The 226,159-nt window shown below is 58.2% G+C and carries 230 protein-coding genes, 2 tRNA genes, 1 other RNA gene and 1 pseudogene (2 of these 234 running past the window's edge); 130 read left to right on the top strand and 104 right to left on the bottom strand.

Annotation, left to right across the window (positions count from 1 at the left end):
- Together SJY29_RS02350 and SJY29_RS02345 are read right to left on the bottom strand one after the other, a co-directional pair.
- Positions 1-69, bottom strand: the 5' portion of a protein-coding gene (locus tag SJY29_RS02350; RefSeq protein ID WP_400086331.1) for an oligosaccharide repeat unit polymerase. The gene continues 1,266 nt to the left of window position 1, outside the view; only the first 69 of its 1,335 coding nucleotides appear in the window; the start codon lies at positions 67-69; its stop codon lies beyond the left edge, outside the window.
- Positions 54-1,265 (bottom strand): lipopolysaccharide biosynthesis protein, encoded by a 1,212-nt coding sequence (locus tag SJY29_RS02345; protein ID WP_400086328.1) that lies wholly within the window; start codon positions 1,263-1,265, stop codon positions 54-56. The genes SJY29_RS02350 and SJY29_RS02345 overlap by 16 nt, the downstream gene beginning before the upstream one ends.
- Positions 1,266-1,455: 190 nt before the next feature.
- Here SJY29_RS02345 and SJY29_RS02340 point away from each other — a divergent pair, with 190 nt between their 5' ends.
- The gene (locus SJY29_RS02340) at positions 1,456-3,429 is read left to right on the top strand and encodes a GumC family protein (protein WP_400086325.1); all 1,974 of its coding nucleotides are present in this window, start codon (positions 1,456-1,458) and stop codon (positions 3,427-3,429) included.
- A 36-nt stretch (positions 3,430-3,465) separates the two neighbouring features.
- Here SJY29_RS02340 and SJY29_RS02335 read toward each other — a convergent pair whose 3' ends face one another.
- The 7 genes from SJY29_RS02335 to SJY29_RS02305 all read right to left on the bottom strand — a co-directional run bounded on the left by SJY29_RS02335 (position 3,466) and on the right by SJY29_RS02305 (position 8,539).
- On the bottom strand, positions 3,466-5,070 hold the full coding sequence (locus tag SJY29_RS02335; RefSeq protein WP_400086324.1) for a hypothetical protein: 1,605 nt from the start codon (positions 5,068-5,070) through the stop codon (positions 3,466-3,468).
- 2 nt (positions 5,071-5,072) lie between these two features.
- Positions 5,073-5,330, bottom strand: a complete 258-nt coding sequence (locus tag SJY29_RS02330; protein ID WP_400086321.1) for a hypothetical protein — start codon at positions 5,328-5,330, stop codon at positions 5,073-5,075.
- Positions 5,331-5,433: 103 nt separating this feature from the next.
- Positions 5,434-6,090: a sugar transferase gene (locus tag SJY29_RS02325; protein WP_400086318.1), complete on the bottom strand. Its 657-nt coding sequence runs from the start codon at positions 6,088-6,090 to the stop codon at positions 5,434-5,436.
- A gap of 145 nt (positions 6,091-6,235) precedes the next feature.
- Positions 6,236-6,312, bottom strand: a tRNA-Arg gene (locus tag SJY29_RS02320).
- A gap of 54 nt (positions 6,313-6,366) precedes the next feature.
- The gene (locus SJY29_RS02315) at positions 6,367-6,678 is read right to left on the bottom strand and encodes an ETC complex I subunit (protein ID WP_055294137.1); all 312 of its coding nucleotides are present in this window, start codon (positions 6,676-6,678) and stop codon (positions 6,367-6,369) included.
- Between the two features lie 120 nt (positions 6,679-6,798).
- Positions 6,799-8,034 carry an aminopeptidase gene (locus SJY29_RS02310; protein ID WP_400086316.1) on the bottom strand — a complete coding sequence of 412 codons (1,236 nt, stop codon included), beginning with the start codon at positions 8,032-8,034 and terminating at the stop codon, positions 6,799-6,801.
- Positions 8,035-8,110: 76 nt separating this feature from the next.
- The gene (locus SJY29_RS02305) at positions 8,111-8,539 is read right to left on the bottom strand and encodes a DUF6636 domain-containing protein (RefSeq protein WP_400088814.1); all 429 of its coding nucleotides are present in this window, start codon (positions 8,537-8,539) and stop codon (positions 8,111-8,113) included.
- 238 nt (positions 8,540-8,777) lie between these two features.
- Between SJY29_RS02305 and uvrB the strand changes: the two genes are divergently transcribed.
- The 4 genes from uvrB (at position 8,778) to SJY29_RS02285 (ending at position 13,137) form a co-directional block, all read left to right on the top strand.
- Positions 8,778-10,985: an excinuclease ABC subunit UvrB gene (gene uvrB, locus SJY29_RS02300; protein ID WP_400086314.1), complete on the top strand. Its 2,208-nt coding sequence runs from the start codon at positions 8,778-8,780 to the stop codon at positions 10,983-10,985.
- The gene (locus SJY29_RS02295; RefSeq protein ID WP_400086312.1) at positions 10,969-11,868 is read left to right on the top strand and encodes a DUF4238 domain-containing protein; all 900 of its coding nucleotides are present in this window, start codon (positions 10,969-10,971) and stop codon (positions 11,866-11,868) included. Before uvrB ends, SJY29_RS02295 begins: the two co-directional genes overlap by 17 nt.
- 376 nt (positions 11,869-12,244) lie before the next feature.
- The gene (locus tag SJY29_RS02290; protein WP_400086309.1) at positions 12,245-12,673 is read left to right on the top strand and encodes an excinuclease ABC subunit B; all 429 of its coding nucleotides are present in this window, start codon (positions 12,245-12,247) and stop codon (positions 12,671-12,673) included.
- Positions 12,673-13,137, top strand: coding sequence for a pyridoxamine 5-phosphate oxidase (locus SJY29_RS02285; RefSeq protein WP_400086306.1), 465 nt, complete (start codon positions 12,673-12,675; stop codon positions 13,135-13,137). The genes SJY29_RS02290 and SJY29_RS02285 overlap by 1 nt, the downstream gene beginning before the upstream one ends.
- Here SJY29_RS02285 and SJY29_RS02280 read toward each other — a convergent pair.
- The 4 genes from SJY29_RS02280 to SJY29_RS02265 all read right to left on the bottom strand — a co-directional run bounded on the left by SJY29_RS02280 (position 13,111) and on the right by SJY29_RS02265 (position 17,000).
- Positions 13,111-13,686 (bottom strand): hypothetical protein, encoded by a 576-nt coding sequence (locus tag SJY29_RS02280; RefSeq protein ID WP_400086304.1) that lies wholly within the window; start codon positions 13,684-13,686, stop codon positions 13,111-13,113. The two genes, SJY29_RS02285 and SJY29_RS02280, sit on opposite strands and share 27 nt — an antisense overlap.
- A gap of 77 nt (positions 13,687-13,763) precedes the next feature.
- Entirely contained in the window at positions 13,764-15,098 is a 1,335-nt protein-coding gene (locus tag SJY29_RS02275) for an ABC transporter permease (protein WP_110279859.1), read from the bottom strand.
- Positions 15,098-15,901, bottom strand: coding sequence for a taurine ABC transporter ATP-binding protein (locus SJY29_RS02270; protein ID WP_110279858.1), 804 nt, complete (start codon positions 15,899-15,901; stop codon positions 15,098-15,100). The genes SJY29_RS02275 and SJY29_RS02270 overlap by 1 nt, the downstream gene beginning before the upstream one ends.
- A gap of 97 nt (positions 15,902-15,998) precedes the next feature.
- Positions 15,999-17,000 (bottom strand): ABC transporter substrate-binding protein, encoded by a 1,002-nt coding sequence (locus SJY29_RS02265; RefSeq protein WP_110279857.1) that lies wholly within the window; start codon positions 16,998-17,000, stop codon positions 15,999-16,001.
- 480 nt (positions 17,001-17,480) lie between these two features.
- Between SJY29_RS02265 and SJY29_RS02260 the strand changes: the two genes are divergently transcribed.
- The 11 genes from SJY29_RS02260 (at position 17,481) to SJY29_RS02210 (ending at position 30,686) form a co-directional block, all read left to right on the top strand.
- Positions 17,481-18,863: an aspartate aminotransferase family protein gene (locus SJY29_RS02260; RefSeq protein WP_076659286.1), complete on the top strand. Its 1,383-nt coding sequence runs from the start codon at positions 17,481-17,483 to the stop codon at positions 18,861-18,863.
- Between the two features lie 268 nt (positions 18,864-19,131).
- On the top strand, positions 19,132-20,592 hold the full coding sequence (locus SJY29_RS02255) for a PLP-dependent aminotransferase family protein (RefSeq protein WP_400086299.1): 1,461 nt from the start codon (positions 19,132-19,134) through the stop codon (positions 20,590-20,592).
- Between the two features lie 160 nt (positions 20,593-20,752).
- On the top strand, positions 20,753-22,525 hold the full coding sequence (gene xsc / locus SJY29_RS02250) for a sulfoacetaldehyde acetyltransferase (protein ID WP_400086296.1): 1,773 nt from the start codon (positions 20,753-20,755) through the stop codon (positions 22,523-22,525).
- A gap of 2 nt (positions 22,526-22,527) precedes the next feature.
- The gene (locus SJY29_RS02245) at positions 22,528-23,274 is read left to right on the top strand and encodes a sulfite exporter TauE/SafE family protein (protein WP_400086293.1); all 747 of its coding nucleotides are present in this window, start codon (positions 22,528-22,530) and stop codon (positions 23,272-23,274) included.
- A gap of 1 nt (position 23,275) precedes the next feature.
- Positions 23,276-24,211 (top strand): phosphate acyltransferase, encoded by a 936-nt coding sequence (locus SJY29_RS02240; RefSeq protein ID WP_400086290.1) that lies wholly within the window; start codon positions 23,276-23,278, stop codon positions 24,209-24,211.
- Positions 24,208-25,272: an acetate/propionate family kinase gene (locus tag SJY29_RS02235; protein WP_400086287.1), complete on the top strand. Its 1,065-nt coding sequence runs from the start codon at positions 24,208-24,210 to the stop codon at positions 25,270-25,272. The genes SJY29_RS02240 and SJY29_RS02235 overlap by 4 nt, the downstream gene beginning before the upstream one ends.
- The gene (locus tag SJY29_RS02230) at positions 25,273-26,037 is read left to right on the top strand and encodes a TSUP family transporter (protein ID WP_400086284.1); all 765 of its coding nucleotides are present in this window, start codon (positions 25,273-25,275) and stop codon (positions 26,035-26,037) included.
- An 11-nt stretch (positions 26,038-26,048) separates the two neighbouring features.
- Positions 26,049-28,880, top strand: coding sequence for a molybdopterin oxidoreductase family protein (locus SJY29_RS02225; RefSeq protein ID WP_400086281.1), 2,832 nt, complete (start codon positions 26,049-26,051; stop codon positions 28,878-28,880).
- Positions 28,877-29,056, top strand: a complete 180-nt coding sequence (locus SJY29_RS02220; protein WP_400086279.1) for a hypothetical protein — start codon at positions 28,877-28,879, stop codon at positions 29,054-29,056. Before SJY29_RS02225 ends, SJY29_RS02220 begins: the two co-directional genes overlap by 4 nt.
- Positions 29,053-29,814: a 4Fe-4S dicluster domain-containing protein gene (locus tag SJY29_RS02215; RefSeq protein WP_327543780.1), complete on the top strand. Its 762-nt coding sequence runs from the start codon at positions 29,053-29,055 to the stop codon at positions 29,812-29,814. Before SJY29_RS02220 ends, SJY29_RS02215 begins: the two co-directional genes overlap by 4 nt.
- Entirely contained in the window at positions 29,814-30,686 is an 873-nt protein-coding gene (locus SJY29_RS02210) for a dimethyl sulfoxide reductase anchor subunit family protein (protein ID WP_400086276.1), read from the top strand. The genes SJY29_RS02215 and SJY29_RS02210 overlap by 1 nt, the downstream gene beginning before the upstream one ends.
- A 69-nt stretch (positions 30,687-30,755) precedes the next feature.
- On the opposite strand, the gene SJY29_RS02205 is transcribed toward SJY29_RS02210, so the two are convergent.
- Together SJY29_RS02205 and SJY29_RS02200 are read right to left on the bottom strand one after the other, a co-directional pair.
- Positions 30,756-31,817: an ABC transporter ATP-binding protein gene (locus SJY29_RS02205; RefSeq protein WP_400086273.1), complete on the bottom strand. Its 1,062-nt coding sequence runs from the start codon at positions 31,815-31,817 to the stop codon at positions 30,756-30,758.
- 3 nt (positions 31,818-31,820) lie between these two features.
- Positions 31,821-32,651 carry an IclR family transcriptional regulator gene (locus SJY29_RS02200; RefSeq protein WP_400086270.1) on the bottom strand — a complete coding sequence of 277 codons (831 nt, stop codon included), beginning with the start codon at positions 32,649-32,651 and terminating at the stop codon, positions 31,821-31,823.
- A gap of 135 nt (positions 32,652-32,786) precedes the next feature.
- On the opposite strand from SJY29_RS02200, the gene SJY29_RS02195 reads away from it, so the two are divergent.
- The 14 genes and pseudogenes from SJY29_RS02195 (at position 32,787) to SJY29_RS02130 (ending at position 48,349) form a co-directional block, all read left to right on the top strand.
- The gene (locus SJY29_RS02195; RefSeq protein WP_400086267.1) at positions 32,787-34,049 is read left to right on the top strand and encodes an ABC transporter substrate-binding protein; all 1,263 of its coding nucleotides are present in this window, start codon (positions 32,787-32,789) and stop codon (positions 34,047-34,049) included.
- A 127-nt stretch (positions 34,050-34,176) separates the two neighbouring features.
- Complete coding sequence (locus SJY29_RS02190; protein ID WP_110279844.1) at positions 34,177-35,130, top strand: carbohydrate ABC transporter permease; 954 nt, start codon at positions 34,177-34,179, stop codon at positions 35,128-35,130.
- Complete coding sequence (locus tag SJY29_RS02185; protein ID WP_400086263.1) at positions 35,130-35,978, top strand: carbohydrate ABC transporter permease; 849 nt, start codon at positions 35,130-35,132, stop codon at positions 35,976-35,978. Before SJY29_RS02190 ends, SJY29_RS02185 begins: the two co-directional genes overlap by 1 nt.
- Before the next feature lie 5 nt (positions 35,979-35,983).
- A pseudogene (locus SJY29_RS02180) lies at positions 35,984-38,066 on the top strand (alpha-galactosidase).
- Positions 38,063-38,821, top strand: coding sequence for an SDR family NAD(P)-dependent oxidoreductase (locus SJY29_RS02175; RefSeq protein WP_400086261.1), 759 nt, complete (start codon positions 38,063-38,065; stop codon positions 38,819-38,821). Before SJY29_RS02180 ends, SJY29_RS02175 begins: the two are co-directional and overlap by 4 nt.
- On the top strand, positions 38,818-39,723 hold the full coding sequence (locus SJY29_RS02170; protein ID WP_400086259.1) for a 2-dehydro-3-deoxygalactonokinase: 906 nt from the start codon (positions 38,818-38,820) through the stop codon (positions 39,721-39,723). The genes SJY29_RS02175 and SJY29_RS02170 overlap by 4 nt, the downstream gene beginning before the upstream one ends.
- Before the next feature lie 3 nt (positions 39,724-39,726).
- Positions 39,727-40,332, top strand: a complete 606-nt coding sequence (locus tag SJY29_RS02165; RefSeq protein WP_400086256.1) for a 2-dehydro-3-deoxy-6-phosphogalactonate aldolase — start codon at positions 39,727-39,729, stop codon at positions 40,330-40,332.
- Positions 40,329-41,150 carry an SMP-30/gluconolactonase/LRE family protein gene (locus tag SJY29_RS02160; RefSeq protein ID WP_400086253.1) on the top strand — a complete coding sequence of 274 codons (822 nt, stop codon included), beginning with the start codon at positions 40,329-40,331 and terminating at the stop codon, positions 41,148-41,150. Before SJY29_RS02165 ends, SJY29_RS02160 begins: the two co-directional genes overlap by 4 nt.
- A gap of 34 nt (positions 41,151-41,184) precedes the next feature.
- A complete protein-coding gene (locus SJY29_RS02155; RefSeq protein ID WP_400086250.1) occupies positions 41,185-43,086 on the top strand; it encodes a beta-galactosidase in 1,902 nt (633 codons plus the stop codon).
- Positions 43,086-44,057, top strand: coding sequence for an aldose epimerase family protein (locus SJY29_RS02150; RefSeq protein ID WP_400086248.1), 972 nt, complete (start codon positions 43,086-43,088; stop codon positions 44,055-44,057). The genes SJY29_RS02155 and SJY29_RS02150 overlap by 1 nt, the downstream gene beginning before the upstream one ends.
- A gap of 179 nt (positions 44,058-44,236) precedes the next feature.
- Entirely contained in the window at positions 44,237-45,631 is a 1,395-nt protein-coding gene (locus SJY29_RS02145) for a cytochrome ubiquinol oxidase subunit I (RefSeq protein ID WP_110279835.1), read from the top strand.
- 6 nt (positions 45,632-45,637) lie between these two features.
- Positions 45,638-46,648 carry a cytochrome d ubiquinol oxidase subunit II gene (locus SJY29_RS02140; RefSeq protein ID WP_400086244.1) on the top strand — a complete coding sequence of 337 codons (1,011 nt, stop codon included), beginning with the start codon at positions 45,638-45,640 and terminating at the stop codon, positions 46,646-46,648.
- A gap of 105 nt (positions 46,649-46,753) precedes the next feature.
- Positions 46,754-46,830: transfer RNA gene (locus SJY29_RS02135), tRNA-Met, on the top strand.
- A 106-nt stretch (positions 46,831-46,936) separates the two neighbouring features.
- Positions 46,937-48,349: an FAD-binding oxidoreductase gene (locus SJY29_RS02130; protein WP_400086241.1), complete on the top strand. Its 1,413-nt coding sequence runs from the start codon at positions 46,937-46,939 to the stop codon at positions 48,347-48,349.
- A gap of 63 nt (positions 48,350-48,412) precedes the next feature.
- On the opposite strand, the gene hemC is transcribed toward SJY29_RS02130, so the two are convergent.
- Entirely contained in the window at positions 48,413-49,351 is a 939-nt protein-coding gene (hemC, locus tag SJY29_RS02125; RefSeq protein ID WP_400086238.1) for a hydroxymethylbilane synthase, read from the bottom strand.
- A gap of 94 nt (positions 49,352-49,445) precedes the next feature.
- Here hemC and hemE point away from each other — a divergent pair, with 94 nt between their 5' ends.
- Positions 49,446-50,480, top strand: coding sequence for a uroporphyrinogen decarboxylase (hemE, locus tag SJY29_RS02120; RefSeq protein WP_400086235.1), 1,035 nt, complete (start codon positions 49,446-49,448; stop codon positions 50,478-50,480).
- Positions 50,481-50,534: 54 nt separating this feature from the next.
- Positions 50,535-50,915, top strand: a complete 381-nt coding sequence (locus SJY29_RS02115) for a hypothetical protein (protein ID WP_400086233.1) — start codon at positions 50,535-50,537, stop codon at positions 50,913-50,915.
- Position 50,916: 1 nt separating this feature from the next.
- Here SJY29_RS02115 and hemF read toward each other — a convergent pair whose 3' ends face one another.
- Complete coding sequence (gene hemF, locus SJY29_RS02110) at positions 50,917-51,795, bottom strand: oxygen-dependent coproporphyrinogen oxidase (RefSeq protein ID WP_400086230.1); 879 nt, start codon at positions 51,793-51,795, stop codon at positions 50,917-50,919.
- A 101-nt stretch (positions 51,796-51,896) separates the two neighbouring features.
- Here hemF and SJY29_RS02105 point away from each other — a divergent pair, with 101 nt between their 5' ends.
- Positions 51,897-52,283: a hypothetical protein gene (locus tag SJY29_RS02105; protein ID WP_400086228.1), complete on the top strand. Its 387-nt coding sequence runs from the start codon at positions 51,897-51,899 to the stop codon at positions 52,281-52,283.
- Here the strand turns inward: SJY29_RS02105 and SJY29_RS02100 are convergent, their stop codons facing one another.
- From SJY29_RS02100 to clpS, 3 genes are read right to left on the bottom strand one after another with little or no spacing between them, the layout of a single operon-like run.
- Entirely contained in the window at positions 52,284-53,087 is an 804-nt protein-coding gene (locus SJY29_RS02100; protein ID WP_400086225.1) for an SDR family NAD(P)-dependent oxidoreductase, read from the bottom strand.
- 21 nt (positions 53,088-53,108) lie between these two features.
- Complete coding sequence (locus tag SJY29_RS02095; RefSeq protein WP_400086222.1) at positions 53,109-54,077, bottom strand: class I SAM-dependent methyltransferase; 969 nt, start codon at positions 54,075-54,077, stop codon at positions 53,109-53,111.
- Positions 54,078-54,101: 24 nt separating this feature from the next.
- Entirely contained in the window at positions 54,102-54,443 is a 342-nt protein-coding gene (clpS, locus tag SJY29_RS02090; RefSeq protein WP_055294056.1) for an ATP-dependent Clp protease adapter ClpS, read from the bottom strand.
- A 282-nt stretch (positions 54,444-54,725) separates the two neighbouring features.
- On the opposite strand from clpS, the gene SJY29_RS02085 reads away from it, so the two are divergent.
- Positions 54,726-56,198 (top strand): serine hydrolase, encoded by a 1,473-nt coding sequence (locus SJY29_RS02085; RefSeq protein WP_400086219.1) that lies wholly within the window; start codon positions 54,726-54,728, stop codon positions 56,196-56,198.
- Positions 56,199-56,289: 91 nt separating this feature from the next.
- Here the strand turns inward: SJY29_RS02085 and SJY29_RS02080 are convergent, their stop codons facing one another.
- The gene (locus SJY29_RS02080) at positions 56,290-56,751 is read right to left on the bottom strand and encodes an Lrp/AsnC family transcriptional regulator (RefSeq protein WP_400086216.1); all 462 of its coding nucleotides are present in this window, start codon (positions 56,749-56,751) and stop codon (positions 56,290-56,292) included.
- 124 nt (positions 56,752-56,875) lie between these two features.
- Here SJY29_RS02080 and SJY29_RS02075 point away from each other — a divergent pair, with 124 nt between their 5' ends.
- Positions 56,876-57,676, top strand: a complete 801-nt coding sequence (locus SJY29_RS02075) for a phenylalanine 4-monooxygenase (protein ID WP_400086214.1) — start codon at positions 56,876-56,878, stop codon at positions 57,674-57,676.
- On the top strand, positions 57,669-58,004 hold the full coding sequence (locus tag SJY29_RS02070; protein WP_400086212.1) for a 4a-hydroxytetrahydrobiopterin dehydratase: 336 nt from the start codon (positions 57,669-57,671) through the stop codon (positions 58,002-58,004). Before SJY29_RS02075 ends, SJY29_RS02070 begins: the two co-directional genes overlap by 8 nt.
- A 96-nt stretch (positions 58,005-58,100) precedes the next feature.
- Here SJY29_RS02070 and SJY29_RS02065 read toward each other — a convergent pair whose 3' ends face one another.
- The 5 genes from SJY29_RS02065 to SJY29_RS02045 form a co-directional block, all read right to left on the bottom strand.
- The gene (locus SJY29_RS02065) at positions 58,101-59,699 is read right to left on the bottom strand and encodes an ABC transporter ATP-binding protein (RefSeq protein ID WP_400086209.1); all 1,599 of its coding nucleotides are present in this window, start codon (positions 59,697-59,699) and stop codon (positions 58,101-58,103) included.
- Positions 59,696-60,880 carry an ABC transporter permease gene (locus SJY29_RS02060; protein ID WP_400086206.1) on the bottom strand — a complete coding sequence of 395 codons (1,185 nt, stop codon included), beginning with the start codon at positions 60,878-60,880 and terminating at the stop codon, positions 59,696-59,698. Before SJY29_RS02060 ends, SJY29_RS02065 begins: the two co-directional genes overlap by 4 nt.
- On the bottom strand, positions 60,880-61,953 hold the full coding sequence (locus SJY29_RS02055) for a microcin C ABC transporter permease YejB (protein ID WP_400086204.1): 1,074 nt from the start codon (positions 61,951-61,953) through the stop codon (positions 60,880-60,882). The genes SJY29_RS02060 and SJY29_RS02055 overlap by 1 nt, the downstream gene beginning before the upstream one ends.
- A 9-nt stretch (positions 61,954-61,962) precedes the next feature.
- Positions 61,963-63,882 carry an extracellular solute-binding protein gene (locus SJY29_RS02050; RefSeq protein WP_400086201.1) on the bottom strand — a complete coding sequence of 640 codons (1,920 nt, stop codon included), beginning with the start codon at positions 63,880-63,882 and terminating at the stop codon, positions 61,963-61,965.
- Positions 63,883-64,048: 166 nt separating this feature from the next.
- Complete coding sequence (locus tag SJY29_RS02045) at positions 64,049-64,561, bottom strand: c-type cytochrome (RefSeq protein ID WP_400086198.1); 513 nt, start codon at positions 64,559-64,561, stop codon at positions 64,049-64,051.
- Between the two features lie 120 nt (positions 64,562-64,681).
- Here SJY29_RS02045 and SJY29_RS02040 point away from each other — a divergent pair, with 120 nt between their 5' ends.
- Positions 64,682-65,536: a prephenate dehydratase gene (locus tag SJY29_RS02040; protein ID WP_400086196.1), complete on the top strand. Its 855-nt coding sequence runs from the start codon at positions 64,682-64,684 to the stop codon at positions 65,534-65,536.
- 13 nt (positions 65,537-65,549) lie between these two features.
- On the opposite strand, the gene SJY29_RS02035 is transcribed toward SJY29_RS02040, so the two are convergent.
- A complete protein-coding gene (locus SJY29_RS02035) occupies positions 65,550-66,014 on the bottom strand; it encodes an SRPBCC family protein (RefSeq protein ID WP_400086193.1) in 465 nt (154 codons plus the stop codon).
- 21 nt (positions 66,015-66,035) lie between these two features.
- The gene (nudC, locus tag SJY29_RS02030; protein ID WP_400086190.1) at positions 66,036-66,983 is read right to left on the bottom strand and encodes an NAD(+) diphosphatase; all 948 of its coding nucleotides are present in this window, start codon (positions 66,981-66,983) and stop codon (positions 66,036-66,038) included.
- A gap of 90 nt (positions 66,984-67,073) precedes the next feature.
- Between nudC and SJY29_RS02025 the strand changes: the two genes are divergently transcribed.
- From SJY29_RS02025 to rsgA, 3 genes are all read left to right on the top strand, one after another.
- The gene (locus SJY29_RS02025; protein WP_400086188.1) at positions 67,074-68,921 is read left to right on the top strand and encodes a bifunctional 2',3'-cyclic-nucleotide 2'-phosphodiesterase/3'-nucleotidase; all 1,848 of its coding nucleotides are present in this window, start codon (positions 67,074-67,076) and stop codon (positions 68,919-68,921) included.
- A gap of 39 nt (positions 68,922-68,960) precedes the next feature.
- Positions 68,961-69,058, top strand: an RNA gene (ffs, locus tag SJY29_RS02020) — signal recognition particle sRNA small type.
- A 176-nt stretch (positions 69,059-69,234) separates the two neighbouring features.
- Positions 69,235-70,272 carry a ribosome small subunit-dependent GTPase A gene (gene rsgA / locus SJY29_RS02015; RefSeq protein ID WP_400086185.1) on the top strand — a complete coding sequence of 346 codons (1,038 nt, stop codon included), beginning with the start codon at positions 69,235-69,237 and terminating at the stop codon, positions 70,270-70,272.
- Between the two features lie 18 nt (positions 70,273-70,290).
- Here rsgA and SJY29_RS02010 read toward each other — a convergent pair whose 3' ends face one another.
- Positions 70,291-70,764, bottom strand: a complete 474-nt coding sequence (locus SJY29_RS02010) for a protein phosphatase (RefSeq protein ID WP_400086182.1) — start codon at positions 70,762-70,764, stop codon at positions 70,291-70,293.
- A gap of 69 nt (positions 70,765-70,833) precedes the next feature.
- Between SJY29_RS02010 and SJY29_RS02005 the strand changes: the two genes are divergently transcribed.
- From SJY29_RS02005 to recR, 5 genes are all read left to right on the top strand, one after another.
- A complete protein-coding gene (locus SJY29_RS02005) occupies positions 70,834-71,196 on the top strand; it encodes a YidH family protein (protein ID WP_400086179.1) in 363 nt (120 codons plus the stop codon).
- Between the two features lie 67 nt (positions 71,197-71,263).
- Positions 71,264-73,018, top strand: coding sequence for a DNA polymerase III subunit gamma/tau (locus tag SJY29_RS02000; RefSeq protein WP_400086176.1), 1,755 nt, complete (start codon positions 71,264-71,266; stop codon positions 73,016-73,018).
- A complete protein-coding gene (locus SJY29_RS01995; protein ID WP_400086174.1) occupies positions 72,994-73,398 on the top strand; it encodes a hypothetical protein in 405 nt (134 codons plus the stop codon). The genes SJY29_RS02000 and SJY29_RS01995 overlap by 25 nt, the downstream gene beginning before the upstream one ends.
- An 11-nt stretch (positions 73,399-73,409) precedes the next feature.
- Positions 73,410-73,754: a YbaB/EbfC family nucleoid-associated protein gene (locus tag SJY29_RS01990; protein WP_400086171.1), complete on the top strand. Its 345-nt coding sequence runs from the start codon at positions 73,410-73,412 to the stop codon at positions 73,752-73,754.
- Between the two features lie 79 nt (positions 73,755-73,833).
- Entirely contained in the window at positions 73,834-74,427 is a 594-nt protein-coding gene (gene recR / locus SJY29_RS01985) for a recombination mediator RecR (RefSeq protein WP_400086168.1), read from the top strand.
- Here recR and SJY29_RS01980 read toward each other — a convergent pair.
- Entirely contained in the window at positions 74,424-75,314 is an 891-nt protein-coding gene (locus SJY29_RS01980) for a LysR family transcriptional regulator (protein WP_400086165.1), read from the bottom strand. The two genes, recR and SJY29_RS01980, sit on opposite strands and share 4 nt — an antisense overlap.
- A 105-nt stretch (positions 75,315-75,419) precedes the next feature.
- On the opposite strand from SJY29_RS01980, the gene SJY29_RS01975 reads away from it, so the two are divergent.
- Positions 75,420-76,040, top strand: a complete 621-nt coding sequence (locus SJY29_RS01975) for a class I SAM-dependent methyltransferase (protein ID WP_400086163.1) — start codon at positions 75,420-75,422, stop codon at positions 76,038-76,040.
- 52 nt (positions 76,041-76,092) lie between these two features.
- Here the strand turns inward: SJY29_RS01975 and SJY29_RS01970 are convergent, their stop codons facing one another.
- Positions 76,093-76,845: a DUF1013 domain-containing protein gene (locus tag SJY29_RS01970; RefSeq protein WP_400086160.1), complete on the bottom strand. Its 753-nt coding sequence runs from the start codon at positions 76,843-76,845 to the stop codon at positions 76,093-76,095.
- Between the two features lie 137 nt (positions 76,846-76,982).
- On the opposite strand from SJY29_RS01970, the gene SJY29_RS01965 reads away from it, so the two are divergent.
- Complete coding sequence (locus SJY29_RS01965; protein WP_400086157.1) at positions 76,983-77,612, top strand: ribonuclease T; 630 nt, start codon at positions 76,983-76,985, stop codon at positions 77,610-77,612.
- A 62-nt stretch (positions 77,613-77,674) separates the two neighbouring features.
- Here SJY29_RS01965 and SJY29_RS01960 read toward each other — a convergent pair whose 3' ends face one another.
- Together SJY29_RS01960 and SJY29_RS01955 are read right to left on the bottom strand one after the other, a co-directional pair.
- Complete coding sequence (locus SJY29_RS01960) at positions 77,675-77,980, bottom strand: hypothetical protein (protein ID WP_146214853.1); 306 nt, start codon at positions 77,978-77,980, stop codon at positions 77,675-77,677.
- Positions 77,981-78,087: 107 nt separating this feature from the next.
- Complete coding sequence (locus tag SJY29_RS01955) at positions 78,088-78,864, bottom strand: alpha/beta hydrolase (RefSeq protein WP_400086154.1); 777 nt, start codon at positions 78,862-78,864, stop codon at positions 78,088-78,090.
- Positions 78,865-78,930: 66 nt separating this feature from the next.
- Here SJY29_RS01955 and SJY29_RS01950 point away from each other — a divergent pair, with 66 nt between their 5' ends.
- The 3 genes from SJY29_RS01950 to SJY29_RS01940 all read left to right on the top strand — a co-directional run bounded on the left by SJY29_RS01950 (position 78,931) and on the right by SJY29_RS01940 (position 83,162).
- Entirely contained in the window at positions 78,931-80,409 is a 1,479-nt protein-coding gene (locus SJY29_RS01950) for an NAD-dependent succinate-semialdehyde dehydrogenase (RefSeq protein ID WP_400086152.1), read from the top strand.
- Positions 80,410-80,523: 114 nt separating this feature from the next.
- Positions 80,524-81,060 carry an RNA polymerase sigma factor gene (locus SJY29_RS01945; protein WP_400088811.1) on the top strand — a complete coding sequence of 179 codons (537 nt, stop codon included), beginning with the start codon at positions 80,524-80,526 and terminating at the stop codon, positions 81,058-81,060.
- Positions 81,057-83,162 (top strand): von Willebrand factor type A domain-containing protein, encoded by a 2,106-nt coding sequence (locus SJY29_RS01940; protein ID WP_400086150.1) that lies wholly within the window; start codon positions 81,057-81,059, stop codon positions 83,160-83,162. The genes SJY29_RS01945 and SJY29_RS01940 overlap by 4 nt, the downstream gene beginning before the upstream one ends.
- Before the next feature lie 33 nt (positions 83,163-83,195).
- Here SJY29_RS01940 and SJY29_RS01935 read toward each other — a convergent pair whose 3' ends face one another.
- From SJY29_RS01935 to SJY29_RS01920, 4 genes are all read right to left on the bottom strand, one after another.
- Positions 83,196-84,197, bottom strand: coding sequence for a serine hydrolase domain-containing protein (locus SJY29_RS01935; protein WP_400086147.1), 1,002 nt, complete (start codon positions 84,195-84,197; stop codon positions 83,196-83,198).
- A gap of 78 nt (positions 84,198-84,275) precedes the next feature.
- Entirely contained in the window at positions 84,276-84,959 is a 684-nt protein-coding gene (locus SJY29_RS01930; protein WP_400086144.1) for a helix-turn-helix transcriptional regulator, read from the bottom strand.
- Entirely contained in the window at positions 84,960-85,325 is a 366-nt protein-coding gene (locus tag SJY29_RS01925) for a VOC family protein (RefSeq protein WP_400086141.1), read from the bottom strand.
- Between the two features lie 91 nt (positions 85,326-85,416).
- Positions 85,417-86,172: a hydroxypyruvate isomerase family protein gene (locus tag SJY29_RS01920; protein ID WP_400086138.1), complete on the bottom strand. Its 756-nt coding sequence runs from the start codon at positions 86,170-86,172 to the stop codon at positions 85,417-85,419.
- Between the two features lie 119 nt (positions 86,173-86,291).
- Here SJY29_RS01920 and SJY29_RS01915 point away from each other — a divergent pair, with 119 nt between their 5' ends.
- The gene (locus SJY29_RS01915; RefSeq protein ID WP_400086136.1) at positions 86,292-86,483 is read left to right on the top strand and encodes a hypothetical protein; all 192 of its coding nucleotides are present in this window, start codon (positions 86,292-86,294) and stop codon (positions 86,481-86,483) included.
- A gap of 1 nt (position 86,484) precedes the next feature.
- Here SJY29_RS01915 and SJY29_RS01910 read toward each other — a convergent pair whose 3' ends face one another.
- Positions 86,485-87,060: a DUF1285 domain-containing protein gene (locus SJY29_RS01910; protein ID WP_110279799.1), complete on the bottom strand. Its 576-nt coding sequence runs from the start codon at positions 87,058-87,060 to the stop codon at positions 86,485-86,487.
- Between the two features lie 69 nt (positions 87,061-87,129).
- Here SJY29_RS01910 and SJY29_RS01905 point away from each other — a divergent pair, with 69 nt between their 5' ends.
- From SJY29_RS01905 to SJY29_RS01885, 5 genes are read left to right on the top strand one after another with little or no spacing between them, the layout of a single operon-like run.
- Positions 87,130-88,137: a MoxR family ATPase gene (locus SJY29_RS01905; RefSeq protein WP_076659339.1), complete on the top strand. Its 1,008-nt coding sequence runs from the start codon at positions 87,130-87,132 to the stop codon at positions 88,135-88,137.
- A complete protein-coding gene (locus SJY29_RS01900) occupies positions 88,134-89,006 on the top strand; it encodes a DUF58 domain-containing protein (protein ID WP_400086132.1) in 873 nt (290 codons plus the stop codon). The genes SJY29_RS01905 and SJY29_RS01900 overlap by 4 nt, the downstream gene beginning before the upstream one ends.
- Positions 89,006-91,759: a DUF4159 domain-containing protein gene (locus tag SJY29_RS01895; RefSeq protein ID WP_400086129.1), complete on the top strand. Its 2,754-nt coding sequence runs from the start codon at positions 89,006-89,008 to the stop codon at positions 91,757-91,759. The genes SJY29_RS01900 and SJY29_RS01895 overlap by 1 nt, the downstream gene beginning before the upstream one ends.
- Before the next feature lies 1 nt (position 91,760).
- On the top strand, positions 91,761-93,827 hold the full coding sequence (locus SJY29_RS01890; RefSeq protein ID WP_400086127.1) for a hypothetical protein: 2,067 nt from the start codon (positions 91,761-91,763) through the stop codon (positions 93,825-93,827).
- A 4-nt stretch (positions 93,828-93,831) separates the two neighbouring features.
- Positions 93,832-94,761: an endonuclease gene (locus tag SJY29_RS01885; protein ID WP_400086124.1), complete on the top strand. Its 930-nt coding sequence runs from the start codon at positions 93,832-93,834 to the stop codon at positions 94,759-94,761.
- On the opposite strand, the gene SJY29_RS01880 is transcribed toward SJY29_RS01885, so the two are convergent.
- Together SJY29_RS01880 and SJY29_RS01875 are read right to left on the bottom strand one after the other, a co-directional pair.
- Positions 94,758-95,096: a hypothetical protein gene (locus SJY29_RS01880; RefSeq protein ID WP_400086121.1), complete on the bottom strand. Its 339-nt coding sequence runs from the start codon at positions 95,094-95,096 to the stop codon at positions 94,758-94,760. The genes SJY29_RS01885 and SJY29_RS01880 overlap by 4 nt on opposite strands.
- The gene (locus tag SJY29_RS01875) at positions 95,093-95,791 is read right to left on the bottom strand and encodes a DUF599 domain-containing protein (protein ID WP_400086119.1); all 699 of its coding nucleotides are present in this window, start codon (positions 95,789-95,791) and stop codon (positions 95,093-95,095) included. The genes SJY29_RS01880 and SJY29_RS01875 overlap by 4 nt, the downstream gene beginning before the upstream one ends.
- A gap of 90 nt (positions 95,792-95,881) precedes the next feature.
- Here SJY29_RS01875 and SJY29_RS01870 point away from each other — a divergent pair, with 90 nt between their 5' ends.
- From SJY29_RS01870 to SJY29_RS01850, 5 genes are all read left to right on the top strand, one after another.
- Positions 95,882-97,315: an FAD-linked oxidase C-terminal domain-containing protein gene (locus tag SJY29_RS01870; protein WP_400086116.1), complete on the top strand. Its 1,434-nt coding sequence runs from the start codon at positions 95,882-95,884 to the stop codon at positions 97,313-97,315.
- A gap of 26 nt (positions 97,316-97,341) precedes the next feature.
- Positions 97,342-98,445 carry an FAD-binding protein gene (locus SJY29_RS01865; RefSeq protein ID WP_400086113.1) on the top strand — a complete coding sequence of 368 codons (1,104 nt, stop codon included), beginning with the start codon at positions 97,342-97,344 and terminating at the stop codon, positions 98,443-98,445.
- Positions 98,445-99,764, top strand: a complete 1,320-nt coding sequence (gene glcF, locus SJY29_RS01860) for a glycolate oxidase subunit GlcF (RefSeq protein ID WP_400086110.1) — start codon at positions 98,445-98,447, stop codon at positions 99,762-99,764. Before SJY29_RS01865 ends, glcF begins: the two co-directional genes overlap by 1 nt.
- 54 nt (positions 99,765-99,818) lie before the next feature.
- On the top strand, positions 99,819-100,628 hold the full coding sequence (locus SJY29_RS01855) for a serine protease (protein WP_110279788.1): 810 nt from the start codon (positions 99,819-99,821) through the stop codon (positions 100,626-100,628).
- 132 nt (positions 100,629-100,760) lie between these two features.
- Positions 100,761-101,228 (top strand): Hsp20 family protein, encoded by a 468-nt coding sequence (locus tag SJY29_RS01850; protein WP_181417164.1) that lies wholly within the window; start codon positions 100,761-100,763, stop codon positions 101,226-101,228.
- Between the two features lie 197 nt (positions 101,229-101,425).
- On the opposite strand, the gene polA is transcribed toward SJY29_RS01850, so the two are convergent.
- The gene (gene polA / locus SJY29_RS01845) at positions 101,426-104,242 is read right to left on the bottom strand and encodes a DNA polymerase I (RefSeq protein WP_400086106.1); all 2,817 of its coding nucleotides are present in this window, start codon (positions 104,240-104,242) and stop codon (positions 101,426-101,428) included.
- Between the two features lie 103 nt (positions 104,243-104,345).
- The gene (locus tag SJY29_RS01840) at positions 104,346-104,525 is read right to left on the bottom strand and encodes a zinc-finger domain-containing protein (protein ID WP_076659887.1); all 180 of its coding nucleotides are present in this window, start codon (positions 104,523-104,525) and stop codon (positions 104,346-104,348) included.
- An 87-nt stretch (positions 104,526-104,612) separates the two neighbouring features.
- On the opposite strand from SJY29_RS01840, the gene SJY29_RS01835 reads away from it, so the two are divergent.
- A complete protein-coding gene (locus SJY29_RS01835) occupies positions 104,613-105,542 on the top strand; it encodes an ABC transporter ATP-binding protein (protein ID WP_110279785.1) in 930 nt (309 codons plus the stop codon).
- A 62-nt stretch (positions 105,543-105,604) separates the two neighbouring features.
- Here SJY29_RS01835 and SJY29_RS01830 read toward each other — a convergent pair whose 3' ends face one another.
- Positions 105,605-105,967: a histidine triad nucleotide-binding protein gene (locus SJY29_RS01830; RefSeq protein ID WP_055293976.1), complete on the bottom strand. Its 363-nt coding sequence runs from the start codon at positions 105,965-105,967 to the stop codon at positions 105,605-105,607.
- Positions 105,968-105,975: 8 nt separating this feature from the next.
- Positions 105,976-107,553, bottom strand: coding sequence for a DUF5928 domain-containing protein (locus tag SJY29_RS01825; protein WP_400086102.1), 1,578 nt, complete (start codon positions 107,551-107,553; stop codon positions 105,976-105,978).
- A 141-nt stretch (positions 107,554-107,694) separates the two neighbouring features.
- On the opposite strand from SJY29_RS01825, the gene SJY29_RS01820 reads away from it, so the two are divergent.
- Together SJY29_RS01820 and SJY29_RS01815 are read left to right on the top strand one after the other, a co-directional pair.
- Entirely contained in the window at positions 107,695-108,489 is a 795-nt protein-coding gene (locus SJY29_RS01820) for a sulfotransferase family protein (RefSeq protein ID WP_400088810.1), read from the top strand.
- A gap of 61 nt (positions 108,490-108,550) precedes the next feature.
- Positions 108,551-109,258, top strand: a complete 708-nt coding sequence (locus SJY29_RS01815; protein WP_400086099.1) for a hypothetical protein — start codon at positions 108,551-108,553, stop codon at positions 109,256-109,258.
- Here the strand turns inward: SJY29_RS01815 and SJY29_RS01810 are convergent.
- On the bottom strand, positions 109,236-110,228 hold the full coding sequence (locus tag SJY29_RS01810) for an adenosine kinase (RefSeq protein WP_400086096.1): 993 nt from the start codon (positions 110,226-110,228) through the stop codon (positions 109,236-109,238). The genes SJY29_RS01815 and SJY29_RS01810 overlap by 23 nt on opposite strands.
- Entirely contained in the window at positions 110,225-110,869 is a 645-nt protein-coding gene (gene nth / locus SJY29_RS01805; protein ID WP_327544022.1) for an endonuclease III, read from the bottom strand. Before nth ends, SJY29_RS01810 begins: the two co-directional genes overlap by 4 nt.
- A 93-nt stretch (positions 110,870-110,962) precedes the next feature.
- Between nth and SJY29_RS01800 the strand changes: the two genes are divergently transcribed.
- From SJY29_RS01800 to SJY29_RS01790, 3 genes are all read left to right on the top strand, one after another.
- Positions 110,963-111,811 (top strand): methylated-DNA--[protein]-cysteine S-methyltransferase, encoded by an 849-nt coding sequence (locus SJY29_RS01800; RefSeq protein ID WP_400086094.1) that lies wholly within the window; start codon positions 110,963-110,965, stop codon positions 111,809-111,811.
- A gap of 117 nt (positions 111,812-111,928) precedes the next feature.
- Positions 111,929-112,585 carry an OmpA family protein gene (locus SJY29_RS01795; RefSeq protein ID WP_400088808.1) on the top strand — a complete coding sequence of 219 codons (657 nt, stop codon included), beginning with the start codon at positions 111,929-111,931 and terminating at the stop codon, positions 112,583-112,585.
- Positions 112,586-112,699: 114 nt separating this feature from the next.
- Positions 112,700-113,467, top strand: a complete 768-nt coding sequence (locus SJY29_RS01790; protein WP_110279778.1) for a FadR/GntR family transcriptional regulator — start codon at positions 112,700-112,702, stop codon at positions 113,465-113,467.
- Here SJY29_RS01790 and SJY29_RS01785 read toward each other — a convergent pair.
- From SJY29_RS01785 to SJY29_RS01760, 6 genes are all read right to left on the bottom strand, one after another.
- Complete coding sequence (locus SJY29_RS01785; protein WP_400086091.1) at positions 113,464-114,204, bottom strand: lysostaphin resistance A-like protein; 741 nt, start codon at positions 114,202-114,204, stop codon at positions 113,464-113,466. The genes SJY29_RS01790 and SJY29_RS01785 overlap by 4 nt on opposite strands.
- Before the next feature lie 119 nt (positions 114,205-114,323).
- The gene (locus SJY29_RS01780) at positions 114,324-114,884 is read right to left on the bottom strand and encodes a F0F1 ATP synthase subunit B (protein ID WP_400086088.1); all 561 of its coding nucleotides are present in this window, start codon (positions 114,882-114,884) and stop codon (positions 114,324-114,326) included.
- 3 nt (positions 114,885-114,887) lie between these two features.
- On the bottom strand, positions 114,888-115,433 hold the full coding sequence (locus SJY29_RS01775; RefSeq protein WP_110279775.1) for a F0F1 ATP synthase subunit B': 546 nt from the start codon (positions 115,431-115,433) through the stop codon (positions 114,888-114,890).
- Between the two features lie 80 nt (positions 115,434-115,513).
- A complete protein-coding gene (locus tag SJY29_RS01770) occupies positions 115,514-115,738 on the bottom strand; it encodes a F0F1 ATP synthase subunit C (RefSeq protein ID WP_055293956.1) in 225 nt (74 codons plus the stop codon).
- Positions 115,739-115,793: 55 nt separating this feature from the next.
- The gene (locus SJY29_RS01765; RefSeq protein WP_110279774.1) at positions 115,794-116,552 is read right to left on the bottom strand and encodes a F0F1 ATP synthase subunit A; all 759 of its coding nucleotides are present in this window, start codon (positions 116,550-116,552) and stop codon (positions 115,794-115,796) included.
- Entirely contained in the window at positions 116,542-116,877 is a 336-nt protein-coding gene (locus tag SJY29_RS01760) for an AtpZ/AtpI family protein (RefSeq protein ID WP_076659363.1), read from the bottom strand. The genes SJY29_RS01765 and SJY29_RS01760 overlap by 11 nt, the downstream gene beginning before the upstream one ends.
- 206 nt (positions 116,878-117,083) lie before the next feature.
- Between SJY29_RS01760 and SJY29_RS01755 the strand changes: the two genes are divergently transcribed.
- Positions 117,084-117,407, top strand: coding sequence for an ArsR/SmtB family transcription factor (locus SJY29_RS01755; RefSeq protein ID WP_400086083.1), 324 nt, complete (start codon positions 117,084-117,086; stop codon positions 117,405-117,407).
- A 60-nt stretch (positions 117,408-117,467) separates the two neighbouring features.
- Here the strand turns inward: SJY29_RS01755 and SJY29_RS01750 are convergent, their stop codons facing one another.
- Positions 117,468-117,857: a winged helix-turn-helix transcriptional regulator gene (locus SJY29_RS01750; protein ID WP_400086080.1), complete on the bottom strand. Its 390-nt coding sequence runs from the start codon at positions 117,855-117,857 to the stop codon at positions 117,468-117,470.
- A gap of 107 nt (positions 117,858-117,964) precedes the next feature.
- On the opposite strand from SJY29_RS01750, the gene SJY29_RS01745 reads away from it, so the two are divergent.
- Positions 117,965-118,822: an SDR family oxidoreductase gene (locus SJY29_RS01745; RefSeq protein WP_400086078.1), complete on the top strand. Its 858-nt coding sequence runs from the start codon at positions 117,965-117,967 to the stop codon at positions 118,820-118,822.
- An 87-nt stretch (positions 118,823-118,909) separates the two neighbouring features.
- Here SJY29_RS01745 and SJY29_RS01740 read toward each other — a convergent pair whose 3' ends face one another.
- Together SJY29_RS01740 and SJY29_RS01735 are read right to left on the bottom strand one after the other, a co-directional pair.
- Entirely contained in the window at positions 118,910-119,788 is an 879-nt protein-coding gene (locus SJY29_RS01740) for a DMT family transporter (protein ID WP_400086076.1), read from the bottom strand.
- On the bottom strand, positions 119,788-120,666 hold the full coding sequence (locus SJY29_RS01735) for a LysR family transcriptional regulator (protein ID WP_110279769.1): 879 nt from the start codon (positions 120,664-120,666) through the stop codon (positions 119,788-119,790). Before SJY29_RS01735 ends, SJY29_RS01740 begins: the two co-directional genes overlap by 1 nt.
- 136 nt (positions 120,667-120,802) lie before the next feature.
- Here SJY29_RS01735 and SJY29_RS01730 point away from each other — a divergent pair, with 136 nt between their 5' ends.
- The 14 genes from SJY29_RS01730 (at position 120,803) to rpmE (ending at position 128,426) form a co-directional block, all read left to right on the top strand.
- Entirely contained in the window at positions 120,803-121,162 is a 360-nt protein-coding gene (locus SJY29_RS01730) for a hypothetical protein (RefSeq protein ID WP_400086073.1), read from the top strand.
- Between the two features lie 24 nt (positions 121,163-121,186).
- Positions 121,187-121,684: a hypothetical protein gene (locus SJY29_RS01725; RefSeq protein ID WP_400086070.1), complete on the top strand. Its 498-nt coding sequence runs from the start codon at positions 121,187-121,189 to the stop codon at positions 121,682-121,684.
- Between the two features lie 154 nt (positions 121,685-121,838).
- Positions 121,839-123,344 carry a signal recognition particle protein gene (ffh, locus tag SJY29_RS01720; RefSeq protein ID WP_110279766.1) on the top strand — a complete coding sequence of 502 codons (1,506 nt, stop codon included), beginning with the start codon at positions 121,839-121,841 and terminating at the stop codon, positions 123,342-123,344.
- A gap of 3 nt (positions 123,345-123,347) precedes the next feature.
- Positions 123,348-123,896, top strand: a complete 549-nt coding sequence (locus SJY29_RS01715; RefSeq protein ID WP_400086067.1) for a GNAT family N-acetyltransferase — start codon at positions 123,348-123,350, stop codon at positions 123,894-123,896.
- Complete coding sequence (locus SJY29_RS01710; protein WP_400086064.1) at positions 123,893-124,411, top strand: GNAT family N-acetyltransferase; 519 nt, start codon at positions 123,893-123,895, stop codon at positions 124,409-124,411. The genes SJY29_RS01715 and SJY29_RS01710 overlap by 4 nt, the downstream gene beginning before the upstream one ends.
- A complete protein-coding gene (locus SJY29_RS01705) occupies positions 124,404-124,700 on the top strand; it encodes a chorismate mutase (RefSeq protein ID WP_055686444.1) in 297 nt (98 codons plus the stop codon). Before SJY29_RS01710 ends, SJY29_RS01705 begins: the two co-directional genes overlap by 8 nt.
- 49 nt (positions 124,701-124,749) lie before the next feature.
- Positions 124,750-125,163: a 30S ribosomal protein S16 gene (gene rpsP / locus SJY29_RS01700; protein ID WP_400086060.1), complete on the top strand. Its 414-nt coding sequence runs from the start codon at positions 124,750-124,752 to the stop codon at positions 125,161-125,163.
- 62 nt (positions 125,164-125,225) lie between these two features.
- Positions 125,226-125,372, top strand: a complete 147-nt coding sequence (locus tag SJY29_RS01695) for a hypothetical protein (RefSeq protein WP_181417162.1) — start codon at positions 125,226-125,228, stop codon at positions 125,370-125,372.
- Positions 125,372-125,890 (top strand): ribosome maturation factor RimM, encoded by a 519-nt coding sequence (gene rimM, locus SJY29_RS01690; RefSeq protein WP_400086056.1) that lies wholly within the window; start codon positions 125,372-125,374, stop codon positions 125,888-125,890. The genes SJY29_RS01695 and rimM overlap by 1 nt, the downstream gene beginning before the upstream one ends.
- Positions 125,877-126,674 carry a hypothetical protein gene (locus tag SJY29_RS01685; protein WP_400086054.1) on the top strand — a complete coding sequence of 266 codons (798 nt, stop codon included), beginning with the start codon at positions 125,877-125,879 and terminating at the stop codon, positions 126,672-126,674. The genes rimM and SJY29_RS01685 overlap by 14 nt, the downstream gene beginning before the upstream one ends.
- Positions 126,671-127,459, top strand: coding sequence for a tRNA (guanosine(37)-N1)-methyltransferase TrmD (gene trmD / locus SJY29_RS01680; protein ID WP_400086051.1), 789 nt, complete (start codon positions 126,671-126,673; stop codon positions 127,457-127,459). The genes SJY29_RS01685 and trmD overlap by 4 nt, the downstream gene beginning before the upstream one ends.
- 61 nt (positions 127,460-127,520) lie before the next feature.
- Complete coding sequence (locus tag SJY29_RS01675) at positions 127,521-127,706, top strand: hypothetical protein (protein WP_400086049.1); 186 nt, start codon at positions 127,521-127,523, stop codon at positions 127,704-127,706.
- Between the two features lie 103 nt (positions 127,707-127,809).
- Positions 127,810-128,193 (top strand): 50S ribosomal protein L19, encoded by a 384-nt coding sequence (gene rplS / locus SJY29_RS01670; protein WP_055293929.1) that lies wholly within the window; start codon positions 127,810-127,812, stop codon positions 128,191-128,193.
- Between the two features lie 11 nt (positions 128,194-128,204).
- Entirely contained in the window at positions 128,205-128,426 is a 222-nt protein-coding gene (rpmE, locus tag SJY29_RS01665; RefSeq protein WP_055293927.1) for a 50S ribosomal protein L31, read from the top strand.
- A gap of 76 nt (positions 128,427-128,502) precedes the next feature.
- On the opposite strand, the gene SJY29_RS01660 is transcribed toward rpmE, so the two are convergent.
- Together SJY29_RS01660 and SJY29_RS01655 are read right to left on the bottom strand one after the other, a co-directional pair.
- Positions 128,503-129,276 carry a GGDEF domain-containing protein gene (locus SJY29_RS01660; protein WP_400086046.1) on the bottom strand — a complete coding sequence of 258 codons (774 nt, stop codon included), beginning with the start codon at positions 129,274-129,276 and terminating at the stop codon, positions 128,503-128,505.
- 376 nt (positions 129,277-129,652) lie between these two features.
- Positions 129,653-130,963 (bottom strand): DEAD/DEAH box helicase, encoded by a 1,311-nt coding sequence (locus tag SJY29_RS01655; protein WP_400086044.1) that lies wholly within the window; start codon positions 130,961-130,963, stop codon positions 129,653-129,655.
- Between the two features lie 364 nt (positions 130,964-131,327).
- Between SJY29_RS01655 and SJY29_RS01650 the strand changes: the two genes are divergently transcribed.
- Together SJY29_RS01650 and SJY29_RS01645 are read left to right on the top strand one after the other, a co-directional pair.
- A complete protein-coding gene (locus tag SJY29_RS01650) occupies positions 131,328-132,137 on the top strand; it encodes a division plane positioning ATPase MipZ (protein WP_400086041.1) in 810 nt (269 codons plus the stop codon).
- 96 nt (positions 132,138-132,233) lie between these two features.
- Positions 132,234-133,850 (top strand): FMN-binding glutamate synthase family protein, encoded by a 1,617-nt coding sequence (locus SJY29_RS01645; RefSeq protein WP_400086038.1) that lies wholly within the window; start codon positions 132,234-132,236, stop codon positions 133,848-133,850.
- Here the strand turns inward: SJY29_RS01645 and SJY29_RS01640 are convergent.
- The 7 genes from SJY29_RS01640 to SJY29_RS01610 form a co-directional block, all read right to left on the bottom strand.
- Positions 133,843-134,832: a DMT family transporter gene (locus SJY29_RS01640; protein WP_110279756.1), complete on the bottom strand. Its 990-nt coding sequence runs from the start codon at positions 134,830-134,832 to the stop codon at positions 133,843-133,845. The genes SJY29_RS01645 and SJY29_RS01640 overlap by 8 nt on opposite strands.
- Complete coding sequence (gene leuB, locus SJY29_RS01635) at positions 134,832-135,935, bottom strand: 3-isopropylmalate dehydrogenase (RefSeq protein ID WP_400086035.1); 1,104 nt, start codon at positions 135,933-135,935, stop codon at positions 134,832-134,834. Before leuB ends, SJY29_RS01640 begins: the two co-directional genes overlap by 1 nt.
- A 73-nt stretch (positions 135,936-136,008) precedes the next feature.
- Positions 136,009-137,004 (bottom strand): endonuclease/exonuclease/phosphatase family protein, encoded by a 996-nt coding sequence (locus tag SJY29_RS01630; RefSeq protein ID WP_400086032.1) that lies wholly within the window; start codon positions 137,002-137,004, stop codon positions 136,009-136,011.
- A 32-nt stretch (positions 137,005-137,036) separates the two neighbouring features.
- Positions 137,037-137,849, bottom strand: a complete 813-nt coding sequence (locus SJY29_RS01625; RefSeq protein WP_400086029.1) for a hypothetical protein — start codon at positions 137,847-137,849, stop codon at positions 137,037-137,039.
- 304 nt (positions 137,850-138,153) lie between these two features.
- Positions 138,154-138,759, bottom strand: coding sequence for a 3-isopropylmalate dehydratase small subunit (gene leuD / locus SJY29_RS01620; RefSeq protein WP_055293907.1), 606 nt, complete (start codon positions 138,757-138,759; stop codon positions 138,154-138,156).
- Between the two features lie 84 nt (positions 138,760-138,843).
- Entirely contained in the window at positions 138,844-140,247 is a 1,404-nt protein-coding gene (gene leuC / locus SJY29_RS01615) for a 3-isopropylmalate dehydratase large subunit (RefSeq protein WP_400086026.1), read from the bottom strand.
- 216 nt (positions 140,248-140,463) lie between these two features.
- Positions 140,464-141,426, bottom strand: a complete 963-nt coding sequence (locus SJY29_RS01610; protein ID WP_400086023.1) for a calcium-binding protein — start codon at positions 141,424-141,426, stop codon at positions 140,464-140,466.
- Between the two features lie 177 nt (positions 141,427-141,603).
- Here SJY29_RS01610 and SJY29_RS01605 point away from each other — a divergent pair, with 177 nt between their 5' ends.
- On the top strand, positions 141,604-142,974 hold the full coding sequence (locus SJY29_RS01605; RefSeq protein WP_400086021.1) for a mechanosensitive ion channel family protein: 1,371 nt from the start codon (positions 141,604-141,606) through the stop codon (positions 142,972-142,974).
- A gap of 16 nt (positions 142,975-142,990) precedes the next feature.
- On the opposite strand, the gene SJY29_RS01600 is transcribed toward SJY29_RS01605, so the two are convergent.
- Positions 142,991-144,172, bottom strand: a complete 1,182-nt coding sequence (locus SJY29_RS01600; RefSeq protein WP_400086018.1) for a DegT/DnrJ/EryC1/StrS family aminotransferase — start codon at positions 144,170-144,172, stop codon at positions 142,991-142,993.
- Positions 144,173-144,498: 326 nt separating this feature from the next.
- Here SJY29_RS01600 and SJY29_RS01595 point away from each other — a divergent pair, with 326 nt between their 5' ends.
- Complete coding sequence (locus SJY29_RS01595; protein ID WP_400086016.1) at positions 144,499-145,782, top strand: MFS transporter; 1,284 nt, start codon at positions 144,499-144,501, stop codon at positions 145,780-145,782.
- Positions 145,783-145,830: 48 nt separating this feature from the next.
- Here the strand turns inward: SJY29_RS01595 and acs are convergent, their stop codons facing one another.
- The 6 genes from acs to SJY29_RS01565 form a co-directional block, all read right to left on the bottom strand.
- Entirely contained in the window at positions 145,831-147,789 is a 1,959-nt protein-coding gene (gene acs, locus SJY29_RS01590; protein ID WP_400086013.1) for an acetate--CoA ligase, read from the bottom strand.
- Positions 147,790-148,044: 255 nt separating this feature from the next.
- Positions 148,045-148,269 carry a DUF1127 domain-containing protein gene (locus SJY29_RS01585; protein ID WP_110279746.1) on the bottom strand — a complete coding sequence of 75 codons (225 nt, stop codon included), beginning with the start codon at positions 148,267-148,269 and terminating at the stop codon, positions 148,045-148,047.
- A gap of 145 nt (positions 148,270-148,414) precedes the next feature.
- Positions 148,415-149,071, bottom strand: a complete 657-nt coding sequence (locus tag SJY29_RS01580; RefSeq protein ID WP_400086010.1) for a hypothetical protein — start codon at positions 149,069-149,071, stop codon at positions 148,415-148,417.
- A 127-nt stretch (positions 149,072-149,198) separates the two neighbouring features.
- A complete protein-coding gene (locus SJY29_RS01575) occupies positions 149,199-151,487 on the bottom strand; it encodes a glycosyl hydrolase family 28-related protein (protein WP_400086007.1) in 2,289 nt (762 codons plus the stop codon).
- Between the two features lie 122 nt (positions 151,488-151,609).
- Positions 151,610-152,011: a DUF4864 domain-containing protein gene (locus SJY29_RS01570; protein WP_400086005.1), complete on the bottom strand. Its 402-nt coding sequence runs from the start codon at positions 152,009-152,011 to the stop codon at positions 151,610-151,612.
- 69 nt (positions 152,012-152,080) lie between these two features.
- On the bottom strand, positions 152,081-153,652 hold the full coding sequence (locus SJY29_RS01565) for a lysine--tRNA ligase (protein ID WP_400086002.1): 1,572 nt from the start codon (positions 153,650-153,652) through the stop codon (positions 152,081-152,083).
- Positions 153,653-153,764: 112 nt separating this feature from the next.
- On the opposite strand from SJY29_RS01565, the gene SJY29_RS01560 reads away from it, so the two are divergent.
- Positions 153,765-154,184: a tellurite resistance TerB family protein gene (locus tag SJY29_RS01560; protein WP_110279742.1), complete on the top strand. Its 420-nt coding sequence runs from the start codon at positions 153,765-153,767 to the stop codon at positions 154,182-154,184.
- Here SJY29_RS01560 and dacB read toward each other — a convergent pair whose 3' ends face one another.
- Positions 154,185-155,648, bottom strand: a complete 1,464-nt coding sequence (gene dacB, locus SJY29_RS01555; protein ID WP_400086000.1) for a D-alanyl-D-alanine carboxypeptidase/D-alanyl-D-alanine-endopeptidase — start codon at positions 155,646-155,648, stop codon at positions 154,185-154,187.
- Positions 155,648-156,241, bottom strand: a complete 594-nt coding sequence (locus SJY29_RS01550) for a nicotinate-nucleotide adenylyltransferase (protein WP_110279740.1) — start codon at positions 156,239-156,241, stop codon at positions 155,648-155,650. The genes dacB and SJY29_RS01550 overlap by 1 nt, the downstream gene beginning before the upstream one ends.
- A 182-nt stretch (positions 156,242-156,423) precedes the next feature.
- On the opposite strand from SJY29_RS01550, the gene SJY29_RS01545 reads away from it, so the two are divergent.
- Both SJY29_RS01545 and SJY29_RS01540 read left to right on the top strand, forming a co-directional pair.
- Complete coding sequence (locus tag SJY29_RS01545) at positions 156,424-157,356, top strand: aldo/keto reductase (RefSeq protein WP_400085997.1); 933 nt, start codon at positions 156,424-156,426, stop codon at positions 157,354-157,356.
- Entirely contained in the window at positions 157,353-158,423 is a 1,071-nt protein-coding gene (locus SJY29_RS01540; RefSeq protein ID WP_400085994.1) for an NAD(P)/FAD-dependent oxidoreductase, read from the top strand. The genes SJY29_RS01545 and SJY29_RS01540 overlap by 4 nt, the downstream gene beginning before the upstream one ends.
- A 24-nt stretch (positions 158,424-158,447) precedes the next feature.
- Here SJY29_RS01540 and SJY29_RS01535 read toward each other — a convergent pair whose 3' ends face one another.
- Positions 158,448-160,943: an FAD-dependent oxidoreductase gene (locus tag SJY29_RS01535; protein ID WP_400085991.1), complete on the bottom strand. Its 2,496-nt coding sequence runs from the start codon at positions 160,941-160,943 to the stop codon at positions 158,448-158,450.
- A 114-nt stretch (positions 160,944-161,057) separates the two neighbouring features.
- Entirely contained in the window at positions 161,058-162,044 is a 987-nt protein-coding gene (locus SJY29_RS01530; RefSeq protein ID WP_400085990.1) for a 2-hydroxyacid dehydrogenase, read from the bottom strand.
- A gap of 107 nt (positions 162,045-162,151) precedes the next feature.
- Between SJY29_RS01530 and SJY29_RS01525 the strand changes: the two genes are divergently transcribed.
- Both SJY29_RS01525 and SJY29_RS01520 read left to right on the top strand, forming a co-directional pair.
- Positions 162,152-162,682 (top strand): SH3 domain-containing protein, encoded by a 531-nt coding sequence (locus SJY29_RS01525; protein ID WP_400085987.1) that lies wholly within the window; start codon positions 162,152-162,154, stop codon positions 162,680-162,682.
- Positions 162,683-162,734: 52 nt separating this feature from the next.
- The gene (locus SJY29_RS01520; protein WP_400085984.1) at positions 162,735-163,634 is read left to right on the top strand and encodes a cation diffusion facilitator family transporter; all 900 of its coding nucleotides are present in this window, start codon (positions 162,735-162,737) and stop codon (positions 163,632-163,634) included.
- On the opposite strand, the gene SJY29_RS01515 is transcribed toward SJY29_RS01520, so the two are convergent.
- From SJY29_RS01515 to SJY29_RS01485, 7 genes are all read right to left on the bottom strand, one after another.
- On the bottom strand, positions 163,631-165,658 hold the full coding sequence (locus tag SJY29_RS01515; protein ID WP_400085982.1) for a M3 family metallopeptidase: 2,028 nt from the start codon (positions 165,656-165,658) through the stop codon (positions 163,631-163,633). The two genes, SJY29_RS01520 and SJY29_RS01515, sit on opposite strands and share 4 nt — an antisense overlap.
- 88 nt (positions 165,659-165,746) lie before the next feature.
- Positions 165,747-166,535: an amino acid ABC transporter permease gene (locus SJY29_RS01510; protein ID WP_400085980.1), complete on the bottom strand. Its 789-nt coding sequence runs from the start codon at positions 166,533-166,535 to the stop codon at positions 165,747-165,749.
- A gap of 44 nt (positions 166,536-166,579) precedes the next feature.
- On the bottom strand, positions 166,580-167,362 hold the full coding sequence (locus SJY29_RS01505) for a transporter substrate-binding domain-containing protein (protein WP_400085977.1): 783 nt from the start codon (positions 167,360-167,362) through the stop codon (positions 166,580-166,582).
- A 34-nt stretch (positions 167,363-167,396) separates the two neighbouring features.
- Entirely contained in the window at positions 167,397-168,458 is a 1,062-nt protein-coding gene (locus SJY29_RS01500) for a HesA/MoeB/ThiF family protein (RefSeq protein WP_400085974.1), read from the bottom strand.
- Entirely contained in the window at positions 168,455-168,910 is a 456-nt protein-coding gene (dut, locus tag SJY29_RS01495) for a dUTP diphosphatase (RefSeq protein ID WP_400085971.1), read from the bottom strand. Before dut ends, SJY29_RS01500 begins: the two co-directional genes overlap by 4 nt.
- Positions 168,907-170,100: a bifunctional phosphopantothenoylcysteine decarboxylase/phosphopantothenate--cysteine ligase CoaBC gene (gene coaBC / locus SJY29_RS01490; protein ID WP_400085967.1), complete on the bottom strand. Its 1,194-nt coding sequence runs from the start codon at positions 170,098-170,100 to the stop codon at positions 168,907-168,909. Before coaBC ends, dut begins: the two co-directional genes overlap by 4 nt.
- Positions 170,101-170,165: 65 nt before the next feature.
- Positions 170,166-171,044 carry an RNA polymerase factor sigma-32 gene (locus SJY29_RS01485; protein ID WP_110279727.1) on the bottom strand — a complete coding sequence of 293 codons (879 nt, stop codon included), beginning with the start codon at positions 171,042-171,044 and terminating at the stop codon, positions 170,166-170,168.
- A 94-nt stretch (positions 171,045-171,138) separates the two neighbouring features.
- On the opposite strand from SJY29_RS01485, the gene cobU reads away from it, so the two are divergent.
- From cobU to SJY29_RS01465, 4 genes are read left to right on the top strand one after another with little or no spacing between them, the layout of a single operon-like run.
- On the top strand, positions 171,139-171,663 hold the full coding sequence (gene cobU, locus SJY29_RS01480) for a bifunctional adenosylcobinamide kinase/adenosylcobinamide-phosphate guanylyltransferase (protein ID WP_400085964.1): 525 nt from the start codon (positions 171,139-171,141) through the stop codon (positions 171,661-171,663).
- Positions 171,660-172,229, top strand: coding sequence for a histidine phosphatase family protein (locus tag SJY29_RS01475; protein ID WP_400085961.1), 570 nt, complete (start codon positions 171,660-171,662; stop codon positions 172,227-172,229). Before cobU ends, SJY29_RS01475 begins: the two co-directional genes overlap by 4 nt.
- Before the next feature lie 59 nt (positions 172,230-172,288).
- On the top strand, positions 172,289-172,978 hold the full coding sequence (locus SJY29_RS01470) for a glutathione S-transferase (RefSeq protein WP_400085958.1): 690 nt from the start codon (positions 172,289-172,291) through the stop codon (positions 172,976-172,978).
- A 52-nt stretch (positions 172,979-173,030) separates the two neighbouring features.
- Positions 173,031-174,545, top strand: coding sequence for a YifB family Mg chelatase-like AAA ATPase (locus SJY29_RS01465; RefSeq protein WP_400085956.1), 1,515 nt, complete (start codon positions 173,031-173,033; stop codon positions 174,543-174,545).
- On the opposite strand, the gene gshB is transcribed toward SJY29_RS01465, so the two are convergent.
- The 3 genes from gshB to rsmI all read right to left on the bottom strand — a co-directional run bounded on the left by gshB (position 174,542) and on the right by rsmI (position 176,760).
- Positions 174,542-175,480, bottom strand: coding sequence for a glutathione synthase (gene gshB, locus SJY29_RS01460; RefSeq protein WP_400085953.1), 939 nt, complete (start codon positions 175,478-175,480; stop codon positions 174,542-174,544). The two genes, SJY29_RS01465 and gshB, sit on opposite strands and share 4 nt — an antisense overlap.
- Positions 175,481-175,546: 66 nt before the next feature.
- On the bottom strand, positions 175,547-175,903 hold the full coding sequence (locus SJY29_RS01455) for a YraN family protein (RefSeq protein ID WP_400085950.1): 357 nt from the start codon (positions 175,901-175,903) through the stop codon (positions 175,547-175,549).
- Positions 175,900-176,760 (bottom strand): 16S rRNA (cytidine(1402)-2'-O)-methyltransferase, encoded by an 861-nt coding sequence (rsmI, locus tag SJY29_RS01450; RefSeq protein WP_400085948.1) that lies wholly within the window; start codon positions 176,758-176,760, stop codon positions 175,900-175,902. Before rsmI ends, SJY29_RS01455 begins: the two co-directional genes overlap by 4 nt.
- 104 nt (positions 176,761-176,864) lie before the next feature.
- On the opposite strand from rsmI, the gene SJY29_RS01445 reads away from it, so the two are divergent.
- The 3 genes from SJY29_RS01445 to murJ are packed head-to-tail and all read left to right on the top strand — an operon-like array spanning position 176,865 to position 182,384.
- Entirely contained in the window at positions 176,865-178,049 is a 1,185-nt protein-coding gene (locus SJY29_RS01445; protein WP_400085946.1) for a penicillin-binding protein activator, read from the top strand.
- Positions 178,030-180,825 (top strand): [protein-PII] uridylyltransferase, encoded by a 2,796-nt coding sequence (locus SJY29_RS01440; protein WP_400085943.1) that lies wholly within the window; start codon positions 178,030-178,032, stop codon positions 180,823-180,825. The genes SJY29_RS01445 and SJY29_RS01440 overlap by 20 nt, the downstream gene beginning before the upstream one ends.
- Positions 180,822-182,384: a murein biosynthesis integral membrane protein MurJ gene (murJ, locus tag SJY29_RS01435; RefSeq protein ID WP_400085942.1), complete on the top strand. Its 1,563-nt coding sequence runs from the start codon at positions 180,822-180,824 to the stop codon at positions 182,382-182,384. Before SJY29_RS01440 ends, murJ begins: the two co-directional genes overlap by 4 nt.
- Here the strand turns inward: murJ and SJY29_RS01430 are convergent.
- Complete coding sequence (locus SJY29_RS01430) at positions 182,381-183,061, bottom strand: rhomboid family intramembrane serine protease (protein ID WP_400085939.1); 681 nt, start codon at positions 183,059-183,061, stop codon at positions 182,381-182,383. The two genes, murJ and SJY29_RS01430, sit on opposite strands and share 4 nt — an antisense overlap.
- A gap of 88 nt (positions 183,062-183,149) precedes the next feature.
- Between SJY29_RS01430 and trpS the strand changes: the two genes are divergently transcribed.
- Entirely contained in the window at positions 183,150-184,166 is a 1,017-nt protein-coding gene (gene trpS / locus SJY29_RS01425) for a tryptophan--tRNA ligase (RefSeq protein ID WP_400085937.1), read from the top strand.
- A 157-nt stretch (positions 184,167-184,323) separates the two neighbouring features.
- Here trpS and SJY29_RS01420 read toward each other — a convergent pair whose 3' ends face one another.
- Positions 184,324-184,902 (bottom strand): glutathione peroxidase, encoded by a 579-nt coding sequence (locus tag SJY29_RS01420; protein ID WP_400085934.1) that lies wholly within the window; start codon positions 184,900-184,902, stop codon positions 184,324-184,326.
- Between the two features lie 300 nt (positions 184,903-185,202).
- On the opposite strand from SJY29_RS01420, the gene SJY29_RS01415 reads away from it, so the two are divergent.
- From SJY29_RS01415 to SJY29_RS01345, 15 genes are all read left to right on the top strand, one after another.
- On the top strand, positions 185,203-185,682 hold the full coding sequence (locus tag SJY29_RS01415) for a VOC family protein (RefSeq protein WP_400085932.1): 480 nt from the start codon (positions 185,203-185,205) through the stop codon (positions 185,680-185,682).
- 194 nt (positions 185,683-185,876) lie between these two features.
- Positions 185,877-186,740 carry a branched-chain amino acid aminotransferase gene (locus tag SJY29_RS01410; RefSeq protein WP_400085929.1) on the top strand — a complete coding sequence of 288 codons (864 nt, stop codon included), beginning with the start codon at positions 185,877-185,879 and terminating at the stop codon, positions 186,738-186,740.
- A 70-nt stretch (positions 186,741-186,810) separates the two neighbouring features.
- Entirely contained in the window at positions 186,811-187,266 is a 456-nt protein-coding gene (locus tag SJY29_RS01405) for a universal stress protein (RefSeq protein ID WP_110279713.1), read from the top strand.
- A gap of 89 nt (positions 187,267-187,355) precedes the next feature.
- The gene (locus SJY29_RS01400; protein ID WP_110279712.1) at positions 187,356-187,919 is read left to right on the top strand and encodes a NifU family protein; all 564 of its coding nucleotides are present in this window, start codon (positions 187,356-187,358) and stop codon (positions 187,917-187,919) included.
- Positions 187,909-188,487, top strand: coding sequence for a tRNA (adenosine(37)-N6)-threonylcarbamoyltransferase complex dimerization subunit type 1 TsaB (gene tsaB / locus SJY29_RS01395; RefSeq protein WP_400085926.1), 579 nt, complete (start codon positions 187,909-187,911; stop codon positions 188,485-188,487). The genes SJY29_RS01400 and tsaB overlap by 11 nt, the downstream gene beginning before the upstream one ends.
- Positions 188,484-188,903 (top strand): GNAT family N-acetyltransferase, encoded by a 420-nt coding sequence (locus SJY29_RS01390; RefSeq protein ID WP_400085924.1) that lies wholly within the window; start codon positions 188,484-188,486, stop codon positions 188,901-188,903. The genes tsaB and SJY29_RS01390 overlap by 4 nt, the downstream gene beginning before the upstream one ends.
- 187 nt (positions 188,904-189,090) lie before the next feature.
- A complete protein-coding gene (locus tag SJY29_RS01385) occupies positions 189,091-190,086 on the top strand; it encodes a BMP family protein (RefSeq protein ID WP_055293821.1) in 996 nt (331 codons plus the stop codon).
- Between the two features lie 75 nt (positions 190,087-190,161).
- Positions 190,162-190,518, top strand: a complete 357-nt coding sequence (locus SJY29_RS01380) for a molecular chaperone GroEL (protein WP_400085921.1) — start codon at positions 190,162-190,164, stop codon at positions 190,516-190,518.
- On the top strand, positions 190,515-192,119 hold the full coding sequence (locus SJY29_RS01375; protein ID WP_400085919.1) for an ABC transporter ATP-binding protein: 1,605 nt from the start codon (positions 190,515-190,517) through the stop codon (positions 192,117-192,119). Before SJY29_RS01380 ends, SJY29_RS01375 begins: the two co-directional genes overlap by 4 nt.
- Positions 192,120-192,122: 3 nt before the next feature.
- Positions 192,123-193,214 (top strand): ABC transporter permease, encoded by a 1,092-nt coding sequence (locus SJY29_RS01370; protein WP_110279706.1) that lies wholly within the window; start codon positions 192,123-192,125, stop codon positions 193,212-193,214.
- The gene (locus SJY29_RS01365) at positions 193,211-193,630 is read left to right on the top strand and encodes a hypothetical protein (protein ID WP_055293815.1); all 420 of its coding nucleotides are present in this window, start codon (positions 193,211-193,213) and stop codon (positions 193,628-193,630) included. The genes SJY29_RS01370 and SJY29_RS01365 overlap by 4 nt, the downstream gene beginning before the upstream one ends.
- Entirely contained in the window at positions 193,631-194,599 is a 969-nt protein-coding gene (locus SJY29_RS01360) for an ABC transporter permease (RefSeq protein ID WP_400085916.1), read from the top strand. It begins immediately after the preceding gene.
- A complete protein-coding gene (locus tag SJY29_RS01355) occupies positions 194,583-195,389 on the top strand; it encodes a purine-nucleoside phosphorylase (RefSeq protein ID WP_400085913.1) in 807 nt (268 codons plus the stop codon). The genes SJY29_RS01360 and SJY29_RS01355 overlap by 17 nt, the downstream gene beginning before the upstream one ends.
- Before the next feature lie 134 nt (positions 195,390-195,523).
- Positions 195,524-196,444 carry a sulfite exporter TauE/SafE family protein gene (locus SJY29_RS01350; RefSeq protein WP_400085911.1) on the top strand — a complete coding sequence of 307 codons (921 nt, stop codon included), beginning with the start codon at positions 195,524-195,526 and terminating at the stop codon, positions 196,442-196,444.
- Positions 196,441-197,190: a TIGR02186 family protein gene (locus tag SJY29_RS01345; protein ID WP_110279701.1), complete on the top strand. Its 750-nt coding sequence runs from the start codon at positions 196,441-196,443 to the stop codon at positions 197,188-197,190. The genes SJY29_RS01350 and SJY29_RS01345 overlap by 4 nt, the downstream gene beginning before the upstream one ends.
- Here SJY29_RS01345 and SJY29_RS01340 read toward each other — a convergent pair.
- From SJY29_RS01340 to SJY29_RS01320, 5 genes are all read right to left on the bottom strand, one after another.
- Complete coding sequence (locus SJY29_RS01340; RefSeq protein WP_400085909.1) at positions 197,187-197,897, bottom strand: SDR family oxidoreductase; 711 nt, start codon at positions 197,895-197,897, stop codon at positions 197,187-197,189. The two genes, SJY29_RS01345 and SJY29_RS01340, sit on opposite strands and share 4 nt — an antisense overlap.
- Positions 197,894-199,420, bottom strand: coding sequence for an ATP-dependent RecD-like DNA helicase (locus SJY29_RS01335; protein WP_400085907.1), 1,527 nt, complete (start codon positions 199,418-199,420; stop codon positions 197,894-197,896). The genes SJY29_RS01340 and SJY29_RS01335 overlap by 4 nt, the downstream gene beginning before the upstream one ends.
- Positions 199,421-199,478: 58 nt before the next feature.
- On the bottom strand, positions 199,479-199,694 hold the full coding sequence (locus SJY29_RS01330; RefSeq protein WP_110279698.1) for a hypothetical protein: 216 nt from the start codon (positions 199,692-199,694) through the stop codon (positions 199,479-199,481).
- Positions 199,695-199,818: 124 nt separating this feature from the next.
- Positions 199,819-201,099, bottom strand: a complete 1,281-nt coding sequence (gene ccrA, locus SJY29_RS01325; protein ID WP_400085904.1) for a crotonyl-CoA carboxylase/reductase — start codon at positions 201,097-201,099, stop codon at positions 199,819-199,821.
- A gap of 119 nt (positions 201,100-201,218) precedes the next feature.
- Positions 201,219-202,616, bottom strand: a complete 1,398-nt coding sequence (locus tag SJY29_RS01320) for a 1-acyl-sn-glycerol-3-phosphate acyltransferase (protein ID WP_400085901.1) — start codon at positions 202,614-202,616, stop codon at positions 201,219-201,221.
- A gap of 138 nt (positions 202,617-202,754) precedes the next feature.
- Here SJY29_RS01320 and SJY29_RS01315 point away from each other — a divergent pair, with 138 nt between their 5' ends.
- The 4 genes from SJY29_RS01315 to SJY29_RS01300 all read left to right on the top strand — a co-directional run bounded on the left by SJY29_RS01315 (position 202,755) and on the right by SJY29_RS01300 (position 206,183).
- Complete coding sequence (locus SJY29_RS01315) at positions 202,755-204,722, top strand: methylmalonyl-CoA mutase family protein (protein ID WP_400085898.1); 1,968 nt, start codon at positions 202,755-202,757, stop codon at positions 204,720-204,722.
- Between the two features lie 119 nt (positions 204,723-204,841).
- The gene (locus SJY29_RS01310) at positions 204,842-205,159 is read left to right on the top strand and encodes an H-NS family nucleoid-associated regulatory protein (protein WP_400085895.1); all 318 of its coding nucleotides are present in this window, start codon (positions 204,842-204,844) and stop codon (positions 205,157-205,159) included.
- 56 nt (positions 205,160-205,215) lie between these two features.
- On the top strand, positions 205,216-205,929 hold the full coding sequence (gene deoD, locus SJY29_RS01305; protein ID WP_400085893.1) for a purine-nucleoside phosphorylase: 714 nt from the start codon (positions 205,216-205,218) through the stop codon (positions 205,927-205,929).
- Between the two features lie 89 nt (positions 205,930-206,018).
- A complete protein-coding gene (locus tag SJY29_RS01300; RefSeq protein ID WP_400085890.1) occupies positions 206,019-206,183 on the top strand; it encodes a hypothetical protein in 165 nt (54 codons plus the stop codon).
- On the opposite strand, the gene SJY29_RS01295 is transcribed toward SJY29_RS01300, so the two are convergent.
- The 10 genes from SJY29_RS01295 to SJY29_RS01250 form a co-directional block, all read right to left on the bottom strand.
- Positions 206,180-206,959: a succinate dehydrogenase iron-sulfur subunit gene (locus tag SJY29_RS01295; protein ID WP_110279692.1), complete on the bottom strand. Its 780-nt coding sequence runs from the start codon at positions 206,957-206,959 to the stop codon at positions 206,180-206,182. The genes SJY29_RS01300 and SJY29_RS01295 overlap by 4 nt on opposite strands.
- A gap of 38 nt (positions 206,960-206,997) precedes the next feature.
- On the bottom strand, positions 206,998-207,231 hold the full coding sequence (locus SJY29_RS01290) for a hypothetical protein (protein WP_400085887.1): 234 nt from the start codon (positions 207,229-207,231) through the stop codon (positions 206,998-207,000).
- 50 nt (positions 207,232-207,281) lie between these two features.
- A complete protein-coding gene (locus SJY29_RS01285) occupies positions 207,282-207,602 on the bottom strand; it encodes a succinate dehydrogenase (RefSeq protein WP_400085884.1) in 321 nt (106 codons plus the stop codon).
- Complete coding sequence (sdhA, locus tag SJY29_RS01280) at positions 207,602-209,407, bottom strand: succinate dehydrogenase flavoprotein subunit (RefSeq protein WP_400085881.1); 1,806 nt, start codon at positions 209,405-209,407, stop codon at positions 207,602-207,604. The genes SJY29_RS01285 and sdhA overlap by 1 nt, the downstream gene beginning before the upstream one ends.
- A 21-nt stretch (positions 209,408-209,428) precedes the next feature.
- Positions 209,429-209,800: a succinate dehydrogenase, hydrophobic membrane anchor protein gene (gene sdhD, locus SJY29_RS01275; RefSeq protein ID WP_400085879.1), complete on the bottom strand. Its 372-nt coding sequence runs from the start codon at positions 209,798-209,800 to the stop codon at positions 209,429-209,431.
- A gap of 12 nt (positions 209,801-209,812) precedes the next feature.
- Complete coding sequence (gene sdhC / locus SJY29_RS01270; protein WP_400085876.1) at positions 209,813-210,196, bottom strand: succinate dehydrogenase, cytochrome b556 subunit; 384 nt, start codon at positions 210,194-210,196, stop codon at positions 209,813-209,815.
- 208 nt (positions 210,197-210,404) lie between these two features.
- Positions 210,405-211,430, bottom strand: a complete 1,026-nt coding sequence (locus SJY29_RS01265; RefSeq protein ID WP_400085873.1) for a MaoC family dehydratase — start codon at positions 211,428-211,430, stop codon at positions 210,405-210,407.
- Complete coding sequence (locus tag SJY29_RS01260; RefSeq protein WP_055293782.1) at positions 211,427-211,630, bottom strand: DUF1737 domain-containing protein; 204 nt, start codon at positions 211,628-211,630, stop codon at positions 211,427-211,429. The genes SJY29_RS01265 and SJY29_RS01260 overlap by 4 nt, the downstream gene beginning before the upstream one ends.
- A gap of 4 nt (positions 211,631-211,634) precedes the next feature.
- Positions 211,635-212,189, bottom strand: a complete 555-nt coding sequence (locus tag SJY29_RS01255) for an NnrU family protein (protein WP_400085866.1) — start codon at positions 212,187-212,189, stop codon at positions 211,635-211,637.
- Positions 212,186-213,028: an HpcH/HpaI aldolase/citrate lyase family protein gene (locus tag SJY29_RS01250; protein WP_400085864.1), complete on the bottom strand. Its 843-nt coding sequence runs from the start codon at positions 213,026-213,028 to the stop codon at positions 212,186-212,188. The genes SJY29_RS01255 and SJY29_RS01250 overlap by 4 nt, the downstream gene beginning before the upstream one ends.
- Before the next feature lie 184 nt (positions 213,029-213,212).
- Here SJY29_RS01250 and SJY29_RS01245 point away from each other — a divergent pair, with 184 nt between their 5' ends.
- Positions 213,213-213,524 carry a hypothetical protein gene (locus tag SJY29_RS01245; protein WP_400085861.1) on the top strand — a complete coding sequence of 104 codons (312 nt, stop codon included), beginning with the start codon at positions 213,213-213,215 and terminating at the stop codon, positions 213,522-213,524.
- A 16-nt stretch (positions 213,525-213,540) separates the two neighbouring features.
- Here the strand turns inward: SJY29_RS01245 and SJY29_RS01240 are convergent, their stop codons facing one another.
- Positions 213,541-214,296 carry a sulfite exporter TauE/SafE family protein gene (locus tag SJY29_RS01240; protein ID WP_400085858.1) on the bottom strand — a complete coding sequence of 252 codons (756 nt, stop codon included), beginning with the start codon at positions 214,294-214,296 and terminating at the stop codon, positions 213,541-213,543.
- A 160-nt stretch (positions 214,297-214,456) separates the two neighbouring features.
- Between SJY29_RS01240 and mdh the strand changes: the two genes are divergently transcribed.
- Positions 214,457-215,419 carry a malate dehydrogenase gene (gene mdh / locus SJY29_RS01235; RefSeq protein WP_400085855.1) on the top strand — a complete coding sequence of 321 codons (963 nt, stop codon included), beginning with the start codon at positions 214,457-214,459 and terminating at the stop codon, positions 215,417-215,419.
- 50 nt (positions 215,420-215,469) lie between these two features.
- On the opposite strand, the gene SJY29_RS01230 is transcribed toward mdh, so the two are convergent.
- Positions 215,470-216,480 carry a glycosyltransferase family 2 protein gene (locus SJY29_RS01230; protein ID WP_400085852.1) on the bottom strand — a complete coding sequence of 337 codons (1,011 nt, stop codon included), beginning with the start codon at positions 216,478-216,480 and terminating at the stop codon, positions 215,470-215,472.
- 201 nt (positions 216,481-216,681) lie between these two features.
- Here SJY29_RS01230 and sucC point away from each other — a divergent pair, with 201 nt between their 5' ends.
- From sucC to lpdA, 9 genes are all read left to right on the top strand, one after another.
- A complete protein-coding gene (gene sucC / locus SJY29_RS01225; protein ID WP_400085849.1) occupies positions 216,682-217,875 on the top strand; it encodes an ADP-forming succinate--CoA ligase subunit beta in 1,194 nt (397 codons plus the stop codon).
- A 54-nt stretch (positions 217,876-217,929) separates the two neighbouring features.
- Positions 217,930-218,814, top strand: a complete 885-nt coding sequence (gene sucD, locus SJY29_RS01220) for a succinate--CoA ligase subunit alpha (RefSeq protein WP_110279680.1) — start codon at positions 217,930-217,932, stop codon at positions 218,812-218,814.
- Between the two features lie 133 nt (positions 218,815-218,947).
- Positions 218,948-220,099, top strand: coding sequence for a glycosyltransferase family A protein (locus SJY29_RS01215; RefSeq protein ID WP_400085846.1), 1,152 nt, complete (start codon positions 218,948-218,950; stop codon positions 220,097-220,099).
- An 81-nt stretch (positions 220,100-220,180) separates the two neighbouring features.
- On the top strand, positions 220,181-223,138 hold the full coding sequence (locus SJY29_RS01210; RefSeq protein WP_400085843.1) for a 2-oxoglutarate dehydrogenase E1 component: 2,958 nt from the start codon (positions 220,181-220,183) through the stop codon (positions 223,136-223,138).
- Entirely contained in the window at positions 223,138-224,334 is a 1,197-nt protein-coding gene (odhB, locus tag SJY29_RS01205; protein ID WP_110279678.1) for a 2-oxoglutarate dehydrogenase complex dihydrolipoyllysine-residue succinyltransferase, read from the top strand. Before SJY29_RS01210 ends, odhB begins: the two co-directional genes overlap by 1 nt.
- A 74-nt stretch (positions 224,335-224,408) precedes the next feature.
- Entirely contained in the window at positions 224,409-224,795 is a 387-nt protein-coding gene (locus SJY29_RS01200; RefSeq protein WP_400085840.1) for an MAPEG family protein, read from the top strand.
- Between the two features lie 104 nt (positions 224,796-224,899).
- On the top strand, positions 224,900-225,154 hold the full coding sequence (locus tag SJY29_RS01195; RefSeq protein WP_400085838.1) for a hypothetical protein: 255 nt from the start codon (positions 224,900-224,902) through the stop codon (positions 225,152-225,154).
- Positions 225,154-225,564 (top strand): MAPEG family protein, encoded by a 411-nt coding sequence (locus SJY29_RS01190; protein WP_400085835.1) that lies wholly within the window; start codon positions 225,154-225,156, stop codon positions 225,562-225,564. The genes SJY29_RS01195 and SJY29_RS01190 overlap by 1 nt, the downstream gene beginning before the upstream one ends.
- Before the next feature lie 63 nt (positions 225,565-225,627).
- Positions 225,628-226,159, top strand: the start of a protein-coding gene (gene lpdA / locus SJY29_RS01185; protein ID WP_400085833.1) for a dihydrolipoyl dehydrogenase. Its footprint extends 857 nt past the window's final position; only the first 532 of its 1,389 coding nucleotides appear in the window; it begins with the start codon at positions 225,628-225,630; the stop codon falls past the right edge of the window.

The following is a 226,159-nucleotide window of genomic DNA, read 5'->3' as shown; positions in this document are numbered from 1 at the left end:
GCGTTCACCCATCCAGAACGAAATGATGGTGCACGTCAGCGCCAAAAGGATGATCAGGAGGTTCTCCACTGCCCCTCCTTTCCCCACCAAAGGACAGTGGCCGATGTATCAATGCCCAGTTTCCGCCAGACTGCCCACCACAGGGCAAAACCGCCCAGTGACAGTGCGCCGACATAGCCCAGCGCGTTGGTCAGCGCAGTCAGTTCAGCGCCCCACCACGCAAACCACGCCAGATAAAGCCCTGTCATCAACAGCCGCGCGGCCAGTGCGCACCGCTGCAATCCACACAGCGTCGCAACGGTAAAACTTGATGCCAGCACCACCTGCCCCAGCGCCCCAAGCAACAGGACGACAAAGATCATCGGCAGCGCTGCCCCAGCGGTTTGCGGAAAAATGGCAGGCAGGACCGGCAACACCAAAAGCGCCATGCCAAACAGCGCAAGCCCGGGCAACATCGCAATCTGGCTGCCCTGCGCGCTTGCACGGGCAAGGGCCACCATGTCACCGGAACCCTTTGCAGCCGACACCGCAGGCCCGCTGACCCATGTCGCCACACTGACAGGCAGCGCCACAAGGTTCGCAACACGGCGCAGCACGGCATAAACGCCCAAAGCCTCGCCGGAAATCACCGCACCGCCGACAATCAGATCAATCTGCGCCGCGACCATGCCCGTGACCGATGTCGCCCAGAGCGACAGGCTCAGATAGGGACGGTACCGCCGCGCCAGAACTTGCGCCCCCTGCATCCGTGGTATTGCCCAGAGCAGGGCGAAGAAGGCAAAGCCCGCCATCACAAGCGCACACAGCATAAGGATGCCCGCAACGCCAGTGTCCGGCAGCAGGAGTGCTGCGACACCAAGCGCCACCTGCGGCCCCGCATCGCGCAACGCCATTGAAGCATGCACACTGCCCAGCGCCCGCATGATGCTGGCAAGACAGCCCAGCAGATTGACGCAAAAACCGACACTCACGATGGCCACCCAAGGCATGGCAGGCCAGATCAGCGCCCCAAATCCCCAAGCGACCAGCGCGAGCATTGCCGGATAAAGCACGGTCAGCCGAAAAATATCTGCCCTGCGCAGCCCCCGCCCGTCTGTCAGCACCCGCAGCAAGATCACAGGACCACCCACAGACACCAGCGTGCCGACGACAAGCCCCGCGCCCCAAAGTGCCGCCAGCCTGCCGAAGGTCTCAAGCCCCAGCCAAGCGGCAAGGCCCAGCATGACAAGGAAATTGACACCAACGATGCCTATCCTAAGGCCCATCGACCCTGCGGCGCCTTTGCTTGCCAAGCGTGCTAATCTGGATACTGGCATCACACGAAAACCGTTGCTAAGCGCCATTAACCAAAGAAGGCGCAGCTTTAGTCCTCATTCATTGTGATTAATTAAAGGTTAACTCCTTTGTGGTGTTTTGCAGGGACGAACCCGGACAGAAACCCAGACCTGGACTGCCATGACACAGCGTAACGATGCCGCCAGACCGGACCCGTATGACGGGTACCGCGACACCTTTGACCAGATCACTCCGCTGGATGTCACGGCCATGTTGCGCGTCCTGTGGCACGGCAAATTGCTGGTCCTTTGTGTGCTTCTCTTCACAACGGGGGTGACCGGATACTATGCATTCCGGATGGCCCAGCCCCAGTACACGGCTGTGGCAACATCCCAACTTGGCGGTACCGATGATGCAACGTCGGGCATGGCCGCCCCGCAGGACCGCAATGAGACGGCACTGAACACCGCCGCCGCCCTTGTCACGTCAGACCCTGTGCTGACACAGGTCGTCACAGCGCTGGATCTGCTGGCAGACCCCGAATTCAACCGATACCTTGTGCCGACAAAACCCTTTTCGCCCAATGCCTTGCGCACGCAGCTGCGGCACTGGCTGGCCGGCACGACAGAACAGCCCCCCGATGAAGCCGCCATTCTGGACAAGACGATCCAGAACCTGCGCCGCGCACTCACGGTCACCCGCCAGGCCGACACCTATATTCTGCACATCACAGCACAGAGCCACGACGCGGACAAAGCGGTAACGCTCGCCAACACGACGGCGGCGCTTTACCTGACCCATATGGAAGCAACGCAAAAACAAAAACTGGTCACAACGGAGACCCTGTTGCAGACGCGCGTCAATGATCTGCGCGCCGAACTCGCCCAACAAGACGCGCAGGCCGCCGCGATTATCGCTTCAGCGCAAATTCAGGGTGACATTGCACTGGATGCGCTGACGGCACAGGTGCTTGCCGCGGATCAGGACCTGAGCGAAGCACGCAACGCGCTGCGCGCGCTTGAAGTGGCACCCGACAGCGGGAGCGCGCGCAACACAGCCGAAATCGCGCAACTGCGCCAGAAAATTAACGAAATTGCCGCACTCAAAGACCGGCGCAGTGCACAGCTTTCGGTGCAGTCGGAAGGGCATGCAGCCCTGCAACAGATTGCACTTCAAACCGAGGCCACGCGCCTGGTCTATCAAAGTTTTCTGGCACAACTGCAGGAAAACCGGATGCAACAGGGACTGGGCACCGCCGCAGGCTTGCGGATCACACCAGCCACCGAAGGCACATATGCAGGACCGCAAAAGATGCTGCTTCTGACGGTCGCATCTGTCTTGGGCACCCTACTGGGCATTATCGCGGTCGCCATCCGGCATATGACACGCAAGGGTTTCATTGACGCCAATAGCCTGCACGATGCAACCGCCCTGCCGGTTCTGGCGCAGTTCTCGCACCGCGCCTTGCGCTATTTCAATAGTGGTGGGCGCGCCTTGGCCACACGGCCCCAGACAGGGCTGTCGCAAGCGGGCCGCAGGTTGCACACAGCGCTTGCCCTGACCCCGCAGGGCAGTACCGCAAAGGTGATCCTTTCAACCTCGAGCACCGTCGCAGAAGGCAAGACGCACCATGCGCTTCTTCTGGCACGGACCCTTGGGATGTCGGGCAAACGGGTGGTCCTGATCGGCGCAGATACGTCCGACCGCCTCTTGCAATCCTTGCTCGGCGCAGCTCCCTTTCACGCCGCGCAACAAAGCTGGGCCACTGGCGAACAGGCAACCCATTGCCCAAGTCTTGGGGCCGATGTTCTGGTGATCCCCGAAATGATAGACCGCCACGCGCCGCTTTTACCCGATGCGCTGACCCTCAGGCTCGACAGCCTGCGCAAGAGCTATGACCACATCATCATTGACGCACCACCCGTGATGGCCGCACCCGAGGCGCTGCTATTTGCGCGCCAGTCCGATGCGATCATCTATGCGGTCCGCTGGTCAAAGACCCCACGCGACATGGTGCAACGCGGCCTTGAGGCGCTTCGGGATATCGGGCATCCGGCCACAGGGCTTGTCCTGTCACAGATCAACCTGCGCAGGATGCGGCTATGGTCCAACGATCCTTGCCTGTCCGCGCTGCAAGCGGCGCAAACGCTTTAGGGTCAGAAAAAGGGCCGCACGCGGCGGCCCTAATCCTTATGGTGTGACCGAGATCACATGCCGGTTGTAAAACTGCAAAATATCGCCCTCTTGCAGGGTCAATCCGCCATCCACATTTGCACTGATATAGGCCTTTGCAGGCCAATCAATTGATCCGCTGGCGGTGCGGCCTTCGATGTTTGGCAAGACGAACGCGTCGAACGCATCAAGCCTGTTGCCCGCCGCCGAAAGCGCACCCGCCTCATGGCCATAAACAAAACTGCCCACAGCTGTGGCACCCGTCAAACCCAGCTTGCTGGTGGCGGGAAAGGCCACCAGATCATCCGTCTGGCCCGCATAATCCGCTGGGCTGACAACCGTTCCGTTTTCCACCGTCAGGGTCTCGATCACCGTCGCCGCTGTTTCGCCTTCCCAGCGCACAAAAGGCAACATGCCGGCATAGAACCATTCCACATCAAAACTGGCGGCCGTGACAGCGACCTGCACGGTGTGGTGGATCGCACCGGCAGTGATCGCGCGGCTGGTCTGGCAAGTCGCCAGCGGACCGCTGCCGCCACCTTGCCATGTCGAGGTCTCGACCATCGCGATCCGGCGCCCCACGCTCAGGCCGTTGCCCGTGGTCGCAGGCACCCAGGGCACACCATCAAGTGTGATCGACCGTGCATCCAGCGTATCACGGCCATGGGTCTGTCCACCCACTTCCACGACACTGTCACCGACATCAAGACGCGCGGCATATTCGCGCTCGGACGCATAATCGATGATGGCAAAGCTCGGATAGGTCGGGCGGCTGTCCACCCGCCAATCCAGCGCCCCGTCCGAGGCGATCCCGCTCATGTGGGTCGGACCCGCTGTGCCGCTGACACCATTGGCACGGGCGGCATAATACATACCACCAAATTGCACTTCGTCTCCCATCGCATAGGCCGTGTCCGGCGTCCAAAGCGGCGGCAGGATATGCGGATCAGTCAAGGCGCCCGTAATGGCTACCGCCTCAACCATAATAGCCCCGCCACCGGGTGTCGCGGCACCACCAAAACTCAGGGTGACAGTGTGTTCGCCCGTCAGGCCACTCGCCACCTTGATCGACTGGCGACGGGTCAGATCGGTCGCGGCATAGCTCGAAAAGGCCTTGAAGCCCAAACCGGCAGGATCGGCGATTTCATTCACGAGGGTCTGCGCGCCGTCAATCTCGACTTTGACATAGCCGCCACTGGTCCGGCCGGTATAGTTGATCCACATGTCATAGGGCGCGTCCCTGCCCACCTGCACGGTGGCACTGGCACCGGTTGACCCGGTACTGATCGCGCGATTGCCGGTATAGCTGGCCGCGAACCCCGACCCCGAGGTCTGCAATTGCGACCAACTGCCCGCCAGGGTCATGCGGCCCACAGGATAGACATTGCGCAGCTCAACCAGTTGCGTTTCACGCCATGACATCCGCATCGTGGGGTCTGTCTGGTCCAGACGCAGACGGGCGGCATGGTGTGGCCCCACTTCGGTCCAGATGGTCAGACCATCCTCAAAGCCCGGCGCAAGGGCAACAGACCGGCCCCCGCCATGGGCAAAGAACGCAGCCAGCGGCTGCGGTGCGGGCACATGGCCCGACCCCGCACTTGGCGAAAGCTCTACACCAATCATGCTCAGTACCACGCCACCAGTTGCGCGGTGGTCCCCGAGGCCAGCACCCGTAAAGGACGGATCGACAACACAACGCCCGCCGCAAGATCGTAGGTGACAACTTCTCCGGCGGCATCCTGCAACGCGGCCGTCCCTGCGGAATTGACGTAAAGCGCGCGCGGCCGCACCGGCAAGTCGGATAGATCAGAGGGCGCGACGACATAATGCGCGACAGCAGGCGAGGTCAGATTCACGTAATCGGTGTCAAAGGGATCAGGCATTCTCGGTCTCCAGTTAGGAATGAACCTCAATGCTTACGGACCTATCCTTACCAACCGCCTTGACCGGCGCACGTTGCGGCGTGCAACACCCCGGCACCTGAAATTAACGCCCTTTGCATCCTGCAATCACACAAAGCGTGCGCCACGCGATCCACAGATCAAACCGCAGGCTTGCATGCGCGATATAGTAATGGTCAGCCGCAACCTTGCGCCTGATCCCCTTCAGACCGTCCACGTAACCGATCTCGGTTTGTGCCAGACCACTGATCCCCGGCATGACCTTATGACGCGCGGCATAGCCGGGCACCTGTTGTTGATAGGCGAGCGCGTGATCAAAAAGGTCGGGACGCGGGCCAATCAGGCTCATCTCTTTGCGCAAGACATTCAGGATTTGCGGCAGTTCATCAATCCGGCACTTGCGCATCAGTGCCCCGAGCTTGGAAATGCGATCTTCTTCCAGTCGGTCGAAAGCACCCCGCGTATGCGTCACCACATGGCGCATGGAGCGGAACTTATACGCCATGAACGGCTGACCGGCATATCCCATGCGCAACTGCCGGTGCATCAAGGACCCGCGATTGAACACTGGATTCAGCACCAGCAATCCCGCTGCAATCAGCCCCAAAACCGGCAACAACAACAAGGACACCGCGATATCAAATACCCGTTTGGACAGGCGCAACTGGCGGGATGGCAAGTGCGCGTCGTCAATGACAGGCCGGGTGGCCAGGTCCAGAATATCGTCCTGAAAATCAAACATGGCAGACCGCACTCTCATAAAACCCGAAAGACACGACGCAAAACGTCTTTCGCTGTCAACTTTCACGAAGAAGGTTAAAGAGTGATTAAGGTGAAATTTGGCCCCAAAAATGGTCCCCAGTGCAGGTCAGCCCGACCTGTACAAATGGCGATCCGAGAAGGACTCGAACCCTCAACCTGCTGATTAGAAGTCAGCTGCTCTATCCAGTTGAGCTATCGGACCGCACGCTTGGCGGTATCGCGCGTCTTGGAGGGCTTTGGCAAGCCCCAAGAGGTGCTAATGCGTCCAGGCCCCACGGCGGTTGGTCGCAAAATTCTCGCCATATCCACCAGGGCGGATATTCGCTTTGCGCGGCTTGGGTTCACGCACAACCGCGTCGATGCCATGTTCGCGCGCATACTCCAGCGCCGCCTCTTTGCTATCGAATTCCAGCTTGACCTGCGCCTGCGTATCCGAAGACGAGGTCCAGCCCATCAGCGGATCAACCTCACGCGCCGTTTCGGCCACATGTTCCAGAACCCAATGCTTGGTCTTGGCCGTGCCCGAGGACATGGCTGTCTTTGCTGGCTTATAGATTCGTGCGCGCATCGCGGTCTCCCTTGGCTGGCACCTATATGTGCAAACTGGCGTGGTGACGCAAGCATTTGCCGCAGGACACACCAAAATCTTCCAAGATTTTGGCCCAGAATTTTTGAAAATTCTGGCGAGTTATGCCCACTCACCACCCCGCATCACCGGCACACGCGCGCCTGTCTTGGTAATCCCGTCAATATCCACCGCATCCGACCCCATCATCCAGTCAACGTGGATAATGCTCTGGTTCCCGCCCTTCTGCTTCAATTCTTCCGGCGACAACTCCGATCCACCTTCGATTGTATCGGCATAGCACTGGCCCAGCGCGATATGGCAGGACGCGTTCTCATCGAAAAGCGTGTTGTAAAACAACGTACCTGACTGGCTGATCGGGCTGGAATGCGGCACGAGGGCCACCTCACCGATCCGGCTCGCGCCATCATCGGTCTTGAGCAACGCTTTCAACACATCTTCGCCCTTGCTGGCGGTCGCTTCGACAATCCGACCCGCCTCGAAGCGCACGGCGATATCCTCGATGACAGACCCCTGATGCGCCAGCGGCTTGGTCGCGGCCACGGTGCCATCGACCTTATAGGCATGCGGGCAGGTAAAGACCTCTTCGGTGGGAATGTTCGGCTGACAGGTCACACCATTGAGCGCAGGCGAAGCCCCGCCTTTCCAGATATGGCCATCGGCCAGGCCCAGCATCAGATCCGTGCCGGGCCCGGTATAATGCAGCGCCGAGAAATTCTGTTCATTCAGCCAGTTCACCCGCTCTTTCAGGGTGGCGGTATGTGCGGCCCAATTCGCAACCGGATCATCCCCTTCAAGACGGGACGCGGCATAGATCGCATCCATCAACTTGCGCTGCGCCTCTTCCACCGGCAGATCGGGAAACACCTTTGCCGCCCATGCAGCACCCGGGTAGGCCACGATATTCCAGTTCACCTCGAACCCGACAATCGGCCCCATCGCAGGTTTCGCGGCAAGCGACGTTGCCTTGCTCAGCCGTGCCACCTTGGCAGGGTCCTGACCCGCCAGAAGCATCGGGTCATCACCGGTAATCGCCATCCGCGCAGCCCCGCCTTTGAACGCAGCCGCCATTCCCTCGAAAAACCAGTTCGGGGCGCGATCAAAGCTTTCATCGGGCGCATGTTCATAGCGCGCCAAGGTGATGGCATCATCGTTGAAAAAAGGCGTCACAATCCCCGCACCCGCCTTATAGGCATGCACGGTAATGCGGCGCACCAGATCAAGCGCGGCCATGGGTGCCGTAATCACCAGATCCTGCCCCGGTTGCAGGTTCACGCCTGTGCGCACCGCCACTTCGGCAAGACGGTCAAGTTTGACGGGATCAATATAGTCGGACATGGGGCACCTCGTTTGTTCGCGCTGACACTATTGCGTGACGCGCCAAGGTCAACCAACTGTGCATGAGGTCAAAGCCTTAAAAGATCCGCTGCGCTGCACGGCGCACTTCAAAACCGCCGCCTTCAAGATTGGTGCAGGTCACACCCGAAAGCTCTGACTGGCAGGTAATACCGTCGAGGATGGCAGTGCTGCCGTAAGGCAGGACGTCACGCACCTGCTGCGTCAGAACTTCATCAGTCACACAGACCAATTGGCCACGACCCGTCTGACCGACACCAAAGGTTGTCCCCCAGTCACCATCACAGGACGCCGGACGATTGGTATAGCTCTGCACGTCCACACCAAGGTTGCATTGCACAGCCAAGGGTGCACCGCGGGTCATGTCACAGCGAATATTTCCGGAAGGCGACTGGAAAGCAATATCAGCATCAGCCGCGCCAATGCTGCCGCAAGCAGCAAGCACAAGCGCAAGGACGTTTCGGCGCGCGGGGAATGACAAAACCATACTCTTCACAAGTGCAGACCTAACATGATCCTCGGCTTAGTCAAAACTCACACTATTGCGACCGGAAAACGGTAACCGGACGGGAAACACTGCAACCGGGATTATCGCATCTGGAGCAGCAGCGATGCGTGGACGGCGCCGTAAACGCTGACTCTCCTGACACATCCTGTCAGGAGCCACCCTTGAACCCCACCCCAAACACATCAACTATAGGCGTAACTCCAAAGGACCGATCCCAATGGCCTACGCCCAGACCGACAAACGCGAGATTGACCAGTTCCTCGCCAACCCCGCCCCTGACGTCAAAACCCGCGAAAAGCTGGAAGGCGGCAAGCAATTCGTGCTGAAAACCGAGTTTGAACCGGCAGGCGACCAGCCCACCGCGATTGCCGAACTCAGCGCCGGTATCCTGGCTGGTGAACGCGACCAGGTGCTCTTGGGCGCGACCGGTACGGGCAAAACCTTCACCATGGCCAAAATGATCGAGCAGACCCAGCGCCCTGCGATCATCCTTGCGCCCAACAAGACCCTCGCAGCGCAGCTCTATGGCGAATTCAAAGGCTTCTTTCCCGACAACGCCGTCGAGTATTTCGTGTCCTACTACGACTACTACCAGCCCGAGGCTTATGTCGCCCGCTCGGACACCTACATCGAGAAAGAAAGTCAGATCAACGAACAGATCGACCGGATGCGCCACTCGGCCACCCGCGCGCTGCTGGAACGCGACGATGTGATCATCGTGGCCTCGGTCTCCTGCATCTACGGTATCGGGTCGGTCGAAACCTATGGCGCCATGACGCAGGATATCCACGCGGGCAACGATTATGACCAGCGCCAGATCATCGCCGACCTGATCGCGCAACAATACCGCCGCAACGATGCCGCCTTCCAGCGCGGCACCTTCCGCGTGCGGGGCGATAGCTTGGAAATCTGGCCCGCCCACCTGGATGACCGTGCTTGGAAACTGTCATTCTTTGGCGAAGAACTGGAATCCATCACCGAATTCGACCCGCTGACGGGCGAGAAAACGGGCAGCTTCGACAAGGTGCGTATCTACGCCAATTCGCACTATGTGACGCCGAAACCCACAATGCAGCAGGCCATCATCGGGATCAAAAAGGAACTCCGGATGCGGCTCGATCAACTGGTCGCTGACGGCAAACTGCTCGAAGCGCAGCGGCTGGAACAACGCACCAACTTTGATCTCGAAATGCTCGAGGCGACAGGAGTTTGCAACGGCATCGAAAACTACTCGCGCTACCTGACAGGCCGTGCACCGGGTGAGCCACCCCCCACGCTGTTCGAATTCATCCCCGACAACGCCATCGTCTTTGCCGACGAAAGCCACGTGTCGGTCCCGCAGATCGGCGGCATGTACAAAGGCGACTACCGGCGCAAATTTACGCTGGCCGAACACGGGTTCCGCCTGCCCTCCTGCATGGATAACCGGCCCCTGAAATTCGAGGAATGGGACGCCATGCGCCCGCAATCGGTCTTCGTCTCGGCCACCCCGGCGGCGTGGGAGCTGGAACAAACAGGCGGCGTCTTCACCGAACAGATCATCCGACCCACCGGACTGATTGATCCGCAAATCGAAATCCGCCCTGTCGATATGCAGGTTGACGACCTGCTTGACGAGGTCCGCAAAGTCGCCGCCGACGGCTACCGCACATTGGTCACGACCCTGACCAAACGCATGGCCGAGGACCTGACCGAATACATGCACGAACAGGGCATCCGCGTGCGCTATATGCACTCGGATATCGACACGATCGAGCGCATCGAAATCCTCCGCGACCTGCGGCTGGGGGCCTTCGACGTGCTGATCGGGATCAACCTGCTGCGCGAGGGGCTGGATATCCCCGAATGTGGTCTGGTGGCGATCTTGGATGCGGACAAAGAAGGCTTCCTGCGTTCTGAGACGTCCCTTGTCCAAACCATCGGCCGCGCCGCGCGCAACGCCGAAGGCCGCGTGATCATGTACGCCGACCGGATCACCGGTTCGATGGAACGCGCGATGAAGGAAACCGAACGCCGCCGCGCCAAACAACTCGCCTATAACGCCGAACACGGCATCACGCCGATGACGGTCAAAAAGAACGTCGAGGATATTCTGGCGGGCCTCTACAAAGGCGACGTCGACATGAACCGCGTCACCGCGAAGGTCGACAAGCCAATGGCGGGCGCGAATTTGCAGGCAGTGCTCGACGGTCTGCGCGCGGACATGCGCAAAGCCGCCGAAAACCTCGAATTCGAAGAGGCCGCGCGCCTGCGCGACGAGGTCAAACGGCTGGAAACCGTGGAACTCACGATCTCGGATGACCCGCTGGCACGGCAACAGGCCGTTGACCGCGCAGTCGACGACGCGCAGAAAGCGTCAGGCCGGAGTACTGGCGGACGTGGCGGCATGCGCGGCGGGAAGAGCAGGTATGGGGGGAAGCGGTGAGGGTTGCCGCAACACTATGTCTACCTCAAAGAAACATCATTACGTCCCACAAGCAATTTTGCGAAACTTTACCGTTTCTGGTAATGCGACGTATTACTTGAGTATACACTCAAAGCCCAATTCTACTGATCTAAGAAATATAGGCAGCATATTCTATCGACGTCACTACAACAGTGCGACACTCGAGGATGGAAGCAAAAACGATAGTGTTGAGAAGTTCTTTGCCTACGAATTTGACAACTTTATTCCAGAGTGGACAGAAGCGTTCAAGCAAACCCTAGAGACTGGCCAATTACGCTTCGGCTCTTCTGATAGCCGAAAGCGTTTTGTCCAATTCTTTTACAACCATATGAAACGCTCGCCAGACTTCATCGAACCCATAGTGAGCAGCGTTGCGCCTGAAGTCTTCAATGAGCAAACTGTTGAAAACTATGAAAGAGACTATGGCCCAATGACCGACCATGAACGGTCATTGTTCCGGGACCCAAAATGGCAAGAAAGGGTGATCGGAAACAGCCGCGTAATGAACTTTGGTCAGCAGACTGACGGAATTCTTAATCGATTAGTCGGATTAGATATTTGCGTGGCTACACCGGCGTCAGAAAACAAGCAGTTCATAATAGCAAGCAATCCAGTCGTTCGTTTCGAAAACCACGTTTTACAGGCACTTGGGACGGAAGGGGTCGAACTATGGACCACTTTTACACCAAGAATTGCAGTAGGGTTTGTGAAGAGCCAACTACCGTTAGGCCTGCTCACCATCAACAACGATGAAGTCCGGAAGTTCAACACGTCAGCGGCCAAGCAGAGTTCAGCGATTGCTTCCAGCTCCAAGCCCCTTTTGGAATCTCTTGCGAAATTCCTAGGCAGTCGGTTGAACTGAGTGGGCTACGCTTGAGATAGAAACCGTAGGGTGGGTGAAACCCACGCGCCGCAACCCCGTGGTTTTCACCAACCCTACCCCCGCGCAGTCCCGGACTTGATCCGGGACCTCAACGCCCCCCAAACCGCAGCGCCCCCCAAACCTTAACACCCCATTCACACATCCCACCGCACGCGGCCTTAACCCGCCCGGACCGTACACCGTGTACATACGCATTGTGTACGGGTTGTGTACGCATTGCATACGCCCCCATCCCCCGCAAAACCCCGCATTAACACGCGAGTCCCCACGTCACCGCCGCAATCGCCCACACCCCCCACCGCGCGTTGCGTCACTGCGGCCTTGCCCCCCGCCCCGCGCCGCCTACATCCTCCTCATGCGCACAGTTCTCGCCTTCCTCCTCCTCGCCTCACCCGCCGCCGCGTGGGAGTTTTCGGCCTCCCCGATCTGCACCCTGACGGACACGCAAGCAGCAGGCGAAATCACCGTCACCTACGACCCCGCAATCACCGAATATGCGGTCACCGTGACCCTGCCCCAAGGGCGCTGGTCCGGCGATCCGGTCTTCGGCATGGCCTTCGCCAATGACCGTCCGATCAGCATCCAGACTGACCGCCATAGCGTCAGCCCAGATGGCCGAAGCATCACCGTCAAGGACCGTGGATTTGGCAATGTTCTCGACGGGTTAGAGTTCAACGCACGCGCCTACGCCATTCTGGGTGACACAACCGTCGGCTTTGATCTGGACGGGATCGGCCCCGCCATGACCGCCTTTCGCAACTGCCCCGCCGCCAACCTTGCGTGATGACCGACCCGATCAACCCGACCGACGATAGCGCCCGCGCACTGGCCCAGAACCTGCTGCAAAACATCCGCTTCGCAGCCCTCGCCGTGACCCACCCCGACAGTGGCGTACCCTATGTCGCCCGCGTTGCGATGCTCTGGCACGATGGCGCGCTTCTGACGCTAGTCTCGACACTGTCACTGCATACAAAGGCGCTTGCCAAAAACTCGGCCTGTGCTGCGCTGATCGGTGAGCCGGGTGATAAGGGTGACCCCCTCACACATCCGCGCATGACACTGATGTGCACGGCACAGGAGGTTGATAAATCCGCCTACAAAGCAACGTGGCTGGCAGCCATCCCAAAGGCACAATTATACTATGATTTCAGCGACTTCAGGATGTATGCACTGGCGGTGTCCGAGGCGCATCTCAACGGCGGTTTCGGCAAGGCGTTCACCCTAAGCGCGGACGACCTGGGGGTTTAGTTTCCCGCGCCAGACAATCGTGCCGTCTCGCCATGTGCCGTCAAGCAGAACACCCCTCTTCGCGGCATGCGGAAACTGGACCCGCCAGTCGCGGTATTTGTCATTGCTCACAACGCGCAAGCCATGCTTTGTGGCCTTTGACAGGATCGACACATCCGCTATGATGCCTTTGTCTACGACGTCGATATGCTCTTGCGGGATACCCAAAAGCGGGGCCAGTTTGGCCTCGTCATAATAGTGATCGTCAAGCACATAGCCGACGCTGGCATCGAAAAACACAATCGGCGTATAGCCTGCGCGTTCAAGGCTGCGCAGCACTTGGGCGAGAACTTTGACAGAGGGTTCCGGCCCCCAATGCATCACGTTGGACCCGTCCACGAGGATCGCATTCTGAGGGACCGGAATTTCAGCTGGTGGAGGCGTGACCGCTGCTTTGCGCGGTCGCGCAGGTGCAGGCCTTCTGCGTTTGCGTTTGGGGAGAAACCGCAAAAAGAGCAGCAAGAACATGGCCGCAATACTGATAAGCTCTACCAGGTCCAGATCTTGCATGTTCGGCCCTTGCGCATAGAAAAAGGCGAAGGTTCCGCAACCCTCGCCTGTCTCTATCACCTAAAGGTTGTGGGCAATCAACCCTTGCCCTTCCACGGCACCAGCCATTTTTCGGCCTGCCGCATCAGCATATCAATGCTGAACCCGATGATGCCGATCAGGATAATCCCCATCAAAACAATGTCCGTGCTCTGGAATTTTGAGGCCACCATGATCATCATGCCTGCCCCCTTTTCCGCTGCGACCAGTTCTGCCGCCACAACCGTGCCCCAGCAGACACCCATCGCAACGCGCGCACCTGTAAAGATTTCAGGCAAAGAGTTCGGTATGATCACATAGCGCATGATTTGCCACTTTGATGCGCCCAGCGAATAGGCCGCATGGACCTTGGATATCCGCACACCAGACACACCAGACCGCGCCGCGATCGCCATGATCCAGAGCGCCGCAAGAAACAGCAGGATAATCTTGCCCACTTCCCCGATCCCCGCCCAGATAATCACAAGCGGGATCAATGCAAGCGGTGGCACAGGGCGCATGAATTCGACAATCGGGTCAAACCAGCCGCGGAACCAGTTCGACAGACCCATCGCATAACCCAGAGGAATCCCCACCAGCGCACCCAGCAAGAAACCGACGATCACACGGAAAAGCGAATAGCCCAGATGTTCGGCCAAGGTCGAGTTTCGATAGCCGACCGTAGCAATATCGCCCAGCCTGCTCCAGACCGCTTCGGGCGATGGCAGCCAGATGGGTTCCATCTGCATGCCCGTGGCGGGAATGATGTTCAGCGTTCCTTTGTCCGACATTGCCACGCGGCCAAAACTGACATCAACACTGCCGCCCGGCGCAATCGCTTGGCCATCCACAGCGGTGATGAACGTCTCTTCATCACGGCCCATTTCGTCGTTACTGTCGACCCGCAGCAATTCGCTGCGATAGACAGGAATGGCAATTGCGTCGTTCTTGGCGATCCCGTCACCCGGGGCAACCTCAGGTGCTGCAACATCTTCACCTGTTGGGTGCACAACAACGCTGACCGTGGCTGTGTCGCTATCCCCTGCGGGCGTCGTGATCGTATATTCAAACGATCCCTCCCCCTGAAACGGGCCCGGTGCGTGCATGAACCCTGGCAAGAGCTTCGAGCCGGTGAATGCGCCCCACAAAACAAAGATCAGCACGATCGAAACAACAGAAGCTACCGTGTTTGACGTGACCGCGCTTTCATCACCAAAGGTGACAGTCTTGAGCGAACTGTAGTCATGTTTGGGCGTCAGCAACCGTTTTACGCCGTTCCAGATCACCATCATCAACAGGATGATCAGGATATAGCCGATGATATAGGGGGCCGCAGCAAAGAGCGTTGTCAGAACCGCCCAGAATTCGCCCCAAAGGTCTCCTAGCAATGCCATTATGCGTCCTCCGTCCGGCCCATGATTTCTTCTTCCATGTCCCAGATCATTCCCAGAATTTCCTCACGGGTTTCTCCAAATTTGGGATGTTTCTTGACTTCGCGCAGGTCCTGGCCCACGCCCATCTCGGCAAAGGGCAGACGGTATTCGGTATGAATACGGCCCGGACGCGGCGCCATGACAATCAGGCGTTCGCCCAGCAAAAGCGCCTCTTCCACCGAGTGTGTGATCAGAATGATCGTTTTGCCGGTCTCTTTCCACAGCTTCAGAACCAGACCCTGCATCTTTTCGCGCGTCAGCGCATCAAGTGCGCCCAGCGGTTCGTCCATCAAGATCACATCAGGTTCATTGGCAAGGCAACGCGCCAGCGCAACACGCTGCTGCATCCCCCCCGAAAGCTCATAGACCGCTTTTTCCTTGAAATCCTGCAAGCCCACAACATCAAGCAGATGATCGACAATCTTCGCTTTCTCCGCCTTGGGCATACCTTTCATCGACGGACCAAAGCCCACGTTCTCACGCACGCTCATCCACTCAAAAAGCGCGCCCTGCTGGAACACCATGCCACGCTCGGCAGCAGGGCCGGTGACCTTGTGACCATTCAGCGTGATCGTGCCCGCAGTCGGGGCCAGAAAGCCCGCGACGATATTCAGCAGTGTCGTCTTACCGCAGCCCGAAGGCCCCAGAACCGACAGCAACTCACCCGCCTTGAGATCAAGAGAGACGTCCTTGAGTGCTTGCACCGATGACCCATTCGGTAGATCGAACCGCATGGAGAGTTTGTCTATTTGAAGTCCTGACATGTTCTGCCCCCAATCATTTTCAAAGCGGCGGACCCTTTTGTCGCGCCGGTCTGAAAATGATTGGGCCGGTGCGCGCAAGCACCGGCCCAATACATGATTACATGTCAGCTGCCGCTTGCAGCGGGCCTGTGTTCACGGCACCCTCATAGCTGCTCAGCGCGCTCGGGATCGAACCGGCATCCACAAAGACCTGTGCGACACCCTGCATGAAACCCGCCGCATTGCCGCCCAGCCAACTCTGGCTCAGCTGCTCCTCGATCGTCGGGAAGGTAAAGGTCGCCATAAAGTCACGCGCCGCCTGTTCGTCCATGCCGCTGTCCTGTGCGATCACAGGAAGCATTTCGTCGACCATCGTACCGGCGTTCCAGTCCGCGTTCGCCTGTGCTGTCACAGCCAGAAACTTTGCCACCAGATCGGAGTTTTCCGCAACGAAAGACGCCGGCGCCGATGTCACGTCAAAAACAAGGATGCCCAACTCGGTCTTTTCATCGCCGGTCAGCAAAACATTCCCGTATTCCATCGCCGTGCGGAGCGAACCGCCGAAACCGCACATCATATCAACGGAACCCTGCGCCAATGCTGCGGCCCCCTCTGGCGGCGCCATGTCGACAACATCAAGGGTGGCAACATCAACCCCGAAATGGTCCATCTGTCTGAGGAAGCCATAATGCGCGGCCGTTCCAAGTGGCACAGCAACCTTCTTGCCTTCCAGTTCGCCCGCTGAATCCTTGTCGATCTCAAGGATGCTGGCAACAACGCAGTTGTCATTGTCGGCATAGCTCACGGCAACATCCAGCACTTGCAGATCCTGCCCCGCGCTTGCTGCGATCACGAAGGGGGGCACACCCTGGCTGACCGAGATCTGCACGTCGCCTGATGCCATGGCGGCGGACATGGCGGTGCCGGTGTCAAAGCTGACCCAGTTGACCGTAACGCCCATCTCTTCATCGTAGGTGCCGTTTACCTTGGCGTACTGGAATGGCATCGGCCATTCGAGAAAATAACCAACAGTAATTTCACCGTGTCCGGCCGCAAAGGCCTGCGTGGCACCCGTCAAGAGTGCGACACTGGCAGCAGCGCCCATAAGTGTTTTCTTCATTGTCATTTCAGTCTCCCGTGTTGCGACCCTTGGCTCAAGGATCATCGTTTGGCAGTTTTCCCGCCTTAAGTTAGCTGACCATGAAAAGACATCTGTTCCAAGTCTCATCACCCCCAGCCGGTTTCCTGACGGCGCGCGGCCATCCGTTTTGCCTCGCGCCTGATCGAGTGCTCAATTAGGCGGCAGGTCGGGGTTCAGCGAAAGAAATTCAAAGGCGCGCGTCAATGATGGATTCATGCTCTTTTTCACCGGCATGTTGTTTGGACTGCGGCAGATAAGGCAACTTATTTCCTGTATTTCATAATGTTAGGTAGAATCCACAGTCAGATCAGGCCGACAACATCTCTATTTTGGCCATAACTAAGCACCCAAACTGGCCCTATTGAGATTGCACAGCCTATAGGCACACTCTGGTCATGAGAGGCTGGGGTGAATGTGGATTTGCACGGCCCCAAACTGCATTCTTTTGGAGCATCGGACATGGATACGCTGAACTTCGCAAACGATCCCGGAACCGTCATCGAGGCCGACCGGGCGCATGTGTGGCACCACCTCAGCCAGCACAAGCAGTATGAAACGATTGATCCGCGCATCATCGTTGAGGGCAAAGGCCTGCGCCTTTGGGACATCAAGGGCAAAGAACATGTCGACGCTGTTTCTGGCGGTGTCTGGACAGTCAACGTAGGCTACGGCCGCGAACGGATCGGCAAAGCGATCTCGGACGCCGTGACCAAGATGTGCTTCTTCGGCGGCTCGCTCGGCACAATCCCGGGCGCACAATTCGCCGAGATGCTGATCGATAAAATGCCCGGTCTGGACCGGGTTTACTATGCGAACTCCGGCTCGGAGGCGAACGAGAAAGCCTTCAAGATGGTCCGTCAGATCAGCCACAAACACTATGGCGGCAAAAAGCAGAAGATCCTGTATCGCGAACGCGATTACCACGGCTCGACCCTAGCGACGATGTCGGCAGGCGGACAGGACGAACGCAACGCCCAATACGGGCCCTTCGCACCCGGCTTTGTTCGCGTGCCGCATTGCCTTGAGTACCGCTCACAGGATGGAAGCGTGGGCGAGGAATATGGTGCAAAGGCTGCACAGGCGATCGAGGATGTGATCCTTGCAGAAGGTGCCGACACCATCGGTGCGCTTTGCCTTGAGCCGATCACTGCGGGCGGTGGTATTATCGTTCCCCCCAAAGGCTATTGGGACCGTGTGCAGGAAATCTGCAAGAAATACGATATCCTGCTCCACATCGACGAAGTGGTCTGCGGCATTGGCCGCACGGGCACATGGTTCGGCTATCAGCAGTTCGGCGTGCAGCCCGACATCGTGACCATGGCAAAAGGCGTGGCCTCGGGTTACGCTGCGATTTCATGCTGTGTGACCACGAACCGTGTGTTTGACATGTTCAAGGACGACACCGATCCGCTGGGCTACTTCCGCGATATCTCGACCTTTGGCGGCTGCACCGGCGGTCCGGCTGCGGCCATCGAGAACATGAAGATCATCGAAGAAGAAGATCTGCGTGGCAATTCCGCCGTCATGGGCGAGCATCTGAAGGGAAACCTTCAGGCGCTGATGGAAAAGCACAAATGGATTGGCGACGTGCGCGGCATGGGGCTCTTTGCGGGCGCTGAACTGGTGCAGGACCGCGCGACCAAAGAGCCTGTGTCGGAAAAGCATGTGGGCGCGATCGTGGCCGACTGTATGGCGCAGGGCGTGATTATCGGCGCGACCAACCGGTCCGTGCCGGGCTATAACAACACGCTTGTGTTCGCTCCGTCACTGATTGCGACAGCCGACGATCTGGACCACATCACCTCTGCGGTTGATGCCGCCATTACCCGCGTCTTGGGCTAAACATATCAGGTGCAGGGACAGTCTGTTCCTGCACCCACCCCACCTGAGGCGCCTGAAGCGTCTTGGACGTTGCGTAGGTTGCTAAGCACAGCGTGCCCAACACAACCAAAAATCCGACTTGCAGCAGCTTCATTGGTCTTCTCCAGCTTATTGCACCTCTGATACGTGCCGGCGCAGGGTTTCCGTCGCGGACCACAGGATTTTCAGCAGCACCACTTGCCGTAGACAGAAAATAAGTCCAGTCTGGTGCGCAACCTAAGGCCAGACCATGTCTCTATCCGTCGAAACTTTCTTTCTTGATCCTTCCGCCGAAGGGACCTTGCAGGCGCGTATCCAGCAAATGGTGGCGCAGGGTATTCTTGCGGGCCGCATCCGTCCGGGTGAGCGCCTTCCCTCGTCCCGCAAGATGGCGGCGCATTTGGGTGTCAGCCGGATCACCGTGACACTGGCTTACACCGAACTAGTCGCCGATGATTATCTGACGTCGCGCGGGCGATCTGGTTATTTTGTGTCCGACAATGCCCCAGAGCCACCCGCCTTCCCGGCACAACGCGCAAACATCGGTACCGTGGATTGGACACGAACGATCGGCCAGCGGTTCACGCCCGGCCTGAGCATGGACAAGCCCGCAGACTGGGCCGACTACCGCTATCAGTTTATCTATGGTCAGACCGATAAAACGCTCTTTGACAGCGCAAACTGGCGGCTTTGTGCCTTGCGGGCGCTGGGGATGCGGGACTTTAGCGCGCTCACCTCGGATTACTTTGATGGTGATGATCCGCAACTGGTTGATTTCATCGCGCGCCAGACGCTGCCGAGGCGTGGCATCCTCGCCAATCCAGATGAGATCCTCGTGACGATGGGCGCGCAAAATGCGCTTTGGCTTTCGGCGCAGGTTCTGTTGAACAGCCGCAGGCGTGCGGCCATTGAAGACCCCTGTTACCCTGCACTGCGCACGATCCTGACGCAATCGCGTTGCCAGCTGAGCGTCGTTCCCGTTGATCAGGACGGACTGCCGCCCGAAAACCTTCCCAAAGATACGGACGTCGTTTTCACAACGCCCAGCCACCAATGTCCGACTGCCGCCACGATGCCGCTGGACCGGCGCAATGCCCTGCTGGAGAAAGCGGAAGCCGAGGATTTCATTATCGTCGAGGATGATTACGAATTCGAGATGTCCTTTCTGAAATCGCCATCACCGTCGCTCAAGTCGCTCGATAAGAACGGGCGCGTGATCTACGTGGGGTCGTTTTCAAAGTCGCTGTTTCCGGGATTGCGCCTTGGCTATCTGGTGGGTCCCGCCCCTTTCATCCGCGAGGCCCGCGCCCTGCGCGCCACAGTCCTGCGCCACCCGCCCGGACACATACAGCGCACCGTCAGTTATTATCTGTCCTTGGGGCACTACGACGCACTGATCCGCCGGATGAGCAAGACCTACCACGAACGGCGGCAATTGCTGGTTAGCGCGCTTGATCAGCAAGGGCTGACGATTGCCGGACAAGGGACTTACGGCGGATCATCCGTTTGGCTCAAGACACCTGCGGGCATTGATACAACCGTATTAGCCGAGACTTTACGCGCTGATAGCGTCCTGGTCGAACCCGGCGCGCCGTTCTTTGCAGGTGAAACCCCGCCAACAGAATACTTGCGGCTTGCCTACTCATCAATTCCCTCGGCGCGCATCCCCGAAGGGATTAACCTGATCGCCAAGGCGATCCAAAATTATTGATTTTTGAGACTTAGTGTCTCAAAATAATTTACTCTGGCCTTAGGAACGCAGAGCAACTGGACCTAACGCCAGCGCCGTGCAGAACCTAGTGTCATGACAGCGAAATTGGGGGGATTCTGCGCTCCCTTTTTCTTTGGAATTTAGGGAAGGACCCACCGCCATGAAAATGACCACTGAAGAAGCATTCGTCAAAACACTGCAGGCGCACGGCATTCGCCACGCCTTTGGGATCATCGGATCTGCCATGATGCCGATCTCTGATATTTTCCCGGCAGCGGGCATCACATTCTGGGACTGTGCCCATGAAGGCTCGGCCGGAATGATGGCTGACGGATACACCCGCGCCACCGGCGAGATGTCGATGATGATCGCGCAGAACGGCCCCGGCATCACCAACTTTGTCACTGCCGTTAAGACCGCCTACTGGAACCACACACCTTGCTTGCTGGTCACACCGCAGGCCGCCAACAAGACCATCGGTCAGGGCGGCTTTCAGGAAATGGAACAGATGAACCTGTTCAAAGACTGTGTGGCCTATCAGGAAGAAGTCCGTGATCCGTCCCGCATCTGCGAGGTTCTGGCCCGTGTCATCGCCAAGGCCAAGCGTCTGTCCGGTCCGACCCAAATCAACATTCCGCGTGATTTCTGGACTCAGGTGATCGATGTCGAAATTCCACAGCCGGTCGAGTTTGAATCCAGCCCCGGTGGTGAAACCTCTATCGCGAAAGCCGCCGAGCTTCTCTCCACTGCCAAGTTCCCTGTGATCCTGAACGGCGCTGGCGTCGTTCTGGCCGAAGGAGGCATCGAGGCCTCCAAGGTACTGGCCGAAGCGCTCGACGCACCTGTCTGCGTGGGCTACCAGCACAACGACGCGTTCCCCGGCAACCACCCGCTGTTTGCAGGTCCGCTGGGCTACAACGGGTCAAAAGCCGGCATGGAGCTGATCAGCAAGGCTGATGTTGTTCTAGCTCTGGGCACACGCCTGAACCCCTTCTCGACCCTGCCCGGTTACGGCATCGACTATTGGCCGACAAATGCGAAAGTCATTCAGGTTGATATCAACCCTGACCGCATCGGCCTGACCAAGAAGGTTACCGTCGGCATCGTCGGTGATGCGGCCAAAGTTGCGAAAGGTATCACAGCGCATCTTGCGGATACAGCAGGCGACGCCGGTCGTGACGAGCGCAAGGCGATGATCGCGCAGACCAAATCGGCCTGGGCGCAGGAACTGTCCAGCCTTGACCACGAGCAGGACGATCCGGGCACCACATGGAACGAGCGTGCGCGTCAGGCCCGTCCTGACTGGATGTCACCGCGTCAGGCGTGGCGCGCTATTCAGGCGGCAATGCCCGAAAACGCGATCATTTCGTCCGATATCGGCAACAACTGCGCCATCGGCAACGCCTACCCGAGCTTCCCCACAGGACGCAAATACCTTGCACCCGGCCTCTTTGGTCCGTGCGGCTACGGCCTGCCATCCATCGTGGGTGCGAAAATCGGCCAACCTGATGTGCCTGTGATCGGTTTTGCCGGTGACGGTGCCTTTGGTATCGCGGTGAACGAACTGACAGCGATTGGCCGCGATGAGTGGCCAGCCATCACGCAAATCGTGTTCCGCAACTACCAGTGGGGCGCGGAAAAGCGTAACTCGACCCTGTGGTTCAACGACAACTTTGTCGGCACCGAACTGGACATGAAGGTGTCCTACGCGGGCATCGCGCAGGCCTGTGGCCTGATCGGTGTGCAAGCCAGAACAATGGAAGAGCTGACAGCGCTGTTGAACCAGGCGATCAAGGATCAGATGGAGAATAACAAGACCACGCTGATCGAAGTGATCCTGAACCAGGAGTTGGGTGAACCCTTCCGCCGCGACGCCATGAAGAAGCCTGTCAAAGTGGCCGGCATCTCCGCCTCCGACATGGCAGCTGAATAGGTTTGCCATTCGACCTTGGCCCCGGCACAGCGGCGGCCCTTGCAATTGCTTTGCTGGGGGCCGCCTTTGTCCGGGGCTATTCGGGTTTCGGGTTCTCGGCGATCTTCATCGCTTTTGCAGCCCTCGTCACAAACCCGCTTCCTTTGATCCCGGTGGTCTTTGCATGCGAAATCTTGATGACAGTCTTTCAGGCCCGTGGCATTCGCGGACATGTCGACTGGCGCAGGGTACTTTACATGCTTTGCGGGGCCGCGATTGCACTGCCGTTTTCGGTTACAGTCATGCTGTCGGTGGGCGCGGATACCGCGCGGATCGTGATCTCTTCGATCATTCTGGTGATGTCACTGGTGCTGCTGTCCGGCTGGACATTGCAGCGGCGGATCGGGGCATGGGGGCACGGCGGGGTCGGTATGATCTCGGGGGCGTGCAACAGCGCGGGCATCGGCGGCTTGCCCGTCGCAGCCTTCATGTCTGCGCAACCGATGCAGGCCGCAGCCTTTCGGGCCACGATGATTGTCTACCTGACGGGGCTCGACATCATCACCCTGCCGCTTTTGTGGGCGGGCGGATTGGTCAGCTGGGATACCGCCATTGGCCTTGTCATGGCGTTTCCCTTGCTGGGTCTGGGGGTCTGGCTGGGCGGACGGCAGTTTCTTTCCGCTTCCCCTTCGACATTCCGGCGCTTTGCGGTGATGCTGCTGATGACGCTCTCGGTTCTGGGGCTCTTACGCGTATTGAAAGGCATGTAAAATGACATCACCCTTCCTTTCCACCCGTGAGGCAAAGGCCCCGGCAGACCTGATTGAACGCGCGCAAAGCTTTGGCGCCCCCCGCGTCGCCATCGCACGTGCGGGATCGCGGCTGCCGATGGAAGCCGCCGAGGACGCCACCAAAGCCGGCATTATGGTACCCGTTTTTGTGGGTGAGGCCGATATGATCCGCGCCGAGGCGGCAAGGCTCGATTGGGATATTTCGGGCTACGAGCTGCACGACACCACCGGCGAGGAAGAGGCGGGCCGTACAGCCGCTGCCCTTTGCGGTGCAGGCGAAGCTGACGTCCTGATGAAAGGGCAGCTGCATACCGATGTCTTTATGAAGACCGCCGTGGCCCGCGATGCGGGGCTGCGCACGGGTCAGCGCTTTGTGCATATCTTCCACATTTCCCATCCCGATGGCGGCAAGCCGATCCTGATCTCGGACGCGGCCGTCAACGTGGCCCCCGACATCAAGACGCGCCAGTCGTCGATTATCGAAGTCAAGAAACTGCTGAACAGACTGGGCAATGATCGCCCCAAAATTGCGATCCTGTCAGCCACTGAAAGCGCCATTCCATCGGTACCATCATCCATGGACGCCAAAGAGCTGGCGGACTGGGCACGCGCAGAGGTAGAGGGCATTGATGTGTCCGGCCCGCTGGCCTTTGACCTGATCATGTCACCCGAAGCGGCGGCCACCAAGAAGCTGACTGACGATCCTGTCGCGGGCCATGCCGATGCCATCATCGTGCCCGACATCGTTTCCGGCAACGCGCTGTTCAAGGCCTTTGTCTATCTGACCGGCGGTTGTGCCGCAGGCATCGTGACCGGTGCGAAAGTGCCGATCCTTCTGACCTCGCGCGCAGATCCACCAGCGGCACGGATCGCTTCTGCGGCCTTGGCCGCCATCAGTTGCGGGTTGGCAAAGTGATCCTTGTTCTGAACGCAGGCTCCTCCTCGCTCAAGATCGAGGTCTTTGATGAAGCGCTCCGCTCTGTCACTGCGGGTCGTGTCACGAACCTTGGGTCTGCGGGCGAATTGCGGCTGGGCGAACATATAAGCCCAGTCGCGGCGCGGGACCATGCGCAAGCGCTTGACCTGATGCTGGCGGCCTTGCGTGACGCAGGCTATCCGCTGACGGCCTTTGCTGCCGCTGCGCATCGCATCGTCCACGGCGGCGCGGTGATGACAGCGCCCGCGCGCCTGCGCCCACCGGTGATTGCCACCATCGAAAGCGTGATCCCGCTGGCCCCTTTGCACAACCCCAACAACCTTGCGGGCGTCTATGCCCTGCAAGAACTTGCCCCTGATTTGCCGCAATATTGCAGCTTCGGGACGGCGTTCCATGCCACCAACCCCGAGGTCGCCACGCGCTATGCCATCCCGCAGATGCACCATGATGCGGGCATCCGGCGCTACGGCTTTCATGGGCTGTCCTATGCCAATATGGTTGCCGAATTCGGCGCGGCATTGCCGGAGCACCTGCTGGCCTTTCACCTTGGCAACGGGGCCAGCCTTTGCGCGATCAAGGGCGGCAAGTCGATCGCCACCTCGATGGGATATTCTCCGCTCTCGGGTCTGACCATGGGTACAAGGTCTGGTGACATTGACGGTGCTGCGGTGCTGCGCATGTCCAAGGCGCTGGGTGAGGATGAAACCGACCGCATGCTGAACAAGACCTCTGGTCTGCAGGCACTTGCGGGCGAAAACAACATGAAGACGCTGCTTGAGCGCGATGATGACGCCGCCAAATTCGCCGTTGAACATTTCTGCTACTGGGCCGCCCGTCATGCAGGATCAGCCATAGTCGCCATGGGCGGGCTTGATGCTGTCGCCTTCACCGGCGGTATCGGCGAAAACGCGGCCCCTGTACGCGACAGGATCATGGAATTGCTGTCCTGCTTTGGCCGCGTACCGGTGCATGTCATCGTCGCAGACGAAGAAAAACAAATCGCCCGCGACGCGCTGGCGCTGATGGCACAGGGGCACTGAATGATGGACGGCCTGCTTGCAACACTTGATCTGACAGGACAGGAATTCCTGATTCTGACGGTGATCGTGATTGTGGCCGGGATCGTGCGCGGTTTTTCAGGCTTTGCGCTTTCGGCGGTCGTGATGGCAAGCGCCGTCATCATCCTGCCGCCGGTGCAAATCATCCCGATCTGCTGGTGGCTTGAAATGACGGCCTCGGTGCTGATGGCAAAAGGTGGATGGCAAGAGGCGGACCGCGGTATCGTGATGGGCTTGGTGATTGGATCAACCATCGGCGTGCCTTTTGGTCTGCTATTGACGACTTCTGTCTCTGTTGAAGCCAGCCAGTTGATTGCTCTGACGGTCATTATTGCGCTGGCGCTGACCCAACTTGCCAAAATCCGGCTCGCGTTTCTGGCCACCAAAGCGGGGCTTTACGGTTCAGGCATTGCCGCAGGTATCGTCACCGGCCTTGCCAGCGTCGGCGGCATGGTGATCGCGATCTATGTGCTTTCGCAAGATGCGCCCGCCGCCAAAATGCGCGCAGCCCTCGTGCTCTTCCTTTTCGTCAGCTCGCTGACCTCACTTATCATGCTGCTCTGGTTCGGCGTGATGAACAGCACTGCCGCTGCGCGTGGGCTGAGCCTTGCTATCCCGACAACGCTGGGTGTGTTCCTTGGCCAACGACTGTTCACGCCGCGGTTTGCCCCCTACTATCGCCCTGCCTGCCTGTCACTGCTTTGTGCTTTGGCAGGTGCCGCCCTTGTCCGCACCCAATTCGCTTGAAAGGTACACATATGTCACTTGATCAGCCCCAACTGGATACATCGCCCAAAGTCTCGGACGAAGTGCGCAAGACGACCTGTTACATGTGTGCCTGCCGCTGCGGGATCAATGTGCATATGAAAGACGGCAAGGTCGCCTATATCGAGGGTAACAAGGACCATCCCGTGAACCAGGGTGTGCTGTGTGCCAAAGGCTCCGCAGGGATCATGCAGCACAATGCACCCTCGCGGCTTCGCGCACCGCTCAAGCGCGTGGGCGAACGTGGATCCGGCGAGTTCGAGGAAATCAGCTGGGAAGAAGCGCTGACTCTGGCCACCGAGTGGCTGGCGCCCATCCGCGAAAAAGCCCCCGAAAAGCTCGCGTTCTTCACAGGCCGCGACCAGTCACAATCCTTTACCAGCTTCTGGGCCCAAGGTTTCGGCACGCCCAACTATGCAGCGCACGGCGGGTTCTGTTCAGTCAATATGGCGGCGGCGGGCATCTATACGATGGGCGGTGCGTTTTGGGAGTTCGGCCAGCCGGATTGGGACCACACCAAGCTATTCATGCTGTTTGGCGTGGCCGAAGATCACGACAGCAACCCCATCAAAATGGGCATCGGCAAGATCAAGGCGCGTGGCGCGCGGATGATCGGTGTGAACCCGATCCGCACCGGCTATAACGCTGTGGCTGATGACTGGGTCGGCATCACGCCAGGCACGGACGGCCTGTTCATCCTCGCTATGGTCCACTGCCTGATGAAGGCGGGCAAGGTCGATCTGGATTATCTGGCGCGCTTCACCAACGCCTCCGTTCTGGTGAACGAAGATCCCAAGTCCGACCAATTCGGCCTGTTCCTGCGCGACGAAGACGGCCAGCCGCAAGTGATTGACCGCCGCACCGGCAATCTCGCACCTTGGAATGGCCAAGGTGTTGAACCTGATCTTGCCGCCACCTATCGCGCCAAAGGTGTCACGCACCGGCCCGTTTTCCATCAGATGGCGGACCGCTATCTTTCCGAAGACTACGCGCCAGAAGCTGTGGCCGAGCGGTGCGGCATCTCTGCCCAGCGCATCCGTGCCCTTGCCGCCGATCTGGCCCGTGTTGCCTTTGACGAGGCAATCGCGCTTGACCGCCCATGGACAGATTTCCGTGGCAAGAAGCATGACAAGATGATTGGCCGGCCAGTGTCCTTCCACGCCATGCGCGGGATTTCGGCCCATTCCAACGGCTTCCAGACCTGCCGCGCGCTGCATGTGCTGCAAATCCTGCTCGGCTCGGTCGAAGTACCGGGCGGCATGCGGTTCAAACCACCCTACCCTAAACCCGCGACGGCCCACCCCAAGCCGCATGGCAAGGTCACCCCCGGTGCCGCGCTTGACGGGCCACACCTTGGCTATACCCACGGCCCCGAGGATTTGCTGCTGGATGCCGATGGCAACCCCACCCGCATCGACAAAGCCTATTCATGGGAAAACCCCATGTCGGCGCACGGGCTGATGCATATGGTGATTTCCAACGCCCATGCAGGCGTGCCTTACAAGATCGACACGCTGTTCATGTATATGGCGAATATGTCTTGGAACTCGTCCATGAACGTGGGCGGCGTGCACAAGATGCTGACCGACAAGGACGAAAACGGCGACTATGTGATCCCACGCATCATCTATTCCGACGCCTATTCGTCGGAAATGGTGGCCTACGCCGATCTGATCCTGCCCGATACCACCTATCTGGAACGGCACGACTGTATTTCGCTGCTCGACCGCCCGATCTGCGAGGCCGACGGCGTGGCCGATGCGATCCGCTGGCCCGTGGTCGAGCCTGACCGTGATGTGCGCGGGTTCCAGTCTGTGCTCTGCGATCTGGGCGCACGGCTCGGCCTGCCCGGGTTTGTGAACGAAGACGGCAGCCAGAAGTATGAAGACTACGCCGATTACATCACCAACCACGTCCGCCGCCCCGGTGTCGGGCCGCTGGCCGGATGGCGTGTTGGCGAGAACGGCAACCTTCAGGGCGGGCGCGGTCAGCCCAATGGCAGCCAGTTGCAGAACTACATCGACAACGGCGGCTTCTGGATCGAACACGTTCCTGAAAACGCAGCCTACTACAAACCCTTCAGCATGGAGTATCAGGACTGGGCCGTGAAAATGGGCTTCTATGATGTAGTCCAACCCTACATCTTCCAGCTTTACGTGGAACCTCTGCGCAAATTCCAGGCCGCCGCCGAAGGGATCGGCACACGGCAACCGCCAGAACATCTGCGCGAACGTCTGAAGCTGACGATGGACCCGCTCCCGTTCTGGTACCCCCCGCTTGAGGACGGCCACGCCGATCCGGTAGAATACCCGATCCACGCGCTGACCCAACGCCCCATGGCGATGTATCATTCATGGGGCACGCAAAACGCATGGTTGCGGCAGATCCACGGACACAACCCGCTTTATGTGCCCACAAAGATCTGGGAGGCCAAGGGCTTTCAGGAGGGCGACTGGGCGTGCGTTTCCTCGGTGCACGGGTCGATCACCGTACCCGTCGCCCATCAGGCCTCGCTCAACCCCAATACGGTCTGGACATGGAACGCCATCGGCAAACGCAAAGGCGCATGGGCGCTGGATGACAAGGCACCAGAGGCCACCAAAGGCTTCCTGCTCAACCACCTGATCCACGAATTGCTGCCACCCAAAGGTGACGGTCTGCGCTGGGCAAACTCCGATCCGATCACCGGGCAGGCCGCATGGTTCGACCTGCGGGTCAAGATCGAGAAATCCGCCGTGCCGAACGAGGTCCAACCGGTCATGCCAGCAATTAAATCACCTGTCGGCAAAGGACCAAAAAACCTCGCATGGAAGGTCGGCAAATGACCAACCGACAAGTCCTCCTCCTCATTGCCGCCTTCGTCGCCCTGACTTTGGGCAGTTTCATCTGGTACATCGCCACATGGGACAGCCGCAAAGGCAGCGATCAGACGACCCTTATCATCTTGCCTGAAATACTCCCGCCGGAGGCTCCGGTGCTTGCAACAGGGACAAAGCTATGACCCAACTCCCGCCACCTTCCGCCAAAAAACTCGGCCTCGTGATCGACCTTGATACCTGCGTGGGCTGCCATGCCTGTGTCGTCTCATGTAAAGGCTGGAACACCGAAAACTACGGCGCCCCCTTGTCGGATCAAAATGCCTATGGTGCCGATCCATCAGGGACCTTTCTGAACCGCGTCCACTCCTACGAGGTGCAACCGGCACAGGGCGAAGCTCAACTCATCCACTTTCCCAAATCCTGCCTGCACTGCGAAGACGCGCCCTGCGTCACTGTCTGCCCCACAGGTGCCAGCTATAAACGCGCCGAAGATGGCATCGTTCTGGTCAACGAAAGTGACTGCATCGGCTGCGGTCTTTGCGCATGGGCCTGCCCCTACGGCGCGCGGGAACTGGACGCCAAGGAAGGGGTGATGAAGAAATGCACCCTCTGCGTGGACCGCATCTATAACGAAAACCTCCCCGAAGAAGACCGCCAGCCCGCTTGCGTGCGCACCTGCCCTGCCGGTGCCCGCCACTTTGGCGATCTGGGCGATGCAGACAGCGACGTGTCAAAACTGGTGGCCGAACGCGGCGGGTTTGATCTGATGCCCGAACAAGGCACCAAGCCGGTCAACAAATATCTGCCCCCCCGCCCCAAAGACGAAATGCCCGAGTTCGACGTGCTGGCCCCCTACCTTGAGCCCATCGCCAGCGACGGCAAGGGCTTTGTCGGCTGGCTCGACAAAGCCCTCTCATCCCTGCCCGGAGGAGCCAAATAATGCATCCCGCAGCTTCTGTTATCATTTTCAACACATTCTCGGGCCTCGGCTTCGGCCTGCTCTTCTGGCTTGGCATGGGCGCAATCGTACCGACCGGGATGGGCGCGTTCATCTGGTTCACCATCGCTTATCTCTTCGCAGTAGGCGGGCTGATTGCCTCGACATTCCACCTCGGCCACCCCGAACGCGCGATCAAAGCCTTCAGCCAATGGAAAACCAGCTGGCTCAGCCGTGAAGGCATTTGCGCAGTCTTTGCGCTGATCGTCATGGCGGTCTACGGTGCCGGTCTGGTCTTTGCAGAGACACGGCTGGCGCTCATCGGGGTCATCGGCGGGCTGGCATCGCTGGGTGTGGTCTTCACAACGTCGATGATCTACGCGCAGATGAAAACCGTCCCGCGCTGGCGGCACTGGACAACACCGGCAATGTACTTGCTGCTGTCTGTCGGCGGCGGCGCGCTCTTATCGGGGCAAGTCACCATCCTAACCGTGCTCTTCGTCCTCGGCGCTGCCCTGCAAGTCTTTGCATGGCTCTCGGGCGACACCCGTTTCCAGACCTCCGGTACAGACATGGCAACCGCGACTGGCCTCGGGCACATCGGCAAGGTCCGCGCGTTCGAGCCACCGCACACCGGCACCAACTATCTGATGCGCGAATTTATCTATCAGGTCGGGCGCAAACACGCCGACAAACTGCGCATCATCACCATCGCTCTGGCCTTCGTCCTTCCGGTGATCTTGCTGCTTTTGCCGTTCAGCCACATTCTTGCCGTACTGGCGGTTCTCAGCCATATCGCAGGCGTGCTCACGCTCCGCTGGCTGTTCTTCGCCCAAGCCGAGCATGTCGTGGGCCTTTACTACGGCAAACGCTGACCCGTTATTATTGGCCCGAAAATATCCTGGGGGAGGCCCGCAGGGCCGGGGGCAAAGCCCCCGCCACCCTCAGCTCCGGATGCGCAGTTCTGTTTCCGCGTCAAAGAGAAAAATGCGGTTTGGATCAATCCTGATCCCGACGCGGGCCCCTTCGGCGGTCCGTTCGTCCCCGCGTTCTTCCACAACAATGCGCTCGCCCGTTGCGGATGTCAGATAGGCGAATGAGACCCCACCAAGGCTCTCGGTCAATTCAACCGTATGCGTATCACCATCAGGATCAATGACGATATGCTCGGGGCGCGCGCCTACGCTGACAGCCTTGCCTTCATAGGCCGTGCTGACCAAGCCGTCATAGCGGGCGGCCAAACCCGGTGCGTCAACACTGCCACCCTTGACCATACCGTTCACGAAATTCATCGCAGGTGATCCGATAAAGCCCGCCACAAACTTGTTGTCCGGATCGCGGTAGAGATCCATAGGCGCGCCCACTTGCTCGATCACACCCAAACGCAGCACGACAATCTTGTCGGCCAATGTCATCGCCTCGACCTGATCATGGGTCACATAAATCATCGTGGCGCCGATTTCCTTGTGCAGACGCGCAATCTCGACACGCATCTCGACCCGTAGTTCAGCGTCAAGGTTGGAAAGGGGTTCATCGAACAAGAACACCTCGGGCCCCCGCACAATGGCGCGACCAATCGATACGCGCTGGCGCTGGCCACCGGACAGGGCCGCGGGTTTGCGATCCAGATACGGTTCAAGTTTCAGTATCCGCGTCGCCTCGGCCACTTTGGCCGCGATCTCGGCTTTGGGATGGCCGTTCATTTTCAGGCCAAACCCCATGTTGTCCTTGACGGTCATATGCGGATAGAGCGCGTAGGTCTGGAACACCATCGCGACACCGCGCTCAGAGGGGTCCATGCGCGTGACATCCCGATCTCCGATGTGCATGGCGCCTTCGGTGGTCTCCTCTAGCCCCGCAACCATACGCAAAAGCGTCGACTTGCCACAGCCCGACGGGCCGACAAAAACGCAGAATTCGCCATCCGCGATTTCAAGGTCAATGCCGTGAATGACCTGTACATCGCCATAGCGCTTGATGACGTTCTTCAGCGTTACACCTGACATGGCTTATATCCCTGTTGTTTCTTTTGTCTGGTAGTCCGGAAAGCTCCAGTTCTGGGCATCCCGTGTAATTTTATCGGCTGTCTCGCGCAGGATCGGCACATAGGCTTCCAGCCCTGCAAGATTGGTCCGGCTGGTCGTGCTGGTGACCGAAAGCGCCCCCAACACGCGGCCGGCCGAGGTCAGGATAGGCATGGCGACACAGATGATTCCCGGCTCATGCTCTTCGCGATCAAAGCCATACCCGTTCTGGCGAATATCATGCAGTTCGGCCCGCAGCGCATCGGCGCTATCAAGCGTGTGCTCCGTAAAGCCGTGGAAGGATTGCTGTTCGATGACACTCTCGATGGCATCCTCATCCAGAAACGCCAACATCACCTTGCCGACACCTGTGCAATAAGCAGGCCCGACCTTGCCCGCCTGACTGTACATCTGCACCGGCTTATTCGCGTTGCGCTTGTCGATATAGAGCACCTGCGCATGATCCAGTTGCGCCAGGTGCACAGTCTCGCCCACGGCCCTGCTGAGCGCATCCAGATGCGGACGCGCCACAGGGGCGAGTGTCGATTGATCCCAAGCCGTATGGGCCAGACGCACCAGTCTCAGGCCCGGCGTATAGGTCTGCCGTTCCGGGTCATAGGCCAGCATCTGTTGATTGGTGAGGGTCTGTACAAACCTGTACAACGTGGGTTTGGGGAAATCGGACTGCGCCAAAAGCTCGCCAAAACGCACAGGCCGCCCGAAGGCCGCAACCTGATCCAGCACCTCAAGCGCTTTTCCAACTGTGCCGTCACCGGTCACACGCCCCATGTATCCTCCCTTGGTCGATTTGGGCATTTCGCACCGATCTCCTCATGGTGCTGCCTTCGACTGTTGACAAGGCTAGCCTGTTCGCGGTTTAGTATCAACATCCAAAACCAAGTTTCAAATAATGAAACCTGTTTACACACGGAAGCATACTGGGAGGAAACCATGCATTCCATTTTGAAAACGTCGCTCGCGGCGTTGGTCGCTGCTGGCGTTACCGCGTCATCCGCGGCTGCAGACGCTCACGGACTGTCCGGAGAGCTGAATATCATATCTGACATGTCCAACCCCGCACCACGTGCGGTGATGGAAGGTCTGGCAGCCGATTTTGATGCGCTGCACCCGAACCTCGAAGTCAACCTGACCATCGTTGACCGCGAAGCATGGAAAACGCAAATCCGCAATGCGCTGGGTGCGAACCCGCCGGATGTTGTGAACTGGTATGCTGCCAACCGGATGCGTCCTTATGTAGATGCCGGCCTCTTTGCAGACATCTCCGATCTCTGGGCCGAGCCTGAATTCGAAGCGCTGGCATCGACCAAGGGTGCTATGACACTTGATGGCGCGCAGTGGGGTGTGCCTTACACATACTACCAGTGGGGCGTTTACTATCGCAAAGACATCTTTGACCAGTTTGGCCTGTCCGAGCCGACAAACTGGGAAGAAGAACTCGCAAACTGCCAGACACTGCTGGACAACGGTGTCAAATGCTACACCATCGGCACGAAGTTCCTTTGGACCGCAGGCGGCTGGTTCGACTACATCAACTCGCGCACCAACGGCTATGATTTCCACATGGCGCTCGCCCGGGGTGAAGTCGAATGGACAGACGACCGTGTCCGCCAGACTTTCGCCAACTGGCGTCAGCTGATCGACATGGGCGCCTTCATCGATGACCACCAGACCTATAGCTGGCAGGAAGCCCTGCCCTTCATGGTCAATGGCGAAGCCGCCGCTTACCTGATGGGCAACTTTGCGGTTGCTGCCATGCGTGACGGCGGTCTGACCGATGATCAACTAGACTTCTACCAGTTCCCGGTCATCAATCCTGATGTTGATTACGCCGAGGATGCGCCAACCGATACGTTCCACATCGCATCGGGTGCACAGAACATGGACGCCGCGAAAGAGTTCCTGCGCTATGTCACCTCTGCCGAAGTACAGACAGCGATCAACGCAGGTGATGCTCTGGGACAGCTGCCAGTGAACGCAAACGCATCCATCGACGCGGACAAGTTCCTCGAGCAGGGCTTCGACATGCTCTCGAACAACGCGGGCGGCGGGATCATGCAGTTCTTTGATCGCGACTTTGATGCCGAAATGGCGTCTGTCGGTATGGAAGGCCTGCAAGAGTTCATGGTGTTCCCTGACAACCTTGACGACATCCTGATGCGTCTCGAAGAAACACGTCAGCGCATTTACAACTAACGCTACGGTGGGTTTTACCCACCCTACCGCACCCACCCTTTCGTAGGGTGGGTGCAACCCACGCCCGCAACCCATCTGCAAGCCCACCTGTGGTTTTCACATGTGTTGACCCAGCAGGAGAAACGCCATGTCGGTGTCACCCGCCGTTCCAAGCACCCACGCAAGCAGGCCGCAGCGCGGCTGGTACAAGCGCAACGAGATTGCGATCACCCCGTGGCTGTTCCTGCTGCCGGCGATGATCTTTTTTGCGATCTACGTGATCATCCCTATCGGCCAGTCGTTCTGGATTTCACTGCATGAATGGGACGGCCTGGGCGAGAAAACATGGGTCGGCACCGCGAACTATGAACGCCTGCTTGGCTGGGGCGATGCCAATGTGGACCGCAAGTTTTCGGTGTCGTTCTGGAACAACCTCAAATGGCTGGTGCTCTATCTGCTGGCGATCCCCGCAGGTCTGTTCATCGCGCTTTTCCTGAACCAGACCGTCACAGGCATCCGCTTTTACAAGTCGATGTTCTTTTTCCCCTTCGTCATCAGCCAGGTAGTTGTGGGTCTCGTTTTCAGCTGGTTCTACCTGCCGCGCGAAGGTCTGCTCAACGCGATCCTTGGCTTCTTTGGCGCAGGCCCCATCAACGTGCTGGGCGATCCGACACTGGCAACATACGGCATTATCGCAGCTGGCCTGTGGCCGCAAACGGCATACTGCATGATCCTCTATCTGACGGGTCTGAACGCCGTTGACCCCGAACAGGTCGAGGCCGCGCGCCTTGATGGCGCGAAGGGTCCCAAGATGCTGTGGTATGTGATCCTGCCCCAACTCAAGCCTGCGACCTTCATCGCCTTTGTCGTCACCATCATCGGCGCGCTGCGGTCATTCGACCTGATCAGCGTCATGACCAATGGCGGACCATTCGGATCAACCCGTGTGCTGTCGTTCTATATGTTCGAGGAATCGCTATCCGAATTCGGGTTCCGCATGGGCTATGGCGCGGCCATTGCCGTGATCCTGTTCTTCATCATGCTCGGGTTCATCACCTACTTCCTTTACGCGATGTACCAAGACGAAAAGGGAGCACGCTGATGTTTCCCACCCCAATCGCAAAGACCTCGCGCACGTGGCAGATCTCGTATCATGTGCTCTTGCCGGTGATGTTGATCATCTGGCTGCTGCCCCTCATTGCCGTCGCCAACTTTTCGATCAAACCCGAGTCCGATTTCGTAAGCGGCAACTACTGGGGAATTCCCAGCAGTTTTGAGGCCTTCTCGAACTATGGGCGCGTGTTCTTCGAATCAAACATGCCGCGCTATCTGTGGAATTCGCTCTTCATCACGATCCCCACAGTAATCGGGGCAGTGGCGCTGTCTGCCATGGCCGGTTTTGCACTGGGCGTTTACAAGTTCAAAGGCAATCTGCTGATCTTCTTCATCTTCATTGCAGGCAACTTTGTCCCGTTCCAGATCCTGATGGTGCCCGTGCGGGACCTGACACTGAGCCTGAACCTCTATGATACCAAAACAGGTCTGGTGCTGTTCCACATCGCCTTCCAGACCGGGTTCTGCACGCTTTTCATGCGCAACTTCATCCGCGCCCTGCCCTTCCCCTTGATCGAGGCCGCGCGCGTTGAAGGCATCGCCGAATGGCGCATCTTCCTTTTCGTCGTCCTGCCTTTGATGAAGCCCGCGCTCGCTGCGCTTGCCGTGCTGATCTTTACCTTCATCTGGAACGATTATTTCTGGGCTGTTGTCCTGACCCAAGGACCGGATGCGCAACCCGTCACCGCCGGTATCACCGAGTTCAATTCACAGTACCGCGCCGCCTATCACCTGATGAGCGCGGGCTCGATCGTGGCTGCTTTGCCGCCTGTCGCGATGTTCTTTTTGATGCAGAAACACTTTATCGCGGGCCTCACCCTCGGAGCAGTAAAGTAACCACGATGAACCGAACCTACCGTATCGACGATGGCCGTCAGACCCTTGTGCTGGCGGCCCGCAACGACCGACTGCCGGAAGTCGTCTATTGGGGCGCGTTGCTGCCAGTAGGGGAAAACCTCGACACCTTGCAGGCGGCCCACAGGATTGATGTCACAGGCGGGATGCTGGACGAAAATCCGGACCTGTCGATTTGCCCCGAAGCCACGCGCAGTTTTCCCGGCCAACCCGGTCTGATCCTGCGTGACAGTGACGGAACGCCCCTGCTGCCCAAGTTCTGTTTCGAGAGCGTTGCGCAGAACGGTGCGCTGGAACTCACCTATAAGGACAAAGACAACGGGCTGAAGCTGACCGTTCACTTTGAAAGCGACCAAGAGACGCATGTGATCACCTGCCAGACCACACTCGACGCGACCCGCCCTCTGCATCTGCACTGGCTTGCTGCCCCCGTTTTGCCAGCGCCACAGCAATCTGACGAGATGATTGACGTGTCGGGGCGGTGGTGCGGTGAATTCCAGTTGTCCCGCACCGCTTGGGCACCCGGGATGCGTTACCGTGAAAACCGCACGGGCCGCACAGGGCACGAGCACTTTCCAGGCCTGATCGTACCTTGCCGTGGTGCCACCAATACCGAGGGCGAGGCCTATGCCTTTCATTATGGCTGGTCCGGCGGGCACAAGATGATTGCCGAAGAATTGCAGGACGGCCGCCGCCAGATCCAATGGGGGCACGCGGCCAGCATGGAACCGCAAGCAGCGACACAGTTCAAAACCGCGCCGCTCTATATCTCGTATTCAGACACCGGACTGAACGGCTGCGCCGTTGCCTTCCAACGCCACCTGCGCGACCGGATCGTGACCCTGGCCCAAGCCGGACGCGCCGCGCCCGGTGCACTATAATTGCTGGGAGGCCGTTTATTTCGACCATAAACTGCCTGTTCTGAAAGACATCGCTGATCGCGCGGCCGCGCTGGGGGCCGAACGCTTTGTGCTGGATGACGGCTGGTTCGGCAACCGCGATGACGACACCCGCAGCCTCTCGGACTGGACGGTCGATCCGCGCAAATACCCCGACGGCCTGCACCCGTTGATCGCACATGTGCACGGGCTTGGCATGACCTTCGGCATCTGGTTCGAACCCGAGATGATCAATGAGGACAGCGACATTCACCGCGCGCACCCCGATTGGGTGTTAGGCAGCGAGGACCAGACCCTTGGCCGCCAGCAAAAAGCGCTCAACATGGCGAAGCCTGAGGTCCGCGATTATCTTTACGGCCGCATGTCAGCAATCCTGCGCGACCACGCCATCGACTATATCAAATGGGACCACAACCGCGTTCTGCCGATGCCCGATGCATCGCAAACACGCGGCTCATACGCGCTGATCGACAGGTTGCGCGCGGATTTCCCTGACGTCGAGATCGAAAGCTGTGCCTCGGGCGGTGGCCGGATCGACTTTGGCATCCTGCAACGCACCCAACGTGTCTGGCTCTCTGACAGCAACGATGCGCTGGAGCGTTTGCGCATCCAGCATGACGCGGCTTTGTTCCTGCCATTGTCGGTCACCGGCAGCCACGTTGGCCCACGCCATTGCCATACGTCGGGGCGCACCCTCGACATTACGTTCCGTGCATGGGTCGCGGCCCAGCGCCATATGGGGTTCGAGATGGACCCACGCGAACTGGACGCACGCGAAACGGCGGTGCTCACGCAGGTGACAGGCTGGTGGAAAGCCAACCGCCACTGGATGCAAACGGCCGACATTCTGCGCCTTGATAGTGCCGATCCTGCGGTCATCGCCGAACAGCAATTGGCCCGCCACAAGGACCGCTTTGTGGTTTTTGCAGGCAAGGCCGCAACCAGCGCCCAGATTTCCCCGCGCCCCTTGCGCCTGACGGGGCTAGACCCCGACGCCATGTACCGCATCGACCTGATCAACCGCGAGGATCTGCACCACCTGTCACGGGGAACACCCGCGCTGAAGGATGCCCCACTGGAACTCTCCGGTGCCTATCTGATGCGCCATGGCGTTACCTTGCCATGGTCCTTCCCCGAACGCATGTGGGTCGTGGAAGGAGCGCGGCTATGAACGCGACCTTCCATGACCTCAAAGGTGCCTCGGTCTTTATTACAGGTGGTGGCAACGGCATCGGTGCCGCGCTCACCGACGGGTTTCTGGCGCAGGGGGCACGGGTCGCCTTTGTGGGGCGCTCGGATGCCAGTTATTTTGTGCAAGAGATGGGCGACAAGCACGGCACCGCGCCGCTCTTTATCCAATGCGACATCACCGACACGCCCGCCCTTCAGTCCGCCATGGATCAGGCGGTTGCAGCGCATGGTCCCTTGAACGTGCTGGTTAACAATGCTGCCAACGACATGCGTTATGACGCGATGGAGATTTCAGAGGCAGATTGGGACAGCCAGCATGCAATCAACGCGAAAGCCTATTTCTTTGCATGCCAGAAAGCTGCGGCTCTGATGGCCCCGAAAGGGTCCATCATCAACTATTCCTCGATCACCTATCTGATGGGCTTGGCAGGCATGGTGCCTTATGTGACCGCCAATGCGGGCATCACAGGCATGACCCGCGCGCTGGCCCGTGAATGGGGACCGAAAGGTATCCGCGTGAACGCCATTGCCCCCGGCTGGGTCTTTACCGAAAAGCAGGAAACCATGTGGGCGACACCCGCCTCCAAAGCAGCGTTTCTGGAAAAGCAATGCCTGCAGGAATTCATGCGGCCTGAAGACATGGTCGGCGGGACACTGTTTTTAGCCTCTTCTGCTTCTGCTATGATGACGGGGCAGACCATTGTAATCGACGCAGGCGTGGTAGGAACCGGATGACCCAAGCACAGATCAAAGCCGATTGGATCGCCGTGGACTGGGGCACCAGCAACATGCGCGCCTGGGCCTTGTCGGCCAGTGGCACGGTTCTGGCTGAGGCCAGTTCCGATCAAGGCATGGGCAAGCTGCGCCGTGAAGATTTTGAGGCAGCCCTGCTCTCTGTCGTCCAGGACTGGATTGACGGCCCGACAACCGTGGTTGCCTGCGGTATGGTCGGGTCACGCCAGGGCTGGGTCGAGGCTCCTTATGCCGCGGTCCCTTGCGCCACCCTGCCCGAAGGTTTGGTCCAAGCGCCCGTGACGCATCCTGACCTTACCGTCTATGTCATCCCCGGCATCAAGCAGATGTCCCCCGCTGACGTGATGCGCGGCGAAGAAACGCAAGTCACCGGCTTTCTGGCGCGCAACAAGAATTGGGACGGCGTGATCTGTCTACCGGGCACACATACCAAATGGGTGCATGTCAGCGCGGATGAGGTTGTCAGCTTTCAGACCTTCATGACCGGTGAACTCTTCGACACCATCGCCACGCAAACGGTATTGCGCCACTCAATCGCCGCCGATGGCTGGGATGATGCCGCCTTTGCCGAAGGGCTCGAAATGGGGCTGTCGCGCCCTGAACGCATTGCTGCGCGACTGTTTTCATTGCGCGCCAATGGGTTGCTGAACGATATGGCAGGGACAGCGGCACGTGCACAACTGTCCGGCCTGCTGATCGGCACGGAACTGGCCGCGGCAAAACCCTATTGGCTTGGCCAGCACATCGCGGTGATCGGGGAAAGCAAGTTGTCGAAACTCTATATCGACGCTTTGGCGACGCAGGCCGCACCCGCAACTCAAGTCAACGCGGCGACGATCACATTGGCTGGCCTGACGGCCGCCTATCAGCGCCTGAAAGGATAACATATGCATCGCCCCTTGATCGCGATTTTGCGCGGCGTGACACCCAGCGAAGCGGCCCCGATGGCCGCCGCCCTGATTGACGCAGGCATCACCAAAATCGAAGTCCCTCTGAATTCGCCGGATCCCTTCGCCAGCATCAAGGCGATGGCCGATGCCCATGGCAGCGATGCGCTGATCGGCGCAGGCACAGTACTATCGACTGGCGATGTGGGGCGTGTGGCGCAAGCAGGTGGCAAGCTCGTGGTTTCGCCCAACTGCGACCAGCGCGTGATTGTCGCCACCAAGACCGCTGGCATGCAAAGCTGGCCCGGCGTGATGACCCCGACAGAGTGCTTTGCAGCCCTTAAAGCCGGTGCTGACGGGCTCAAGATCTTTCCTGCCAGTCTGCTTGGGCCCGAAGGCATCAAGGCAATCCGTGCGGTGTTGCCGACAGGCACGCAGGTCTATGCAGTGGGCGGCGCAGGGGCTGACAACTTTGCGGAATGGATGGCCGCTTCGGCGGATGGCTTCGGCATTGGCTCTGCCCTTTACAAACCCGGTTTTTCAGTGGCCGATGTCGCAGCAAGGGCGCGCGATATGGTCGCCGCCTATGATGCGGCTGCGACATGATTTACGATGACACCCAGTGCCAGCTTGGTGAAGGACCGCTTTGGCATCCTTTGCGCAAGCAACTGTTCTGGTTTGATATTCTGGGAAAACGCCTGCACACGAAAGGCCAGCACTGGCAGTTTGACACCTATGTCAGTGCCGCCGGCTGGACCAGTGAAAGCACCCTGCTGATCGCGTCCAGCAGCGCGTTGATGCATTTTGATATCACGACCGGAGGAACCGAGATCATCGCGCCACTGGAGGCCGACAATCCGGTCACGCGCTCGAACGACGGCCGCGCGGACCCGCAGGGTGGTTTCTGGATCGGAACCATGGGAATTGATGCCGAAGACGGCGCGGGCGCTATCTATCGCTACTATAAAGGCGAGCTGCGCCAGCTTTACCCCGAGATCACGATTTCCAATGCGATCTGTTTCGCGCCAGATGGCAAGACCGCCTATTTCACCGACACGCCGACGCAACAGATCATGCGCGTGGCGCTTGATGACAACGGCTGGCCCAAGGGCGAACCAGTGCTGCACATCGACCTCAGCCGCACACCGTTCCGACCTGACGGCGCGGTCGTCGATGCCGCAGGCAACCTGTGGAACGCGCAATGGGGTGTCGGGCGGGTGGCCGTCTATGACCCGTCCGGGGGTTTCCTTGAGAGCTACAATTTTGCTGCGCGCCAAACCTCTTGTCCGGCATTTGGCGGCGACGATCTGCAAACGCTGTTCTGCACCAGTGCCGCGGTTGGGCTAGAGGGCCCTGAGCAGGGTAAAACATTTGCCGTCCCGACGAAGGCTACTGGACAAGCCGAACATCAGGTTATCCTCTAAACCGCACCCCAATCTCTCAAGAAGGTTCCACACCATGAAACGCACGCTTGGCGTCTGTTATTATCCCGAACATTGGCCTGAGGACCAATGGGCAACTGATGCCGCCCAAATGGTGGCGACAGGTCTGACTTGGGTGCGCATCGGAGAATTTGCATGGGCGCGTATGGAACCCAGCCCCGGCACCTTCACATGGGACTGGCTGGACCGTGCGATTGCCGTTCTGGGCGAAGCGGGACTGAAGATCATCCTCGGCACCCCCACAGCGACACCACCCCGTTGGATGGTCGACAAATACCCCGATATGCTGGCGGTTGACGCGCAGGGACAGCCCCGCAAATTCGGATCGCGCAGGCATTACGACTTCAGCCATCTTGGCTACCGCGAGGAATGCCGCCGCATCGCGCGGCTCATGGGCGAACGCTATGGCAGCAACCCGCATATCGCTGCGTGGCAGATCGACAATGAATACGATTGCCACAACACAACGCTGAGTTACTCTGATGCTGTGCGCCAAGGGTTTCAGGACTGGCTGGCGCAGAAATACCAGTCCACCGATGCGCTGAACCGTGCGTGGGGGAACGTGTTCTGGTCGATGGACTATGATACGTTTGATCAGATCGACCTGCCCAATCTGACAGTGACCGAACCCAACCACCCGCATCAGCTTGCTTTCCGGCGCTATAGTTCGGATCAGGTGGTCGCCTTCAATAAGGTACAGGTGGACGAACTGCGCAAACATACCGACGCGCCACTGATCCACAACTACATGGGGCGGATCACGACGTTCGATCATTGGAAGGTCGGTGCCGACCTCGATATCGCGTCCTGGGACAGCTATCCGATCGGGTTTTTGTCGGACCGCCTTGAAGGGACGCCGGAATTCAAACGCGCGTTCCTGCGTCAGGGCCACCCCGACAATCAGGCCTTCCACCACGATCTTTACCGCGCTGTCGGCAAAGGGCGGATGTGGGTCATGGAACAACAGCCCGGCCCGGTGAACTGGGCTCCCTACAACCCTGCCCCCCTGCCCGGCATGGCACGTCTTTGGACGTGGGAGGCCTTTGCCCATGGGGCCGAAACCGTCTGTTATTTCCGCTGGCGGCAAGCCCCTTTCGCGCAAGAACAGATGCATGCGGGGCTTTTGCGTCCTGACAGCGCGCCGGCCCCTGCATTGGCCGAGGCGCGACAAGTGGCGGACGAGATTGAAACGCTGGCCAGTGTTGGTACAGCAAAGGCGCAGGCCGCATTGGTCTTTGATTACGAAAGCGCATGGGGCTGGGATGCCCAGCCACAGGGTGCCGATTTCGAGATGTTCCGCCTTGCCTTTGCCGCCTATTGCGCGCTGCGCAGGGCGGGGTTGAATATCGACATTCTGCCGCCCGATACCGCTGACCTTTCAGCCTACAAGCTGGTGATGGCACCAGGGATCATGTCACTCTCGGAGCCGCTGCGCGCTGCTTTGGTCCGTTTTGAAGGCATCGCCCTGATCGGCCCGCGCAGCGACACAAAGACCGACGAGTTGAGCATCCCCACGCCGCTTGGCCCGAATCTGCCGGGGCTTGATGTGAGCGTCGCACTGACTGAAAGCATGCCGCCTGATGATGGGATTGCGCTGGAAGGCGGCGGGCAGTTCCTACATTGGTTCGAGCACCTTGAAGGCAAGGCCGAGACATTTGTCGCCACCCAAGCAGGACAGCCTGCGATCATGGGCAGTAAAAACCTGCGCTATCTCGCGGGCTGGCCGGATGACCGCACGTTTGACCAGATTGTTGCGGGCTTGTGTGACGCGCTTGGTATGGAAACCAGGCAACTGCCTGAAGGTCTGCGCCTGCGCGACACCGAAACGCACCGGTTCTATTTCAACTATGCCGCTGTGCCGTTGACGTGGGAAGGCGTAACCATACCTCCTGCGGGTGTGCATTGGGAGGAACTGTGATGACCCACTTCGGAACCACGCAAGACGGGGAGGACGTGCTTCAAATCACACTCTCAAGTGGCGATCTGAGCGTCGATATTCTGACACTGGGTGCCACCGTGCAAGCGGTGCGCCTTGCAGGGGTGCCCTACAATCTGACCTTGGGGTCAGAGCGGTTCGCGGATTACGCCACGTCCATGGATTATTTCGGCGCGATTGTCGGTCCGATTGCCAACCGCATCGGCAATGCGCGCGTGCGCCTTGACGGGATGATGCACGAACTTGAACGCAACGAGAACGGCGATTGTCACCTGCATTCAGGCAGTGAGGGTGTCCACCGCAAAAACTGGGCGGTGCTGGCACAGGCCGCTGATCGCGTCACGTTGGGTTTGCGCCTGCCCGATGGTGTAGCGGGCCTGCCCGGCAACCGCGATATCCGCGTCATTTATCAGGTCACAGCACCTGCAACGCTGACCATGCAGATTGACGGCACGACCGACGCAACCACCTGCATGAATTTCGCCAGCCACATTTATTGGAACCTTGATGGTAGCGAGACATGGGAAGGCCACGCGTTGCGGATTGCTGCGGATCACTATCTGCCGATTGACGACCGTACCTGCCCCACAGGTGAGATCGCAGCCGTTGACGGCACCGACATGGATTTCCGCACCAGCCGCAAACTGGTGAAAGGTGCACCGGCGCTTGATCACAATTTCTGCCTCTCGCAAGAAGCGACCGATCTGCGCGATGTCCTCTGGCTGACCGGCGCCTCTGGCCTGCAGATGACCCTCGCCACGACAGATCCCGGGATGCAGATCCACGATGCCGCAGGATCACACCGTCCGGGCAAGCCGGTTTACGAGGGCATCGTGATTGAACCGCAGCATTGGCCGGACGCGCCCAACAACAACCAATTTCCTTCGATCAAGGTCACGGCTGATAAAGCGTACCATCAAGTGACCCAATGGCGGTTTGAGAAGACGACTTGATCGCCAAGTCAACTTAGCAAAAGTTGCTGATCCCTTTAGCTGTTTTTTCATAGATTTCGTCAGAAACGCGGTCCGGACACGGTAGCGCGCCTTGCTGTCGCACCCCCCTGACTTACCGCCTTGATATGCTATTTAGCACTGCAAGCGGATTAGGCCGCCCAGAAAGACGACGTCACGTTATGGAACTTGAAACCCTTCTTCTGTCGCGGATCCAGTTTGCCGCGAATATTTCATTTCACATCCTGTTTCCAACGATCACGATCGCATTGGGCTGGGTGCTTTTGTTCTTCAAACTGCGCTATAACCGCACTGGCGAAGAGCGCTGGATGGAAGCCTATCGTTTCTGGGTGAAAATCTTTGCGCTCTCGTTCGCGATGGGTGTCGTGTCGGGCATTACGATGTCTTTCCAATTCGGCACGAACTGGCCCGGTTTCATGGAAAAGGTGGGCAATATCGCAGGGCCATTGCTGGCCTACGAAATCATGACCGCCTTCTTCCTCGAAGCAGTCTTCCTTGGCATCATGCTCTTCGGCTTTAGCCGCGTGCCCAACTGGGTGCACACGCTGGCAACCTTTCTCGTGGCTTTCGGCACGATGATGTCGGCATTCTGGATCATTGTTCTGAACTCATGGATGCACACGCCCCAAGGGTTCGAGATGATCGACGGCGTTGCGCATGCCACCGATTGGTCGGCCATTATCTTTAACCCGTCCATGCCGTACCGCTTTACGCATATGGTCTTGGCCAGCTTCCTGACCGTCAGCTTCCTGATTGCCGGTGTCAGCGCGTTCCGTTGGCTCATTGGCGGGCGCACCGAAGGGGTACGCGTGGCAATGAAAACGGCCATTATTGCCGCGGCCGTGCTGATCCCCGTGCAAATCCTTGTCGGCGACATGCATGGCCTGAACACCAAAGAGTATCAGCCAGCCAAAGTTGCCGCGATGGAAGGCAATTGGGAAACCTCCACTGGCGTGCCGCTGATCCTGTTTGCGATCCCCGATGAAGAAGCACGCGAAAACCGTTTTGAAATCGGTATTCCCAAACTGGCGTCGTTCATCCTGACCCATGACTGGAATGGTGAGGTGAAAGGCCTGAACGAGTTTGTGACCGAAGATGGAGAGGTACTGCACCCGCGTGTCTCGCCCGTGTTCTGGTCCTTCCGCGTCATGGTCGGCACTGGCCTTCTGATGCTGCTGGTCAGCTGGAGCGCCACCTATATGATCATGCGCCGCAAGCGCGGAGTCGAAGGACTGCCGAAACCAATGCTCTATGCGCTGATCGGCATGAGCTTCAGCGGCTGGTTGGCCACGCTGGCCGGCTGGTACACGACCGAGATCGGCCGTCAGCCATGGTTGGTCCAAGGTGTGATGACAACCAAAGAAGCCGTGGCCGATGTGCCCGCGCCCTTGGTGCTGTCGACCCTGATCGCCTATCTGCTGGTCTATGCAGGGCTTTTGTTGGCCTATATCTTTGTCATCTTCTATCTGGCACGGAAAACCGCACGCGGCGAAAGCATCGGCACAAACATCGCACCGTCGCCAGCGGCGGCCCCCAAAGCCATGCCAGCGGAGTAACCAGAAATGAACTATTTCGGAGACCCCACCATCTGGCTGCCTTTCGTTTTTGCAGCCCTGATGGGTGTGTCCATCCTGATCTACGTGATCCTGGACGGATTTGACCTTGGCGTGGGGGTGTTATTCCCCTTCGCCAATGACGACGAAAAAGACCGTATGATCGCCTCGATCGGGCCGTTCTGGGACGCGAACGAGACCTGGCTGGTGCTGGCAGTTGGCCTGTTGTTGGTGGCCTTCCCATCTGCACATGGGGCGATCCTGACCGCGCTGTACCTGCCTGTGGCGATCATGCTGATCGGGTTGATCCTGCGCGGCGTGGCCTTTGAATTCCGCGCCAAGGCACCTGCGCCACACAAACACCTGTGGAACAATGCGTTCTTTGCAGGCTCGCTCATGACCTCGCTCAGCCAGGGTTTCATGCTGGGCATGTATGTCATGGGGCTTGAGTGGACTTTGGCAAATGTCGCTTTCGCGATTTTGACGGCAGTGTTTCTGACTGTCGGCTATAGCTTCATCGGGGCCACTTGGATCATCCACAAGACATCCGCCGTGCTGCAGGCCAAAGCGGTGGAATGGGCCAAAGGCGGCATTTGGGGGTTGGTCTTGGGCATTGGTGCGATTTCGCTTGCTACGCCGTTTGTCAGCACCCGTATCTTTGACAAATGGTTCAGCTTTCCCGAGGCACTTTACTTGTCGCCCCTGCCAATCCTGTCGGGTCTTCTGGTGGTATGGCTTTGGTCCATGCTGCGCAAAATGCCTTATGCTGAGGACCGTCGGTCTTGGCAGCCCTTTGCCGCCGCGACAGCCCTCTGGATCACCGCGTTTGGGGGGATGGCCTATAGTTTCTATCCCTATGTGGTGCCTGAACAAATCACGATCTATGAGGCCGCCAGCGCGCCGGAGAGCCTGTTTATCATCCTGATCGGCACCTGCATCGTATTGCCGACGATCATGGGATATACTGTTCTGTCCTACTTTATCTTCCGCGGCAAAGCGACCGAGTTGCGGTACGACTAGGGGGCGTGACCCGATTGATGCACGTAAGGTGGGTTTAAACCCACCTTACTGTCAGAATCGGTTTGACACCCCTGCCCCCATTGCGTAATCGGACGCTCGTGGAACGGCGCGGTAGCTCAGTTGGTTAGAGCGAACGACTCATAATCGTTAGGTCGGGAGTTCAAATCTCCCCCACGCCACCACCACCCCATCCCCCAACTGTTCGTTCCTGTTGCAGCGAACATACGGGGCCACTTTCCCACTGCGCTCTTTGCCGTTAATGAATCGTCATCACGGGAGAGTATGGACATGACAGTTCTTGACCAAATAGCACAGACCATCGGGGCGGACCGCATCCTGACGGGCGCAGATGCTGCGCCCTACGGCAAGGACTGGACAGGCGCTTATACCTCCACCCCTCTGGCGGTCCTGCGTCCGGCAAGCACCGCCGAGGTGGCTGCCATCCTCAAGATCGCAAATGAAACCAAAACCCCTGTCGTTCCCGCCTCTGGCCGCACCGGCCTGACCGGTGCAACGCTGGCGCAAGACGCTTTGATGCTCTCGGTCGAACGCCTCAACGAGATTTCCGAGATCAACGTGGCGGGGCGCACGGCAACAGTCGGCGCAGGTGTGGTTCTGTCAAATCTGCACGACGCGGTCGAAGCGCATGACCTGATCTTTCCCCTCACCCTCGGCGCGCGCGGCTCTGCCATGATCGGCGGGCTGTTGTCGACCAATGCGGGCGGTTCAAACGTGGTGCGCTACGGCAGCACGCGCGGGCTCTGTCTCGGGCTCGAGGTCGTCATGGCCGATGGCAGGATCATGAACCTGATGAGCGCGCTGCACAAAGACAACTCCGGCCTTGACCTGCGCAACCTTGTGATCGGGGCAGAGGGGACACTCGGGATTATCACCGCTGCGGTCCTGAAGCTGCGGCCCAAGCCGCAGGCCTATGCCACAGCGATGGTCGCGGTACCTTCACTTTCCGATGCGCTGACCCTGCTCTACCGGTTGCAGGACGAGACCGGCAACGGTGTTGAGGCTTTCGAATACATGCCACGCAGCTATATCCGGAAACATCGTCAGTTGTTTCCCGATGTCGCCGGTCCTTTCGACGAAGACTACGACGTGAACATCATGATTGAGGTCGCAGCAACCCGCACCAAAGACGCGGCTCCTGGTACGGACGGTAGCCTGCCTGTCATGCGCGCTCTGGAAGAGACACTTGGCGCAATGCTGGAAGAGGGAACCGTTCTTGATGCGATCATCGCGCAGAACGAGACGCAGCGCCGCGAAATCTGGAAGCGCCGCGAGGACGCAGGCGAAGTGGCCTTCTTCGGTGGTGTCTTTGTGAACACCGATGTGGCTGTGCCACTGGATAAGGTCGCAGCCTTTGAACAAATGCTGACGCCGCGCATCAAAGCGATTGATCCCGACGCAGAGGAAGTGATCGTCGCCCACCTTGGCGACGGGAATATCCATCACACCAGCTACATCAGCCGTAATGACCCTGAAGCAATGAAAGCGCTGGTCGAGGCGGTTGAGGATGTGGTGCAGGAACTGGGCGGATCGTTCAGCGCCGAACACGGGATCGGCGTGTCAAAACTTGAGACGATGAAGCGGCGCAAGGATCCGGTGGCGCTGGATGCGATGCGTGCAATCAAGGCAGCCCTTGATCCCAACAATATCCTGAACCCGGGCAAGGTGATCCCGCCAGCGTAACGCCACAAGAAAATTCGCGAATTTTCTTGTGGGCCGAAAAGGAATTTCGTGAAATTCCTTTGCTCAGGAAAAGAAGTCGGGGCCCGCCTGCGCGAGCAGTTTCGCCGCCATTGCGCGGCCCATTTCGGCACCATCTTCAATTGCACCGGACACGTCATCGGCAAAGACAGCGCTGCCATCTGTGCGTAAAATCTCGCCACGGAGGCGGAGCGCGCCGCCATCCAGTTCTGCCAAGCCGCCAATCGGTGTCTCACAAGACCCGTCCAGATGCGCAAGGAACGCACGCTCCGCCGCGAGCCGCTGACCTGTTGGCCCATCATGGATCGCAGCAAGCATCTCTGCGGCGCGGTGGTCATCACCACGGCGTTCAATGCCAATCGCGCCTTGCGCCACCGCAGGCAGCATATCTTCAGGCGCTATAGCGGTGCGCGGCACGTCCGTCATATGCAAACGGTTCAAACCCGCCATCGCAAGGAACGTCGCCTCGGCCACCCCATCACCCAGTTTCTTCAGGCGGGTCTGCACGTTCCCACGGAATTCCACAATATTCAGGTCGGGCCGCTTGGCCAGCAACTGCGACCGGCGGCGCAAGGATGATGTGCCAACCGTCGCACCCTGCGCCAGATCATTCAGCCCTTTGGCGCTGAGCGAAACAAAGGCGTCGCGCACATCTTCACGCGGCAGATAAGTATCGAGCAACAAGCCACCGGGCTGTTCCACCGGCATGTCCTTCATCGAATGGACAGCGATATCAATTGATCCGTCCAGCAGCGCTTCTTCGATTTCACGCGTGAAAAGGCCCTTGCCGCCGATCTCTTTCAAGGGGCGGTCCTGAATGGCATCGCCCGTGACTTTGATCACACAGATTTCAAAGGCATTTTCTGGCAGATCAAAGGCGGCCATCAACCGCGCGCGCGTTTCATGCGCCTGGGCCAAGGCCAAAGGCGAACCACGGGTTCCGATGTTGAAAGGCGAAGCGGGGGTGGGCAAATTCACTGTCATGTCTGGATTGTTAGACGTGTAAACCTAGCCTGACAACTCCCTTGACAACTTCTTCTGCAATTGGGACCACAGGAAGATTACAAAAGGACATCCCATGGCCCAGCAAAAGACCATCCTCCGCGCCCTCGCAGGCGAAACGCTTCCCACGCCTCCGATCTGGATGATGCGTCAGGCAGGGCGTTATTTGCCTGAATATAAGGCCACACGCGCGCAGGCCGGTGATTTTCTGTCACTCTGCTATAACCCCGAACTCGCTGCCGAGGTCACGTTGCAGCCAATCCGCCGCTATGGCTTTGATGCAGCGATTCTTTTTGCCGATATCCTGCTCTTGCCACAGGCACTTGGCGCGGACCTGTGGTTCGTCACTGGCGAAGGGCCGCGGCTTTCGACAATTACCTCTGCGGATGAGCTGACCAAGCTGAAACCCATCGAGGCGATTCACGACACACTGAACCCTGTTTACGAGACCGTAAAAATCCTGTCGCAAGAACTGCCCAAGGAAACCACACTGATCGGCTTTGCGGGCGCACCGTGGACCGTGGCGACCTATATGATTGCTGGCCAAGGCACGCCTGACCAAGGGCCGGCCCATGCATTGAAGGCCGAGAACAAGCCTGTCTTCGAAGGCATCATCAACCGCCTGACCGAAGGTACCATCGCCTATCTGTCCAAACAGATCGAGGCAGGGGCCGAATGTGTCAAACTCTTTGACAGCTGGGCGGGATCGCTGGAAGGCGATGATTTCACCAACTATTCAATCAAGCCGATGCAACGCATCACCGCCGCACTGAAAGACAAACACCCCGGCATTCCTGTCATCGCATTCCCGCGTGGTGCAGGCACGAAATACGCAGGTGTGCATGCCGCCACAGGGGCCGATTGTGTGGCTGTAGATGACGGCGTCGATGCCGCTTGGGTCGCCGAACACGTCCAGAAAGACGGCTGCGTGCAGGGCAACCTCAAATCTTCGCATATGGTGACGGGTGGTGACACGCTGGTGTCCGAGACACGCCGCATCGTTGATGCGCTCTCGAACGGGCCGCATATTTTCAACTTGGGTCACGGGATCACGCCTGATGCCGATCCCGCCAACGTGCAATTGATGATTGATACGGTGCGCGGGGCCTGAGACTGGATATTTCAACGTGAGAGGATAGTCTGGATCCGCAGACAGGAGCCCGCGTTGAAAATACCGTTCACCTTGCGATTTGCCTACTACAGCTTTCGTGCGGTCGTCCGCGCGGGACTGTTGCTGCTTTTCGCGTGGATTTTCCTGATCCCGGCCACCGCCGAAGACGTCTCAGCACTCGGCGCACGGGAAGGACAAACCTATCCGGTTGGATTGCGCATGATGCGGGCGGCAAAGGTCTTTGTCGCTGTCGCACCACCGCGGGCCTATGACATGATCGCGATGGGCCTGCCGCAAGACGTACCACCCTTCATGGTCCGCCTCGCGTTGATTCAGATGGCAGCGGGCAATGTCTTGCCCGCCTCGACACGTGTATCACCAACCGCACCAAACAGTCGTGATATCGAAGGGCCGCGCTTTATTCAGGTGGACTAGGTCAGACCCATTTCGCCAAAGGCGGCAGGCTCATCAGCACCGCGTTCGCGTCATGGCCCGTCGTCAGACCGAACTTTGTGCCACGGTCATAAACAAGGTTATATTCGGCATAGAGCCCGCGGTGGATCAACTGTGTCTCTTTATCCGCATCCGTCCAAGGCGTATCACGGCGCTTTTCGACAAGCGGCACATAGGCAGGCAGGAAGGCTTTGCCGATATCCTGCGTCAGCGTGAAATCAGCCTCCCAATCCCCGGTGCAATAGTCGTCCATAAAGATACCACCGACACCGCGCGCACGGTTGCGGTGGGGGATATAGAAATACTCATCCGCCCACGCCTTCAGCTTGGGGTAATGTTCCTCGCCATGCGGATCGAGATGCGCCTTTTGGGTCGAATGGAAATGGGCGGTATCCTCGGCATACTCGATGCAGGGGTTCAGGTCGGAACCGCCACCGAACCACCACGCATGGGGTGTCCAGAACATACGTGTGTTCATATGCACAGCAGGCGCATGGGGGTTTTGCATATGGGCGACCAATGAAATGCCCGACGCCCAAAAGCGGGGATCCTCGGCCATGCCGGGCACACCACGGGCGGCCATCGCCTTTTGTGCCGCATCCCCCAACTGGCCGTAAACGGTAGAGATATTCACGCCGACCTTCTCAAACACGCGGCCACCGCGCATGACGGACATCAGGCCACCACCTGCGTCTGATCCATCATCCGACGTCCGCGTCGTCTCGGAGACTTCGAAACGGCCAATCTCACCTCCGCCTTTGTAGCTGTCTTCCAGCCCTTCAAAGGATGCCACGATCTCGTCGCGCAATGTGCGGAACCATGATGATGCTTTGCTTTTTTCCGCTTCGAAACCGTCTGACATACTTGGTCTTTGTCCCTGATATTGAATAACGTGTATTGTTTGTCTTTAAGCACCATAATGATCATGCAACGATGATCCAGAACAAAACCGGAGACATCTCAATGCGCCGCGCTCTTTTCATTCTTCCCCTTGCTGTCCTGTCGGCCTGCGCCACCCCGCGCGAGCAGTGCATCAGTGAAGTCACACGCGATACCCGTATTCTGAGCAGTCTGATCAACGAGACCCGCGCAAATCTCGCACGTGGTTATGCCATCGAGGAACGGCAAGAGGTTCGGACGGTGCGTGAAATTTGTCGTGGGCGCAATGAGGACGGAACGACATTTACATTCCGCTGTGATGAGACCGAAACCTTCACGACAGCGGTACCTGTCGCCATCGACCTGAATGCCGAGCGCGCGAAACTGGACTCACTGGAAGAACGTTTCGCGCAATCACAAGCAGCGTCCAATCAGGCCGTCGCTCAATGTATTGCGCTGCACCCTGAATGATTAATGCGCGGCGACTGCTGCCGGATCAATCAAGGTCCGGCCGCCGTCGACCGTAATGATCTGTCCGGTCACAAAGGCAGCGGCATCCGACGCAAGATATTGCACAGCATCAGACACCTCGCTCGGGCTTGCGATGCGGTGCAGCGGCGTGCTTTCCACAATGGCTTCGCGCATTTCGTCATGATCCTTGAGTGACCCTTTCAGGCTTGCGCTCATGACGCTGCCAAAGGCCACCGCATTCACGCGGATGCCGTGCGGTGCAAGGGCCACAGCCAAGGAACGTGTCATCTGGTCTGACGCGGCAGAGCTGACGGAATAGGCCAGCAGATCAGGATGCGTACGCCGCGCAGCAATCGAGCTGAGGTTCACAATCGACCCAATAGGTTCGCCTGTTTCGCCATCGGCCTGTTTGATCATGCGGCGCGCGACAGCCTGGCTTACGCGCAGTGCTGTCATGGCGTTTTGCTGGAGCAGTTCCTCGACAGAGTTGTCGTCAGGATCAAGGGGGTCGGTTTCCATCACCTGCCGCGCGGCATTGACCAGAATATCCACGCGCTCAAACGCATCAATGGTGGCGGACAGCAGGTTCGCAATCGTCAGTTTCTTCCGCAGGTCACCGGCAAAGATCAGGATATTCTCTTCCTTGTCAGCCTCATCTCCGATTTCATGCATCAGTGTTTTCTCATCCATGTCAGCGAAAACGACATTCGCGCCCATTCTGACAAAATGACGTCCGATGGCCAAGCCAACACCATTGGCTGCACCCGTCACAATTGCCGTCTTTCCAGAAATGGAAAATGACATCTTTGCTCTCCCTTGATCCGCTCAGCGCTGTGGCCGATTGGCGTGGAATATTTTGAATGCACCATTACCCGCAATCATGTCCACATTGCGGAAACATTCGGTCAGGGTCGCCTCATAAGGCAAATGGCGGTTGGCAACCATCCAGAGTTTGCCATGCGGGGCAAGCAGGCGGGCCGCCGCTTGGATAAAGCTGCGCCCAAGGCTCGGATCAGAGGCGCGGGAAGTGTGAAACGGGGGGTTCATCACGATGCCATCGTAGCCGGATCCGTCAAACTGCGTCGCATCTGCCCAATGGAAATGGACGCGCGGGTCGCTGACATTCAGCTTGGCGCATTGCAAAGACAGCGCCTCGGCCTCGATCAGATCAAGCGATTTCACCCCGTCGCGCGCCAGAACGGGTGCGGCCAGATACCCCCAGCCAGCACCCAGATCAGCCATGCGCGCAGGCAGCTTGGCAGGAAGCGCCTCGGCCAGAAGGGCCGAGCCCGCATCAACAGCACCGTCCGAGAACACACCGGCAGATGTGAAATAGCCGTGCGGGCCTTTGGCAGGTGCAGGGGCTGTCCAAGCGGCAAAAGCATCTGTCGCAGCGAACCAGAAAATCCGCCCGTGGCCCTTGGGGATAGAGGGCAGGTCGCCCAAAATCTTGCGGCAGGATTTGAACAGACTATCCACGCCATCGGTCTTTTGCCCGTCCACGATCACAAACTCGGCCTTGGCGCAGGCCTCCGCGACCATCGCGCGCGCCAGCGCTTTGGAGCGTGGCACAACGACGATAGCGACAGCGCTCTGCTGCAAATCCTGGCGGACGTCATAGCCGGCAGCCTGCCACGCAGCGACATCGGGATAAAACCCGTGCACAATGCGGATATCATCGCGCGGCAGGGCAGAGACATCATAGGTTGCTGATGGGCGCATCAGGGAAATGTTGCCCGAAGGCAACGCGATCATGCCATCTGCGATAGCGGTGCTGAGACGGGACTGGGACATCTGGGGGTGCGAATAGCGACGAGGCTATTCTTTCTCCATCGTACATTGGAGGGGATGTTGATGCCGCTGGGCAAAATCCATCACCTGCGCAACTTTGGTTTCGGCGATCTCATGACTGAAGACGCCGACAACGGCGACACCCTTCTTGTGCACCGTCAACATCAGTTCAAAGGCCTGCGCATGCGAAAGGCCGAAGAAACGTTCCAAGACATGGACGACAAATTCCATCGGCGTGAAATCATCGTTCAGGATCAGAACCTTATACATGGGCGGGCGCTTGGTCTTGGGCTTTGTCTCAAGTGCTACGCCGACATTTCCGTCGTCGTCTCCCTTTTTGTCAGCCATCATGTAAAACTCTTTGCGCATTCCATCCGCCCTGTGTGCTTGGCGTTATATATAAGGCACAGGTGGGGCATGAAAACCCCATCTGTCACAATCAATAACATGCCGTGAAAGACGGGAAAATCAGCTATCTTGCGCCATGATCGCGCCACCTTACTACATGTTGCGAGTATAGGCGAGAAGCGTCGGAAAAGTCTTTGAATTTAGGGTATTTTCTGAAAACGCGACTTATGCTAGCCTTTGCTTATAACAATAAGACCACCGGAAAAATCCGGGGTCATTGAGGCAGAAAAAGAGGCAAGCGACGTGACAAGTCGTCTGGGACAGCGGGCCCTCAGCGGGCTATTTCTATGCATAATTCTGGTATGCGTACTGGTCGCACCGATCCGTGCGGCCGCAGCACCATACGCGGCCATGGTGATGGATGCGCGAACGGGTGAAGTCTTGCATTCGCGCAATGCCGATACGCCATTGCATCCCGCATCCCTGACCAAGATGATGACGCTCTATGTTGCCTTTCAGGCAATCGAGCGCGGCGAGATCACGCTCGATACCCCTGTCCGCATCAGTCGTCTTGCAGCATCCGAACCCCCGTCAAAATTGGGGCTGCGCGAAGGGCAAACGATTGCCCTGCGCTTTTTGTTGCGTGCCGCTGCTGTCAAATCCGCAAATGATGCCGCCACAGCGATTGGCGAAGCGATATCGGGCTCTGAAGCGGCCTTTGCCACACGCATGAACCGCACCGCCCGCGCCATGGGGATGCGCGACACAAACTTTCTCAACGCCCACGGGCTGACCCAATCCGGCCATTTGTCGACTGCGCGCGATATGACCGTGCTGGGCCGTCACGTGATTTATGATTTCCCGCAGTACTATAATCTTTTCTCCCGCCGCTCTGCCGATGCAGGCGTGGCCACCGTCCGCCACACGAACCGTCGCTGGCTGGATAGCTATGAAGGCGGGGACGGTATCAAGACGGGTTATACCCGTGCCGCCGGCTTTAACCTTGTCGCCTCGGCGCAGCGCGGTCAGGAACGTATTATCGCGACCGTCTTTGGTGGATCGTCCACATCAGCCCGTAATGCGCGGATCACCGAACTGATGGACATGGGCTTTAACCGTGCACCATCTCGTGCGACGATCCGTCGCCCGAACCCACCGGCGCCGATGCTTTCAAGCTCGGATGGTGGCGGGCAGGCAAACCCCGGCAAGATCGTCCGCGTCAGCGGTCTGGTCACGCGGAGTATCCGCCCCGTTGCGCGCCCGACAAGTGCGCCGGTTTCCGAAGAAATCCTTGTAGCTGCCGTTGATACCGATGTGATCAACGCAGCCATCGCCGATACGGTCAATGCGGCACTCGCCGAAGCGCTCGGTGCCTCAACCCCAACAGCACCACCCACGCAAGTCATTGCGAACGCTGTTCCCGCGGTCACACCTGTCCCTCGCCCCTCACCACCGACACAGGTTGCCGCTTTGACACCCCAAACTGCCATCACAGACACAGGACCAGAGGTTGTGACACGCATCTCGACGTCCGGAGGGCGGCATTGGGGTGTCAATGTGGGACGGTATAACACCCGTCATGACGCGGAACGGGTCCTGCTGCGGGTTGCACTCAACGAAATGAGCGCGCTTGACGGCTCGCTCCGGCGCGTGGTGCAGCGGTCTGGCGGCTTTGACGCGAACTTTATGGGGCTGACCCGTGAAGGGGCGGATCTGGCCTGTCGCAGGTTGCAGGCGCGCGGAACCACGTGCTTCATGATCGGATCAGAAGGGTAGGACACGGTCACAGCGCCACTGTTCGTCCCTTACACACCAGATTGACGTTGGCGCGAACCAGTGCCGGGTTGGGTGATTTCAAAAACACCGCCTAGACGTCAATGGGAAGCCCGCCGGACACTTTCATTTGACGGAGAATAAAGTTGGTCGTGGTTGTACGAACCACACCAAGGCGGAGAATTTGTTGCATGATGAATTGCTCCAGCGCTTCCGGATCTTTCGCTGCGATCTTGAGAATAAAGTCGAAGTCACCGGTTATCGACGCACACTCCAACACATGTTGGTCACGTTCGATAAAGGCCTCGAATGCTCTGATCGTGGCTTCGCTGTGATCAACAAGCGAAACTTGGACATGCGCAAATGCATTCAACCCGAGCTTTTTACTGTCCAGAATCGCTGCGTACCGCAAAATATAGCCGTCCTCCTCCAATCGCTTCATGCGTCGCCAGCAAGGCGATGGAGAAAGGCCCACTGCCTCTGACAACTCATGCGTACTCGCGCGTCCATTGCGCTGCAGGACTTTCAGAATAAGCCGCTCAAATGTATCAAGCATGATTTGCCTCAATCCATATGTTTATCAAAAAAATTTGTCCCATATTGGCCCATATTAGTACTCTTAGGTAACTTTATTCTGCATTCTCACACCATCATGCCTCAAGCAAAGCGTGAGGTCAAAGATGCCGAAAGATACCAAATATGTCGCTAAGCAACCCGATGAAAACGGGATCATCGTATATTCAGACGCCGAGAATGCCGTATGGCGTGATCTGGTCGCACAGCAGCAACCGAGTGTGAATGCTCTTGCCGCGCGGGCGTTTCTTGAGGGCCAAAAGAAGCTTAACCTGCCCACAGACCGCGTACCGCAATGTGTCGAGGTTTCGCAGGTTCTGACTGATTTGACGGGCTGGAAAGTAGAACCTGTTCCCGCCTTGATCGGCTTTTCTCGGTTTTTCAAAATGCTATCCGAATGCACATTCCCTGCGGCATCTTTTATCCGTGATCGCGAGAGTTTCGACTATATCGAAGAGCCTGATATTTTCCACGAAATCTATGGGCATACGCCGTTGCTGACCGACGCGCGGTTTGCCAAGTTTTCGCAGTTTATCGGCAAAACGGGCTTCGTGTGCGATAAGGCCGATTATGCGTGGTTGATCCGGCTATACTGGTTTACCGTTGAGTTTGGATTGATCCAAGAGGGCGAAACGATCAAAGCGCTGGGATCAGGCCTTGCATCTTCACCAAGTGAGCTGGGCCACGCAATCCATGAATCATCGGTCGTGCGCAAGCCATTTGAGGTGATCGACATTTTACGCACGCCTTACCGGATCGACATCAATCAACCGATCTACTTTGTGCTGGAGAGCGTCGACCAACTGCTTGAGACATGTCAGCGCGACCTGCTCGCCGATATTGCAAACGCCCGATCCCTCGGTCTGCATGCGCCGACATATCCGGAAAAGACAAATGTCAGTGAATGATTTAACGGCAAAGAGCTGCGCGGCCTGCGAGGGCTGGGTGCCACCACTGAGCGATGCGCAGATTGCAGCACTCAAAGCCAAGCTTGATCCCGCATGGCACATGGACGAAAAAGCGGAAAGCCTGTCTCGGAAATTCACCTTCAAGGCATTTGCAAAGGCGGTCTATATGGCCAACCTCGCCGCCTTCATCAGTGACAAAGAGGGGCATCATGCAGATATTGCTTTTGGATGGGGCTATTGCCACGTCACATTCACGTCGCATGAACTGGGTCGTTTGTCAGAGAACGATTTCATTTGCGCAGCAAAGCTGGACGCCGCTGTTCGCTAATTGAGAATGGCGGGAGGGATCAAGCGTCTCCGTCCGCGCAGGAAGGGACAGTTCTGCTATCCCACGCGGTCGCCAGTCACGACGGTATCACTTTTCTCAGGCAACCTTACCTTCGAAAGCCGCGGCCATCAGCGCGCGCGTATATTCGGTCTGCGGCGCGTCAAAGATCGCATCGGCATCACCTGCCTCGACGACATCGCCCTGTTTCATCACCATCACCTTATGGGACAGCGCGCGCACAACCTTCAGGTCGTGACTGATAAACAGATAGGCCAGCGCATATTTCTGCTGCAATTCACGCAGCAAATGCACGATCTGCACCTGTACTGTCATATCCAGCGCCGAGGTCGGTTCATCAAGGATCAGCAGTTTGGGCCGCAGGATCATCGCCCGCGCAATCGCGATCCGCTGACGCTGGCCACCTGAAAACTCATGCGGGTAACGATCCATCAGTGCCGGATCGAGGCCCACTTCGGCCATGATTTCCCCAACCATATCACGGCGGTCACGTCCGGGTTCCACCCCGTGCACCCCAAGGCCTTCGGCGATAATTTCAGCCACCGTCATCCGCGGGCTGAGCGAGCCATATGGGTCTTGAAACACAATCTGCATGTCACTGCGCAAAGGCCGCATCTGGCGTTGGTTAAGGTGCTGGATATCCGCGCCACGAAAGGCGATCCGCCCTTCCGAGCTGATCAACCGCATGACCGCGAGCGCCAGAGTGGTCTTTCCCGATCCGCTTTCCCCTACAACACCCAAGGTTTCACCCGCGCGCACCGTCAGGGTCGCGTCATTTACCGCTTTGACATGCCCCACCGTCCGTTTCAGCAAACCACGTTGGATCGGGAACCAGATGCGTGCCTGCACTGTTTCCAAAATCACGGGTGCATCCGGTTGCACCGGTGCCGGGGCTCCGGTTGATTCCGCAGCCAAGAGCATCTGCGTATAAGGGTGCTGCGGGTGCGCAAACAATTCCGCTGTCGGCCCCGTTTCCACGATCAGCCCGTCTTTCATCACGCAGACCCTATCGGCGATCTTGCGCACGATCGTCAGGTCATGGGTGATGAACAGCATCGACATGCCTGCGTCACGTTTCAGATCCGTCAGCAGGTCCAGAATCTGCGCCTGAATGGTCACGTCCAGCGCCGTCGTCGGTTCATCCGCAATCAGCAACTCAGGCCCATTCGCCAGCGCCATCGCGATCATCACCCGTTGACGCTGCCCACCGGAAAGCTGATGCGGATAGGACCCAAGGCGGCTTTCGGCGTCGCGGATCCCGACACGCTCGAGCAGTTCGATGATCCGCGCGCGCACCGCTGGACCACGCAGGCCCTGATGCAGCTCAATACTCTCGGCCAACTGCTTTTCCAGCGTGTGTAGCGGATTGAGCGAGGTCATCGGCTCTTGGAAGATAAAGCTGATGTCATTGCCGCGCACACGGCGCAAAGCGCGTTCATCCGCGCCGACCATTTCTTCGCCCGCGTATTTGATCGACCCCGCCATTACAGCACTGTCGCCGAGCAATTGGACAGTGGACAGCGCAGTTACGGATTTTCCAGACCCGCTTTCGCCCACAATCGCGACGGTTTCACCCTTTTGCACCTGAAAGGACACACCTTTTACCGCATGGGTTGGCGTACCTTCCTGCCGGAAAGCAACGCGCAGATCTTTCACATCAAGGATCGGCGTGGTCATGATGCACGGGCCTTTGCCGCTTCGGTCTCAAAAAGCGTGTCGTCCTTCACCACGTTGCCATCCGCCACAAAGGTCTTGCGCGGATCAAAGGCATCGCGCACCCCTTCAAAGATGAACACCAGAAGCGACAGCATGATCGCGAACGTAAAGAAGGCGGTAAAGCCCAGCCACGGCGCTTGCAGGTTTTGTTTGGCTTGCAAGGTCATCTCGCCCAGCGACGGGGCCGAGGATGGCAGGCCGAAGCCCAAGAAATCGAGCGACGCCAAACCACCAATGGCCCCTGTCACCAAGAATGGCAGCATCGTCACCGTGGCCACCATCGCGTTGGGCAGCATATGGCGGAACATGATCGTCCGGTCGCGCACGCCTAAGGCACGGGCCGCACGGACATATTCAAGGTTGCGCGCACGCAGGAACTCGGCCCTCACAACACCCACAAGGGCGGGCCAGCCAAACAGCACTGTGAGGAATACAAGAAGCCAGTAACTTCGCCCCAATATCGCAAAGACAATGATGATCACGTAAAGTGACGGCATCCCCGTCCAGATCTCAATGAACCGCTGAAAGATCAGATCGGTCCAGCCGCCGAAATACCCCTGCACAGCACCCGCCATGATCCCGATGATGGATGCTGCAACTGTCACAGTCAGCGCGAAGGTCACCGATAATCGGAACCCGTAAATCACCCTCGCAAGCACGTCGCGCTTGGTATCATCGGTCCCAAGCCAGTTATCGGCACTGGGCGGGGCGGGTGCGACACCGCCCACATCCACGATGGTGTTGTAGGAATAAGGGATAATGGGCCAGAGCATCCAGCCTGCCTGAAAGTCACCATCCAGCGTCTCGCCTGCTTCGACAGCGGCGATAAGTGTCTCGGGATCATCAAAACACTCTTGCAGACCGCCTGTGACAATCAGGCAATCGACCTCAACCTCTCCGTATCCGGCCTCGGTCGGGAAATCACCGCCAAAGTCCTGCTCGGAATAGAAACTGAAGATCGGCATGCGGATTTCGCCGCGATAGCTGACGGCAATCGGTTTGTCGTTGGCGATGAATTCGGCAAAAAGCGACAGACCGAAGAGAATACCAAAGATGATCAGCGACCACGTCGCCCGTCTGTTGCGGCGGAAATTTCGCACACGGCGCTGGTTCAGCGGGGATAGAAAGGGACGTCTTGCCATCAGTTCCGCGCCTCGAAATCAATGCGCGGGTCGATCAGCACATAGGTCAAATCCGTCAAAATCCCCACAACCAGACCAATCAGCGAGAAGGCAAAGAGCGTACCAAATACAACGGGGTAATCGCGCGCTACCGCCGCCTCAAACCCCAAACGCCCCAAACCGTCGAGCGAGAAGAGCGTTTCGATAATCAGCGACCCGCCAAAAAACACGCCGATAAACAGCGCTGGAAAACCCGAGATGACAATCAGCATCGCATTGCGGAAGACGTGGCCGTAAAGAACCTTGCTTTCAGACAGCCCCTTGGCGCGAGCGGTGATCACATATTGCTTTTTGATCTCATCAAGAAAGCTGTTCTTTGTCAGCAAGGTCAGCGTCGCAAAGGCCGAGATCGTCGAGGCCAACACAGGCAACGTGATGTGCCAGAAATAGTCCAGTATCTTGCCGATCAACGACAGCTCTTCGAAATTGGCCGAGGTCAGGCCGCGCAACGGGAAGATGCGGAAATAAGAGCCGCCTGCGAACAAAACGATCAGCAGGATCGCGAACAGAAATCCCGGGATCGCATAGCCCACGATAATGGCGCCGGACGTCCATGTGTCAAAAGGCGTGCCGTCTTTAACAGCCTTTTTGATCCCCAGCGGGATGGAGATCATATACGCGATCAAAGTCGACCAAAGCCCCAAGGTGATCGACACGGGCATTTTTTCCAGCACCAGATCAAGGACGCTGATCGACCGGAAATAGCTCTCGCCGAAGTCAAACCGCATGTAGTTCCACATCATGTTGAGGAAGCGTTCAAGCGGCGGTTTGTCAAAGCCGAACTCGCGCTCGAGATCAGCGATGAAATCCGCAGGCAGACCGCGCCCGCCGATATAGTCGCTGTCACCGCTATCAAGCAATTCGCTCCCGCCGCCGGAAATGCCTTCAAAGACATCACCGCCGCCCTCGAGTTCGGCCAAAATCTGTTCGATCGGGCCGCCCGGGACGAATTGCGTCAGCGAAAAGTTGATGATCATGATCCCCAGAAGGGTCGGAATCACGAGCAGCAAACGCCTGAGGATATATGCTCCCACGTCAGTACCTTACTGGAACGCACCGGCGGCGCGCAGCGTGGCCCCTGCCTCTGCATCATACCACCAGTTGTCAAGCGGCGCCAAACCAAGTGGCGGCACCTCTTTGAAACGGTACATGTCATAATAGGCAACGGTGTGCACACCCTTTTGCCACTGCGGGATCCAGAACCGTTCAGCGCGCAACACGCGATCGAGAGCACGGGTGCGGATTGTCAGATCCTCCAATGTCTCCGCCGCAACAATCTCCGCAATCAAACGGTCCGCTGCCGGCAGTTTCAGGCGCATCGGGTTGCGCGAACTGTCTTCTGCCGCAGCAGAACCAAAGAACTGCGCCAGTTGCTGTCCGGGTTCATACCCCTGCCCGAGCGAGGCATTGACGATATCGAATGTGCCTGCGCGACGGCGTTCAATGAATTGCGAGGTGTCGACACGCTCGAGCTTGGCATCCACACCAAGGCGTTTGAGGTTCTCCACAATCGGGTTGATCACGCGGTCAAACTGGGGCGAGCGTTCAAGGAACGTCACCTCAAGCAGCTCACCGTCCTTACGGCGCAAACCATCATCACCGGTGATCCAGCCCGCCTCATCAAGCAACGCCGAGGCTGCCCGCAGCGCGCGACGGTCAAGCGGACGGTCCGTGGTGCTAGAAGCGGGTGGAATAACCGCTTCATCAGTCAGGATGGCCGCATCAAGCAGACCTTCATCGACCAGCGGCTGGAGGATCGCGATTTCCTCCGGCGATGGCGCGCCCACGGCCTTGAGGTCTGAATTGTCCCAGAACGATTCAGGACGTTCATACAGACCATAAAACAGTGTTTCATTCATCCATTCGAAGTTCACCATCAAGGTGATCGCTTCGCGCACACGCTGATCCTGAAACTTCTCCTGATTGAGATTGAAGACAAAGCCCTGACCCGTGCCGATGTTCCCGTCCGGCAGCTCTTCAACATTCACCCAGCCTTGCTCGCGTGCCGGAAAGTCATAGCCTGTTGCCCACTGCAAAGAGCTGTTTTCATCGCGGAAAGTGTAGATGCCGGACTTGAAGGCCTCAAACGCCGCACTGCCGTCGGCGAAATACTCGATGCGAACTGTCTCAAAGTTATTGCGGCCCTGGTTGATCGGCAGATCGGCAGCCCACCAGTTCGGATCATAGCGGTAGACGATCTGCCGTCCGATATCGACCGTATCCAGACGATAGGGCCCTGTCCCCATGAATGGCGCATCAGCGGTTTCATCCAGACGCACGTTGTTGGCCTCAAACCACGCCTGCGACCATGCCGATGTGCCGCCTGCCCAGGTCACCACATCACGGCGCGGCGCCTCTGGCGTAAAGTTGAAACGTATGCGGTGGGTATCGAGCACTTCGACGCTCTCGATAAACTGCGAATAGACAGAACGATACTCGGTGATCCCCTGCTCCAGAGGCAACTCGAACGAGAACTTGATGTCCTCGGCGGTCATCGTTGTCCCGTCCCAGAACTTCACATCATCGCGCAGGTTGAAGATCACCCAGTCACGGCTTTCGGGATATTCGAGCGTTTCGCAAAGATAGCAGTAGGCGCCGTAAGGATCATCAAGCGTCGACGTCAGGATGGATTCGTAGCCGATTGTGGCCAAGGCAGCAGGGACGCCCTTGCGTGTGTAGATGTTGAAGCTGTCAAAGGTCCCCTGTGCAGATTGCGAGAACTCACCGCCCTTGGGTGCATCGGGGTTCACATAGTCCAGCACCGTGTCAGGTCCGTACTTTAGTTCACCAAAGTTGGTGTACCCGTGGCTGACCGTGACTGTCTCATGTGCATCCGCAAATGCCTCGCTGCCTGCCCAAAGTGCGGCCACGCCAATCACAGACCCCAAGGCCCAGTTTCGCAGCTGGTGCTTATGGGCAGTTTGAACCTTGGTTTGGGCACTTGAACGGGGTGGCTTCTGCATCAGTGTCTCCGAGTTTTAGGCGTGGTTTCATGACTACATGAAGTAAATGGAGAGTTTGGCAAAGTTTCAAGTTGAGTTTCTGTGAACACGCGGTGAGAAAACTGTAATATTCCAACAAAAAAGGCCGCCCAAGCGGACGACCTTCTCTTTTCCTGCAGTGCTGTAATTAGCCGCCGATGGTTGCGAGATAGGCAATCAGGTTCGCACGGTCTTCGACAGCCCGCATTCCGTTATAGCTCATTGCTGTACCCGGTGCGTAACCACGTGGGTTTTCAAGGAAGGCGTTGAGTTCCTCTGGGGTCCAGACATCGGTCGCTTCGGCAAGTGCGCCAGAGTAGTTGAAATCATCATAAAACTGGACCGGACGGTTCACGACGCCGTAAAGCGCGGGGCCTGTGCCGTGCTGGCCGGATTCAAGCGCGTGGCAAGACCGGCAGCCGCGCCACAATGCCTCACCATCTTCGGCACTTGCAGAGGCATAGACCACCGAGAACGGCACCTCTTCGACAACTTCAACTTCTTCGCCTTCAGCGCCTTCGACCTCGATCACATAGGCTTGCTCTCCGTAGTGCCCGCCGCTGTGATAGATTTCTTCGGCCAACCACGCCCCCAGCAAGAAAACGAGGAAAGTGCTGCATAGACCGCCGATAATTTTGGTCGTTGTCATTGTGTCGAACATGTCGCGTTCCATTCAGTAGAAAGTTTCGTGGGTATCTATCCGCTTCCCACACTAGGTTGCAAGGTATAGAGACGCGACCGAATGCCTCTTTTTGGGGGAAACAGCACAGAGAACACACGAATGTCTCAGAAAATCGCATTTCAGGGTGAATTGGGCGCCTATGGGCACGAAGCCTGCGTGACCGCGCGGCCGGACTATGACCCCCTGCCTTGCACCACTTTTGAAGCTGCAATCGACGCGGTTCGCAGCGGTGCGGCTGATCTTGGCATGATCGCAGTCGAGAATTCGACTTATGGCCGCGTTGCAGACGTCCACTCGCTCTTGCCGGAAAGCGGTCTGCACATCGTGGATGAGACATTTGTGCGCGTGCATATCAATCTTCTTGGTAAGCAAGACGCATCGCTTGGCGATATCAAAGAGGCCCACGGCCATCCTGTGATCCTGCCACAGTGCGGGGAATTCCTGCGCGCGAACGGGATTACACCTCGCACCAGCACAGACAACGCCCGCGCAGCGCGCGAGGTTGCGACTGGTGATGACCCCACCATTGCGGCCCTAGCATCGGAGCTTGCAGCCGAGATCTATGGACTCAAGGTTCTGGCCCGCCATATCGAGGATCATGCGCGCAACACCACGCGGTTTTTGATCATGGCACGCCAACCCGACTATACCCGTCGCGGCCCATCGGGGATGATGACCAGCTTTGTGTTCCGCGTGCGCAACATCCCCGCCGCACTGTACAAGGCAATGGGTGGTTTTGCCACGAATGGCGTCAACATGACCAAGCTGGAAAGCTATATGGTGGGTGGCGAGTTTACGGCGACACAGTTCTACGCTGAAATCGAAGGGCATCCAGACGACGCCAACGTCAAACTTGCGATGGAAGAGCTTGGCTATTTCACCGACCATCTGCTGGTGATGGGTGTCTATCCTGCTGCGGCCAGACGTCACGAAAAGGTTGCAAGCGGCGCGTAATCCGGCAGACGGATCACTGACCGCGCCGGTAATCATCCTCGACGGTTTCGGCGTAATCAAGCACGCGTGCCTTGAACCGCTTGGTCATCTTGGTCTTGGCCAACTTGAGCGATTGAAGCACAAGACGCGCCGTCAATGTCCTGGCCTTCAATTCGAACGACACCATCACACGGGTCCGTGTGGCCGATAGCGGGATCAGTTCAATCTCTGTATCTGCGTTCAGGCCGTCTGACTGGCTCTCGATCCGGATAGCGTGGTCCACATCCAGCGTGGTCAGTTCAGCCTGCACGTTGCGCGCCCGTCCGCGAAAATCAAAGGCGATGTCCCAGGTCGTGCCAACCTCGGGTGCCGCGTCCGACCGTCGCTTTACCGCGATTCCTTGGCGCAGCGCGCGGCGTTCAAAACCGGCAAAGTCGCTGACGCGCCCGTAAACATAAGAGATGGGCGCCTCGATATCCTCGCGCGTGCTCAACTTCATCGGGGTCTCCTTCGCCTCTTTCTAATCTAGCCGGTCCGAGAGCCATGCCTGAAGCAGGAAATGCGCAATCGCCCCCTTGCGCGCAGGCAAAAGCTTGGGGTGGTTGCCTGCAAAGGCTTCGGCCATCTCCTCGCGCGTCACCCATATCGCATCTTCGATTTCATCAGGGTCAATCGTCAGGTCCTTGTTCAGCGCCTCACCCGCGCAGCCGAACATCAACGAAGCCGGAAAGGGCCAAGGCTGGCTTGCCAAATAGGATACAGCGCCCACGCGCACGCCGGCTTCTTCAAAGACCTCGCGGCGCACCGCCGCCTCGATGGTTTCGCCCGGTTCCACAAATCCTGCCAGCAAGGAATACATCCCTTCGGGCCATCCCGGTGACCGTCCGACCAGCACGGCATTGCCGTGGGTGATCAACATGATGACGACCGGATCGGTGCGCGGAAAATGATGTCCGCCACAGGCCGCGCAATTGCGCTGCCAGCCACCCATGGCCATCGCACTCTCGACCCCACACCGCGCGCAGAACCGATGCGACCTGTGCCAATCCATCACCGCCTTGGCTGTCGCGGCAAGTTCGGCATCACGGGGCGACAGGCGGGTCATGATCGCCCGAAGCTCCGCAAAAGCGGCGTCCGGAACAGCTGGATGTTGCTGCTCGGACGGGTCAAGGAAGGTGTTCAGTGTCTCTGCATCCAGATTGTCCGGCGTCCACGCCGAAAAATCGGCAGCGAACACCAGTGCGCCATTGTCGCGACCCAAAAGGATCATGTCTGCCGCCGCATCCACCATCGCTGCGTGATCAAGGGGCAGACGCACCAAAGCATCACCCAAAATCATCGGTTTGCCGCGCCACATCAGGATCGCGCGCGCATCGCGCTGCCCCCGCAACTGATCCGCCTGACCGCGCAGTTCTGCGGCCCGATCAAGGCCCGATCCGCCAAATGTAACCGTTTCTGCAATCTTCATTGCGCCGAAATGCCACGGACCTTGCACAACTACAATTTTTTTCCGACCGTATCTTGTAGCGGTCGCGATATTTCACTCTAAGGTTGCGCTATGAAGAGCCCCCGTTCCTGTGCCGTGCAGTCCCCGTCAGGGCGTTTGCGTTTGCTTGAGACAACAGACCTGCACATGCAATTGCTGGACTATGATTATTTCGCGGACCGGCAGGACCCGACCACCGGATTGATGAGGCTGGCCGACCAGATAGCAGCGTTGCGGGACGATCCTTTGGTCACGACAATCCTGTGTGACAACGGCGATCTCATTCAGGGAAATCCGCTTGCGGATTTTCTTGCGCAAAACCTGGAGCCCGATCAGACCCATCCGATGATCGCAGCGCTGAATATGTTGCGATACGATGCCATGACACTGGGCAATCACGAGTTTGACTACGGGCCAGCGTTCTTACGGACAGTACTGTCAAAGGCCACGTTTCCCGTGGTTTGCGCCAATGTGCCGGCCTTTCATGGCAACGATCTTGTTAAACCTTTCGCGATTTTGGAGCGGAATGTGCTTTGCGATGACGGCAGCAGATACCCCATCAAGGTTGGCATCATCGGTTTCGCGCCGCCACAGTTTGCCGGTTGCTCTGGCGACAAAAGCAAACCCGCCTTCAATGCAACTGATATCCGCTTGGCTGCAGAGGAAATCGTCCCGCAAGTCAAAGACGCCGGTGCCGATGTCATTGTGGCCCTTTGCCACTCTGGTATCGGTTTGGCGGACAATATCGCACACATGGAAAACGCAGCACTGCCTCTGGCACAGGTTGCGGGCATTGACGCGCTCTTGCTCGGCCACACCCATGAGGCTTTTCCCGATGCCAGCATTGTCACAAACGGGCCAGCCGATTTCGCCGGGGGTCGTCTGAATGGCAAACCCGCTGTGATGGCCGAATTCGGGGCGCAATCATTCGGCGTCATTGAAATGGATCTGCGCCGGGAGCCGCATGGCTGGCAGGTTACAGATCATCAGGTCCGGCTTGAAAAGGCTTCATTGCGCAATGGCCCCGAGAGCAAACTGTGCCAAGACCTGCGCGCACTTGTGACGGCTCCTCACATAGCAACCGTCGCGCAGATGCAAGAACCGGTGGTGCACACCACTGTGCCCGTCACCAGCTATTTTGCGACGATCCAGCCGGACCTCAGTCAACAGCTCCTCGCGCAGGCGATGCAGCGGGCAGTCAGCGCAGCGCTCGAAGGTTCGCGCGTGCCTGTTCTGGCAGCAACATCGTCATTCCGGTTTGGCGGGCGGAGCGGGCTTGGGCATTACATCGACATCCCCATAGGCCCGATCACCTTGCGCGATGTGGCCGCCATTTTTCCCTTTGCGGATCATCTTTGCGCGGTGCGACGCACGGGGAAACAACTGCGGCTCTGGCTGGAGCGCGCCGCCGCGCATTACAACCGCATGCAACCGGGCCAAAGCGATCAGCCACTGATCAACCCGCAAAGTGCAGGCTATAATTGTGATACGATCTTTGGCCTGTCCTACCAGATCGACCTCACACAACCCGCGCGTTTTGACACCCAAGGGCGAGAGATCGACCCCAACGCAACCCGCATCGTGCAGTTGCGCTTTCAGGACAAAACCGTAGAAGACGGCGATGTTTTCATTGTGACCACCAACAGCTTTCGCGCAAAAAGCGGTGGCGGTTTTCCAAAGATCGCACCCGATGACATCGTCTATACGTCCCGGCAAACCCTGCGTGATATCTTGATCAAAGACCTCAAGGCCGCAGGATCAGTGACCGTAAAGCTGCACTCCAATTGGGCTTTCGCGCCAATCCCGAACACCGCTGCGACATTTGTCAGTGCACCGCAGGCGCGGGGCCACATCACGGGTCCAGTCACCTACATCCGGCAGGAAGCAGATGGACGCGCAGCATATCGCATCAACTTCTGACGTCTTGCAGAACGACCAAAACAGGCCTATATCCCCCCATGAGAGGTTGGCGCGGGCGAGCGCCTCGCCAACCTGGTCAGGTCCGGAAGGAAGCAGCCATAACGAGCCCCGCTTGGGTCGTTGTCAGCCTCTCACCTTTGATTTGTGCAGGAAATTGAAGGCAAACCCATCCAGCTAAGGAGGATGTTTATGATTGTCGCAAAAAACACTCTCCCGGCCCGGGTGCGCTGAAGGCATTTCCGCCCCCTCGTCCGGTTGCAGCTGGCAGGTTCCCACCGCCAGCATCCTTCCCCCCTTTGACGAGGATATCTCATTGCCAGATCTGACACGCGACGCCCTCGGCTGGTCGCCATTCTTTATGTCTCAGCTTGAAATCGAAGAGCTGGAAACACTCACTCCTGCCCGCATCGCTACGGTCCACCGCGACCGTGTTGTGGGCTTTTCCGATATCGGCACGCTTGAACTGACACTTGATCCCGGCATCACGACAGCAGAAGTCGGCGTGGGCGATTGGGTGCTTTGCGCGCCGGAACAGCACAGGCTCGTGCGGATCCTGGATCGCAAAACCGAACTGACACGCGGCACCGAATATCACACTGGCGAAAAGCAACTGATTGCAGCCAACCTTGATACGCTGTTCATCACCTCATCGTGCAACAACGATTTCAATCCGGCACGGCTTGAGCGGTATCTGGCGCTTGCCCATGATGCGATGATCACGCCAGTGATCCTGTTGACCAAGGCCGACCAGACCGATGATCCTGATACCTATGTCGATCAGGCGCGCAGCTTGGGGCGCAATCTGGAAGTCGTCGCACTCGACGCGAAAAACGATGACGTCCCGGCTGTTCTGGCTCCTTGGTGTGGAAAGGGGCAGACCGTTGCACTCGCGGGATCATCCGGCGTGGGCAAAACCACCCTTGCGAACGCATTGACCGGCGGGAATGCCGCAACACAGGCCATCCGCGAGGATGACGCGCGCGGGCGACATACAACGACGGGGCGGTCACTGCACCGGATGGCGACGGGTGGCTGGTTGATCGACACTCCGGGGATGCGCGGCCTTGGCGTGGCCGAGGTGGCTTACGGGATCGACGCGACATTTCCCGAGATATCGGAACTGGCTACAACCTGTAAATTCCGTGATTGCGCCCATGAAAGCGAGCCGGGCTGTGCCGTACAGGCGGGAATTGCGACGGGTCAGGTTGACCCTGAACGCCTCAAGCGGTTCAAGAAGCTGAAACGCGAAAACGAACAGGCGACCGAGACAATTGCGCAAGCGCGGGATCGGTCGCGGAAGTTTGGCAAGATGGTGAAGTCGGCGATCAAGAAGAAACCGCGCAACACGTAAGGTGGATCAAGATCCACCTTACCCCTGATACGCCCAGTCCAACTGCGGATCCGTTTCCACCGCACATGGGCGCACGGCCCGCAACCGCGCCAGAGCCGTATCCGCATCTTCGCCCGCCGCAATCATCAACCGCAGCACCATCATCCCCGACCGACCGCAGCCGCCAAAACAATGCGCCAGAACGCGACCATCGCCGCGCAATGTGCCCAGAACCTGATCGCGCACCGCGGGCCAATCCATATCCAGAGGCACACCAAAATCCGCCACAGGCAAATGCAGCCACGCGACCCCCTCGTTGGCAAGGTCCGCACCCAAAGTCCCCGCCCCTTTGCGATCCAACTCAGCCTGCGTTGTCATCGTCAGGACCAGATCAGGGTGCCAATCCATCAGGCGCAGCCAATCCGTATAGTAATGCCGCGTCCTGCCGGGCATCGGCGTGATCGCAATTGTGCCACCCCCGACAGGTAAACTATGGATTACAAATTCAAGCACTCGGGCCCCAAAAGACGAATTCCGCAACAAAGCCTCGCAATCGCAGGGCCGGCATATAGATTGAAGACCATGACCGATAAAAACGAACAAGCCGAAAAGCGCACGGAGTGGTCAGAAGACCGCACGATCATGGCCAATGAGCGCACCTTCTCAAGCTGGATGGGCACCGGCCTTGGTGCCATCGGTGTGGCCATCGGCCTCAAGGCCGTCTTTGGTGCGTTTGAACCGACGTGGGCGGCCAAACTGGTCGCAAGTCTCTTTCTGGGCGTGGCGATTGCCATCTTTTGGTCCGCGCGCAGTCAGGCCTGCAAGACCTATGCGCGCCTTCATGAGCGCGATATCGAGGCCACACCAACCCGCAATTACACCATGCTTGCCAGCATCATGACTGTGGCCGCGTTGGCCACAGGGATCATCCTGTGGTCGCTCTGATGTGGTAGACCTTAGGGGGCGCTGCCCCTAGTCTAGCCGAACGACCGAATCCTCACCAAAGGCCGCCATGTCCGATCAGCCCCAATACCAAGTGCTTGCCCGCAAATACCGGCCCGAAACCTTTGCCGATATGGTCGGGCAGGATGCGATGGTGCGCACCCTGAAGAACGCTTTCGCCGCGGACCGGATCGCACAGGCCTTTATCATGACCGGTATTCGCGGCACCGGTAAGACAACCACCGCGCGGATCATCGCCAAGGGCATGAACTGTATCGGCCCTGACGGCACGGGCGGGCCGACAACCGAACCCTGTGGGCAGTGCGAACATTGCGTGGCGATCATGGAAGGCCGTCATGTCGACGTGATGGAAATGGACGCTGCCTCACGTACAGGCGTGGGCGACATCCGTGAAATCATCGATTCGGTGCATTACCGCGCGGCCTCGGCCCGCTTTAAGATCTACATCATCGACGAAGTGCACATGCTGTCGAAGAACGCCTTCAATGCGCTTCTGAAGACGCTGGAAGAGCCGCCCGAGCACGTCAAATTCATCTTTGCCACGACCGAAATCAGGCAGGTGCCTGTCACCGTCCTGTCCCGCTGCCAGCGCTTTGACCTGCGGCGGATCGAGCCGGAAACGCAAATTGCCCTTTTGCGCAAAATCGCGACCGCCGAGGGGGCCGAAATCACCGATGAGGCACTCGCGCTGATCACCCGTGCTGCCGAAGGGTCAGCCCGCGATGCGCAATCGCTGCTGGATCAGGCCATCAGCCATGGCGCGGGAGAAACCACCGCCGATCAGGTCCGTGCGATGCTGGGACTGGCGGACCGTGGGCGCGTCCTTGATCTCTTTGACATGATCCTGCGCGGCGAGGCGGCAGCCGCCCTGACCGAATTGTCCGGCCAATATGCCGACGGCGCGGATCCGATGGCGGTGCTGCGCGATCTGGCCGAGGTTTGCCACTGGATCAGCGTGATCAAGATCACGCCCGAGGCGGCCGAAGACCCCACGATTGGCCCCGATGAGCGCACACGCGGTCAGGCCATGGCCAGCAATCTGCCCATGCGGGTGCTGTCACGGATGTGGCAGATGCTGCTCAAAGCACTAGAGGAAGTGGCCATTGCCCCCAACGCCATGATGGCGGCTGAGATGGCGGTCATCCGGCTGACCCATGTGGCTGATCTGCCAAGCCCCGAAGAACTCGTGCGCAAGCTGCAGGACGCCACACCACCCGCGGGCGGTGGCGGCGGCCCGGCGGGTGGGCGCCCTGCCCCGCAAGGTGGCAGCACCCATGCGATCAGCGGCACGCCCGCACCCACCCATGCCAGCCCCGGCGGACATTCCGCATCCGGTGCGCAAACAGCACGCGCCCTTGATACAGACGCGCTCCAGCACTACGCGCGCTTCGAGGATGTCGTCGAACTGATCCGCACCCATCGTGATGTCAAACTGCTGGTTGAGGTGGAAACCGGCCTGCGTCTTGTCAGTTACCAGCCGGGCCGGATCGAGGTGAACCCGACGCCTGACGCCGCACGCGATCTGGTTGGCCGTCTGGGCGCGCGCCTGCAAGCATGGACCGGCAATCGCTGGGCGATCAGCGTCGCCGACGGTGGCGGACCGACAATCGCCGAAACACGGGATGCCGCCGAAAACGCGATCCTGCAAGAGGCGCAAGATCACCCTTTGGTCAAAGCGGTCATCGCGGCATTTCCTAAAGCCAAGATCACCGAAATCCGGACCGAAGCCGAAAAAGCGCAGCACGCATTGGAAGACGCGTTGCCCGAAGTGGATGAAGAATGGGACCCGTTCGACGAGGACTGATCTGTGCGGCTGCTCTCGCGGCACCCTTACCCGCATGGGCCGAGGCTTGCAGCTTGCAACGCCCCGGCTGGGACGGTGTCCCAGTCACGGCTTTGGGCGAGCTGCTGTTCCTTTTGCAAACGCCCATTGTGCTGATCTTGATCATCGCCACAGCCCTTGTCGTGCGGTTTCGCAGTGAATGGGGCGGGCTTGTCGTTGTTGTCGGCTGGAGCCTCTCGACCTTTCTTGCCACGGGATGGGGCAGCACAGGTGACACGCGCGCGCTTGCAATGAGCGAAGGCTGCATCGGAAATTCCACCCTCTTCATCCTCTTTGCCGCACTGGTGTGTATCGGTGTCGTGCTCTACACTGCGCCATTGAAACGCGACAAAAAAGAATAGGAGATCGCTAGATGCTCAAAGGATTAGGCGGACTTGGCGACATGGCCAAGATGATGAAACAGGCTCAGGAAATGCAGGGCAAGATGGCCCAGATGCAGGAAGACCTCGAAAACATCATGGTCGAAGGCGTCAGCGGTGCGGGTCTTGTGAAAGCAACCGCAACCGCCAAGGGTGAACTCAAGGGGCTCGATATTGATCCCTCGATTTTCAACGGTGACGACAAAGAAGTGGTCGAAGACCTGATTTTGGCGGCGATCAAAGACGCGCAGACCAAAGCGACCGCGCGCGCGCAGGAAGAAATGAGCAAACTGACAGAAGGCCTGGGGCTGCCGCCGGGCATGAACCTGCCTTTCTAAATCCCGAGAATTTTTGGCAAAAATTCTCGGGCCGCCAGAACAAATTTCGCGAAATTTGTTCGCGGCTGATGTGAGCACCATGACAAACAGCAACGAAGACCTCGACAATCTGATCGCACTGATGGCCAAGCTGCCCGGGCTGGGGCCGCGCTCTGCCCGGCGCGCCGTCTTGCACCTGATCAAGAAACGAACCCTTGTCCTGATGCCGCTTGCCGATGCGATGCAGCGGGTTGGGGCCACGGTGCGCGAGTGTCTGAACTGCGGCAATGTCTGCACGACGGATATCTGCGAGATCTGCAATTCCGAGAAACGCGCCACAGGACAGATCGCCGTTGTTGAGGATGTAGCCGATCTTTGGGCGATGGAACGGTCGCAGGTCTTCAAGGGGCGCTATCATGTGCTGGGTGGCACACTCTCTGCCCTCGATGCTATCGGGCCGGAGGAATTGCGTATCCCCAAGCTGATCGACCGGATCAAGACCGAGAACGTGACCGAGGTGATTCTTGCCTTGGGCGCCACGATCGACGGGCAAACGACCGCACATTACATCGCTGATCAATTGCCCGGGATCACAGTCACCTCTCTGGCCCAAGGTGTGCCTGTGGGCGGTGAGCTGGACTATCTGGATGACGGCACGATCACGGCGGCGCTGAACGCGCGCAAGGCGCTTTAGTCACCACCGAGGGCCTCGACCAAAGCATCAAAAACAATCCTGATCCGGCGGCTGGTGCGCAGTTCACGATGGGTGACAATCCATACCGGAAAGGTGATCGGCGTCGCATCCGAAAGCAGCGTCTCGACTCCGTCCACATGCGGCCAGAGCCTGTCCGGCCCGACCATAATACCCAGACCGGCGCGCATCATCTCCCACATCACCACCCCGCTGTCCGAATTTGCCTTGAACTGATCAGGGAAAATTGTGACGCCGCGGTCCTGCATGAATGCCAGCATCTGGGTGGTATCGCGTGGGCCAACAAAAACATGTTTCGCAAGGTCGGCCTCAGTCCGCGGCCTGCCATATTCGGCGAGGTAATCGGCAGAGGCATAATATGCGGCCCTTGCATCCCGAAGCTGTCTGGCGATCAGATCCGGCTGGTCGGGGCGCACATGGCGAATGGCAATATCGGCGTCGCGCCGTGTCAAATTCTCAAGCCGGTTCGAGGCGACAACATCAACGATAATCCCGGGTGCGTCCTGCCGTAGCTTTGTCAGAACCGGCACCAAGAAGCCCGCAGCCAGCAAATCGCTCGCCGTGATCGAAACATGACCCGCAACATCGCGCGACTGCCCTGATGCAACCATCGAAATCCGGCTGGCCGCATCACCCATCGCCTGCACATGTTCCAGCAAATCATGGCCCGCTGATGTCATGACCAGAGACCGGCCTGAACGTTCGAACAAAGTGACGCCCAGATCACGCTCCAATGCGCTGACCTGCCGTCCGATGGTGGGCTGGGTCGCACGCAATGCCCGCGCGGCAGCACTCAGCGAACCTTCCTCGGCAGTCGCAAGAAAGGCCCGTATCTGGTTCCAATCAAATGAGACAGCCTGCCAATTCATGCATTTATGTATATCTACCTCGCATATTTTCGCAATTTATAACTGATTAACGTATAGGTAAGCTGCGCCACACGAGATTACATGACCGACAAAGGAACCAAACCAATGGCCACCGCCGCGTTCTGGGACAAAGCCGCAAAGAAATATGCCGCGTCGCCTATCAAGGACATCGCCGCCTATGAAGAAACACTTGCGCGCACGCGCCACTATCTGTCGGCAGAGGATCATTTGCTTGAAGTGGGTTGCGGCACTGGCAGCACCGCAATCAAACTGGCGCCTTATGTCAGGCGGATCACAGCTACGGACATATCGGGCAACATGATTGCGATCGCACAAAGCAAGATCACGGGCGACGGGTCGCAAAAAATCGACTTTTTGGAATCAGAGATCAACGTCGCCATGGCCGACGCCCCGTTTGATGCGGTCTGCGCCTTCAGCCTATTGCACCTTGTCGATGACCTTGACCAAACACTGCTGCATTTGCGCAAGCAGATCAAACCGGGTGGCTACTTTATTTCCAAGACCGCCTGCCTTGCAGATATGAATATGCTGATCAGACCCATGATCAAAGTGATGCAGATGATCGGCAAAGCGCCGCATGTTCTAGTCTTTGATGCAGGCGGGCTGGAAACGGCTATAAGCAAAGCAGGTTTCGACGTGGTCGAAGCAGGATACTTTGGCACAAACAATTCAGCACGTTTCATCGTGGCCCGCAGACCATCATAGACAAAGAAAAAGGGCGCCTTCCGTTTCGGGGCGCCCTCTTTGAATGCTTGGCCTAGTCGTCCTTGTCGTCGTCATCCGGCAGATTGAAGAAGCTATCCGCGTCTGAAACATCGCGGTTATCATCTTCTTCCTCTTCCTCGTCACGCGGATCAGAGAGGCTGAAAGTCTCCAGACCGGCCATCGCACTTGGCATCTTCGGCTCAGCCGGCATACCAAGCGACTGCTCGGTGCTGACAAGCTTGCGGCGCTCGTCATCGGTCATTGCTGCGCCTTCCTTGGCCTTTTTGGCGTTGGCTTTTTGCACAGCGGCATCAAGTTCGGACTGCTTGCACAGTCCCAGAGCAACCGGATCAATCGGATCAATGTTGTTGATGTTCCAGTGTGTCCGCTCGCGGATCGCCTGAATGGTCGGCTTGGTTGTGCCCACCAGTTTTGAAATCTGACCGTCGGTCAGTTCGGGGTGGAATTTCACCAGCCAATAGATCGACGCAGGGCGGTCCTGACGCTTGGACAGCGGTGTATAGCGCGGGCCACGGCGTTTTTCTTCGCCAGCAGCGGCAGCGTAATATTTTAGCTTGAGCTTATGCTTTGGATCGGCTTCGGCCTTGTCCAGCTCTTCTTGTGTCAACTGGTTGTTGGCAATCGGGTCAAACCCTTTGACGCCAGCCGCCACATCACCATCTGCGATACCCTGCACTTCCAGCTCGTGGAAACCGCAGAAATCGGCAATCTGCTTGAAGGTCAGCGTTGTGTTGTCGCAAAGCCAGACAGCAGTCGCTTTGGCCATAATCGGTTTATCGGACATCTTTTCATCTCCATCTTATCAGCAGACAAGCCTTTCCCGCGCCCTTGATCTGGGCAGACTGTGGTAACAGCCGGGTTCGCATTGTCGGGGAACTTGCAGGCTATATAGTAAAGCTGATGAAATTTGGAAAGATCAAAATGCACCGTCTGCTTGCCCTGCTTTGCCTCATGGCCACGCCAGTCACTGCCCAAGACCGCGCAGGTGACTTTGATTACTACGTCATGTCGCTTTCGTGGTCGGCAAACTGGTGTGCGCTGGAAGGTGATGCGCGCGGGTCGCCCCAATGTGATCCGTCAGCGGACTTCGGCTGGATCCTGCACGGGCTCTGGCCGCAATACGAAAGCGGGTATCCGGCAAACTGTCCGACCGGCGAAAGATCTCCCAGTCGCAGCGATACCGCGGCCATGGCGGATATCATGGGAACATCGGGACTTGCCTGGCATCAATGGCGCAAACACGGAGTGTGTTCGGGATTGTCGTCCGAGGAATACTTCGCGCTTTCGCGCGAAGCCTATGGCCGCATCAACCGCCCCGAAGTGTTTCGCGCTTTGACGCGCCAAGTGACTCTGCCCGCATCGTTGATCGAAGAGGCGTTTCTAAAGGAAAATGCAGCGCTTGAAGCCGACCAGATCACGATCACATGCAAATCCGGCTACATTCAGGAAGCGCGGATTTGTCTAACACGTGATCTGGAATTTCGCGATTGCGGGCGGGACGTGATCCGTGATTGCACGATGACCAGCGCGCAGTTTGATCCGATGCGATAGCCAAAAGAAAAGGCACTGCAAATGCAGTGCCTCAAGAACTGTCTAATCTGGCTCTGGCCGGATCAGCTATTGCTTGGCTCCGGCTCGGATACAACACGGCTGCCGTCTTTCAAAATAATCTCGCCGCGTGCATCCTGACACTTTGGTGTGCCGTCGCGGTTCAGGCGGGGGGTCATGTATCCTTCGATCCCGTCGTCGATGTACCAGTGCTGGCATCCGTCAGGATCAATCCAGACATTTGCAACGCCGTCCCGCAGGAAACCGCCGTCGACGCCGCCATCTGTCACACTGTTGTCATCACCGGACCGCTCGCATGCGACCAAAGTCATTGCGATCAAGATAGCAAATGCGCCGCGCAAAATATTCATATCAAAACCACCCAATTTCTCGCGCGAATCGCGCAATAAACATCAACATCACGCGTTTATAAGTTGAGATCATCGTTAGGTCTACCAACACAAGACTGTCCAATTGGCTACGTCGCCAGCAATGCTACCGTCAGTGCACTGTCAGGATCACAGAGCGGTTCGATCACATCGAAATGATGGCGGTCCGGCGCGACAATCCGTTCGCAAGTCCAGGCATTCTCGAGGATGCGCGATTGCTCCAGAAAAGCCGGCCTTTCATCCGCACCCACCCAGACCGTCACGGGGACCTGCGGCTTTGGCAGATGGATCGGGCTTTCGGCCAAAACCTCTGCCGCATCCAGTTTGAGATCCGCATTCATGGATGTCTGCATCAAAGGAGCCAGATCACCCAAAGGCGAAATCGGCACGACTTTCGCAACCCTTTCCTGCCAACGCGCACCGATGCGTCTTGCTGTCATCCGCGCCACCAGTTGCCCTCCGGCTGAATGGCCGGTCAACCGGATCGGCCCAAGGGCGCGGCCAGCAGCAAATGCGATCGCAGCGGCGATCTGATTGCCGATGTCCGTGATACGGACGGCAGGACAAAGATCGTAGGACGGCATTGCGACGGCCCACCCCTGCGCAAGAGGGCCTGCTGCCAGATGCGACCAGTCAGACTTGTCCGACATCACCCAATAGCCACCGTGAACAAAGACCACCAAACCTTTGGCAAGGCGGGGTGGATGAAACAGATCGAGCTTCTGGCGCGCACTCTCACCATAGGGCAAATCAAGTTCACACAGTGTCTTTTCGCGAAATTGCGCCGCGGCCTTTGCCCAGCGCGCGGGATAGGTATCGCCACCCGGAATATAGGCCGCGTTCGCATATGCCTCGTCCAATTCCATCACATCCCCCCTTTACGGCACCTGCCCGCATGGTTCAGATAGCGCTGAAACCGATAGGAGGCCACCATGCTTGACGAAATGACGAACCTGAAATCCATGTTGTCACGTCCTGATCTGCTTTGCGAAGACACGCTTGTCGCAGGTGAATGGGTGCAAGCAGCGGACGGCAAGACCTTTGACGTCATCAATCCTGCGCGCGGCGACGTGATTGCAAAAGTGCCTGACCTGTCGGTCGCAGAGGTGGAAAAAGCGGTCGCAGCAGCCGATGCCGCACGCAAGCCTTGGGCTGCACGCGCGGCCAAAGAACGCGCGAACGTGTTGCGCAAGTGGTTTGATCTGATGATGAAGCATCAGGAAGACCTCGCCATCATCATGACCGCCGAACAAGGCAAACCGCTGGCCGAGGCACGCGGCGAAGTCGCCTATGGCGCGTCTTTCGTGGAATGGTTCGCAGAAGAGGCCAAGCGCGTTTACGGCGAAACAATCCCCGGACACATGGCGGACAAGCGCATCACCGTCATCAAACAGCCCATCGGCGTGGCCGCCGGGATCACCCCTTGGAACTTCCCCAACGCGATGATCGCGCGCAAAGTGGCCCCTGCCCTTGCTGCGGGCTGCGCTTTCGTGATCAAACCATCGGAACTGACGCCGCTTTCCGCGCTCGCCATGGCGAAACTGGCGCAAGAGGCGGGCGTACCGGACGGGTTGTTCTCGGTCATCACCTCCACCGATGCCCCTGCCATCGGCAAGGCGTTCTGCGACATCCCCGCGGTGCGCAAACTGACCTTCACCGGATCAACGCAAGTGGGCCGTATCCTGTTGGCGCAGGCCGCCGATCAAGTGATGAAATGTTCGATGGAATTGGGCGGCAACGCGCCTTTCATCGTCTTTGATGACGCCGATCTTGATGCCGCTGTCGAAGGGGCCATCGCCTGCAAGTTCCGCAACAACGGCCAGACCTGCGTCTGTGCCAACCGCATCTATGTGCAGGCAGGCGTCTATGATGCCTTCGCTGCCAAGTTCAAGGTTGCGGTCGAAGCGCTGCGCGTGGGCGACGGCATGAGCGAGGGGACGACCTTGGGCCCGCTGATTGAACCCAAGGCTCTCACCAAGGTTCAGGAACACCTCGCGGATGCGCTCTCGAAAGGTGGTCAAATTCTGACCGGCGGCAAGCCACATGATCTGGGCGGGCAGTTCTTTGAACCCACGATTGTCACCAACGCGACCAAAGAGATGTTGGTCAGCACAGACGAAACCTTCGGGCCCTTCGCCCCGCTCTTCAAATTCGAGGACGAGGATGATGTGATCGCGCTAGCCAATGACACGATCTTTGGCCTTGCTTCGTATTTCTATGCCAAGGACCTCAGCCGCGTGACCAAAGTGGCCGAAGCGCTGGAATACGGGATTGTGGGTGTGAACACCGGCATCATCTCGACCGAGGTGGCACCGTTTGGTGGCGTGAAACAGTCAGGGCTGGGGCGCGAAGGATCGCACCACGGGATCGAGGACTATCTCGAGCTGAAGTATATTTGCACCGGTGTGTGAGCCGGAAAGTAAGGTGGATCTTGATCCACCTTACACAAAACCACGCATTTTCAAAAAAACGACAACTCTCGCCAAGGATTGACCATGCGCGCGCGTCAAACCACCGTGATGCGTATGATAACAAGCGATGAAGACCTGGCAGATGCGGCCGCCGCCGGAGACGGTGCGGCCTTCGCGAGCCTGCTTGATCGCCATTATGATCGCCTCTTTGCATTTTGTTTCCGGTTGACCGGATCACGCACGGAGGCCGAGGACCTCACTCAGGACATCTGCGCCGCACTCCCTGCAAAACTCGCCAGCTATGGGCGGCGCGCCAAAGTGACCACCTGGCTCTACCGCGTCGCCGTCAACGCCGCCCACGACCGGCGACGCAAGCGCGCGACCTATGCCAAAGCGACAACCGGTTGGGGCGACTGGGAAGTGAACCGCACCGCTGCCATTGCAGAAACGACCGACAAACTGGACTGGCTGACCGCTGCGATGAACACACTCTCCGACGATCTGCGCGACACGCTTGCGCTTGTGCTTGACGATATGACCCACGCGCAGGCGGCAAAGGTGCTGCAAGTTTCGGAAGGGACCGTTAGCTGGCGCGTCTCTGAAGCAAAGAAAGCCCTGCGCGCGATCAAGGAACAGGAGGACATGGTATGACCGATGACCTGAATGACCTCAAAGCGATGATGGATGCGGCGACACCGCGTCCTGATGCGGCACGGCGTGCCGAGAACCTCGCACTGGCGCATAAAAACTTTGCAGCCCTCCAAGGATCAGCGCAGGCCGCGCGTCCCACTGCTGTAACCGGGCCGAAGGGCCTTTGGACAGGAGTGAAAACAATGCTGAGCACCATAACCACCAAAGGCGGCCTGACAGCCACCACCGCCCTTGTCGCATGCGGTTTTCTGATCATGACACCGCAAGGCCAGGACCTGCTGCGACCACCATCATCCCCGCAAATTACGGTGACCGAGTTCAATCGTGCGATCGTGCCGCCAGAGGCCGTGTCTGGGTCAGCCACGCCTGCTGCACCACGAGAGGACACATTTGCATCGCAGTCCCAGGATATTGCGACAGCACCTGCCGTTGATTTGACCCCCAACCTCAATACGGCAGATCGGTCGCGCGTCACCGCCAAGTCACTGCCACAAGTCACAGCGGACGCAGATATCTTGCAAGAGCAAGCAGCCGAAATTGCAGAAGGCATGACTGAAGGTCAGGCCATGGCGGCAACAACCATGCAAACATCGCGTGTGGCCCCTACGTTGAATGATGAACAGGCAATGCCTCGACTGGCTCCGGAACGCGTTGTTGTGGCACCACCGCCGCAGGCGGACGATGCCATGGTTTCTCCCGCCCCGTCGACCGAGAGCTTTGCCAACATTGCAGCAAGCCCGCTCAAAATCACCGCCGAAGAGCCGGTTTCGACATTCTCGATTGATGTTGATACCGCCAGCTACGCACTTGTCCGGTCGTCCCTGTCACGTGGTGAACTGCCGCCGCGCGAAGCTGTGCGCATTGAAGAGATGATCAATTACTTCCCTTATGATTATCCGACACCCGACGCGGGCGAAGCGCCCTTCCGTCCGACCGTGACGACATTCCAGACGCCGTGGAATGCAAACACGCAGCTCGTGCATATCGCTCTGCAAGGGCGGTCGCCCGAGATGACCGCGCGGCCTCCTTTGAACCTAGTGTTTCTTATCGACACATCCGGCTCAATGGATGATCCGGCAAAACTGCCGCTGCTGAAGCAATCGTTCCGCCTGATGCTTGACCAATTGCGCCCACAAGATCAGGTCGCCATCGTGGAATATGCAGGCAACGCAGGTCAGGTGCTGGCGCCCACCAACGCATCCGAACACACCACAATCTTGCAAGCGCTCCAATCGCTCGGTGCGGGGGGGGCAACCAACGGGCAAGGCGGCTTGGAACAGGCCTATGCGGTCGCGGACACTATGGCAGAGGCTGGTGAAGTTAGCCGCATCATCCTTGCAACTGATGGCGATTTCAATGTCGGCATCGACAATCCGGACGCGCTGAAAGACTTCATCGCGGATCGTCGGGAAACAGGCACTTATCTCAGCGTGCTGGGTTTTGGCCGTGGTAATCTGGATGATGCGACAATGCAGGCGCTTGCCCAGAACGGGAACGGAACGGCGGCTTATATCGATACGCTTTCCGAGGCGCAAAAGGTCCTGGTGGACCAGCTTTCGGGCGCACTGTTTCCCATTGCAAGCGATGTCAAAGTTCAGGTTGAATTCAACCCCGCCCAAATCGCGGAATACCGGCTGATCGGCTATGAAACGCGCGCGCTTCGGCGTGAGGATTTCAACAATGACGCCGTTGATGCCGGCGAGTTGGGCGCAGGCCATGCTGTCACCGCGATCTACGAGGTCACACCCGTCGGCAGCCCGGCACAGTTAAGTGATCCGCTGCGCTATGCCCCGAGCACGGTGGCAGAGTCGTCAGACGAGCTCGGATTTCTGAAACTGCGCTACAAAGCACCCGGCGAGGATGTCAGCCAATTGATCGAACTGCCAATCACCGGAAACGGTGCAGCGGGGACAGAGGCGAATTTTGCGGCTGCGATTGCAGGTTTCGGACAACTCTTGCGCGGTGACGACCATTTGGGCGATTGGGGCTATGCGGATGCTATTGCACTTGCTGCGGCCAACCGCGGCGAGGATGCCTTTGGCTATCGCACCGAGGCAGTGCAATTGATGCGTTTGGCGCAAAGCCTGTCGCGCGCTGAATAAATGGTAAGGTGGATCCTGATCCACCTTGCGCCATCACCCCATCTGCGCCAGCGCAAGCGGCAGGACTTGCTGCTCGATCAGGCGTTGCAGATCTCCGAAATAGCCACCACTGCGCGCAGGCCGCATCGGATCAGAGGTAATCGCCAAGGTCAGCGCGACCTGCGGGGCCACACAGATAATCTGCCCGCCATAGCCCCGCGCCAGCGCATAGTCGACGCCAGCACCGGCTCCCAAGAACCAGCCATACCCGTAATCCAGCCCCGAAAAGAGCGATTGTGTACGCCGCTGCATCGACCGCGCCACCCAATCGGAACTGAGCACCTGCGCGCCGCCATATTGACCATTCAGCCGGTACATCTCGCCGAAACGGACCATCGCTTCCAGCGTGAGGGCCATTTCATTGCCCCCCAGATACCGGCCTTGCGGGTCGCGCGTCCAAGCGGGGATATCAATGCCCAAAGGCTCGCCCAACCGCTGCCGTGCCAGCGACAAGAGCGACTGGCCCGAGACCTCTGACAGCACGGCACCAAGAATGTGAAACGAACCGGTCGAATAGAGCATGCGTGCTCCGGGTTCGGCCACGAAAGGGCGGGCCAGCGCATTTGCGACCCAGTTGCTGCTGTTTACCCAGCCACCATAGTTCTGCCCCGAGGTACGCTCCAATCCCGCCTGCATCGTCACCAGATTTTCAACGGTGATGCCGGCCACACGCGGGTCAGCGCCGCGCGGGATCAAGCGGGGGGCGACATCGCCCAGCGTCGCGTTAATGCCGGGCAATTCACCGCGATCCAGTGCCGCACCAGTCAAGGCCGCGACAATGGTCTTCGACACCGATTTGATCGGCACCGCCCGCTCGAGCCCCGGGCCGCGAAACCGCTCACGCAGAACAGTCTGGCCGGATTGCTGGATCATGACGGCGTGAAACTGGTCAAGCGCACGCCCCGCGTCCAGAACGGGTGCCCAGACATTCGATTGCGCCAGCATGGGTGTTGCCAAGCTTGCGAGGCCACCCGCCAGAAATTCCCGCCGTTTCATCACGATACCAAACCCTTCAAACCAGTGCTTAGGTAGCTAATGCATCTGTCGGAAACCGCCACTAACAATCCTGTGCGATCAGTGGCGATAGGCTTCGCTCTCGTAAAACGCGCGCAGGGTCTGGTGCTTTTCAGGCCGAAACCGGTCCAGTTCCTGCAAGGCTGAAATACGGTCCAGACGGAACATGCGAAACCCTTCACGCAATTCGCACCAGCACACAGCAGTCCAGACCTTGCCCCAGAACCACACGCCCAACGGACGCACGGTCCTTGTGGTCTGCTTGCCGGCCTCATCGCTGTAGTTCATCTGCAACCGGATATGCGCCTCTGAGGCGGCCTCGAACCGGTCCAGATAATCGCGCCACTGACCGCGCTGGTCCGCACCATCCAGGACATGGACGTTGACCTGACCAACCTGTCTGCGCGCAGTCTCGGGCAGAACCGCATCAATCTTGATTAAGGCCTCTTGCGCGGCTTCTGCCATTTTTGTCCCGCCCCAGCTTTGCAAGATACGTGCACCCGATACCAGTGCGACAATCTCTTCTTGGGTGAACATCAAAGGCGGCAGATCGTATCCGTCGCGCATCAGATAGCCGACCCCCGCCTCCCCCTCGATCGGGACACCAGAGCCGATCAAATGTGCCACATCGCGATAAATCGTGCGCGGCGTCACTTCGAGCTTTTCGGCCAGTTGCGCCGCCGTTGTCAGCCGACCGCCACGCAGATACTGCAATATCTGGAAAAGGCGGTCGGCGCGGCGCATTTATTGCGCGGCCTCGAACAGACCGATGGAATTGCCGTCAAGGTCTTTGGCATAGGCAAAGCGCCCAGCGGGGATCGTAATGGGCGGGCTGACAATCTCTCCACCGGCGTTTGTACAACGGGCAATCCCGTCTTCGAGCGCGCCTTGAATGGCGATATGGATGGTATTGCCCCCATCTGCCGCAGGCACCCCCGGATAAAGATGCGCGCCTGCGCTGTCCTCGAAACTGCCCAGCACAGCAATGGGGTTCGGACCGGAATGGTCGATTTCCATCTGATACCCAAAGACCTCGTTGTAAAAAGCGACGGCCTTTTCCATGTCAGTGACCGGTATTTCGCCCCAAGCCATAATTGTGCGTTTTGTCATGTCTCATCTCCTTGATTGCGGTTGATGGACATCTTTGAACATACCCCTGCTGACAGCGTTGTGTCAGTAGGTTTTCAGGAGGGGTGGAAAATTACGCCCCCGCAAGCCACCCCAGACCTTCCTCGGTCGTCTGGCGCGGCTTGTATTCGCCCGAAACCCAACCAGCATAGCCCTGGGCATCCAGCAGCGCGAAGAAGGCGGGATAATCAATCTCGCCCTGATCCGGCTCACCGCGATCCGGCATTTGGGCCACCTGCACATGGGCAGTGATATCGCGCATCGCCTCCCATGTGCCCAATACATCACCGGTGATCCTGGCGGCATGGAATGTGTCGAATTGCAGTCTCAGGTTCGGCGCATCAATCGTTGTGACAATCTCGCGGCCAAGATCAAAGTCATTCAAGAAATAGCCCGGCATCGTGTCATTGTTGATGGGCTCAATCGTCAGGTTTTGCGCAGGTGCCTCGGCCGCCGCCCAGCGCAGGTTATTGATGAAGGTCTCTTTTGCCGCTGCGCCTTCGGCTACGCCTGCCATGATATGCAGATGCCTTGCCCCCAGCGTTTGCGCATAGCGCAACGCGCGGCCAAAGTCCTTTTTGAACCGCTCTTCCAATCCGGGGATGGCTGCAAATCCTTGCGGACCGCCAGTGTAATTGGGGGGCGGGCAATTGATCAGCGCCATCTGCAAATCATACCTGCGCAGCGCATCCACGATGTCTTGCGCATTCACATCATAGGGAAACAGCACCTCGACTGCGTCAAAACCCGCCTCTTTCGCGGCCTCGAACCGATCCAGAAAATCCAGCTCTGTAAAAAGCCACGTCAGGTTGGCACAGAATTTCGGCATTGAATGTCCCTTAGGCTGTTCGCGGGTTTTTCCGGCAGATGACGGAAATTCATCATATTTTGCAAGGTGAACAAACAGCATCTATACTCTCTGTGGAAACCTCCGATGGGAAGACCGGAATGAGACGTTTGATCAGCTTTGTTGTGACGCTCTTGATGCCTCTCATTCTGATTGGCGGCGGCGGCGCGCTCACCGGATGGGGCATCACAAACGACTGGAACATGGTTGCCTGGATCGGCGCGGCAATGGTTGTCGCCGGGGTCCTTTGGGGGCTGTTCCTGTTTTTGTGGGCCGAAAGCGGGCCGTTCTAGTTTACTTCAATTCCGCTGACGGAATGATGGGAAAGAACATGCCCTGCGACGTCACACCGAACCATTCTTGCCCTTCATGCGCGGCATGTTCACCGATATCCACCAAACGGTAGAAAGACTTGCGGTCAATCAGGGCCTCAAGGTTGGCGCGCACCAGCACATAGGGTGAAGGCTCGCCCGTTTCGGGATCACGGACCACGCGGATCGGATGTTCTGGTCCGGCAATCATCCGGTCGCCCACATTGGTTTCAAACTCCAGACCATCGCCACGCCGGTTGAAATCGACCGCGACAAATGGCGCGTCATCGACAGTGATCCCCACTTTCTCAACGGGGGTCACCAGAACGTAATCATCACCGTCGCGGCGCAGAATCGTTGAAAACAGCCTCACAAGTTCGTGTCGGCCAATCGGCGTTCCCATATAAAACCACGTTCCATCACGGGCGATCCGCATGTCGATATCGCCGCAATGGGGCGGATTCCAAAGATGAACCGGCGGCAAACCGCCTTTTTGGACAGCACGTGCGCTACTTGCTAGGCTCTCTGCGGAGGGAGTCACAATCTTTTGTGTGGTCATTATTTTTGCCATTGGGTGTGATGGGATTATCTGTTCTCATGAAGACTATAGTTCAACCGGAGGAAAGTCATGGCCGTAGAGTCCGATCTCGTCACCCAGATCGAAAACCTGGGTGAAAAGCTGGCGCAAGCCCGCACCAGCATTTCGGCGCGCTTTATCGGCCAGCCCCGTGTCGTAGACTTGACATTGACCGCACTGATCTGTGGCGGTCACGCCGTGCTGATCGGTCTGCCTGGTCTGGGCAAGACCCGTCTCGTGGACACGCTTTCGACGGTGATGGGGCTGGATGGCAATCGGATACAGTTCACACCCGATCTGATGCCAGCGGATATCTTGGGCTCCGAGGTGCTTGAGACGGCCAATGACGGATCACGTGGCTTTCGCTTTATTGAAGGCCCGATCTTCTGTCAGTTGCTGATGGCCGACGAGATCAACCGCGCCTCACCACGCACGCAATCTGCCCTTCTGCAGGCGATGCAGGAAAAAGAAGTGACCATCGCAGGCGAACACCGGCCTTTGGGTGTGCCGTTCCACGTGCTGGCCACGCAAAACCCGATCGAGCAGGAAGGCACCTATCCCCTCCCTGAAGCCCAGCTTGACCGCTTCTTGGTGCAGATTGATGTGCCCTACCCCGACCGCGCGACTGAAAAAGATATCCTGATCGCAACCACAGGTGTGGAAGACGCAAAATCGCAGGCGGTCTTTACCGCGCAGGAACTGCTGGATGCACAAAAACTGCTTCGCCGGATGCCTGTGGGTGACAATATCGTTGAAATGATCCTTGATCTGGTGCGTGCCTGCCGTCCGCAGGATGAAAACGCCCCCGATATCATCCGCCAGAATGTGAGCTGGGGTCCCGGCCCGCGTGCCGCACAGGCCCTGATGCTGACAGTCCGCGCGCAGGCGCTTCTGGAAGGCCGCCTTGCTCCGTCCGCCGAAGACGTGCGCGCGATGGCGGTCCCTGTCCTTGAACATCGGATGGCGCTTTCTTTTGCTGCGCGTGCGCGGGGTGAAAGCATCCATCACGTCATCAATAGTGTTGCGGACCAGATTACATCGGTGGCCTCTGCCGCATGACCACCCCTTTGACCCTAAGATCACAGGCCGAGGCGCTTGCCGCCCCGCTGCCACCGCTACTTGCGGAGGCGGAGCACCTTGCTTCGACTGTGCTTTTGGGGGATCACGGACGCCGTCGCGCGGGCACAGGGGACACATTCTGGCAGTACCGGCCCGCACAGGCCCATGATGAGGCGCGCAGTATCGACTGGCGGCGTTCGGCCCGTTCGGACGCAAATTTCGTGCAGGACAAGGAATGGCAGATCGCCCAGTCGATTATCCTCTGGGTCGATCAGGCGGCGTCGATGTCCTTCCGTTCGGATGACAACCTGCCGACCAAGGCCGCACGCGCGCGCACCCTGGGTCTGGCCTGCGCGATCTTGCTGATCCGTGGGGGCGAACGTGTTGGTCTGACCGGTCTGCGCCTTCCGCCGCGTCGGGGCGAAGCACAACTGATGCAGTTGGCAGAGCTTTTGTCCCGCGAAGAAGAGACCGATTATGGCGCACCCGAAGCGCAAGGCATGCTGCCCCACTCGCGCGCCCTCTTTGTCAGCGACTTTCTGGGTGACATCAAACCCATAGAAGAGGCCCTTCTGCGTGCCGCAGACCGTGGTGTCGGTGGCGCGCTCTTGCAGGTGCTGGACCCGCAGGAAGAGGCGTTTCCGTTCGACGGCCGCACCATCTTTGAAAGCATGTCGGGCGCATTACGCCATGAAACGCTGAAAGCCGGCGATTTGAGGTCCCGCTATCTGGACCGGCTGGCCGAGCGCAAAGACCGCTTGCAGCAACTGGCCCGTATCACGGGATGGCGGTTCCAGACGCACCACACCGGCGAGAGTGCGACAAACGCGCTCTTGTGGCTTTATGGCGCCTTGGAGCGTAACACCTGATGTGGTCGATCGGGTCCTTAGGGTTTGCGGCACCTTGGTTGCTGTTGGGGCTTATTGCCCTGCCGATCCTGTGGATCCTGCTGCGCGCCGTGCCGCCAGCCCCTATCAGGCGGCGCTTTCCCGGCGTGGCTCTGCTCTTGGGCCTGACCGACGACGAAAACCAGACCGACCGCACCCCGTGGTGGCTATTGTTGTTGCGCGTCCTGGCGGTCGCGGCGGCAATTATCGGTTTTGCCGGTCCGGTGCTCAATCCACAGAACGCCCGCGAAGGCACCGGTGATCTGGTGATCCTGCTTGATGGCTCTTGGGCGGGTGCGAATAACTGGCAAAGCCGGATTGACCGCGTGGACACCCTGCTTGTCGAAGCCGCCCTTGCCGGCAGGCGCACAGCGGTGATCAATCTCAACGACCTTCCTGTGGGCGATGTTCCCTTTGCCGCCCCCAGCGAGTGGCGCAACCGCCTGCCCAATATCCTGCCGCAGCCGTGGCAACCCCGGGATGCTGCGGCGTGGTTTGCGCAGAACGACGGTTCGTTCGAGACATACTGGATTTCGGACGGGCTGGACTGGGACGGGCGGAGCGATCTTTTGGCAGAGCTGGAAACCCGCGGGTCGGTGACAGTATTCCAAACACCCCGCCAGACAATCGGCCTGCGTCCCGCCCGCTTTGAAAACGGAGAGGTCATTGTGTCCGCAACCCGCACGCCAATTGGAAACCCGCTTGAGATATCAATTACCGCAGTCGGGCTGGACCCTGCCGGTGTTGAGCGCCAACTGGTCACAGTCCCATTGGTTTTCAACGCGGGAGAGCCTGTGGCGGAGACAGTCATGGTGCTGCCGCCCGAACTGCGCAACCGGATCACCCGGTTTGAGGTCACAGGCACCCGCTCTGCCGGTGCCGTCAGCCTGACCGATGATGCGCTGAAACGGCGCGAAGTCGCTCTGATTGCAGGGCGCGATGAGCGTGAGGGGCTCGAACTGTTGTCGCCGCTCTACTACCTGCGCGAGGCGCTTGAACCCACGGCCGATATCATCGACGGCACGCTTTCGGATATCCTGCTGGCCAACCCCGATGTCATCATCCTTGCCGATGTGGCAAGCCTTGCAGGCAGCGAAGGCGAGACGGTCCTTGAGTGGGTCGAAAACGGCGGCATGTTGCTGCGCTTTGCCGGACCGCGCCTTGCGGCTTCGGATCAGGGGCGCAACCAGATTGATCCGCTCTTGCCTGTGCGCCTGCGTTCGGGCGGGCGGTCTGTCGGTGGCGCGATGAGCTGGGGCGAGCCCAAGACTTTGGCGCCCTTTTCGACGGAAAGCCCGTTTTTCGGACTGCCCATTCCCGATGACGTGACCGTCACCTCGCAGGTGATGGCCCAGCCCGACCCGACACTGGCCGACCGCGTGATTGCGCAGCTATCGGATGGCACGCCTTTGGTAACACGCAACCTTGTGGGTGAGGGACAGATCGTTCTGGTCCATGTCACCGCGAATGCGGAATGGTCGACACTGCCGCTGTCGGGGCTTTTTGTGCAGATGCTGGAACGGCTCGCGGTCTCGACACGCCCCACGAACCCCGATGAAACAGAACTGGCAGGCACCACTTGGCTGCCAAACGAAGTGATGGATGCCTACGGGCGGCTGGAGGATGGTAGCGCCTTGCCGGGTGTGGCAGGTGAGGTGTTGGCAGGGCGCGTGCCGGGGCCAGACCTGCTGCCCGGTCTTTATACAGGTGCTGACCGTCAAATTGCGGTCAATGTGATCGACACCGAAACCGTCCTGAATGTGGCGCAATGGCCCGCCCGCATTGCGGTTGAAGGTATGCAGGTTGTCCGTGAAACGGCCCTCAAGGGCTGGCTGCTGAGTGCGGCGGTTATGCTGTTGCTGATTGACGTCATTGCCTCGCTTGCTGTTGGCGGGCGCTTGCGTGGGCCGCGCGCCGATGTCGCTGTCGCCTTTGCGTTGATGCTGATGTGGGCACCGGATGCACAGGCGCAGTCAGCGGATGACTTTGCCCTGCGCGCCACATCAGAGGTGGTCTTGGCGCATGTCCTGACCGGCGACGCGGAGACTGACAGGATCGCCGAAGCGGGGCTTTTGGGCCTGTCACAAACACTTTTCCGGCGCACCTCGATCGAGCCTGCCGCCCCGATTGGCGTGAATATCGAAACCGATGAACTCGCATTTTTTCCGTTCCTCTACTGGCCCGTAACCGCCGACCAACCGCTGCCCAGCCGCGACGCCTATGCGAAACTGAACCGCTATCTGCGCACCGGTGGCATGATCATGTTCGACACGCGCGACAGTGATAGTGCGCGCTTCGGCTCGGGCTCTCCCGAAGGACAAAAGCTGCAGGCGATTGCCCGCTCGCTAGACATTCCTGCCATCGAACGGATTCCACCTGATCACGTGCTGACGCGCACCTTCTATCTGCTGCAGGATTTCCCAGGGCGCTACGCCAGCCGCGATGTCTGGGTTGAGGCCGCCCCCATCAACGCAGAACAAATCGAGGGCATGCCGTTCCGCAATCTCAACGATGGTGTGACGCCCGTCATCATTGGCGGCAATGACTGGGCGCGCGCCTGGGCAGTTGACAATAACGGACGCCGCATGTTCCCCGTCGGGCGCGGCATGTCGGGCGAGCGCCAGCGCGAAATTGCGCTGCGGTTCGGGGTGAATGTGATCATGCACGTGCTGACCGGAAACTATAAGTCGGATCAGGTCCATGTGCCCGATCTGCTTGACAGGCTGGGGCAATGAGATGACAGGCACCTTGCTTCTTGATCCGCTGATCCCGCTTCTGGCGCTTTATGCCGTGGCCGCTTTGGTGGCCGTTGCCGTAACACTCGCCATCTGGCGGCGCCTGCCGGGCTGGTGGTTGCGCGGGCTGGCGGGACTGGCTTTGCTGGCCGCCATTGCGAACCCCAGCATCCAGCAGGAAGACCGCGAACCGCTAAGTGATATTGTCCTGATGGTAGTCGATGAAAGCGCCAGTCAGCGCATAGGCACGCGCCCTGACCAGAACGCGCAGGCCATCGCGAATATCGAGGCCGAGATTGAACGCCAGCCCAACACCGAACTGCGCGAGGTGTCGCTAGGTGACGGTGAAGGCGATTTGGGCACCACGCTCATGACGGCCGTGTCGCAGGCCCTGGCTGAAGAACCACAGGCGCGTATCGCAGGCATTATCCTCGTTTCGGACGGCCGCTTGCATGACCTTGAACGCGCCCCTGCCTTGCCTGCGCCGCTCCATTTGCTGATGACCGGCGCGCCTGATGATTGGGATCGGCGGCTTGTCGTCCAGAACGCACCGGCCTTTGCAATCCTTGGCGAAGAAGTAAACCTGACCCTGCGGGTCGAAGATCAGGGTGCCGCGCCAGAAACAGCATCCGTACCGCTGTCTATTTCGATTGATGGGGAACCACCGCTGACAGTGCAGGTTCCGATAGGTCAGGATATTCAATTGCCCATCACGCTGCCCCATGGCGGCATGAACGTGCTGCAATTCGAAATCCCCACCGCCGAGGGCGAGTTGACCAACCGCAACAACGCATCCGTGGTCCAGATCAATGGGGTCCGCGACCGTCTGCGCGTTCTATTGGTTTCGGGCGAGCCACACCCGGGTGAGCGCACATGGCGCAATCTGCTAAAGTCGGACTCATCCGTCGATCTGGTACATTTCACCATTCTGCGCCCCCCTGAAAAGCAGGATGGTGTGCCGGTCAACGAACTCTCGCTCATCGCCTTTCCGACGCGGGAATTGTTCCTTGAAAAGATCAACGACTTCGACCTGATCATCTTTGACCGCTACCGCCGTCGCGGCATTCTGCCAAGCGCCTATCTCGACAATATTCGCTCTTACGTCGAACAGGGTGGCGCGGTCCTGATTTCATCAGGTCCCGAATATGGCTCTGCTGAAAGCATCTATCGCTCGCCTCTGGGGCAGATCCTGCCGGGTGCACCGACAGCCCGTGTCTTTGAGGAAGGGTTTGTACCGCAAATCACCGATCTTGGTGCGCGCCATCCTGTGACCGAAGGTCTTGATGCGCTGTCACCGAACCCCGATGGCGAAGGCCCGGGGTGGGGACGGTGGTTCCGGCTGGTTGATGTGCTGGTCCCGCAAGAGGCCATGACTGTCATGTCCGGCCTTGATGAGCGCCCCTTGCTGACCCTGAACCGCGTTGGCGAAGGCCGTGTGGCATTGATGGCCTCGGATCATTCCTGGCTTTGGGATCGGGGCTATGAAGGTGGTGGGCCACAGCTTGAACTGCTGCGGCGTCTGGCCCACTGGATGATGAAAGAACCCGAGCTTGAAGAAGAGGCGCTTTGGGTCGAACCGGCAGGGCAAACGATGCGCATCATCCGGCGCACCCTTGATCTGGACACCGGAGATGTCGTTGTGACACACCCTGACGGCACCGAAACAACACTGCGGCTGGAAGAGGTCTCGCCCGGCCGGTTTGAAACGCTGTGGCACGCACCGGAAATCGGCCTCTACCGTCTGGACGATGGCGAAGAGACAGCAGTGATTGCCCTTGGCCCATCTGCCCCGCGCGAGTTTGAACAAACCATCGCCGATAGCACATTGCTGGCCCCGCTGATCGAGAGCACACGCGGCGGTATCTTGCCGATCTCAGCCGGTGATATTGATATCCGCAGCGTGCGCGAAGGACGCCCTGCCGCCGGACGTGGCTGGATCGGGATCACCCCGCGCGAAGCCTTCCGGACGGCCGAAATCAGCATCACACCGCTTTTGCCGGCTTGGGCGTTCCTGCTTCTCGCTTCACTGTTGATGGTTGGCGCGTGGCTCAGAGAAGGGCGGCGTTAGCGTTGTGTTTGCGACTGTCTTGAAACTGGTTGGCGCAATTGCCCTTGTCTTGGTCACGCTTGTCGGCTGCCAGACACTCCGCCATTCGGGTATCACACCGCTGCAGGACCCCGCGCCGGACACGCTTCGGGTTGCGACATATAACGTCCATTACATTATCCTGTCGCGTGACACCGGCGCGTGGTCTTTGGCGGACTGGGACAGGCGCAAGACGCCGCTTGATCTGGCCTTCAAAGAAATGAACGCCGATGTGATCGGGTTTCAGGAAATGGAGAGCTTCGGCGGGGGTAATCAGGCCGACATCAACCTGACGCTGGATTGGTTGCTCCAGAATAATCCAGACTATGCCGCCGCCGCTGTTGGTGATCCGTCAGTCTTTCCCTCTACCCAACCGATCCTGTATCGCAGCGATCGTCTGCGGTTGCTTGATCAAGGCTGGTTCTTCTTTTCTGACACGCCAGACGTAATCTATTCACGTACCTTTAACGGCTCCTATCCTGCGTTCACCTCTTGGGCACAGTTTCGCGATCTTGCGACGGATGAGGTGTTTCGCGTCATCAATCTTCATACCGACTATGGCAGCCGGTCGAACCGGATGCAGTCCGTCGAACTGGTCGCCGAACGGATCGCATCGTGGATTGCAGCCCAAGAAACCCTGTTTGTTGTAGGCGACATCAACGCGCGCTTTGGCGATCCTGTGATGGACGTTCTGGAAGAAACCGGCTTGGAATTTGCGCCTGTGGAAGGCGCCACCTATCATCTCAACTGGGGACTGAACCTTTTTGCCGCGATCGACCACATCGCGCATCTTGGCGATGCCACCCTTGCGTCGGACCCCGTCGTCTTGCGGCAAAAGTTTGCTGGCGAATGGCCGACAGACCATTATCCGGTGATTGCGGACTACCGGTTGGGCGGGGCGCAATCGCGGCCCTAGTTGCCCAATACAACTTCGAACAGATCGTCGGACCATCCATCCACATTGCAGCGCGCACGGACATAAACCACCGCCGCCCCTTGCGGAATGATCACGCCTGACAAGGCACGCGTGAAGGGCTGTTCAGTCACATGCGGGTGCAGCAATTCGCGGATACCAAGACTGTTGCCATCAGCATCCAGCACTTCCCATGCGTCGGCATAATGATCCCAGCCCGTGTCCGGATGCGCGAGCGTGACACTAAAGCGGTCCCCGCTGACCGTGACGTTTTCTATCACAGGGCTATCGGCAAGCGCAGGTCCCGCAATGAGAGCGAAGAGAAACGATATCTTCATACCTCGTCTTGTAGCAGGATCTGGCGTGGCAGGGACGCAAATTCCCGTGACCACACAATCCAGACCACAGCAACCGTGGCGATGATCAATGCAACCGGCCCCAAAAGCCAGGCCAATGCACCCAAGGCGAAATACATCGTGCGTAGCCCGCGATTGAAGTTCATCGCCGCACGGATGTTCAACTCTGCCGCCTGCGCCGCCCGCGGATAGGCCAGCGGATGGTCAGGGTCATTCGGGACTGACGCCATCAGAACCGCACAATAGCCAAAGATGCGATTGGACCACACGAATTTGAGGAACGCATTGGTCAAAAACAACGCCACCAATGCCAGTTTGATCTGAAAGATCAAAACAGGCACAGCCATATCTGTCACTTCAGCAGCCACGCCGCGCAAAGGCTCGGTATTGCCCACCAAAGCAAGCACACCACCGATGGACAGCAGACAACTTGATGCAAAAAACGCAGTGCCTTGGCGTAAGCCACCCAAAATCTGGCTATCAAAGATACGCGGATCGCGGGTGACCATCACCTTCATCCAGTCGCGCCTGCGCTCTGACATCAAAACGGTGACCGAAGGATGCTTTGCGCGCGGATGTTCGATCATCCAGCCAAGCAAGAGCCAAGACAGCACCAGAAGACCTGCTGCAATCCAATCGAGCGCGCTCAAAAGTGTCATGTGGTCCAGTATGCGCATCGGTAGAAACCTATCCTCTTGTGTTCAGCCTTGCTATATCTCAGAATTGGTAATATCTTTTTACCAATCATATGATCAGGGAGTCGCCTCATGCAAATGCCACAACCCAGCGCCAGCGTCATTGGCCGCAAAGGCCAGATCGTGGCACGGCTGTCCGAGGTACTGCCCCGGGATGCTGTTATATCGGATGAACGTGAAACACGAGCCTATGAGTGTGACGCGCTGACGGCCTATAAGTGTCCGCCGCTTTGCGCCGTGCTCCCCGCCACCACCAAAGAGGTGTCGGATGTCTTGCGCATCTGTCACGAAATGGGCGTGCCTGTCGTCCCGCGCGGGTCGGGCACTTCGCTGGCCGGTGGCGCTCTGCCGACTGCCGATTGCGTGATCCTTGGCGTGGCCAAGATGAACGGCGTGATCGAAACCAACTATGATGATCGCTACATCCGCGTGCAAACAGGGCGCACAAACCTGTCCGTGACCGGCGCGGTCGAGGCAGACGGGTTCTTTTACGCCCCCGACCCGTCTAGCCAGCTGGCCTGTGCCATTGCCGGCAATATCGCGATGAATTCGGGCGGGGCGCATTGCCTGAAATATGGTGTCACCACGAACAACCTGATGGGCGTGACGATGGTGCTGATGGATGGCACCGTGGTTGAGATCGGCGGTGCGCATCTTGATGCAGGCGGGCTGGACCTTTTGGGTGTGATCTGTGGCTCTGAGGGCCAGCTTGGTGTTGTGACCGAAGCGACCTTGCGCATCCTGCACAAACCCGAAGGCGCGCGCCCTGTCTTGATGGGCTATGACAGTTCCGAAGTGGCCGGACAGGTTGTCACCGATATCATCAAGGCCGGCATCCTGCCTGTAGCAATCGAATTCATGGACCGCCCCTGTATTGAGGCGACCGAAGCTTTCGCCAAAGCAGGGTACCCGATGTGCGAGGCACTTCTGATCGTCGAGGTTGAAGGATCTGACGCCGAAATCGACGCGCAACTAAAGCTGATCATGGAAATTGCTGCCAAACATAACCCCGTCGAATTGCGCGAAGCGAAAGACGCGGACGAAGCGGGCCGTATCTGGCTGGGCCGCAAATCCGCCTTTGGTGCGATGGGGCAGATCAACGATTACATGTGCCTTGATGGCACGATCCCCGTCTCATCCCTCCCTTTCGTGCTGAAACGCATCGGCGAGATGTCCAAAGAGTTCGGCCTTGATGTGGGCAACGTCTTCCACGCAGGCGACGGCAATATGCACCCGCTGATCCTGTTTGATGCCAACAAACCCGGCGATCTGGAACTGTGCGAGGAATTCGGCGCCGAGATCCTGAAACTCTGCGTAGAGGTGGGCGGTTGCCTGACCGGTGAACACGGTGTGGGCATTGAAAAGCGCGATCTGATGAACGTACAATTCGCGCCTGCCGATCTTGAGGCGCAGATGGCGGTCAAAGACATCTTCGATCCCGCTTGGCTGTTGAACGCCGCCAAAGTGTTCCCGCTGGACACGTCCCAGCCCCGCCGCGCCGCGTAAATTTCCCAAGATACAAGAAGATCGTCATGCAGCCCAAATCCGAAGAAGACCTGTCCCAGATGATCAAAGGGGCAAATGGCCCCCTGCGGATCACAGGCGGCCGCACGCGGCCCATCGGGCAATGCGAAGGTGAAGACCTCAGCACCGCGGCCATGAGTGGCATCAGCCTCTATGAGCCCGGAGCGCTGACCATTGTAGCAGGCGCAGGCACGCCGATTGCCGAGATTGAGGAAACACTCGCGGCGGAGAACCAACGCCTCGCGTTCGAGCCAATGGACCACCGCGCCCTTCTAGGAACCACGGGAACGCCCACGCTGGGCGGGATGGCAGCCGCCAATGTCTCCGGCCCGCGCCGGATTTCTGTGGGGGCCTGCCGTGATTTCATGCTCGGTGTGCGATTCGTGGACGGACAGGGCACGATCATCAAAAACGGGGGCCGTGTGATGAAGAACGTCACCGGTTATGATCTGGTCAAGCTTCTGGCGGGGTCCTACGGCACCTTGGGTGTACTGACCGAAGTGTCGCTCAAGGTGCTACCAAATGTCGAAACCACCGCGACGCTGCGCCTGCACGGCCTGACAGACCGGCAAGCGGTGCAAGCGTTATCGGCTGCCTTGGGCTCTCCTTTTGAGGCGACAGGTGCCGCACATTTGCCAAAAGGACCCGATGGCGACCCGGTGACAATGTTGCGTATCGAAGGGTTTGAGGCGTCGATCAAATACCGCGCAGAGAAATTGCAGGCGCTGCTGAAACCCTTTGGCGCTGTTGATGTCACATGGGACGATGCCGCGGCATGGACGGCCATCCGCGACGTCACCGCCTTTGCCGATCATCCGGGTAATGTCTGGCGCATTTCGGCCAAACCCTCTGCTGCGCCGGAACTGGTCGCCAAACTGGACGCAACAGCCATGCAATACGACTGGGGCGGCGGGTTGATCTGGGCGCTGGCCGATGAGGGCCGCGACCTGCGCGCCGCTTTGGGCGATTTCGACGGTCATGCCACGCTGATCCGCGGTCATGCCGATGTACCAGCCTTCCACCCCGAAATACCTGCCTTGGCCGCCATCACCAATGGCCTGCGCGCAAAGTTCGACCCACGCGGCATTCTTAACCCCGGGATCATGACCTGATGCAAACGACATTCACACCAGAGCAACTGACTGATCCCGCGATCAAGCGTTCCAATGAAATCCTGCGCTCTTGCGTGCATTGCGGGTTTTGCACGGCCACCTGCCCGACCTATCAGGTACTTGGCGATGAACTCGACAGCCCGCGCGGACGGATTTACCTGATCAAGGACATGCTCGAAAACGAGCGCAAGCCGGATGCAAAGACGGTCAAACACATCGACCGTTGCCTGTCCTGTCTGGCCTGCATGACAACCTGCCCGTCGGGCGTGCACTACATGCACCTTGTCGATCATGCGCGGGCCTATATCGAGAAAAACTATAATCGCCCCTTCTCGGACCGTGCCCTGCGCTGGATTCTCGCACGTATCCTGCCCTATCCGATGCGGTTCCGCGTAGCGCTCTTGGGGGCCAAGATCGGGCGGCCCTTTGCCCGCCTGATGCCCGATGCCCGCCTGCGCGCGATGCTGGAGATGGCGCCCAAGACCATCCCTCCGGTCAGCCGCAACGATGATCCGCAGACATTCCCCGCCAAGGACAAAAAGATGCGCGTGGCCCTGATGACAGGCTGCGCACAAAAGGCGCTGAACACCGATATCAACGACGCGACCATCCGCCTGCTGACACGGCTCGGGGCCGAGGTTGTGGTGGCCGAAGGGGCCGGATGCTGTGGCGCGCTGACCCATCACATGGGCAAAGAGGGCGAAAGCCACGCCGCAGCGGCCAAAAACATCCGCGCCTGGATCCGCGAAATGGACAATGACGGGCTTGACGCCATTGTCATCAATACCTCTGGCTGCGGCACGACGGTGAAGGACTATGGCCATATGTTCCGCAATGATCCGCTGGCCGATGATGCCGCGCGCGTGTCCGCCATTGCAATGGATGTCTCCGAGGTCCTGATGAAGCTTGACCTGCCGCAAGGCGACAACAAAGGCACCAAAGTGGCCTATCACGCCGCCTGTTCGCTGCAACACGGCCAGCAGATCAAGACCTATCCAAAGGAACTGCTGAAAAAGGCTGGCTTTACTGTGCTGGAACCAGCAGACAGCCACCTCTGCTGCGGCTCGGCCGGCACCTATAACCTGATGCAGCCTGAAATCTCAAAGCAACTCAAAGCGCGCAAAGTGCAAACACTGGAAGCGCTGACACCGGATATTATCTCGGCGGGCAACATCGGTTGTATGATGCAGATCGGCAGCGGCACAGCCGTACCGATTGTGCACACAGTCGAGCTTCTGGATTGGGCGACAGGCGGGCCACAACCGCCCGCGCTTACCGCGCCGGGGAAAACAGAACCGCAAATTCCGATCTTGCGCTGATGTCATAATCCTGCCCTATCTATCAGTGACAAATATCTGATGATACGGACAGGCATGATACGGCAGCTTCTCGTCTCAGTGATCCTCGGGGTCGCAACGACGCTTGCAGCGCAGGCGCAGGACGCAGGTCTTGTGACGCTCCAGACACGTCAGGACAGCCAGGGATGGGAAGCCGTCGGGCGGCTTGATATCCGTGGCAAGGGGTTCTGTACGGCGGCCTTGATCCGCGATCGTCTGATCCTGACAGCGGCACACTGCCTTTACGATCTGGATGGCTCTCTGGTGTCGCCCGACCGGTTTTCCTTTCAGGCGGGGCTACGTGACGGGCAGGCACAGGCGACCCGTGCCGTGACACGGGCGGTCGCACATCCGGACTATACCCATAACGGCGATGCAACAGATACCAGCAGTGTGGCCATTGATATCGCTGTTCTGGAACTGGACCGACCCATCCGCAACACGCGGATACTGCCTTATGCGATTGCCCAGCGCCCGATAACGGGTGATCAGGTTGGCGTTGTTTCCTACGGGCGCGGTCGCGAAGATGCGCCAAGCCTGCAACAGGTCTGCGATGTGCTCGGACGGCAGACCGGTGTGATCGTGATGACCTGCGATGTGGAATACGGCTCAAGCGGGTCACCGGTATTCATGATGAACGACGGACAGACGCGGATTGCCTCGGTCGTTTCGGCGATGGCGCAAATCAACGGGCAGAAAGTGTCTCTTGGCACCTCGCTTGAAGGGCCTTTGAATGTTTTGTTGAGCCATTTTGCAACGCTTGGCCCTGCGCGTATCGGGGGTGTGCAACGGCTTATGCCCGGTGGCACACGCAACGATACGGGCGCGAAATTCGTCCAGCCCTGAGCCTCTTGAAAGCGAAAACAACCGCCCCCACATAATCTGTATCGGGATGCCAATGATGGGTCCCGCACAACCGGCCTGTCCCCTATGGGAAGGTCAAAACATTGTTATCGCTTAAGAAAAAGGATGACCCAAATGCGTGCATTTGATCTGACACCCCTCTACCGTGCCACCGTTGGCTTTGACCAGATCGCCGATCTGATGGATCGCGCCCTTGCCAGTGATGTCGGCCAGAACACCTATCCCCCTTACAACATCGAGAAAACCGATGATGACGCATGGCGTATCTCGATCGCCGTTGCCGGTTTCTCTGAAAACGATCTCGCGATTGAGGTCAAAGACCGTGCGCTTCTTGTCACAGGCCGCAAAGCCTCGGACGACAGCGAGCGCAACTACCTCCACCGCGGCATCGCCACCCGCGCGTTCGAGCGCCGCTTCCATCTGGCCGACCACGTCCGCGTGACCGGTGCGAGCCATGAAAACGGCATGCTCAACATTGATCTGGTCCGCGAAGTACCCGAGGCGCTGAAACCGCGCCGGATCGAGATTACGTCTGACGCGAAGAAAGACGCCAATCTGGTTGAGGCGAAGTCGGTTAACTAAGCCGGCAAGACGAATCCAACGCGACGCGCTACCCTAACAGGTGGCGCGTTTTTTGTTTCGATAGCGTAATGTCAGCAGTGAGCCCAATGTACCGCCTGAGGCGCAGTCCGGTTATGCTGTGGGGCTGCCTTTATGTTAAACGAAGAAGGCAATTAGATTCCGCATAGCGGCCATTCAAGACTTACCCACCGATCCGTCTAATGCGCCTCGGCCCAGTTCGCACCCTGCCCTGCATCCACCGCCAGTTTGACGTCCAGCTTCACCGCAGGGTAGCTCGCGTTTTCCATGACTTCGCGCGCCACCCCAATCAGATCGTCCGCCGCCTCTTCATTGACCTCGAAGATCAATTCGTCGTGCACCTGTAGCAGCATTTTTGCGGGCATCCTATCAATCGCCGCAGGCATCCGGATCATCGCCCGCCGGATGACATCAGCCGCTGTCCCCTGGATCGGCGCGTTGATCGCAGCGCGTTTGGCAAAGCCTGCTTGCGGCCCTTTGGCGTTGATCTCGGGCGTATTGATCTTCCGCCCGAAGAGCGTCTGCACGTAGCCGTTGTCTTTGGCAAAGGCGATGGTGTCATCCATATATTTGCGAATACCGGGGAAGCGTTCGAAATAGCGGTCGATGAACCCCTGCGCCTCGGCCCGCGGGATGCGCAGGTTGCGGGCAAGGCCGAAGCCAGAAATGCCGTAAATCACACCAAAGTTGATCGCCTTTGCCTGACGGCGCACATCCGGCGTCATCTCATCCAGCGGCACATCAAACATCTCGGATGCCGTCATCGCATGAATGTCGATGCCATCCAGAAACGCCTGTTTCAGCGCATCAATCCCCGCGATATGCGCCAGAATGCGCAATTCGATCTGGGAATAGTCGAGGCTGACAATCACCTTGCCAGGTTCGGCTACAAAGGCCTCGCGAATGCGCCGCCCTTCCTCGGACCGGACGGGAATGTTCTGCAAGTTCGGATCGGTTGATGCCAACCGCCCCGTGTTCGCGCCCGCAATCGAATAGGACGTATGCACGCGCCCCGTTTCTTTGTTGATATGTTCTTGCAGGGCGTCCGTATAGGTCGATTTCAGCTTCGACAGTTGCCGCCAGTCGAGGATGCGGCGTGGCAAGTCGTGCAATGTGGCAAGGTCTTCAAGAACATCGGCGCCGGTGGAATAGGCACCTGTCTTGCCGGTTGACGGCTTCTTGCCGTCGGGCATTTCCAACCCCATTTCATCGAACAGGATTTCCCCCAACTGCTTGGGCGAGCCGACGTTAAAAGGCCGCCCCGCCATTTCCTGAATTTCCGCCTCAAGCCCCGCCATTTTCTGCGCAAAGGCATTCGACATCCGGCTGAGCGTATCACGGTCAACCTTGATCCCGTTGCGCTCCATCTGCGCCAGCACCGGCACCAAGGGTCGCTCCATCGTTTCATAAACGGTTGTGACGCGGTTCACATGCAGTTGCGGTTTGAACTGTTGCCACAGACGCAGGGTGATATCGGCATCCTCTGCGGCGTATTTCACTGCGTCATCGACGGGGACACGATCAAAGGTGATCGCGGATTTACCGCTACCCAACAAGGGTTTGATCGGGATCGGCGTATGCCCCAGATACCGTTCGGAGAGCGTGTCCATGCCGTGGTTATGCAGGCCAGCATTCATCGCATAGGACATCAGCATGGTGTCATCTATAGGAGCAACGGTGATATCAAGACGGGCAAAAATCTTGGTGTCGTACTTCATGTTCTGCCCGATTTTGATGACCGCTGGATCCTCAAGCACAGGTTTGAGCATCGCCAGACATTCGGCCATATCCATCTGCCCGTCGGCCATATCATCCGATCCAAACAGATCATCCGATGACGCGGATTTATGGGTCAGCGGGATATAACAAGCCTGCCCAGCCGCGACACACAGCGAGATGCCGACAAGATCGGCAGTCATCTCGTTCAGGCCAGTGGTTTCGGTGTCGACTGCCACATAGCCCCGTTCACGAATACGGTCGATCCAGACCTGCAGGGCCGCCGCATCGCGCACACATTCATAGGCGTCCGCGTCAAAGCCGACCTGTTCAGGTGTCGCCACTTCGGTCGCGGCTGGGGCCGAGGCCTCGATCACGGGGGCTTCAACGCCCAGCTTTTCAGCAATGCGTTTCGTGACCGTGCGGAATTCCATTTCGGCAAGGAACCCCATCAGAACCTCTGGATCAGGGTCGCGCACTTCCAGATCATCAAGACCAAAGTCCAATGTCATATTGCAATCAAGCTGGACCAGCTTTTTCGACAGCTCGATCTGCGCGCGATGTTCGATCAAGGTCTCGCGGCGCTTGGGCTGTTTGATCTCTTCTGCGCGGTCTAGCAGGCTTTCCAGATTACCATATTCATTGATCAAAAGCGCGGCTGTCTTGATCCCGATCCCCGGCGCACCCGGCACGTTATCCACGCTATCTCCGGCAAGCGCTTGCACATCAACCACGCGGTCGGGGCCCACGCCAAACTTTTCAACGACACCGTCGCTGTCGATGCGCTTGTTCTTCATCGGATCGAGCATTTCAACGCCGTCACCGACCAACTGCATCAGGTCCTTATCCGACGATACGATTGTGACACGTCCACCGGCATCGCGCGCCTGATGGGCAAGGGTTGCGATAATGTCGTCGGCCTCGAACCCTTCCATCTCCTCGCAGGCAATATTGAAAGCCTTGGTCGCCACGCGGGTGAGGGGGATTTGCGGGCGCAGATCCTCGGGCATCGCCTCACGGTTGGCCTTGTACTGGTCGTACATATCGTTGCGGAATGTGTGGCTGCCCTTGTCGAAAATCACGGCGACATGGGTGGCCGCATCAGCACCATTGTTCCCGTCCACATAGCGTTGCAACATGTTGACGAAGCCACTAACGGCACCAACGGGCAGGCCATCGGATTTGCGTGTGAGGGGCGGAAGCGCATGATAGGCACGGAAAATGAAGGCAGAGCCGTCAATCAGATGCAGGTGACAGCCTTTGCCGAACTTCGTTTCCATCGTTTCATCCCCTCATGTCTTGGGCGCAGATGTGCCATGATACGCATCATGGTTCCAGTGACCATCTGCCTTACAGCGACACTTAGCGCAAAAACAGGATGGATCAGACTTTGCCTTCAAAGTCCTTATGCACAAGCTTTGCATCGCAATACGGGCATTCAATCCAGCCCTGCTCATGCGGGATTTGAAGCCACACGCGGGGATGACCCAGCGCACCTTCACCGCCATCACAGGCCACGCGCCAATCGTTCACAATCTTTGTTTCGGGGGCTGGTGTGGACATGATCTTACCTGTCTGGTTGCCGCGGGGCGCGCCCCGCCTTAAGTCTGCACCAGACATACCGCAGGTGCGGCGCAGGGGAAAGACAACATGACCGACAATGCCATAGAAATTCACGGGCTGAAAAAGACCTATGCCGCCACCGGGCGCAGCCCAGCCAAAGAGGCACTGAAAGGGATTGATCTGGATATTCCGCGCGGATCAATCTTCGGCCTGTTGGGGCCGAATGGCGCGGGCAAGTCGACGCTGATCAATATTCTGGCGGGTTTGGTCGTGAAAACCGAAGGTACCGTAAAGATCTGGGGCTTTGATCAGGACAAGAACCCGCGCCAATCGCGCGCGGCCATCGGGATCATGCCACAAGAGCCGCATCTGGACCCGTTCTTTACCCCCGCAGGATCGCTCGACGTACAGGCGGGGCTTTATGGAGTGCCCAAGAACCAGCGCAAGACAGCCGAGATTCTGGAACTGATCGGGCTGACGGACAAAGCCAACGCCTACGCGCGCTCGCTTTCGGGTGGTATGCGGCGCAGGCTCTTGCTGGGCAAGGCTCTGGTACATTCGCCGCAAATCCTTGTGCTGGATGAACCCACCGCAGGCGTCGATATCGAGTTACGCAACATGCTTTGGCAGAACGTGCGGAAACTGAACGACGAGGGAATGACGATTATCCTGACGACCCATTACCTCGAAGAGGCCGAAGAGATGTGCGACGACATCGCCATCATCAACCACGGCGAGGTGATCGTGCGCGACAGCACGGCCAACCTGCTGGGACGACTTGACAGCAAAACGCTGGTGATTACACCCGACAGCCCCGCCGATCTGCCCGCCCTGCCCGATACGATTACCGGACAAAAGCTGGCCAATGGCATGCTGACCTTCACCTACCAGAGCGGCACAACACCAGCAGATCAGATCCTGAATATTGTGCGGGATGCAGGGATCACGATCAAGGATGTCAAAACGCAAGAGGCGCATCTGGAGGAGGTGTTCCTGTCCCTCACCTCATCCAAATAGGCATGGTCTTTCTATGTCCCTTCAAACTTCCCCCGGAGGGCATCAAAATTCCTGAATTTTGATTAGCGCGCCAACATCCGCCCCATGGGACGACCACCCAGAATATGCATGTGGTAATGCGGCACTTCCTGCACCCCGTGCGCGCGGGTGTTGGCAATCGCGCGGAACCCTTCCTCGACACCGGTCAGACGACACACCTCGGCCACGGCCTGCATAAAGCCACTGTGTTCCTCGGCCGAGGCATCACGGGCAAAGTGATCAAGGCTCATATAAGGGCCTTTGGGGATGACCAGCACATGTACGGGCGCCTGCGGTGTGATGTCTTCAAAGGCCAGCGCATGATCGTTTTCATAGACGGTCTTGTTGGGGATCTCTCCGCGCAGGATTTTGGCAAAGATATTCTGATCGTCGTAGGCGTATTCCATAGGTATCCTCAATCAACAAAAAGATGGGGGGTCTCGGCAAGCGTGCGTGCCAAATCCGGCGACACGCTCAGAAACTGGGCAAGTGCAGATGCATTTTCGTCTGTCGTCGCCGTTTCCTTGATCCGGCTGGCATTCACAAATTGCGCATCGCGAATGGCTTCGCGTTCATAGACCATGTCATGGCGAATGGTTGGCAAAAGGCGCGCAAACGTCGCTTCACTGGTCTGCGGACCAGCAAGCCCCACCCGCATCGCATGACCGACCAGATATTCATCATCAAAAGCACACTCGATCTCCAGCAAGCGCACAGTGGCGCGGTCGGTGTAGAAATCGGTAATCAGATCAAGGCTGGATGTATCAAGACAGATCACCAAACGGTCGCTGTCGAAATGATCGAAAATCAGACGCATCAAAGCGCGCCGGTGACGTCCGCGTTTCTGCAAAGACGTCTCGATGCCGCCAAGGTCCGGTAATGGGGTTTCGTCTTCGTTAAAAAGATACTCCAAGGCCGGCACATTGGTATGATGCTGGATCGCGGCAACAAGTCGTTTGGCGACGTGCCATTTCTTGCACGCGATGATCATCAACTCGCGACTGCGCCCGAGTGTCGTTTCATTCTCCCAGAACCGTGGCGCAAAGCGCCGCCCTACGCGGCCCCGACCCGTCAGGAACTGAAACAAACTGCGCCCTTCGTCGGAAATCACAAAATCCATCCGGTCGCTGGCGTAGAGCGTACCAAGCTGGCTACGCAGGTCTTCTGCCTCGGGGCTGATCTTGCGCGCAAAAAGCGACCCTTGCCCCAAAAGCAGCTCGTAATGATCGTTATAGAAGGTCACTGGCATGCCGTAATCTGTGAACATCAGAAACGTCAGTGTGCGATTCTCGATCTCGCGGGCAGGCACAAGGTGGCGTACGAGGGTCTGAAAGAACGTCTCATCAGGGATCCAGGTTGTGCGAAAAAAGCGCATCACATCACGGCGGGCATAGGCGAATTCGAGGATCGCCTCGATGGTCTGACGGCGCAAACACCACCATTGGCTACCAATCATGATCTGCAAATCCTCGGGGATTTTGCGCGTCATCTTGAAACGCTTTTGCAACTCCAAGGCGGTATAGAACCGGCGCTTCTGCGTCCGCTCGTTAAAGAAATGGCGGTAAACCAGTCGTTCCTCGCGAAAACCGGTCTTAATCCAGTTGCTGTCAAAGAAATCATGGCTTTCGATGTAATCCACATCGTTTGCGTCCAGCAGGTCGTGGGCAAATTTCGCAGATTTGATGGGCATGCAATCGCCCGACACCATGTAGAAATGCGTCGCGCGCGGAAACGCCGAAACGGCCGCTTCAACGGCATGTAGGGTCGCCTGCACAAGGCTCCACTCGCCCCATCCGCATTTCACGCGACGCTTGGCAAAGGCCACGTTCTCGTTTCCGGCCAAAGCCGCTTCGATCTCGCGGAAATCCTGCGCAGAGGCGGAGGCATCAAAGTGGATCGCGATATAGTCACCCGCTGCCGTCAACTGCTCTGCCTGCTGGATAATCGCCGCAGGGTTCTTGTGACACAGCAAGATAAAGGCGACACGTGCCATGTTTTCGTTCGATCCTCTTTCACAAGTCGTGCTCAAAGCTGTCATAACGCGAACAGACATTGAAGTTACAGGCTTTCTTTGCTTTGAAAGAGGCCAGTACTCGAAAAGGATTTCTGCGTGGCGAATTTTCCCGGAACCTGGATGACCGATAGCGAAAGCGTGGTTTACCGCGTGGTGCCTAAATGTGCCTGCTCGACCATTGGGCAGATCATGTACTATTCCGACCACGGCGCGTTCTTTGACGGTGACATCCATGATGCCAAGACGGGCATCCACAAATGGGCACTGGACGACAGCAAGCCGCTGATTGAGCGGAACGTGGCGGCGCATCAAAGCTATGCGTTTACCTGTGTGCGCAATCCCTACACGCGCATTCTGTCGTCTTTCTTTGACAAGATTTGCGGCGTGCAGCGCAACGGCAAATACTATCGCGGCAATCTGGTGCCACTGCTGATCCAAAAATACGGGATCGAGGTAGGCGACCCTGAAAGCGGCTTTGAATTCGACCAGATCAAGAGCTTCCGGCGCTTCCTTTTGTTCGCGCGCGATACCATCCGCTGGCGGCGCCCGATGGAGCCTGACATTCACTGGTCGGCTATGTCCGGTCATATCTCGACCTTCATCGTGAACGGCGGGCGTTACGACAGCATTTTCTGGACCGAGAAATTCAATGACGGGATGCAGCGGGTGCTGGACGGTATCGAAACCAAACATCCGGTCGATCTGGCGCAGATTCCGCGCTTTAACGAAAGCGAAGGACACGGCCCCAAACGTGCCCATCCTGTCGAGGATTACTTCGACGATCTGTCCATGCATATCGTTTATGAGATCTACAAAAAGGACTTTCGTATCTTCAAATACGATTTCGAAAATCCCGCCAACAAGATGCCCATTGGCGAGATTGATCTCGATGAGGTTCACGCCAAACTTGGCTGACACTCGACATTTGCGCCGCATGGCCTAACTCTTTGATCGTAAAGACGAAGGATATGGTCTTATGTCGGTCGTATTGATCCTGGGCAGTGGCCCGAATGTCGTAAAATGCCGTGAGTGGCCGCGTGATCCCTTTGACCGGATTGTGGCGATCAATAACGCCTGGGCCGTGCGCCCTGATTGGGATGATCTGATCCATCCTGACGACTTCCCTGTTGAGCGGATGCCGGTGGATATGTCTGCGGGTCAACGGATCATTCGAGCGACAGAATATGTGCCGCTCCAGAATACACTGGGTGGCTTTGTCTATGCCGGAGGCACGATGGCCTTTACTGCGTCCTACTGGGCTTTGACCGCGCTCAAGCCGAGGGTGATCGCCGTCCTGGGCTGCGATATGGTTTACGACGACGCCAGCAAAACCCATTTTTACGGCAAAGGCACAGCCGATCCTCTGCGCGCGGACGTATCACTCCGGTCTCTTGAGGCAAAATCTGCACGCCTGATGGCTCTGGCTGCGCGCCAAGGGTGCGCGATGGTCAACCTGTCAACCGATGAAAGCAGGCTGGTTTTTCCGCGCGCCACGCCAGAGACTGCGGCAGATGCCAAGCCGCTATTGCCAGACGAAGCGGTTATTGATGCCGCTTTGGCCGAAGAGGAACGTTTGGGGTATTACGTCCCCTCCGGCAAATACTGGAAAGAGGAAAGCCGCTTTGATGTGGCGTCCATAGATGCGCTGGATGCGCTTTGGCTTAAAGCAGTCCCTGCCCTTTGAACAAAGCTTTCAAATCCGCCTCGGGGCGCGCACCGATGTGGCTGATCACCTCGGATGCAGCGACATTGCCCATCATCGCGCAGGTCTGCAGATCGTGACCATTGGTCAGCCCCCACAGGAACGCACCGGCAAAGAGATCACCCGCGCCGGTGGCGTCAACAATCTGTGTCGGCACCGCAGGCACATGCCAGCGCTGGCCTTCAGCCAAGACATGTACGCCATGTTCGCTATCGGTGCAGGCCACGATCGCGACCTCTGACGCCGCTTGTGCGAGGGCCGCATCAAAATCTTCGGTCTGATACATCGACCGCATTTCAGCGCGATTGCAGAACAGCAGATCCACGTGATCGCGGATCATATCGCGGAAGGCATCGCGGTGCCGCTCAATGCAGAAAGGGTCAGAAAGGGTCAGAGAAACGCGCCCGCCCGCGCCCTTGCAGGCCGCAACGGCCTTGGCAAAAGCGGCATGACTATCGGGGCCGTCAAAACGGTAGCCTTCCAGATAAATCCATTCGGCTTCGGCCATCTGGTCTTCGTTGATGTCATCCGCAGACAGGAACTCTGTGACGCCCAGATAGGTATTCATCGACCGCTCGCCGTCAGGGGTGACAAGGACAATGCAGCGCCCCGTTTCGGCCTCTTCGGACTTGGGCGCCATCGCTGTTTCGTAACCGGCACCCTGCGCGCGCAGATCATGGGCAAAGATCGCGCCCAACTGGTCGTCTTTCACCTTGCCCACATAGGCCGTGCGCCCGCCCAGATGCGCAATACCCGCAATCGTATTGGCCGCAGACCCGCCGCTGACCTCTTTGGCCGGTCCGACGCGGGAATAGAGATCAACCGCGCGCTCCATGTCGATCAGTTGCATGATGCCTTTCTCAACACCGGCCTCGGCCAGAAACGCATCTTCGGCGCGCGCCAGAACATCGACCATCGCATTGCCGATGCCCACGACCTGATACTTTTTCATAGGTTTTTATCCTCAAACATACAAAGATCGCGGATCAGACAGCCCGCGCATTTCGGTTTACGTGCCACACAGGTGTAGCGGCCATGCAGGATCATCCAGTGATGCGCATGAAGTTGAAAATCAGCCGGAATATGGTCTTCGATCGCGCGCTCGACCGCATCCACATCCTTGCCCGGTGCTACTCCGCTGCGGTTACCAAAACGGAAAATATGGGTGTCGACGGCTTGGGCCGGTTGCTGCCACCACATATTCAGCACCACGTTGGCCGTTTTGCGCCCGACTCCGGGCAGGGATTGCAAGGCCGCGCGGGAATTGGGAACGACGCCACCGTATTCATCGACCAGAATCTGGCTCATCTTGATGACATTCTTGGCCTTCTGACGGAACAGACCAATGGTCTTGATATGCTCGGTCACACCCTCAAGCCCGAGGTCGAGCATTTTCTGCGGTGTATCGGCAATCTTGAACAGCTCACGCGTCGCCTTGTTCACACCTGCGTCCGTGGCCTGCGCCGACAGCGCCACAGCCACGACAAGCGTGTAGACATTCACATGCTCAAGCTCGCCTTTGGGTTCAGGCTCTGCTGCATGGAACCGCTCAAAGATCGCGCGGATAGTATGATAATCAAGCTGTTTGGCCATGGCGTCCGGTATGCCTTGAAGCCCGAAAAGGGGCAAGCGCGGATGCGCAATTTTCGGGTCGCTTCACCGGTGCCTTGCCCATAGTTTGACCGCATGGAACAGAATGACACATATCATTATCAAGTCATGCGCCGCGCGATTGCGGCAATCGACGCAGCAGGCGATGCCCCACTCCCGCTGGCCGATCTGGCCGCCGAGATGAACATGAGCCCCGCACATTTTCAGCGCCTCTTTTCCGCGTGGGTCGGTGTGTCGCCCAAGCGTTACCAGCAGTATCTGACACTGGGTCATGCCAAGGCGCTGCTGCGTGACCGGTTCACCACGCTGGAAACGGCCCATGCCGTCGGCCTGTCGGGCAGTGGCCGCTTGCACGATCTTTTTGTGCGCTGGGAGGCAATGAGCCCCGGTGACTATGCCCGCGACGCAGCTGACCTGACGATCCGCTGGGGGTGGTTTGACAGTCACTTTGGCCCCGCTCTGGTCATGGGTACCGCGCGCGGGATTTGCGGGTTGGCCTTCGCCGCCGAAGCCGGACCGGATGAGGCCATGGCCGATCTGCAAGCGCGCTGGCCCAAAGCCGTCTATATCGAAGACCCTGACGCCCTTTCTCCTTGGGCGACAGCCGCCCTTGGTATGACTGGCGAGACACAACTGCACATGATCGGCGCGCCATTTCAGCTCAAGGTCTGGGAGGCGCTGCTGACCATCCCTTCGGGCCATGTCACCACCTATTCCGAAATCGCACAGGCCATCGGCAGCCCCAAGGCCGTCCGCGCCGTTGGTACTGCCGTCGGGCGCAATCCTGTCAGCTGGCTGATTCCCTGCCATCGTGCGTTGCGCAAATCGGGCGCACTCGGGGGGTATCATTGGGGTCTGCCGGTCAAACGCGCCATGCTGGCTTGGGAATCCGCAAGGGCCGATGCCGCGCCGCTAAACCTTTAGAATAGGCAAAACCCTGCTGGTCGCCGCGCCGTTATTGGATATCATGGCAGAAATGGGCATAAGCTGACCCATCACAGAGGTGCGCCTATTGCACCGATATCAAATGGAACCATGACCATGAAACTTTCGAAATTCCCGCTCGTTGTCGCAGCTGCGTCACTGACCCTGATTGCCGCCTGCGATGAAACCGGTCCGAACCAGATGCAGAACACACAACAGGGTGCTGCAATCGGCGCTGGCGCCGGTGCGCTTTTGGGTGTGATCGCCAATAGTGGCGGCTCTGTCGAAGACCGCCAGCGCGGCGCGTTGATCGGTGCGGCCCTCGGTGGCGGTATTGGTGCCGGCGTCGGCAACAGTCTTGACCGTCAGGCAGAAGACCTGCGCCGTTCACTGCGCAGCGATGTCGGCGTATCCAACAACGGCCGCAACCTTGTTGTTGTTCTCAGCCAGGACCTGTTGTTCGCAACAAACAGCACGCAGGTGTCCGGCACATCGCAGAACGAGTTGCGTATCGTTGCAAACTCGCTGAACCAATATCCGAACACCACGGTGAACGTGATCGGCCACACCGACAACGTCGGTGATGCCGCCTTTAACCAGGGCCTGTCCGAACGCCGCGCACAAGCTGTTACCGCGATTCTCATCGGCGGCGGCGTGTCACCGGCACGTATCCGCTCGATCGGTGCTGGGGAAAACAACCCAATTGCTTCGAACCTGAACGCATCGGGCCGCCAAATGAACCGCCGCGTGGAAATCGTGATTACGCCAAACTAAGGCGCAGCTTCTTTCAGGAAGTATCGGAGGAGCCGCAGCGATGCGGCTCCTCTTTCTTATTGTGGATGCGGGGCTTTGGTCATATCATTTGACCAATACATTCTGAAAGCTCACATGCCTTTTGAACCGGTCAGCCAAGAAAAACTCTCGCATGGCGTTGTGCGCCAGATCGAAGGATTGATCCTGAGAGGCATTTTGCGTCCCGGCGAACGGCTCCCGTCAGAGCGTGAGCTCAGCGAGCGGATGAGCGTGTCACGCCCGTCGCTGCGCGAGGCCCTGTCAGAATTGCAGGAGCGTGGCTTGCTGGCGTCCAAGGCCGGTGCCGGCGTTTATGTCGCCGATGTACTGGGGTCTGCCTTTGCGCCGGCTTTGGTCACACTGTTTTCCACCCATGACGAGGCGGTGTTCGACTACATCAGCTTCCGCCGCGACATGGAAGGATTGGCAGCCGAGCGGGCCGCGCGATTGGCCAGCGATACCGACCTTCAGGTGATCAACGCCATTTTTGAAAAAATGGAAGCCGCGCATCAGAAACGCAATCCTGCCGACGAGGCACATCTGGACGCTGACTTTCACCTGTCCATCATCGAGGCCAGCCACAACATTATCATGCTGCACATGATGCGCTCGATGTACGAACTGCTGCGGGAAGGTGTGTTCTATAACCGCACAATCATGTTCAAACAGCGCATGACCCGTGATGCGCTTTTGGAACACCACCGGATTATCAACACGGCCCTGCAGAACCGCGATGCAGCAGGTGCGCGCAAGGCGGTCGAAACACATTTGAATTTTGTCGAAGCCTCGCTGACAGATCATAAGAAATCCGAACGCAATGAGGTCTTTGCCCAAAAGCGGCTGGAGCACGAAGGCCGACGCTAATCTGCGCGCCCTTTCCGGATCATAGCGGTCCAGAGCCAGATCGAGATGACAGCCTGAATGGCAATACCGATCAGGGCGAAAGGGTGCAGGATTGCTGCGATCTGACCCAGGATGACAGCAATGTTCCAAAACCAGTGCCAGATGATCAAAGGCCAGAGGTTGCCAACGCGGATCGCGATCGGGGCAAGAAAGAATCCGACCAGAAACGCAAAGAGCACTTGCAAAGAAGTTTCGCCCGCGCCCTGCCCCGCAAGCCGGTTTACCCAATGAAAAAGACCGAACGCGAATGCGCTAAGAAACATTGCCATGGGCATCGCTATGCGTGTCATTGCGCCGCGTAGAAGGATACCCCGAAAAACCAGCTCTTCGCCGAAGGCAATCAGAAATGTCGTGACGAGTAAGAGCGATACTCCGCCTGCGCCCAAGCCTCCCAACGTTTGTTCCGTGAGCGTCTGCACAAGACCCAGACCCATCACGGCAAGGATCACCCAGCTTGGCAGAAACCAGAGCATACCGGACCACTGCAACCGGCCGAACCCAACAGAACGCCAACCTGCATGGCGCATTGCAATGGCGACACAAAAGAGAACTGCCACCAGTTGAACAGGTAGCAACATGAGTAGTGCAATTTCGAGGGTGATCGGTTCTGGCCGCAAAATAAAGGCAAGGGCCGTCCCGACAGCGATAATCGCAGCATAGACAACTGCGGTGATTATCCCGAGCCGGAGGCCAGGCATCGTCAATACTCCTGCACTGCGCCCCGAATACCAGTCTCAGAGACACCCCTGCCTCTGTCAACGAAAAAGCCCGACTGCGCAGGGCACAATCGGGCTTTCACAAAAGGTATGTTTCGGGCCTAGTGCAGTTTTTCAGCAACCGTGCCGATGGCATCATCAATCAAAGCGCCAGCCGCTTTCGCGTCCATCTGCTTGGCCATGACATCTTTGGCGACAGCAACAGCGACATTCACCGCTTGGTCACGAACCTCTTTCACAGCAGAGGCCTGCGCACTCTGGATCTGCTCTTCAGCAGCGGCAAGGCGACGCGTGATTGACTTCGCGATATCCTCTTTAGCAGAAGCGGCAGCATTGGTTGCCTCTTCCTTCGCAGCCGAAACGATCCGAGCAGCCTGTTCCTGTACTTCTTTTTGCTTGCGTTCGTAGCTGGCCAGCAGGGCCTGCGCTTCTTCACGCAAAGCTTTCGCTTCGTCCAACTCGGCTTTGATGTTGTCCGCACGCTTATCAAGCATACCGCCAACAAGGCCAGGAACTTTGAAGTAGAGCAGGATTCCGATGAAGATCAGAAATGCGATCGTGACAACAAAGTCAGTGTTCGCCAGCGAGAAGAACGGCTTGTCACCGGCAGCAAGCGCAGGGCTTGCAGCAAGGACAAAAAGGGATGTGAGCATCAGTCTCATAAGTTATCCCTTCATCCGTGCAGTGACCGCAGCGGTGATCGTTTTCGCGTCAGCAGTGCCACCCATCGCTACAACAAGTTCCTTGGCTGTGGCCTTGGCAACTTCTGTGACGCTCTTGACTGCACCTTCGCGAATTTCAGCAATCGCCGCTTCGCTCTCGGCCGTCTTGGCAGCAATCTGTGCGTCAGCTTTCTGAAGCTCGACATCCAGCTCAGCCTGAATTTCTGCTTTGGCTTCGGCCACGATCTTGTTGGCTTCTGCACGCGCATCCAAGAGCGCTTGATCATAAGCCGCTTCAGCTTCAGCCGCCTTGTTTTTGAGCTCTTCAGCCGCAGCAATATCATTGGTGATCGTGCCGGAACGCTCTGCCAGAACCGCACTGATGCGGGGCAGCGCGACGCGGGACATCACGAAGTAGACCGCGATAAGCGTTATAACCAGCCAGAAAATCTGGTTGGGCATCCAATCTGCGCAAAGCTGCGGCATGCCAAGGGCAGAGCCCCCTGCATCAACGCAAACTCCTGCGACGTCTGTTGTTTCTGTTGCCATTATGGCCCCCGAATACCTTGAATGTTTACCTGATGGCCGCGGTCACGCGCCCATCAGGCCGTAAGGATATGGGTGTGTTCTTAGACTGCGAACATAAGCAGAAGCGACACGAGGAACGCGAAGATCCCCAGAGCTTCGGCAAATGCCAGACCGATGAACAGTGTTGCTGTCTGACCAGCAGCAGCAGATGGGTTGCGCAGTGCGCCCGCCAGGTAGTTACCTGCTACGTTGCCAACACCCAGTGCAGCCAAACCTGAACCGATTGCCGCAATGCCTGCGCCGATGTGTGCGAGATCGCCTTCCATGTGAATTCTCCTTACGATTGGAAGTTGAGTAAAGTGGCGAGAAACCCCGCCGTTGTTAGTGTGCGGGATGAAGTGCGTCTTTGAGGTATACGCACGTCAAGATGGTGAAAACATAAGCCTGGATGCCGCAAACAAGGATCTCCAGACCGTAGATCGCGATGATGCCCAGGATTGCAGCGGGACTGATAAGTGCCGCGGCAGCGAAGGTCGCGAACACTTTCAGAACAACGTGACCCGCAGCAATGTTACCGGCCAAACGAATGGACAGGCTCACTGGGCGTACGAAGTAGGAAATGATCTCGATAATCGCGATGATCGGGCGCAAGAATGCGGGTGCATCCGACATCCAGAAGAGGCCAAGAAACGCAGGTCCGTTCTTGACGAAGCCAAGGATTGTGATCGCGATAAATACGCCAAAACCCAAAATCACGGTCACTGCGATCATCGAGGTCGGCGAATATGACATCGGGATCAGGGCAAGATAGTTCGAGAACAGAATGAACAGGAACAGCGACATGATGTAGGGGAAGTATTTCACCCCGTCCTTGCCGGTGACATCCTCGACCATCTTGTAGATGAAACCGTAGAGAAGCTCGCCAACGGATTGCAGGCGCGTCGGAATGATCGCGCGGCCACGGCTACCCAGCACAAAGACCGCAACAATTGCCAACAGCGCGATTGCCATCCAGAGCGTTACGTTTGTCGGTGTATACCAGCTTACGGGACCATCACCAAACAACGGCTTGACGATAAATTGGTCCAGCGGGTGGAATTGGAATACGGAACCACCTTCGGAGTACTCTTCAGTCGCCACGTGCTTCACCCTCTTCTGTCGCAGCCGCAAGCTGCTTTCGTTGAACCTCTTTGGCTGATCGCACCATGGTCATTACACCAGCCGCGAGGCCAAAAAATATAAACAGCACCAAGAAAATAGGCATAGTCCCCAACAGGGTATCCAGCCCGTATCCGATGCCAAATCCGATCCCAAGACCGGAAACAAGCTCGATCACCATTCGCCAGGCAAGTTGCACCTGAGAGTAGTGTTCTTCCGAATGGTCCTTAACCTCAGCCGGCGCTTTCAGCGCAGCGATCTTCGCTTCAAGTGCCTTGAGGCGTGCTGCGTCTTCGCTTTCGGACATTGGTATAACCCTTTGGAAGGTTGCGCATGGTTTAGGGTGCAGGGCAATTAGAGTCAATAGAGCCCATCTCCCATATTAATTGTTTAAAAACTGATAGTTACAGGATATCCGGGCGCTGCAATCTCCAGCCCTCGACACAACCCAACCAAAACCCGATATTCAACCAAATGGTTGACGTTTCGACTGCGTGCCGCTTAATCGAAGCCATGACCACCCAACTTGACCAAACCTTCGCGGCATTGGCCGACCCGACACGGCGTGCGATCCTTGCGATGCTGCTTGAGGATGACATGGCCGTCACCGACGTTGCGGAACCGTTCCAGATGTCATTGGCAGCGATCTCCAAGCACCTGGGTGTCTTGACCGCAGCAGGGCTGATCTCGCAAGAAAAGCGCGGGCGTGTGAAATGGTGCAAGCTGGAACCGGACGCCTTGCGCGAAGCCTCGGTCTGGATGCAGGCCTTCGGGCAAATGGACGCCATTGACCTGGACGCATTTGAAATGTTTCTTGCGCAACAGCTCGGCGCGTAAGGTGGATCTAGATCCACTGCACCATGCATGCAGTTGTTCAGAACACGCGCTGGCGGCGTGTCATGCCTGATCGAAACGCGCTCGCGACGCCGCAATCTGGTTTTCTTGCGAGATCGCCCAATCCACCATCTGGGACAGTGGCGACAGAAAGGACCGCCCCAGATCAGAGAGGCGGTATTCAACACTCGGTGGTTTGGTGTCGAACACCTGCCGAATAACCAAACCGTCCCTTTCCAGATCGCGTAGGGACTGCGTCAGCATCCGTTTGGAAATATCAGGCAGCGCGCGTCCAAGTGCGTTAAATCGTTGCGGTCCAACCGCAAGCTCAAGCACGATCAGGCTGGTCCATTTGGCCGCGACATGATCGAGTATGCTGCGCACAGGGCAATTCTCAAGCGTGAAGCCCGCCTCTTTGAGCTGTAATGGCCTGTTGCCTGTCACCTGATTCATAGCGGTTCCCTTTTTGTAACCTGGAGACAAATTCATGCCTCCTTTACGAGGCGAAATGCGGTCTCTAAATGAGAGTTATATACGAAACGAAACCACAAGGAAATACAATGTCGACATTCCTCATTACCGGCGCTTCGGGCCAATTGGGTCAACAAACAATCAGCCACCTTGCGCAAAAGACAGACGCCGCAAACATCGTGGCATTGGTACGCACCGATGCGCAGGCGGCGGATTTTGCCGATCGCGGCATTGCGACCCGCAGGGGCGATTATAACGACCAAGCCAGCCTTGAAGCCGCATTTGAAGGCATTGACCGGATGCTTTTTGTGTCCGGCTCTGACATCGCGAACCGTATGCCCCAACACAAGGCCATCGTTGCGGCGGCCAAGGCGGCTGGCGTCGGTTACATCGCTTACACCTCCTTGCTTGATGCAGCTGAAAGCCCGCTTGCGCTGGCAGCAGATCACAAAGCAACCGAGGCGCTGATCGCGGATAGCGGCATCGCATACACTTTCCTACGTAATGCATGGTATAGTGAAAACATGCTCATGAGCCTTGAGCAGGACCTGAACATGGGTCAGCACTTTGGCGCAGCTGGTGACGGCAAGTTTTCCTTTTCATCTCGGGGCGATCTGGCCGAGGCCGCAGCGATTGCTCTCTTGGGCGGATATGATGGTGAAACGCTTGAACTTGGCGGCGACGAAGCGCTGTCGATGGCAGACTACTGTGCAATCCTTTCTGAAGTTGCAGGCAAGACAGTCACCTATGTGGATATGCCCGCGCAAGCCTATCAAGAGGCGTTGCAGAGCGCGGGGTTGCCGCCAGAATTTGCAAGCTTCCTTGCGATTACCGATGCGCAGGCTGCGCATGGCGCCCTGCAAGACGACAGCAAGACCTTGTCCAAGATGCTGGGCCGTCCGACCGTGACAATGGCGGACGTCCTGCGCAACGCTTTGCAAAAGTAGGCAAATCCTAGGTATTTATGTACTGGCCCCCCATCGCTGGGGGCCAGTCCCGTGCGCGTGAAACACGCCCTTAACTGACACGAGGCACTACTCTTCGCGTAGCAACATAACCAAGGCCGCGATCGTCAACGCGACGCCCGCCAGGACCCAGACCGGCGGTGGCGCACCCCCCAAAGCCAGCGCCCAGACAATGACCCATGACGGGACAAGATAGGTATAGGCCATCACCTTGGAGCTTGGCAGCCGCATAGCTGCGAATTGCAGCAAAACGAAAGTCGAGGCACTGGCAAAAACCGCCGTATAGAGGATTGTCAGCCAGACAATTGCCGGTAGCGCAGCCCAGTCAGTAGCCATCAAATCCGCCCACCCCCACACTGTCAGCAGTATTGATCCTGCCAGCATGACACCAAAGGAAAACACGGCCGCACTTTCTCCGCGGTTCAATTTGCGCACCAATGGCGTGTAAATCGCATGTGCCGCGCAGCCCGCAAAATAGATCGCCTCACCCCGCCCTATCTCAAAACGCAGAATTGCCGCGACATCGGCGCGGAAAATCACCCAGACGGCCCCAACGGCCCCGATCAACAGGGCCAAAGCAATGCGCGGGGTCAGTTTCTGGCCCAGTAAGAACCAGCCAAAGCCGGCCGCCATGATGGGTGTTAGTGTAAAAACTGCCGCAGCGCTGACGGGAGGTGCAGTTTTCAACCCCTCGAACATCAGCACGAAATAGGTGCACAGGAAGACGGCGAGAAGAATATAGCGCCAAGGCGCTTGCGCGGCCGCGCGGGGCACGCCCGTCGTCAGCAGCAGTGCCGCGCCAACAACACCAGTCGCAATCCAGAACCGCACCGCGTTCAGCGCAGTGGGCGTGATTTCGTTGGCTGCCAAAGCGCCCAAGGCAAATGAGCCTGCAACCAACATCGAGAATGCAAGCATCGCCAGATGCCCGGCTCGGGCGGGCAACATTACGCTTCCAGCGTCTTGATACGGTCTTTCAGATAGCGCAGGAAGGATTGCACCTTGGTTGTCCGGTGCAAATCAACATGCGTAACAATCCATAGCGGCACAGACCAGATGTCCCGCCGCTCGACGACTTCGACCAATTCGGGGTGGGTGCTCAGGGCCTGCGACATCACAAAACCGATGCCGCCACCCGCAATCACAGCATCCTGCAAATTCCGGTCATCGGTTGCCCGAAACGTCAAGCGGTCCTCGGTGACCACCTCGCGCAACCAACGGGTAAACGGCGCGCGGCTGGTGTCATCATCCTGAGTAACAAAAAAGTGGTTCTTCAGATCGGCCTCATCCTTCGGCATCCCGTGCCGCGCGATATACGCCTCGGACGCGACCAGCGCCATTTGCTGATGCATGAAAGGCTGTACCACATTGTCCGGCTCATCGGGCATCTTGCCGGCACGGATGGCAACATGCGCCTCACCATATTCAAGCCGGAACACGCGTTCACCAGTGCGGTAGCGCACGCGGACTTCGGGGTGCTCTGCCTGGAACCCGACCAGAATAGGCGTCAGGATACGCGACGCCAGCCCGAGTGACGTTACAACCAGATCACCCGATACACCTTCACCCTGCCCTTTGATCCGCCCTGCAAGCTGCGTGAACTGATCATCTGTGGCTTGCGCCACCTGTAAAAGGTCTTGTCCGGCTTCTGTCGCGGTATAACCGCGTGCATGGCGCTGGAAAAGCTTGACCCCAAGCCGTTGTTCCAGCGCATCAATATGACGGATCACAGTCGCATGGTGAACGCCAAGCTGCTCGGCCGCGCCGCTGACAGTGCCTTGGCGCGCAACCTGAAAAGCGGTCCTGATTTCGTCCCAGTTGTCCATTTTCCACCCTGTGCGCTGACAAACATATAGGCATCAAATTTGACCAAATCGTTCGCGGACGCAAGCCCTTGCTCTGGTACAGGGACGAAAATCCGCCGAGGCTGGACATCATATCCGGAGCGCTATGTTGCATCGCATGAATAATGCAAACCGATCCATGATGTTCCTGCGCGCAGCTTTGACGCTGGCCTTTCTCTACTTCGGCCTGCGCAAGCTGGGCAGCTTCAGCACCGATGTTGCAATTTACGAAGCGATCGGCTTTGGCCAGTTTCCCCGTTATATCACCGGATCCATCGAAGTGGTCGGCGCCGGACTGCTTTGGTGGCGTGGCTGGGAAGGCATCGCAGGGCTATTGCTACTGGGTACCATGATTGTCGGGCTCAGCGCGCTGCTGATCTGGGTTGGACCGCCCTATTGGCACATGCTGATGCTGATCCTCGGCACCGGAGCGGTCGCGGTCCATTATCGCAATCAGTTCATCGCCTTGATCCGCTAACCGCGCGGACATATCGTCCGCGGCATGAAGATTGTTCACGATACGCCAGAAAAACTGGTGCTGAGTTTCGTGCCATGGGTTTTTGCCACGGTACTCAGTGCCCTGCTGCTTGGCGTGGTCGGGTTTGGATTGAATGCACTCTTTACCGGCGATGTCAGCGCTGCGTTCTGGGGGCTCTTCGCGATCCCTTTGTTCATGCTGTTGTTTTTGGTCATCTTCGTGCGTCGTGATGACCTGATCCTTGACCGCGACCGCAACCTGCTGGAACTGCGCCACTCTACCTTTCGGGGCCGCACGCGCGTGCGGCACAAGCTTGAGCATCTCAAAGAGGCCAAATTGCAGAGCAGCCGGAGTGAAAATGCGAACACTTACAGGATCACGCTCGTTCTCGACGGCGGGATGGATGCAGGCACGCATGCGGTAACCCCGATCTACGCAAGTGGGCGCGGCGCAGAACGTGGTGTGGCCGCAATCAACGCATGGCTTGCCCAAGATGTTGACTCGCATCGGTCACAGGCGTAAACGGCCATCAACTTCCGGATAGCGTCAGCTTTCCGGTCCCCGCAATTAGGGGATCGCCCTCCGTCAGCGCGTCGCGCCCACGGGGGCGCTACTGCTTTATGCTTTGCGTTCTTATATACGTAGGGCAATGACAACGAAACGAGGGCCTTGGCCGATGTTTGAGAACCTATCCGAACGCCTGTCTGGCGTCTTTGACAAGCTCACCAAACAGGGTGCGCTGAGCGATGATGACGTCAAAACAGCGCTACGCGAAGTGCGCGTGGCCCTGCTTGAGGCGGACGTATCGCTGCCTGTCGCGCGGGATTTCATCAAGGCAGTGCAGGACAAGGCGACAGGACAGGCGGTGACCAAATCCATCACGCCGGGCCAACAGGTTGTCAAAATCGTCCATGATGAGCTGAAACACGTACTGACCGGCGACGCAGACCCCGGCGCACTGAAAATCGACAACCCGCCTGCGCCCATCCTGATGGTGGGTTTGCAGGGGTCCGGTAAGACCACCACAACAGCGAAACTGGCCAAACGCCTGAAAGAACGTGAAGGCAAGCGCGTGCTGATGGCCTCGCTTGACACCAATCGCCCTGCGGCGATGGAACAACTTGCAATCTTGGGTGCACAGATCGGTGTCGACACGCTACCGATCGTCAAAGGCGAAGACCCGGTCGCAATTGCCAAACGTGCCAAGACGCAAGCCAGCCTTGGCGGTTATGACGTTTACATGCTCGACACCGCGGGCCGTCTGCACATTGATCAGGAACTGATCGCGCAAGCCGCCGCTGTCCGCGATGTGGCCAACCCGCGCGAAACGCTGCTGGTGGTTGACGGCCTGACCGGTCAGGACGCCGTGAACGTCGCGCAGGAATTCGACGACAAGATCGGCGTGACCGGTGTTGTCCTGACCCGTATGGACGGTGACGGGCGTGGTGGTGCGGCGCTCTCGATGCGCGCCATCACCGGCAAGCCGATCCGTTTCGTCGGCCTTGGCGAAAAGATGGATGCGATCGAAACCTTCGAGCCGGAACGGATCGCGGGCCGCATCCTTGGCATGGGCGATATCGTCGCCCTCGTTGAGAAAGCACAAGAAACCATCGAGGCCGAACAGGCCGAACGCATGATGAAGCGCTTCCAGAAGGGCCGTTTCAACATGAACGACCTCAAGATGCAGCTTGAGCAGATGATGAAGATGGGCGGCATGGAAGGCATGATGGGCATGATGCCCGGTGCGCAGAAGATGTCGAAACAGATGGCGGCCGCGGGCATGGATGACGGAATCCTGAAACGCCAGATCGCGCTGATCAATTCGATGACCAAGAAAGAGCGCGCCAACCCTGATCTGCTTGCTGCATCACGCAAAAAGCGGATTGCAAAAGGTGCCGGACTTGAAGTGTCCGAGTTGAACAAGCTGCTCAAACAGCACCGTCAGATGGCCGATATGATGAAGAAGATGGGCAAGGGCGGGATGCTGAAACAGGCCATGAAAGGCATGTTCGGCAAAGGCGGCGGGATGCCCGAAGGTATGCCCGACATGAACGATCCCAAAGCCATGGCGGAAGCCGCCAAAGCGCTGCAAGGCAAGATGCCTCCGGGCGGTTTGCCCGGTCTGGGTGGCGGCGGCATGCAACTGCCCCCCGGCCTTTCTGGTTTCGGGAAAAAGAAATAACCCATGACCCCCGCCCCCACACTCACCACAGCGCGGCTAACGCTGCGCGGCCCCCAGAAACGGGACCTTGCGGCCTTTTCCGCAATGGTCACGAATTCTGTGCGTATGGATGCTGTGGGCGGTCGCGGGACAGCGGATGACGCGTGGCGGGCATTTATCTCGGGGATCGGCCACTGGCATTGGCACGGCTACGGCTTCTTCATGGTCATCGAACGCGCAACTGGCATTGCCGCAGGGCGCGTGGGCGTCATCAACCACATTGATTGGCCACAACCCGAATTGGCCTGGCATATGTTCGACGGGTTCGAAGGGCGCTCATACGCATTCGAGGCGGCATGTGCAGTGCGCGAATGGGCAGGCAGCACTTTGGGGCTCGAACCCCTGATTTCGATGATCGCTCCGGCGAACACACGTTCCATCGCGCTGGCAACACGGCTTGGCGCGGTCGAGGAACGCCGCGACACTATAGACGGCGAAAACGTGATTGTTTTCCGCCATCTCTCGCATAACGACCCGCGCGTTGTCGCCCAGGCAGCGGGGGCTATTGCATGATCCCGACGTTGCACACAGAGCGGCTGACACTGCGCCCTTACCGGCGCGACGATCTTGAGACCTACGCGGCCTTTATGGGTAGCGAACGGGCGGTTCATATGGACGGCCCTCTGGACCGTGCGACATCTTGGGCATGGTTCACCAACGATGTGGCCACTTGGGCGCTGTACGGCTTTGGAACGCTGGCAATCGAGAAGGATGGCGCGCTCGCCGGTGGTTTGGGCCTTGTGCATCCGCCGCACTTTCCCGAGCCGGAATGTGGCTGGTTCGTGTTTGACGGATTTACAGGACAAGGGTTAGCCGAAGAAGCAGGCCGTGCCATGCTCGACTATACCTTTGCCACTACCGATCTGGAAACGATCGTCAGCTATATCGGCGAACACAATGCAGCCTCGATCCGCGTGGCAGAGAAACTGGGCGCCAAGCTGGACCCAGAGGCTGCGGCACCCGAGGACGAAGGCACCCTCGTCTACCGCCACTTTCCGCAGTCCCCCCAAGGAGGCTCCAATGACTGACACCGCAACCCGTGCTGCCGAGATCCTCAAAGGACATCGCGAAAGCATCGACCGGCTTGATGCCATTCTCGTCTATACTTTGGGCGAGCGGTTCAAGCATACGCAGGCTGTCGGGCGGCTCAAAGCCGAACACGACCTGCCCCCATCCGACCCCGCGCGTGAAGAACAACAGATCGCGCGGCTCACCGAGCTTGCAAACCAGGCTGATCTTGATCCTGAGTTTGCCAAGAAATTCCTGAATTTCATTATTCAGGAAGTCATCCAACACCACAAACAACACCAATCGTAGGGTGGATCCTGATCCACCTTACAAGCATCATCTTTAAGGAGACTATCTGATGGCTATGAAAATCCGTTTGGCCCGTGGCGGCTCAAAGAAACGTCCATTCTACGCAATTGTGGCTGCTGACAGCCGCATGCCGCGCGATGGCCGTTTCATCGAAAAGCTGGGCACATATAATCCCATGCTGCCCAAAGACAGCGAAGAACGCGTGAAAATGAACGTTGAGCGCATCAAGTACTGGTTGGGCGAAGGCGCACAGCCGACCGACCGCGTATCACGCATGCTGGAAGCCGCAGGCGAGCTGCCCAAGAAAGACCGCAGCAACCCCAAGAAGGGCACACCCGGCAAAGCCGCTCAGGCGCGCGCTGAAGAGAAAGCCGCCAAGGCCGCCGCTGCGAAAGAAGCAGCAAACGCACCAGCCGAGGAAGCACCTGCAGAAGTGGCAGAAGAAGCCGCAGCAGAAGAGTAAACCTCACATCGTTGCCCCGGTTCTAGCCGGGGCAACACCCCCTCCCCTTTGGGACGACATTCATGTTCCGCTTGTTGCGCACGATCATTCTGGTGATGTTTGCCTTTGTGGCCGGCATGCTGTTTGAACGTGAAGGACGCCAGCAAACCTGTGAAGGTGGCGGCGGGCTATGGATCGAAAATATCTGCGTTGGACCGGAGTTTAACTGATGAGCGATCGTGTGATTGTGGGTTCTATTGGCGGCGCATTTGGCGTTCACGGCGAAGTGCGCCTGAAGTCCTATTGTGCCGATCCGCAAGCGATTGCCGACTACACCCCGCTTTATACCGAAGACGGCCGCAGTTTTGCGCAGGTTGTCCTGACAGGGCAGCTCAAAAACGGGTTTACGGCCCGCATTGATGGCGTTGTCACGAAAGAAGACGCCGATGCCCTGCGCAATGTCGACCTTTACGCGCCACGCGATGTGATGCCTTCACTGCCGGATGACGAATACTATTACGCCGATCTGATGGGGCTGACTGTCGTTGACACAGGCGGCGTCACCTTGGGAACCGTCAAGAACGTGATGGACCATGGCGCGGGCGATCTGCTTGAGATCATTGTACCGGGCCAGTCAGAAACCGTGCTTTTGCCCTTTACCCAAGCTGCTGTGCCAACTGTTGACCTTAGCGCGCGGCGGATCGTGGCAGACCCTCCGGACGGGCTGTTTCCCGATGCAGCCACATAGCCCGCGCCGCGTGATCATTCATGCCGGTTTTCATAAGACCGGCACGAAAACCGTGCAAAATGTACTGAAGGCACATCACCAGCTCTTGGCCCCGCATGTCTGCGTCATCCTGAAATCGGATATTCGAGGACTATGCACAGCGGCGCTTGCCTATTCTCAACGACCCGATACGACACGGCTACATCACTTCCGCGATGAAGCCGCGCTGTGCTTTGGCGACATTCCTGCAGATGATGCACGCCCGATCCTGATCAGTGCCGAAGACCTCGCTGGCGCGATCCCGGGGCGACGCAAGCGCATCGGCTACCCGCATGCCACGGCGCTTTTGAGCACGCTTGTCGCGCAAATGACACCCGATTGCGCGCCGCATATCTATCTGTCGATCCGTGCGCCTGCGGCATGGCTGAAAAGTTGCTATGCGCATAATCTGCGACATGCACGCACCCGCCTTTCCCTAGACGCATTCATCGCAGCGCACACCGGTCCGCGTTTGGACGACATCGCAGCTGACATCGCGTCAGCCCTGGACCCTGTGCCTGTCACAACCGCTGCACTGGAAGAGACCTCCGGCGCGGCAGAAGGACCATTGACGCCAATCCTTGATCTGCTGGCGTTTCCGGACGCCCTGCGCAAACGACTTCGGCCAACCACAGTCAGTAACCCGTCTTTGCCACCGCATATTCTGGACGGGCTGTTAGAACTGAACCGAAACGAAGATGATGGCGCACGCCGCAATGCGGCAAAAAAGCAATTCATCGCTGATTACATGAGGCGTACGCAATGACCAAAGCCCCCCGCTCTGCCGGACGCATCGCTGTGCGGCCAACATTACAGCCCCGTGAATTGATGACAGACACACCTGATATTGCGGGGTCATGGACTGCGCAAATTATCACATTGTTTCCGCAAGCCTTTCCCGGCGTATTGGGCGAGAGCCTGACCGGCAAGGCCTTGCAGGACGGGCTGTGGCAATTGCAGACCTTTGATCTGCGGACCTATGGCATTGGCAAACATCGCAACGTTGATGATACCCCCGCAGGGGGTGGTGCCGGCATGGTGCTGCGCGCCGATGTGCTGGAAAAGGCAATCGAGGATGCGCGCGCTGGCACTAAAGGTATCGCGCCGCTGATCTATCTCTCGCCGCGCGGCCGGCGGTTTGATCAGGCCATGGCGCGCGAATGGGCGCGGATGGACGGGGTGACGATGCTTTGCGGGCGCTTTGAAGGCGTCGACGAGCGCGTCTTGCAGCATTTTGGCATTCAGGAAGTCAGTCTCGGTGATTTTGTCATGACCGGCGGTGAGATTGCCGCACAGGCGATGATTGATGCGACTGTGCGGCTCTTGCCGGGTGTGCTGGGCAATGTAGACAGTGCTGTCGAGGAAAGCTTTTCATCAGGTCTGCTGGAACATCCGCAGTTCACCAAGCCGGCCGAGTGGCAGGGTCATGCGATCCCGGATGTTCTGCTGTCTGGCAACCACGCCAAAATCGCGGAATGGCGACGCGCGATGGCCGAGAAAATCACCCGTGAACGGCGGCCTGATCTCTGGGCGGCCTACCAGAAGAAATAGGGGCGCTGCCCCTCGGCTCCGCCTCACCCCGAAGTTTGAGGGGACATGGAAAGTCAAAGAGGTGTTTGGCATCGCCAATGCGCCAAAACCCCTTGATCCATCAGCCACCCCCGCTTATATGGCAGCATTCCCGGTCAGCGTGCTGATTCCGGGCGTTGGTTTATGGAACCATCTGGAGCATGAGAGCATCTTCGTTGGTGCAGCCCTCACCAGACAGGCCGGACAGCCACAACAAAAGAAAAGATGACGTATCTCTGGCGGGCAGGCAACTGGACCCGATAACGACACAGAGCTCTGGGCCACAAAGAAACATTGCGGAGTACCGCAAGCATTTAAAAGGAGCGTTTCAGATGGACCTGATCGCACAACTCGAAGCGGAACAAGTCGCCGCACTTGGGAAAGACATCCCGGACTTCAAAGCGGGTGACACCATCCGTGTTGGTTACAAAGTGACCGAAGGCACACGCAGCCGTGTGCAGAACTACGAAGGCGTGTGCATCGCCCGCAAGAACGGCAAAGGCATTGCCGGTTCTTTCACAGTGCGCAAGATTTCCTTTGGCGAAGGTGTTGAGCGTGTATTCCCGCTGCACTCAACAAACATCGACAGCATCACCGTGGTTCGCCGTGGTCGCGTGCGTCGCGCCAAGCTGTACTATCTGCGTTCGCGTCGCGGCAAATCCGCACGTATTGCAGAAGTCACAAACTACAAGGCGCCCAAGGGCGCTGAAGCGTAAGGATCACGACCATGAAAAAAGATACGCATCCCGACTACCACATCATCGACGTCAAAATGACCGATGGCACAGTGGTGCAGATGAAATCCACATGGGGCAAGGAAGGCGATACAATGTCGCTGGATATCGACCCATCCGTGCACCCTGCATGGAACGGTGGTTCCACACGTTTGATGGACGCCGGTGGCCGTGTGTCCAAGTTCAAGAACAAATACGCCGGTCTGGGCTTCTAAGACAGGCAAGGGTTCTACCCGCATTACAAGATCAAACGCCGCCACTGAAAAGGGGCGGCGTTCTTCGTTTCATACGTCAAGAAAGCGACGTTGACGGCAAGGCAACAGGGAACCCGTGCGGCGTTGCAAGGCGATGATCAGGCACACAAACACGGAAGCAGGCCCTGCCCGCAGATTTTGCCTGATAGACGGCTTTGTCGGCCAGACGCAGGGCATCATGGCGAACCATCGTTCGATCTGATCGCGCAATACCCACTGACGCAGTGACACGCTGGATTGAACCCTGCCCGGGATCAAAGGCCAACCCTTCACTCATCCGCGTGGCGATCCGCTGCAGCTTTGCATCATCCGCCTGTCCCAGCACCGCTGCAAATTCCTCACCCCCGATACGTGCGAGTATATCCCCCGGTTCCAGACTGGTACGGAGATGCAGCGCCATCTGTCGCAGGCAACGATCGCCGATGTCATGCCCGAAGGTGTCGTTGATGTCTTTAAAACGGTCAACGTCGATGATCATCATCGCCTGTGTCGGTGAAATCCGTTCGGGTGTGTTGTCCATAAACCAACGGCGGTTGGGCAGGTCCGTCAAGGCATCGCGCGTGGCTTGCAGGTAAAGGCGTTTTTGCAGCGCGTTCAAATGCCCGATCAGCAAGAGTGCAAAGGTGCACATCGGCAGTGCCGTGAATGTCGCGTCACTGAGATTTTCCCAATAGGTTTTCTGCCCGGGTAATCCGTAGACGAAGATGTGGCGAACATGGTTCATCAGACCGGAAATCAGGACGAAAACCAAAAGCTTGACAAGAAAGTCAAACTTGCCAGTTGGCGCTGTCAGTCTGACAAATCGTTCCACCAAGTACCCCGCCAACAACAGATGACGGATGAACATGCACCGTCACAGTACATGAACATATGGTCGAAGTGTTAATTTACTCTTGATGTGTGTTGCGTCGAAAGTCGCCAAATGGCGGAAGACAATGCGCGTTTGGCGCACAGCTGAGCGGTTTGATTGGCCAAATCGTCCCGAATGCATAAGACCGCGGCGTTCTTGAGCGCATGATGCAACGGCGGTCGCAAAGTCACTTGTTGTCGTTTCGCGCCGCCAGGCACTGAAGGCGCAGGAAAGCCAGAATGCCCTTCGCAAGTGTATTGACCGCGAGGCCGCAACGGCGGCCCCGCAAGCTTCACATAAAATTTGCCTTCAAAATGGAGGCCTTACACAAGAACGGCTAGGCCGCAGATTGACTGCGTGCCCGTCCGCCGCCACCACCGCGACGCCGACCGGCAGGCTTGCCCTGTCCACCCGCAGGCTTGCCTGCAGCACGTGGTGCGCCTGATCGCTGCCCACCACCGGCACCGCGACGACCACCACCGCCGCCACCATTGGGCCGCTTTTTCTGGCCGGGTTGGACTTCCCAAGGACGCCCCGAAGCGACAGGGATCGTGTCCTTCATCGCTTTTTCGATGTCCTGCAATTCGATCATCTCGTCCGGTGCGACCAGTGCAACCGCACTCCCGTCAGCCCCGGCGCGCGCTGTCCGCCCGATCCGGTGAACGTAATTTTCGGCCACGTTCGGCAGGTCATAGTTATAGACAAACCGCACATCAGGGATATCCAGACCACGTGCCGCAACATCCGTGGCGACCAGAACGCGGGTTTTGCCAGCCTTGAAGGCATCAAGCGCACGTTGGCGCTGGCCCTGAGATTTGTTGCCGTGAATAGAGGCGGCCGCAAAGCCCTTTTTCTCAAGTACTTTATAGAGCTTTTCGCAACCGTGTTTGGTGCGCCCAAAGACAATCGCCAGTTCATCGCGGTGTTTGTCCAGCAGTTCGATCAGCAGATCGGTCTTGGCGGCTTGCGCCACAAAATGGACGGACTGGTTGATCTTCTTCACAGCCTGCCCGGGAGGGTTTACCTGCACGCGCACGGCATCAGTGAGGTAGGTATTCGCCAATTCGCCCATCAGCTTTGGCATTGTGGCCGAGAACATCATGGTCTGGCGGTCCTTGGCCAGCAATGGTGCAATCCGGCGCAGCGCGTGGATAAAGCCCATGTCGAGCATCTGGTCGGCCTCATCCAGCACCAAATAGATGGTTTCATCAAGACGCACGGCACGGCGGTCCAGCAAGTCGATCAAACGACCGGGCGTTGCGACCAGCAGGTCAACACCGCCGGCCAGACGCTTGGTCTGGGCAACGATACCCGCACCCCCGACCACAAGCGCCACCTTCAGGTGGCTGCCCTTGGTATATGCGGTCAGGTTGTCGGAAATCTGTTTGGCCAACTCGCGCGTCGGCGCAAGGATCAGACCGCGTGTTGTTTTCGGGTTCGGTTTGACGCCAGCCTTCAAAAGCGCGTGGATCATCGGCAAACCAAAGGCCGCGGTTTTACCGCTGCCGGTCTGCGCCAGACCCATCACATCGCGGCCGTTCATGGCGTGCGGGATGGCTTGGGTTTGAATGGGGGTGGGATCAGTGATCCCTTGTTCTTTGAGAACGTTCACGAGACGGGGCGCGAGGCCCAGCATGTCAAAATCCATGAATGGATATCCTATTTTCTGCGGGCCAGCAGCCCGCGCATATCATTTGGCCCACGGCAAAACGCCATGACCCTGTGCAAGGTTGCGCCAATATGCTGACAGCCAAGACCGCATTGTCCGGGCGCCGATGTGGCGCGGGACCCCTGCGTGATGTGGGAACCTGAGATTAACGGACGCCTTGCGGATAGACTTATCGTCTCGCTCTGCTCACGCGGCAGCTTGCGTCGGTTGAGTGTCACATGAGGCTTTGCACGCCATCTGTCAAGGGGACGGGAAAATACCGGCCGATGTGTTGCATGTGCTTTCCCTTGCACCACCCACATCATATAGTGGTCGGAGGCAAGAAACGACGGGGAATCGATCAGTGGCGCATATTATCGTGGTCGGCAACGAAAAGGGCGGCGCGGGCAAATCGACTGTTTCGATGCATGTGGCGACGGCCCTTGCACGCATGGGACATCGCGTTGGCACCCTTGATCTTGACCTGCGCCAGAAAACACTTGGGCGCTATGTGCTGAACCGCCAAAACTATATGGAGCAGCAGGGATTGCACCTGCCCTCGCCCACGTACCATGAACTGCCCGATATTGATCAAAAAATCCTCGAACCAGGCGAAAATGCCTTCGATCATAGGCTCTCGATGGCTGTGGCCAAGATGGAAGCCAATGCCGAATTTATTCTGATTGATTGCCCGGGTTCACACACCCGCCTCAGCCAGGTGGCCCACTCTTTGGCCGATACGCTGATCACGCCCCTCAATGACAGTTTTGTAGACTTCGATCTCCTTGCGCATGTCGACAGCGACGGCGAAGAAATCACCTCGCCTTCGGTCTATTCTGAAATGGTCTGGAACGCGCGCCAGTTGCGCAGCCAGGCCGGATTGAAGCCGATCGACTGGGTTGTCGTGCGCAACAGGATGGGTGCGCAGGCCATGGTGAACAAACAAAAGATGGAACGCGTGATCGAGAAGCTGGCCAAGCGGATCGGTTTCCGCACAGCGCCCGGGTTCAATGAGCGCGTCATCTTCCGCGAGCTCTTTCCGCGTGGCATGACACTGCTTGACCTGCGCGATCTTGGCGTGAAGGGGATGAATATCTCCAACGTAGCGGCCCGTCAGGAACTGCGCGATTTGATCAAAGCGCTTGATCTGCCCGGTGTGACGCCAAATTTCTAGGTCAGGAACGGGAAAGTGAGCGCTCACAGCTCAAAACTGCCCTTTTATTAAGCAAATCAGCCGCATAGTGTATCGCTCATATACGGAGGGTTTGCATTGCAAAAACTGATTTCACTACAGCGCTATAGCACATTTGTCGTTGCCGCCGTTTTGACTCTGATCTGCTTTATCATCGGGTTTTGGGCAACATGGGTTTTCGTTCTGGCCGCTATCTTTGGCGCCTTCACGCTTCTGGGCGTGCATGACGTCCGCCAAGACCGCCACGCCATTTTGCGCAACTATCCCATCCTTGGACATCTTCGTTTTATCTTCGAAAAGATCCGCCCCGAAATTCGACAATATCTGATTGAAAGCGATCAGGACGAACAACCCTTCAGCCGCGAACAACGCTCGCTGGTCTATCAGCGGTCAAAAGGCGCGGAGGATAAACGCCCGTTCGGGACACAGGAGAAGGTGTACGAGGCGGGCTATTCATGGCTCACGCACTCGGTTGAGCCCACGCACTTCGAAACTACCGATTTCCGCGTCAAGATCGGCGGCCCGGACTGCAAACAGCCCTATAATGCCTCGCTCTACAACATCTCGGCCATGAGCTTTGGGTCCCTCTCTGCCAATGCGATTTCAGCTTTGAACAAAGGGGCCAAGATGGGCGGTTTCGCCCATGATACCGGCGAAGGCGGCATCAGCCGCTATCATCGGGAAGGTGGCGATCTGATTTTTGAGGTCGGCTCGGGTTATTTCGGATGCCGCAATCATGACGGCACATTCAACCCCGAGAAGTTCGCCCAAATTGCCGCTGACGAACAGGTCAAGATGATCGAGATCAAGCTCAGCCAAGGCGCAAAACCGGGCCACGGTGGCATGTTGCCGGCGGCCAAGATCACCCCCGAGATCGCCGAGGCCCGCGATATCCCCATGGGTGTCGACTGCGTCTCACCGGCAAGTCACAGCGCCTTCAAAGGCCCGATGGGGCTGGTCAAATTTGTGGGCCAGTTGCGTGAACTGTCCGACGGCAAACCCATCGGCTTCAAGCTCTGCATCGGGCACCGGCGCGAATTCATGTGCATCGTCAAAGCCATGCTGGAAACAGGCATTACCCCTGATTTTATTGTGGTTGATGGCACCGAAGGCGGCACAGGTGCCGCACCTTTGGAATTTGCCAACCACGTCGGCATGCCCATGGTTGAGGGGCTGACATTCGTGCACAACACACTGCGCGGCGCGGGCATCCGTGACCGCGTCAAAATCGGCGCAGCGGGCAAGGTTGTCAGTGCTTTTGACATCGCGCGGGCGCTGTCATTGGGTGCCGATTGGTGCAACTCGGCGCGCGGCTATATGTTTGCGATTGGCTGTATTCAGGCGCAGGCCTGCCATACCAATCACTGCCCCGTGGGCGTGACCACCCAAGACCCGATCCGGCAAAAAGCACTCAACGTGAACGACAAGAGCAAGCGCGTGGCGCGGTTCCACGCAAATACACTGAAAGCGCTGGGCGAGATGGCGGCGGCAGCAGGTCTGGACGATCCTTGCGGCTTCTTGCCTTACCATTTCATGACGCGCAAAGGCGACGGGCAGATGACCGAGGCGGCAGATGTCTATACCTATCTGCGCGAAGGTTTCCTGCTTGATGATGGCACCGATAACCCGATCTACCGCGAACGCTGGGCGCGCGCCAATCCCAACAGCTTTGCCCCGCCAGAGGCGGCTAGGTAGCGCTGTCGTCTTTGTGGTCGTCGGGGCGTGGCGGCGTCTTACCCGCAGCGCGCATAAAGAGCGATACGCGGGGCGTTGTCCCTGTCTCGGAGCGTGACCGCGTGCGCAGCACCGGCGTGTTCTCGGAGTTGCCGCTCCTGCTCTCGCGCAGCACGATGTAAAGACCGCTGGCAATGATAATGCCCGCACCTATGGCGGTGGCACGATCAATGCTTTCGTCAAAGAAAAGATAGCCGAAAATAGTGGCCCAGATGATCTGGCTGTATTGCATCGGCGCGATGATGGCAGCCTCACCCGCCTGATAGGCGGAAATGACAAGACGGCTTGCCACCCATGCAAAAGCGGCGATGATCCCCAAGAGGCCAAGGTGCTCAATCGGCATCGGGACATAAACGAAGGGCAACGCGCAGGCCATGACGATGAATGTCACCATCATCGGGTAAAGCAGCATCACCACCGGCCGCTCATCCGCGCCGATCTTGCGCACGACGATCGACGCCAAAGACCCGCCTACCGCAGCCGCCAATGCCGCCAGATGTCCCAAGGACAAATCTGTATCGCCGGGCCGCAGCACAACCAGAACCCCCGCAAGGCCCACCAGCACGGCCAGCCAGCGGCGCAACCTGACGGTTTCACCCAGAACAGGGATCGCAAGCACAGTGATCAACAAAGGGGACGCAAAGAGAATGGCATAGGTTTGTGCCAGCGGCAGGACCGAAAAGGCATAAAAGGCAGATACCCCCGTCACCACTGTCGCCACCGTCCGCAGCGCCAACCACCACGGATGCACCGGCACCAGCGTTCCGGGTGATGCATCCCGCATCAGCATTACCATCGCGAGCGGGAAGCTTAGCAGAACACTGAAAAAGACGATCTGGATGGGCGAATAAATCCCACCCAGAACCTTTACCACCACATCGTGCGTCGAGAATATGCCAAAGGCAAGCAAAGCAAATAATGCGCCTTTGACATTCGGTGACATCAGAGGCTCGCGTCCAGTGCCGCAAGGATCACGTCACCCATCTGCGTGGTGCTGAGCGGGGTGCCGCCTTCGGGGCCCATCAGGTCCGCTGTGCGTGCGCCATCAGAGAGGACTTTCTCGATCGCGGCTTCCAGACGATCGGCTTCGGCGCCTTCGTCGAAAGAATAGCGCAATGCCATTGCAAAGCTGAGAATACAGGCAATCGGGTTCGCCTTGCCTTGGCCGGTGATATCGGGGGCCGAACCATGCACCGGTTCATACATCGCCTTCGGGCGTCCATTGGCCATCGGAAGCCCCAGCGACGCTGAAGGCAGCATCCCCAATGAACCGGTCAGCATCGCGGCACAATCCGACAGGATATCACCGAAAAGGTTGTCGGTCAGGATCACGTCGAACTGCTTGGGCGCGCGCACCAGCTGCATGGCGCCGTTGTCGGCGTACATGTGGCTCAGTTCGATTTCAGGATAATCAGCGTGAACTTCGGTGACGACATCCCGCCACAGAATACCGCTCTCCATCACATTGGCCTTCTCCATCGAGCAGACCTTCTTGTTACGCTTCATGGCCAGATCAAATGCCGCACGCGCGGCGCGTTCGATCTCGGCCTCGGTATAGCGCTGGGTGTTGATGCCCACGCGCATATTGTCTTCGATATGGATGCCGCGCGGTTCACCGAAATAGACGCCAGAGGTCAGCTCGCGCACGATCATGATATCCAGACCGGAAACGATATCTTTCTTCAGAGACGAGAAATCAGCTAGCGCGTCAAAACACTGGGCGGGACGCAGGTTCGCAAAAAGATCCATTTCCTTGCGCAGGCGCAGCAACCCGCGTTCCGGCTTTACGCTGAAGTCGAGGTTGTCATACTTTGGCCCGCCGACGGCCCCTAGCAGAACCGCGTCGACTTCCTGCGCCTTGGCCATCGTGTCGTCGTGCAGCGGTACGCCATGCGCGTCATATGCAGCGCCACCAACAAGATCTTCCGAGACGTCAAACGTCAGATCGCGCTTGTCACCGAACCAACCGATGATCCGCTTCACTTCGTCCATAACTTCGGGGCCAATGCCGTCACCGGCGAGGATCAAAAGAGAAGGGTTTGCCATTGTGTTGGTCCTTGCTTGAAATTGTTGCAAATGCCCTATCGCGATGGGGCGTCAGGTTCAAGATACCAAGCCGTTAGCGGCTGATATCGACCCAGACAAGCCGGTGCGGACCAGCGGCCAAACCATCCTCACCCAGAAGGGCACGTTCGGGATCGTCGGGTCCAGGCCAGAATACGCCTGCAGCCACGATCTGCCAGTCTCGGGACGGCAAAACATAGCTGACGCGCAAATCCCCCGGGCCGTCTTCCGGCCAATCAGCTGTTGGCTGATCCGGCAGCGGATCTTGCAGTGAAACGCGCGCCAGGAAGTCTGCCATAGCCTGTCGATAGCCTTCGCCCCCCTCCGGATCGAGATTGGCATTTCCCGCAATCACAAAACTTTCCGGAGCAGGCCCAAAGCCACCCTCCAATACCACTTCCCACAGACGCAGTTCATCGCGGTTGCGTAGCCCGTTCATGTCTTCGGGCCCATCAAAAACCGGCGGTGTCGCATCGAATGCCATCACAGAAATCGGAGGGCCACCCGGCACTGCGATCGGGACAATCCAATGGCCCGTTGATGACAGGCGCAATTGGTTCAATGCATCGTCGCCAAGAAACGGCACGCCTTCCCATTGGGGCAAAGTGGCATCAGGCAGATCTTTCCAAAGGACCCCGGAAAAATCAGTCGCCTGCCCAGCCAGGATTGGAAAGCGCGACAGGATCGCCATGCCGCCGTCTCCGGCAAACCGGCCATAACCTTGTGCATCCCGCGCCTCACCCAGCCGACCGTTTGCGTTCAGATCAAGACCCGTTGCCATGCCCGCATTTGGCGGCAAGGCAAACATATACGGATAGGGATCGGCAAATGAGGCTGCAAAGGCAGCAAGCGCGATTCCATCCAGATCATAGTCAAAATCCGTTAAAACCAGAATATCGGGCTCATTGCGAGCGATGACAGTCTGAATAGCGATAATCTCTGTCACGTCACCACTTTGGATGTCACGTAGCAAGAGCCCAGGTCCGTCGCGGCTCAACGGGGCGGCGAATGTTGCCACGCGAAGCGTTTCGGCTTGTGCCGTGCCGGCCATACAAAGGCCAACGTAGAGAGCACCCCAGACGCCTAGTCGCCGTAAGACTTGCGGCGCTGCACCTCGATCATCTGCGCAACACGGCTGAGAGCCACACCGCGCATCAGAATACTGGCTGGCAGGAATGCCCATGCAGAAACCGTCCAAATCAAGGTCTGCGGGTTATCAAGATTGATCGCCGTACCCATCGCCGCGATCAACTTGAGCACCGCTGGCACCAAGAAGGGCAGCAAGAACCCTAATATAATGTTAATGCGGCCATCCCGCTGGAGCCTTTTGACAACATCACCGCCTGCAGTGGGGTCAAAAGTCGGCAGGTTGATCCAGACATTGAAAGCGCCAGTCCGGCGCGGCCAGCGATAAAGCCGCAGCAAGACAATGAACCAGATGACGGAAAACACCGAGATCAGATAGCTCAGGCCTGCGGCATCCCGCAGGTGCTGGATAACGGCAGGATCCGTGCCGTCCGGCATCATGACAACCATCAGGCGCACTGGCGAATAGGGGAAATCAATCGTGGCGCCGATCACGCTACCGCTGTTTTGAAAATAGGTCGATATCGCACTGGGCGACTCGACGCCTTTGAAGATCATGGCAAGGCAGAAAACGGTCGCAAAAAGCGCAGAGAAGCGAACTCTGTTGAAGGGCGGCGCGTCGCGGAATTCAACAAGACTGGGGCTGCTTGAACTATATTCGACGATTGTGAAAAGCGCCCCGAAAATCGCGACCAGCACAATGATCTGCGTATTATCCGAGCCGCTGCTCGGCACAAGCGCGTAGGGCATGACAACCAAGATCACGACCAGAATAGCTCTCACCAATGCTGCGGGCAAACGAGATAACACTGCACTACATCCTCTTTCGGGCTGACGGAAAGGCGCAATATCTCGCCCTGCAGCCCGCAAGCCCCTGTGCCTATCTATATTCTTTATCCGAATGTGAACAAATCCTCTTTCACGCTTCAACTGATGGACACGTGAAACGCGGGGCAAACTTCCATTTTGACTGCAAAGTGATGCTGGAATGCCACCACGTCGTGGCAATTCTGTCGCAGGTGCGCCGGCAGTGATGGCCGCGCCGCTACTCAGACCGCGAAATAAGAAAGCCGCCCCCGAAGGAACGGCTTGTCTATTCGGTAGAATCTGAAACCTAGACCCAAGGACGGACTGTGGCTGCTTCGGCTTCGAAGGCGTCGATTGATGCGGCCTTTTCCATCGTCAATCCGATGTCATCGAGACCATTCATCAGACAATGCTTCTTGAAGCTGTCGACTTCAAAACTGAAGGTCTCGCCATCCGAAGTTGTCACCGTCTGCGCTTCCAGATCAACCTCGATGCGCGCGTTCGATCCCTTTTCGGCATCTTTCATCAACACATCCACCTGCTCTTGCGGCAGAACGATGGGCAGAATGCCGTTCTTGAAGCAGTTGTTATAGAAGATGTCTGCATAGGACGGCGCGATCACGCAAGTGATGCCAAAGTCGGCAATCGCCCAAGGCGCATGTTCACGCGAGGACCCGCAACCGAAGTTGTCGCCCGCAACAAGGATCTGTGCTTCGCGATACTGCGGTTTATTCAGCACGAAATCGGGGATTTCGTTGCGGTCGTCGTCATAGCGCATTTCATCAAAGAGGTTCACGCCAAGACCAGAACGCTTGATCGTTTTCAGGAACTGCTTGGGGATGATCATATCGGTGTCGATATTGACCAAAGGCATGGGTGCTGCAATGCCGCTGAGTTTTGTAAATTTCTGCATCTTTTTTCCTTTCGGGCTGCTCATCAGCCCCTTCGGGCCTTCTTCGCGAAGAAAGCCCCCGCAAGGGGCTGATGAGCGCGCCGCTTACATCAGTTCCCGCACATCGGTCAGTTTGCCGGTAATAGCCGCTGCCGCCGCCATCGCCGGTGACATCAGGTGCGTGCGTCCGCCGCGCCCTTGCCGTCCCTCGAAGTTGCGGTTCGATGTGGCCGCACAGCGCTCACCGGGTGCCAACTGGTCAGGGTTCATCGCCAGACACATGGAACAACCCGCAAGCCGCCATTCGAAACCGGCCTCTTTAAAGATATCTGCCAGCCCTTCCTCTTCGGCTTGCGCGCGCACAAGGCCAGAGCCTGGCACAACCATCGCACGTTTCACGGCGATCTTCTTGCCTTTCAGGATCTCCGCCGCAGCGCGCAAATCCTCGATCCGGCCGTTCGTGCAGGAGCCGATAAAGACGGTGTCAATTGCGATGTCCTTCAACGGCGTGCCCGGCTTGAGGTCCATGTAATCGAGAGAGCGCTGTGCCGCACCGACTTTGCCGCCGGTGAAATCTTCCGCCGCAGGCACATTTGCCGTGATCGGCAGCACATCCTCGGGCGAGGTTCCCCATGTCACCACAGGGGCAATGTCCTCGCCTTTCAGCGTGACAACCTTGTCGAAATGCGCACCTTCATCTGTATAAAGCGTGCGCCAATAGGCCTCTGCGGCCTCCCATGCGGCACCTTTCGGCGCATGCGGGCGGCCTTTGCAATATGCGAATGCCTTCTCGTCAGGCGCAATCAGACCGGCCCGCGCCCCACCCTCGATGGCCATGTTGCAGACCGTCATGCGGCCTTCCATGGACAGATCACGGATTGCTTCGCCGCAGTATTCGATCACATAGCCGGTGCCGCCTGCGGTGCCGGTCGCACCGATCACGGACAGGGTGATGTCCTTGGCGGTCACACCGGGGCGCAGTTTGCCGGTGATCTCGACCTTCATGTTCTTGGATTTCTTCTGGATCAGCGTCTGTGTGGCCAGCACATGCTCCACTTCCGAAGTCCCGATGCCATGTGCAAGCGCACCGAATGCCCCATGGGTCGCCGTATGGCTGTCACCGCAGACCACCGTCATGCCGGGCAGGGTCCAGCCCTGCTCGGGACCGACGATATGCACGATGCCCTGGCGCACGTCAGAGACGGGGTAATAGTGAATCCCAAAGTCCTTGGCGTTGGTATCAAGGGCGGCGACCTGAATGGCGCTGTCCTCGGTCATGTTCTTGGGGTCATCACGGCCCGGTGTTGTTGGTACGTTGTGGTCCGGCACGGCGATTGTCTTTTCGGGTGCGCGTACCTTGCGGCCCGCCATACGCAGCCCCTCAAAGGCTTGCGGACTGGTCACTTCGTGCACCAGATGGCGGTCAATATACAGCAGGCAGGTGCCGTCTTCGGCTTCGTGGGCTACATGCGCATCCCAGATTTTATCATAGAGCGTTTTGGGGGACATTGTCCTCTCCCGTATCAAAATGTCAGTGGTCGTCAGGCGTGCGGAAACAGGCGGGCGCTACCCGCGTGCAAGGATCGTGCTGCGCGCACCAAAGAACCGCCAAGGCAGGCGTGCGCGATCATCCATGTCAAAAACCTTTTTCATGAAGGATCAGATACACGCGCCAAGTCCAGCTCGCAAGAGGGGGACTTGGCGAAGCGCATGGCAAACAAGAGGTCAGGCCGGTACGACAGGTCGCGCAGCGATAACGTCATTGAGAAGCCCTACCGGGTCATCAAGATCAGCCTCTTCCGTCAGGACAACCTCGATATTGGCGGACCCGAGCTGTGCAATTGTTGCCCCTTGTACGAAGGCACTCGACGCTTCAGAGGACACCGGAATATCGCCGGGACCCACAAAAACCGCGTCAATGCGCACGCCCGATATGCCATCCACTGTTGTTTCAGTGAGTGTGACATCGACATCAGGCGGTGTGCCGCCATCGGCGACGTAATCAATGGTCAGCGTGAGCGTATCCCGCTCCGGATCAAAGTCTGTGATCGTTGCCTCGGTCAACTGCGCATCAGAAACGTTAGCCATGACATAGAAGTCGTCATTCAAACCACCCCCTGCTTCCATCGTCGCATCACCGGTCATCAGGATCAGCTCATCATCGCCGGCATTGCCGCGTATTTCGCCACCTTCACCCCAGATAAAGATCGTATCATCCCCATCATCGCCACGAATGAACTCCGGATCTCTTTCAGGGTTCGCCCCTGTCGTACCTTGCCCGCCAAAAATCAGATCGTTCCCGTCGCCACCGGCAATAAAGTCCGCATCGGCTCCACCGTCGATTTCATCATCATCTGCGCCCCCGAAAATGCGATCATATCCGTCGCCGCCAGACAGTGTATCCGCCCCCGGACTGCCCAGAATATTGTCGTCACCAGCACCGCCATCGACAATGTCAGCGCCCTCGCCAGGGCGAATTTCATCGTCACCGCCGTTGCCGTTGATCGTATCATCACCAAGAAACCCGCGGATCAGGTCATTACCTTCGGTGCCTTCCAGTTGATCGTTCTCGAATGTGCCGTCGATCTGCGACTGGTCTTCCGTCCCTTCATCATCGTCGTCACCACCAAAAAGCGGAACAAGCAGGGCACCGCCCGCAAGCAACAGAAGCAGAAAACCAATTTCCATCGAAGAATTCTTTCACCAAATCAAAAATCTATCAAAACACTAACGTCACAGAAGCGGTGTCGCAAGAATGTAAACACTTCAAAAACGGCAACAAAGGCGTCCTCCAGGGATCGGCCACTTGCCCGTATCGCCACCACATGCGACGCTATCCGTCAGGACCAATAGATCAGGATCAATATGGCCCAGCACACCAGCACACCGACCACACCAAGCGCGAGCGAACCCTTCGAGGCGCCGCTCCAAGAGGTCATCACGATCAGCACTGATCTGTTCACGCAGGCGCAGGTCTTTGTGGAAAGCATGTTCCGGACGTGGAATCTCTATCAGATTCTGATTGCTTTGGCCGTGTTCGCAGCTGCGCATCTGTTGCGCACCATTCTGGGGCCACGCATTCGGGCCTGGATGGGTTCACGTGAAAACTGGCCGAAGTGGCGCATGCGGATTCTGGTCGTCGTGCACCAACGGCTGCGTGCGATTTTCTTTGTATCGCTCATTTGGTTCGTCGTTTTTGCCATGCGCGAGGTCACTTGGCCCAGCCGGAGCTATCTTCTGAGTGTGATAGGCACCCTGGCGCTGGCGTGGCTGCTGATTGTCTTTGCCACGCGCCTGATCAAGAGCCCTGCCCTGCGCAGATTCGTCCGCTATGGCGCATGGACATGGGCAACCCTGCAAATCCTGGGCCTTCTGGATGTGGCCGAACGTTTGCTGGACAGCATCGGGTTCACCATCGGGGATATCCGTTTCTCGCTTCTCTTGCTGGTGCAGGGTCTTGTCATCCTTGGCGGTCTGATCGCACTGGCGCGGTTCTTTACGACAACGACCGCCAGCAGGATCAAGGCCAATGAGGACATCAGCCCCTCGATGCAGGTGCTGATCGTCAAGGGCGTACAGATTGCCTTTTACGGCGCGGCATTCTTTGTCGGCGTTCGCGCCCTCGGGATCGACCTGACAGGCCTTGCGGTGCTGTCTGGTGCGATCGGTGTCGGCCTTGGTTTTGGTTTGCAAAAGGTTGTCTCAAACCTTGTGTCGGGTGTGATCATCCTGCTCGATAAGTCGATCAAACCCGGCGATGTCATCAGCCTTGGTGACACCTTCGGCTGGATCAATTCACTGGGTGCGCGCTATGTTTCGGTGGTCACGCGCGACGGGCGCGAATACCTGATCCCGAACGAGGACCTGATCACCGGACAGGTGGTGAACTGGTCACATTCAAACGAATTTGTCAGGCTCGATATCTTCTTTGGCACGGCCTATCACGACGATCCGCACGCAGTCCGCAAGATCGCGATCGAGGCCGCACAAGGGGTGGACCGTGTGCTCAAAACGCGGCCCACTGTCTGCCATATCGTAGGCTTTGGGGATAGCTCGGTGGATTATATCCTGCGCTTTTGGATCAGGGACCCGACAGGGGGGCTGACGAATATCCGCGGCAACGTCTATCTGGCGCTCTGGGATGCCTTTGCTGAACACGGCATCAGCATCCCGTTCCCGCAGCGCGAGGTGAAGCTTCTAGAAAGCGAACAGGTGAATGTGCGGATGGGCGACTAGATCGCCCGATCTGCGGTCAGGCCGCAGCCTTATCCATCACGTCACGCACCGCAGAAAGCAGGACGTCAGCAATGATGTCACATTCCTTCAATGTCAGCCGCGCGGGCAAACGCACGTCGCAGGCCCGCATCAGCATGGCCCGGGTCTGCGGAAGATCACCCGTGTGATCAAGAAACTCCCAGTTCCAGAAAGCGCGGGCGTTATCGGCTGACTGACCGAAAATCTGGACTTTCAGCCCATTGGCCGCACATGCCGCAGCGAAGGCTGCGCAGTCTGCCTCGGCCATCTGGGCAAGGTTGAACTGGATCGAGTCTGGCGCACGGCGCTCTCCTTCCAGCGGCGCAGGCACGTCGAACCAAGGGCAGTCGTTCAGACGCGCCGCCACATGGTCATGATTGCGCAGCCCGTCACGGACGCGACGTGGCAGTTCTTCCAGTTGCGGGCGAATGATCGCGGCAGACAGGTTGGACAGGCGCAGATTGTAAAGCGGCAGCTTGTTCTGCCATTTCTGCATAATGTCATGGGGCACCACATGTTTCATCCATGTGTGCTCATATGCCCCCGACATGATAATGGCGCGCGCAACGCTGTCTGCATCATCGGTGACCAGTATCCCGCCTTCACCCGCATTCACCATCTTGTAGCTTTGAAAACTGAAACAGCCGATCCTGCCAATGGTGCCGATTTTGCGGCCCTTCCAGGTGGTCCCGAGCGAATGGGCGGCGTCTTCGATGACAGGCACAGCGCGGGCTGCACAAAGTGCCATGATGGCGTCCATGTCCGAAGTATGGCCCCGCATATGCGAGATGATGACGGCATCCACCGCTTCGAGTTTCGCTTCAAAATCGGCAAGGTCGATCCGGTAATCCGCACCGCATTCAACAAGTACAGGCACGCAATCCGCGTGAACCACAGCAGACGGCACCGCAGCAAAGGTAAAGGCGGGGATCAGGACCCGCGCACCCTTTGGCAGGTCAAGCGCCTTAAGCGACAGAAACAGTGCCGCCGAACAGCTCGAGACAGCCAACGCGTATTTCGTCCCCATCATCGTCGCGAATTCCTGCTCCAGCAGGGAAACAGGTGCATTTTCCGGGGCGGTATAGCGGAACAGGTCACCAGAATTGAGCAGGCGCTGCACCTCATCAAATGCAGCCTTCGGGATCGGTTCCGCGGAATAGACGTCTGGGCACTGCTTCATAAGGATTCCTCTTTTGCTCCTATCACTGGTCAATCTTTATAACAGAACAATGACACATGAACCCAAGACGTGGCCGCTCTTGTTGAGATAGCGGAACATCTTGCGCGAAGTAAAGCTGCTGAAAAGCGAACAGTTGAACATGTGGTTCGGGGATGGAAAGGCATAACGCAGGTTTACAAAAGAAGCAGACAGGCAATCCATTCTGACCGCGGTGCTGCCGGTCTCTGCAGCGGTGGCAATCTCCGAAAGCGACAACGGGTCGTAATTGGCAATGCACGCCAAGAGAGCCTGTGCACACTGGCGTCAACATCGCTTGAGCAATAACTATGCACGAACGTCGCATTCCAGAGTGGCTACGCCATGCCCCGGCACCCAGCGTGCGCGGATTTGCCGTTCTGGCAGGTACAGAAGCTATTGCCAGAGGTATCTTGATCTCGGTTTTCCCGCTGGTGATGTATGGTGCCCTTCAGGATGCTGCGGTCGTCTCGGAGGTCTATTTTGCAATCGGGTTGGTGTCTCTCATTGTGGGATTGTTGATCCCATATCTCATAAATTTCATTCCCAGACGTTGGATCTATACCATCGGGACCTTGATGTTTTCCGCAGGCGCTCTGCTGGCAACGTTTCAGTCCCCGCATACCGTGATTGCCGGCCTCGCGTTAACGACGGTTGCGACCGTAACGACGTTTGTCTGCTTCAATGCCTATGTCTTGGATTATGTGGCCAAAGTGGAACTTGGCCAGCTCGAGACATCACGTCTTCTCTATAGCGGATTGGGTTGGACAGTTGGCCCAGCGTTTGGCGTATATCTCTACAAGTGGTGGGCATTCGCACCCTTTGGCATTGCTGCTGTGGCCGCAATCGTGATGCTGTTGACGTTCCTCGCCATGCGCCTTGGAAACGGAAAACTCATCACAAAGCGCACGCGCCCTCCGGCCAATCCGTTTGCGTTCTTTAACCGCTTTTTTGCGCAACCACGCTTGATTACCGGCTGGCTTTTTGCGGTCATCCGGTCCTGCGGTTGGTGGGTCTACGTTGTATACCTGCCGATTTATGCCGTCCAGAACGGGTTGAGCGAACAGTTGGGCGGCGTAGCCCTTTCCATTTCGAATGCGGCGCTTTTTCTTGCCCCCCTGATGCTGCGCTTTATGAAAAGCAAATCGGTCCGAACGGCTGTGAGGACGGGTTTTGCGATGTCTGCGCTCTTGTTCGTGATGGCAGGGCTGCCCCATGGCATCCCGCTATTTGCAGTCGTTTGCCTGATGGCGGGATCGTTCTTTCTGATACTCTTGGATGTTTCTGCGGGCCTGCCGTTCCTGCTTGCAGTCAAGCCATCCGAACGTACCGAGATGTCGGCAGTCTATTCCAGCTTTCGCGACGTGTCCGGAATTGTGACCCCAGGCGTTGCCTGGCTTGTCCTGCTTGTTGCCCCGATTTCGGGGGTCTTTGTGGCGGGTGGCGCAGGATTGTTCTTCGCCTGGGGATTGGCAAGCAAGCTTCATCCAAGGCTAGGCCATGCCAGGATCGTTATCGAAGGCATGTCCCGCGTGCCAGACACAGCTGACAATCCGGTCAGCCCGCAAAGTGAAATGGCTGTCGGACGGGCATAAAAAAGCCGCGCAGCGATGCGCGGCTTTTTTTCCTGACAAACCTGCGATTTATCCGCGGTTCATCCTGTTTTCGATCAGATCGTCCACGACGGACGGATCAGCGAGTGTGGAGGTATCACCCAGCGCCCCGAAATCATCCTCGGCGATCTTGCGCAGGATGCGGCGCATGATCTTGCCCGAGCGTGTTTTTGGCAAACCGGGGGCCCATTGCAGCAGATCAGGCTTGGCAATAGGGCCGATTTCGGTGCGGACCCAGACTTCCAGTTCTTTGCGGAGTTCATCTGATGGTTCTTCGCCGTTCATCAGCGTGACATAGGCGTAGATGCCTTGGCCCTTGATCGCGTGCGGATAACCCACAACCGCAGCCTCGGCCACTTTCGCGTGGGCGACCAAAGCACTTTCCACCTCGGCCGTGCCCATCCGGTGACCCGAGACGTTGATCACGTCATCGACGCGGCCTGTGATCCAGTAATATCCGTCTTCATCGCGCTTACAGCCGTCACCGGTGAAGTAGTAGTTCTTGTAGTCGCTGAAATACGTCTTCTCGAAACGCGCATGATCGCCCCAGACTGTGCGCATCTGGGCAGGCCAGCTATCCTTGATGCACAACACACCTTCGGCGGCGGTCTCGTGGATCTCCTCGCCCGAGGTTGGTTCCAGAATAACGGGCTGGATGCCGAAGAAAGGCAATGTCGCAGAACCCGGTTTGGTCGCTGTCGCGCCCGGCAGCGGTGTTAACAAGTGACCACCGGTTTCGGTCTGCCACCACGTGTCAACAATCGGCGCGTTGCCCTTGCCGACAACATCATTGTACCAGTTCCACGCCTCGGGGTTGATCGGCTCGCCCACGGTGCCCAGCACCTTGATGTCGGACAGATCATATTTTTCGACAAAGCTGTTGCCCTGCGCCATCAACGCGCGGATTGCGGTCGGGGCGGTGTAGAACTGGTTGACCTTGTGCTTTTCGCACACGGCCCAGAACCGGCCCGCATCAGGATAGGTCGGCACGCCTTCGAACATGATCGTTGTCGCACCATTCGCCAAAGGTCCGTAGACGATATAGCTGTGCCCCGTCACCCAGCCCACATCAGCGGTACACCAGAAGATATCACCGTCGTGATAATCGAACGTGTATTGCTGCGTCATGGACGCATAGACCAGATAGCCACCGCTGGAATGCACGACGCCTTTGGGCTGACCGGTGGAACCGGACGTGTAGAGAATGAAAAGCGGATCTTCGGCGTTCATTTCCTCGGGCGGACAATCAGCGCTGACCTTTTCTTCCATTTCGTGCAGCCAGTAATCCAGATCACCGCGCCATGCGATTTGCTGGCCGGTCCGTTTGACCACAAGACACTTCACGTCGTTGTAATCGTTCAGCAGGGCCTGGTTCACGCTGTCCTTGAGGTTTGTCACGCGGCCACCACGTGGTGCCCCGTCAGCGGTAATCACAACCTTGGCGTCGCAGGCGTTAATACGCGCGCCCAGCGCCTCGGCCGAGAAACCTGCGAACACGATAGAATGAATCGCACCGATCCGCGCACAGGCCAGCATCGCATAGGCGGCCTCGGGGATCATTGGCAGATATAGGACAACGCGGTCACCCTTGCTGACACCCATTTCCTTCAGCACATTCGCCATGCGCGAGGTCTTCTCGTGCAGCATGTTGTAGGTAATGTGCAGCGCCTCATCATCGGGGCTGTCAGGCTCCCAGATGATTGCGGTCTGCTCGCCGCGCGTCGCAAGATGGCGGTCGATGCAGTTGGCACTGACGTTCAGCGTACCGTCTTCATACCATTTGATATCAACCGCACCGGGGGCAAAGCTCGTATTCTTGATGCGGGTGTAAGGTTTGATCCAGTCGATCCGCTTGCCATGCTCGCCCCAGAACGCCTCAGGATCATTGATCGACGCAGCGTACATCGCGTCATAAGTCGCCTTATCGGCATGTGCCCCTGCCGCCATTGCGGATGATGGTGGATAGATTCCGGCTGATTGATCGGTCATGGCATGTCCCCCCTGATCACTTCTTAACAACCGCGGGCACGCGCCCGACGGCCTCCTCGCCGTGCATCATGGCGAAAATGTGATCGAATCCAAGTCTCGTCGGGGACAACCTGGACGGTTTGTAAAAACAGCACGGACCGCAAAGTCACATCAGTCAACAATTTTACAGATGCCTTGCGCAAACAGATGTCCTACGCAAAGTGACACACGCAACCGGGGCCGCCGCGCGTGGCGGCAGCCCAAAGTGCAGAACGCTTATGCGTCGTGGCGGAATGTCATGCTGACCACATCAGCACGTGTCAGACCCTTGGCGCGCAGTTCTTCTTCCGGAATGTCCCAGATCGCCTGAATTGCCTTTGTCCGTGAATTGCTGACAGCCATGCTCTCAAGTATGGAGCCTATCGTGCGAAGTGGTTTCATGACCAGTTCGGCCAGCATTTCGCGGTTTGAAATCAGTGTGTTGTCGGGTTGGAGAGCCATGTTGCGCCTCGTCAATATATGTCTGTCCTCCCGCAACGAGAGGTAGGGTGATGACGACGGGACGGCAACGGTCAAAAAATGCAAACCCACCATGCAGATACTGCATGGTGGGCTGTTCTCTCATCATTTAGGGCCTAGAAATATATCACTTCTTGACGTCGGTTTTCCCATCCCAGGGCGCATCGGGGACAGTGACCGCCTTGGCGCGCTTGGTCGCTGTAGGCATGGGTGCTGGCGTCGCCGCATCGGGTTTTGCGGTAACCGCCGCAGGTGCAGCAGTGACCGCGGGCTTGGTTGCTTTGGCCTTGGCCTTTGGGGCGGCCTTCTTTGACACAGGCTTTGCCTTTTCAGCTTTTGCCGGTGCAGGAGGCGTGGCCGGTTTCGTTTCAACTGCAGGCGCTGATGCGGTCGTGGCTACAGCTTTCTCATCTGGCTTGGGCGCGGATTTGACCGGCGCCGCGACCGCGACTTTCGCAACTGGCGCAGGTTTCACGTCAGCTTTTGGTGCCGCCACGGACGCGACGATTTTTTTCGGTGTAGCCTTCTTTGCTGCCACTTTCTTCGGGGCCGCCTTCTTGACAGTGACCTTCGCTTTCTTGGCGACTTTCGGCTTGGCTGGCGCGGCCTTTGCCTTGGCGGCAGGCTTGGCAGGCGCGTAGAGCATGCTGCCACTCATCAGTGCGCGCTGCGCGACCACCATCTGGTCAATCATGGTATCCGTCAGGCGCATTTGCTGACCGATCACTGCACTGGCGATCTGCATCCCCTGTGCTGTCATTGAAAGTGTCACTGCCGGTGTCATAATGGCTCCCTCTTTGGCAAAACCCTATTTCACACACAGTATACACCATTTATTTCGCAAACGCAGCATTATTCTGCGGCGCAGCAAAAGGATGCCGATGAAGCCCCTTTTGCTGCGCTTGTCCACCCTAGTCCGTCTGGTCCATCCGTACTGAATAGCGCACCTGCCCTTTCACGGGTTGGCTCCAATTCAGATGGACATCGCGCAAGCTGGAACCCTGTTCACCCTCAGCCCAAGGCAGATCATGCACACGCGTGTCGCCAGTATTTGTGATTGCCCCATCCGGCATCACGCTCTCAACCGTCAGCGCGCGCCCCGCAAAGGGCAAGGCCGTGGCCGTTTCCATCACCCAGGTCGTGGCCTCGGTTGCCTGCGTATGGGTCAGGACCGCCGGATTGGACACGGGCTCGTTCACATTGTGGAATGTGTTTCCAGTAAAGACAAAGCTGCGGGTCCGGCTGTAATCCAGATCGGCAAAGGTCGTATCCACATGCTCGACCCGGTCAATGCGCCCGTTGAGCGACCGGAACACATTGCCGATAACGGCAAAGCCATTGATGAAATGGCCGGGTCCATAGGGTTTGATCACGATGAAATTGAACCAGTCCGCCACATCATTTGTTGTGAACATATTGCCTGTGATCGTCAGGCCGCCAAAGGAAAACTGCGCGCCAAAGGCCGGTGTCGCATCATGCTCGTTCGTCCATTCGATAAAGTTGTTGTCGCAGTAGTTGCCGGTGAAAATGCTCTTGGGGTTTGGCAGGGTCAGGACGATCCCGCCCATCCGCACGCCATTGACCTCATCATCCCCGTGGAACCAGTGGTTGCCTGTAATCAGGTTACCAGAGCCGGCCAAAACGCAGAAATGCTTGAACTTGCTGGTGCGGTTGTCGCGGATCTTGACGTCATTGGCGTTGGCGTTAAAGCCGATGCTCACGCGGCTCGCCACCGGCACAGACTGCTCTTCCGAAATCAGCTGGCAACGGTCAATCATCATGCCCTGACACCCACGGCCCGGTGACGTAAGGCCACGGTCTTTGGGCCGGTTGATAAAGCAGTCACGCACATGGAACGTAAACCCGTCAGGCGCCAACATGATCCCGCTTGCGATACCCCGTCCCTGAAATTCGATATCGTCAAGGATGAACTGGCTGAATTTCTCGTAGCCTGAAAAATCGAGCATGTACTGAAAGCGCGAAAAGGTGAAAACCTGCGTGCCTTCCGCATCAAAGAGCGGGAGGCTGAGTTCGAGTGTCTGTGCCGCTTCATTAACCGCAGTCACATAGATCTCACGACCGACACCATTGCCCTGCACCAAAGACCCCACCGGGATGCTTGTGATATTGACCACATTGGTCAGACGCTTGTCATCGCTGGCAGAATAGGTCGCTTGCGACGTCACTTCGACCGTATCCCATGCCGCACCATCAGCGGGCTGGAACTGGCCATTGCGGATCACACGGCGGGTTTCAAAGCGGGTGCGTGACGGGTCTGCGGCCTGCATATCCACTGGCTCGGTCAGCAAGACGCGGCGCCCGCACAAATCAAGCGAATCGTGATCGGCAAAATTGATCAGGGCTTGATAGGCCTTTTTGAACGCCAGTTCTTCGTCCTGAAACGCCTTGAAATAAGTGTCGTAATTATAATCCTTCTGCAAAATAAACCGGTGTTCGGGCGCTTGGACAATCCGCCCCTCGAACTGGATACGGCTTTCGATTGTGACGTTGTTTTCCAAAAGGTAATTGCCGGCAGGCACCATGACGGTGCGGCCGTTCGCTGCGGCATCGGCAGCGTTGAACGCGGCACTATCGTCGGTCACGCCGTCACCTTTCGCACCGTAGTCGCGCACATCCACCATACTCACCAGATCGCGCGTAAAGGCAGCTGTCACATCGGTGATCGTAATATCATCAAGCCGCACAACGCCGCCTGTCGGCCCTGTCAGGTCAATGCCGAAATGGCCATATTCGGCACCGGTCCACACCAGATCGACACCGCCACGATCCGCCGTGGCAACGATGGCTGAAACCTCAACCACCTGACCATAGCTTGTCAGCTGCCGCGCGGCGCCGAAGGTCGTGACACCTGCAAGCTCCACACCGCCGCCCTCGCCAGGCCAACCGGCAATCCGCACCGCAGGCAAAGCGCCCGCAACCGCCTTGACCCGCGCAGTGATCTGCAAATAACACCCCGGAATGATCGGTGTTTCACCTTTGTACCGCACCCGCTGTGTCGGGTCGATTTTCAACAGTTCCAGACATCCTGCGAAATCCTGATCCGCGGCAACGAACACACCGGAGCCACTCGCGGCGTATGAGTCCGACCCTGGCGTGCCGTCCGTGCTCGACCAGAGCGCCAGACCTGCAGAAAACGGCAATGGATCGAAAACGATCCCGTCGGTGATAGCTTTGTTCATAAAATGGCCCCTGAAGCTTGGAAAACAAAAGGCCCGGCGCAAACCGGGCCACCTGTGCAAGGGGTAACGTCAAGATTTAAACAGCGGCTGATGGCACCGTCACGCAGGGCTGCGCAACGCAGCTAGGCACCGACATCGGGTGCGGGCAATAAGCGCACACCGTTGATTTGCCAACCCTGTGGTGTCTCGATCATCTGATAATCCAGAATATGCAAACCGCCCTGCGCATCGCGCACCATCACCTTCTGCCAGATCATGCCACCCAGATCGCGCAGTTCCAAGAACCGCACATCAGCATTGTCCCACACCATGGGATAACCCTGCTGGACCATCATGCCAAAATTGCCCGGATCGCCGAAAAGGCGCTTGATATTGGGGCTGGCGTATTGCCACGCCTCGGAAATATCGCGGTCGTTGAAGGCCTCGAGCTGATTGCCGATCACTGTTTCAATCGCGTCGCTGTCCTGCGCAAAAGCCGCAGTGGCCACCATCCAGAAGCCGAAAACGAATGCCAATATGCGCATGATCCGCGCCCTCCTGTGATCTCTATTTATAAAAGATACGCAGGAAAGCGCGGATTAGTTTCAAAAATCTTATTGTGCCGCCAATTGCTGCTCGATCAGCGCGATGGTTTCATCCACACCGTAAAGCGCAATAAAGCCGCCAAACCGCGGACCCTGCGAGGCGCCCAAAAGCACTTCGTAAAGGGCTGTGAACCAGTCGCGCAGCGGCTCGAACCCGTGCTCTTTACCCACTGCAAAGACCATCGTTTGAAGCTCCTCTGCATCCAGACCGCCATCCCACGCCTTCAAGCGATCCGCCAGTTCGGTCAGCGCCGCGCGCTCTTGATCGGTCGGTGCACGGAACACTTTCGTCGGCTTCACAAAGTCGTTGTAATAGCGCACGGCAAACCCTGCAGCCTGATCCATCTGCGGGTTCTTCTCGGCGGACGCATCCGGCGCATAACGCTGGATAAAGCCCCAAAGCGTGTCCTTATCTTCGGCACCGGACACAGAGGCGAGGTTCAACAACATCGCGAACGGCACCACCATGTCTGAGGCAGGCACATCGCCACCGTGGATATGGAACACAGGGTTGTTTGCACGTCCTGCGTCATCCTGCGTGGCATAGGCGCGCAACTGCTGGTGATACTCATCCACTGCCTTCGGGATCACATCGAAATGCATCCGCTTTGCCGTTTTGGGCTTGAGGTACATGAAATAGCTGAGGCTCTCGGTCGAAGCATAGGTGAGCCATTCATCAATCGAGATGCCGTTGCCGGACGATTTGGAAATCTTCTGACCCTTCTCATCCAGAAACAGCTCATAAGAGAAGTGGTTCGGCTTACGCCCGCCCAAAATCTCGCAAATCCGGTCATAGATCGCGGTATTTGTGGCGTGTTCCTTGCCGTACATCTCGAAATCAACGTCCAAAGCAGCCCAGCGCGCACCGAAATCCGGTTTCCACTGCAATTTCACATTGCCACCCGTTACAGGCAGGGTCCATTCGCGCCCATCAGGGTCGTCGAAAGTCACCTCACCCTTCTCGCCATCCACATGCTTCATCGGCACATAAAGCACACGCCCCGTCTCGGGATGGATCGGCAGGAATATGGAGTAGGTCTCCTGACGCTCTTCGCGCAGGGATTTCAGCATGACTGCCATGATGTCGTCATAACGGGCGGCGGCGCGCAGCAGGATTTCGTCGAACTGACCCGACTGATAAAACTCGCGCGCAGAATAGAACTCGTACTCGAACCCGAAAGTGTCGAGGAACCGCCGCAACATCGCGTTGTTGTGGTGACCAAAGCTCTCATGCGTTCCAAAGGGATCAGGCACCGATGTGAGCGGCTTGTGCATATGCTCGGCCAGCATCTCTTGCTGGGGCACATTGCCCGGCACTTTGCGCATTCCGTCCAGATCGTCGGAAAAACAGATCAGTTTGGTGGGAATATCCGAAATCACCTCGAACGCGCGGCGGATCATGGTCGTGCGCAGAACTTCACCGAATGTTCCGATATGCGGCAAACCCGATGGGCCGTAACCTGTTTCAAAGAGAACATACCCCTTTTCAGGCGGCTTTTTTTCATACCGTTTGAGCAATGCGCGCGCCTCTTCAAAGGGCCAGGCCTTCGACGTCATCGCTGCTTCACGCATACTGCTCATGTCTCATCTCACATTCTGGGGGCAAATCATTGTGATCGCCGCAACGCGCACTCCCTATTGCGAGACAGGCGAGGCGTCAATAAATGTGGCATCATACGTAAAGGAATTCCCCATGCTTGAAGACGCCCCCATGACCGCGCAAGACGCACTTGCCGCCCTGATGATCGCGGTATCCGCTTCGGATGAGAATATCCGCACTGCCGAGCTTGTGAAAATAAACAGCGCAATCAACAACTTGCCTGTTTTCTCGGACTATGACCTCGAACGCCTGCCGCGCATGTCACGAATGGTGTTCTCATTGCTTGAGCAGGAAGATGGACTTGAGGCGCTTTTCGGCCTGATCCGCGACGCACTGCCCGAGCGTCTTTATGAGACCGCCTATGCGCTGTCTTGTGATGTCGCTGCCGCGGACGGGCGCATTGTCGGCACAGAGGTCCGGATGCTGGAAGAGATTCGCGAAGAACTGAACCTTGATCGCCTGCACGCCGCCGCGATCGAACGCGGATCACGCGCACGACACATGACGCTTTGATCAGACCCTCAACGCCAGATGCCTGAGAATATCCTGTTGCAAACGCCGTGACCGGGTATTCCAGCCGCGCGCACCGGGCGGGGACTCCACGCCTTGCCGTTTGCCGGCCTCGCGCGCATCCAGATCGGACGCAAAAATCGCAAAGGCCAGATCACGCCCGCTTTTGGTGCGCACATATCCGGCGAGCGTTGACACAAAGTTGAGCGTGCCGGTCTTCGCTTTGATGGCGATTTGCGGATCGTCGATCGCCTGTACATCCTCGCCCACCAATGCGATATCGCGCAAAATCGGCTGCAAGGTCGGCATCACATCCTGCGCCATCAGCAGGCGCACCATGTCACGGGGCGACACCCGCGCCGCATCGCCCAAACCCGAATGATCCACAAATTGCGGTCCAATGCCCTCTGCCCGACGCGCCGCCCATAGCGCCATACTCAGCGCAGATGTGCGCAGCCCACGTTGCACGCCGACGCGGGTCGCGGTCGCTGCCAAACCCGCAGCCTCTGCCGTGATATTCGTCGAGAACCGCAACATGCCCTGCATCATCTCGTTCAACGGCGCGCTGGCATAACGCACAAGCGGCACTCCCTCCGGGCGTTCCGCTGTCTCTCGTGGCGTTTTCAGAACGATCCCCTGGCTGCGCGCAAAAACGGCAAAAACCTCGCCGGCATAGAGCGCGGGATGCCGGACAGGCAACCACCTCGATCCCTCTTTATTGAGCGCACCCCGCGCCACAGTCCATTGATCCACATTTCCGCCATCCCGGTAAGTGAAGACAGGTACGGCACGATCGACGACCGCAATCCGCGCCGTGGTCACTTCGGGGCGATAATTCTCGCTGCGGGCATCCATCGTCGTGACATAATCCGCCCCGTCTTGTTTCCATTCGAAATGCACACGATTGAAATTCAGGTTCAGCCCGGTGATCGTGGGGTTGTATCCCAGATGATCCATCTGACTGTCATCAATCTCGTCGAGATTGATCAGTGCATTGTCCCAAACCAGAAAGTCCCCCCGCACCTCGCGCAGGCCGGTGTCCTTCAGTCTTTTGGCAAGTTCAGCGATTTGATCCGTCACAAGGTTGGGATCACCACCACCGGCCAAAATCAAATTACCATCTAAAATTCCATCAATTATAGGACCATCAGCAAATATACGTGTATCAAAGGTATGCTGCGCGCCCAGCGCCTCGAGCGCATAAAGGGCGGTAAATGCCTTGGTCACGCTTGCAGGTGGCTGCGCGACCGCCCCGTCAATATCCTCAAGGATCTCGCCGCTTTGCATATCCGCCACCACAACGCCCACTTCACCCGAAGTGGCGCGCGATGACACCATCTTGGCTATGGCATCGCGGGCAGGCACGCGCGCAATCGGGCGCAGGGACGTTAAAGGCGCTTCGGCATAGGCAGTCGTGGCAAGCGCTGAAACCGCACCCGACAGCATTGCGCGACGGGTCAGGCGCATCACCATTCCCCCCGCTGGCGGATCGCGGTTGAGGACTGGTCTGACATCGGCAAATTGACAAAGGCCCATGCCGGCGCATCTGCCCTGCGAAGCGTATGCGCCGCCCGTCCCGGGATACGCGCCCGTGCATAGACCTTTGCCGCTTTCGACATGCGTGCCGCAATCCTGTCCCCCGGACGCGCCAAGACGCCAATGGGAACGGTCTCCATGATCCAGCGCCAGTCTTGCCAGCGATGGAACTGCGCCAGATTGTCAGCACCCATAATCCACACGAACCGCACACCGGGGTAGCGGCGGCGCAAGGCCATCAGCGTCTGCGCGGTGTACCGCGTTCCCAATTGCGCTTCGATATCGGTGACTGTGACGCGCGGATGGTCCATCATCGCGCGCGCGGCCTGCATCCTGTCGGCCAAAGGTGCCGGCCCGTTCTCTTTCAGAGGATTGCCCGGCGACACCAGCCACCACAGCCGGTCCAGTCCGAACCGTTTCAACGCGGCTTTGGAGATATGGACATGGCCCGCATGCGGCGGATCAAAGGACCCGCCCAGCAGACCGATCACCTGACCGCGCTTTGCGACAGGCCGCGCAGTCATCGCGCAGGCCCTATCGGTTGCATATCGGCGGCTGCAAACTGCTTTAGCATCGGTTTCTCAAGGATCATTTCCATCTTCGCCGTAGTAGCCATTTCATAACCCCGCCTGTCAATGCACGCAAACGTCAGCACCCGAACGCGCGCTGTCTTTTCATCGTGACAAATGCATGCCAGTCTTTGCCCATGAATACCCTGACCACGCGCGCTGGCGCCCCGCTTTCCCGGCTCACCTTTGGCACGATGCAATTCGGCGGCACCGCCGACGCAGCGGCCAGTCAAGCCATGTTTGACGCTGCCCGCGCGGGTGGCATCAATCACTTTGATACGGCTGTGATGTATACGGATGGCGCGTCCGAGACATTGCTTGGCGCGATGATCAAGGCGGACCGCGACTCTCTCTATCTCGCCACCAAAGTCGGCTATGTGGGCGGTGCCTCGCAGGCCAACATCACGAAACATTTCGACAGGTGCCGTCAACAGTTACAGGAAGATGCTGTCGATCTGCTCTACATGCACCGTTTCGACGATGACACACCGCTTGAGGAAACATTCAGCACTTTGGCGGAACTGCAAACACAAGGCCTGATCCGCCACATCGGCGTATCGAACTACGCCGCGTGGCAGGTGATGAAGGCCCAAAGCGTTGCAAAATCACTGGGGACGCAAATCGACGTCATCCAGCCGATGTATAGCTTGGTCAAACGCCAGAGCGAGGTCGAGATCTTCCCCATGGCCGCCGATCAGAGCATTACAGTCGTCCCTTATTCGCCCTTGGGGGGTGGGTTGCTGACGGGCAAATATGCGAGGGGTGGCACCGGTCGCCTGACGACCGATACGCGGTATCAGGCGCGTTATGCGCAGGACTGGATGCATGAAACGGCAAAACAACTGACGGCCCTTGGCGCAGAGCTTGGCGTCGATCCAGCGACGCTGGCCGTGGCATGGGCTGCCAACCACGCGGTCAAACCGCTCCCCATCATTTCGGCCCGCTCCGAAGAACAGCTCCGCCCCTCTCTGCTGGCTGAGAAATTTACGATGACACCTGAACTCTATGACAGGATCACCGCACTCAGCATCACTCCCCCACCCGCAACAGACAGGCTTGAAGAAGCATGATTGATTTTCTGGTCATTGGCGGCGGCATTGCTGGTGTTTCCGCCGCCGCCCGCCTTTCGGAACTGGGCAGCGTGACGCTCCTTGAAGGTGAAGACGCCCTTGCCTATCACGCCTCCGGCCGGTCTGCGGCGCTGTTTGAACAGAACTATGGTAAGCCCTCAACAGTCGCACTCAACAAGGCCAGCCATGCCTTTCACAAAGCTGCCGATGTACTCAGCCCCCGCGGCTTGATGCTGATCGGCGATGCGGATACTGCCGCAGCCTTCGCTGCTGATCAAAAGGCCATGCATCTTGACAGCATCACCGTCGCAGAGGCCAAAGCCATGATCCCGATCCTCGATGACAGAGTCGTTGATCGCGCGGCCTATGATACGGCGGCGTCTGATATCGACACGGACAAACTGGTGCAGACCTTTGCGCGGATGGCGCGGAAGAACGGCGCGACCATCAGCACGAAAGCGCGCGTCGCAAGCATCAGCCGCAACGCCACAGGTTGGACCGTGGATGCGGGAACCGAAACTTTCGAGGCGCGCCATCTGGTGAATGCTGCGGGCGCATGGGTTGATGAAATCGCTGTGATGGCAGGGATCACACCCTTGGGCTTTACCCCGCTGCGCCGCTCGATGGCGCGGATCCCCGCGCCCGGCGGCCATGACGTCAGCGGCTGGCCCATGATCTTCGGACCGGGCGAAAACTGGTACGCGAAACCCGATGCAGGTGCGCTGATCGTGTCACCCGCCGAGGAAGACCCTGTCACCCCGCATGACGCTTATGCCGATGACATGGTGCTGGCCGAAGGCGTTGCCCGCTATGAGGCCAATGTGACCGAACCGGTCACACGTTTGCTCAGCTCATGGGCTGGCCTGCGGACATTCTCGCGTGACCGGACGCTGGTGCTCGGGCGCGACAGTGGCGACCCCAGCTTTATCTGGTGTGCAGGCCAAGGCGGCTATGGCATGCAATCCGCCCCCGCCGCCTCACAGTTGCTGTATGATCTGATCGCCGGTGCGCCTTCGGAACTCCCCAAAGACACCGTTGCAGCACTCTCGCCACAGCGCTTTGCGTAAGGTGGGTTTCAACCCACCTTACCTTTACCCATCCACACGGATCGTCGCATTCTTTGGATCATAGGGGCTGTCTTCCACAACCTCGGCATCCCAAAGCTGGTCAAGCATCTTGACCTGCAGTTTTGTGCCAACAATCGCAAGCTCCGGCCGTACATACCCCATGCCAATCGACTTCGCGAATGCCACCGAATATCCGCCCGACGTCAAACGCCCCACACGGGTGCCATCTGGCGCATAAAGCGCCTCACGGCCCCAAGGATCCGCATCCTCTGGCCCATCAATCAGCAAGGTGACGCATTTGGAACGGATACCTTTCGCTTCCATCGCGGCCTTCCCGTTGAAGTCCTTGGACATATCCACAAAGCGGGGCAGATCGGCCTCCAGTGGGGTCGCATCACGGCCCAGCTCGGTCCCGAAAGCGCGATAGGATTTCTCCTGCCGCAACCAGTTCTGCGCGCGTGCGCCAACCAGCTTCATGCCATGCGGCTCGCCTGCTTTTTCCAGCAGGTCAAACAGGTAATTCTGCATCTCGATCGGGTGATGCAGCTCCCATCCCAGCTCGCCGGTATAGGCCACACGGATCGCATTCACCGGACACATGCCCAGTTCGATCTGTTGGGCCGAAAGCCAAGGAAAGCGCTTGTTAGACAGCGCTGTCGCAGGGTCAGCATCCTTGATCACCGCGTTCAGGACATCACGCGATTTCGGCCCTGCAATCGCGAACACACCCCATTGGGTGGTCACGTTCTGTACGTCAATGCGGCCAAACTCCGGTTCCTTATCCGCAACCGCCTTGTTCAGAAAATCCGCGTCATAGTCTGTCCAGGCACCTGCCGAAACAAGGTAATATTCATCCTCTTTCAGCCGGACGATGGTATATTCTGTGCGCGTCGTGCCGTGATCGGTCAGCGCATAGGTCAGGTTGATCCGCCCCACACGAGGCAGCTTGTTGGTGGTGAACCAGTCCAGAAACGCCGTGGCACCGGGCCCTTTGACGATGTGCTTGGTAAAGGCCGTCGCGTCGATCAGGCCAACACCCTCGCGGATCGCGCGGGCCTCCTGCACGGCATATTCCCACCAGCCACCTCGCCGGAACGAGCGGCTGTCGTGATCATTGAACCCCAAGGGCGCATAATAATTCGGACGCTCCCAGCCGTTCACAAAGCCGAATTGCGCGCCGCGTGCGGCCTGACGGTCATAGGCGGGCGATGTGCGCAGCGGACGACAGGCAGGGCGCTCTTCATCGGGGTGGTGCAGGATATAGACGTGCTCATAGGCCTCTTCGTTCTTGCGCGCGGCCCATTCCGTGGTCATCCAACTGCCGTAGCGCTTGGGATCAAGCGAGGCCATGTCGATCTCGGCCTCGCCCTCGACCATCATCTGGGCAAGGTAATAGCCTGTACCACCCGCCGCGGTGATCCCGAAGGAAAACCCTTCCGCCAACCACATGTTGCGCAGCCCCGGCGCAGGACCAACCAGCGGGTTGCCATCGGGTGTATAACAAATCGGGCCGTTGAAATCGTCCTTCAGACCGCTTTCTTCACAAGACGGAATGCGGTGGATCATCGCCATATACTGGTCCTCGATCCGCTCCAGATCGAGCGGGAACAGGTCGGCGCGGAAACTCTCGGGCACCCCGTATTCAAAGACCGCCGGGGCGTCCTTTTCATAGACACCCAAAATCCAGCCACCGCGTTCCTCGCGCACATAAGACTGCGCATCAGCATCGCGAATGACGGGATGTTCGACATTGCCTTGCGCGCGGAATTCAACCAATGCGGGGTCTTGGTCCATGACGATAAACTGATGTTCCACAGGGATCGCAGGGATCTTGATGCCCAGCTTCTTGGCGGTAGTCTGCGCATGGTTGCCGGATGCTGTTACAACATGCTCTGCCGTGATCACGATCTGCTCGTCCGAGGGGACAAGGTTGCCGCCCTTTTCGACCATCTTGGTGCAGGTGACTTCCCACGCATCACCGTTCCAGTGAAACGCATCCGCCTGCCATTTCCGTTCGATCGCAACACCGCGCTGGCGTGCACCCTTGGCCATCGCTTGGGTCACATCGGCGGGGTTAATATAGCCGTCCGTGTGATGATAAAGCGCACCCTTCAAATCCTCGGTCCGGATCAAGGGCCACTTCGCCTTGATCTCGTCAGGCGTCATCCAGACGTAGGGTACATCACAGGTTTCGGCGGTCGATGCATAGAGCATATACTCATCCATACGCTCTTGCGTCTGGGCCATCCGCAAGTTGCCCACGACAGCAAAACCAGCGTTCAGGCCCGTTTCCGCCTCAAGCGACTTATAAAAATCGACCGAGTATTTATGGATATGTGTTGTCGCAAACGACATGTTGAACAGCGGCAACAGCCCTGCGGCATGCCAAGTCGAGCCCGAGGTCAACTCGTCCCGCTCCAAGAGCATCACATCATCCCAGCCGGCTTTCGCAAGGTGATATGCAATGGACGTGCCAACCGCGCCGCCGCCGACGACCAGAGCTTTTACTTGGGTTTTCATGATGACGACTCCCTAGGCATCTTTGACGCCAATTTGCGCGAAACCGTCACAAAGCGATAGAACCAGCCGACGCGTTTCGGTGCGAAAGCGACACAGCCCAAATCAAAGCCCGGATCAAAGCATTGAAGGCACGACGAGATCAGGCGGCCTGTGGCCATCTGCAAAGGTCTTGATGTTCACAATCACCTTCTCGCCCATCTCGATCCGGCCCTCGAGTGTGGCCGATCCCATATGCGGCAAAAGGATCGCGTTGGAGAGTTCACGCAGGCGCGGATTGATTTCATGCCCCCGCTCGAACACATCCAGCCCCGCGCCCGCAATTTCCCCCGCCCGCAGCATCCGCGTCAGCGCGTTTTCATCAATCACTTCGCCACGGGATGTGTTCACAATCACCGCTGTGGGCTTCATCAGCTTCAACCGCCGCGCATTCATCAGGTGGAATGTCGAAGGCGTATGCGGGCAGTTGATCGACAGGATGTCCACACGGGCCACCATCTGATCAAGGCTTTCCCAATAGGTCGCGTCCAACTCTTCCTCGATCTCGGGGCGCAGACGCCTGCGGTTATGATAATGGACCTGCATCCCGAAGGCTTTCGCACGGCGCGCCACGGCCTGCCCGATCCGGCCCATCCCCAGAATGCCCAAGCGGCGCCCCTTGATACGTCCGCCCAGCATTGCCGTAGGCGCCCACCCACCCCAGCTATCGGACTGCGCGACACGTATCCCCTCGGCCATGCGGCGGGTGACAGCCAAAATCAGCGCGATCACAATATCGGCGGTATCTTCGGTGACCACACCGGGCGTGTTCGAGACATGAATGCCCCGCTGGCGGGCCGTGGCCACATCAATATGGTCCACACCGGCTCCGAAATTCGCAATCAGTTTCAGCTGATCGCCCGCGCGGCCCAAAAGTTTCGCATCAATCTTGTCGGTGATCGTACACACCAGAACATCCGCGCGGCCCATCGCATCGGCCAGTTGCTCGGTCCTCATCGGTGTGTCGTCATCACGCAATTCAACGTCGAAAAGCTCTTTCAGTCGGGTCTCGACAACCTCAGGCAACCGTCGCGTCACGACAACACTCATTTGCTTACCTGGCATCTGTTGCACTCCATAGCTTTTCAAATTCAACTTGTCATGGCAGGTTGCGCCAAAGGGACGCGCAGCACAAGAACCGCGCGCCGCAAAATGAGTAGTAAGGGCAAACAATGGGTGCAATAGCGCATTGGTTTCGCGTGTTTTGGATCGCGGCATTCGCGATCGTGATCTGTATGAGCGCAGGCGTCGCCCAGCAAAATGACGCAGGCCCCGCAATCGGCCCCGAAACGAACCTGCCTTTGCCCCGCTACGTGTCGCTGCGCGCCGGAGAGGCCAACGTCCGCCGCGGCCCGTCCCTGTCACACCGCATTGATTGGGTCTTTCAGCGCCGCGACATGCCGCTTCAGATCATTGCGGAATACGGCCACTGGCGGCGGGTCATTGACCGCGACGGCCAAGGCGGCTGGGTGCATTACCGCATGCTTTCTGGTGCCCGCACAGTCATTGTCGAGACAGACGACCTGATCCTGCGCAGCCGCCCCGAACCGAACGCCACCGAGAACGCAATCTTGGAAGCAGGTGTCGTGGCACGCCTTGGCGACTGCAACCCCGACTGGTGCGAATTGACCGCAGGTGGCTACAAAGGCTGGGCACCAAAGTCGGCCATCTGGGGTGTTGCCGACGCGGAAATCCGTGACTGATCTGACCTATTGAGGCTAGCATTACCCCCGCAGCCCCGCTAGCTGGGATACTATGAACGAGACACGCCTCAACCTTTCCGCCGGAGTACTCTCCGTCTCGGTCGCACTGATCCTCGTGCTGGCCAAGCTCTGGGCGTTGTCGCAAACCGGATCGCTCGCCGTAGCCGCCACCTTGGCCGATAGTGCGCTTGACCTGATGATGTCACTGGGTGGTCTGATCGCCATCGCCTATGCGGCCAAACCCGCCGATGATGACCACAATTTCGGCCACACCTCGGCCGAGGATCTGGCGGCGCTCGCACAATCCACCTTCATCATGATTTCCGCAGGTGTCATCGCATTTGCCGCGATTTTCCGCCTTTTGGACGACACCGTCGTCCTGCCCGAACGCGAAGGCCAAGGCATTGCGATCATTATCTTCTCTATCTGTCTGACACTGGCCCTGGTGCTGTGGCAACGCCATGTCGCGGCCAAGACCGACAACAAGGTCGTTAAGGCAGACAGCCTGCATTACATCGGCGACCTGATCCCGAATATCGGCGCAATTATCGCACTCTGGGCCTCCGCCGCCTTTGGCTTGCACCAGATTGACAGCGTGGTCGCGCTCGCTGCCGCTGCCTTCCTTGGCTTTGGCGCCGTCCGTATCGGCAAAGCGGCATGGGACGCGCTGATGGACCGCCAGGCCGACCCCGAGATGATCGCAGGCATCGCTGCAATCGCCGAGAACTTCGACGGCATCCACGGCTACCATGACCTGAAAACACGCGTCGCAGGCAGCCGCGTTTTTGTGAACCTGCACATCGAACTTGATGGCAACCAGACCCTGCACGAGGCGCATCGCATCGGCGCGAGCCTGCGCCGCGCGATTATCGCAGCCTACCCCCGCGCCGATGTTCTGATCCACAAAGACCCTGTCGGGGTGACCAAACACCCCGACGACGACCGCCCCTAGGCGGCTTTATCCAGACCCCGGCCTTTCAGCAGCGCCTCAACCCCCGGCAAGCGGCCACGGAATGCGGTGTAAAGATCCGCCGCATCTACCGACCCGCCCGAAGACAGCACGGTTTCTTCCAACCGTTTGGCCGTGGCGGGATCGAAGGGATCGCCTGCCTCTTCGAATGCAGCGAAAGCATCCGCATCCATCACCTCGGACCACATGTAGCTGTAGTAACCGCTGGAATAGCCGTCACCGGCAAAGACATGGGCAAAATGCGGCGTCGCGTGGCGCATGCGAATGGCGCGCGGCATCCCGATTTCTTCCAGAATCTCGGCCTGCCGCTGCATCGGATCGGCAGGGGCCGGTCCGTCATGAAAGCCCAGATCAACCAGCGCAGAGGCCACGTATTCAACCGTCTGGAACCCCATGTCATAGGTCGCAGCACCCAACATCCGGTTCAGCAAATCCTCTGGCATCGGTTTGCCCGTATCGGCATGGGTTGCAAATTCGGCCAGCACCTCCGGCACCTCCAGCCAATGCTCGTAAAGCTGGCTTGGCAGTTCCACAAAGTCCCGCGCCACAGACGTGCCCGAGATGCTTTCATAGGTCACATCCGACAGCATCTGATGCAGCGCGTGGCCGAATTCATGGAACAGGGTACGCGCGTCATCGTAGGACAAGAGCGCAGGCTTGCCCGCCTCCGGTTTGGCGAAATTGCAGACATTCACCACATGCGGGCGAATATCCCCGCTCAGCCGCTGCTGCGAGCGCATCGCAGAACACCATGCACCCGAGCGTTTGGAACCACGCGCAAAATAGTCACCGATGAACACCGCCACATGCGCGCCATCGCGGGTGACGTCCCACAACCGCACATCAGGGTGGTAAACCGGCCCCTCAATCGGCGCGAATTCCAACCCGAACAAACGGTTCGCACAGGCAAATGCCGCTTCAATCATCCGGTCCAATTGCAGGTAAGGCTTCAGTTCCGCCTCATCGAGATCATGCAATTCCTTGCGGCGCTTTTCCGCATAGAACCGCCAGTCCCAAGGCTCCAACGGCCCGTCAAACCCGTCTGCATGCAGCATACGCTCCAACACCGCCGCATCGGCCTCGGCGGCCGCCTTGGCGGGTTCCCAGACCTGAATCAACAGATCGCGGACCGCCGCGGGCGTGCCCGCCATCTCGGTTTCCAGCTTGAAATCAGCGAAGGTATCATAGCCCAACAACTTGGCCCGCTCTTCGCGCAGTTTCAGCGTTTCCGCCGCAAGCGCGCGGTTGTCGGTCTCACCACCATTCGCACCCCGCGCGCCCCATGCCTCATAGGCTTTCTGGCGCAAATCCCGCCGCTCGGAAAACTGCAGGAACGGCACAATCAAGGATCGCGACAACGTGACAACAGGCCCGCCCGCGTCCTTCTCTTCCCCCGCCGCTTTCGCTGTCGCGATCACAAAATCCGGCAACCCGTCCAGATCATCTGCACCCAGTTTCATGAACCATGCACGCTCATCCGCCAGCAGGTTCTGGGTAAAAGACGTCCCCAACACCGACAGGCGCGATTTCACGTCACGCAGGGCCTCGGCAGACTTCCCTTCAAGCTGCGCACCCGAACGCACAAACCCGCGCCGTGTTAACATCAACACACGTTCTTGCTCAGGCGTCAGATCAAGCGCTTCCCGGTTTTCCCAAACTGCCTCGACCCGCGCAAACAGCGCCTTGTTTTCAGACACCTCAGAGCCATAAGCACTCAAAAGCGGGGCAAAATCGCGCTGTAGCGCCTCGCGCTTGGGGTTACTATCGGCCCCTGCCAGACTATAAAATGCCCCCAACACACGCCCCAGCGTGTCATCGGCACGCTCCAAGGCCTCAATTGTATTGGCAAAATCAGGGGCATCGGGGTTTTCCGCAATCGCGGCAATATTCGCGCGCGATATCGCAAGTGCGGCATCGACAGCCGGCGCAAAATCATCATCAGAAATCGCATCGAACGGCGGCAACCCGAAAGGCGTATCCCATTCAGCAAGCAACGGATTTGTCATCAGTGTTCTCCTTTGCAACAAGAGGTAGTGCGCGATGCCTCTTGGCACCACCCCCTGCTTCATCTTGGCCCAAAAACCCTCGGCACGCTCACCGCATGCGCATACGTTTCTCGAAGCGGCGCAGCGCAATCGACAGGGTAATCGTGATCGTCAGATAGACGAGCGCCACAACATTATAGGTCTCGAAATAGCGGAAATTACCCGCAGCCGTGACTTTGCCCAACTGGGTGACATCCGTGACACCCAGCACAGACACGAGCGAAGAATCCTTCACCATAGCGACAAAATCATTGCCCAAGGGCGGCAGGATCGTGCGGAGCGCCTGCGGAAACACAATGAACCGAAACCGCTGCCAGCGGTTCAGGCCCAGCGCCTCTGCTGCTTCAATCTGGCCTTCATCGACCGATTGCAGGCCTGCCCGAAACACCTCGGCCAGAAAGGACGAATAGGCGATGGTCAGCGCAATCACCGCACGCCACAGCAGCGAAAAATCCCGCGTGCGGACGGGTTCAAGCCCGATGGTTTCGGCGATCCAGTTCCAACCCGCCACCATCGCGGGTGCCGCCACGAAGGCCACATAGAGCAGTAGCACGATAATCGGGATGCCGCGCACGATCTCGATATAGAACCGCGCGAGTTGCCGCAAAACCAGTGACCGTGACAAGGCCGCGAGTGCAAGCAAAAGCCCCAGCACACAGGCCATCGTATATGACACCAAGGTCACATAGATCGTGACCCAGATCCCCCGCTGCAGCGTCGACAGCACGCGGGCGTATGTCTCGACCGTCAGGACCTGCCAGAACAGGTAAAGGCCAATCGCGATAACAGCGACCAGCCACCAAGGAAAATCCTTGTCGTTGGGGGATGTCGGGATCATCGGCACGCCGTCCCGGGCCTGACCCGGGACCTTCCGTTCAGGGCTTATTCACCCAGCTTGTAGTCAAGGAACCAACGCGTGTTCAGCGCATCAATCGTGCCATCGGCCAGCATATCCGCAATCGCCGCATTGATCGGTTCAACCAGATCGGACCCCTTGGGGAAAATGAAACCAAAGTCCTCGGTTCCCAGCTTTTCGCCGATAATTTTCAGCCCGCCATCAGAGGCTTCGACATAGCCGTTGCCAGCCGTGCCATCGGTCAGCACCAGATCGACATCGCCAGTCCTCAAGGCCTGAACCGTCGCACCAAAGGTTTCCATCAGCTTGATGCGTGGGTTTGCCTCATCACCGTCAAGCACGTCATAAACACCCACATAAAACGGCGTCGTGCCAGGCTGCGCGGCCATCAGCAGGTCATCGTTGGCGGCAAAGCTCGCGGCATCCGTGAAACGGTCCTCATCACCGCGCACCATCATCACCATCTCAGAGGTCATGTAGCTTTCGGAAAAATCCACGACTTCGGCACGATCTTCACGGATCGTGATGCCGGTCATGCCAAGGTCAAACTGCCCTTCCGAGACAGCAGGGATCATCGCATCCCAGCTGATGTTTTCATAAACCACTGTCGCATTCAGGCGCTGCGCAATCTCGGCCATCGCATCGTATTCCCAGCCAACCGCATTGCCGCTCGTGTCGATGAATTGCAGTGGCGGATAGGCGTTTTCGGTCACAACGACGATCTCGCGACCTTCGAGGTTTGGCAGATGACCGTCCGCGACAGCGGTTGTCGCCAAAAGGCACGCGGCCAGTGTTGCAAGGAATTTCATAGCAGGCTCCCAGTTGATAATTTCAGCGCCACTATCAATGTGGCTCTGCCCCGCGCAAGCCCTTGCCGTGGCAAACAGGACAGTCCGCACGCGGTTTCACAACAATAGTACGGGTTTCGGCGTAAAGCGCATCATAAATAAGCAAACGCCCTGTCAGGCCCTGCCCCGCGCCGGTGATTGCCTTCACCGCCTCAACCGCCATCATCGCCCCGATCACACCGGGTAGCGGGCCGATCACGCCCGCCTCGGCACAGCTGGGCACCAGTGACGGATCAGGCGCTTGTGGAAACACACATTCATAACAGGGTGTGCCATGGGCCGGATCATAGACACTGATCTGCCCCTCCCACTGCGTCAGCGCGGCAGCGATCAGTGGCTTGCCCGTCGCCACCGCCGTGCGGTTCACCAGATAGCGGGTCGCAAAATTATCGGTACCATCCAGCACTAGATCATATTCAGAAAACAGGTCTTCCGCGATATCCGCCTCGAGCCTGCGGTGATAGGGGCGCACGGTGACAAAGGGGTTCTGCGCACGCATGACCTCGGCTGCGGAATGGACCTTTGGCACCCCGATATTCCGGTCAAGATGGATCACTTGCCGCTGCAGATTGGCGTTTTCGACAACATCATCGTCAATCACACCAATCGTTCCGACACCGGCGGCCGCCAGATATTGCAGCGCAGGTGCCCCAAGACCACCCGCGCCCACAACCAGAACCTTCGCATCGCGCAGCGCCTTTTGCCCCGGTCCGCCTACTTCGCGTAGAATGATGTGGCGCGCATAGCGGTCCAGTTCCGTGGGTGAAAAACTCTCGGATTTTACAGGCGCCGCCTCTTGTGACGTCACCCGCGACCGCAAGCGGCGCAGCAATTTACCATATCCCCAGATAATGACGCCAAAGCCAAAGATGATCGCCCAAAGCCGCGCATCACCGCCCGTCGCCATGCGCAAGGGGTGGCCGTCCGGCAGGATCACATGCACCAGCATGACACCCACCAGCAAAAGCGCCATCATATTCCAGCGCACGGCATAAGGCACTTTCATGGCCCACCCGATAACCCAAAGGGTTATCGCCATTGTACCGACCATAATCATTGGCCTGTGGACCCGAATCCGCCCGCGCCACGCGCGGTTTCGTCCAGACGTGCAACTGTTTCAAAACCCGCCTGCACAACAGGTGCGACCACCATCTGCGCGATCCGCATCCCATGGGTTACCTCGAAAGGAGCATCCCCCAAATTCACCATAATCACGCCCAAAGGCCCCCGATAATCGCTATCAATCGTGCCAGGGGTGTTCAGTAATGTCACCCCGTGCTTGAGCGCCAGGCCGGACCGTGGCCTGATCTGCACCTCGTACCCCGCAGGGATCGCCATGCACAGACCGGTCGGCACCAAGGCCCGCGCACCGGGGGCCAGCGTCATGGCCTCTCCGTCCTCGAAATTTGCACGCAGATCGGCCCCTGCCGCCCCTGCCGTTTCATACGCCGGCAAGCCAAGGCTCTGATCCGCACCATCCACCCACTGAAATTGTACCGTCACACTCACGCAAGTGCCTCTGCTATCCGGCCGGCTAGCATCGCGGCGACGTCTGCTTTTGTCATGCGTGGAAAGTTTTCCGCCCCTGCGTCGGTGATCAGCGTCACCGCATTTTCCGACCCACCCATGATGCCGGTGTCGGGCGATACATCGTTGGCGACGATCCAGTCGCACTGCTTGCGCAAACGCTTTGCGGTGGCATTTGCGATCACATCATCGGTTTCGGCGGCAAAGCCCACGACCAACCTCGGACGCCCCTCGGTCATTTGCGAGACCGTCGCCAGAATGTCGGGATTTTCCGCAAAGTCGAGGCGCGGCAGACCGGCCCCGTCCTTCTTGATCTTACTGTTGCCTGCATTCGCCACATGCCAATCCGCGACAGCCGCCGCAAAAACAGCCGCGTCAGCAGTGCCGGCCGCTGTCACCGCCGCCAGCATCTCTTTCGCCGTCTGCACCTTGACTGTATTGACCCCCATCGGCGGCGGCACATCCGCAGGCCCCGTCACAAAAGTGACCTCCGCGCCCAGCGCCGCAAGTGCGGACGCAATTGCTGTGCCTTGTGCACCGGACGATCGGTTGGCGATATAGCGCACAGGATCAATCGGTTCGTGGGTCGGACCCGAGGTGACAATGATATGCTTGCCCTTCAACGGACCATCGGCAAGTGCCGCGCCAATGGCCGTAATAATCTCGGGCACTTCGGCCATGCGCCCCGGACCATATTCACCGCACGCCATGTCGCCCTCATTTGGACCAACGACCAGAATACCGTCATCTTGCAAGGTCGCTAGGTTGCGCTGGGTCGCCGGATGCGTCCACATGCGGACATTCATCGACGGGGCGATCAAGACGCGCTTATCGGTCGCCAAAAGCAGGGTTGAGGCCAGATCATTCGCCAAGCCACCCGCCATTTTGGCCATCAAGTCAGCCGTGGCAGGGGCCACCACAATCAGGTCGGCGGCCCGCGACAATTCAATGTGGCCCATCTCGGCCTCATCGGTCAGATTGAAAAGGTCCTGATAGACTTTCGACGCGGATAGCGCCGACAGGCTCAGCGGGGTGACAAATTCGGCCCCTGCTTTGGTCAGAACAGGCGTCACCTGCGCGCCACGTTCGCGCAATCGGCGCACAAGGTCCAATGACTTGAAGGCGGCAATGCCGCCTCCAACGATTAAGAGGATATGCTTGTTTGCCAGCATCAGAGCGCTCCGATCAGGTTTGCCCGACACTAGGTCAGATCAGACCGGAAACACAATGTCCGCGATCAGGCAAAAAACGCGTGAACCTCTGCGCTTTGCGACTCAAGGCTCTTGCGCATCTTGCCAAAGGCCGCCGCCTCAAGCTGACGCACGCGCTCTTTCGACAGGCCAAGTTCGGACCCGAGGCTTTCCAGCGTGCGCGGCTCATCGCGCAACTTCCGCTCGCGGACGATGAACTGTTCGCGGTCATTCAGCCCTGACAAGGCGGTCAGCAACCACTGGCGCAGCGTTTCATTGTCGTGCGTATTCTCAACTCTTTCAGCGGCTTGCATACCGTCATCCTCGAGCGCATCAATCCACTCGCGGCCTTCATCATCAACGGATTGGGTGGCATTCAGCGAAAAATCGGACCCGGACAAGCGACCTTCCATCATCTCGACGTCGTGCAACGGCACGCCCACTTCAATCGCGATCAATTCGCGCATTTCGTGGCGGTCCAGCTCGCGGCCCTCGGCCGCCGCTTCACGCTCAAGCCGTGCCTGCACGCGGCGCATGTTGAAAAACAGCGACTTTTGCGACGATGTCGAACCGGTCCGCACCATCGACCAGTTGCGCATCACGTAATCTTGGATAGACGCTTTGATCCACCAGACGGCATAGGTCGAGAACCGCACACCGCGATCAGGGTCGAACTTGTCAGCGGCCTTCATCAGGCCAACAGAGGCCTCTTGAATGAGGTCGTTCATCGGTGCGCCATAGCGCTTAAATTTGGATGCCATCGAAATGGCCAAACGCATGTAAGCTGTAATCAGCCGGTGCAGCGCCTGTTCATCGCGCTGGTCACGCCATGCATATGCCAAGGCCAATTCGGTCTCAGCGTCAAGCAACTCTGCTTTCATCGCTGTCCGAGACAAAGTTTGATCAGAAAAACCGGTCACGCCCATTGTTATTCTCCCAAGTCGCAGTGTGTTGCATTAACTTTGTTGTTTGAATTAGTTACGAAGGCGTTTCCGAAATGGATCAAAAAAAGTGAACACAATGCCATTGCCGAAACTTTCGCTCGTTCTTGGCGGAGCAGCCTCTGGTAAATCCGCTTTCGCGGAAAACCTTGTGCTGCAAAGCGGGAATGCGCCCGTCTATCTGGCGACCGCACAGGTGTTCGACGATGAAATGGCCCAGAAGGTCGCGCGACACCGTGACATGCGCGGGACAGGCTGGACGACAATCGAAGAACCGTTGGATCTTGGCCCCGCTTTGGCGGCAATCACACCCCAACAGACCGTCTTGATCGACTGCGCCACACTCTGGCTGACCAACGTGGTTCTGGGCGATCACAACGTGGGCGAACACACCGACGCGCTGCTTGCAGCGATAGCCACCTGTCAGGGGCCCGTTATCGTCGTCTCGAACGAAGTCGGCCAGGGTATTGTGCCGAACAATGCCCTGTCGCGCAAATTCCGCAATGCGCAGGGTGCCCTCAATCAACGGATTGCATCCGAGGCCGGACTTGTGGTCGCCGTCATGGCCGGCCTGCCACTGGTTCTCAAGGGAACGCTCCCATGACCAAGCTCTGGCTGGTCCGGCACGGGCCGACACATGCCAAAGCGATGGTCGGCTGGACAGACCTACCCGCCGACCTGTCCGACACCGCCGCCATCAGCCGCCTGCGCGCCTTCCTGCCTGACGCACCTGTTGTGTCCTCCGACCTCAGCCGCGCGATCAGCACCGCAGATGCACTGACCCCCAAAGTACGCCTGCCCCACGCCCCCGACCTGCGCGAAATCAACTTTGGCGACTGGGAAATGCGCAATTTCGCCCAGGTAGAGGCCGAAGATCCGCAGAGAATCCGCGCCTACTGGGAAACCCCCGGCACCATTGCCCCGCCGAACGGCGAAAGCTGGAACGCGGTCCGTGCGCGCGTCGATCGCGCAGTTGACGGATACCTGCGCGCGGGTCACCCCGATCTGATTGTTGTAGCCCATTTTGGTGTTATCCTCACCCAGCTTCAGCGCGCATTGGGTATCGGCGCCTATGAGGCCTTTGGGCACAAGATTGAGAACCTGTCGGTCACAACCCTGTCCTGCAAGTCAACCGGCTGGTCCGCCGATCATATCAATCACAAGCCGTGATGCAGGGCGTCACAGAATACTGATCGCCAGAACGCTTCTCGTACCGCTAGACTTACTGCATGACATATCAACTCTACATCGGTGATCGCACCTTCAGTAGCTGGTCCTTGCGGGGCTGGCTGATTCTGGAAAAATTCGGGCTGCCCTATCAGGCGCATATGGTCGGGCTCTACGCTGGAACCATGCAGGCGGACCTCGCACATCTCGCCCCCGCCCGCACCGTGCCTGTGATGCAAACCGCCGAAGGATATGTAGTGACCGACAGTATGGCGATGGCCGAAACGCTTGCCGAAAAACATCCCGAACGCGCCCTCTATCCCCGCGATCCGGCGGCCCGCGCATTGGCCCGTTCCATCACTGCAGAAATGCACAGTGGTTTTGGCGCATTGCGCAACGCCTGCCCCATGATGCTTGGTTTTGTCTGGGAGGGTTTCGTACCCGCCGACACCGTCAAAGCAGACCTGCGCCGCATCGAAGACCTGTGGTCCCTCGCCCGCACACGGCATGGACAGAATGGCCCGTGGCTCTTTGGCGACTATTCTTTGGCCGATGTGTTTTACGCGCCTGTTGCGATGCGGATCACCGCCTACGATCTACCGGTCAGCGATGAATCCCGCGCCTACGTTGCGGCCCATCTGTCAGACCCCGCTTTTGTGGCCTGGCGACAAGAGGCGCTCAAGGAAACGCACAGCCCCTTCCCCTACGCCTTGCCGCTTGCACAAAAGCCTTGGCCCGAAGAGAAAAGTTAACCTTTCTTAAAGACCCAGGCCGTACCCGTTAACCATAAACGGGGAAAACGCCATGGTCGCTTTGGCCTACACTGTTGCTTTCGAAGGGATCGAGGCGCGCCTGGTCGAGGTGCAATGCGCCGTGACACCTGGTATTCCGGCCTTCGCCATCGTGGGTTTGCCCGACAAGGCCGTCTCGGAAGCGCGCGAAAGGGTGCGCGCCGCACTCAGCGCGATGGCTATCGCCCTGCCGTCGAAGAGGATCACAGTAAACCTCTCTCCCGCCGATTTGCCCAAAGAAGGGTCGCACTTCGATCTGCCCATCGCACTGGCTCTGCTGGCCGCGCTCGAAATCATTCCGCAGGATGTCGCGTCCCAGACGGTCGCTTTGGGCGAATTGTCCCTCGACGGGACCTTGGTGCCTGTGGCCGGCGCACTTCCCGCTGCCATGGCCGCTGCCGAAGGCGACCGCACCCTGCTCTGTCCGCAGGCCTGCGGCGCAGAGGCGGCGTGGGTCGGCTCGGTGAATGTCATCGCACCCCGCAGTCTGGCCGAGATGGTGCGGCATTTCACAGGGCAGGCGGTGCTACAATCATCCCAACCGGGCGAGGTTCTGGCACGAAACGGTGCACGCGACCTGTCGGAAGTCAAAGGACAGGAACGGGCCAAACGCGCGCTTGAGATCGCAGCCGCCGGGCGGCATCACCTGCTTCTGGTGGGCTCACCCGGTTCCGGCAAATCTATGCTCGCCGCCCGGATACCCGGAATCTTGCCACAATTATCGCCATCCGAAGCGCTTGAGACCTCGATGATCCACTCTCTGTCGGGGCTTTTGGACGAAGGCGGGATCAACCGCGAACGGCCCTTTCGGGAACCGCACCACACGGCATCAATGGCGGCCATCGTCGGCGGTGGCCGCAGCGCAAAACCCGGCGAAATCAGCCTTGCGCACAACGGGGTGTTGTTCATGGATGAATTCCCGGAATTCCCGCGTACCGTGCTTGAGACCCTGCGCCAGCCAATCGAAACCGGCGAAGTCGTCGTGGCCCGTGCAAATGCCCACGTGCGCTATCCTTGCCGGTTTATGCTGGTCGCGGCGGCCAACCCCTGCAAATGCGGCTACCTCGCTGATCCGGCCCGCGCCTGCACCCGCGCGCCGATCTGTGGCGAGGATTATCTGGGGCGCATTTCAGGCCCGCTGATGGACCGTTTCGATCTGCGGGTCGAAGTACCTGCCGTCGCCTTTACCGACCTCGACCTCCCCGAAACCGGCGAAAGCTCGGCTGCGGTCGCCAGCCGCGTTCACAAGGCGCGCGACATCCAAACCGCACGGTTTGCAGGGCATGGCACTGCACGGGTCAATGCCGACGCCGAAGGTCATCTGCTGGACGAAATCGCAACCCCTGATGCAGAGGGACGCGCACTCCTGCTCAAGATCGCGGAACGCTTTGGCCTCTCGGCACGAGGATACCACCGCGTCCTGCGGGTGGCGCGGACAATCGCGGATTTGGAGGGTGAAGCAGATGTCCAAAGACCCCACGTGGCCGAGGCGGTCAGCTACCGGCTGGCGATGACCAAAGAAGTCTAGCGCCGTGCCTCGATCGCCTGCCAGATCTTCTCGGCGATGTTGACACCGTCAAAGCGCTCCAACTCCTGAATTCCGGTGGGCGATGTCACGTTGATCTCGGTCAGCCATTTCCCGATCACGTCGATGCCGACGAAAATCTGGCCCTTCTCGCGCAAGAGCGGCCCGATCCGCGCACAAATCTCACGGTCGCGGTCGGTCAGTTCCACTTTCTCGGGGCGTCCACCCACATGCATGTTCGAACGGGTTTCACCCGCGGCAGGAACACGGTTGATCGCGCCGACCGGTTCACCATCGACAAGGATCACGCGTTTATCGCCCTTGGACACATCCGGCAAAAACTGCTGCATGATCAGCGGCTCACGGTTGATGCCCGAAAACAGCTCGTGCAGCGACGCAAGGTTGCTGTCGGCGCCCTTCATCTTGAAGACACCCGCACCACCGTTGCCATAAAGCGGCTTGAGAATCACGTCGCCATACTGCGCGCGGAATGTCTTGAGCGTCTCAAGGTCACGCGCAATCATCGTGGGCGGCGTAAGGTCCGGGAAATTCAGTACCAGAAGTTTTTCAGGATAATTGCGCACCCAGAACGGATCATTCACCACCAATGTCTTGGGATGGATCATGTCCAGAATATGGGTTGTGGTGATATAGCTCATGTCAAACGGCGGATCCTGCCGGAGCCAGACAACATCGAACTCCGACAGATCGACATATTGCTCGTCGCCCAGCGTAAAGTGATCGCCTTTGACGCGCTGCACCGTGAGCGGCCAGCCCTTTGCCATCACGCGGCCCTGATCATAGGCGAGCTTGTCCGGTGTATAATAAAACAGGCTATGCCCCCGCGTCTGCGCTTCTTCGGCAATGCGGAACGTGCTGTCGGCATCTATATTGATCGGCCCAATCGGGTCCATCTGGAAAGCGATTTTAAGCGTCATGGCGGGCCTCTTGCGTTATCAAGCTGGCGTGTTGATGGCCCAGCCTGCGCGCAGGTGCAATGGGCCTCAGAATTCCATAAAGGCGTTTTCAATCACTTTCAGGGCACCAAAACCGTTCACAATCGCCAGATCAAACCGCACATCGGTCAATTGACCGCGCGGCTCATTGGCCAAAAACTCACCCGCACTGGCCACGATCCGTGCCATTTGCCGTTGGCCCAGCCGCGTCGCGGCCGTCGCAAAGCTCTTGCTTTTTTTGACCTCGATGAAGACCACCGTGTCTCCGTCGCGGGCGATCAGGTCAATTTCACCCGCTTCCCCGCGCCAGCGCCGCGCGGCAATTGCATGATGGCGGTTCGTATAATCCGTAGCGACAATATCCTCCGCCACCAACCCGGCATGATATCCAACAGCACCGGTCATTCATTATCACCTAACTGCAAGGCAATCTGGTAAACCTGCCGCCGCGGCAGGCCCAACGCGCCGGCCACAACTGTCGCCGCATCTTTCACACGCATGGTTTTCATCGCCTCACGTAACGCCCCATCAATATCATCATCAGCCACTGCAACGGCACCCGCACGGCCAACGAGTACAACGAGTTCACCTTTGACGGTCCGCTCAGCAAAATCACCCGCCAGCGTCGCAAGCGACCCACGCGTGATTTCTTCAAACTTTTTCGTCAACTCGCGGCAGACCACCGCTTCCCGTTCATCCCCCAAGATATCGCGCAAATTAGCTAACATTTCCCCAACGCGTTTCGGGCTTTCGTAAAATACCAAGGTAAACGGGATATCGCGCAATACCGCGATTTCATTTTCACGCTGTTTCTTGCCCGCTGGCAGAAAGCCGACGAATGCAAAACGATCGGTAGCGAGGCCCGACACGGTCAAACCTGCCAGCACCGCAGAGGCCCCAGGTGCGGTCGTCACCGCCACCCCCTCTTTGATGGCAGCACGGCCCAATTCATAGCCCGGATCAGCCACCAGAGGTGTGCCCGCCTCGGAGACGTAAGCCACTGATTTGCCTGACTTCATATCTGCAACCAGCCGCGCAACAGCCCCGTCACCGCTGTGATCGTGAAACGCCACAACCTTGCGCCCATTGAGCGGCACGCCGTGAATTTCCATCAACTTGCGCGCTGTTCGCGTATCCTCGGCGGCAATCAAATCGGCGGACGCCAGAATATCCAGCGCGCGCAAAGTGATGTCGCGCGCCGATCCGATTGGCGTGGCCACGAAATACAGACCGGCAGAGAGTGGCTTGCTTATAAAATTCATCTCTGGACCCGCTGGCCCCCTGCTTTATGATGGACCTCAACATCGCGGCGGGACATGAGGCCTCGGCCAACTGCCGTTCGCGCGAAACAGGAGGAATACCACGCATGTTTGCTCGTTTCAGCAACGCCCGCAAGTCGCTCGCGCGCTTTTTTGCAATTACCGCCCTTCTTTGGCTGGCTGCCTGTGATGTCACTTTGGCCCCTGACGCCAATGTCGGCCGCGCAATCAACCCCAATGCGCCGATCGAAGTGGCCCTGCTGGTGCCGGGCGGTTCAGCGCAGGAAACCGACAATCAACTGGCGCGGAATTTTGAAAATGCGGCCCGCCTTGCGATTGCGGACCTCCAAGGCGCAACTGTTGACCTGCGTGTCTACAACACCGCCGGTGGCAACCCGCAACAGGCCGCACTGGCGGCCACGCAAGCTGTCAATGAAGGGGCGAAGATCATTATCGGGCCACTGTATGGCGAGGCAGCAAACGCCGCCGGCGTCGCCATCGCGGGACGGAATGTGAACGTGCTTGCCTTCTCGAACAACAGCGCCTTCGCAGGCGGCAACGTGTTCATTCTGGGGCCGACATTTGACAATACGGCAGATCGTCTTGTCCAGTTTGGCACGCGTCAGGGCATCAGCCGATATTTCGTCGTCCACGGTGACGATCTGCCGGGTCGCGTTGGCCGCGATGCAATCACCTCGGCGATTCAGCGAAACGGTGGGGAAATCTCTGGCGTCGATAGCTACCAGCTGTCGCAGCAAGGCATCTTTACGGCCACGCGCCGGATTGTGTCGAATGTGCGCAGTTCGGGCGCGCAGGGCGTCTTTACCACGGCCAGTGCAAATGCCGATCTGCCCATCCTTGCAACGGCTCTCCCCGATGCGGGTATGGATACAGACCGCAGCCGCTTTATCGGCCTGACCCGCTGGGACACACTGCCCCAGATGGCCGCTCTGCCCGGGCTTGAAGGCGGGCTTTTCACCGTCCCCGATCCGGGACCGTCGACACTCTTTGCCAACCGCTACGCCGCGACCTATGGCGAAACTCCGCATCCGTTGGCAGGCCTTGCCTATGACGGGATCGCGGCGATCGGTGCGCTTGCAGCGGCTGGCAACACACAGGCCGTGACGAAAGAGGCCCTTACCCAACCCCAAGGGTTCCGCGGCACGTCAGGTGTCTTCCGTCTGCTGCCAAATGGCCTTAACCAGCGCGGCCTTGCCGTTGCTACATTTCAAAACAATCAGGTTGTAATCCTTGACCAAGCCCCAAGAAGTTTTGGCACCCCAGGCCTCTGAACGCATACCAGCATCAGCACAAAGCACGCCGGACAGTTTGATCTGTCCGGCGTCCGTCATTTTTGACAACAACGCGGTCCAAGCCCAGATCGCGGCAGCAATCGCGACCGCATCATCCGAACGCGACATCCGCGCCGCAACCGTTGCCACATTGTCCCAAGCGCGCCGCGATGGCATGGCCCAGATCGCGGCAGCCTTCGCGGCACAGCCTTTCGCATCGCGCCCCACGACCCGCGCCTATAGCTGGCTGACCGACCAGATCGTGCAGACGGTGATGGACGTTGCGCAAAAGCACCTGCACCCCCTTCCCAACCCCACTGAAGGCGAGCGTTTGTCGCTGATCGCCGTGGGCGGGTATGGCCGTGGCGAGATGGCGCCCTATTCGGATGTCGATCTGCTGTTTCTGACGCCCTACAAAATCACGCCTTGGGCGGAGAGCGTCATCGAATCCATGCTCTATATGCTTTGGGATCTGAAACTGAAGGTCGGACACGCCAGCCGCACCGTCAAGGACTGCCTGCGTCTGGCAAAGGAAGATTATACGATCCGCACCTCGCTTGTGGAATACAGGTATCTGGCCGGTGATGCCGATCTCGCGGCAAAACTCGGCCAACGCCTCTGGACCGACCTGTTCAAAACTACCGCCAGCGATTTTATCGAAGCCAAGCTGGAAGAACGCGCCACGCGCCACCGCAAACAGGGCGGACAGCGCTACGTCGTCGAACCGAATGTGAAGGAAGGCAAGGGCGGGCTCCGTGATCTGCAATCCCTGTTCTGGATCAGCAAATATATCAATGGCGTGAAGGACGCGGCCGATCTGGTCAATCTGGGGGTCTTTACAGCCGAAGAATTTGAAACCTTTGTCACCGCCGAAGACTTTCTTTGGGCGGTTCGCTGTCATCTGCACCTGATCGCGGGGCGCCCTGTCGACCAGTTGACCTTTGACATGCAGGTTCAGGTGGCAGACGCGATGGGATACACGGATCACGGCGGCCGCCGCGGCGTTGAACACTTCATGCAGGCCTATTTCCGGCAGGCCACCCATGTGGGCGAATTGACGCGGATCTTCCTGACAGCACTCGAAGCCAACCACACCAAGCAAGAACCCGTGCTCGTGCGGCTTCTCGCGCGGCGCAAGAAAGCAAAGCCACCCTATGCGATCAAGCAGAACCGGCTGACGATTGCCAACGAGCGGGATTTCTTTGCCGACAAGGTGAACATGCTGCGGATCTTCGAAGAGGCGCTGCGGACCGGCACATTGCTGCATCCCGATGCGATGCGGCTGATCTCGGCCAATCTTCACCGGATCGACGAAGACCTGCGCAACGACAAAGAGGCGCGGCGGATCTTCCTTGATCTGCTGCTGAAGCACGGCAACCCCGAACGGGCGCTGCGACGGATGAACGAATTGGGGGTGCTGGCCGCATTCATCCCCGAATTCGCGCCCATCGTCGCGATGATGCAGTTCAACATGTACCACCACTACACGGTGGACGAACACACGATCCAATGCATCAGCAACTTGGCGCAGATCGAACGCAAGGAACTGATCGAGGAATTGCCAGTCTGTTCAGGTATTCTGGAACGCGGCGTGAACCGCAAGGTACTTTATGTGGCGCTCCTGTTGCACGACATCGGCAAAGGGCGTGACGAAGACCATTCCATCCTTGGCGCCCAGATTGCGCGCAAGGTCGCACCTCGGCTGGGGCTGAACAAGAAGGAATGCGATACGGTCGAATGGCTGATCCGCTATCACCTTTTGCTGTCGGATGTGGCGCAAAAACGCGACATCTCTGAACCACGTACCGTGCGCGGCTTTGCCAAGGCGGTGAAATCGGTCGAGCGGCTGGAACTGCTGACCACACTCACGGTCTGCGACATTCGCGGCGTCGGCCCTGGGACATGGAACAACTGGAAAGCGGTTCTGATCCGCAACCTTTACAAAGCGACAAAATCGGCGCTGGAAACCGGCCTTGAAGACCTCAACCGCGAAAGCCAGGAGGCCGAAGCGAAACGCGCCTTGCGCGCCGAGCTTGCGGATTGGGACAAGAAAGCACTCAAGACAGAGATTGCTCGCCACTATGGCACCTACTGGCAGGGGCTTCCGCTCTCGGCGCAAGTTGTCTTTGCAAGACTTCTTTCCGAGATCAAGGACGACGAAATCAAGATCGACCTTATGCTCGATGACGACCGCGACGCGACCCGCGCCTGCTTTGCCATGGTCGACCATCCCGGTCTTTTCAGCCGCATGACGGGCGCCTTGGCGCTGGTCGGCGCCAACGTCGTGGATGCGCGCACCTACACATCCAAAGACGGCTATGCGACGGCTGTTTTCTGGATACAGGACGATGACGGCAACCCCTATGAGGCCGCACGGATGCCACGCCTGCGCACCATGATCGAGCGCATCCTGCGGGGTGAAATCGTCGCCAAAGAAGCGCTGAAAGACAAAGACAAGATCAAGAAGCGCGAACGCGCTTTCCGCGTGCCGACCACCATCAGTTTCGATAACGAGGAATCCGAGATCTATACGATCATCGAGGTCGATACGCGCGACAGGCCCGGACTTCTCTACGATCTGACGCGCACGCTGGCGAACAATCACGTCTATATCGCGTCAGCCGTGATCGCGACCTACGGCGAGCAGGTCGTCGATACCTTCTATGTCAAAGACATGGTCGGGCTGAAATACTACAACGAGGCCAAGCGCGCATCGCTGGAACGCAAACTGCGCGAAGCCATCGCCCAAGGCGCCGAGCAGGCGGTGGCAGGATGAAACCCATCCGTCTGATGGCTGGCTTCTTCACGGTCGGCATCTGGACATTGCTGAGCCGTGTCGTGGGCTTTGTCCGCGACATCATGATCGCGGCCTACCTTGGCACCGGCCCCGTGGCCGAGGCATTCTTGGTGGCCTTCTCACTGCCCAATCTCTTCCGCCGCTTTTTTGCCGAAGGCGCCTTCAACATGGCCTTTGTGCCGATGTTTTCCAAGAAAGTCGAAGCCGGCGAAGACGCCCGGCGCTTTGCCCAGGATGCTTTTGTCGGCCTTGCCGGCGTGCTGACAGTCTTTACGGTGATCGGCGTCATCTTCATGCCCGCGCTTGTGACATTGATGGCCAGCGGGTTTTTAGGCACCGAGCGTTTTGATCTGGCTGTCTATTACGGCCGGATTGCCTTTCCCTATATCCTTTTCATCTCGCTGACAGCGCTGATGTCGGGGGTCCTCAACGCCGTGGGCCGGTTTACCGCAGCGGCAGCCGCACCTGTCCTGCTGAATGTCATCTTCATCGTGGCGCTGATCATCACCGGCGTCACCGGCGATCATACCGCCCCCGAGGCCCAGTCCACCATCGGCCAATCCCTCGCGTTCGCCGTACCAATCGCGGGCCTTGCCCAGCTTGCGCTGGTATGGGTTGCAGCCAAGCGCGCGGGCTATGCCCTGCGCCCGGGCATGCCCAAGCTCACACCGGAACTCAAACGCCTCGCGGTTATCGCAGCCCCTGCCGCGCTTGCGGGCGGTGTCGTGCAGATCAATCTTCTGGTCGGTCGCCAAGTCGCCAGCTTCTTTGAAGGTGCTGTTGCTTGGCTGAACTACGCCGACCGTCTCTATCAATTGCCTCTCGGCGTGGTGGGCATCGCGATCGGGGTTGTGCTGCTGCCCGATCTGTCACGCCGCCTGCGCGCGGGTGACGACGCAGGCGGACAGGACGCCTTCAACCGTGCCTCTGAAATCAGCCTTGCCCTGACCATCCCCGCCTCTGTTGCACTTATGGCGATCCCGATCCCGCTCGTCAGTGTCCTTTTCGAACGCGGCGCCTTTACCAGCGACGACACCGCCGCGACTGCACTTGCCGTCGCGGTCTACGGTCTGGGCCTGCCTGCCTTTGTGCTGCAAAAGACCCTGCAACCGCTATTCTTTGCCCGCGAAGACACCAAAAGGCCGTTCTATTACGCCCTTGCCGCCATGGTCCTGAATGCAGCACTGGCCATCGGATTATCACCGCAAATCGGCTTTATTGCGGCCGCCATTGGCACGTCCCTGACGGGCTGGGCGATGGTTTTCATGCTGATGCGCGGCGCGCGGACCATGGGCGACGCCGGCAAGTTCGACGCGCGCTTCAAGAAACGGTTGGGGCGGATCATTCTGTCCGCGCTCGCAATGGGGGCGATCCTCTTTGCCAGTGCGACGGTAATGACACCCTTTTTTGGCATCGCAACTCTGCGTTATCTAGCCCTGCTCGTCTTGGTGCTGATCGGCATGGTCAGCTACTTTGGCATCGGTCACCTGCTGGGTGCGTTCAAACTGTCCGAGTTCAAACGCAACCTGCGCCGCTAGGACCGTTCCCGCATCCGGCGCACAAGACTGGCCCACCCGCCGGGTGCCAGAAGTGTCGAGACTACGAAACCCGTCACAAAACCCGCAAGCTCCGAAATCCACTGGCTGTTGCCACCGAAGATCAGACCGAAGATCAGCTGGATCGCCAAGAGAAACCCGATCAGCCGAAACGCCATGATCTGGTTCTCTCCGGCACTTCCGAGCCGCAGCCACAACACATAGGTATAAGCACCGATGAGACCATAAACCGGTGTAAAGGCCCCAATGAGCAATGTGTTGTCACCCGCCAGCATGCCGAAAACGACCGCACCGGCAATGCTGGTGACGATATAGACAACCAGCACTCTGAACGATCCGTAGTATTCGGCTGTGAACTTGCCCAAAGCAAGGATCAAAGCCGCACAGAACGCCATCTGGATCAGATCACCATTGATAAATGTGTAGGTGACAAAACGCTTGAGCATATCGAGGCTGTAGTCCCCGCTCACCAGCACCCGGTCCAGCACCGCAGGGGCAAAGCCGAATTCCTCAATCGCGGCAAGCCGCCAGCCCAGACCGCGCGGGCCACCGATGATCCCCGCATTCGCAAGCTGAAAGACAACTTCGATCCCGACAATCGCAAGCGCCAGTATGACCACCACAACAGGCAAAGTATTGAACGGGCTTTCGGGCTTCATAGCGGTCTCGCTGCAGAGTTGAAGTTGACGGGTCTGTCTGGCATGGGTATGCGACCCTTGCCCCGAAATCCAGACCGGACATTGCACCATGAGCCAAACACCCTTCACACCGCGCGTCTTCTCGGGGATCAAACCCTCTGGCGGGCTGACGCTTGGCAACTATCTGGGCGCGATCAAACGCTTTGTAGGCATGCAGGGGCAGATGGAAACCATCTATTGCGTCGTCGATATGCACGCGATCACCGTCTGGCAGGACCCCAAAGAACTCGCCAATATGACCCGCGAAGTCGCCGCCGGTTACCTTGCCGCAGGGCTCGACCCCAGCAAATCCATTCTGTTTAACCAAAGCCAGGTTGCCGCCCATGCCGAACTGGGCTGGATTTTCAACTGCGTCGCCCGCGTCGGCTGGATGAACCGCATGACCCAGTTCAAGGACAAAGCAGGCAGCAACGCCGAGAAAGTGTCGCTCGGCCTTTACGCCTACCCTGCACTGATGGCCGCCGATATTCTGATCTACCACGCCACGCATGTGCCGGTGGGCGAGGATCAGAAACAACACGTCGAATTGACCCGCGACATCGCGGCCAAGTTCAACCATGACTTCAAAAGCGATTTCTTCCCGCTGACCGAACCGGTCATCGAAGGCCCCGCCATGCGCATCATGAACCTGCGCGACGGGACCAAGAAAATGTCCAAGTCCGGTGAAAGCGACATGGAACGCATCAATATGACCGATGATGCCGACAAGATCGCCAAGAAGTTCAAGAAGGCAAAGACCGATCCTGAACCGCTCCCCGAAACCGTCGAGGGGCTGAAAGACCGACCCGAAGCGCGCAATCTGGTCGAGATTTATGCGGCCCTGAACGACATGACCCCCGAGGCCGTGATCGCCGAATACCCCGGCGCGGGCTGGGGCACGTTCAAACCTGCGCTGGCCGATCTGGCGGTCGCGAAACTCGCGCCAATTTCGGACGAAATGGCACGCTTCATGGCTGATCCGGCAGAGATCGACCGTATCCTTGGCGAAGGCGCGGAAAAAGCTCGGGCCATCGCCAACCCGATCCTGCGCGATTGCTATGATATCGTGGGGCTGCTGCGTAGCTGAAGCCGAACGCAGCGCGGCAGCTGTGCGGTCTGGTTTCAACAGGTCGCCGTGACACACCCCTCAGCTTTCTCTGGCAGGGCTTGATATTGCAGGGCCTTTGAAAGGCAGACCTGACGCTGACAGATTGACCCTATCCGCGCCACGTTTTCAAAGCAGACTATTGCGTGACAGTTGCGTCAGACAACAAGCTGTCGATTTGCCGTGTGATCTGATCTGATAGCGGACTTACACGGGAGGCAAAGGTGTCGACAACCTGGCCTTGCCGATCCAGCAGTACCTTGTTGAAATTCCATCTTGGCGTAAATCCAACCTCTTGACGGAGTGACTGATAAAACGGATGGGCATTGCGCCCCTTCACTCCGGTGATCACGGTCATGGGCATATCAATGCCATAGATGAGCTCACAAAACTCTTTGACCTCAGCGTTGCTTGCCAGCTCCTGGTTGAAATCGTCAGAGGGGACCGCAAGCACGACCAATCCTCGATCGCGGTAGCGGTCATAAAGCGCCTGCAATTCACGATACTGCTCTGTGAACGCACACATCGAGGCAGTATTGACCACAAGAACGGGCTGCCCTTCCCATTGCGCGAGGGTCAGTGTCCCACCATCGATCGAGTCGAACGGTGTCTCTCTATCAAGTGCAGTGGTCTGGCTGCTCCATAAAACAAAAAAGGCTGTGAGGAAGCACAGTGAACTCAACTTGCGTCTTTGGATATTCTGTCGGGCTATGATCATGAACGCGTTCTCGGATTTATAGTCCGATACCTAGTCTATTCTTCCGGACTTCAAGCTCTTGGCGACAGCTGCGTCTGACAACCTGAGTGCAATCCAGCCAGTCATAGGATCTCACCCAAAGCGGGGTGTGGAGCGCTGGTGTATCTCCGAATTTTCATTTGGTCGCATCTCTTTGACGGGGATCAGACGGCACAGCGGACCGGAAGTGTGCAATATTGCACATTTCATATTAAGAAATACGTATTTTGTGCAAATATGACATGCTGTATCTTGGCGTTACGCTTAATCGAGAGGCACACCATGTCTGCACCTTCCACAGCCCGCGTCGGGCACGTTCACCTGCGGGTCTCTGATCTTGAACGCTCGATCGCCTTTTACTCGGGCGTTTTGGGTTTCGGGTTAACCCAACGCTATGGCGATCAGGCGGCATTTCTTGCCGCTGGCGAATATCACCATCACATTGGCCTGAACACATGGGAAAGCCTTGGTGCATCTCCGCCCCCCAAAGGGCACACTGGCCTGTACCACACAGCCTTTCTGTATCCTGACAGAAAGTCGCTGGCCCAAGTCGTCAAGCGCGTACTCGATGCAGGCATCCCGCTGGATGGCGCGGGCGATCACGGGGTCAGCGAGGCGATCTATTTGCGTGACCCTGACCAGAACGGCGTCGAACTCTACTATGACCGCCCCATCGCTGTCTGGCCCCGTGATGCAGATGGCACGCTTGCCATGACCAACAGCCGTGTTGACCTGCCCGCCCTCTTGGCACTGGCCGAGTAAGCGTCACAAAATTGAATCCCGCAGCCCCCAACATGAAGGGGCGTTGAAGAATCGCGCAACTGTCCGCACTGGTGTCTCTCGTCCCGTGATCACCTTGGTCGGCTCATGCGTCCGGTGTACCCCGGCATCGGACGCATCCCCACTTTACCCTCCCATTTCACAGGCCTAGGGTGGCCCAAAAGGGAGAAGGCACCATGGCTACCGGCAAAAATATCCGCACCTATTTCGAAGGCACATGGCACGAAGGTGACACGCCTATCATGCGCGCGGCTGACCATGGCGCGTGGCTGGGAACCACGGTCTTTGATGGCGCGCGCTTTGTAAACGGGCTGATGCCTGATCTTGATCTGCACTGCGCCCGCGTAAACCGCTCGGCCGAAGCGCTGATGATCACGCCGACCGTCAGCACCGAAGACATGATCGCGATCACCAAAGAGGGTCTGGCGAAGTACGACACAGGCGCCGCCGTCTATATCCGGCCGATGTATTGGGCAATCCACGGTGACGCGACAGCGATTGTTCCCAGCGCCGAGGAAACCGGTTTTGCCATTTGTCTCGAAGAAATCCCCTTTGCATCGGCCACCGCCACGACAACACTGGGCCTGACCAAATTCCGTCGTCCTGTGATCGACGACGCGGTGGTCAACGCCAAGGCAGGCTGCCTTTACCCCAACAACGCACGCATGCTGGCCGAGGTCCGTGCGCGCGGCTTTTCGAACGCGCTTGTCGCCGACGCGATGGGCAATGTGGCCGAAACAGCCACCGCAAACGTCTTTATGGTCAAGGATGGCGAGGTTTTCACCCCCATCCCCAACGGCACTTTCCTGTCCGGCATCACGCGCGCACGGCATATCTCGAACCTGCGTGCGGAAGGCGTCAAAGTGCATGAAACCGTGCTGACCTTCGATGATTTCCACGGGGCGGACGAGGTCTTTCTTTCGGGCAATATGTCCAAGGTGACGCCGGTCACCGCCTTCGAGGACACGCAGTATCAGGTTGGACCTGTGACCCGCCAGGTCCGTGATATGTATTGGGACTGGGCAGCAAGTACTGCGTAGCTGGGGAAAGTAATCTGTCGTTGCCAGCACGTGAAGGATGCGCCACACTTGGCCCAAGAGGGAGAGCAAAATGCGTAAGTTTCTGGTCGTTTTGGATGACAGCCGCGAGTGCCTGAACGCCATGCGCTTTGCCGCGATGCGCGCGTCCCATACCGGTGGAGGCGTGGCCGTTCTCTCCATCATCCCCCCTGACGAGTTCAACCACTGGATCGGCGTGGGCGAGATCATGCGTGCCGAAGCCCGCGAAAGAATCGAAGTCCACTTTGAAGTCTTTGCGAAATGGATGCGTGACAAGCAAAACGTTGATCCCGAACTGGTGATCCGCGAAGGCGAGCCAATCAGCGAAATCATCGCCCATGTGAACGAAGACCCCGAAATTGGCGTTCTGGTTCTGGGCGCAGGCATTGACAGTAAAGGCCCCGGCCCCCTGGTGTCACAACTCAGCAAGCAATCCGGTAGCCTGCCCGTGCCGATCACGATTGTGCCGGGTGATCTTTCGAAAGAACGGCTCGAGGCGATCACATAGCCTCGTGCGGCCAATTTAGAATCGTTCCAAACCTTGACATCGGCGCCGCGCGGCCGCATATCTAAAGCCTGACAAAAAAGGTTGGCCACATGTTCATCCAGACTGAATCGACACCAAACCCCGCAACGCTCAAGTTTCTGCCCGGCCAGAATGTGCTTGAAGTCGGAACAGCCGACTTTCCAAGCGTCGAGGCGGCTGAAAACTCACCGCTCGCCAAGCGCATCTTTGCCGCTGGTGGTGTGTCAGGCGTGTTCTTTGGCCTTGATTTCGTGACGGTCACAAAGGCCGACGATGTCGAGTGGGACCATATCAAACCGGGTATTCTTGGCGCGATCATGGAGCACTATCAATCCGGTCAATCCGTGATGGCCGACGACCATAAACCGGTGAGCGGCCACGCCGAACACAGCGGTGAAGACGCCGAGATTGTCGGGCAGATCAAAGAACTGCTCGATACCCGCGTGCGCCCTGCGGTGGCACAGGACGGTGGCGACATCACCTTCCACGGATTTGAGCGTGGTATCGTGTACCTGCACATGCAAGGCGCGTGCGCCGGTTGCCCGTCATCCACGCTGACCCTGAAAATGGGCATCGAGAACCTGCTGCGCCACTACATCCCCGAGGTGGTCGAGGTCCGGCCAGTTGCAGCCTAAGCCAATTGTCTTAGCATTCGATACATCGGCGGCGCATTGCGCCGCCGCTTTACTGTTGGGCGACCGGATCGTCACACGCGTGGACGAAATGGCCAAAGGACAGGCCGAACATCTGATGCCAATGCTCGAAGAGATGCTGGCAACCGAAGGGCTGACATGGCGCGATCTTGACGGGATCGGGGTCGGCGTTGGCCCCGGCAATTTCACCGGCATACGGATTGCTCTTTCTGCCGCACGCGGCCTCGCGCTTGGGCTTGGCAAACCGGCGATTGGCGTAAACGGATTTGACGCACGCGCCCATGGCGAAACGCTCCCGTTCACGGCAACCATTCCCGCCCCGCGTGACCAGTCCTACACCCAAGTGTTCCACGCCGATGGCACGACAAGCGATCCTGTTCAGAGCGCAGAGCCCGCAGGTGCACAAAAAAGCGCAGAGGTGCTGATCGGCGCCGTTGCCGAAATCGCCGCTTCCCGCCTCGCGACAGACCTTCAGCGCCCCGCCCCCCTCTATATCCGCAGCGCCGACGCCGCCCCGCCGCGCGATCCCGCTCCCGTCTTGCTGCCATGACGCCACAAGAGCTGGCCCGCCTGCATGCCGCCGCTTTCAGCGCGACCCGCGCATGGTCGGCCGATGAATTTGCGGGCCTTCTCAGACACCCCGGCACCTTTGCGGTGGGCGACGCGCGCAGTTTCGCGCTGATCCGCACCGTGCTGGACGAAGCAGAGCTTTTGACCATCGCCACCGCCCCGGACATGCGGCGTCAGGGCCTTGCACGCGGCACGTTGACGGCAGGTGAGACACGGGCGCAAACCGAAGGCGCGGCAAGAATCTTTCTTGAAGTCGCCGAAGACAACGAGGCCGCAATCGCGCTTTATGCAGCGTCCGGCTATCGCCAAATCGGGCGGCGGCCCGGATATTATTTGCCTAAAGATGGGGCACCACTTGCCGCCTTGGTGATGCGCAAGTCACTGACAGGAACCTGACTTTGCGTCAGCCTGTGGATAACGCCGTTTTTGACCTTTCGCCGCATAATATCTCATAAAAAGCGGTTGATCTTCCCCGCAAGGCAAGGCCTTATCTTACGATGACCGGCATCAGATCGGCTCAGACTTCACTGAGGGGGGGCATCAGGCCCGCAAAACACCTCGCGTAACGACCTGGGAGACTATAATGACACTTATGCAAAAATTTCTTGGCGCATCTGCCGCACTGGCTTTGACAGCCGGTACTGCCGCTGCAGATCCTGCCATCCTGTTCGATCTTGGTGGCAAGTTCGACAAATCCTTCAACGAAAGCGCCTATAACGGGGCCGAGCGTTGGGCGACCGAAACAGGCGGTTCCTACGCTGAGGTCGAAATCCAGTCCGACGCGCAGCGCGAACAGGCGATCCGCCGTTTCGCTGAATCCGGAGCAAACCCGATCGTTATGGCAGGCTTCTCATGGGCCACACCACTGGCCGAAGTCGCAGCCGACTATCCTGACACCAAGTTCGCGATCATCGACATGGTCGTTGACGCGCCAAACGTCCGCTCTGTTGTGTTCAACGAGCACGAAGGCTCCTACCTTGTCGGCATGATGGCCGCGATGGCCTCCGAAAGTGGCACAGTCTCCTTTGTGGGCGGCATGGACATTCCGCTGATCCGCAAATTCGCCTGTGGCTACGCTCAAGGCGCGATGGCCGTAAACCCTGACGTTACAGTCATCGCCAACATGACAGGCACAACACCCGCGGCCTGGAACGATCCGGTAAAGGGGTCCGAGCTGACACTGGCACAGATCAGCCAAGGTTCTGACGTTGTCTTCGCTGCCGCTGGCGGCACTGGCGTTGGCGTTCTGCAAACAGCAGCTGACGAAGACATCCTGTCCATCGGCGTTGACGCAAACCAGAACTACCTGCACCCCGGCGAGGTTCTGACATCCATGCTCAAGCGCGTCGATAACGCGGTCTACGAGGCCTTTACACAAGGCACAGACCTCGAAACCGGCTTTAACGTCATGGGCATCGCGAACGAAGGCGTGGGCTATGCGCTCGACGAATTCAACGCAGAACTGGTCACCGCAGACATGCAAGCCGCTGTTGACGCAGCCGCCGCATCCATCGCTGCTGGCGAGCTGGTTGTCCACGACTACACAGCTGACGAAACCTGCCCCGCACTGAGCTTCTAAGTCGCGACGGAAGGCCTAAAACTCGGGGCCACGCTTGCACAAAGCGTGGCCCTTCTTGCTGATAAGGACAGTCCCATGACAAAGGCGATCACCACCTTCTTTGAAGCATGGGGGATGTCAGATACAGTCGCCCGACAAACCGCCATCCACGCATCATTCGCAACCGATGCGACCTATGCCGACCCCCGCACCGAGGTCCCGCTGATAGGCCCCGCTGATGTAACGGACTATATCGCCATGTTTTCCGCCTCTGCCCCCGGCGCTGTTGCCGAAGTCACTGCTGTCGAGACACGTGAAGGTGTCAGCCGTGCGACTATTGCTTTCAAAATGCCAAACGGCATGGAACAAATGGGTCAGTACTTTGTCGAACACGGGCCTGACGGCCTGATTGCCCGCATGGTCGGATTTGTCGGAACAGGAGCACCAGCATGAGCGATGCAGCCCCAGCCATTGAACTCAAAGGTATCTCCAAAGCCTTTGGTCCGGTTCAGGCAAACAAAGACATCTCGATCCGCGTCATGCCCGGCTCGATCCATGGGATCATCGGCGAAAACGGCGCAGGTAAATCAACGCTGATGTCGATCCTGTACGGCTTTTACAAAGCCGACAAAGGCGAGATTTTCATCGCAGGCAAGAAAACATCTATCCCTGACAGTCAAGCCGCGATCGCCGCAGGCATCGGGATGGTGTTCCAGCATTTCAAACTGGTCGAAAACTTCACCGTTCTGGAAAACGTGGTTCTGGGGGCCGAAGACAGCGGCCTGTTGCGCCCGTCATTGGCGCGCGCACGGCGCGAACTCAAAAGCCTTGCGGAAGAATACGAATTGAACGTCGATCCGGACGCCCTGATCGAAGAGGTCGGCGTCGGCATGCAACAGCGCGTGGAAATCCTCAAAGCGCTGTACCGCAAAGCCGATATCCTGATTCTGGACGAACCCACAGGTGTGCTGACACCCGCCGAGGCGGACCATTTGTTCCGTATCCTGGAGAACCTCAAGCGCGAGGGTAAAACGATCATCCTGATCACGCATAAACTGCGCGAGATCATGGAAATCACCGATACTGTCAGCGTGATGCGGCGCGGTGAGATGACCGCCACCGTCAAAACAGCGGAAACCAGCCCGCCGCAACTGGCTGAACTGATGGTCGGCCGCAAGGTGCTCTTGCGCGTGGACAAGGCACCGGCGCAGATCGGGCGCAAAATCCTTGAGGTCAAAGACCTTAATGTGACCGACAGCAAAGGCGTTCACCGTCTCAAAGGCGTCAGCTTTGATGTGCATGCCGGCGAAATCCTCGGGATTGCAGGTGTCGCAGGCAACGGGCAGTCCGAATTGCTGGAAGTGCTGGGCGGCTATGAAAAGGCCACCGGCAGCATCAAGATGAATGGCGAGGAAATCGACCTGACAGGTACGAAATCCAACGGCCAGAGCAGGCGCGCACGCGGTATCAGCCACGTCCCCGAGGACCGCCAGCGCGAAGGGCTGATCATGGACTTTCAGGCTTGGGAAAACACCGCCTTTGGCTATCATCACGATGCGCGCTATCAGAAGAACAGATTTCTGATGGACAATGCAGCCATCCGTAAAGACACCGAAGAAAAGATGGCGCGTTTCGACGTGCGGCCGCCCGATCCAAGCCTTGCCGCCAAGAGCTTTTCCGGCGGCAACCAGCAGAAAATCGTCCTCGCGCGCGAGATTGAACGCAACCCCGACCTTTTGCTGATCGGGCAACCGACACGCGGTGTGGACATTGGTGCGATCGAATTCATCCACCAGCAGATTGTTGCACTTAGGGATCAGGGCAAAGCAATTTTGTTGGTTTCCGTGGAGTTAGAGGAAATTTTGTCCCTCTCTGACCGGATTGCGGTTATGTTTGACGGAAAAATAATGGGCGAGCGGATGCCTCAGGACACAGACGAAAAAGAACTCGGGCTTTTGATGGCCGGGATGACCACCGAACCGCGTGGGCCACTCCATGAGGCTGTCGAGGCGCAATTGGCGACCGCCGGCAGCGGCACGGCCAAGGAGGTCTGAGGAATGGATGTGATGCCAAAGTGGGCCGACGTCGTCCTGATCCCGCTGATCTCGATTCTGCTTGCGGCGATCCTGTCTGCCTTGGTGATCCTGGCCATTGGTGAAAATCCGTGGGCCGCACTCAAGCTGATGGTTTCTGGCGCGCTTGGGTCCACTTACGGCTGGGGCTATACGCTCTACTACGCCACCAACTTTATCTTCACCGGTCTTGCTGTTGCCATCGCGTTCCATGCGCGGTTGTTCAACATCGGCGGTGAAGGTCAGGCCCTCATCGGAGGTCTGGGCGTGGCAGTCATCTGCCTGTTCATTCCGTGGCCGCATTGGACGCTGGCGCTTTTGGGCTCTGCGATTGGCGCAGCACTCTTTGGTGCGGCATGGGCCGCGATCCCCGCATTCCTGCAGGCCAAGCGCGGCAGCCATATCGTGATCACCACGATCATGTTCAACTTTATCGCGGCTGCGGTGCTGAACTACTTTCTGATCGGCGCGCTCAAAGCCCCCGGTATGGAACCGGCAACCCCGCGATTCCCCGAAGCAACGCACCTTCCCTCGTTTCAGGACATGTTCAACTTCGGCGAAACGACATTCTTCCGCGGCGCTCCGGCCAACGTCACCTTCTTTGTCGCCATTGCGGCCTGTCTGTTCCTCTGGATCCTGATCTGGAAAACGCGGCTTGGCTATGAACTGCGGTCCTTCGGGCATTCGGAGTCAGCGGCAAAATACGCGGGCATCAGCCCGACCAAAATTATCATGGTCACCATGCTTATCTCCGGCGGTCTTGCCGGCATGATGGCCATCAACAACGTCCAGGGCGAGGCCGAACGGCTGGTCCTGAACGCAGTGGAGGGGGCGGGCTTTATCGGCATCGCCGTCGCACTGATGGGGCGCAGCCATCCTTTCGGGGTACTGCTGGCGGCCCTTCTTTTCGGCTTTCTATATCAAGGCGGCGCAGAACTCGCCCTATGGACGTCGATCCCCCGTGAGCTGATTATCGTAATACAGGCCTTGGTAATCCTCTTCACGGGTGCACTGGATAATATGGTGCGCATGCCGCTCGAGCGGCTATTCCTGGCAATGAGGAGAGCAAAAACATGACAGGACAATTCAAAGTCGGTGTCGATGATGACACCGGTGCGGACCTGGGCTTTGTGCTCAGTTGTTTGGCACTTGGCATGATTTCGATGGAAGAGCTCCACCAGTGGGTTCACCACGTGATTGATCAGACCCCCGCAGCAGACGTGCCACCACATCTCGTGGCGCTTTTGTCGCTGCAACGCCCGACAAGTGTGTTGATGCCCGCAGAAACCGTGATGCCCCGTGTGCCGCATGATCCGTTCATCACAGATGACCGGTTCGATGCGATGCTGGGCTTGCAGTTCTTCCTGCGCAAAGACAAAACGCAGGCCGTCGATATTACCCAAGCAGAGGCCGAAGCCGCCCTGCGCCGCAATCCGGAGGTCGCAGACCGCTTCTTTGACCTCTTCCCCTTCCTGATGGAGAAAGCTGCCTAAATGGATTTTGCGACCCTTTTGCAGATGCTGGACGCCACGTTGCGTCTGGCAACCCCGCTTCTTCTGGCCTGTCTTGCAGGTCTGTTTTCCGAGCGGGCCGGTATCTTTGATATCGGGCTTGAGGGCAAAATGCTGGCAGCAGCTTTCCTGTCGGCCGCCATTGCCGCTGTGACGGGCAATGTGTGGCTGGGGCTTTTGGCAGGCATTGGCGCGTCGATGATCCTGTCGGCGGTGCACGGGCTTGCCTCGATTACCTTTCGCGGGAACCAACTCATCTCGGGTGTCGCGATCAACTTTCTGGCGGCGGGACTGACAGTCGTCATTGCGCAAAGCTGGTTCGCCCAAGGCGGGCGGACCCCGCAACTGTCGGGGGATGCGCGGTTCAACCCGATCGAACTCCCCTTTGCCGAAGCACTTCAGAACGTGCCCGTGATTGGGCCGATCTACTACGAACTGATTTCCGGACACACGATTCTTGTCTATGTCGCCCTGCTGATGGTGCCGCTGACATGGTGGATCCTGTTCCAGACCCGCTTCGGTCTGCGGCTGCGTGCCGTGGGCGAAAACCCTGCCGCCGTTGATACCGCAGGCGTATCGGTGATCTGGCTGCGTTTCGCCGCTGTGGGCATCTGTGGCGTCCTCTGCGGCATCGCGGGCGCCTACCTTGCGACGGCTCTGCAAGCGGGCTTTGTCAAAGACATGAGCGCCGGGCGCGGCTACATCGCGCTGGCCGCACTGATTTTTGCCAAATGGCGTCCCTGGTATGCGCTTTACGCCTGCCTGCTCTTTGGTTTCCTGCAGGCGATGTCGCTGCGCTCGGACGTGGTGGCGAATGTTGTTGGCTTCCAGGTGAACGGCCAGTTCCTTGACGTACTACCCTATATCCTGACGGTCGTCATTCTGGCTGGTTTTGTCGGCAAGGCGATCCCGCCACGTGCAGGGGGCGCGCCTTATGTCAAAGAACGCTAAAGACCTCGCCAGCCAGATCAAAGCGGCGGCAGGTGATGCGCCCGTGCGTATTGGTCTGATCCTTGGCTCCGGCCTCGGGCATATCGCGAACGAAGTGGACGGCACCGCCATCCCCTACACCGACTTGCCCGGCTTTCCCCATGCCGGTGTGTCAGGCCATAACCCCAACCTTGTGATCGGCACCCTTGAAGGCGTGCGTGTTGCCGTGTTCGGCGGGCGTGCGCACTATTACGAAAGCGGACGCGGTGACGCGATGCGCCTGCCTTTGGAGGTTCTGCGGGAATTGGGTGCCGATACGATGATCGCCACCAATGCGGCGGGGTCGATGCAGGTCGATATGCCCACAGGTTCGATCATGTGCCTGTCCGACCATATCAATTTCTCCGGCCTGAACCCGCTGATCGGAGAGCCGACGGACGCGCGCTTTGTGCCGATGAAGGACGCCTACGATCCCGCAATCCGCACAGCGTTGCACGCCGCCGCCAAAGCCGCCGACGTTGCGATGGCTGACGGAGTTTACGCCTGGTATTCGGGGCCCTCGTTCGAGACACCCGCCGAAATCCGCGCGATCAAGATGCTGGGGGCCGATGCGGTTGGCATGTCCACCGTCCCCGAAGTCATCCTTGCGCGGTTCCTTGGCCTGAAAGCTGCTGCAATCTCGACCATCACCAATATGGCCGCAGGGATGAGCGACGAGGCGATCAGCCACGAACACACCAAAGCCATGGCACCAATCGGCGCGGCCAAGTTGGAAAAGGTCCTGCGCGGCTACCTGCGGTCGCTGCCCTAAGTCCAAAACGGGCGCATTCATAAGTCCACGTGGCAGAATTGCTGCGTTTGCATATCAAAACGGCTCACATCGTTTGACATAAACGCCTGATAGGTTTTTGGTGCTGACAACGGCTCAAGCGTCCGGAACAGCTCATGCAAATTTACCTCCCCATCGCCGAGGTTTCGGTGAACATCTTCCTTTTGTTGGGACTTGGCGGAATCGTGGGCGTTTTGTCAGGCATGTTTGGTGTGGGCGGCGGCTTTCTGATGACGCCGTTGCTGTTCTTCATCGGCATTCCTCCGGCGGTTGCGGTTGCAACAGAAGCAAACCAGATCGTCGCCTCTTCGTTCTCGGGAGTCCTTGCACACCTGAAGCGAAAGACGGTGGACCTCAGGATGGGTACGGTGTTGCTGATCGGCGGTCTGATCGGTTCGGGCCTTGGCATTATCCTGTTCAACTACCTCAAAGCTCTGGGTCAGGTCGAACTGCTGGTGCAGCTTTGCTATGTGGTCTTCCTCGGGATGATTGGCTCGATGATGTTCATCGAGAGCCTGAATGCAATCCGCAAATCGTCCAAACCCGGCGGCGCGGCACCCAAGCGGCGCAAGCACAACTGGGTTCACAACCTGCCCTTTAAAATGAAGTTCCGCGTCTCCGGCCTGTATATTTCGGTTATACCACCGCTGATGGTCGGAATTCTTGTCGGTGTTCTGGCGGCCATCATGGGTGTCGGCGGTGGCTTTATCATGGTACCGGCCATGATCTATCTGCTGGGGATGCCCACCAAAGTCGTTGTGGGCACGTCCCTGTTCCAGATCATCTTTGTCACCGCTTTCACGACGATGCTGCATGCAACAACGAACTTCACCGTTGATGTCGTCCTCGCGGTACTTCTGCTCGTGGGCGGCGTGATCGGTGCGCAAATTGGCACACGGATCGGTGTGAAAATGAAGGCCGAGCAGCTGCGTATCTGGCTGGCCATCATGGTTCTCGCCGTGTGCGGCAAGCTGGCGTTTGATCTGCTTGTCATGCCGGCCGAGCTCTTCTCTCTGGGCGCAGGGGGGCACTCATGATCCGCCTTGTTGTGCTACTGCTCTTGCTGGCTGTTCCTGCGAAAGCCGAAGAGATCGTGCTGGGATTGAGCCAGGACGAGGTCGCGATCACCGCGACATTCGAAGGCTCCGAAATCCTGATCTTTGGCGCCATCAAGCGTGATGGTCCGGTCGAGGTTCCGGGCGATCTGGGTGTGATTGTCACGATTGCAGGCCCTGACGAACCGGTCACTGTCCGCAAGAAAGATCGCCGCCTCGGCATCTGGGTGAATACGGAAGCCGTAGAGATCGAAGTCGCACCCACATTCTATGCTGTTGCAACAAACCGGCCATTGGACGAAATCCTGACGTCAACCGAAGATCTGAACACACGCATCAGCATGCAGCGGGCCATCCGTTCAGTCGGTGCAACGGCTGAAAGTGCACAGAACTTTACAGATGCACTGATCCGCATCCGCGCGTCACAAGGACTGTACCAGACCATCCCCGAGGGCGTCTCGGTTGCAGAAGAAGCGCTGTTCCGCGCGCTGATCCCATTGCCCGCAAACCTGACCGAAGGTGACTATGTCGCCGAGATTTACTTGACACGGGACAAGCGGATCATTGATCTTTACACCACGTCCATTCCCGTCAAGAAGGTTGGGCTGGAACGCTGGCTCTATAACCTCGCGCATGAAAACCCGTTCCTTTACGGATTGATGTCGCTGTCGATCGCTATCGCAGCAGGCTGGGGTGCATCCGCCGCATTCAGCGCGTTCCGCCGTTAACCGCGCCCGATATGCGGCATCTTTGTCGCCATCACCATCATGGACTGCACATTCGCCTCGGGCGGCAGTGCTGCCATATGAAAGACCGACCGCGCCACATCCTCAACCGCCATGCTTGGCAGCGGATCCAAACCCTGCGCGGCGCGCGTTTTTTCAAGGTTCAGCACCAGATCGGTGCGCGCATTGCCGATATCAATCTGCCCGCAGGCAATATCAAAGGGCCGCCCATCCAGCGACAGCGTCTTGGTCAGCCCGCTGACACCGTGCTTGGTCGTTGTATAACACACAGACCCCTCACGCGGTGTGTAGGCCGAGATGGAGCCGTTGTTGATAATCCGCCCGCCCTGCGGCCTTTGCTGGCGCATCTGGCAAAAGGCGGCACGGGCGCAGAGGAACATCCCTGTCAGATTGACGTCCAACACCGCTTTCCAGTCGTCTAGCGCGATCTTGTCGATGGTCGTCTGCGGCCCGAACATGCCAGCGTTATTGAACAGCACATCGATATGCCCAAAACGCGCAAAGGCAGCACCAACGGCCGTTTCATCCGTCACATCACAGGGCAAAAGAACGGCATTCTCGTGCGCCATTTCTTCAAGCTTGTCCGCGCGCCGCGCAATCAGACCGACGCGCCAGCCTTGCGCGAGGAAATACTCTGCCGTGACGCGGCCAATACCGCTGCTGGCACCTGTCACGATGATGGATTTCATATCTCTTCGCTCCTCAGTTCAAGCGGTGCCGCCGGCACCTCCAGATCATCGACCCGCAACACGCCCTGTGGCCGTGCCAAACGGTTGCGCACGACCCAACGCAGCTGGGTCTCTGCCCGCGTGATCGCCACATAGGCAAGACGCTTCCAAAGCGGCTGTCCCGCCTCTACGCGGCCCATGCGCGAAGCCGCATAAATATCGGGCGCAAAGACCTGCACCGTGTCCCATTGCGATCCTTGCGCCTTGTGGATCGTCACCGCGGCCCCGTGCAAGAACGTGGCCCCCATGCGGGCCGCAAAAGGGATAAAGGGCTCTTCATCACCCTCTTGTTCAATCTTCACGATACTCGCCGCACTCACCTGCGGGTCCTCGGCACCCATGACATGCAGGCGCGAAAACCCCGGCTTGCGGCCCGGCCCTAGATAAATGACCTGCGCGCCCTTGATCAGGCCGCGCGCCTCCAGATCAAGGCGCTTCTTGCGGTGTTTCAGCGGCAATTCGATACCATCACAAATCAACGGCTCCCCTGCCAACAACTCATCCACCGGCGCGGCAAAGGCTGCGCGGAACGCATGGATCAAACGGATACGGGTCGCGTTGCGCCACACCAGACAGGGCGAGCGCGCCATCAAATCAGCCTCGACACGTTGGGCCATGACGACACGTTCGTCCAGCTTTGACGCGTCCTCAACCATCCGCTCAAACCCTTGAAAATCCAGCTGTGGATCGGCCAAGGCATGGGCCAGATCAAGGATCGGGTTGCCCGCATCCTGCCGGTGTATCCGGTTCAGGGTCAGCACGCGGGGCGCTGGCAGCGTTTCGAACACCATCCCGCCAGAGGATTGTACCGGCGGCAATTGCGCCGGATCACCGAACAACAAAAGCGTCGGGAAAATCTCTTTCAAATCCTCGAATTGCTTTTCGTCCAGCATCGAACTCTCATCGACAAAGCCGATGTCCAAAGGCTCTTCGCGCCGCTTCCAGCCTGTGATGAAGTCGCTCCCGCGCAGCCCCGCGGCAGCAAGTGCGGCAGGCACGGATTTATTGATCTGATAAGAGGCAAACGCACGATCAAGCGCGATATCACTTAGCCCCTCGATCTCGGGCCTGTCACCTTGGCCCGCCAGCCATTCGGCCACCTTTTCGTATTCCGGGTCATAGACCGGCGTATAGAGAATGCGGTGGATCGTGGTCGCCGGGACGCCACGGTTGCGCAACACGCTGGCTGCTTTGTTGGTGGGCGCTAGAATAGCGAGCGTGCGCCGGTCCTTGCGCTTGCGTCCTTCCCAATCGCCGGAAATGACGTCGACACCGGCCTCTTCCAACGCATGATAGAGCTTGGCCAACAGCATCGTCTTACCCGACCCCGCCTTACCAATCACCGCCAATACGGACGTGCTGTCGGACTGTGGCGGTTGCAGCAGGTGGTCGTCCAAATCAACGCCCGATTGGCGCAATGCGACGGCGATATTGTCCCAGGCTTGGGCCTGATCGTCAGAGAATGTGATGGTGGGAGCGTTCATGGGGGCGACTGTATCTGGACAGTCAATGCGCCGCTAGCGCATTCGCCACGACCAAGGGCTAAGTCCTGCGCACAGGTCCGGATTTCACGGTTAACTCCAGCATCCCATCGTGGTCCCCACCCTGGTGGCGCGCATCCGGCAGCGCGCGCGATGCAATCTCAACCTGTGCCACAAGTTCGGCCTCTTCCAGTTGCGCCCGAAGCATTGGCAAATCATTGTCGCGCGCAAAACTGCGCAGATCGGCCAGCACATCAATGATCCAATCGCGTCCCATGATGCACCGTCCCTACAAAGTATTAAGGAATAATTAATATTCTTGGTCAGTCAGTCTTTCCCGACGCAAACGCAAAAGGCGCCGCCGTTTCCGGCGACGCCTTTCTTGGGAATATGGGGTGGGCCTAGCGCATCCGCGACGCTTCCAACGTATCCTCAAAGGTGCGCAAACCCATATTCGGAGCCTGCACAAGCACGGCCATATTGCCCGGTTTGTGCTCGTTGCGGCGCATCTTGGTATGGGCCTGCGGGATCGCCTCCCATCCAAAGCATTCCGACATGCACGGATCAAGCCGCTGCTCCAGCATCAGTTTGTTGGCCGCACTCGCCTGCTTGAGATGGGCAAAGTGGCTGCCCTGCAAACGCTTCTGGTGCATCCACATATAGCGCACGTCGAAGGTACAGTTGAATCCGGTGGTACCCGCGCAAATCACGACCATGCCACCCTTTTTGCAAACCAGGGACGATACGGGGAATGTCGCCTCGCCGGGATGTTCGAACACCATATCAACGTTCACGCCTTTGCCGGTGATGTCCCAGATCGCCTTGCCGAACTTGCGGGCCTCTTGTAGCCACGTGTTGTATTCGGGCGTATTCACGGTGGGCAGTTGGCCCCAGCAGTTGAAATCGTTCCGGTTGATGACACCCTTCGCACCCAGTGACATCACAAACTCGCGCTTGCTTTCGTCACTGATCACGCCAATCGCATTCGCACCCGCCGTATTGATCAACTGGATCGCATAAGACCCCAGACCACCAGACGCACCCCAGACCAGCACGTTCTGGCCGGGCTTAAGGTCATGCGGTTCGTGGCCGAACAACATCCGGTATGCAGTCGCGAGCGTCAGCGTATAACACGCGCTCTCTTCCCATGTCAGATGCTGCGGACGATGCATCAACTGCTGCGATTGCACGCAGGTGAACTGCGCAAAAGACCCGCCTGCGGTCTCATAACCCCAGATGCGCTGACTTGGCGAATACATCGGATCGCCGCCGTTGCATTCCTCATCATCGCCATCATCCTGATTGCAATGGATCACAACCTCGTCGCCGACCTTCCAGCGCTTGACCTTATCCCCCACAGCCCAAACGATCCCTGCGGCGTCGGAACCGACAATCTGGTACTCCTGCTTATGGATATCAAACGGGCTGACAGGGACACCAAGACCGGCCCAGACACCATTATAGTTGACACCAGCCGCCATCACGAGAACCAGAACCTCGTGGCTGTCCAGCTTTGGCACATCCACGACCTCGAGCTGGAATGCTTTCTCGGGCTCGCCATGACGCTCACGGCGGATCACCCACGCATGCATCTTTGCAGGCACATAGCCCAAAGGTGGCATCTCGCCGACTTCATACAGGTCTTTCTCGGGTGCCGTATAAGCAGTTTGGTCGAGGGCCATCGCAGTCTCCATCAGTCAGCTTCCAATGTTGCCGCGCCGCAGAATCAAGCGCGTTTTTCATTGAATACGAGATGACAGAGTAACTTTGCAACCCTATTTAGATCATTTTTGTAATTTAATTACTCTGCGACTGCAGAAATTTCGTCTGAATTTGCTGCAACTGCATCAAAATGATGCGTAATCGAATTGGCGTAGAAGGTCAGAACGTCCCGCCCCTTTTCAGTGGACGAAATCGCGCCATTGCTCTCGACAAGCAAACCACGCCCCCGCAACCGGCTGAGCGCGTCGCGCACGACCTCCCGCGCATCACGCTTGGGGCACGGCAGCTTGCGTTCTTTCAAATGCGTGATCGCCCGGGCCACAGAGGCCTCAAGATCCGGAACACTCACCGGTTCTGCCAACAGGATATGCCGCGCCACCAAAGGGACACCGACAACCGGTGTCACATCGGCAATCCGCTTCATCAACTCCTGGGCAAGCTGTTCTGTCAGATCACTGCCCGCATCACCATGATATTTTGAAAGCTCCAGCGGCTCGCCAAAACTGACGGATGCCACCCCGAAGCCTCTGAAACGCCCTGTGACACGCAAACCGATATGGCGCAGAACGCGCCCCAAAATCGAAATCAGCGACGGCTTGAACCTGCGCGTGCCGGATTTGTCGGCGGCAATCAGGATCGTGTCCTCCAGCACACGGTCATAATTCACCGCAACCGGCACAAAGATCACTTCGCGGGCCTCGGGGTCAAAATCCTCGACAATATAATTCAACAACCCCATCCGCGGCGGGGCCAATAATCCGTTCAGGCTCAGCCCGCCTTCTGGAAATACCGCCTGGCTCACACCGCCGCGCGTGGCCATTTGCACATAACGTGCCAGAACCTTGCGATAGAGCGCACCACGGGATTTGCGCCGGATAAAATACGCCCCCATCATGCGGATCACCGAAGACAGCGGCCACACCCGCGCCCATTCGCCCACGGCGTAAGACAGGGCACCTGCATTTGCCGCAAGATAGGTGACCAACACGTAATCCATATTGCTGCGATGGTTGATGACAAAGATCACGGTCGCATCAGGATCAATTTTTTCCAGCCGCTTGCGATCAAACGTGCCCAGCTTGATCCGGTAAAGCGACTTTGAAAGCCATCGTGCCAGCCTGATCCCCACACCAAAATACGCCGTCGCCGAAAACCCCGGCACAATCTCACGCGCGTAACGGCGGGCCTTTTCAAAGGCGACGTTCTCGGGGATCTTTTCTTTAGTGGCGTGATCCACGATTGCCTGCGTCACCTCGGGATCGTAAATCAAACGCTGGATCATATCGTACCGCCGCGCCAGCTTGAACGGCTCAATCGGGCGCTGCAGGCGTTGGTTCAGCTTGCCAATCACCCGTTCGGCACGTTTACGAAAAAACCAGCGCACCGAGGGAAACAGAAAATGCGACGCAAAAGTCACCGCCGCGAACAGGACAATAAGAACAAAGGCCCAAATGGGCAGTGAGATCGTTTGCGTCATGCGCAGAACGTGACAGGGAACGGCGTCCGCGTAAATCCCGTCATGCCGCAACGCAGCGAATTGACAGCGCCATAAAATGTCCGATAAACACCCTCATAGCGTAATTTAATTGCGCGGATTGATTCAGGAGTGCCGTAAATGTCGCAACCGCAGAAAGACCGCCCTTGGCTGTTTCGCACATATGCAGGTCATTCGACCGCCTCTGCCTCGAACGCGCTCTATCGCGGCAATCTTGCCAAAGGTCAGACCGGTCTCTCTGTCGCTTTCGATCTGCCCACCCAAACCGGCTATGACAGCGATCATATCCTCGCCAAAGGCGAAGTGGGCAAAGTCGGCGTGCCCGTCAGCCACCTTGGCGACATGCGCACACTGTTCAACGATATTCCGTTGGACCAGATGAACACCTCGATGACGATCAACGCGACAGCGCCCTGGCTCTTGTCGCTCTACATCGCCGTAGCTGAAGAACAGGGTGCCGACGTCAGCGCACTGCAAGGCACGGTCCAAAACGACATCATCAAAGAATATCTCTCACGCGGCACCTATATCTGCCCGCCCGAACCATCGCTACGCATGATCACAGATGTGGCCGCTTATACCCGCGAACACTTGCCGAAATGGAACCCGATGAACGTGTGCTCCTACCACCTGCAAGAGGCCGGCGCGACACCGGAAGAAGAGCTTGCCTTCGCGCTGGCCACAGCCACCGCCGTGCTGGATGATCTCAAAGGCAAAGTGCCAGCCGAGCATTTCCCCGCCATGGTCGGGCGCATTTCCTTTTTCGTGAATGCCGGTATCCGTTTCGTGACCGAACTTTGCAAGATGCGCGCCTTTGTCGAGTTATGGGACGAGATTTGCGCGACGCGCTATGGTGTGGAAGATGCCAAATACCGCCGTTTCCGCTATGGCGTGCAGGTCAATTCGCTTGGCCTGACCGAACAGCAGCCCGAAAATAACGTCTATCGTATCCTGTTGGAAACGCTTGCCGTGACCTTGTCGAAAAATGCCCGCGCCCGCGCCGTGCAATTACCCGCATGGAACGAAGCATTGGGCCTGCCCCGCCCTTGGGACCAGCAATGGTCGCTGCGGATGCAACAAATCCTCGCTTATGAAACCGATCTTCTGGAATTCGACGATCTCTTTGACGGAAATCCCGCAATTGATCGCAAAGTGAATGAGCTCAAAGATGGCGCGCGTGCCGAATTGGCCCAAATTGACGGAATGGGCGGTGCGGTTGGCGCAATTGGCTATATGAAATCGCGTCTCGTCGAAAGTAATGCAGCGCGTATTGCCGGAATTGAAAAAGGCGAAACAACAGTTGTCGGCGTCAATAAATGGCAGGCTGGTGAACCCTCGCCTTTGACAGCAGGCGAAGATGCAATCATGGTGTCGGACCCAGAAGCCGAGGCCGATCAACTCCGCCGCCTCGGGCAATGGAAAGTCGACCGTGACAATGCCGCCGTGAAAGAGGCGCTGGCCGCACTGCGGGCCGCCGCCAAGGATGGCAGCAACATCATGCCCCCTTCCATCGCCTGTGCGCGGGCAGGTGTCACGACAGGCGAATGGGCCGACGTGATCCGCAGCGTGTTTGGCCAGTACCGCGCGCCCACCGGCGTCAGCAGCAACCCCTCCAACCGTACCGAAGGCCTAGAGGATTTACGCGAACAGGTCGATCTGGTCAGCGCAGCGCTCGGCCGTCGTCTGAAATTCCTTGTCGGCAAACCGGGGCTGGACGGGCACTCCAACGGCGCCGAACAAATCGCCGCGCGCGCGCGTGATTGCGGCATGGAGATTGATTACGAAGGTATTCGTCTTACACCTGAAGAAATTGTGACAGCGGCACAGAATGGCGAAGTCCATGTGATCGGACTTTCCATTCTTTCGGGTTCCCATATTCCTTTGGTCCGCGATGTCATGACACGTCTGCAAACGGCAGGCATATCCCATATCCCGGTCATTGCCGGTGGCATTATTCCTGAAGATGACGCAACTGAATTGCGCGCAATGGGTGTGGCACGGGTTTATACGCCAAAAGATTTTGAATTGAACAAAATCATGAATGACATTGTTACCCTCGTTGATCCGCGCTCCGTAGCGGCGGAATAGAGCCAACTATATACGCTTTTGGATAGGCTTTTGCGATTTCGAGATACTGTGTGAATAATCCTGTGGTATTCGCACTGAAGCGAATTGGAGAAACGCAAATGAATCCTGATCTGAAATCAATGACCCGCAAAGAACTCGAAAAGCTCAAGAGCAATGTCGAGAAAGCTCTGGAAAGGGTGACGGAAAACGAAAAGAAAGCCGCGCGCGCTGCCGCGGAAAAAGCAGCGGCAGCCCATGGGTTTTCGCTCGCAGAGATCACTGGCGCGGCACCTGCAAAGAGAGGGCCCAAACCCAAGTCCGGCCCCAAAACTGCATCACCTGCGAAATACAAGAACCCCTCTGATCCCACGCAAACCTGGACTGGAAAAGGACGCCAGCCGCAGTGGTTCAAGGCGGCAATCAAGGCGGGCACCTCGCCTGACAACATGGAAATCTAGCTTCCCTCGGTGCCGCGCCCGGCATAGACTGGGCGGCACATTTACAGGAGGCTGACATGACCATCCACATTGGCGCCGAAAAGGGCGATATTGCACCGACCGTCCTGATGCCGGGCGATCCTTATCGCGCCAAGTGGGCGGCGGAAACGTTCCTCAAAGATGCGCGCTGCATCAATGAAGTGCGCGGTATGCTCGGATTTACGGGGACATGGAACGGCCATAGGGTGACGATCCAGGGGTCCGGCATGGGGATGCCCTCGCTTTCAATCTATGCGAACGAATTGATCAAGGATTACGACGTGCAGACCTTGATCCGCATCGGTTCATGCGGCGGGATGCAGAAGAATGTCGGCATTCGCGATGTGATCCTCGCGATGACGGCCTCGACACTCTCGACGCCGTCTCGCGGGATATTCAAGGAACTCAATTTTGCGCCCTGCGCCGACTACCAGTTGCTTTCGGCCGCTTATGACGCGGCAAAAGCCAGGGGCGTGCCAACCCATGTCGGCGGGATCTATTCATCAGATGTTTTCTATGACGAACGCCCGGACCTGAACGAACAAATGATCCGGCATGGTATTCTGGGCGTGGAGATGGAGGCCGCAGAACTCTACAACCTCGCAGCCCGCTACGGACGGCGCGCTTTGGCGGTCCTGACGGTCAGTGATCACCTGATTACCCATGAGGCGCTTCCCGCAGAGGATCGTGAACGATCTTTTGGAGATATGGTCGAAATCGCCCTGTCCGCAGCTTTCACACAGGCCGTCTAGAAAAGGGGGGCTTTGCCCCCGGCCCTGCGGGCCTCCCCCAGGATATTTCCGGGCCAATAATAACAAAGAATTAACCCACTTCGCCGATCATGAGCATTACGGCACAGGCGGGGACGCCGATGACCGTGGCCGGTAATGACCGGAAGGGCTCGCCTGACACATGGCGGGCCTTTTTTCAGTATTACTGGCCTGAAAATATCCTCGGGGGGAGCGTCAGCGGGGGGCAGACAGCCCCCCTGCATGATTTCCTTTAGACAGTACGTTCGACCATCATGCCTTTGATGTGCGCAATCGCGGCGGCAGGGTTCAGACCCTTGGGGCATGTTTTCGCACAGTTCATGATCGTGTGGCAGCGGTAGAGTTTGAAGGGGTCTTCAAGCTGATCCAATCGCTCGCCTGTTGCCTCGTCACGGCTGTCGATGATCCAGCGGTAAGCATGCAAGAGCGCTGCTGGCCCCAGATAGCGGTCACCGTTCCACCAGTAAGAGGGGCAGGAGGTCGAACAGGATGCGCACATCACGCATTCATAAAGACCGTCCAGCTTCTTGCGGTCCTCGATGGACTGGCGCCATTCCTTTGCAGGGCGGTTCGTTTTCGTCTCCAGCCACGGCATGATGCTCGCGTGCTGCGCATAGAAATGCGTCAAGTCAGGGATCAGGTCCTTGATGACCGGCATATGCGGCAGCGGGTAAATCTTCACGTCGCCCTTGATCTCATCCATGCCGTAGATACAGGCCAGCGTGTTGATCCCGTCTATGTTCATCGCGCAGGACCCACAGATCCCTTCACGGCAGGAACGGCGGAATGTCAGCGTCGGATCAATCTCGTTCTTGATCTTGATCAGCGCATCCAGAACCATCGGGCCGCAGTTATCCATATCGATGAAATATGTATCCAGCTGCGGGTTCTTGCCGTCATCAGGGTTCCAGCGATAGACCTGCACTTTGCGCAGATTGGTTGCGCCCTCCGGCTTGGGCCAGGTTTTGCCCACTGTCATGCGGGAGTTCTTGGGAAGTGTCAGTTGTACCATTTTTCGTTCCTTCCGTCAGGGCTTGCGCCCGAATACCTTTATATGGCGCGCAAACGCGGCGGCCGAATTGGCGCTTCGCCAGTCAGATTGAAGACGCAGCTTTCATAGACCGCGATCGGGTCACGCCCGCGGATCGCGTCAGAACTAATGCTGAAGCTGCCGCTGGCGAATGGTCCGCTTTCACTGTTCGCCCCAAGCGTGAGTCCGATTTCCGGTCCCTGCGCGGCGCGCGCGCGTTCCTCGCAAATTTCGGCAGCACGTTCCGGTGACATCGGTGTGCAGGCGGTTGCCAAGAGAGCACTCAACAGGATCACAGACCTTCTCATAGGTTCATCCCCAATGAATTATTGACCGTGCACCGCACCGTATCGGGGCGCTGCGCAATCTGGACAATCAGATTTGTCGTCGTCTCGTTCGCGCCAACGACGGCCCCTTGTGCAATCTGCACGATTTCAGCAGAGGACGCATTGTCGATGATACAGTCCGTCAACGGACGTGCATCAACGCCGGGAAAGCGTGCCTGTACAGCATTGTTGACGACACCTTTTGCAGCGTCACGTGCCAGCATGTCGCCTGTCGGACCAAGGTCCTGCATGCAACCCGCCAGCACCACCACTGCGCCAAATGTCATCAGCAGACGCATCAGAATGTCCGTTCTTTCGGCGCAATCTTGGCTTCCGAAATACCACCTTCAGCCTCGGTAGTCAGACCCGCCGTGATCACAGGACGGTAGCTCAGTTTCACCTTCGCGCCATCCACATGGCTGATCGTGTGCACACGCCAGTTTTTATCATCACGCGCCGCGTAATCCTCATGCGCATGTGCGCCACGGCTTTCCTTGCGCGCCTCGGCACCAACGATTGTGGCCAGCGCGTTCGGCATCAGGTTGGTCAGTTCCAGCGTTTCCATCAGGTCGCTGTTCCAGACAAGGCTGCGGTCGGTGACGGACAGATCATCCATCTTGCCTGCAATCGCTGTCATCTTCTCAACACCTTCGGCCAGCGTCTTGTCGGTGCGGAACACCGCTGCATCGGCCTGCATCGCCTTTTGCATTTCCAGACGCAGCTCTGCAGTGCCAACAGTACCCTTCGCATGGCGCAGCCCGTCGAACCGGTCAAAACACGCATCAACCGACGCTTGGTTCAATGTCGGGTTGGGGGCGTTACGGTCCACGACCTCGCCCGCGCGGATCGCGGCCGCACGGCCAAAGACCACAAGGTCAATCAGGCTGTTCGAACCCAGACGGTTGGCACCATGCACCGACGCACAGCCCGCTTCACCCACGGCCATCAGCCCCGGCACAACAGCGTTAGGGTCTTTCTTGGTGGGATTGAGCACTTCACCGTAATAGTTGGTCGGAATACCGCCCATGTTATAGTGCACGGTGGGCAGCACAGGGATCGCCTCTTTGGTCACATCAACGCCCGCAAAGATGCGTGCGCTTTCCGAAATACCGGGCAGACGTTCGGCCAAAGCCTCTTTCGGCAGATGGTTGAGGTTAAGGTGAATGTGATCACCATTGGCCCCCACACCACGGCCTTCGCGGATTTCCATCGTCATGCAGCGGCTGACATAGTCGCGGGGTGCGAGGTCCTTGTAGTTGGGCGCATAGCGCTCCATGAACCGTTCGCCTTCGGAGTTTGTCAGATAGCCGCCCTCGCCGCGCGCGCCTTCGGTGATCAGACAGCCCGCGCCGTAAATGCCGGTCGGGTGGAACTGCACGAACTCCATATCCTGCAAAGGCAGACCCTGACGGGCCACCATGCCGCCACCGTCACCGGTGCAGGTGTGGGCCGATGTAGCGCTAAAGTACGCACGACCGTAACCACCTGTCGCCAGAACAACGGTCTTGGCGTTGAAGACGTGCATGGTGCCGTCATCCAGCTTCCATGCGATCACACCCTGACAGATGCCATCGTCGGACATGATCAGATCAAGGGCGAAATATTCGATATAGAATTCTGCCTGCTGTTTCAGAGACTGACCATAGAGCGTGTGCAGAATGGCGTGGCCGGTCCGGTCAGCGGCAGCACAGGTGCGCTGCACGGGCGGGCCTTCGCCGAATTCGGTGGTGTGGCCACCAAAGGGACGCTGGTAGATCTTGCCCTCTTCGGTACGCGAAAACGGCACGCCGTAATGCTCGAGCTCGTAAACCGCCTTGGGCGCCTCACGCGCGAGGTATTCCATCGCATCGGTATCACCCAACCAGTCAGAGCCCTTCACCGTGTCATACATATGCCACTGCCAGCTGTCAGGGCCCATGTTGCCGAGCGAAGCGGCAATACCGCCCTGTGCGGCAACAGTGTGCGAACGGGTCGGGAAAACCTTGGTGATACAGGCAGTGCGCAAACCTTGTTCCGCAAGACCCAATGTCGCCCGCAGTCCGGCCCCGCCAGCCCCGACGACGATCGCATCATAGGTGTGGGTTTCGTATTCATAAGCAGCCATAGGTAAAAAGCTCCGCGCGGATTAAAGGGCGATACGGACGATTGCGAAAATCGCAAAAGCCGCCGCAGCATAGGACAGGCAGATCATGCCGATAATCGCCGCCTTGCGTGCGAAACCGTGAACATAATCCTCAATCAGGGTTTGCACACCCAAGCGGTAGTGAAAGAACCCCACGAGCATGGTCAGGATCGCAACAACAGCGGGGAAAGGCCGCTGGTAGTAGGCGATCACTTCTTCATAAGACGCCCCCAGGATGGACCCGAAGGTAAAGATAAAGAGCGGCGTCAGGATCAGAAGGGCAACAGATGTTACCATCATCTGCCAGTGATGCTCGGTCCCGGTCTTGGCCGAGCCCATGCCGGATGCGCGTTTGCGGTCAGTCAGAAAAGCCATAGCAGCGCCCCCTTATACAACAATCACAGTGAAGATGGTCAGCAGGACCGACAGCACCATCATCATCTGCGCGGCAAGCTCGGACTTGTCCACATCCAGCATCCGGCCACTGTCCCACACCAGATGGCGTAGACCACCCAGCAGGTGATACCAAAGGCCCAGCACCGAGAGCGTCATAACCAGATCACCGAACCAGCTTGTGACGAAACCGTTGGCGGTGGCAAAGGCCTCGGGCCCGGTAGCCGCAGCAACGAACCACCAGACAATCATCAGGGCCGCCACGATCAGTGCGTTACCGGTGATGCGGACCAGAATTGAGGACATCGACGTCCATTGCGGACGATAGATCGTCAGATGCGGTGAAAGCGGGCGATTGCCCCGGTTCACGTCAGCCATATCAGTTCCCTTCGTTGGCTTGTGTCGTCTGGCAGACGACGCCTTTTGTCTATGTTCTGCACCATTCGATCAGCAAAGTCACGTGTGGCGCACCCGCCAAACCGTGAAAAATGGTCGCGCAAACCCACCTTTTTTACAATTGTGATCACACTTTTCTAAACTGTGATCACAAAATCCGCTTGCCGCTTAAGCAAGAGGCTAGCCCGCATTACACAGGCATCAATGCCCAGTAATCCAGATCAAGAAGCACATCCGCGTGATACTTGCCGTCTTCCCCGCGCAGCACCCCCGCCGCCCCTTTGGTTGCGACCAACCGCAACCGGATCGCACCGACGCCAGGCGCATCCGTCTCGGCCACATCCAGCACCTCGGACCACGCGCGCACCGTATCACCCGCAAAGCAGGGGTTGGCATGTGCTCCACCATTGAGCGCCACAATCATCTGCGCATTGGCCAGCCCATTGAACGACAGCGCCCGCGCGAGCGAGATCACATGCCCACCGTAAATCAGCCGTTTGCCATCGGCGCGGTGGGTGGCATCGAAATGCACCTTGGCGGTGTTCTGCCACAGACGCGTCGCCAGCATGTGCTCGGCTTCTTCGACGGTCACGCCGTCGACATGGTCGATCACCTCACCCACCTTATAGTCACCCAAACGGTGCGGTTCTCCGGCCAGGGTGAAATCGTAATCCTCAAAGGTCAGCCCCTCAGGGATCACCAGTTCACCCACCGCGACAGCATCCGCCAGATCAGGGATCACCGTCTGCGGCGCTTCCCCCTCGCCCCGCTTGCGCACCATCACCCAGCGCACATAGCTCAGCACTTCCTCGTCGCGCTGATTGCGCCCTGAGGTGCGCACCCAGACCACACCGGATTTCCCGTTCGAGTTCTGTTTGACGCCAATCACCTCGCTCTGCGACACCAGCGTATCACCCGAATACACAGGCCGCAGCCAGCGCCCCTCGGCGTAACCCAGATTTGCCACCGCATTCAGCGATACATCGGGCACAGTCTTGCCAAAGAATGTGTGAAACGTCACCAGATCATCAACAGGCGAGCCGGGCAAACCGCAGGCACGCGCAAATTCATCCGAGGAATAAAGCGCACCACGGGCGGGATAGAGCGCGTGATAAAGCGCGCGCTCACCCCCCGAAATCGTGCGCGGCACAGCATGGGCAATAACATCACCCACGGCGTAATCCTCGAAAAAGCGGCCTGCGTTCGTCTTGGTCATTGCTTGCCTAACTTCATGTCCGGTGAATAGGGCGTGTCGATCTCTTTCGTCACGGCCTGCCCGCAACGCATGACGCCATTCGCGTGGTCATAGGCATAGGTCGGATCGCCATAAAGCTCCCACCCCTTGGACAAAGCTTCGGACACTTTGTGACAAAACGCCGAGGTATCATCCTCGGTCAACAAACGATAGATTTTCACCTGCTTACCCCCAAGGTGTGACGCCAAGCGCGTAGTGGATACCCATGACCACGACCGTCACGACAACGGTCACGACGACAGCGACGATCTCTTTCTTGAACGGTGCACGTGCGGGGCGCACCCAAGACCCTTCCTGCGCATTGATCAGCAGGATTTCGACAATCGCCCAAGCGAGCAATCCGCCAAACAGGATAAATGACGGCGTATCGCCATTCACCAGCAAATGCGCCACCGCCCAGATCGAGAAACCCGTCAGCTGCGGATGCCGCACTTTGGTGCCCAGCCAGATTTTCGCGCCCTTTGCGGCACTGGCGGCATAGAAATAGAAGGCCACGATCATCAGCAGATTGTTGATGCCCACCCACATCGGATCGCGTCCCCAATACACCGCGCCATCCGCCGCGCGATAGCCCAGCACCATCAAAACGACGCTCAGGATGATCGCGACCGCCATCACCGGATAGCCTGCGCCGCCCAGCGCCGTCCGCGCCCCCGGTGCAAGCCGTTTGAACAAATGTGCTGCCCACCAAAGGGCAACGCCAGCGATTAGTAGTGTCATGCCGTCTCCAATGCAGCGATAGCCTCAGCTTTCGCCAACGTCGCCCGCGCCGTGACGATATGCAAGTTCTCAACGATGCGCCCGTCCACAACGGCCACACCCTGCCCTTCGGCTTCGGCCGCTTCAAAGGCTTCAATCTGGCGGCGGGCCAGATCAATCTCTTCCTCTGTTGGGCCAAAGGCGGCATTCGCAATCGCCACTTGGGCAGGATGGATCAGCGTCTTGCCATCAAATCCCATATCGCGGCCCTCGGCGCATTCGGCACGCAAACCGTCCTCGTCTTTGAAGGCATTATAGACACCGTCCAGCGCCACAATCCCCGCAGCCTTGGCCGCCAGCAGGCAATGCTGCAAGGCCATCGTCAGCGCCGCACGGGTCCGCGAATTCAGATCCTTCGCCAGATCATTCGTGCCCAGCACAAAGCCTGCAATCCGTGGATGCTTGGCAATGCTTGCGGCATTCAAGACGCCCTCGGGCGTTTCCATCATCGCCCAGATCGGCAGATCGGGGACCAATGCTGCCAGCGCATCCACATCGGCGGGGCCATTCACCTTGGGCAAAAGGATCGCGTCACAATCCATCGCCGCAACCGCAGCCGCATCCGCCGCACCCCATTCCGTATCGAGCCCGTTGATCCGCACGATTTTCAAACGCGGCCCATAGCCTCCGTCCGCAAGAGCAGCGTAAAGCGTATCCCGCGCCGCGACCTTGGCGTCAGGCGAAACAGCGTCTTCCAGATCAAACAGGATCACGTCCACCGGCAACCCCCGCGCCTTCTCCAGGGCCCGATCCTTGGACCCGGGGATATAGAGGGCGGAGCGGTAAGGGCGGCTGTGCATCGAATCTTCCTCGCAATAATGTTGCGCGGAAAAGGCCAGAAACTAACTAATCATTCAAGTCTAAATTGCCGCAACGCAGCGACCGGCCCCATCGTTACGGTGTGTTAACCAATTCTGCGCATGCTCCCCTGACACTTGGTCCTATGACGGATCACCGTGATCCGCTTTGCACAAGGGGAACCAAATGAAACCTATCTTATTCCTGATGTCCTTCGGGATCGCGGCCATGATGCTGGCGGCACAACAGGCCCATGCCCAAGGCAACTGCGCAGACCACGCCACGGTCGTGGAACGCTTGGGCGAACGCTATGGCGAAAGCCGCCAATCCATCGGGCTCACCAGCGATAATTCCGTGGTGGAAGTCTTTGCATCCATGGACACAGGCTCATGGACCATCACTATCACCCGGCCCGGCGGGCTGACATGTCTCGCCGCCGCAGGGCAGGCCTACCAATACGTGAACGAACCTTTGGCGAATTTCGACAGCGAGAGCTGAGAACCAGTGGTCCGGCTTAGCTCAGCGCAATCCACATAAGCCGGACACCTGTCAAAAGCAGCAAGACATAGGTGAGCCCAAAGAACAAACGCTCCGGTATCCAGTAGTGGGCCTTCACGCCCAGCCACGCACCAATCAGGGCGAATGGCGCCAGCAAAAGGCTTCCCATCATGGTGTCCCAGCTGAAGATACCCAAAAACGCGTAGGGCACCGCCTTCATCCAGTTCACCGCCCAAAAGACAACCACCGTTGTCGCTTGAAACGTGGTCTTGCTCAGGCCCTGTGACAGCAAAAACACCGCAGACGGCGGGCCACCCGCATGGCTGATAAAGCTGGTGAACCCGCTGACCATGCCCGCGATCCATGCAAAAGGCGCGGAAAACGGCATGATCGGGATCTTGAGCCACCCCAAGGCCCGCGCCCATTGAAAAGCAACGAACGCCAGACAAATCGCCCCGATCAACAACCGGAACACATCCGCATCCACCGAGGCATAAAGCCATGCCGCGATGATGCACCCGGGCACTGCCCCGATCATCAACCCCTTTGCGGACGGCCAATGCCACTTGCCCCAATAGGGTTTGAGCGTCGCGGCATCCACGAGCATGAAGAGCGGCAAAACAATCCCCAACGCAGCCCCCGGCGGGACCACCAGCGCCAGAATCGCACCACCCACAAAGGCCGCACCCGACCCGAAACCGGCCTTGGACATGCCACCAAAGATGATTGCGGGGATGCCCACCGCAAAAAATTGCCATCCGAATTCAATCACGTAAGCAGTCCAAAATATCCATCATTCCAGCATCGTTAGCGCCAACCACGCCGGTTGGCTACTGTGCTGAGGGTGATGCCGCGATGCAGCACTCTTGCGCGCGCGGCTGCAAAGCCTTACCCAAAGCGCCGAAAGCCAAATCACCAAAGGACCTGTTTCAATGGCCAGACCCAAGATTGCCCTTATCGGCGCCGGACAGATCGGCGGCACGCTCGCGCACCTCGCAGCTGTCAAAGAACTCGGCGATGTTGTTCTCTTCGATATCGCAGAGGGCATCCCCCAAGGTAAGGCGCTTGATATCGCCGAGAGCGGCCCTGCCGCGAAATTCGACGGCAGCTTCAAAGGCGCCAACAGCTATGAAGATATCGCAGGCGCTGATGTTTGCATCGTCACCGCCGGCGTGGCCCGCAAACCCGGCATGAGCCGCGATGACCTGTTGGGCATCAACCTCAAAGTCATGAAATCCGTCGGCGAAGGCATCGCAGCGCATGCGCCGAATGCCTTCGTCATCTGCATCACAAACCCGCTGGATGCGATGGTCTGGGCACTGCGCGAATTCTCCGGCCTGCCACACCACATGGTTTGCGGCATGGCAGGTGTGCTTGATAGCGCCCGCTTCCGTCACTTCCTTGCCGAAGAATTCAACGTCTCCATGCGCGACGTCACAGCCTTCGTTCTGGGCGGCCACGGCAACACAATGGTGCCGCTGACACGCTATTCCACAGTTGCCGGCATCCCTCTGCCCGATCTGGTCGACATGGGCTGGACCACACAAGACAAACTCGACGCGATCGTGCAGCGCACACGCGACGGCGGTGCCGAAATCGTCGGCCTGCTGAAAACCGGCTCTGCCTTCTACGCGCCCGCCACCTCCGCGATTGAAATGGCCGAGGCCTTCCTCAAGGACCAAAAGCGCCTGCTGCCATGTGCGGCACACGTTGATGGCGCATACGGCCTGAACGGGTTCTACGTTGGTGTCCCCACCATCATTGGCGCAGGCGGCATCGAGCGCGTGGTTGAGATCAAGATGAACAAGGAAGAACAGGCGATGTTCGACAAATCCGTCGACGCCGTCAAAGGCCTTGTCGAAGCCTGCATCGGGATCGACGACAGCCTCGCATAAGCGCGCTGCACATCAGCAATGCAAAGGGCTGCCCCACGGGGCGGCCCTCTTTATTTCTGCAGATAGTCGGTCACATGGGTCTTGTTGGTCGCCAGCCAGTCATCAATGGCCTGCGGGCCTGCATCTGCCACCTGTCCTGCAAAATACCTTGCCACCACAGGCGCCGGATCAAAGGCGCGGTCGTCCCAAAGCCCGCGCTCGACCAATGCCTTGATGGTTGGTGCATCAACAGATTTCAGACGGTGATAGAGACCTTCTGCCAACTCCGGTGCCGCCATTAACGCCTCTGCCTGCCGCCGCCGGTGAGCTGACGGTGGCATCCCGTCATCTTCGTTCAGCGCCTGTATCATCCGCGACAGTTTGTAGAACCAGTAGTGTGGCGTCAGACCTTCGAAGTGCAAAAGCTCCAGCACCTCGTTTGTCGCGCGTGTGCTGACAACCTCTTGTGCTGGCTTGGGCCATCTTGGACGGTGGATCGACATATGCAGCCCGCGCCCCGTCCGCACAAAGGCTTTGCCCTGCGCATGCCCGGTCAGCCCCCGGTTGGTCATCTTGAAATCCGCACCAAAGACCGCCGCCCCCCGCTTGGCGGGTCCCTGAAACGGACGCCGGAACGCACCATCAAAAAGGCCCGCACCGATCTTGCCCATCGGGTGGACACGTTCTGCAACGCCCAGAATGAAACATTCGGTCTCGGCCTCAATCCCGGCCAGGATATCCACCACAGGCATCGCCGCGCGCAGATATTCATCCGCGTCACAATGCAAAATCCAATCCGCCCCCGTGCGCTGATAGGCATCCTGCGCATTGCGCACCTGCCGGATCTCATGGCGGTGCGGGCGCGGTTTTCCAAAGCGTTGCCAATGCGCTGCGTCACAGGCCACCACCGTCACCTGCGGCAAATGGGTAAAATCAACCGATCCCGCTGCAGACGGGCGATCAAGATACAAAAATACTTCAGACGCGCCCAACGACAGGTGCCAAGCCACAAAGGCCTGCAACAACGCAGGTGGTTCATCGACGGTGGCGACGACCGCCCAAGATGGCGTTTGGGTTAACATCGGCACGTTGCTACCATAGTCACGAATCTTTCAAAATGGATTAAACAGACACAATCTGGGCGTGACCTGTCTTTTGTGATCACAGATTTTTTTACTGTGATCACAAATGTTCGATTTTCCTCTGATTTCCGATTTTTCGCTTATATAGCGCAGATTTTCCATGTTTAGGTGCCGCAACCGAAGCCAAATTGGAATTGTCTTATGAACATTCACGAATACCAGGCCAAAGCCTTGCTGCGCAGCTATGGCGCGCCCGTCTCTGATGGCCGCCCCGTCACCCGCGCCGAGGATGCCAAAACCGCTGCAGGCGAACTTGATGGACCTCTGTGGGTTGTCAAAGCCCAGATCCACGCCGGTGGCCGCGGCAAAGGCAAATTCAAAGAGGCTGATGCCGGCGAGGCCGGCGGCGTGCGTCTGGCCAAATCGGTCGAAGAGGCCGCACAGGAAGCCAAGAAGATGCTGGGCCGCACCTTGGTCACGCACCAGACCGGCCCTGCAGGCAAGCAGGTCAACCGCATCTACATCGAAGACGGCTCCGGCATCGAGACAGAAATGTACCTCGCCCTGCTGGTCGACCGCGTGACAAGCCGCATCGGCTTTGTCGTCTCGACCGAGGGCGGCATGGACATCGAAGAAGTGGCCGAAAACACGCCCGAGAAAATCCTCAACTTCACCGTTGATCCCGCTACCGGCTACCAGCCGTTCCACGGCCGCCGCGTTGCTTTCGCACTGGGGCTGAAAGGCAACCAGATCAAGCAGTGTGTCGCGCTGATGGGCAACCTCTACCGCGCCTTCACCGAAAAAGACATGGAGATGCTGGAAATCAACCCGCTGATCGTCACAGACGGCGGTGATCTCAAGGTGCTCGACGCCAAGGTCGCTTTCGACGGCAACGCCATCTACCGCCACGCCGATATCGCCGCCCTGCGCGACGAAACCGAAGAAGACCCCAAGGAACTGGCAGCCTCGAAATTCGACCTGAACTATATCGCGCTCGACGGCGAAATCGGCTGCATGGTCAACGGCGCAGGCCTTGCCATGGCAACGATGGACATCATCAAACTTTACGGGGCCGAGCCTGCCAACTTCCTCGATGTGGGTGGTGGTGCGACCAAGGAAAAAGTGACCGAGGCGTTCAAGATCATCACCTCTGACCCCAACGTCAAAGGCATCCTTGTGAACATCTTCGGCGGCATCATGCGCTGCGACGTCATCGCAGAGGGCGTGATCGCGGCTGTGAAAGAGGTCGGCCTGCAGGTGCCACTGGTTGTGCGCCTTGAAGGGACAAACGTGGAAAAAGGCAAAGAGATCATCCAGAACTCCGGCCTTGATGTGATCGCAGCGGACGACCTGAAAGATGGCGCGCAGAAGATCGTGAAAGCCGTCAAAGGGTAATCCCGCAGGGTGGGTGCAACCCACGCGATGCAAAGATTTTAAGGAGCCACCAACATGGCCATTCTCGTAAACGAAAACACCAAAGTGATCTGTCAGGGCCTTACCGGTTCACAGGGCACATTCCACTCCGAGCAAGCGATTGCCTACGGCACCAAAATGGTCGGCGGCGTGACCCCCGGCAAAGGTGGTCAGACGCACCTCGACCTGCCGATCTTCAACTCGGTGCATGAAGCCAAACATGTGACCGAGGCCAACGCCTCTGTCATCTACGTGCCGCCACCCTTTGCGGCTGACTCGATCCTCGAAGCGATTGACGCCGAAATGGAACTGATCATCTGCATCACCGAAGGCATCCCTGTCCTCGACATGATGCGCGTCAAGCGCGCGCTCGAAGGCTCCAAATCCCGCCTGATCGGGCCAAACTGCCCGGGCGTCATCACACCAGATGCGTGCAAAATCGGCATCATGCCCGGCCACATCCACAAGCGCGGCTCGGTCGGCGTTGTCTCCCGTTCCGGCACGCTGACATATGAGGCTGTTAAACAGACATCCGACAGCGGCTTGGGCCAGTCCACCGCCGTGGGTATCGGCGGCGACCCCATCAAAGGGACCGAACATATCGACGTACTGGATATGTTCCTTGATGACGATGAGACACATTCGATCATCATGATCGGCGAAATCGGCGGGTCCGCCGAAGAAGAAGCCGCCGAATTCCTGACACAGCAGAAGAAAAAAGGCCGCTGGAAACCTACAGCCGGTTTCATCGCAGGCCGCACCGCCCCTCCGGGCCGCCGCATGGGTCACGCCGGTGCGATTGTCGCGGGCGGCAAAGGCGACGCGGAAAGCAAGATCGAAGCGATGAAGTCCGCAGGGATCATCGTCGCCGACAGCCCAGCGACACTGGGTGAAGCTGTGCTGGAAGCGATCGGCAAATAAAACGCGAGGTCCCGGATCTGGTCCGGGACCTCAGCCCACATAGACCGCAGTCCCGGAGCACATCCGGGACTGCGAAATCAGGACGGCGCCGCACCGCATCACCCACGGCAGCGTCAAATGAAAATAGAAACCGGTGTGCCCACCGCTAAACGGACATAGGCGTTTGACAGCAATACCACAAAGCACTGGCTTGGAGCCTGAAGCGCAGACCCAGCTAACCTGGGGGCTTTGTGTTGCGACGCTAAACCGACTGGACAGCCTTGTGATTTGCGTGGGGTGCGCTCTATCCCAAACCCGCAAACCGGACGAAATCGTTGTGGTTGATGCCTCTGACGATTGGGAACGGAACCGCGATCATATTGCGGCGATGCTTCCGCAGGATGGTTCCATCCGTTTCTGTTACCGGCAAGCCAAGATGCGGTCTTTGACCAATCAGCGCAATCAGGGAATCAAAGAAGCTTCGGTCGATGTCCTGTTTCTTATTGATGACGACAGCTACCTTTACCCTGACGCGGCTGGATTGATTATGGGATGCTATGAAAAGCCGGGGGCAGAGCGACTTGTCGGACTCAGCCTCGCCCGTGCTGAAACCCCACCCAGTACAGACGCAGAGGCTAAAACGCCCTTGCGTAAGGATAATGCTGCAAACCGTGATGCCGCTGAGAAAAGGATTATGCGTTCAGGCGTGCTGCGCTGGATCTATCGCGAAGTTCTGCTGATGCAGATGGAAAAAGACTTCATCGACTACGACAGTGACATTTTGCACGGTACCCGCGAAGAATTCGATGCGATGCAAATACCCGATGCGGGCTTTACCAAATTTATTGCAGGCTTCGCCCTAACCGCGCGGCGCACAGTGATCCTGAAAGAATTTTTTGAGCCGAGTTTCTTGGCCTATTGCCCGGGCGAGGATCTCGACGTTACCTACCGGATGGGCCGACATGGCGTACTGGGCTGGTCCAATGTGGCAAAGGTCTACCATGCCGACGCCGCTGCAGGGCGGATCAAGCGACGTAAGGCAACGGCGCTCAGGGCGTTAAACTTGGCATTTCTCCAAAGGCGTCACAGCACGCGACCGAAGGTCAGTGCCGCAAGATATGTGGTTTATATTGCACGCCGTGTTTTGGCGGAATTCCTCAAAGATATGCTGAGTCGCCGCTTTTCATTGCCGCAGTTGCGCGGGGTGTTTCTGGCAATACGCCATAGCCCCGCTCTCTGGTTACAAGACAAGGCAAAGTTGGAAAGCTGGTATATCGACCTGCAAAAACGTATTCTTCAGGCGTGAGTGATTTTTCATGACCATAGGTAAAATCAGCCATCCCGAAGGCTCCAGGAACACCCTTCAGACCAGAATGGGACACAAGAAATGACAGACCAATCCCCCAACGACGTTTTCCACGCCTCTTCATTCCTGCAAGGCCATAACGCGGAATACGTGGAACAGCTTTACGCCCGTTACGCCGATAACCCCGGTGCGGTCGATGAAAGCTGGCAGGCGTTCTTCCGGTCCTTGGGTGACACCCCTGCCGATGCCAAAGCAGAGGCCGCGGGCCCCTCTTGGGCGCGTACAGACTGGCCACCTGTACCTTCCGATGACCTGACCGCAGCCCTCGACGGGCAGTGGCCAGCTGAGCCCGAAGCGGCGGGCAAGAAGATCAAGGAAAAAGCCGCTGAAAAAGGCGTGACGCTGGACGAAAATCAGGTCCGCAACGCGGTGCTTGATAGTATCCGTGCGCTGATGATTATCCGCGCCTACCGTATTCGCGGCCACCTGATTGCAGACCTCGATCCACTGGGCATGCGCGAGAACGTTCCGCACCCTGAACTTGACCCGAAATCCTATGGCTTCACCGGCGCCGACATGGACCGTCCGATATTTATCGACAACGTGCTCGGCCTTGAAGTGGCGACCATGAATGAGATCATGGCCATCGTGCAGCGCACCTATTGCGGCACATTCGCGCTGCAATACATGCACATCTCCAACCCCGAAGAGGCCGGTTGGCTCAAAGAGCGCATCGAAGGCTATGGCAAGGAAATCGCCTTCACCAAGGAAGGGCGCAAAGCGATCCTGAACTCCTTGGTGCAGGCCGAGGGTTTCGAGAAATTCCTCCACGTCAAATACATGGGCACCAAGCGTTTCGGCCTTGATGGCGGCGAAAGCCTGATCCCTGCGATGGAACAGATCATCAAACGCGGTGGTCAGTTGGGCCTTGAGGATATCGTCATCGGGATGCCGCACCGCGGCCGATTGTCGGTGCTCGCCAACGTGATGCAAAAACCCTACCGCGCGATCTTTAACGAGTTTCAGGGCGGGTCGTTCAAGCCCGAAGACGTGGACGGCTCGGGCGACGTGAAATACCACCTTGGTGCCTCATCCGACCGCGCCTTTGATGATAACTCAGTCCACCTGTCGCTGACGGCCAACCCCTCGCACCTTGAGGCGGTCAACCCGGTCGTTCTGGGCAAGGTCCGCGCCAAGCAGGATCAGAAAAACGACAAGAACCGTACCAAGGTTATGGCTGTGCTGTTGCACGGCGATGCAGCCTTTGCTGGCCAAGGCGTTGTGGCCGAAGGCTTTGGCCTGTCGGGCCTGAAAGGTCACAGGACCGGCGGCACCATGCATATCGTGGTGAACAACCAGATCGGCTTTACCACAGCACCACATTTCAGCCGTTCCTCCCCTTACCCGACCGATATTGCGCTGATGGTTGAGGCGCCGATCTTCCACGTCAACGGCGACGACCCCGAGGCCGTGGTCCACGCAGCCCGCGTCGCGACCGAATTCCGCCAGAAGTTCCACAAGGACGTGGTGCTGGATATTATCTGCTACCGCCGCTTTGGTCACAACGAAGGCGATGAGCCGATGTTTACCAATCCGGTGATGTACAAAAAGATCAAAAAGCAAAAGACGACGCTGACGCTCTACACCGAGCGTCTGGTGCGCGACGGGCTGATCCCCGAAGGCGAAATCGAGGACATGAAAGCCGCGTTCCAAGCCTATCTGAACGAGGAATTCGAAGCCGGCAAAACCTACAAACCCAACAAGGCCGACTGGCTGGACGGCAAGTGGTCACATCTGGACCGCAATAAGGACGACTATCAGCGCGGTGCGACCGCAATCGAGGAAAAGACCTTCGCGGATATCGGCAAAGCGCTGACCAAGGCACCCGAGAATTTCCCGTTGCACAAAACTGTTGCGCGCCTGCTCGAAGCCAAGGCCACCATGTTCGAAACCGGCGAGGGCATCGACTGGGCCACCGGCGAAGCACTGGCCTTTGGCTCGCTTCTGACCGAAGGCTATCCTGTGCGCCTTTCGGGGCAGGACAGTACACGCGGCACATTCAGCCAGCGGCATTCCGGCCTGATCAATCAGGACAACGAAGAGCGCTACTACCCGCTGAACCATATCCGCGAAGGCCAGGCGAATTACGAAGTCATCGATTCGATGCTGTCGGAATATGCGGTTCTGGGCTTTGAATATGGCTATTCGCTGGCGGAACCCAATGCCCTGACCTTGTGGGAAGCACAGTTCGGCGATTTCGCCAATGGCGCGCAAATCATGTTCGACCAGTTCATCAGCTCGGGCGAAAGCAAATGGCTGCGCATGTCAGGCCTCGTCTGTCTGCTGCCACATGGGTACGAAGGGCAAGGGCCGGAACACTCCAGCGCGCGTCTGGAACGGTTCCTGACCATGTGTGGCGGCGACAACTGGATCGTGGCCAACTGTACGACACCTGCGAACTACTTCCACCTGCTGCGCCGGCAGTTGCACCGCACCTACCGCAAACCGCTCATTCTGATGACACCCAAGTCGCTTTTGCGGCACAAACTGGCCGTGTCCAAGAAAGAGGAGTTCACGACAGGGTCCAGCTTCCATCGCGTGCTCTGGGATGATGCCCAGCAGGGGAATTCGGACACCAAACTGGTGGCGGATGACAAGATCAAACGGGTCGTGATGTGTTCGGGCAAGGTCTACTACGACCTTCTGGAAGAGCGTGACGCGCGCGGGATCGACGATATTTATATCCTGCGGTTCGAGCAATTCTATCCGTTCCCTGCGCAATCGGCGATGAAGGAACTCGAACGGTTCAAGAATGCCGAAATGGTCTGGTGTCAGGAAGAGCCGCGCAATCAGGGCGCATGGGCGTTCATGGAACCCAATATCGAATGGGTGCTGACGCGGTCCAAAGCGAAACACACACGGCCTGTCTACGTGGGGCGCGCCGCTGCCGCCTCGCCTGCAACAGGTCTGGCCAGCAAACACAAAGCAGAACAAACAGCGCTCGTGAATGATGCGTTGACCATCGAAGGAACAAAGTAATGAGCACCGAAGTCCGCGTCCCTACCCTTGGCGAATCCGTGACAGAGGCCACTGTCGCCACATGGTTCAAACAGCCCGGCGATGCCGTGGCCGTTGACGAAATGCTCTGCGAGCTGGAAACCGATAAGGTGACCGTCGAGGTGCCCAGCCCTGTCGCTGGCACCCTGTCCGAGATCGTCGCCGCCGAAGGCGAGACTGTCGGCGTTGACGCCCTGCTGGCGCAGATTAGCGAGGGCGACGCCGCTCCGGCACCGAAAGCCGCCAAAAGCGAAGAGGCCCCCAAGGCCGAAGAGCAGCCCGCCCCTGCGGCAGCAAAAGACGTTGAGGATGCGCCATCGGCCAAAAAGCTGATGGCCGAAAATAACCTCTCTGACGTGCAAGGCACCGGCAAGGACGGCCGCGTAATGAAAGAGGACGTGCTCAACGCGCTCTCATCCGCCGCGCCCGCGCCGTCTTCGAGCCCGGCGCCGCGCGCGCCTGTTGCCGCCGCACAGGCCGACCGCGAAGAGCGGGTGAAAATGACCCGTCTGCGCCAGACCATCGCCAAGCGTCTGAAAGACAGCCAGAACACCGCTGCCATGCTGACCACCTACAACGAGGTCGACATGACCGAGGTGATGGCCCTGCGGAACGAATACAAAGACCTGTTCCTGAAAAAGCACGGCGTGAAACTGGGCTTCATGTCCTTCTTCACCAAGGCCTGTGTGCACGCTTTGCGCGAAGTGCCCGAAGTGAACGCCGAAATCGACGGCACCGACATCGTCTACAAAAACTACGTCAACATGGGCATCGCCGCAGGCACGCCTACGGGCCTTGTGGTGCCGGTGATCAACGACGCCGACCAGATGTCCTTTGCCGCTATCGAGAAAGCGATTGCCGAAATGGGCGCCAAAGCCCGCGACGGCAAGTTGAGCATGGCTGAAATGCAGGGCGGCACCTTCACCATCTCCAACGGCGGCGTCTACGGCTCGCTGATGTCCTCGCCCATCCTGAACCCCCCGCAGTCCGGTATCCTCGGAATGCACAAAATCCAGGACCGCCCGATGGCGATCGGTGGTCAGGTGGTGATCCGTCCGATGATGTATCTGGCGCTGTCCTATGACCACCGGATTGTTGACGGCAAAGGCGCTGTGACCTTCCTTGTGCGGGTGAAAGAGGCGCTCGAGGATCCGCGTCGGTTGTTGATGGATTTGTGATGGTTCGCGTGGGTTTCACCCACCCCACGTAGGGTGGGTGAAACCCACGCACCAAAAATGCGAAAGGAAACCCCATGACACCTGAACTGCAATACCTCGTCTACGGCGTCATCCTCCTCATTGTGCATGTCCTCGTGCAGGCCACGTTCAGCGACCTTAGCAAAGGGATAGGCTGGGCGCTGGGGCCGCAGGATGAAAACCGCGACCAGAGTGTCGTCGCTGGTCGCATCCAGCGCGCCTTGCGCAACTATCTGGAAACCTTGCCGGCCTTCATCGCACTGGCACTGACGCTCACCGTGACCGAGATGGGCACCGCCACCTCCGCCCTTGGTGCCGCAATCTGGTTCTGGGCGCGTGTCGCCTATATTCCCGCCTATGCCTCAGGCATTCCGCTGGTGCGTTCGGTTGCCTTTTTTGCATCACTTGCAGGATTGGCCATGATGATCCTGCCACTGTTCTGACGCGATGGACCGCAGCCAGAGGAACGCAGCCCCTGACCTAATCCGGGGACTCCCTCAGAAAACAAACCAGAGGTCCCGGGTCAGGCCCGGGACGGCGTGACACCATGACCGACAACGCACCAACGCCATGGGAAAAGTGGGTGGCAAAGAACCTTGCTACGCCACAGCAAAAAATCCGCTGGTGGTTGATCGTCTGGGGCGTTTGTTTGCTTCTATCTCCCATCGCGGTCAATGATGTGACAAGCGCGATTGGCTCTCGGTTGATATTGCTTGGCGCGGTCATCGGCTGGATTCCAGCGTTAGTTATATTTGTGAGACAACGCAAAGCGATGCCGGACGCCAAAGAGGAAGACCAATGATGACCCCCGAACTTACAGTCCTCGCCCTTGCCGCCCTCCTGCAAGGTATCCAGTTCGCGCTGATGGCGATCCCGGCCAATCTCGAACTTGGCCCCGGCAAAACCATGTCACCACGGGATGCGAGCCGTCTGGGCAAACCCCTGGTCGAACAGGTCAGCGATAAGACCGCACGCCTGTTCCGTGCCCTCAATAACCACTTCGAAGGTCTGATCCTCTTCACCATCGCAGTCGTCGTCATCACCCTTAGCGACAAAGGCACCGGATTTTCCGCCATCTGCGCGTGGACCTACCTTGTCGCCCGCGTCCTCTATGTCCCCGCCTATTACTTCGGCCTGACACCGTGGCGGTCAATAATTTGGTTTGTGGGGTTCACCTCAACCATGCTGATGATAGTGTCAGCCCTGATATGACAATTTGTATGTACAGGTTGTGTACGCGGTGTGTACGCCCTGTGACACTCTAAAGGAGACCCCATGTCCAGCTATGACGTCATCGTAATCGGCGCCGGTCCCGGCGGCTATGTTTGTGCAATTCGCTGTGCCCAATTGGGCATGAAGGTGGCTTGCGTCGAAGGCCGTGAAACGCTGGGCGGCACCTGCCTGAACGTGGGCTGCATTCCCTCCAAGGCCATGCTGCACGCGACGCATATGCTGCATGAAGCCGAGCATAATTTCGCGACCATGGGCCTGAAAGGCAAAGCGCCTTCGGTCGATTGGAAGCAGATGCTGTCCTATAAGGCCGACACGATTGCACAAAACACCGGCGGCATCGAATTTCTGTTCAAAAAGAACAAGGTCGACTGGCTGAAAGGCTGGGGGTCAATCCCCGAAGCAGGCAAGGTGAAAGTCGGCGACGAAGTCCATGAAGCCAAGCACATCGTGATTGCATCTGGGTCCGAGGCGTCGTCATTGCCCGGCGTAGAAGTCGACGAAAAAACTGTCGTGACCTCCACCGGTGCGCTGGAACTGGGCAAAATACCCAAGAAGCTTGTCGTGATCGGCGCGG

This window comes from Yoonia sp. R78084 (assembly GCF_044595625.1).
In the GTDB taxonomy this organism is placed as follows: domain Bacteria; phylum Pseudomonadota; class Alphaproteobacteria; order Rhodobacterales; family Rhodobacteraceae; genus Yoonia.
Note: the sequence above shows the minus strand (reverse complement) of the source record. Positions and strands in the feature narration are given on the sequence as shown.

What these genes read in the sequence shown, in the direction of transcription:
- SJY29_RS02345 (WP_400086328.1), bottom strand. Translation starts at nt 1,265, where the DNA reads ATGGGCCTTAGGATAGGCATCGTTGGTGTCAATTTCCTTGTCATGCTG.
- SJY29_RS02340 (WP_400086325.1), top strand. Translation starts at nt 1,456, where the DNA reads ATGACACAGCGTAACGATGCCGCCAGACCGGACCCGTATGACGGGTAC.
- SJY29_RS02335 (WP_400086324.1), bottom strand. Translation starts at nt 5,070, where the DNA reads ATGATTGGTGTAGAGCTTTCGCCAAGTGCGGGGTCGGGCCATGTGCCC.
- SJY29_RS02330 (WP_400086321.1), bottom strand. Translation starts at nt 5,330, where the DNA reads ATGCCTGATCCCTTTGACACCGATTACGTGAATCTGACCTCGCCTGCT.
- SJY29_RS02325 (WP_400086318.1), bottom strand. Translation starts at nt 6,090, where the DNA reads ATGTTTGATTTTCAGGACGATATTCTGGACCTGGCCACCCGGCCTGTC.
- SJY29_RS02315 (WP_055294137.1), bottom strand. Translation starts at nt 6,678, where the DNA reads ATGCGCGCACGAATCTATAAGCCAGCAAAGACAGCCATGTCCTCGGGC.
- SJY29_RS02310 (WP_400086316.1), bottom strand. Translation starts at nt 8,034, where the DNA reads ATGTCCGACTATATTGATCCCGTCAAACTTGACCGTCTTGCCGAAGTG.
- SJY29_RS02305 (WP_400088814.1), bottom strand. Translation starts at nt 8,539, where the DNA reads ATGGTTTTGTCATTCCCCGCGCGCCGAAACGTCCTTGCGCTTGTGCTT.
- uvrB (WP_400086314.1), top strand. Translation starts at nt 8,778, where the DNA reads ATGGCCTACGCCCAGACCGACAAACGCGAGATTGACCAGTTCCTCGCC.
- SJY29_RS02295 (WP_400086312.1), top strand. Translation starts at nt 10,969, where the DNA reads ATGGGGGGAAGCGGTGAGGGTTGCCGCAACACTATGTCTACCTCAAAG.
- SJY29_RS02290 (WP_400086309.1), top strand. Translation starts at nt 12,245, where the DNA reads ATGCGCACAGTTCTCGCCTTCCTCCTCCTCGCCTCACCCGCCGCCGCG.
- SJY29_RS02285 (WP_400086306.1), top strand. Translation starts at nt 12,673, where the DNA reads ATGACCGACCCGATCAACCCGACCGACGATAGCGCCCGCGCACTGGCC.
- SJY29_RS02280 (WP_400086304.1), bottom strand. Translation starts at nt 13,686, where the DNA reads ATGCAAGATCTGGACCTGGTAGAGCTTATCAGTATTGCGGCCATGTTC.
- SJY29_RS02275 (WP_110279859.1), bottom strand. Translation starts at nt 15,098, where the DNA reads ATGGCATTGCTAGGAGACCTTTGGGGCGAATTCTGGGCGGTTCTGACA.
- SJY29_RS02270 (WP_110279858.1), bottom strand. Translation starts at nt 15,901, where the DNA reads ATGTCAGGACTTCAAATAGACAAACTCTCCATGCGGTTCGATCTACCG.
- SJY29_RS02265 (WP_110279857.1), bottom strand. Translation starts at nt 17,000, where the DNA reads ATGAAGAAAACACTTATGGGCGCTGCTGCCAGTGTCGCACTCTTGACG.
- SJY29_RS02260 (WP_076659286.1), top strand. Translation starts at nt 17,481, where the DNA reads ATGGATACGCTGAACTTCGCAAACGATCCCGGAACCGTCATCGAGGCC.
- SJY29_RS02255 (WP_400086299.1), top strand. Translation starts at nt 19,132, where the DNA reads ATGTCTCTATCCGTCGAAACTTTCTTTCTTGATCCTTCCGCCGAAGGG.
- xsc (WP_400086296.1), top strand. Translation starts at nt 20,753, where the DNA reads ATGAAAATGACCACTGAAGAAGCATTCGTCAAAACACTGCAGGCGCAC.
- SJY29_RS02240 (WP_400086290.1), top strand. Translation starts at nt 23,276, where the DNA reads ATGACATCACCCTTCCTTTCCACCCGTGAGGCAAAGGCCCCGGCAGAC.
- SJY29_RS02230 (WP_400086284.1), top strand. Translation starts at nt 25,273, where the DNA reads ATGATGGACGGCCTGCTTGCAACACTTGATCTGACAGGACAGGAATTC.
- SJY29_RS02225 (WP_400086281.1), top strand. Translation starts at nt 26,049, where the DNA reads ATGTCACTTGATCAGCCCCAACTGGATACATCGCCCAAAGTCTCGGAC.
- SJY29_RS02220 (WP_400086279.1), top strand. Translation starts at nt 28,877, where the DNA reads ATGACCAACCGACAAGTCCTCCTCCTCATTGCCGCCTTCGTCGCCCTG.
- SJY29_RS02215 (WP_327543780.1), top strand. Translation starts at nt 29,053, where the DNA reads ATGACCCAACTCCCGCCACCTTCCGCCAAAAAACTCGGCCTCGTGATC.
- SJY29_RS02210 (WP_400086276.1), top strand. Translation starts at nt 29,814, where the DNA reads ATGCATCCCGCAGCTTCTGTTATCATTTTCAACACATTCTCGGGCCTC.
- SJY29_RS02205 (WP_400086273.1), bottom strand. Translation starts at nt 31,817, where the DNA reads ATGTCAGGTGTAACGCTGAAGAACGTCATCAAGCGCTATGGCGATGTA.
- SJY29_RS02200 (WP_400086270.1), bottom strand. Translation starts at nt 32,651, where the DNA reads ATGCCCAAATCGACCAAGGGAGGATACATGGGGCGTGTGACCGGTGAC.
- SJY29_RS02195 (WP_400086267.1), top strand. Translation starts at nt 32,787, where the DNA reads ATGCATTCCATTTTGAAAACGTCGCTCGCGGCGTTGGTCGCTGCTGGC.
- SJY29_RS02190 (WP_110279844.1), top strand. Translation starts at nt 34,177, where the DNA reads ATGTCGGTGTCACCCGCCGTTCCAAGCACCCACGCAAGCAGGCCGCAG.
- SJY29_RS02185 (WP_400086263.1), top strand. Translation starts at nt 35,130, where the DNA reads ATGTTTCCCACCCCAATCGCAAAGACCTCGCGCACGTGGCAGATCTCG.
- SJY29_RS02175 (WP_400086261.1), top strand. Translation starts at nt 38,063, where the DNA reads ATGAACGCGACCTTCCATGACCTCAAAGGTGCCTCGGTCTTTATTACA.
- SJY29_RS02170 (WP_400086259.1), top strand. Translation starts at nt 38,818, where the DNA reads ATGACCCAAGCACAGATCAAAGCCGATTGGATCGCCGTGGACTGGGGC.
- SJY29_RS02165 (WP_400086256.1), top strand. Translation starts at nt 39,727, where the DNA reads ATGCATCGCCCCTTGATCGCGATTTTGCGCGGCGTGACACCCAGCGAA.
- SJY29_RS02160 (WP_400086253.1), top strand. Translation starts at nt 40,329, where the DNA reads ATGATTTACGATGACACCCAGTGCCAGCTTGGTGAAGGACCGCTTTGG.
- SJY29_RS02155 (WP_400086250.1), top strand. Translation starts at nt 41,185, where the DNA reads ATGAAACGCACGCTTGGCGTCTGTTATTATCCCGAACATTGGCCTGAG.
- SJY29_RS02150 (WP_400086248.1), top strand. Translation starts at nt 43,086, where the DNA reads ATGACCCACTTCGGAACCACGCAAGACGGGGAGGACGTGCTTCAAATC.
- SJY29_RS02145 (WP_110279835.1), top strand. Translation starts at nt 44,237, where the DNA reads ATGGAACTTGAAACCCTTCTTCTGTCGCGGATCCAGTTTGCCGCGAAT.
- SJY29_RS02140 (WP_400086244.1), top strand. Translation starts at nt 45,638, where the DNA reads ATGAACTATTTCGGAGACCCCACCATCTGGCTGCCTTTCGTTTTTGCA.
- SJY29_RS02130 (WP_400086241.1), top strand. Translation starts at nt 46,937, where the DNA reads ATGACAGTTCTTGACCAAATAGCACAGACCATCGGGGCGGACCGCATC.
- hemC (WP_400086238.1), bottom strand. Translation starts at nt 49,351, where the DNA reads ATGACAGTGAATTTGCCCACCCCCGCTTCGCCTTTCAACATCGGAACC.
- hemE (WP_400086235.1), top strand. Translation starts at nt 49,446, where the DNA reads ATGGCCCAGCAAAAGACCATCCTCCGCGCCCTCGCAGGCGAAACGCTT.
- hemF (WP_400086230.1), bottom strand. Translation starts at nt 51,795, where the DNA reads ATGTCAGACGGTTTCGAAGCGGAAAAAAGCAAAGCATCATCATGGTTC.
- SJY29_RS02105 (WP_400086228.1), top strand. Translation starts at nt 51,897, where the DNA reads ATGCGCCGCGCTCTTTTCATTCTTCCCCTTGCTGTCCTGTCGGCCTGC.
- SJY29_RS02100 (WP_400086225.1), bottom strand. Translation starts at nt 53,087, where the DNA reads ATGTCATTTTCCATTTCTGGAAAGACGGCAATTGTGACGGGTGCAGCC.
- SJY29_RS02095 (WP_400086222.1), bottom strand. Translation starts at nt 54,077, where the DNA reads ATGTCCCAGTCCCGTCTCAGCACCGCTATCGCAGATGGCATGATCGCG.
- clpS (WP_055294056.1), bottom strand. Translation starts at nt 54,443, where the DNA reads ATGCGCAAAGAGTTTTACATGATGGCTGACAAAAAGGGAGACGACGAC.
- SJY29_RS02080 (WP_400086216.1), bottom strand. Translation starts at nt 56,751, where the DNA reads ATGCTTGATACATTTGAGCGGCTTATTCTGAAAGTCCTGCAGCGCAAT.
- SJY29_RS02075 (WP_400086214.1), top strand. Translation starts at nt 56,876, where the DNA reads ATGCCGAAAGATACCAAATATGTCGCTAAGCAACCCGATGAAAACGGG.
- SJY29_RS02065 (WP_400086209.1), bottom strand. Translation starts at nt 59,699, where the DNA reads ATGACCACGCCGATCCTTGATGTGAAAGATCTGCGCGTTGCTTTCCGG.
- SJY29_RS02060 (WP_400086206.1), bottom strand. Translation starts at nt 60,880, where the DNA reads ATGGCAAGACGTCCCTTTCTATCCCCGCTGAACCAGCGCCGTGTGCGA.
- SJY29_RS02050 (WP_400086201.1), bottom strand. Translation starts at nt 63,882, where the DNA reads ATGCAGAAGCCACCCCGTTCAAGTGCCCAAACCAAGGTTCAAACTGCC.
- SJY29_RS02045 (WP_400086198.1), bottom strand. Translation starts at nt 64,561, where the DNA reads ATGTTCGACACAATGACAACGACCAAAATTATCGGCGGTCTATGCAGC.
- SJY29_RS02040 (WP_400086196.1), top strand. Translation starts at nt 64,682, where the DNA reads ATGTCTCAGAAAATCGCATTTCAGGGTGAATTGGGCGCCTATGGGCAC.
- SJY29_RS02035 (WP_400086193.1), bottom strand. Translation starts at nt 66,014, where the DNA reads ATGAAGTTGAGCACGCGCGAGGATATCGAGGCGCCCATCTCTTATGTT.
- nudC (WP_400086190.1), bottom strand. Translation starts at nt 66,983, where the DNA reads ATGAAGATTGCAGAAACGGTTACATTTGGCGGATCGGGCCTTGATCGG.
- SJY29_RS02025 (WP_400086188.1), top strand. Translation starts at nt 67,074, where the DNA reads ATGAAGAGCCCCCGTTCCTGTGCCGTGCAGTCCCCGTCAGGGCGTTTG.
- SJY29_RS02005 (WP_400086179.1), top strand. Translation starts at nt 70,834, where the DNA reads ATGACCGATAAAAACGAACAAGCCGAAAAGCGCACGGAGTGGTCAGAA.
- SJY29_RS02000 (WP_400086176.1), top strand. Translation starts at nt 71,264, where the DNA reads ATGTCCGATCAGCCCCAATACCAAGTGCTTGCCCGCAAATACCGGCCC.
- SJY29_RS01995 (WP_400086174.1), top strand. Translation starts at nt 72,994, where the DNA reads ATGGGACCCGTTCGACGAGGACTGATCTGTGCGGCTGCTCTCGCGGCA.
- SJY29_RS01990 (WP_400086171.1), top strand. Translation starts at nt 73,410, where the DNA reads ATGCTCAAAGGATTAGGCGGACTTGGCGACATGGCCAAGATGATGAAA.
- recR (WP_400086168.1), top strand. Translation starts at nt 73,834, where the DNA reads ATGACAAACAGCAACGAAGACCTCGACAATCTGATCGCACTGATGGCC.
- SJY29_RS01980 (WP_400086165.1), bottom strand. Translation starts at nt 75,314, where the DNA reads ATGAATTGGCAGGCTGTCTCATTTGATTGGAACCAGATACGGGCCTTT.
- SJY29_RS01975 (WP_400086163.1), top strand. Translation starts at nt 75,420, where the DNA reads ATGGCCACCGCCGCGTTCTGGGACAAAGCCGCAAAGAAATATGCCGCG.
- SJY29_RS01970 (WP_400086160.1), bottom strand. Translation starts at nt 76,845, where the DNA reads ATGTCCGATAAACCGATTATGGCCAAAGCGACTGCTGTCTGGCTTTGC.
- SJY29_RS01965 (WP_400086157.1), top strand. Translation starts at nt 76,983, where the DNA reads ATGCACCGTCTGCTTGCCCTGCTTTGCCTCATGGCCACGCCAGTCACT.
- SJY29_RS01960 (WP_146214853.1), bottom strand. Translation starts at nt 77,980, where the DNA reads ATGAATATTTTGCGCGGCGCATTTGCTATCTTGATCGCAATGACTTTG.
- SJY29_RS01955 (WP_400086154.1), bottom strand. Translation starts at nt 78,864, where the DNA reads ATGGAATTGGACGAGGCATATGCGAACGCGGCCTATATTCCGGGTGGC.
- SJY29_RS01950 (WP_400086152.1), top strand. Translation starts at nt 78,931, where the DNA reads ATGCTTGACGAAATGACGAACCTGAAATCCATGTTGTCACGTCCTGAT.
- SJY29_RS01945 (WP_400088811.1), top strand. Translation starts at nt 80,524, where the DNA reads ATGATAACAAGCGATGAAGACCTGGCAGATGCGGCCGCCGCCGGAGAC.
- SJY29_RS01940 (WP_400086150.1), top strand. Translation starts at nt 81,057, where the DNA reads ATGACCGATGACCTGAATGACCTCAAAGCGATGATGGATGCGGCGACA.
- SJY29_RS01935 (WP_400086147.1), bottom strand. Translation starts at nt 84,197, where the DNA reads ATGAAACGGCGGGAATTTCTGGCGGGTGGCCTCGCAAGCTTGGCAACA.
- SJY29_RS01930 (WP_400086144.1), bottom strand. Translation starts at nt 84,959, where the DNA reads ATGCGCCGCGCCGACCGCCTTTTCCAGATATTGCAGTATCTGCGTGGC.
- SJY29_RS01925 (WP_400086141.1), bottom strand. Translation starts at nt 85,325, where the DNA reads ATGACAAAACGCACAATTATGGCTTGGGGCGAAATACCGGTCACTGAC.
- SJY29_RS01920 (WP_400086138.1), bottom strand. Translation starts at nt 86,172, where the DNA reads ATGCCGAAATTCTGTGCCAACCTGACGTGGCTTTTTACAGAGCTGGAT.
- SJY29_RS01915 (WP_400086136.1), top strand. Translation starts at nt 86,292, where the DNA reads ATGAGACGTTTGATCAGCTTTGTTGTGACGCTCTTGATGCCTCTCATT.
- SJY29_RS01910 (WP_110279799.1), bottom strand. Translation starts at nt 87,060, where the DNA reads ATGACCACACAAAAGATTGTGACTCCCTCCGCAGAGAGCCTAGCAAGT.
- SJY29_RS01905 (WP_076659339.1), top strand. Translation starts at nt 87,130, where the DNA reads ATGGCCGTAGAGTCCGATCTCGTCACCCAGATCGAAAACCTGGGTGAA.
- SJY29_RS01900 (WP_400086132.1), top strand. Translation starts at nt 88,134, where the DNA reads ATGACCACCCCTTTGACCCTAAGATCACAGGCCGAGGCGCTTGCCGCC.
- SJY29_RS01895 (WP_400086129.1), top strand. Translation starts at nt 89,006, where the DNA reads ATGTGGTCGATCGGGTCCTTAGGGTTTGCGGCACCTTGGTTGCTGTTG.
- SJY29_RS01890 (WP_400086127.1), top strand. Translation starts at nt 91,761, where the DNA reads ATGACAGGCACCTTGCTTCTTGATCCGCTGATCCCGCTTCTGGCGCTT.
- SJY29_RS01880 (WP_400086121.1), bottom strand. Translation starts at nt 95,096, where the DNA reads ATGAAGATATCGTTTCTCTTCGCTCTCATTGCGGGACCTGCGCTTGCC.
- SJY29_RS01875 (WP_400086119.1), bottom strand. Translation starts at nt 95,791, where the DNA reads ATGCGCATACTGGACCACATGACACTTTTGAGCGCGCTCGATTGGATT.
- SJY29_RS01870 (WP_400086116.1), top strand. Translation starts at nt 95,882, where the DNA reads ATGCAAATGCCACAACCCAGCGCCAGCGTCATTGGCCGCAAAGGCCAG.
- SJY29_RS01865 (WP_400086113.1), top strand. Translation starts at nt 97,342, where the DNA reads ATGCAGCCCAAATCCGAAGAAGACCTGTCCCAGATGATCAAAGGGGCA.
- glcF (WP_400086110.1), top strand. Translation starts at nt 98,445, where the DNA reads ATGCAAACGACATTCACACCAGAGCAACTGACTGATCCCGCGATCAAG.
- SJY29_RS01855 (WP_110279788.1), top strand. Translation starts at nt 99,819, where the DNA reads ATGATACGGCAGCTTCTCGTCTCAGTGATCCTCGGGGTCGCAACGACG.
- SJY29_RS01850 (WP_181417164.1), top strand. Translation starts at nt 100,761, where the DNA reads ATGCGTGCATTTGATCTGACACCCCTCTACCGTGCCACCGTTGGCTTT.
- polA (WP_400086106.1), bottom strand. Translation starts at nt 104,242, where the DNA reads ATGGAAACGAAGTTCGGCAAAGGCTGTCACCTGCATCTGATTGACGGC.
- SJY29_RS01840 (WP_076659887.1), bottom strand. Translation starts at nt 104,525, where the DNA reads ATGTCCACACCAGCCCCCGAAACAAAGATTGTGAACGATTGGCGCGTG.
- SJY29_RS01835 (WP_110279785.1), top strand. Translation starts at nt 104,613, where the DNA reads ATGACCGACAATGCCATAGAAATTCACGGGCTGAAAAAGACCTATGCC.
- SJY29_RS01830 (WP_055293976.1), bottom strand. Translation starts at nt 105,967, where the DNA reads ATGGAATACGCCTACGACGATCAGAATATCTTTGCCAAAATCCTGCGC.
- SJY29_RS01825 (WP_400086102.1), bottom strand. Translation starts at nt 107,553, where the DNA reads ATGGCACGTGTCGCCTTTATCTTGCTGTGTCACAAGAACCCTGCGGCG.
- SJY29_RS01820 (WP_400088810.1), top strand. Translation starts at nt 107,695, where the DNA reads ATGACCGATAGCGAAAGCGTGGTTTACCGCGTGGTGCCTAAATGTGCC.
- SJY29_RS01815 (WP_400086099.1), top strand. Translation starts at nt 108,551, where the DNA reads ATGTCGGTCGTATTGATCCTGGGCAGTGGCCCGAATGTCGTAAAATGC.
- SJY29_RS01810 (WP_400086096.1), bottom strand. Translation starts at nt 110,228, where the DNA reads ATGAAAAAGTATCAGGTCGTGGGCATCGGCAATGCGATGGTCGATGTT.
- nth (WP_327544022.1), bottom strand. Translation starts at nt 110,869, where the DNA reads ATGGCCAAACAGCTTGATTATCATACTATCCGCGCGATCTTTGAGCGG.
- SJY29_RS01800 (WP_400086094.1), top strand. Translation starts at nt 110,963, where the DNA reads ATGGAACAGAATGACACATATCATTATCAAGTCATGCGCCGCGCGATT.
- SJY29_RS01795 (WP_400088808.1), top strand. Translation starts at nt 111,929, where the DNA reads ATGAAACTTTCGAAATTCCCGCTCGTTGTCGCAGCTGCGTCACTGACC.
- SJY29_RS01790 (WP_110279778.1), top strand. Translation starts at nt 112,700, where the DNA reads ATGCCTTTTGAACCGGTCAGCCAAGAAAAACTCTCGCATGGCGTTGTG.
- SJY29_RS01785 (WP_400086091.1), bottom strand. Translation starts at nt 114,204, where the DNA reads ATGCCTGGCCTCCGGCTCGGGATAATCACCGCAGTTGTCTATGCTGCG.
- SJY29_RS01780 (WP_400086088.1), bottom strand. Translation starts at nt 114,884, where the DNA reads ATGAGACTGATGCTCACATCCCTTTTTGTCCTTGCTGCAAGCCCTGCG.
- SJY29_RS01775 (WP_110279775.1), bottom strand. Translation starts at nt 115,433, where the DNA reads ATGGCAACAGAAACAACAGACGTCGCAGGAGTTTGCGTTGATGCAGGG.
- SJY29_RS01770 (WP_055293956.1), bottom strand. Translation starts at nt 115,738, where the DNA reads ATGGAAGGCGATCTCGCACACATCGGCGCAGGCATTGCGGCAATCGGT.
- SJY29_RS01760 (WP_076659363.1), bottom strand. Translation starts at nt 116,877, where the DNA reads ATGTCCGAAAGCGAAGACGCAGCACGCCTCAAGGCACTTGAAGCGAAG.
- SJY29_RS01755 (WP_400086083.1), top strand. Translation starts at nt 117,084, where the DNA reads ATGACCACCCAACTTGACCAAACCTTCGCGGCATTGGCCGACCCGACA.
- SJY29_RS01750 (WP_400086080.1), bottom strand. Translation starts at nt 117,857, where the DNA reads ATGAATCAGGTGACAGGCAACAGGCCATTACAGCTCAAAGAGGCGGGC.
- SJY29_RS01745 (WP_400086078.1), top strand. Translation starts at nt 117,965, where the DNA reads ATGTCGACATTCCTCATTACCGGCGCTTCGGGCCAATTGGGTCAACAA.
- SJY29_RS01740 (WP_400086076.1), bottom strand. Translation starts at nt 119,788, where the DNA reads ATGTTGCCCGCCCGAGCCGGGCATCTGGCGATGCTTGCATTCTCGATG.
- SJY29_RS01735 (WP_110279769.1), bottom strand. Translation starts at nt 120,666, where the DNA reads ATGGACAACTGGGACGAAATCAGGACCGCTTTTCAGGTTGCGCGCCAA.
- SJY29_RS01730 (WP_400086073.1), top strand. Translation starts at nt 120,803, where the DNA reads ATGAATAATGCAAACCGATCCATGATGTTCCTGCGCGCAGCTTTGACG.
- SJY29_RS01725 (WP_400086070.1), top strand. Translation starts at nt 121,187, where the DNA reads ATGAAGATTGTTCACGATACGCCAGAAAAACTGGTGCTGAGTTTCGTG.
- ffh (WP_110279766.1), top strand. Translation starts at nt 121,839, where the DNA reads ATGTTTGAGAACCTATCCGAACGCCTGTCTGGCGTCTTTGACAAGCTC.
- SJY29_RS01715 (WP_400086067.1), top strand. Translation starts at nt 123,348, where the DNA reads ATGACCCCCGCCCCCACACTCACCACAGCGCGGCTAACGCTGCGCGGC.
- SJY29_RS01710 (WP_400086064.1), top strand. Translation starts at nt 123,893, where the DNA reads ATGATCCCGACGTTGCACACAGAGCGGCTGACACTGCGCCCTTACCGG.
- SJY29_RS01705 (WP_055686444.1), top strand. Translation starts at nt 124,404, where the DNA reads ATGACTGACACCGCAACCCGTGCTGCCGAGATCCTCAAAGGACATCGC.
- rpsP (WP_400086060.1), top strand. Translation starts at nt 124,750, where the DNA reads ATGGCTATGAAAATCCGTTTGGCCCGTGGCGGCTCAAAGAAACGTCCA.
- SJY29_RS01695 (WP_181417162.1), top strand. Translation starts at nt 125,226, where the DNA reads ATGTTCCGCTTGTTGCGCACGATCATTCTGGTGATGTTTGCCTTTGTG.
- rimM (WP_400086056.1), top strand. Translation starts at nt 125,372, where the DNA reads ATGAGCGATCGTGTGATTGTGGGTTCTATTGGCGGCGCATTTGGCGTT.
- SJY29_RS01685 (WP_400086054.1), top strand. Translation starts at nt 125,877, where the DNA reads ATGCAGCCACATAGCCCGCGCCGCGTGATCATTCATGCCGGTTTTCAT.
- trmD (WP_400086051.1), top strand. Translation starts at nt 126,671, where the DNA reads ATGACCAAAGCCCCCCGCTCTGCCGGACGCATCGCTGTGCGGCCAACA.
- rplS (WP_055293929.1), top strand. Translation starts at nt 127,810, where the DNA reads ATGGACCTGATCGCACAACTCGAAGCGGAACAAGTCGCCGCACTTGGG.
- rpmE (WP_055293927.1), top strand. Translation starts at nt 128,205, where the DNA reads ATGAAAAAAGATACGCATCCCGACTACCACATCATCGACGTCAAAATG.
- SJY29_RS01655 (WP_400086044.1), bottom strand. Translation starts at nt 130,963, where the DNA reads ATGGATTTTGACATGCTGGGCCTCGCGCCCCGTCTCGTGAACGTTCTC.
- SJY29_RS01640 (WP_110279756.1), bottom strand. Translation starts at nt 134,832, where the DNA reads ATGTCACCGAATGTCAAAGGCGCATTATTTGCTTTGCTTGCCTTTGGC.
- leuB (WP_400086035.1), bottom strand. Translation starts at nt 135,935, where the DNA reads ATGGCAAACCCTTCTCTTTTGATCCTCGCCGGTGACGGCATTGGCCCC.
- SJY29_RS01630 (WP_400086032.1), bottom strand. Translation starts at nt 137,004, where the DNA reads ATGGCCGGCACGGCACAAGCCGAAACGCTTCGCGTGGCAACATTCGCC.
- leuD (WP_055293907.1), bottom strand. Translation starts at nt 138,759, where the DNA reads ATGCAGAAATTTACAAAACTCAGCGGCATTGCAGCACCCATGCCTTTG.
- leuC (WP_400086026.1), bottom strand. Translation starts at nt 140,247, where the DNA reads ATGTCCCCCAAAACGCTCTATGATAAAATCTGGGATGCGCATGTAGCC.
- SJY29_RS01610 (WP_400086023.1), bottom strand. Translation starts at nt 141,426, where the DNA reads ATGGAAATTGGTTTTCTGCTTCTGTTGCTTGCGGGCGGTGCCCTGCTT.
- SJY29_RS01605 (WP_400086021.1), top strand. Translation starts at nt 141,604, where the DNA reads ATGGCCCAGCACACCAGCACACCGACCACACCAAGCGCGAGCGAACCC.
- SJY29_RS01600 (WP_400086018.1), bottom strand. Translation starts at nt 144,172, where the DNA reads ATGAAGCAGTGCCCAGACGTCTATTCCGCGGAACCGATCCCGAAGGCT.
- SJY29_RS01595 (WP_400086016.1), top strand. Translation starts at nt 144,499, where the DNA reads ATGCACGAACGTCGCATTCCAGAGTGGCTACGCCATGCCCCGGCACCC.
- acs (WP_400086013.1), bottom strand. Translation starts at nt 147,789, where the DNA reads ATGACCGATCAATCAGCCGGAATCTATCCACCATCATCCGCAATGGCG.
- SJY29_RS01585 (WP_110279746.1), bottom strand. Translation starts at nt 148,269, where the DNA reads ATGGCTCTCCAACCCGACAACACACTGATTTCAAACCGCGAAATGCTG.
- SJY29_RS01580 (WP_400086010.1), bottom strand. Translation starts at nt 149,071, where the DNA reads ATGACACCGGCAGTGACACTTTCAATGACAGCACAGGGGATGCAGATC.
- SJY29_RS01575 (WP_400086007.1), bottom strand. Translation starts at nt 151,487, where the DNA reads ATGAACAAAGCTATCACCGACGGGATCGTTTTCGATCCATTGCCGTTT.
- SJY29_RS01570 (WP_400086005.1), bottom strand. Translation starts at nt 152,011, where the DNA reads ATGCGCATATTGGCATTCGTTTTCGGCTTCTGGATGGTGGCCACTGCG.
- SJY29_RS01565 (WP_400086002.1), bottom strand. Translation starts at nt 153,652, where the DNA reads ATGAGCAGTATGCGTGAAGCAGCGATGACGTCGAAGGCCTGGCCCTTT.
- SJY29_RS01560 (WP_110279742.1), top strand. Translation starts at nt 153,765, where the DNA reads ATGCTTGAAGACGCCCCCATGACCGCGCAAGACGCACTTGCCGCCCTG.
- dacB (WP_400086000.1), bottom strand. Translation starts at nt 155,648, where the DNA reads ATGCGCCTGACCCGTCGCGCAATGCTGTCGGGTGCGGTTTCAGCGCTT.
- SJY29_RS01550 (WP_110279740.1), bottom strand. Translation starts at nt 156,241, where the DNA reads ATGACTGCGCGGCCTGTCGCAAAGCGCGGTCAGGTGATCGGTCTGCTG.
- SJY29_RS01545 (WP_400085997.1), top strand. Translation starts at nt 156,424, where the DNA reads ATGAATACCCTGACCACGCGCGCTGGCGCCCCGCTTTCCCGGCTCACC.
- SJY29_RS01540 (WP_400085994.1), top strand. Translation starts at nt 157,353, where the DNA reads ATGATTGATTTTCTGGTCATTGGCGGCGGCATTGCTGGTGTTTCCGCC.
- SJY29_RS01535 (WP_400085991.1), bottom strand. Translation starts at nt 160,943, where the DNA reads ATGAAAACCCAAGTAAAAGCTCTGGTCGTCGGCGGCGGCGCGGTTGGC.
- SJY29_RS01530 (WP_400085990.1), bottom strand. Translation starts at nt 162,044, where the DNA reads ATGCCAGGTAAGCAAATGAGTGTTGTCGTGACGCGACGGTTGCCTGAG.
- SJY29_RS01525 (WP_400085987.1), top strand. Translation starts at nt 162,152, where the DNA reads ATGGGTGCAATAGCGCATTGGTTTCGCGTGTTTTGGATCGCGGCATTC.
- SJY29_RS01520 (WP_400085984.1), top strand. Translation starts at nt 162,735, where the DNA reads ATGAACGAGACACGCCTCAACCTTTCCGCCGGAGTACTCTCCGTCTCG.
- SJY29_RS01515 (WP_400085982.1), bottom strand. Translation starts at nt 165,658, where the DNA reads ATGACAAATCCGTTGCTTGCTGAATGGGATACGCCTTTCGGGTTGCCG.
- SJY29_RS01510 (WP_400085980.1), bottom strand. Translation starts at nt 166,535, where the DNA reads ATGATCCCGACATCCCCCAACGACAAGGATTTTCCTTGGTGGCTGGTC.
- SJY29_RS01505 (WP_400085977.1), bottom strand. Translation starts at nt 167,362, where the DNA reads ATGAAATTCCTTGCAACACTGGCCGCGTGCCTTTTGGCGACAACCGCT.
- SJY29_RS01500 (WP_400085974.1), bottom strand. Translation starts at nt 168,458, where the DNA reads ATGATTATGGTCGGTACAATGGCGATAACCCTTTGGGTTATCGGGTGG.
- coaBC (WP_400085967.1), bottom strand. Translation starts at nt 170,100, where the DNA reads ATGCTGGCAAACAAGCATATCCTCTTAATCGTTGGAGGCGGCATTGCC.
- SJY29_RS01485 (WP_110279727.1), bottom strand. Translation starts at nt 171,044, where the DNA reads ATGGGCGTGACCGGTTTTTCTGATCAAACTTTGTCTCGGACAGCGATG.
- cobU (WP_400085964.1), top strand. Translation starts at nt 171,139, where the DNA reads ATGCCATTGCCGAAACTTTCGCTCGTTCTTGGCGGAGCAGCCTCTGGT.
- SJY29_RS01475 (WP_400085961.1), top strand. Translation starts at nt 171,660, where the DNA reads ATGACCAAGCTCTGGCTGGTCCGGCACGGGCCGACACATGCCAAAGCG.
- SJY29_RS01470 (WP_400085958.1), top strand. Translation starts at nt 172,289, where the DNA reads ATGACATATCAACTCTACATCGGTGATCGCACCTTCAGTAGCTGGTCC.
- SJY29_RS01465 (WP_400085956.1), top strand. Translation starts at nt 173,031, where the DNA reads ATGGTCGCTTTGGCCTACACTGTTGCTTTCGAAGGGATCGAGGCGCGC.
- gshB (WP_400085953.1), bottom strand. Translation starts at nt 175,480, where the DNA reads ATGACGCTTAAAATCGCTTTCCAGATGGACCCGATTGGGCCGATCAAT.
- SJY29_RS01455 (WP_400085950.1), bottom strand. Translation starts at nt 175,903, where the DNA reads ATGACCGGTGCTGTTGGATATCATGCCGGGTTGGTGGCGGAGGATATT.
- rsmI (WP_400085948.1), bottom strand. Translation starts at nt 176,760, where the DNA reads ATGAATTTTATAAGCAAGCCACTCTCTGCCGGTCTGTATTTCGTGGCC.
- SJY29_RS01445 (WP_400085946.1), top strand. Translation starts at nt 176,865, where the DNA reads ATGTTTGCTCGTTTCAGCAACGCCCGCAAGTCGCTCGCGCGCTTTTTT.
- murJ (WP_400085942.1), top strand. Translation starts at nt 180,822, where the DNA reads ATGAAACCCATCCGTCTGATGGCTGGCTTCTTCACGGTCGGCATCTGG.
- SJY29_RS01430 (WP_400085939.1), bottom strand. Translation starts at nt 183,061, where the DNA reads ATGAAGCCCGAAAGCCCGTTCAATACTTTGCCTGTTGTGGTGGTCATA.
- trpS (WP_400085937.1), top strand. Translation starts at nt 183,150, where the DNA reads ATGAGCCAAACACCCTTCACACCGCGCGTCTTCTCGGGGATCAAACCC.
- SJY29_RS01420 (WP_400085934.1), bottom strand. Translation starts at nt 184,902, where the DNA reads ATGATCATAGCCCGACAGAATATCCAAAGACGCAAGTTGAGTTCACTG.
- SJY29_RS01415 (WP_400085932.1), top strand. Translation starts at nt 185,203, where the DNA reads ATGTCTGCACCTTCCACAGCCCGCGTCGGGCACGTTCACCTGCGGGTC.
- SJY29_RS01410 (WP_400085929.1), top strand. Translation starts at nt 185,877, where the DNA reads ATGGCTACCGGCAAAAATATCCGCACCTATTTCGAAGGCACATGGCAC.
- SJY29_RS01405 (WP_110279713.1), top strand. Translation starts at nt 186,811, where the DNA reads ATGCGTAAGTTTCTGGTCGTTTTGGATGACAGCCGCGAGTGCCTGAAC.
- SJY29_RS01400 (WP_110279712.1), top strand. Translation starts at nt 187,356, where the DNA reads ATGTTCATCCAGACTGAATCGACACCAAACCCCGCAACGCTCAAGTTT.
- SJY29_RS01390 (WP_400085924.1), top strand. Translation starts at nt 188,484, where the DNA reads ATGACGCCACAAGAGCTGGCCCGCCTGCATGCCGCCGCTTTCAGCGCG.
- SJY29_RS01385 (WP_055293821.1), top strand. Translation starts at nt 189,091, where the DNA reads ATGACACTTATGCAAAAATTTCTTGGCGCATCTGCCGCACTGGCTTTG.
- SJY29_RS01380 (WP_400085921.1), top strand. Translation starts at nt 190,162, where the DNA reads ATGACAAAGGCGATCACCACCTTCTTTGAAGCATGGGGGATGTCAGAT.
- SJY29_RS01375 (WP_400085919.1), top strand. Translation starts at nt 190,515, where the DNA reads ATGAGCGATGCAGCCCCAGCCATTGAACTCAAAGGTATCTCCAAAGCC.
- SJY29_RS01370 (WP_110279706.1), top strand. Translation starts at nt 192,123, where the DNA reads ATGGATGTGATGCCAAAGTGGGCCGACGTCGTCCTGATCCCGCTGATC.
- SJY29_RS01365 (WP_055293815.1), top strand. Translation starts at nt 193,211, where the DNA reads ATGACAGGACAATTCAAAGTCGGTGTCGATGATGACACCGGTGCGGAC.
- SJY29_RS01360 (WP_400085916.1), top strand. Translation starts at nt 193,631, where the DNA reads ATGGATTTTGCGACCCTTTTGCAGATGCTGGACGCCACGTTGCGTCTG.
- SJY29_RS01355 (WP_400085913.1), top strand. Translation starts at nt 194,583, where the DNA reads ATGTCAAAGAACGCTAAAGACCTCGCCAGCCAGATCAAAGCGGCGGCA.
- SJY29_RS01350 (WP_400085911.1), top strand. Translation starts at nt 195,524, where the DNA reads ATGCAAATTTACCTCCCCATCGCCGAGGTTTCGGTGAACATCTTCCTT.
- SJY29_RS01345 (WP_110279701.1), top strand. Translation starts at nt 196,441, where the DNA reads ATGATCCGCCTTGTTGTGCTACTGCTCTTGCTGGCTGTTCCTGCGAAA.
- SJY29_RS01340 (WP_400085909.1), bottom strand. Translation starts at nt 197,897, where the DNA reads ATGAAATCCATCATCGTGACAGGTGCCAGCAGCGGTATTGGCCGCGTC.
- SJY29_RS01335 (WP_400085907.1), bottom strand. Translation starts at nt 199,420, where the DNA reads ATGAACGCTCCCACCATCACATTCTCTGACGATCAGGCCCAAGCCTGG.
- SJY29_RS01330 (WP_110279698.1), bottom strand. Translation starts at nt 199,694, where the DNA reads ATGGGACGCGATTGGATCATTGATGTGCTGGCCGATCTGCGCAGTTTT.
- ccrA (WP_400085904.1), bottom strand. Translation starts at nt 201,099, where the DNA reads ATGGCCCTCGACCAAACTGCTTATACGGCACCCGAGAAAGACCTGTAT.
- SJY29_RS01320 (WP_400085901.1), bottom strand. Translation starts at nt 202,616, where the DNA reads ATGACGCAAACGATCTCACTGCCCATTTGGGCCTTTGTTCTTATTGTC.
- SJY29_RS01315 (WP_400085898.1), top strand. Translation starts at nt 202,755, where the DNA reads ATGTCGCAACCGCAGAAAGACCGCCCTTGGCTGTTTCGCACATATGCA.
- SJY29_RS01310 (WP_400085895.1), top strand. Translation starts at nt 204,842, where the DNA reads ATGACCCGCAAAGAACTCGAAAAGCTCAAGAGCAATGTCGAGAAAGCT.
- deoD (WP_400085893.1), top strand. Translation starts at nt 205,216, where the DNA reads ATGACCATCCACATTGGCGCCGAAAAGGGCGATATTGCACCGACCGTC.
- SJY29_RS01300 (WP_400085890.1), top strand. Translation starts at nt 206,019, where the DNA reads ATGAGCATTACGGCACAGGCGGGGACGCCGATGACCGTGGCCGGTAAT.
- SJY29_RS01295 (WP_110279692.1), bottom strand. Translation starts at nt 206,959, where the DNA reads ATGGTACAACTGACACTTCCCAAGAACTCCCGCATGACAGTGGGCAAA.
- SJY29_RS01290 (WP_400085887.1), bottom strand. Translation starts at nt 207,231, where the DNA reads ATGTCACCGGAACGTGCTGCCGAAATTTGCGAGGAACGCGCGCGCGCC.
- SJY29_RS01285 (WP_400085884.1), bottom strand. Translation starts at nt 207,602, where the DNA reads ATGCGTCTGCTGATGACATTTGGCGCAGTGGTGGTGCTGGCGGGTTGC.
- sdhA (WP_400085881.1), bottom strand. Translation starts at nt 209,407, where the DNA reads ATGGCTGCTTATGAATACGAAACCCACACCTATGATGCGATCGTCGTC.
- sdhD (WP_400085879.1), bottom strand. Translation starts at nt 209,800, where the DNA reads ATGGCTTTTCTGACTGACCGCAAACGCGCATCCGGCATGGGCTCGGCC.
- sdhC (WP_400085876.1), bottom strand. Translation starts at nt 210,196, where the DNA reads ATGGCTGACGTGAACCGGGGCAATCGCCCGCTTTCACCGCATCTGACG.
- SJY29_RS01265 (WP_400085873.1), bottom strand. Translation starts at nt 211,430, where the DNA reads ATGACCAAGACGAACGCAGGCCGCTTTTTCGAGGATTACGCCGTGGGT.
- SJY29_RS01255 (WP_400085866.1), bottom strand. Translation starts at nt 212,189, where the DNA reads ATGACACTACTAATCGCTGGCGTTGCCCTTTGGTGGGCAGCACATTTG.
- SJY29_RS01250 (WP_400085864.1), bottom strand. Translation starts at nt 213,028, where the DNA reads ATGCACAGCCGCCCTTACCGCTCCGCCCTCTATATCCCCGGGTCCAAG.
- SJY29_RS01245 (WP_400085861.1), top strand. Translation starts at nt 213,213, where the DNA reads ATGAAACCTATCTTATTCCTGATGTCCTTCGGGATCGCGGCCATGATG.
- mdh (WP_400085855.1), top strand. Translation starts at nt 214,457, where the DNA reads ATGGCCAGACCCAAGATTGCCCTTATCGGCGCCGGACAGATCGGCGGC.
- SJY29_RS01230 (WP_400085852.1), bottom strand. Translation starts at nt 216,480, where the DNA reads ATGTTAACCCAAACGCCATCTTGGGCGGTCGTCGCCACCGTCGATGAA.
- sucC (WP_400085849.1), top strand. Translation starts at nt 216,682, where the DNA reads ATGAACATTCACGAATACCAGGCCAAAGCCTTGCTGCGCAGCTATGGC.
- sucD (WP_110279680.1), top strand. Translation starts at nt 217,930, where the DNA reads ATGGCCATTCTCGTAAACGAAAACACCAAAGTGATCTGTCAGGGCCTT.
- SJY29_RS01210 (WP_400085843.1), top strand. Translation starts at nt 220,181, where the DNA reads ATGACAGACCAATCCCCCAACGACGTTTTCCACGCCTCTTCATTCCTG.
- odhB (WP_110279678.1), top strand. Translation starts at nt 223,138, where the DNA reads ATGAGCACCGAAGTCCGCGTCCCTACCCTTGGCGAATCCGTGACAGAG.
- SJY29_RS01200 (WP_400085840.1), top strand. Translation starts at nt 224,409, where the DNA reads ATGACACCTGAACTGCAATACCTCGTCTACGGCGTCATCCTCCTCATT.
- SJY29_RS01195 (WP_400085838.1), top strand. Translation starts at nt 224,900, where the DNA reads ATGACCGACAACGCACCAACGCCATGGGAAAAGTGGGTGGCAAAGAAC.
- SJY29_RS01190 (WP_400085835.1), top strand. Translation starts at nt 225,154, where the DNA reads ATGACCCCCGAACTTACAGTCCTCGCCCTTGCCGCCCTCCTGCAAGGT.